Genomic DNA, 230686 nt, shown 5'->3' on the forward strand with positions numbered 1-230686 from the left:
CGGCTGGGGCAGGTGCCGGCGAACGGGCATCCGGTGGCGCTCACCCGGCCCGGAGGTCCGGGCCGGCGGCTCCCGACGAGCAACGCCGTGTAGGGGTGGTGCGGGCCGTGCAGGACCTGCCCGGCCGGTCCCTGCTCGACGATCCGGCCCTGGTACATCACCGCGATCCGGTCGGCGAGGTAGCCGACGACGGCCAGGTCGTGCGAGATGAACAGGTACGACGTGCCGCCGGCCCGCTGCCGGTCGTCGAGCAGCCGCAGCACGCCGGCCTGCACGCTGACGTCCAGGGCGGACACGGGTTCGTCGCACACCACCAGGTCGGGTTCGCCGGCGAAGGCGCGGGCGATGGCGGCCCGCTGGCGCTGGCCGCCGGACAGGCGGTCGGGGCGGGCGTCAAGGATGTACGCGTCGAGGCCCGCTTCCCTCGCCAGGTCCGCCGGTTCTCGCGTGCCGCCGAGGCTGCGGGCCGCCTTGGCCAGGATGACGCGGACGGTGTGGCTCGGGTTGAGGGAGGCGTAGGGGTTCTGGAAGACCATCTGTACGGCGCGCCGCTGCCCGGGGTCCCGGCGGGTCACCGAGGGGTGGAGGGGACGTCCGTGCAACGTGATCGTCCCCGGTCCGCGTCCTGCCAGCCCGGCGACCGCCCTGGCGAGCGTGGTCTTGCCGCTGCCCGACTCGCCGACCAGCCCGACCACCTCACCCCGCCGGATCACCAGATCGGCACCGTCCACGGCCACGGTCCTGCCGTACCGGCGCGTCAGTCCCCGGATCTCCAGCAGCGGCCCGCTCTCCGGCACGGCGGGCCCCGTCTCCGTAGGTTCCGTCTCCGCAGGTTCCGTCTCCGCGGGCTGCCTTTGCGGGGGCTGCGGTCGCGGTTCCGGTCGCCGGGCCTGGTCCGGGTGGTGGCAGCTCGCCTGGTGGAGAGCCGCCACGCCCGAGGCGACGGGCGGCACAGGCACACCGGCCACCGCCACCGCCACCGCCACCGCGGACGGTGCCGGGGCGGTGGCGTGGCACAACGCGTCCGCCCGGGGGCAGCGGGGGGCGAACGAGCAGCCCGCGAGCTCCTCTCCCGGGACGGGCGGATGGCCGGGGATGGGGGTCAGCGGGTGGGTGCGCCGGGTACGGCCCAGCCGGGGCGTACCGGCCAGCAGCGCCGCCGGGTACGGGTGCGCGGGCTCCCGGAGGACCGCCCCGGCCGGTCCCTCCTCAACCAGGCGGCCCGCGTACAGGACCCCGACGCGGTCGCACAGTCGTCCGACGAGATCCAGGTCGTGGCTGATCAGCACCACCGCCGCGGCGAGCTCGACCCGCAGCTCGCCGATCAGCTCCAGGATCTCCCGCTCGACCGTCGCGTCCAGCCCGGTCGTCGGCTCGTCGAGGACGAGCAGCCGGGGGCGGGCGGCGAGGGCCGCGGCGATGACCACCCGCTGCTGCTGCCCGCCCGACAACTGGTGCGGATACCGGCGGGCGATCGCGCGGGGATCAGGCAGGCGCACCCGTTCCAGCAATTCGGGGACCTCCCGGCGGTCGCGACCGCGCGCCCGCAGCGCCTGGGCGAGCTGCGTGCCCACCCGCATGGTCGGGTCGAGCGAGGCGCTCGCCTCCTGGTGCACGACGGCCAGCGCCGCCGCCCGCCAGCGCCGCAGGCCCGCGGGCGGCAGCCCGAGCACGTCCACGCCGTCCACGACGATCCGGCCCGAGGTGATCGCTCCGCCACGCGCGACCTGGCCTCCGAGCGCCCGGCCCACGGTCGTCTTGCCGCACCCCGACTCCCCCACGAGCCCGTACGTCTGACCGGGCGCCACCGTGAACGACACCCCGCGCACCGCCGCCTTCCCCGCGTAGGCGACGGACAGATTCTCGATCCTGAGCCCGGTCATGACGCCTCCCAGCGCCCGCGTAGCGCGTCCGCGACCAGCGCGATCCCGACCACGAGCGAGGCGATGGCCAGCGCGGGGCCGAGCACCGTCCACGGCGCGAGCTGCAGCCACAGCCGGTTGTCCGACACCGACGCCCCCCAGTCGGGCGAGCCCGGCGGCTGTCCGAGACCGAGGAACGACAGCGTGGCCGCGGCGAAGATCGCGTCGCCGAAGCGGGACGTGGCCTCCACGAGCACCGTCGGGGCGACGTTCGGCAGGATCTCGCGCACCGTCAGGCCCCAGGATCGCTCGCCGCGCAGCCGGGCCGCCTCCACGTAGGACTTCTCCCGCTCCACCAGCGTGGCGGCGCGCACGCTGCGCGCCACGATCGGCACGAACGACGCGGCGATGACCAGCACCATGACCGTGACCGACCGCCCGGCCAGCGCCACGACCAGCACGGTCGCGATGATCGAGGGGAACACGACGACGGCGTCGAGGACCCGCATGACGATCTCGTCCAGCAGCCCGCCGTAGGTGCCGGCCGCCAGCCCCACCAGGGTTCCGGCCACGACCGCCAGCACGGTGGCCGCCGGCGCGACCAGGAGCACCGGCCGGGCGCCCGCGAGCAGCCGCGAGAAGGTGTCCCTGCCGAACTGGTCGGTGCCCAGCCAGTGCGCGCCGCCCGGCGGCAGGAAGCGGGCGGCCGGGTCCTGCAGGTCCGGCTCGTACGGCACGAGCTGTGGCCAGAGCACCGCCACGACCGCCCATGCGAGGACGATCCCCGCGCCGATGCCCAGAGCGGTCCGGTGCCTGTGCCGCCGCGTGAACGGCAGTGCGATGGCCGTCACGACGCCGCCCCCAGCCGGATGCGCGGATCGAGCAGCCGGTACGCCACGTCGGCGGCCAGCACGATCACCATGTAGAGCAGCCCCAGCACCATGGCCGTGGCCTGCAGCGTCGGCAGGTCCTTGTCCACCGCGGACGACAGCAGCAGCGCCCCGATCCCCGGATGGTTGAACAGCAGCTCCACCGTGACCAGCCCACCGAGCAGGAACTGCAGCTGCACGCCCAGCGCGCTGGTGGCCGGGATGGTGGAGTTGCGCAGCACGTGCCGCCGCACCACCTGCCACCGGGTGAGGCCGCGCAGTTCGGCGGCGCCCGCGTACGCGCTCTCGATCGCGACCACGGCGCCGGCGCGGACGTGCCGGGCGACGTATCCGGTGCACAGCAGCACCAGTGAGAGCGCCGGCAGCGCCAGATGGCCCAGCCGGACGAGCAGGGAGGAGCCGTCCGGCGCCTGCGCCGAGGAGGGGAACCAGCGCAGCCGCACCGCGAACACCACCAGCAGCACCACCCCGGTCACGAACTCGGGCGTCGCCCCCAGCGCCAGCCCGCTCACGCTGACCAGGCGGTCCACGGGCCGGTCGTGGTTGACGCCCGCGACCAGCCCGAGGCCGACGGCGACCGGCACGAGCAGGGCGAACGCCAGCGCCGCCAGCAGCATCGAGGCCGCGAGGCGGTCGAGCACGAGGTCGCGGACCGGCACGCCGAGCGTGTAGGACTCGCCCCAGCGGCCGGTGAGGAAGCCGCCCAGCCAGTCCGCGTACCGCTCGGGCAGGGGTGCGTCCAGGCCGAGCTGGGAGCGCAGGCGGGCGACGGACTCCGCGCTCGCCTCGCGGCCCAGGATCGTACGGGCGACGTCGCCCGGCACCAGCTCGGTCGTGACGAACACCAGAACCGACACCCCCAGCAGGGTCAGCGGCACGGCCACCAGCCGGCGCAGCAGGAAGCGCATCACACGACCTGCGAGACCGAGCTGAAGTCGACGTAGCTGGAGGGGTGAGCCTGGATGCCGGTGAACTTCCGGCCGTTGTAGGCACGGACGGTCCCGCTCCAGACGGAAACGATCAACGGGACGTCCTCGTGCAGGGCCTTGGCGATGATCTCGGCCTGGGTCGCGCGTTCCTCCGGAGTCTGGGCGGCGTCGTAGGCGTCGGCGGCCGCGTCGACGTCGGGGTTGGCGTACTTCGAGCCGTTCCACACGCCGCCGCCCTTGACCATGGGGATGATGAACTGGCTGGGGGTGGCGCGGCCGGCCCAGCCGACGAGGTTCGCGGTGGAGAACAACCACGGGGTGTCCTTCTCCTGGTCGCCCCCGTAGAAGTCGGCCGAGGTGCGCTGGTCCAGCTCGACCTGGATGCCGGCCTGCTTGAGCTGGTTCTGGACGGTGAGCGCGTAGTCCTTGCTGGGCGGGTCGTACGTCAGGGTGAACTTCAGCGGCTGCCCGCCGAGCAGCTCGGCGACCTTGGCCGGGTCCTTGGCGCGCTGGGCGATGCCGTCCGGCGCGGCCGGGAACAGCGGGGCGAACAGGTGGTCGTTGCCCAGAGCCCCGATGCCGTCGTAGACGGTGGCGTTCACGCCGGGCCGGTCCAGCGCGTACGCGACCGCCTGCCGCGCCTCCTTGCGGTCGAACGGCGGCCGGTCCGTGCGCAGCGTGAACGCGGTCAGACCGGTGCCCTGGACCTGGTCCACGGTGATGTCACCGAGCCCCTTGAGCGGGCCGACGAGCTGCGGGCGGCTGAGGATCTGCGCGTCGATCTCACCGCTCTGCAGCGCCAGCAGGTCAGCCTGGTCGTCGGCATAGAACGTGATCTTCACTCCGTCGAGGTACGGCTTACCCGGCTCCCAGTACTTCGGGTTGCGGGTGAACGTGGCCCCCGACGACGCGTCGTACGACTCCAGCAGGAACGGGCCGGTGCCGATCGGCTTCTTCGTGAAGTCGCCCGCGTAGTCCTTCTTCAGGATCACCGCGTTGTAGTTGCCCGCCGAGACCAGGTACGGGAAGTCGGAGAAGGTCCGTTCGAGCGTGAAGACGACCGTGGCGGCGTCGCGCACGCTCACCCCGCCCTTCGCCAGCACCGTGTCGAAGGCCGACAGGGCGGCGGACTTGGACTTCGGATCGAGCAGCCGGTCGAAGCTCGCCTTGACGATCTCCGCGTCGAGCGGCGTGCCGTCGGAGAAGGTGACGCCCTTGCGCAGCGTGAACGCCCACCGCTTGCCACCGTCCTCGGACTCCCACTTCTCGGCCAGCCGCGGCTTCAGCGTGAAGTCCCGGTCGAGCCAGATCAGGTAGTCGGCAACGAGCTGGACGATGGCGATGGCCGAGCCGTCGTACATGGTGACGGGGTCCACGGCGGTCGGCGGCGGCGGAGAGCCCGCGCGCAGGGTCCCGCCGCGGCGGGGTGGCACGGACGCCGCGGCGCTGGCGCCCGTGCCGGCCTGCGGGGCCCCGCTGTCCGCGCCGGTCAACGGGGCTCCGCCGCCTGCGCCGCAGGCGGCCAGCAGAAGCGAGAGGGCTCCCCCTCCTGTCCCGGCGAGCAGAACCCGCCTGGTCAAATCGGTGGCCCCCGGAAGGGCGGGCCGGTTGAAGGGACGGGGGAATTCCCTCATGGGTGCTCCTTCATGACGAACTCTAACCCACTATTCAGGTAGGGATACTCGGATGTCAACCCATGGAGACGCCACCACTCCGTCCAGCCCGCGGGGACGGCCCGTCACGGCCGGTCGCCGGACTTGCGCATCCTTCCCGACGCCTCGGCGACCCTCCAGAGGAGGCCAGGGAGCGCACGAAGAACCGCCGGGCCGCGTCGCGCGAGCGCGCTTTCGTGGGCATCGCGTCGCAGGTCGCCGATGAATGGGTGCGGTAGACAGGCGGCCCCGATCGAGCACGGCGATCTCACCGTGCAGAGTGGCGGCCACGGCGAGGCCGTGCCGTGCGCTCGAATACGTTCACCGACCGGGACCGGAGTTCATGGCGGGTGCGGCTACGGCTTGACCTCGCCGAGCCGCCCGGTCCTGACGTCGTAGACGAACCCTCGGATCGCGTCCTTGTGCGGGATGAACGGGTCCGCCCGGATGCGCCGGATGGACTGGATCACGTCCTCCTCCAGGTCGGTGAACGCCTCGGCGGCCCAGTCGGGCTTGATGCCGACGTCGTCGTAGACGTCCCGTTTGAAGCCGTCGTCGGTGAAGGTGAGCATGCCGCAGTCGGTGTGATGGATCAGGACGATCTCGCGCGTGCCCAGCAGCCGCTGGCTGATGGCCAGGCTGCGGCGCTCACCCGCCGTGATGACGCCGCCCGCGTTGCGGATGACGTGGGCGTCCCCCTCTCCCAGCCCGAGCAGGCCGTAGACGTTGAGCCGCGCGTCCATGCAGGCCACCACGGCCACCCGTTTGGCAGGCGGCAGGGCCAGCTCCCCATGCCGGAAGGACTCTGCATAGCGCTCGGCGTTGGCGACCAGCTCGTCGGTGATGCTCATCGGACCTCCCTGTACCGGTCCTCTCACCATTACCCGCAATTCCGACATGGTCAATGGGGATTCTCACCGGAGGCTGCCCCCATAGGCGGCGTTCTACGATGGCGTGGTGAGTCATTCCGACCGGGCGGCACTGGCTCGGCTCGAGGTAGCGGTGTCGGCTGTGGTGCGGTGGAGTGAGAGCAGGCACGTCAAGGCCGAGGTGGCACGTCGCTCGGGGTGCGATCTTTCCAGCAGCGAATTGCGCCTGCTGGAGCACTTCGACGTCGCCGAACCCATGCGCGTCTCCGACATCGCCGAGTGCCTGAACATCGACATGTCGACGGTCTCGCTACAGCTACGCAGGCTCCGCGCCGACGGCCTCGTCACCCGGATACCAGACCCGGACGACCGCAGGGTCAGCCTCATCGCCATCACCGACGCAGGCCGCGCCGCCGTGGCCCAGGTCCGCGCCACGCGGCGCGACCTGCTCCAGGACATCCTCTCCGGCACCGACCCGGCCGAGCTCGACCGAGCCGCCGACGTCCTGCTGCGGGTGCAGGAGCACATGCTCGACGGCATGCGCGCCACGCTCGGTCTCACCAATCCTCACTAACCCGGGCCCGCTTGCGGCCCCGCCACCACAGATGCTTTGATTTCTCAAAGTAAATAAATGAAGGTGGGGCTCGATGGCCACAGCAGTGATCACCGGCGGGAACGACGGCATCGGCAGGGCGCTGGCCGACACCTATCTGGAACGCGGACACCAGGTCCTGGTCATCGGCCGCGACCGTGGGAAGGGCCAGGCCTTCCTCGACGCCGCCACCGGGCACGGCGCGGGCGACCGCGCCCGTTTCCTGCAGGCGGACCTGAGTCTCGTCACCGAGAACAAACGTGCCCTCGCCTGGATCACCCGGACCTACCCGAGCATCGACGTCCTCGTGCTCGGCGCGCGGTACCACCGCTCGAACCGCGTGGAGACCGCGGAGGGATTCGAGAGCAACTTCGCGCTCTACTACCTCAGCCGGTTCCTGCTCAGCCACGGCCTGGTCGGGCCGCTGAGCCGGGCACCACACCCGGTCATCCTCAACTTCGGCGGAGCCGGCCAGACCGGCCCCGTACGCTGGGACGACCTGCAACTGCGGCGCGACTACCCGGGGACCGGCGCACTGGGCCACAGCGCGAAACTGTGCGACCTGCTGGGCGTCAGCTTCATCCGGATCCACCACGACACACCCGTCCGGTACGTGCTCAACCATCCCGGCGTCGTCGCCACCAGCTTCGCCGGCGAATACGACCAGGCAACCGCGACCCAGGTGGAACGCCTGAAAACCATCGGCAAGACCACCGCACAGGCCGTCGCACAGATCCTGCCCTACCTCGACGATCCGCCCGCCCGGCTGACCGCGGTCCTGGAAGGCGAACGCGTTCCCACCGACACAGGCGCCTTCGACCCCGCGGAGGCCACCCGCCTCCACGAGATCACCCGCAAGCTCCTCGCAGAATGACCGAACTGCCGCTCAGTCCGCGGCTGTCCGCGCCGCCGGTGGCAGCGGCGGGGAGCCGGCGGCGAGGGTTCTTCCTCATCGCGCGCTCGGCCTCGGTGGCGATGGTCTCGCGGAGCACCGTCCGCTTGTCACCGAAGTGGTGGTCAATGGTGTGCTTGGCGACCCCGGCCTCGGTGGCGATCATGTCCACCGAGGTCTGGGTGTACCCCTCTCGGGCGAAGACGGCTACGACGTCGCCGCGTAGTCCGTGGATAGGGACAGCTCCCTCCAGGCGTTGACCTCACGCTGCTCCTCGGCCCGCACCTGGTCGCGCCTGCGGACGGCGTCGCCGCCGAGGAGCAGGCCGCGCGGCGGGTTGGCCGTCCGCGCGATCCGGATGATGGCCTCGGCCGCCTTCACCGGGTCGCCCGGCTGCGATCCACCCCAGTCCGCGACGGAGGCCCGCGCCTGGCCCGACGTATCGGCGTAGTCGTCGATGGCGCCGTCCGCGATCACCAGCGACTCCTTCGACAGGAAATCCGTGCGGAACACCCCGGGCCGGACAGCCGTGACGTGGATGCCGAGCGGACCCACCTCTGCCCGCAGCGCATCGGTGATGCCCTCGACGGCGAACTTGGTGGAGCCGTACAGCCCCCAGGCCGCGCCCGTGGCGACCCCGCCGATGGAGGACACGTTGATGATGTGCCCGGCCCGCTGCCTGCGGAAGGTCGGCAGGAGCGCCTTCGTCACCCGGAGCAGCCCGAACACGTTGACGTCGTAGATCTCCTTGGTCTGGGTCTCGGAGATCTCCTCGACCGCCCCCAACACGCCGTAGCCCGCGTTGTTGACGAGCACGTCGACGCGCTCGACCTGGGCCAGCGCGCGGGTGACGGCCGCCTGGACGCCGGCCGGGTCGGTGACGTCCAGTTGCTCCGTGATCAGCCGCTCGGACGCCCCGAGCCGTTCGCGAAGCCCCTCGGGGCGGCGGGCGGTGGCGATGAGCGTGTCTCCGCCCGCCAGGATCTGGCGGGCCAGCTCGAGCCCGAACCCTCGCGAAGCACCGGTGAGGAACCACGTGGCCATATTGCACCTTTTCATAGTATTCAGGTAGGAATACATGTTAATGTATGGGAAGAACGTCCCATTTGTGAAGAGGATGGCCTGCAGAGCATGACGGTGAAGTTCCACTGGTACCTGCCGACCCACGGCGACACCCGCGCCCTGTGGCACCAGAACCGGACCAGGGCGGAGGGTAAGGAGGACGGCGAAGCAGTCGGATATCGCCCGTTCGGCCTGGGGTACATGAATCAGATCGCCCTGGCCGCGGAGGACCTCGGCTTCGAGGCGGTTCTGACGCCTACCGGGTCGCACTGCGAGGACGCCTGGCTGAGCACCGTCGCCATCGCCCAGTACGCCAGGCGACTGAAGTTCCTCGTGGCGTTCCGGCCCGGGCTGATCAGCCCGACTCTGGCCGCCCAGCAGGCCGCGACCTTCCAGCACCTCACCGGCGGACGCCTGCTGCTCAATGTGGTGAGCGGCGGCTCCGACGCCGAGCAGCGGCGGTACGGGGACGGGCTGGCCAAGGCCGACCGCTACCGGCGTACCGAGGAGTTCCTCACCATCCTGCGCGGTATCTGGAAGGGCGCACCCTACGACTTCGAGGGCGATCACTACGAGGTGCGCGACGCCGTGCTGCCCGAACCACCCGATTCCCAGCCGGCTCTCTACTTCGGCGGTTCGTCCCAGGAGGCGCTGGGGGTGGCGGGCCGCCAGGCCGACGTGTACCTGGCGTGGGCGGAGCCGCCCGACCAGCTGGCCGCCACGTTCGACGAGGTACGCGCCCACGCGCGGGCCGCCGGGCGCGAGATCCGTTTCGGCATCCGCCTGCACACCATCGCGCGCTCCACGTCCGAGGCGGCCTGGGCCCAGGCGCAGAGCCTGCTGGACGCCCTGGACGAGGACACGGTGCGGGCCGCCCAGGAGAAGCTGCGGGCCAGGGCCTCGGAGGGCCAGCGGCGCATGCTCTCGCTCAACGAGGGCGTCCTCGGCCGTGCCAGGGACCTGGAGGTCCACCCTGGCCTATGGGCGGGTCCCGGCCTGGTACGAGCCGGAGCGGGCACCTCGTTCGTGGGCTCGTACGCCGAGGTGGCCAGGCTCGTCGCCGAGTACGCCGAGATCGGGGTGAGCGAGTTCATCCTCAGCGGCTATCCGCAGCTGGAGGAGCTGTACTGGTTCGGCGAGGGTGTGCTGCCCGAGCTGCGCCGCGCCGGGCTGTGGGGGCGGGACCTCGCCCATGCCTGACCATCTGCTCTTCAACGCGTTCACCATGAGCACCGTTTCGCACCTGTTGCACGGCCTGTGGACGCATCCCGACAGCCGCCACCGCGACTATGCCGACCTGGGCGCCTGGCTGGAGCTGGCCGCGCTGCTCGACGACGCCGACTTCGACGCGCTGTTCCTCGCCGACGTGGCCGGAGTGCACGAGACCTACGGCGGGAGCCCCGCGCAGGCGGTCCTCGAAGGCGTTCAGGTCCCGGCGAACGATCCCTCCATGCTGCTGTCCGCGCTGGCCGCCTCCACCCGCCGCCTGGGGCTGGTGTTCACCCAGTCGATCCTGCAGGAGCCGCCGTTCAACTTCGCACGGCGGGTGTCCACGCTGGACCATCTGAGCCGGGGGCGGGTGGGCTGGAACATCGTCACCTCCCACCTGTCCAACGCCGCGCGCAACCTCGGGCTCGACGACCTGCCCGACCACGACGAGCGCTACGCGCGTGCGGAGGAGTACACCGAGGTGGTCTACCGGCTGTGGGAGGAGAGCTGGGCCGACGACGCCGTGCTCGCGGACCCCTCGACCGGCAGGTACGCCGACCCGGCCAAGGTCAGGAAGATCAACCATGCCGGCACGTACTACCGGGTCGAGGGCCCCCATCTGTGCGAGCCGTCGCCGCAGCGCTCCCCCGTGCTGTTCCAGGCCGGGTCATCCAAGGCGGGCAGGGAGTTCGCCGCCCGGCACGCAGAAGGCGTCTTCATCGACGCGGTGACCCCGCTCGGAGCCCACGAGCAGATCGCCGACATTCGCGCCCGCGCCGGGCGGCACGGCCGCAACCCCGACGACCTGCTGTTCTTCGCGGGACTGTCCTTCGTCGTCGGCGGGACCGAGGCCGAGGCCGCCGGCAAGGACGCGGAGATCCGCGCCCATCTGAGCGAGACCGCCTTCGCCGCCCAGTTCTCCAGCGCCGTGGGCAGCGACGTGACCGAACTGGGTCTCGACACGCCGATCCGGCTGATCAGGACGAACACCCAGCAGGGCTGGCTCACCAGCCTGCGGGAATCGGCCCCCGACCAGGAGTGGACGCTCGGCACGGCGCTGACCGCCCGGATGGGCCGCCGGGTCGTCGGCACGCCGGAACGGATCGCCGACCAGCTCGCGGAGTGGCGCGCGGCGGGTGTGGACGGGGTCAACGTCATCGCCGCGACCACGCCGGGAACGTACCGGGACTTCATCGACGGTGTCCTGCCCGAGCTGCGCCGGCGCGGCCTGGCCCGTACCGAGCCCACCGAAGAGGGCCTCACGCTGCGCGAACGCCTGTTCCCCGGGCGACCCGCCCGGCTCACCGCCAACCACCCCGCCGGCCGCCGCCGCCTGTACCCCCACCGCAATCACGAAGAGAAGGCCGTGTCATGACCGACAACACTTCCCCCGGGCCCGCGCAGGAGAGCGCCGCCACCGGCATCTCCGCCACCGAGCAGGCGGGCGACGCCTCCCCTGGCGCGAAGAGCGCGCTCGCGCCGCGCGACCTCGCGCTCATCGCGCTCTTCGCGGCCTTCATCGCCGTGCTCGGCCTGCCCGGCGCGATACCGATCTTCGGCTCCCCCGTGCCGATCACCGCCCAGACGCTCGGCGTCATGCTCGCCCCGAGCATCCTGGGCGCGCGGCGCGGCGCCCTGGCGATCGTGGCCTTCCTCGTCCTCGTCGCGGCCGGCCTTCCCCTCCTGTCCGGCGGGCGCGGCGGGCTGGGGGTCTTCGCCGGCGCCTCCGCCGGGTACCTCGTCGGCTGGATCTTCGGCTCGTACGTCATCGGCCTGCTCGTGGACCGGATCCTGCCGAAGTACCGCTTCTGGCCCGGCCTGCTCTTCAACGTCATCGGCGGCATCGTGGTCATCTACGCCTTCGGGGTGCCCGTCACGGCGTGGCGTACCGGGAGCTGGGAGCTGGCGACGGTCCTGAGCGCCGCCCAGTACCTCCCGGGCGATCTGCTGAAGGCCGTGCTCGCCGCGGCCATCGCGGCCGGCGTGCACCGCGCGTACCCCGTCCCGCGCGCCGGGCGCCCGCGGGGGCAGGCATGATCGAGCTCAAGGACGTCACGCACGCGTACGGCGACCGCCCGGTCCTGCGCGGCATCTCCCTGCGGCTGGAGGAGCGGCGGATCGGGCTGATCGGCGCCAACGGCTCCGGGAAGTCGACCCTGGCCCGGCTGCTCAACGGGCTGATCGTGCCCGACTCGGGGCAGGTCCTGGTGGACGACCTGGACACCAGGAAGCAGGCCCGCGCCGTCCGCAGGAAGGTCGGCTTCGTCTTCTCCAACGCCGACTCGCAGATCATCATGCCGACCGTCGCCGAGGACGTGGCGATCGGCCTGCGCGACCGCGGCCTGCCGAAGGAGGAGGCGGCGACGCTGGTCGCCGAGATCCTGGCCAGGTACGGGCTGGGCGACCACCACGACCACCAGGCGCACCTGCTGTCCGGCGGCCAGAAACAGATGCTGGCGCTGGCGGCGGTGCTGGTCACCCAGCCGGAGATCCTCGTCTGCGACGAGCCGACGACCCTGCTCGACCGGCGCAACGTCCGGATCGTCGTCGACACGCTGCGCTCGCTCCCCCAGCAGGTCATCCTGCTGACCCACCAGCTGGAGACCCTGGCGGACTTCGACCGGGTCCTGGTCGTCAGTGAGGGGCGCGTGGCCTTCGACGGTCCGCCGGCCGAGGCCGTCGACCGGTACATCGAGCTGATCGACTCCGAGGTCGTGCCGGCCCGATGAACACGTTCGGCGTCTACGTCCCCGGGGACAGCCTGTTGCACAGGCTGCCCGCAGGCGCGAAGTTGCTCGCCCTGCTCGTCGTGATCTCGGCGACGCTCTTCGTCCGAGATCCGGTCGCGGCGCTGACCTGCGCGGCCCTGGTGTGCCTGGCATACCCGGTCAGCCGGGTCGGCATCGGGCACCTGGGCACCACGGTGGTCGGCCTGCTGCCGTTCCTCGTCGTCATCCTGGCCTTCCAGACGTTCACGGCGGGCTGGCGCACCGCGGTCGTCCTGTCCGCCCAGCTGTTCACCGCGGTCGTGCTCGCCGGGCTGGTCACGCTCACCACCAGGGTCGCCGACATGCTGGAGCTCTTCGAGCGGCTGGCCCGCCCGCTGCGGGCCTTCGGCGTACGGCCCGAGCGCGTGGCGCTGGTCCTGGCGCTCACCATCCGGAGCGTGCCGATGGCTCTGACCGCCTGGCGGCAGGCACGCGAGGCGTACGTGGCCCGCGGGCTGTCCCGGCGGCAGCACCACATGGTGGTGCCCGTGATCGTCAGCCTGATCAGGTCCGCGGAGGCCGTCGGCGAGGCGATCAGCGCCCGCGGCCTGGACTGACCTCCTGATTCACCCCACCCAGCACCCCACCCCAGCACCCCACCCCAGCACCCCACCCCAGCACCACAGCAAGGAAGCACGTTGACAACGCACCTCACCGACGCGCACGTGATCGCCTCCGACGAAGAAGCCCTCCGCGTCGCCGCCGACGTCGCGGACAAGATCGGCGCGACCGCGGCCCAGCGGGACCGCGACCGCTCCATCCCCACCGACGAAGTCGAGCTGATCAGAGCCGGCGGCCTGCTCGGGATCACCATCCCCCGCGTACACGGCGGCGCCGGCGTGAGCACGCGCACCCTGGCGGAGGTGACGCGCCTGCTGGCCCAGGCGGACCCGAGCATCGGGCAGATCCCGCAGAACCACTACGTCGCCCTGGACATCGTGCGCCTCGTCGGGGACGAGGCACAGCGCGCCTTCTTCGCCGCCGAGGTGCTGCGCGGCAGGTGGCTGGGCAACGCCACCTCGGAACGGGGCCGCAAGCTCGGCCTCACGAACATCGGCACCCGGCTCACCCCGGCCGGGGACGGATCGGGCGACCATCTCGTCACCGGCACCAAGTACTACTCCACGGGGGCCTACACCTCGCAGTGGATCCCCGTGATGGCCCTGAACCCCGACGACCGCCTCGTGGTGGCCATGGTGGAGCGGCACGCGCCCGGTGTGGAGGTCGTCCACGACTGGACCGCGTTCGGCCAGCGCAGCACGATCAGCGGGACGACCACGCTGTCGGACGTGCGGGTGCCCCGGGAGCGGGTACTGCCCCGGTGGCGCATCTTCGAACGTCCGCAGGTGCACGGCGCCTACGGCCAGATCCTGCACGCCGCGGTCGACCTCGGCATCGCCGACGCGGCCCTGGCCGACGCCACCGGGTACGTCACCGAGCGGACCCGGCCGTGGTGGGAGTCGGGCGTGGAGAACGCCGCCGACGAGCCGTACCTCATCGGCCACGTCGGACGGCTGGACGTACGACGCCGCGCCGCGCACGCCCTGGTCCGCCAGGCCGCGGAGACGCTGGACGCGGCGAACTCCGTGCTCGGCGACCCCGGCGTGCCGCTCGCGGAGCGCGAGCGAGTCGCCGGCGAGGCGTCACTGGCCGTCGCCGCCGCCAAGGTCTTCGCCGCCGAGGTCTCGGTCAAGCTGTCCAACGAGCTGTTCGAGCTGGCGGGAACGAGCTCGACCGATGAGAAGTACGCTCTGGACCGCCACTGGCGCAACGCCCGCACGCACACTCTCCACGACCCGAAACGCTGGAAGTACCACCACCTCGGCGTCCACGCGTTGCACGGGCGGTTCCCGCCGAACCACGGCGGCATCTGACACTCCCTCCGGCACGCCGGGCCGGCGGAGATCTCGTGCTAGCTTTTCCATGTCTTTCTAGTAGAGAAAGTGGGAATTATGAGCACTGATCTCGCCGCCCTCGCCGCTACCCACCGCCCGTACGAGCCGGAGGAATGCGCCGAGCTTGCTCGTCGGGCCGCGGAGCTCGTCGACATCGGCGAGCTGCCGCGAAGCGGACCTGGGGGGTACGTGCTGCTCTGGTCGGACGAGCACTCCATTGCCTGGCTCAACACGTGGTGGGAGGCTCGCGACACCGGCTTCCACGACCACGACGGATCGGCGGTCGGCGTGCACGTCCTGGCGGGCAGGGTGTCCAACGAGGGGCTACCGATCGGAGGCACGCGCCGGGTGGGGATTTACGGAGCGGGCGAGTCGTTCTCCTTTCCCGGGACCGGCATCCACCGGATGGATCACGAGGCGGGCGCGATCACGATCCACGTCTACTCGCCGCCGCTGCGCGGGATCGGCCACTACGAGGTGGTGGACGGGTTCCTGCGCCGCACGCCCGGCTCCCCCGACGAGGCCTCACCGCCGAGCCCGGGGCTGCGCGAGGCGCTCGGCGTCCGCTGATCGAGATCACCAGCGGTCAAGTCGTGGCCGACCTCCAGAGGGTGACGGTCTCGATGAGGTCGCGGGCCAGCAGCACCTCAGCTTGCGAGCGCAGGAAGGTCAGGCCAGGTGCTGGACGCCCGCTCAGGTGCCTGACCAGCGCCTTCCTGCTTGAGGATCTCCCACACGGTGGAGGGTGCGGACCGTGATGCCGAGCACGGTCACAGATCGCGGTGCCGGCGCACAACGGCGAGATGACATTATCGGCAGGCGCAGTGCGCCGGCTCCCAACGCGCCGTCAGGTGGGCCCTTGCCAGGCCATCTTGTGACTGCCCGGAGAAGCGCTCGCTAGCGGGTCTGCGCGAGCAGGATGGTCAAGGTGTCGGCGACCCGCAGCCTGTCCTCCCCCGGCAGGTCCGCGGCCAGCGCCTCCAGCCTGCTGACGATCTCCCCGTGCACCCGTACGGCCAGCTCCTCGCCCTCGGGCGTCAACTCGACCCGGCACGCGCGCCGGTCGGCGTCGTCGCGCACGCGGCGGACCAGGCCGCGCCGCTCCGCCCGGTCCACCAGCCCGGTGAGGCTCGGCTTCTCCAGGTGCAGGAGCCTGCTGAGGTCCGTCATCCCGACCCCGTCGCCGCTCGTCAGCACGCACAGCAGTTGCGCCTGCTGTGGGGTGACGTCCCGCTCGCGGCTCACGTCGGCGAAGACGTGCTGCACCAGGTGCGACATCCGCACCAGCGCCGCGGCGAAGCCCAGCCCGGGCGGCGCCCCGGCGTCCGTCGCGCTCTCCATCCGCACCTCCTGCCGCCGAGTGTAGTTGCGAACAGTTCGTAGTCCTAACTATGTTGTTAGGACTACGAACTGTTCGTAGTGCTAATTAACTCTGGAGGTGAGACCATGCCGACATCCCCCCGGCAGATCGTGACGGCGCTCGTCACGACGGTCTTCGGCTACTCCCTGATGCAGACGGTCGTGGTTCCCGCACTCGGCCTGCTCACCCGCGAACTGCGCACCACCCCGGCCTGGTCGGCCTGGATCCTCAGTGCGTTCCTGCTGTCCAGCGCGGTGCTCACCCCGCTGCTCGGACGGCTCGGCGACCTGTACGGCAAGCGCCGCGTGATGGTCGGCGTGCTCGCAGCGTACGCCGTCGGCATGGCCGGCGCCGCGCTCGCCCAGGACATCGCCCAGCTCATCGCCGCCCGCGTCGTGCAGGGTGCGGCGCTGGCGGTGGTGCCGCTGTCGATGGCGATCCTGCGCGAGGCGCTGCCCAGACAACGGCTGGCGTCCGCGATGGGCCTGGTGTCCGGCATCGTCGGGGCGGGGGCCGGAGCCGGGCTGGTGGTCGGCGGACTGCTCGCCGACCGGCTGTCGTGGCGCTACCTGTTCGTCCTCGGCGCGCTGCTGGCGCTGATCAGCCTGGGCATGGTCGCGCGATGGGTACCTCGCGGTGAGCGCGCCGCCTCCGGCGGGCTCGACGTGCCGGGCTCGCTGCTGCTCGGCCTCAGCCTGGTCGCGGTGCTGCTCGCCCTCACCCAGGGCCCTTCGTGGGGGTGGTCCTCGGCGCCGGTGCTCGGCCTGTTCGCGCTCGGGGCGCTGCTTGCGGCCGCCCTGCTGGTTCTGGAGCGGCGCAGGAGTGACGCGCTCATCGACGTCGCAGAGCTGACCGACCGGCCGATGCTGGCCACGCACCTGGCCGCGCTGCTGTTCGGCGCGGGGTCGTACTTCTTCTACGTGGCGATCCCGCTGTTCGCCCAGCAACAGCCCGGCCCGGACGGGGCCGGCTTCGGCGCCTCGGTCACGGTCGCCGGCCTGCTGATGCTGCCCGGCATGCTGGCCATCATCCCGGCGGGCATGGCGGTCGGCCGGATCTCGGAGGCGTTCAGCTCCCGCTGGCCGCTGGCGATCGGGTTCCTGGCGATGGCCGCGGGCTCGGCGCTGATCGCCATGGCGCACGGCGCGTACTGGCATCACCTGGTGTTCTACGGGATGGTCGGCACGGGGTCCGGGCTCGTCATGGGGGCGCTGCCCAAGCTGATCGCCGACATCGTGCCACCGGCCAGGACCGGCACCGCGAACGGGCTCAACAACATCGCCCGCACCGTCGGCGGTGTCGTCGGCAGCCAGCTCGCCGCCGCTGTGATCGCCTCCGGCAGCGGCGGGCGGGCCGTGGCCGTGCCCGACTCGGCCTTCACCATCCTGTTCTGGCTGGCGGGAGGCGTGGCGGTCCTCGGGGTCGCGGTCTCGCCGTACGCCGTGCGCGTCCTGCGGACGGTGCCGGCATGAGCCTCTTCAGCGAACGCGAGCTGGCCTACCTGCGAGGCGAGCGGCTGCTGGGGCGCCTGGCCACCGTCGGCGCCGACGGCATGCCGCACGTCGTACCCGTCGGCTGGTCCCTCGACGAGACCGGCACGCTCATCGAGATCGGCGGGCGCAATCTCGCCCGCTCCAAGAAGTTCCGCGACATCGCGCGCGACGGCCGCGCCGCAGGACAACCCGTCGACACCTGACTCATGGCCACGATCCGGGTCCGTCGCCGACGACCGGCGATCACTGCCCGCTACCGGCACAGCGTTCCCTCGCCGGCCACCGTACCTGTGCCGGGCCGCCGTTGGGCTGTATCGCTGGGACGGGCCGCCGCTCGATGCTTTCCGGTACGCCGGCGACGCAGTGAATGTGCGTCCGCGGAATCGTGCGCACGGCGGGCACTTGACTGTCGCTCAGTGGGTCAGGCCGCAGGTCGCAGGTGCTGCTGCGCCCATTCCTCGAAGCTGGTCAGCGGGAGGCCGAGGTCCCTGGCGTACTGGGGCCGGGCCGGCTGGCCGGCCACGTTCAACCACTCGTGCGAGCTGCCCATCGCCGGCATGCCGGCGGCGAGTGCCTGCTCCTCGGTCATGTCCGGCGCGACCAGGGGCGTGCCCAGCGCGCGGGAGAGGATTGTGGCGATCTCCGTCATCGGCAGATAGTCGCTCGCCAGCTCCAGTTCGACCCCGTCGAAGCGCTCCGGCGTGGCGATGGCCGCGGCGGCCGCCCTGCCGATGTCGTCGATAGCGACGAGGGACAGGCGGGTCTGCGGCTTTATCACGCTCACCAGGCCGCCCGCGACGCCGCGCGGGAACAGGAACGCCATGGACGGCAGGAAGTTGTCCATGAAGAAGGCCGGCTTGAGGATCGTCCAGTGGGGAAAGCCGGCCGTGCGGACGCGCTCCTCGATCGCGGCCTTGGCGTTCAGCGGGGCGGCCACCGCCTCTCGGCCGGGGCCCTCGATGTGGCGGCCGGCGCCGCTGGTGGACGTGTGCACGAACTGCGGCACTCCCGCGGCCTTCGCGCCTTCGATGAGGTTGACGGCCTGGGCCACCTCATCGTCGAAGTCGAACCCTGCGGTGGTCAGGGGGGCCATCTGCACGGAGAAGACGGCGCGGGCGTCCTTGGCGGCCCGGATCACCGAGTCGCGGTCGTGGAGGTCGCCGGTGACGAGTTCGGCGCCGAGCGCTTCGACGGCTCTGGCCCGGTCGGTGGCCGGGTCGCGGACCAGGGCGCGGACGGGGATGCCGGCTGCGCGCAGGGCGCGGGCGGTGGCGCCGCCCTGTCTGCCGGTGGCGCCGATGACCAGGACGGGCGCGGATGATGCGGGCATGATGCTCCCTAGGACTATAAACGGCGGGGGCCGCCGTTTTCTGTGCGATACGATACGGCGGGCCCCGCCACTTAGCAACACTGGAGATGACACCATGCCCGACCGCCAGCGCGCGGACGCCCGGCGCAACCATGCCCGCGTCCTCGCCGTGGCCGAGGAGGAGGTCGCCACGCACGGCGCCGGAGCCTCCCTGGAGCAGATCGCCCGCGTGGCGGGAGTGGGCTCGGCCACCGTGCGCCCCGTGTGGTGGCGGCGTCGGTGCAGAAGAAGCCCTCGAAGCCGACGCCGAACAGGTCGTTGCCGAAGTCGGCGTGCAGGGCGAGCAGCTTGTCGGTGATCTGAGCGGGGCTGCCGATCAGCGCCGAGCCGCGGGCGACGAAGTCCTCCAGGCTGTCGTATCTGATGGCGGAAGTGTCGGTGCCGGGTGCTTGGGTGTGGGCATGCATTACGGCATCGACGTCGCGATCCTCGGTGAGCTCGCGGAGCCGGCGCGCCTGGTCACTCTCGCCAGGGCGGCCGAGGCGGCCGGATGGGACGCCGTGCTGGTGTGGGATCATCTGGCCTTCGCCTGGGGCACACCGTCGGCGGACCCGTGGGTGGCGCTGGCCGCTGCGGCCCAGGCGACCTCGCGTATCAGGCTGGGCACGGCGGTGACGGCCGTGGCCCGGCATCGCCCGGAGATCCTGGCCCAGACCGTGGCGACGCTCGACAGGCTGAGTGGCGGCCGCGTGATCTTGGGAGCCGGGCTGGGCGGCGTGCGGGAGGAGTTCACCGCCTTCGGCTCGGCGCGTCCCGGCGGGGCGGTGCTTGATGAGGCACTCGACGTGATGACCTCGCTCTGGTCCGGTGACGAGGTCCATCACCGGGGCGCTCATTACACCGTGAACGGGGTGCGGCTCGCGCCGTTGCCGTTCCAGCGCCCTCGGGTCCCGGTGTGGGTCGGCGGCACGGCCGCAGGCGCCCTTCGGCGGGCCGCCCGCTGGGATGGCTGGATCGTCGCCGGCGACGACCAGGAGGGCCGCATGACGCTCTCGCCCGACTCCCTCGCCGCTCAGGTCAGCGAGCTGCGCCGGCACCGGACCGGCGCAGGCGATCTCGAGGTGGCGGTCATCGGAGTGAGCGAGCCGGGCTCGCCGGTGCGGGCCTACGCCGAGGCGGGCGCCACGTGGTGGCTGGAGCACCTCCACGGCTACCGGGGGCCGGTGCAACGGCTGGTGCAGCGTGTGAAGGCGGGCCCGCCCGCGTGAAGCACCTGCGGTGCGGGCGCGGCACCTCGGCGGCTGCGGGAGCATTCAGCAGCACAGGCGGGCGATGTAGCCGGAACCTGCCGGGTCGCGTTCCAGGGCCTCCAGGATCGGCGCCGACTCGGCGGCAGCACGGCGCCGCCAGGACCTCGGGCGCCTGCGCCGGGCCGCCCAGCAGGCCAAAGTAGGCACGTCAGGCATGTTGGCCGGCCTTGCAGGCATGTGCTCCGAAGGCGACACCGCGCCGACGATAACGAGGTCCGTCCGGGGCGGCGGGCGATGGGACCACCTTGTCTGAGGCCGTTCTGGACGACGATGATCCAATGTGCGAACATACGTTCGACAATCGTCCTCCAGAATGGAGTGCATGTGCGCCTCACAAGCTCTGGCCGTCCTCCTCTTTCCCACCGATTAGCCGCCCTGGCCGGGTCCCTGCTCCTGGCAGCGGTCCTGCTCGTCGTTCAGGCACCCGCCGCCTCGGCCGCCGACATCGTCACCGACCTCGGCGTCGCCGCCGACAGAGGCGGCGACGTGGTGGCACAGAGCGGCAAAATCTTCGTCGCCGCCGACGATCGGATCGTGGTCACCAAGAGCGACGGCGCGCTCATCGACACGATCAGCGGCCTGTCCGGTGCCGTGGCGCTGTCCGTGGCGGACAACGGCAGGAAGGTGTACGCGGCGCTGCGCGATTCGCATGAAGTGATCGAGATCGACATCGCAACGCTTGCCATCACCAAGCGGATCGACCTCACCGCCTACCCGTGCCCGTCCACGCTGGCCCAGTCGTACGAGCGGCTGTGGGTCGGATACGGGTGCGGCCAAGCGGGGGAAGGAGGCGTCGTCGCTCTCGAGCTGTGGAGGCCGACCCCCACCCTCGTCCCGGTCGGGCCAGGCACGACGCAGCCTCCGCTGGTCGCCGTCGCCGGGAGCACTCTGGTGGCGGGAGAGCCGGGAGCCGACCCCGCCTCGATCAGGGTGTACGACGTCAGCAGCACCCCGGCCACCCCGCGCGGGGAGATCCGCGCTGACACGTCCCTGCGGGACCTCGCCCTCGGCGACTACGGGTCAGCGGCGCTGTCGGCGCTGGCCGACACCCACCAGTTCGACGCCTGGGACACGACGACCAACGCCAAGACACGCGCCTACGACAGCGGCGAGCTGAGCGAGCACGGCCTGCCCACCGCCGTCGCGGCCAGCCCGGACGGAGCCTATGTCGTGGGCGGCTGGAACTCCTCCGCGGGCGACGCGGCGGAGATCGTGGTGTACGACCCGGCCACCGCGGAGGTGATCTACTCGGCCGGCCACCAGGGGAAGGCGCTGGTGCCGGGCAGCATCGCCTTCTACGGCGTACTCACCTACGCGGTGCTGAAGGAGCCTGACACCGGGCGGATGCACCTCTGGCGGCTGCCGCGTTCGCCTTACCACGCCTCCACCCTGACCATGACGGCTCCCTCCGAGGCGACCGCGCTCAAGCAGCTGACCTTCAGCGGGCGGCTCACGCTGAGCACCGGCGCGCTGCCCGGCGTGCAGACGCTCGAGCTGTACCGCTGGCTCCCCGACGGTACCTCCCGGCCCTTCCAGGAAGTCACCACGGAGGCGGACGGCACGTACCAGTTCACCGATACCGCGCCGAAATGGGGGTCGTACGAATATCGGTTGTACTGGCCGGGCAACTCATGGTTCAGGGGCAGCGGCGCCTCGGCCATCGTCAAGGTGGGCCTGTACCAGCCGGTGCTCACGGTGACCGGCCCGACCACCGGCGTCGTCGGCGAGCGACTCGAATTCAACGGGACGTTCGCCGCCGACGGCATCACCTTCCCGCTTACCATTGTCACCGTCGTACGTAATGTCTCCAACCCCGAGGGCACTACCTCGAAAGCCCTGGCCAAGATGACTGCCGCTGCCGACGGGTCGTTCAGCTTCGCTGACACGCCGACGACGGCCGGCAAGCACACGTACGTCATCCAGCTGGTGGGAAACTCGACACTCGAGCCGGCGAAGACCACCCACGTGGTCGTCGTCTCCCAGCCCCCCGCGTAACCTCCCGACGGGGTGACGGCGATCCGAATCGCCGTCACCCATGCATCCTCGGAGCCGCCCTGTACATGGTGGGAATCGGCACGCTCCTGGCGGGGCTCTGCATGTTTGCCAGACGGTACGTGCCGGCTGGACTATTCACCTTCGCTTCGATCATGGCGCTGTGTGCCGCGTGGCATATCAGATTGTTCCCGTTCAACTCTTGACGCCGACCGGGGCACCTCGATGACCCCCAAGCCGGTCGCGGCGCTGCCGGCCGGCTTGAACCTCGCCCAAAGCCGAAGACCGGCGGAAGTGGACCGGAAGAGGGCCGTCCTACACTCACTCGCGCCCGCGGCCAGGCCAGATGATCTACGATTTGGAGCATTATGCGACGAAAAATACCCATGCTCGCCACCGCCTTCATGATGTTGGCGACGGTTTTACCGTTATCGGCGACCCAGGCGGCCGGCGCCACGGACGACGAAGGCCGGCGCGGCATCACCTGGGGACCGTGTGAGGAGGAGCCCACCGTCGAGTGCGGCACGCTGGCCGTGCCGATCGACTGGTCCAAGCCGTACGGGGCCACCGTGAAACTGGCGCTGGCGCGGCGTAAGGCCACCGATCCGTCCGCGCGGATCGGTTCCTTGTTGACCAACCCGGGTGGGCCCGGCAACTCCGGGGTGAATGACATCCTGCGGCCGTCTGGGTTCAGTGAGGACGTTCAGCGGCGGTTCGACATCGTCAGTTACGACCCCCGGGGCGTGGCTCGCAGCGGCTCGACGACCTGTACGGCGTCGGTGTACAACGAGATGCCGTACCCGGTGATGACCAGCCAGGCCGACTACGACAAGTGGGTGGCCTTCAATGCGAAGCTGCACGCCGACTGCCGCAAGCAGACCGGCCCGCTGTACGACCACCTCGACTCGGCCAACGTGGCGCGGGACATGGACGCCATCCGGGCCGCGCTGGGCGAGGACAAGCTGACCTCCTACGGCGTGTCGTACGGCACGCTGGCCCAGCAGATGTACGCCGAGATGTACCCGAACCGGATCCGGGCCATGGTGCTGGACAGCAACATGGACCACAGCCTGAACGTCAAGGGCTTCCAGGTGACCGAGGCGGCCACCGTCCAGGACAGCTTCGACGAGTTCGTCGCCTGGTGCGAGCGGGACACCGACTGCGTCCTGCACGGCCGCGACGTCAAGGCGCTGTGGAAGGGGCTGCTGGAGAAGGCGGACCGCGGCGAGCTGTACTGGCCGGGCTTCACCGACCGCCCGGTGAGTGCGCACAACCTGCTGTGGCTGGGCGTGGTGCTCAACGAGGCGCCGGTCTGGCGGCAGGAGGCCAAGGTGCTGCTCGCCCTGGACGGCGGACCGATACCGGACGACATGGGCAACCCGCCCGGGAACGGACCCGTGAACGGCGAGTTCGCCGAACTTCCGACCGCGATCCTCTGCCAGGACTGGAACCTGTCGCTGCGCAACTACGACGAGTACGCCGACGTGATGCGCGCCTCCAACGCGGTGGCGCCTGACCTGCGCTACAACCCGATGCCGATGGGCGACATGCCGCTCTGCCAGGGCCACCAGGTCCCGGTCAACAACCCGCAGCACCGGCTGCGGTACACCGGGAGCACACCGCTGCTGGTGGGCACCTCCATGCACGACCCGGACACGCCGTACGAGTGGTCGGCCAACGTGGCCCGCCAGCTCGGCGCCAAGGCCACGCTGCTGACGTACGAGGGCTGGGGCCACGGCATCTACGGCATGACCCAGTGCACCACGGAAGCGATGGACAACTACCTGATCTCGCTGACCGTGCCCGCGCGGGGCGCCCGCTGCCCGGCGGAAGAGCCGCAGGGCTGAAACCGTACGTCTCGATGGTCTGCTCAGCGTGCTCGGCCAGGCGGTCGCCCTCGACCAGCAGAACATCGCGGCCAGGATCGCAGTTTCGGCTGCTGCGCCGCGGCCTTCTTGTCCAGGGGGACGGTGGGCGGCGGCCACTGTGTGGCCGCCGCCCGGCCTGGTGGGTCATTCGGAGGAGAAGGCGGCGTCGAAAGCGGCGGCCGGTGGGGTGATGGCGTTGAGCGAGCGGATGTAGGCGAGGGATTCCGGCGCGCCGTGCAGCCGGTCCATGCCCGCGTCCTCCCACTCGATGGAGATCGGGCCGTCGTAACCGATGTGGTTGAGCGCGCGGAAGCACGCCTCCCACGGCACGTCGCCCCGGCCTGTGGATACGAAGTCCCAGCCACGCCGGGGGTCGGCCCACGCCAGGTGGGAGGCCAGACGGCCGCGCCGGCCGTCGCGGGTGGCCACCCGGGCGTCCTTGCAGTCCACGTGGTAGATCCGGTCGGCGAAGTCGAGGATGAAGTTCGCCGGGTCCAGGTCCTGCCACACCATGTGCGAGGGGTCCCAGTTCAGGCCGAAGGCCGGCCGGTGCCCGATGGCCTCCAGCGTCCGCACCGTGGTGTGGTAGTCGTAGGCGATCTCGCTCGGGTGCACCTCATGGGCGAAGCGCACCCCGACCTCGTCGAAGACGTCGACGATCGGGTTCCACCGGTCGGCGAAGTCGGCGTAGCCCGCCTCGATCATCGACGGGGGCACCGGCGGGAACATCGCCAGCGTGTGCCAGATTGACGAGCCGGTGAAGCCGACGACGGTCGTCACGCCGAGCGCGGCCGCCGCGCGGGCGGTGTTCTTGATCTCTTCGGCGGCGCGCCGCCGAACGCCTTCGGGTTCGCCGTCGCCCCAGATGCGAGCGGGCAGGATGCCCTTGTGGCGCTCGTCGATGGGGTGGTCGCAGACCGCCTGGCCGACCAGGTGGTTGGAGATCGTCCACACACCGAGGTTGTACTTGGCCAGGGTCTCCTTCTTGCGTTCGATGTAGGAGTCGTCCGCGAGGGCCCTGTCGACCTCGAAGTGGTCGCCCCAGCAGGCGATCTCCAGGCCGTCGTAGCCCCACTCCGACGCCAGCCGGCAGACCTCCTCGAACGGCAGGTCCGCCCACTGCCCGGTGAACAACGTGACCGGCCTCGTCATGATCCCTCCACAGTGATGAAGCGGCTGTCCTCAGCCGCGCTCTGCTCGACGGCCGCCAGCACCCGCTGCACCCGCAGGCCGTCCTCGAAGGACGGTGCGGGGTCGGTGCCCGCGGCGATCGCCTCCAGGAAGTCCTTCATCTCGTGGACGAAGGTGTGCTCGTACCCGAGGCCGTGGCCCGGCGGCCACCACGCCCCGGCGTACGGGTGGTCCGGCTCGGTGACCAGCACCCGCCGGAAGCCGTGCTCGGCGCTGTCGATGGTGTGGTCATGGAACCACAGGTCGTTCATCGACTCGAAGTCGAAGGCCAGGCTGCCCAGGGCGCCGTTGATCTCGATGCGCAGCGCGTTCTTGCGCCCGGTCGCGAAACGGGTGGCCTCGAAGGAGGCCAGCCCGCCGCCGCTGAGCCGTCCGATGAACAGCGCCGCGTCGTCCACGGTGACCGCGCCCCTCCCGGTTCCGCCGCCGGCCGAGAGCCCGGCCGAACTGGCCGCCAGGGGACGTTCCTTGACGAAGGTCTCGGTCAACGCCGTCACCCCGGTCAGCCGCTCACCGGTGATGAACTCGGCGGTGTCGATGATGTGGGCGCCGATGTCGCCGAGGGCCCCGGAGCCGGCCTTGTCCTTCTGGAGCCGCCAGACCAGGGGAAACTCGGGGTCGACGATCCAGTCCTGCAGATACTGCGCCCGTACGTGCCGGATCTGGCCGAGCATGCCCTCTTCGACGAACCGCCGGGCCAGCGCGATGGCGGGCACGCGGCGGTAGTTGAAGGCGACCATGCTGCGCACGCCGCGCGCCGCCGCCTCCTTCGCCGCCGCGGCCATGGCCTCGGCCTCGGCGACGGTGTTGGCGAGCGGCTTCTCGCAGATCACGTGCTTGCCTGCCGCCAGCGCCGCGACGGCGATCTCGGCGTGCGAGTCGCCTGGCGTGCAGATGTCGACGATCTGCACGTCGTCGCGGTCGAGCAGGCGCTTCCAGTCGGTCTCCGCGCCGGCCCACCCCAGCTTCTCGGCGGCCTGCGCGGTCGCCTCGGCGGATCTGCCGGCCACGGCCACCATCGAGGGCCTGAGCGGCAGGTCGAAGAACGCGTCCACGGTGCGCCACGCCTGGGAGTGGGTACGGCCATGAACGCGTAGCCGACCATGCCGATCCCGATGACAGGCCTCATGACTCGAACCCGAGAGGCAGGTACTGGGCGGCGTTGTCCTTGGTGATGGTCTCCGAAGCCAGGGTGATCGACTGCGGCACCTGCTGCTCCAGCAGGTCACTCATGCCCTTGCCCTGGGCGATCAGCCGGGCGATCTTGATCGCCGAGGCGGCCATGGTGGGAGGATAGGTGACGGTGGCCTTCAGCACGCCGCTGTCGGCCTGGATGTCACGCATCGCGTTGGCCGAGCCCGCGCCACCGACCATGAAGAACTCGTTGCGACCGGCCTCCTTGATCGCCGCCAGCACGCCGATGCCCTGGTCGTCGTCGTGGTTCCAGATCGCGTCGATCTTCTTGTGCGCCTGGAGCAGGTTGGCGGCCACCTGCGTCCCGGACTCCACCGTGAACTTGGCGTCCTGTTGCGCGGTCACCTTGAAGCCGTACGTCTTCAGCGCGTCGGCGAAGCCCTTGCTGCGGTCCTGGGTCAGCGGCAGCGTGGCGATGCCCTGGATCTCCAGGATGACCGGGTTGGAGACGCCCTTGTCCTTCAGCGTCTTGCCGATGTGGTGTCCGGCGGCCACACCCATGCCGTAGTTGTCCCCTCCGATCCAGGCCCGGTACGACAGCTTGTCCGGGAAGACGCGGTCCACGTTGACCACCGGGATGCCCGCGTCCATGGCCTGCCGGGCGACCTGGTTGAGCTGCTGGCCGTCGTTCGGCAAGATCACCAGCACGTTGACCTTCGCCTGGATCAGCGACTCCACCGCCGAGATCTGCTGGTTGATGTCGTTGGTCGGCTCGACCGGCTTGAATTCGACGTCGGTGTACTGCTTGGCCGCGTCCGCCGCGTTCTTGCTGATGGCGGCGATCCAGCCGTGGTCGGCGGCCGGGGCCGAGAAGCCGATGACGACCTTCTCGCCAGGGGCGTCGTTGCCGTCCTTGGCCGCGGAAGCGGCGGCGGGCGCGCTCGCCTGCTGGGTGGCGACCGGCTCGTTGCTGGTGCAGGCGCTGATGAGGGCGCCCGCGCCGAGGGCGGCGCCGCTGAAGAGGAAGCCGCGCCGGGCGACGTTCTTGTCCATGTCTGCTCTCCTTGCTGAAGCCGGAAGGCTTGCGATCCGGCCCTGGTGTCAGGTGTGTGTTCTGAGGCTTCGCCGCTGCAGCAGCACGGCGGCGACGATGATCGCGCCCTTGGCGATGAGCTGGTCGGCGGTGTTCAGGCCGTTCAGGATGAACAGGTTGGTGATCACAGTGAAGATCAGCAGACCGAGGATCGATCCGATGATCGTGCCCCGGCCGCCGCTCAGCAGCGTCCCGCCGATGATCACCGCGGCGATCGCGTCCAGCTCGTACAGGTCGCCGTGGGTGGACGATCCGGTCGTGGTCCTGGCCATGATCAGCACCGCGGCGATCCCGCAGCACAGCCCCGACAGGGCGTACAACAGCAGCGTGTGCTTGCGCACGTCGATGCCGGCCAGGCGGGCGGCCTCGGGGTTGCCGCCGACCGCGTAGGTGCGCCGGCCGAACGTCGTGCGGTTGAGCACCAGCCAGCCGAGCAGCACCACCAGCGCGAACACGTACACCAGCAGCGGCAGCCCGAGCACCCGCGTGGTCGACAGGCTCACGATCATCGAGTTGTCCTGCTGCACGAGCTGTGTGCGCTGGTTGGACATCCGCTGCGCCAGGCCGCGCGCGGCCACCATCATCGCCAGCGTCGCGATGAACGGCACCATCCGGCCATAGGCGATCAAGATCCCGTTCAGCAGGCCCGCGCCGGTGCCCACCAGCACCGCGCACACGATCATCACGACCGGCCCGTAGGACTGGGTCGCCAGCGTGGTCGCCCATACCGACGCCAACGCCATCAGCGCGCCCACCGACAGATCGATGCCACCACCGATGATCACGAACGTCATGCCGACAGTGATCACCCCGATGGTCGAGGCCAGCGCCAGGATGCTCACCAAGTTGGAGGAGGTGGCGAAGTTCTCCGGCCTCGTCACCAGTCCCACGATCGCCAGCAGTGTCAACGCCGCGACCAGCCCCAGATGCCGGACCTCACCCAGCCGGCCGAACCGCCCGCCCGGTCCCGCCGCCTTCAAACGCGGACCTGTCGGCGCGGCCCGATCAACCTCAGTCATGCGATGCTCCTTCGGTGGGGAGATTTGCCACATCGGATCCGGGCCTCTGTCCTGCGGAGACCATCACCAGGTCGAGCACCCGGTGCTCGTCCAGATCCTCGGCCGGCGCCTCATGGACGATCCGGCCCTCGCGGATGACCAGCACGCGGTCGGCCAGGCCCAGCACTTCAGGCACCTCGCTGGACACCAGCAGCACACCGATGCCGTCGTCGGCCAGCTTGCGCACCAGCGCGTACAGCTCGGCCCGGGCACCGACGTCCACCCCACGCGTGGGCTCGTCCAGCAGCAGCAGCTTGCGGTCCTCGGCCAGCCAGCGTCCCAGCACCGCCTTCTGCTGGTTGCCGCCCGACAAGGTCCTGATCGGGCGGCGCGGATCGGGCGGGCGAATGTCCAGCGCCTGCGACAACCGTTCGGCCTCGGCGAACTCGCTCCGGCGGTCGAGCCAGCCCAGCCACCGCGGCCTGGTGTAGCGGCTCAGGCTCGCCAGCGTGATGTTCTGCGCGACGGGGTGGTCCAGCAGCAACGCCTGCGCCTTGCGCTCCTCGGGGGCCAGGCCCATGCCCATCCGCACCGCGCGGGTCGTGCTGCCCGGCGGCACCGTCCGCCCGTCGAGCACGACCCGGCCACCGGCCCGCCGCGCGCCGTAGATCGCCTCGATGATCTCGCTGCGGCCGGAGCCGACCAGACCCGCCAGGCCGACGATCTCCCCGGCCCTGATGCTGAACGACACGTCCGCGAACCGGCCGGTCAGCGTCAGGTTCTCCACCCGCAGCACCTCGGGCCGCCCCTCGTGGGCTCCCCTGCCCGGCCGGGGCGGGAAGACGTACTCGACGTTGCGGCCGGTCATCAGCGCCACGATCTTCGAGGTCGGGGTGTCCTTGGCCGCCAGCCCCACCGCGACCGTGCGCCCGTCCTTGAGCACGGTGACTCGGTCACCGATCTCGCGGATCTCCTCCAACCGGTGGGAGATGTAGATCACCGCCACGCCCTGGGAGGTGAGGTCACGGATCACCCGGAACAGGTTGCCGACCTCGTCGTGGTCCAGCGCGGCCGACGGCTCGTCCATGATGATCAGCCGGGCCGAGTGCGACAGCGCCCTGGCCATGCTGACGATCTGCTTGTGGGCCGGCGACAGCGAGCCCACCTCGGTGCGGGGGCGGATCTCGCCGTGCCCCAGCCGCTCGAGCAGCTCGGCCGTCGCCCGGTCGGCCTCGGCCCGGCGGGAGAACCCGAAGGTCGCCAACTCGTGGCCGAGGAAGATGTTCTCCGTCACGCTCAACCCGTCCACCAGATCGAGTTCCTGGTAGATGGTGGCGATTCCGTGGCTCATCGCCGCGGTCGGCGGCGCCAGCCGTACGGGCGAGCCGTCGAGCAGCACCTCGCCCTCGTCGGGTTCGTGGGCACCGGACAGGATCTTGATGAGCGTGGACTTCCCGGCGCCGTTCTGGCCGAGCAGACAGTGCACCTCTCCGGCTCTGACCTCAAGGTTCACGCCGTCCAAGGCGCGCACGCCCGGGAACTGCTTGACGATTCCTCGCATCACGAGCAGCGATGACGAGTCGGATGGTGACCGCGGCACAGGGGCCTCCCTCGGTTACGGTGTGGCCATGCCCATCAGGTGGGCCCATCAGGTGGGCCCACCTGATGGGCCCACCTGACGGCCCCGCCCGCCTGACGGCGCCGGTTGGCACCGCCGCTACGGCACCGAGGTCGGCGTCAACGGTGCCGGTGCGGCTTCCGGTGACCGATCAGGCGGGCGGGACGTTCTGGGTGGAAAATCGCACAGGGGTTCCCGCCCGCCTGACCGCAGGCCCCATGGCCGCGGCACGCGAAATGGGCGGGATGTGCCGAGGCGGTGCGGAACAGGACGGTCAGGCGGACGGGAGGATGGTCGGAGGCGTTCGGATCGAGATGCTTGTGGGGTCGGACAGTGCACGTTCCACGACGACTCCGGCCGCTCCGCGTGAGGCGGCGCCGAAGCCGAGGTCGGAGGCGGCGAACCGGCAGCGCTCGACGGCGTCGCTCATGCCCAGGCGTGCCAGCGTCTGTTGCGCTGCGGGGATGATCAGGTCGGCGAGTCGCGCGAAGTACCCGCCCAGCACGATCACCCGTGGGTTGAACAGGTTGACCAGCATGGCCGCCCCGATGCCGAGCCACCGGCCCACCTCCGCGGCGGCGGCGTCGACGCGGGGATCTCCCTCGGCCCGTCGGTGCTCGATCTCGGCCAGCCGCTCCTCCGGGTCACGGACGAGTTGCGGGCCAGTGCCGTACGCGCGGTCCGGTGTGGCCATGCGGACCAGCGCGGCCAGCCCGACCTTGGTCTCCCAGCAGCCGACCCGGCCGCAGCGGCACGACTCGCCGGAGGGATCGATCACGACGTGGCCGACCTCCCCCGCGAATCCGTCCGCTCCGCCCAGCAGCCGGCCGCCGGCGATGACGCCGCCGCCGATGCCCACCTCGCCTGTGAGGTAGACCAGGTCGGAGGTGCCCGCCGCGACGCCCGAGGTGTACTCGGCCAGGGCGGCGAGGTTGGCGTCGTTGTCCACCGCGACGGGGATGTCCGCGGCGATGTTCGCGTGGGACAGCCGCTCCGTCACCGCCACCCCGCGCCAGCCCAGGTTCGGGGCGACGACGACGGTGCCGGTGGTGGCGTCGATCAGGCCGGGGACGGCCACGGTGATCCCGGCCGGCGTGATCCCGAGCCGGTCGAGGTCGGCGACGATCCTCTCGGCCATGCGGGCCAGCTCGTCCAGCGAGCGTTCCGGGCCGGACCCCATGGCGTCGAAACCGATGCGCCGGTCGATGATCACCCTGCCGGCCAGGTCGGTGGCGATCGCGGCGATGTAGTCGACGTTGACTTCCATGCCGAGGGCGCCGACCCGGGAGCCGTCCAGGGCGAGCGCGACACCCGGGCGGCCGACGGAGCCGGCGTGCTGCGGCCCCATCTCCTTGACCAGTCCGCGCGCCTGCAGCTCGCTCACCAGGCTGGTGACGGTCGCCTTGTTCAGCCCGGTCGCGGCGGCGACGGCCGATCGGGTGCACGGGCCGCACGCGCTGACGTGACGCAGCACGAGGGCGAGGTTGGAACGGCGCACGGTGGCCTGATCCGCGGGAACTCCCGCGGACCCGCCGCGACTCATCGAGTCGGTCGCGTGGCCGTCGGCCCGGCTGTGGTCCACGCTCCTCCTCGATTAGTTCAGATGGCTAGCCGAATTAAAGGCACGACTTCCGGCGTGCACAAGTATTAAATCGTTCGTAACTTGCATAACTTTCCGATAACTGGAGCGAGAAGTGTGGCCGAAGTGCACCGAAGTGAGCGATGCCAACTCGTTACGGACTTGAGGGGTGCGTGGTTGGACATCGCCGTGTTACAACCCTGATTAATTGATCTCGGAGACAAACAAAGGGGCAGGTGGTGCGGGTGCCGTACAGACCGTCCCGCTCCCGCTCCCCTGGCGGCGCCGCGCCGACGAGTCCCGCCACGCTGCGCCGGGCGAACCTGTCGCTGGTGCTGCGCGAGCTGCGCGAGCACACCTCCCTGTCCCGTGCCGAGATCGCGCAGGCGACCGGGCTGCACCGGGCCACCGTCTCCAACCTCATGGCCGAGCTCCTGGAACGGCGGCTGGTGCGGGAGGTCGGTGTCGAGCACGTAGGCGCGATCGGGCGTCCCAGACGGGCGGTGGCGCTGCACGGCGCGCACGTCGGCGCCCTGGGCATGGAGATCAACGTCGACTACATCGCGGTCCACGGCACCGACCTGAGCGGCCGCAGCCTGGTCGAGCGCCGGGTGGTCCACGACGCGATGGGCAGCGGCCCGGACAGCGCCGTGCGCCGGCTCGGGCTCGTGGCCAAGGAGGCCGTGGAGGCGATGCGGCGGGCCGGATCGGTCCCGACCGGCATCGCGGTGGCCGTCCCCGGACTCGTGGACGTGACACGCGGCGTCGTGACACTCGCGCCGAACCTCCACTGGCGCGACCTGCCCCTGGCCGAGCAGCTGGGCTCCATACTCGGCCCGCGGAGCGTGCCGGTGCGGGTGGACAACGACGCGAACCTCGCCGCCCTGGCCGAATACACCTCCGGCGTCGCCGCCGGCACGCCCCACCTGGTCTATCTCACCGGGGAGGTGGGCGTGGGCGGCGGCATCATCTCAGGCGGCGAGCTTCTGCGCGGAGCGGACGGATTCTCCGGCGAGGTCGGGCATCTGCGGGTCGACCCCAACGGCGACCGATGCGGCTGTGGCCGCATCGGCTGCTGGGAGACCAAGGTCGGTCTGGCCGCGCTCGTACGCGCGGCCATGCCCGAACAGGCCTACGGGTTGCCCGGCATGCCGGTGCCCGATCCCGGCGAACGGGTGGCCGACATCGCCAGGGGCCTGGCCTCGGGCGACCGGCGGATGATGGCGGCGGTGGCGCAGGTCGGCGAGTGGCTCGGGCTCGGCGGCTCGATCCTGGCCAACCTGTTCAACCCGCGGGTGATCGTCATCGGCGGCTACTTCGCCTCACTGGCCCAGTGGCTGCTGCCGCACGCACAAGATCAGCTGCAACGGCTCGTGGTGGCCGCTCCCGCCGCCCAGTGCCGATTCGTCGCCTCCACGCTCGGCTTCGGCGCCGCCTCCAGGGGCGCCGCGAGCATGGTGGTCAACCACATCATCGACGATCCGACGACGATCTTGGATTCACTCCGCAGGCCGGCACCTTACTGACGGCCCCACAGACCTGGAGACGGCACCCTCCAGCAACCCGCACCATCCGCTACCACCAAGTGGCAACAGCGCGGCGGCGCGCGCCTTGCCTGACGTCCCCCCGGTCAGGAAGGGTTTCCATGTCACCACGTCCTCGAATATGGGCAGGAAGGCTGCTCGACGCGGTCCTGCCAGAAGGCGGACGACGTCCGAGACGTCGAACCGCCACCACGATGGCCTTAGCCCTCGTCGCCCCTTTCCTCACGCTCCTTGCGGCGCCGGTGAGCGCCGAGGCCGCCACGTCGGCGGTGAGCGCCGAGGCCGCCACGGCGGCGGAGCCCGCCTTCAAGGTGCTCGTCTTCTCGAAGACGACCGGATTCCGGCACGACTCGATCCCCGAGGGCATCGCGGCCGTGCAGAAGCTCGGCCAGGACAACAACTTCGCGGTCGACACGACCGAGGACAGCGCCCTGTTCACGGACCAGAACCTGGCGCAGTACCAGGCCGTGGTCTTCATGTCCACGACCGGTGACCCGCTGGGCACGCAGGAGCAGAAGGACGCCTTCCAGCGCTACATCCAGGGCGGCGGCGGCTTCGTGGGCGTCCACGCCGCCGCCGACAGCGGCTACAACTGGGCCTGGTACGGCAAGCTGGTCGGGGCGTACTTCAAGCAGCACCCGGCGATCCAGCAGGCCACGGTCAAGGTCGAGGACCCGGCGCACCCGGCGACCAAGGATCTCCCGACGACCTGGACCCGTACCGACGAATGGTACGACTACCAGGTGAACCCGCGCAGCACGGTCCACGTGCTGACGTCGATGGACGAGAAGTCCTACACCGGCGCCACGATGGGCGCCGACCACCCGAACACGTGGTGCCAGGACTTCGACGGCGGCCGTTCGTGGTACACCGGGCTCGGCCACCTCAAGGAGAACTACAGCGAGCCCAACTTCCTGAAGCTGCTGCTCGGCGGCATCCAGACCGCCGCCGGCGCGATCAAGGCCGACTGCTCGGCCTCGCAGAGCTCCAGCTTCGAGAAGGTCACCCTCGACGACAACACGTCGAACCCGATGATGGTGGACGTCGCCAAGGACGGCCGGGTCTTCTACATCGACCGGCTCGGCGAGGTCAAGATCATCAAGCCGGCCGGCGGCACGGTGACGGCGGCGAAGCTGAGCGTCTTCACCGCCAACGAGAGCGGCCTGCTCGGCATGGCGCTCGACCCCGGCTTCGACTCGAACCACTGGGTGTATCTCTACTACTCGCCCACCGGGACGAACGTCGACCGGCTGAGCAGGTTCACCGTCACCGGTGACACCCTGGACCTGTCGAGCGAGAAGAAGATCCTCGACGTCCCGGTGCAGCGGGCCGAGTGCTGCCACCACGGCGGCGGCATGGTGATGGACCCCAAGACCGGCAATCTGTGGCTGGGCACGGGCGACAACACCAACCCGTTCGCCTCCGACGGCTACACGCCGATCGACGAGCAGTCCGGCCGCGCCAACTGGGACGCCCAGCGTACCGCGGGCAACACCAACAGCCTGAGCGGCAAGCTGCTGCGGATCCACCCCGAGGCCGACGGCACCTACACCATCCCGTCCGGCAACCTGTTCGCGCCGGGCACGGCGAAGACCAGGCCGGAGATCTACGGCATGGGCCTGCGCAACCCGTTCCGCATGGGTCTCGACCCCAAGACGGGCAACATCATGCTCGGTGAGTACGGTCCCGACGCGAACGCGGCGAGCTCCACCCGGGGTCCGCAGAACACGGTCGAGTGGAACCTCGTCTCGAGGCCCGGCAACTTCGGCTGGCCGTACTGCATCGGCAACAACACCCCGTACGTCGACTACAACTTCGCCACCAAGCAGTCGGGGTCGCCGTTCAACTGTGCCGCGCCGGTCAACGAATCGCCGAACAACGACGGCCTGACCAGCCTGCCGCCGGTGATCCCGGCGACGATCTGGTACCACTACGCGGCAGACCCGCAGAACTTCCCGGAGCTGAGCGGTGGCGCGCCGATGGGCGGCCCGGTCTACCGCTCCGACCCGAACCTGCAGTCGGACGTGAAGTGGCCGGCGTACTGGGACGGCAAGGCCGTCTTCGGTGAGTGGAACAACGACAAGGTGTGGTCGTTCCAGCTCAACGAGAACGGCAGCAAGGTCGTCGAGATGAACCCGATCCTCGGCTCCCTGTCGTTCAAGAAGCCGATGGACATGAAGTTCGGTCCCGACGGCGCGCTGTACATGATCGAGTGGGGCTCCGGCTTCGGCGGCGACAACGCCGACTCCGGCATCTACCGCATCGAGTACACCAAGGGCACCCGGCCGCCGATCGCCCGAGCCACGGCGGACAAGACTGACGGGCCCCTGCCGCTGGCGGTCAAGTTCTCCAGCGAGGGCAGCCGGGACCCGGAGGGCAAGACGCTCACCTACGCCTGGGACCTCGACGGTGACGGGGACACCGACTCCACCGACCCCAACCCCACCTTCACCTATGAGAAGGGGGGCGATTACAGCGTGGTCCTGACCGTCAAGACCCCCGAAGGCAAGACCGCCACCGCCAGCGTGTCGATCAGCGCGGGCAACACCCGTCCCACCGTCAAGGTGGACGTTCCGCCGAACGGCGCCTTCTTCGAGTTCGGCGACCAGGTGAAGTTCAAGGTCACCGTCACCGACGCCGAGGACGGCACGATCGACTGCGACAAGGTCAAGATCCAGGCGATCCTCGGCCACGACAGCCACGGCCACCCGCTCGACCAGCTCAAGGGCTGTCAGGGCACCCTGCAGACCCAGCAGGCGGGCCACGGCGAGTACGACAACCTCTTCTACGCCATCGAGGCCAGCTACACCGACGGGGGCGCCAATGGCGCCGGACCGCTGACCGGGCGGGGCCAGATCATCCTGGAGCCCAAGCGCAAGCAGGCCGAGCACTTCGCGCAGACCGGCCGGGTGGCCGACGGCAAGGGCACCGACGCCGCAGGCGTCCAGGCGGAGACCACGACCGACACCCAGGGCGGCAACCAGCACATCGCGTTCGTCCAGGACGGCGACTGGTGGTCGTTCGACCCGGTGAACCTGTCGAACGTCACCGCGATCCGGCTCCGGGCCTCCTCGGGCGGAACCGGCGGAACCGTGCAGGTCCGGGCGGGCAACCCCGAGACCGGTACTCTGGTCGGCTCGGTCAACGTGCCGCCCACTGGCGGCTGGCAGACGTTCACCGACGTCACGCTCGACCTGACCGGCCCACCGGCCGAGAGCGGACCGCTGTACTTCGTCGTGCGCAAGCCGGCCGGCGCGGCCGACAACGCCTACCTGGCCAACGTCAACTGGGTCGACTTCGTCGGCAAGGGCGCCACGGACAACCAGCATCCGGCTGTGACCGCGACGGCGACCCCGGCGACGGGCGTCGCCCCGCTGAAGGTCGGCTTCAAGGCGACGGCCACCGACCCCGAAGGCGACCCGATCACCTACAAGTGGAACTTCGGGGTGACCGGCGCGCCGGAGCCCACCACGGCCGAGGCGAGCTACACCTACACCGCGCCGGGCAGCTACACGGCCACGGTGACCGCGACCGACGACAAGGGCGCGTCGGCCACCGCCCAGGTCCCGGTCAAGGTGGACGCGGCGGCCACGGTCTGCTTCACCGGCCGTTCCGACGACTTCCTGGGCATCGGGCTCGACCGTGGCCGCTGGTCGGTCATCCGGGAGAACCAGGACCTCAGGGTCGCGGACGGCAAGCTCGTGATCCCGACCTCGACCACCGACATCTACAGCACGGGCGGCAACACGCCGAACATCGTCGTGCAGCCGGCGCCATCGGGTGCGTGGACCGCCACCGCCAAGCTCACGCTGGACGCGCGTGACGCGTACCAGCAGGCGGGCCTGATCATCTACGGCGACGACGACAACTACGCCAAGATGGTGCTGCAGGCGCGGTCGACCTCGGGTTCCAACCACGCCAGCCGTATCTTCCAGTTCATCCGGGAGGAGAACGGCAGCCCGAACGAAGTGTCGCAGAGCAACACGGCCAACCTCGGGGACTCCTACCCCGACACGGTGTACGTGCGGTTCGTCAGCGACGGCACCAACATCACCGCCCACTACTCCTCGGACGGCACCACGTTCACCGCGATGCCGCAGACCAAGCCGCTCGCCGGGATCGCCAACCCCAAGATCGGCCTGATCTCGCTGGCCGGGGCCAACCACCCGGTGGTGGATGCGTCCTTCGACTGGTTCCACATCACACCGGACGACAAGGCGACGGCGCCGGACCCGGACGACGAGTTCGACGGCACCGCGCTCGACGCCTGCCGCTGGAACGCGGTCGTGCGCCCCGACGCCACGGCGGCGCGCGTCGGCAACGGCAAGCTGGAGCTCGACACCACGACCGGTGACATCTACGGGACCACCAACAGCGGCCCGAAGAACTTCATCCTGCAGACGGCGCCGAGCGGCGACTGGACGCTGGAGACCAAGGTGGACGCCTCGGCGCTCAACGAGCAGTACCAGCAGGGCGGCCTCATGGTGTACACCGGCGACGACGACTACGTGAAGCTCGACTTCCTCACCACCAACTCGGCAGGCTCGACGGTGGCGCGGAGCATCGAACTGCGCAGCGAGGCCGGCGGCACCGTGCAGAACCCGCAGCCGCAGGTGAACAACCTCACCAGCGGCGTGTGGTGGCTGCGGCTGAAGAAGGCGGGCACCACCTACACCGGCTCCTACTCCTCCGACGGTCAGACCTGGACGGATCTCTCCGCGCCGGTGGAGAACACCGCGGTGGCCACCGGCGCGAAGGTCGGCGTGTACACCATCGGCACCAGCCAGTCGGCGTCGAAGACGGTCACGTTCGACTACTTCCACCTGACCAAGGCGGGCTCGGGCGGGGACAGGACCGCGCCCGTGACGACGGCGACGACCGATCCGGAGCAGCCGGCGGGCGGCACGTTCACCGGTCCGGTGTCGGTCACGCTGAAGGCCGCCGACGAGGACGGCGGCAGCGGGGTCGGCAAGACCGAGTACCAGTTGGACGGCGGCGACTGGACCGCCTACACCGGGCCGGTCACCGTGACCGGCGACGGGCAGCACCAGCTGAAGTACCGCTCGGCCGACAAGGCGGGCAACGTCGAAGAGGCCAAGACGCTGACGCTGACGATCTCGGCGTCCGCGCCGCAGGTCAAGCTGACGGTCTCCGCCTCGTCCCGCTGCATCGGCACCTCGGCGTACGTGGCGGTCACGGCCGTCAACGGCTCGGACGTGCCGGCGACGGTGACGCTGACCACCCCGTTCGGTTCGAAGACCGTGGCCGACGTGGCCCCGGGCAAGCAGGCGTACCAGTCCTTCAACAGCCGGGCCGGGCAGATCGACGCGGGCACGGTGACCGTGAAGGGGACCGCGACGGTCGGCGGCGGGCAGGTCACCTCGTCGTACGACGCCGCCTACCCGGCGCTCAGCTGCCGCTGAGCGCCGACAGCAGAACCGGGGCCGGCCGGCCGAGCAGCCGACCGGCCCCACCCCCTCAATGGAGCGAACACATGAAAATGAACAGGACCACACAGATGCTCGCCGCGGCGATGCTCGGTGTCGCGCTCGCCGCCGGCGCCGGCGCGGCCAGTCCGGCGGTGGCGGACGACGACCCCGACAACGGCATCGACGTGTCGGTGACGATCGAGCCGAACACCACTCCCGGTGAGGTGTCCATGACCGTCGCCGACAACGGCGGAGTGGCCCTGCAGGAGGACGGCTCCAACGCCGCCGCCCGCCAGTTCGTCGGCACCCTGCCCACGGTCACGGTGACCGACAGCCGCCGGCCCGAGGAGATCCCCGCCGGTGACTTCTGGGCGGTCGTCGGCCAGGCCAGCGAGTTCACCGCGACGAGCGGTTCGGCGCCGCCCATCGGCCCGCAGTACCTGGGCTGGCGGCCGCGCCTGCTGAGCGACTCCTCCTCCGGTGCGGTGGCGGCCGGTGAGCCCGTCTCCAGCGTCATCTCAGACGGCTCCGGAGCGCCCACCGTCGGTCTGCAGGGGCAGGAACTGCTGGTGTCGACGGCGAACTCCGCCGACGAGATCGGCACCTGGCAGGTCAACGCCGGCCTCGCGCTGCGCACTCCCGCCGACGTCGCCGCCGGCGAGTACCACTCGACTCTGACGCTCTCCCTCTTCAACCAGTCCTGAACCGGAGGCAGGACGCCATCGCCCGCTGTGGGCGTCCGGGACCTGTGCCGGCCTGGCGCAGGTCCCGGACGGCCACGATGAGACTGGAGACACCTCTGTTGACCACAAGCCGTTCGCGGGGCGCCCTCGCCCGCCTCGCCGTCTTACCCGCCGTCGGCGTTGCCCTGCTGGTCGCCGTCCTGGTCACCACGGTCGCGTTCGCGACCCCGTCCGACGCCGACACCACCTGGTCGGTCGTTCCGGCCAACGCCGACGGTCCTGACGGCCGCAGCGTCATCGACCTCGAACTCGCCGGCGGGCAGCAGGTGGTCGAGCATGTGGCGGTCATCAACCGCTCCACTCAGCCGGTCGACTTCGCAATCGACGCCAACGACGGCTACCTGACCTCCAAGGGCTACTTCGACATGCGGCCCTCGGACGCGAAACCGACCGACGGCGGCTCCTGGATAGCGGTTCCCGAGAAGGTGACCATCGCCGCCGGGGCCACCTCCGTCGTGCCGGTGACGGTGTCGATCCCCCAGAACGCGACGCCGGGCGATCACCCCGCGGGTGTGACCGCGTCCCTGGAGACCGTCTCCGGTCAGGTACGGGTCCAGAACCGGGTGGGCGTCCGCCTGAACATCCGCGTCACCGGCGACTATGTGGCCAAGGTGGCGGTAACCGACGTGCGGGCCGAGTACACGGGATCGTGGAATCCCTTCGCCGCCGGATCCGTCGAGGTGACCTACACCGTGGCCAACGTCGGCAACGTCCGGCTGGTCGCGGACAACCGGGTCCTGACGTCCACGTTCCTGGGCGAGAACAACTGGAGTGACCCGTCCGCGGCCAAGGCCCGGGAGCTCATGCCGGGCGGCAGCCGAACGTTCGTCGCACGGGTGCCCGGCGCCTGGCCGCTGGGTCCCATCGGCACGACGGTCACGGTGATCCCCTCGCCCGCGGGCAGGCCGATCCCGGGCGTCACCGCCCAGCGGATGGCGATCGACACCACGGTGTGGGCCCTGCCGTGGCCGCAGCTCGCCCTCCTCGTCCTCCTCATCCTCGCCCCCTTCGCCATCCGGCTGGTCGCCGCCTGGCGCCGCAAGCGTATCGAGAAGCTGATCATGCTCCACGGCAAAGGCACGCCTCAGGAGGCGTGAGCGCCATCGACATCCGTCCTCAGGAGGTGGCGGCCATCAGTCCGACCCAGGCAACCGGGTCCCGCACGGGGTGCGACGTGGGCCCGCTTGCTCGCCCTCGCGGTCGCGTTCGCGCTCGGCGCGATCGTCGCCGGCCGTCCGACGGCGCAGCGGGGCCCGTCGCGGGCTACGGCCACCAGCACGTATTCCAACCGACATCACCCGGTGAAGGGGCGCTCATCCCCGACACCGAACCCGAGGGGAGTCACGACTCGTGAACAAGGCACCGGCATACGTCCTCACCGTCCTGCTGGCCGGGCTCATGCTGGTGCTCGGCGCACCGGCGGCCTCCGCCCACGGCGGGCCGATCAAGCTGGAGGTGACGGGAGACGGCGCCGACAACGTCAACGTGCTGGTCACCTACGAAAAGGACGGCCATCCCGTAACGGAGATCGTCGCGGCCACGCTGAAGGCGACCTCGGCAGACGGCCGTTCCTTCGGGCCGGTGCCGCTCAGGTCGGCGCCCGAGGGCCAGAACCTCTACCACTCCGCCGAGCCGCTGCCGAGCGGCGAGTGGCGGGTCACCGTGACCGCGACCGAGCCCTCCAAGGCGAAAGCGACGGTGAAGGTGAAGGCGGGCGTTGTCGCCGCCTCCCCCGTGGCGGCGACCGCCCCCGCGACCGCCCCCGCAACGGGCCAGGCGACGGGCCAGGCGACGGGGCAGGCGACGGGCCAGGCGACGGGGCCCGCGCGGAACAAGGCCGCCGCGCCGGCGACCGTGATGGACGGCCAAGGTGCGATGGGGACTGCCCTCAAGATCGGCATCATCGTCCTCGTGGCGCTCGTCGCCCTCGCGGCCTGGATCGCCCTCGCCTGGCGGCACCGCATGGGCGTCCGGCGCTGAATTCGGCCTCGTCGCCTCGTCGGCGAGGTCTGCCATGGGGCACGATTTGCCGCGGCCCGCAGGTGCCGGCCGCGCTTGGCCTGCTGCGCGGCCGCACCACGGCGGCGTACCCGCCGTTGAGGACCGACATGGAGATGGCGGGTGCGAGCTTCGTGGACGCCCCCGACGTGGTGGACGGCGCGATGGTCTCCTGTCGTGGCCGGCCGGACCTGCCTGAATGGTCACGGCGAGCACGTCGCGCACCGCGGTCGGCGCTCCTCCGCGGCGAGAAGCACCGAGCCGGGCACGGCGACACCGGACGCCTTCTGCTCCTCCGTCCAGGCCCGGGTCGCCATGCGGCTCGTGCTGATCGGCTCCTCAGAACTCGATCACTGGAATGAGGCGTCGTCGACGGACAAGCCGTCGGTTCCCGCCGCCGTCTCGACGTAGAAGGTGGCAGCGGTCAGCGCTCCGCTCCATGACACGGTCGCCGTGCCGGTGAGCTCGGTCCAGCCGCCTGAGTTCACCGTCGTCACGGGTGTGAGCTGGAGGTAGCTCGTCGTGCCGTTGGCGGTGAGCGCCAGGGTCGCCTTCGCGCCGGGCGTGCCGCTCTGTGACCGCACCCAAACGCTCGTCGTATAGCTCTTGCCGTTGGTGAGCTTGGCGGTCACGTCCTGGGTGGCGCCGTTCCAGGACGCCGTGCGCCCGGTGATGGACAGCGCCCGCGCGCCGGCGTGCACCGGGTCGGTGACAGCCGACAGGGCTCCGCCGGACGCGCCCCAGCCCGTCGTGCCGCTCTCCATGTCGCCGTTGGTCAGCAGGTTCCCGCCGGCAGCGGTGCCGCCGGTGAACTGCCACCAGTTGACGTTGAAGAGATTGCCGCTCCCGCCGGTGTACTTGAAGTACAGGTCATGGGTGCCTGTCGCGCCGCTCACCGGGCAGGTGACGGTCGTCCACGTCTGCCAGCCGCCGGTTCCCGGCACGGTACAGGTCCCCACCAGCGTGCCGTTGACACCGTCGAGGTGGAGCTCGATCCGGCCGCCGCTGGTCGCGGAGGCCACCCGCGCGCTGAAGGACGTCGCGCCGGAGCCGAAGGCGACGCCCTTGACCTTGATGTAGTCGCCGTTCTCGATCCAGCCGACGTTCATGCCACCCTCGCTGGAGGGCTCGGTCTCCACGCCTGACTCCCCGGCGATCGTCTCGGCCTCCTGGCGCACGTAGGGGTTCAGCGTGCCCACCTGGGGTGCTCCGGTCGTGGTCATGTTGATCGTGGGGATGGTGCCGTCGGCGTTGTAGCTGAATTTCTCCACGGCGACCGAGCGGGTGTAGCCGCCGCCGCCCGGCAGGGCGCCGTTGTGGTAGAAGAAGTACGACCCGCCGTTGAAGTCGATGATTCCGGGGTGGTTGGTGAAGCTGCTGCCCTGCGTGGGCATGACCGTCCCGCGGTAGGTCCAGGGCCCGGTGGGGCCGGGGGCCGTCGAGTAACCGATGAACTCTGAGCAGCATTTCGCCGCAAAGACGTTGTAGTACAGGCCGTTGCGCTTGTAGACCCAGGGTCCCTCTTCGTACAGGGTCGGCCGGCTCGCGTTGCCGGTGCGGGTGCCGAAGCCCGCGGTGGTGAGGGGGATCTGCGTGGGACTGCCCGAGTACGAGATCATGTCCGGGTTGAGCCTGACATACCACAGGTTTGGGTTGCCCCAATACAGATAGGCCTGCCCGCTGTCATCGATGAAGACGGTGGGGTCGATCTCACCGTTCCTGACCAGCGGGCGCCCGATGGCGTCGGTGAAAGGCCCGGTGGGGCTGTTCGAGACCCCGACGCCGATGGCCATCTGACCGCTCGCCCGGTCTTTCACCGGTACGTACCAGTAGAACTTGCCGTTTCTGTAGACGGCCTGGCCGGCCCACGCGTCCGCGCTCGCCCAGCTGAAGGTGGCGACGCTCATCGGCGAGCCGTGGTCGGTCCAGTTCACCATGTCCGCGGACGACCAGACCCGCCATTCCTTCATGGTGAAGTACGTCGAGCCGTCCTCGTCGTGTCCCGTGTAGAGATACACCCGGCCGTTGTGCACCAGCGGCGCGGGGTCGGCGGTGTAGATGGTCTGGACGATCGGGTTGTCCGCCCTGGCCGTGCCAGGAATCATCGTCACGAGGCAGAGCAGCGCCATGATCACAAGCGCGCCGCGCCCGGGCAAGACGCCGTGCCGAAGTTTCATGATCACCTTCCGGATTGCGAACCGCTGTGCGTCAGGTACGGGTCCAGCGCTGGTTGGCGCCGCCGTGGCAGGTGTAGAGCTGGAGCCGGGTGCCGTTCGCGGTGCCCTGACCCACGGCGTCCAGGCACAGCCCGGACTGCACGCCGGTGATGGAGCCGTCGGAGTTCACGCGCCACTTCTGGTTGTCTCCGCCCCAGCAGGAGTAGATCTGGATCCTGGCACCGTTGCCGGTCCCGGCCGCGTCGAGGCACTTGTTGCCATAGACCCTGAGCTCGCCGGCCGAAGTGGCGGTCCATTTCTGGTTGTCCCGCCCGTTGCAGTCCCACAACTGCACCGCGGTGCCATCCGCGGTGGCAGCGTTCGGAACGTCCAGGCAACGTCCGGAACCCACTCCCCTGATCGGCCCGGTGCCGTCACCGGGCACGGTGGGAGTCGACGTCGGAGTGGACGAGCCGCCGTCCAGCCCGAAGAAGCGGATGGCGTGGACGGCCATCCCGGCGTGCGGCAGATCGTGGCCGGCGCCGGTGATGGTGTACGCCTCGACCTGCCCGGAGCCGAAGACTCGCCGAGTCCATCCGGATTGCGGGCTGTCAGTGGAAGCCGGAGTCTGGGTCAGTCCGTGCACGTTGGTCCACTGGTCGACCTCTTCCTGCAGCATCGTGTACGGCAGCACGGAGTCGGCGGTGCCGTGCCAGGCCATCACGCGCGGACGGGGCCCGGTGTAGCCGGGGTAGGCGTTCCTGACCAGGTCGCCCCACTGCTGCGGCGTCTTGTCCCCGCATCCGGCGGGCCCGAGGCAGCCGTAAGGAACGCTGGAGAACGGCGCGCCGGCCTTGAACACGTCCGGGTACGTGGCGAGCAGGTTGTTGGTCTCCATCGCGCCGGAGGAGAAGCCGGTCGCGAACACCCGCTGCGGGTCACCGTTGTAGCGCTGCAGCACGTAGGCCGTCATGGAGACGATCGACACCGGATCACTGCCGCCACCGTGGCGCAGGGCCTCGTTCGACCACACGTCGAAGCAGTTCGACATGCCGTTGGCGCTCTTGTTCGCCTGCGGGTAGATGACGATGAAACCGTACCGGTCGGCGAGCGAGGCGAACTCGGTGCCCTGGTGGAAGCCCGGGGCCCAGCCGTTGCAGCCGTGCATCGCCACCAGCACGCCGGGCCGGGCGGCCACTCTGTCGGGGACGTAGAGGTACATCCGCAGGCCGCCGGGGTTGGCTCCGAAGTTCGTCACTTCGGTCAGGGCCGCCGCCGACGCTCGCGGGGCAGCGGTGAGGAACATGGACAGTGCGGCGGCCACGACAGCGATCAGAGCCGCCACGCCGGCTCCGATGGTGGCGTACGCCTTAGGACGCGGTTTCATTCGCTGCCCTTCTCTTCACGTGTTCGGCCTCTCTACGGGGCTGCCGTCCTGGCGAAGACGCGTCGGACGGCTCCTGCCTCCGAGTCGCCGACGCTCGTGAGCCGACTGCGCCGATACGGGACGGGGAGCGGCCACGGAGCGTCCGGCGCGCCCGATGAGGCGAGGACCACAGGGGGTGGTGCCTGCGCGGGTCTCGCTCGGCTGCGGTCGTCAGCGCCTGCTCGGCCAATGCCATTTGTTAGCGCTAACAAGCAGCTTGCTCATCGAACTCCTCCTCGGAGGGCCGGTGAGAGGTGGTGGCCTCACGGAGCAAATACGAGACAGAAAGGTAATGTCAAGAGCACCTGGGCCGGCGGCGGATCAAAGAGACGGAGGTCGAGCGCGCTCACCTGGCGTTTCCCGGGCAAGGCCGCAGTCGATCGACGAAGGCGTCGCCATGAAACTTTCACCTGAGGTCCCGCCCGGCCGCTCAGGCCGAAACTTTCGGCGCCGTAAATTTCACCATTTCCTTGACAGGTTTCGGGGAGATTCCCCACTGAGTGGTGGGCGACAGGGGGCGCCGCTACCGGCGGAAGCCGCGGAGCCACGCCCGACGCGGCAGCCGCGCAGAGCGGCCGTTACTTCGCCACCGCCATTGCGGCGGGCAGCACCGTGAAGTGCGGGTTCTCGGTGGTCGCGAACCGCTCAGGGACGAAACCTAACTAAGATCAATCAGGCTTGGGCCAGCAGCATGTTGCCGATGAGCGGCGACCTGACCACAGCGCCAGGCGCAAGGCGATCGCCCACACCTCAACCGCCAGGTCAGCAACTTAATCGTGATCTGCCGCAAATTACTCTATTGCCAACGCGTAACTTCTGTGAAACTTTCACATGCACGAGCAGTTCAACGCGATCTCCCTGGAGGAAAAACTCCAGGCGGGAAGGCGTTCCGACGGCAACGCCCAGGTCGGCGAGGGCGCCCCTCGTTGACGCCGGGCCTGACTGTCGGATGTACTCCGCGACAACACGCTCAACGGACTGTTAGCGCTAACAAGTTGCCCTCTGCGATTCAGTAACGGAGGCCTGGATGTCCCCTCTCGTCCCCCACGACGACATAGGAGCCATGAGCCCACCAGCGATGCGTTAGCGCTCACACCTCGCTCAAAGAACGGCCTTCGAGGGCCTGACCTGGTGAACACGTGACCGGCGGACGCCGGTCACCGCCCCCCACCTTCAAGGAGCCCCCATGTCCTTGAGCCGTCGCCGGCTCTTACAGGCCGCGGGCGCGACCGTCGCGTTCTCGGCCGCCGGCCAGGTAGTCGGCACGTCCCCCGCTCTGGCCGCACTCCCCTGGGCCAGATCCGACATCGGCGTCTCGGCCTACGAGTTCGACCTCGGCCAGGTCCGGCTGACCGCCGGCCGGTGGCTGGACAACCAGAACCGCACCCTGAACTACCTGCGCTTCGTCGATGTCGACCGGCTGCTGTACGTCTTCCGGGCCAACCATCGCCTGTCCACCAACGGCGCGGCGGCCAACGGCGGCTGGGACGCGCCCAGCTTCCCGTTCCGGTCCCATATGCAGGGCCATTTCCTGACGGCGTGGGCGCAGGCTTATGCCGTGCTCGGCGACACCACCTGCCGGGACAAGGCCAACTACATGGTGGCGGAGTTGGCCAAATGCCAGGCCAACAACGGCGCCGTCGGGTTCACCAGCGGCTACCTGTCCGGTTTTCCCGAGTCGGACATCACGGCCGTGGAGAACCGTACCCTGACCAACGGCAACGTGCCGTACTACTGCCTCCACAAGACCCTGGCCGGGCTGCTGGACGCGTGGCGGCTGATCGGCAACACCCAGGCCCGGACCGTGTTGCTGGCCCTGGCCGCGTGGGTGGACACCCGCACGTCGCGGCTCAGCTCGAGCCAGATGCAGGCCATGCTCGGCACCGAGTTCGGCGGCATGAACGCCGTGCTGACGGACCTTTACCAGATGACCGGCGACTCCCGCTGGCTGACCACGGCCCAGCGGTTCGACCACGCGGCCGTGTTCAACCCGCTGGCCGCCGGCCAGGACCAGCTCAACGGGCTGCACGCCAACACGCAGGTGCCCAAGTGGATCGGGGCGGCCCGCGAGTACAAGGCGACGGGCACGACCCGCTACCGCGACATCGCCGCCAACGCCTGGTCCATCACCGTCGGCGCGCACACGTACGCGAACGGCTCCAACAGCCAGGCCGAGCACTTCCGCGCCCCCAACGCGATCGCCGCCCACCTGACCAGAGACACCGGCGAGGCGTGCAACACCTACAACATGCTCAAGCTCACCAGGGAGCTGTGGCTGCTGTCGCCGACCCGGGCCGACTACTTCGACTACTACGAGAACGCCCTGCTCAACCACCTGATCGGGCAGCAGAACCCGGCCGACCCGCGCGGGCACGTCACCTACTTCACCCCGCTCAACCCCGGCGGACGCCGGGGCGTCGGCCCGGCGTGGGGCGGCGGCACCTGGAGCACGGACTACAACTCCTTCTGGTGCTGCCAGGGCACCGGCATCGAGACCAACACCAAGCTGACGGACTCGATCTACTTCCACAACGGCACCACGCTGTTCGTGAACCTGTTCGCGCCCTCCACGCTCAACTGGAGCCAACGCGGCATCACGGTTACCCAGACGACCTCCTACCCGGTCGACGACACCACGTCGCTGCAGGTCACCGGCAACGTGAGCGGATCGTGGACGATGCGCATCCGCATCCCGGCCTGGACCCAGGGCGCGACGATCGCCGTCAACGGAGTCGAGCAGACGATCGCCACCACGCCAGGCACCTACGCCGACCTCACCCGCTCGTGGACGTCGGGCGACACCGTGACCGTGCGGCTGCCGATGCGGGTGGTCATGAAGGCCGCCAACGACAACCCCGGCATGCAAGCCGTCACCTACGGACCGGTCGTGTTGTCGGGCAACTACGGCAACACCAGCCTTTCGTCCGCCCCGGCGCTGACGTCCTCATCGATCACCCGGACCAGCACCTCGTCCCTGGCCTTCACGGCCACGGCCAGCGGAGCGTCGGTGCGGCTGGGGCCGTTCTACGACGCCCATGACCACAACTACGTCGTCTACTGGAACACCGGTGGCCAGGCCGGCACCGGCGCCGCGAGCTTCCGGCTGCTCAACGCGGCCAGCGGGCTGGCCCTCGGCATCCAGAACATGTCCACCGCCGACGGCGGCCTGGCCCTCCAGTGGACCGACAACGGCACCGCCGACCACGACTGGGTCCCGGTCGTCGACGGCGACGCCCTGCGGTTCCGCAACGTGCACAGCGGCAAGGTGCTCGGCGTCGAGAACATGGCGACCGCCGACAACGCCCGGGTGCTCCAGTGGGGTGACACCGGCACCGCCGACCACCGCTGGACGATCAGCGACGTCGGCGACGGCTCCGTCAAGATCCGTAATGTCCACAGCTCCAAGCTGCTCGGCGTCCAGAACGGCTCGACCGCCAACGGGGCCCAGGTGGTCCAGGACTCCGACAACGGCAGCGCGGACAACCAGTGGCGGTTCGTGCCGAACGGTGCGCGGCGTATCCAGAACGTGGGCACCGGAATGGTGCTCGGCGTCACCGACATGTCCACGGCCGACGGCGCGCTCGTCGTCCAGTGGGGCGACACCGGCACCGCCGACCACCTGTGGACGGCGATCGTCGACACCGGCGGCTACCTGCGGCTGCGCAACTCCAACAGCCAGAAGGTGCTGGGCGTGGAGAACGGCGGCACCGCCGCCGGCTCGCGCGTCACGCAGTGGGCCGACAACGGCACCGCCGACCACCGCTGGCGGCTGCGTTACGGGTCGGGCGCCGCCTTCCGCGTCCAGTGCGCCAACGGCGGCCGGGTCCTCGGGCTCGGCGGGACGTCCCAGGGTTCGCAGGTCGTGCTCGCCGACGACAACGGCTCGAACAACAACCTCTGGAGGTTCCTGTGAGGCGCGTGCTCGCGGTTCTCTCGTCTCTGCTTCTCGTGGGCGGGTTACTCACGCCCCAGCAGGCGTCGGCCGCCACGGTCGACACCAACGCGTGGTACGTCCTGATCAACCGCAACAGCGGCAAGGCCCTGGACGTCTACAACGCCTCCACCGCCGACGGCGCCCGCATCACCCAGTGGACCCGTAACAACCAGAACCAGCAACAATGGCAGTTCGTCGACTCCGGCGGCGGCTACTACCGCCTCAAGTCCCGTAACAGCGGCAAGGTCCTGGACGTCAGCGGCTCCTCCACCGCCAACGGCGGCGCCGTCGTCCAGTGGGCCGACCACAACGGCACCAACCAGCAGTGGCGCCTGGCCGACTCGGCGGACGGCCACGTACGGCTGATCAACCGCAACAGCAACAAGGCCCTGGAGGTCCAGGGCGCCGCCACCGCCGACGGCGCAAACATCGTCCAGTACGACGACTGGGGCGGCAACAACCAGCAATGGCAACTCGTCCCGATCGGCAGCGACCCGACCCCGGGCGGCGACTACACCAACCCGGTCGTCTGGCAGGACTTCGCCGACGGCGACATCATCCGGGTCGGCGACGCCTACTACTACTCGGCCTCGACGATGCACTACTCGCCGGGCGCGCCGATCCTGCGCTCCTACAACCTGGTCGACTGGGAGTACGCCGGACATTCGGTCCCGAGGCTCGACTTCGACTCGAGCGCGTACGACCTCAACGGCGGCCGCGCGTACGTGAAGGGCATCTGGGCCTCGGCCTTCAACTACCGGCCCAGCAACAGCACCTACTACTGGATCGGCTGCGTCGAGTTCAACCGGACCTACGTCTACACCGCCTCCGCCGTGGACGGCACGTGGACCAAGCGCTCGCAGATCAACAACTGCTACTACGACGCCGGCCTGCTGATCGACAGCAACGACACCATGTACGTCGCCTACGGCAACAGCACCATCAGCGTGGCCCAGCTCTCGGCCGACGGGCTCAGCCAGGTGCGCTCCCAGCAGGTGTTCCAGACCCCGAGCAACGTCGGCACCCTGGAGGGCTCCCGCTTCTACAAGCGCAACGGCTACTACTACATCTGGCTGACCCGCCCCGCCAACGGCCAGTACGTGCTCCGCTCCACCTCGCCGTGGGGCCCGTACGAGATGCGGCAGGTCCTGCTCAACATGCCCGGCCCCATCTCCGGCGGCGGCGTCCCCCACCAGGGCGGGCTCGTCCAGACCCAGAACGGCGCCTGGTACTACATGTCGTTCGTCGACGCCTACCCCGGCGGCCGGGTCCCGGCGCTCGCGCCGATCACCTGGACCAACGACTGGCCGACCATCCAGACCGTCAACGGCGGCTGGGGCGTCAACTACCCGAAGCCAGACATCCAGACCAGCCGGACCGTGGCGCCCATGATCGGCCCCGACACCTTCACCTCGGGCAGCCTCGGCCACCGCTGGGAGTGGAACCACAACCCCGACACCAGCCGCTTCTCCACCGGCAACGGCCTGCGCCTGCAGACCGCGACGGTCACCAACGACCTCTACAACGCCCGCAACACCCTGACCCACCGCATCCAGGGCCCGTCGTCGACGGCGACGATCGAGCTCGACTACTCGCAGATGGCCAACGGCGACCGCGCCGGCCTGGCCATGCTGCGCGACCAGTCCGCCTGGATCGGCGTCAAACGCGACAACGGCGCCAACCGGGTCGTGATGACCAACGGCCTGACCATGAACAGCTCCTGGCAGACCACCGGCACCGGCACCGAGGCGGCGAGCGCGAACATCTCGGGCGGCCGGATCTGGTTGCGGGTCAACGCCGACATCAGGCCCGGCTCCGGCAGGCAGGCCCGCTTCTCCTACAGCACCGACGGCAGCACCTTCGTGAGCCTCGGCCCGGCCTTCACCCTGAACAACGCCTGGCAGTTCTTCATGGGTTACCGCTTCGGGATCTTCAACTACGCCACCCAGTCCCTCGGCGGAGCGGTCACCGTACCCCGCTTCGACCTCACCACCCCCTGACGCACACGTCGACACGGAAAGGCACCAACCAGGAATGGCAACTCGCACAAGTCGGATAAATCGGAGCACATCATGAAATTGAGACCCCTATCCGTTCTCGCGACGGTGGCCACCTTACTGGCGAGCCTCTTCGTCGCCCTTCAGACTCAGGCCGCCAACGCGGCCACCGTCGACACCAACGCCTGGTACGTCCTGGTCAACCGCAACAGCGGCAAGGCCCTGGACGTCTACAACCTCTCGACCGCCGACGGCGGCCGCATCACCCAGTGGACCAGGAACAACCAGAACCAGCAGCAATGGCAGTTCGTCGACTCCGGCGGCGGCTACTACCGCATCAAGTCCCGCCACTCCGGCAAGGTGCTCGACGTCTACAACCTCTCCACCGCCAACGGCGCCGCGATCGTGCAATGGGCCGACGGCAACGGCACCAACCAGCAGTGGCGGCTGGCCGACAGCTCGGACGGCTACGTGAGGTTCATCTCGCGCCACAGCAGCAAGGCCCTGGAGGTCCAGGGCGCCTCCACCGCCGACGGCGCGAACATCGTCCAGTACGACGACTGGGGCGGCAACAACCAGCAGTGGCAGCTCGTCCGGGTGGACGGCGGCGGCGGCAACCCCGGCCAGTGCGATCTCCCCTCGACCTACCGCTGGACCTCGACCGGCCCGCTGGCGACCCCGAAGGCGGGTTGGGTCTCGCTCAAGGACTTCACCGTCGCCCCCTACAACGGCAAGCACCTCGTCTACGCCACGACGCACGACACGGGGACGAAGTGGGGCTCGATGAACTTCAGCCCCTTCACCAACTGGTCCGACATGGCCTCGGCCAGCCAGAACACGATGTCCTCCTCCACCGTCGCACCCACGCTCTTCTACTTCGCTCCCAAGAACATCTGGGTGCTCGCCTACCAGTGGGGCGGGACCGCCTTCTCCTACCGGACCTCCAGCGACCCCACCAACCCGAACGGCTGGTCATCGCAGCAGGTGCTCTTCTCCGGAAGCATCTCCGGCTCCGGAACAGGCCCCATCGACCAGACGCTCATCGGTGACGGCACGAACATGTACCTGTTCTTCGCCGGGGACAACGGCAAGATCTACCGGGCCAGCATGCCCATCGGGAACTTCCCGGGCAGTTTCGGCAGCACCTCGACGGTGATCATGAGCGACTCGACGAACAACCTGTTCGAAGCCGTCCAGGTCTACAAGCTCCAGGGCCAGAACAAGTACCTCATGCTCGTCGAGGCGATCGGCGCGCAGGGCCGCTACTTCCGCTCGTTCACCGCCACCAGCCTGAACGGCTCCTGGACCCCCCAGGCCGCCACCGAGGGCAACCCCTTCGCCGGCAAGGCCAACAGCGGCGCCACCTGGACCAACGACATCAGCCACGGCGAGCTGGTCCGCGCCGGCGCCGACCAGACCATGACCGTCGACCCCTGCAACCTGCAGCTGCTCTACCAGGGACGCAGCCCCAACTCCGGCGGCGACTACGGCCTGCTGCCCTACCGGCCGGGTCTGCTGACACTGCAGCGCTGATGGCGTGACACGGGTCCGGCTCGGAGCCGGCGTGGCAGGACCGCCCTGCTCGCGCCCTTCGCAAGACGACCCTCTGGGGCGGCCCGGCGATCCGGGCCGCCCCTCCTCCCCGCGCTCCGTGACTAAACTGCCGCCATGCCCACGGAGCCGTCTCCTCTCACCCTCGCTCAGCTCGCCGAGCTGGCCGGCGTTTCCACCGCGACGGTCTCCAAGGTCGTGAACGGCCGTTCCGAGGTGTCGTCCGAAACCCGCGCCGCCGTGGAGGAGCTCATCCGCCGGCACGGCTATCGCCGCCAGCGCCGCCGCTCCATGCCGACGTCCCTGGTGGAGCTCGTCTTCCACGCTCTGGAGGGCGACTATCCCGTCGAGATCACCAAAGGCGTGGCGCAGGTCGCCCGTCAGCACGACCTCACGGTGGGGATCTCGGACCTGCACCGGGACCACGCCGCCGGAGACGCCTGGCTGGAGGGTGTGCTGCGGCGCCGCCCGAGTGGTGTGATCGCGGTGTTCTCCGGCCTGACCGAGACCCAGCACGAACAACTCGCCCGCCGCGAGATCCCGCTGGTCCTGCTGGATCCGGCCGACACTCCCGCGCGGAACATCCCATCGGTCGGCGCCGGCAACTGGAACGGCGGGCTCACGGCCACCCACCACCTCCTGGAGCTTGGGCATCGCCGTATCGCCATCATCACGGGGCCCGACTCCGCGCTGTCCAGCCGGGCCCGGCTCGACGGCTACCGCACCGCCCTCGACATGGCCGGCGTGCCCGTCGACCCGGAGCTGATCGGCCGGGGGGACTTCTTCATCGAGGGCGGTCTGGCCCAGGCGCACCGCATGCTGCGCCTGCCCGACCGGCCAACCGCGATCTTCGCCACGAACGACGGCCAGGCCATCGGCGTCTACCACGCGGCCCATCGGCTCGGCCTGCGCATCCCGGATGATCTCAGCGTGATCGGCTTCGATGACATGCCGTCGGTGCGGTGGGCCGTTCCACCGCTGACCACCATCCGCCAGCCCCTCACCGAGATGGCCGCCGCGGCAACCTCGATGCTGCTGACACTGGCCCATGGCGAGCAACTTCCGCAGACCCGCGTCGAGCTGGCCACCGAACTCGTCGTACGCGAGAGCACCGGGCCTGCCCCACTCCCGCCCGCCTGAGGACGCCTTGGTGGCTTCCGCAAGGTCGCGCTGTCTCCGGGCGACAGGAGCGACTTGCCCCGGTTCCACATCCGGCGGGAGCGGGGCAAGTCACATCCCGGCACGCAGCGCAGAGGCGAGGCGCCACGTTCGCGGCGGCGGGTCTGCACAGGCAGCCCTCGCCCCAGCCGTCCAGACCGTGGAGCCGCCACGGGAGAGCGGGCCGGCTCCAGGGTCCGGACGTCACATTGCGTTCAGACGCGGGTCCACTTCTGGTTGTTCTGGCCGTTGCACGTCCAGATCTGCACCTTGGTGCCGTTGGCGGTGCCGGCGCCGCTGACGTCCACGCACTTGTTCGCCCCGACGGCGGTGATGCTGCCATCGGCGTTGAACCGCCATTTCTGGTTGTCCCGCCCGTTGCAGTCCCAGATGATCAAGGCGGTGCCGTCCGCCGTCCCGCCTCCGTTCACGTCCAGGCACTTGTTGCCGTACGCCCGCAGCTCACCCGCGGCGGTCAACGTCCACTGCTGGCCGGGCTGCCCGTTGCAGTCCCAGATCTGCACCTGTGTGCCGTTCGTCTGCGAGGCGCCGTTGAGGCATCGGTTCGATCCCACGCCCCGCAGCGCGCTGGTGTCGCCCGGAGGCGAGCCGTCGCCCTGCCCGACGCCCTTGCCGTTGACGGTGAACGAGTCCACGTCGAACGAGTTCGCGGACGGCGCCTTGAACACGACGTAGACATTGTGGGTGCCGCCGGGATCGGTGACCTGCACCGCGGGCAGGGACACGTAGGTGTTCCATCCCCCGGTGGCCGGGACGGGGCTGGAGGCGATGAGGGCCCCCGTCGGCGAGTCGGCGTGCAACTCGATGGACGCCCCGGTGTTGGACGGTGCCGAGACGCGGAAGGACACCGTGTCGATCCCGGACAGGCTGATCGGGCTGAAGGAGATCCAGTCGTTGTTGGAGACGTCGCCGATGCGCCTGCCTCCTTCGGCTCCGGGCTCGTCGACGATCCGGATTCCGGACGAGCCGGTGAAGTGCTCGGCCTGCTTGTGCTTGGGCTGCAGGGTGACGCCGGCGCTGCCCTTCAGGCCGCCCTTGTCGGTGTAGTCGGCGGAGAGGGCGTAGTAGACGTTGGCGGCCTCGTCATGGCCGGACGCGGTGGTCGTGACCGTCCCGGAGCAACCGGTGTACTGGCCGGTGTCGTGGGCGTGCTGGTCATGGCCGAGCGCCGTGATCACGTTGACCTTGGTGCAGTCGACGGCGCCGTCCTCGGGGTCGGTGACGTTCACCGTGTAGGACACCTTGTCGCCGAAATTGATGAACCCGCCGTCGGGCGGAGCCGAGAAGACGACCTTGGGACGGGTGTTGCCGACGGCGATGGGCAACGTGACGCTGCCCGTCTTCCCGCCGGAGTCCCGTACGGTCAGCTTGGCCGTGTACGTGCCGTTGGCGTTGTAGGTGTGGGACGGGTTGGCGCTGGTGGAGGTCCCGCCGTCGCCGAAGTCCCACGCGTAGGTGATCGCGTCGCCGTCGGGGTCGGACGAGCCGGCCGAGGAGAACGCCACCGTCAGCGGCGCCGCGCCCGAGTCGGGGTTGGCGCTCGCCTTGGCCAGGGGCGCGCGGTTTCCGGCTACGTAGTCGACCCGGTAGATGCTGTCATCGGTGTTCGAGTGGCCGAAGCCGTTGCCCCAGTCGGCCATGTACAGGGCGCCGTCCGGACCGAACTTCATGTCGATCGGCGCATGCGGGGCGAGCTGTGCCACGAAGGGGTTGATCTTCAGGAGGTTGCCCGAGGAGTCCAGGCGGAGCTCCTTGACGAAGTTGCGGCTCCATTCATAGAGGAACGGCGTGCCGTCGAAGTACTCGGGGAACTTGCGGTCAGAGCCGCTGGCGGCGTCGTAGCGGTAGAAGGGGCCGCCCATCGGGGCGGCACCGCCGCAGCAGTCGATCTCGGGGAACTCCGCCGAGGCGTGGTAGTTGTACCAGACGGTCGCAGGCTTGGCCGCGGGCAGATTGGTCAGGCCGGTGTTGTTGGGCGAGTCGTTGACGGGTGCCGAGCAGTTGAACTTCGCGCCGGAGGTGTTGGTGGCGAAGTTGAAGTCGTTGAACGGGATGTTGTTGCCGACGCAGTACGGCCAGCCGTAGAAGCCCGGCTGCTTGATCAGGTTCCACTCGACGGTGCCCTCGGGACCGCGGTTGGGGTTCGCGGCGCCGGCGTCGGGGCCGTAGTCACCCACCGAGATCCAGCCCGTCACCTTGTCGACCGAGAAGCGGAACGCGTTGCGGAAGCCCATCGCGTAGATCTCCGGCCGCGTCTTGGCGGTGCCGGGCGCGAACAGGTTGCCGGACGGAATCGTGTAGGTGCCGTCGGCCTCGGGGTGGATGCGCAGGATCTTGCCGCGCAGGTCGTTGGTGTTGGCCGCGGACCGCTGGGCGTCGTAATGCTCCCGGCCCGGTCGCTCGTCGATCGGGGCGTAGCCGCTGGACCCGTTGGGGTTGGTGTCGTCACCCGGGCCGATGTACAGGTTCCCGCCCGGCCCGAACGCGAGGTAGCCGCCGGTGTGGCCGGGCTCGTCGACGTTGCGGTACGCCGGAACCTCGATGATCTTCTTCTCGCTCGCCAGGTCGAGGCTGGTGCCGTTGAAGGTGAACCTCGACACCCGGTTCACCTCACCGCCGTTGGACGGCGAGTAGTTGACGTAGATCCAGCCGTTGGTGGCGAAGTTCGGATCCAGCGCCAGCCCGATGCCGCCGTCCTCGCCGCCGTCGTACACCGACAGGGTGGCGATGACGCGCGTGCCCCCGCCATTGGCGGGGATCAGGTTCACCTTGCCCGAGCGCGAAATGTAGAAGACCCTGCCGTCGCCGGCCACGTCCAGTTCCATCGGCTGGTCCGGTGCGCTGTCGAGGGTCACCTTCTGGAACCGGGCCGCGACGGTGCCGCCGCAGTCGCCCGGCGCCGCGCCCGCCGCCCACTTCACCCCGCCCAGCAGGTGCTGCTTGAACGACGCCTCCGAGTAGGAGGACGCCTGGTGGCCCATCGCGGTGGCCCACACCCGGCCGCCCTCCGGGTTGTGACACCAGGAGATCGGGTGGTCGGCGCCCATCTTGTTCGGCCCCGCGTCATAGGTGGTCTCGTCCGCGCTCACCAGCACGTGCACCGAGCCGCGCATGTTCTTGTCGAAGTTGTACCACTCCTCCGTGCGCACCCACCGGTCCGGCAGCCCCTTCGTGGAGGGGTGAACCTTGTCGGCCACCTTGGCGGTGCCCTGCAGGATCGACGAATGCGCGGTCATGTGCGCGCCGGCCAGGGCGACCTGGTCCCACCAGGGGAACTGCGACTCGATGTTCATGTCGGTGGCGTTGTGGATCGCGACGACGCCGTGGCCGCTGCGTACGTACGCCTGGAAGGCCTGACGCTGGGCGTCGTTGTCCCAGACCATGCCGCTGGTCTGGAGCATGATCACCGCGTCGTAGGTGTTCAGGGTCGCGCTCGTGAAGACGGCGGAGTCCTCGCTCTGGTCGAGCTGGAAGTTGTTGTCGGTCGCCAGCTGCTGGAACATCGCGACACCGGCGGGGATGGAGTCGTGCCGATAGGCGCCGCTGGCGGTCTTGGTGAACAGCAGCACCTTGAACTGGGGAGCGGCCGCGTGCGCCACCAACGGCACCGCGGACAGCCACAGCCCTAATAAGGCTGCGACGAGGGCGGGAAGCAGGCGTGATGTTCGCATGAAGGATCTCCTGGGGGGTTACCGGCGGCGCCTGACCATGCGATATCGAATCGATTCGCAACGAAAATAGGTCGGGTCAAACTTACGTGTCAAGCATGCTTATTCGGCAGGATCCGAGCCCACCTTTTTAGCTTCCGCTGGGCCGGGGTCGTGCTGCTTTTACTGCAGATCTGCAGGTGTAGCGGCATCGCCGCTGCCGCTCTGTCTCACCGATACGAGAAAAAGGTCCATCAATAAGTATGAAACTTTCACCTTGATCAGAGGGTGCGCAGGTAGGCGAGGCCGTCCACGGCGAGCGCGTCCTGGCTTTCGGCGAGGGGCCGCCAGATGGAGGCCGCGGTGGCGATGGTCTGGTTGTGCGCGGTGAAGGACTCGATGACGAGCGGCCCGTCATAGCCGGTGTCGTGCAGCGCTTGGGTGAAGCCGGGCCAGTCGAAGCGGTCGGCCCCCGGCGTGCCGCGGTCCGTGCCGCACACCTGCACGTGCGCGATCCGGCCGGCCGCGGCCCGGGCCGCCTGGGCGGGGTCTTTCTCCTCGATGTTCATGTGGTAGATGTCGAGGGCCAGGTGGCAGTCCTCGGGCAGCGCGTCGAGGGCCTGTTCGACGGTGTTGATGAGGCTGGTCTCGTACCGGTTGAGCGGTTCGACCGCGAGCTTGATCCCGCGCTCGGCCGCATAGTGCAGGACGGGCCGCAGGTTCTGGCGCAGTTCGGTGTAGGCGGCGCGGCGCTCGTCGGGTGACAGCCGCCAGGTGCGGCCGACCGAGGCGTATGCCGGCCCCCCGATCATCGGGGAGCCGACGGTCGCTGCCACGTCGACGCAGTGCCGCAGATAGTCCTGGGTGTCGCGGACGGTTTCGGGGGAGGCGGCCACGAGCTCGCGCCCCGGCGGCATGACCAGAACCACGGACGCGGCCAGCCCGTGCTCGGCCAGCACCGTCGCGGCCTTGTCCGGGTTCCAGTCGCCGGGCTGCTCGACGGGCAGCTCGATGACGTCGAAGCCCCACCCGGCGATGCGGGGGGCGAGCCGCGCCAGGTCGTCGTCGGTCAGCGGGGAGACCCAGACCCAGGTGTTCACTCCGATGGAGTACATGCGCCTCTCTTCGCGGTCGGTGCCGATCAGTTCTTCTTCCCGCCCCAGGTCTCGGGGAACCCGGGCAGGGATTCGCAGCCGCACAGCGCGTAGTGCAGCGGCGGCATGTTGGGCTTGAGGTACGTCGACAGGTTCTCCGAGGTGACCTTCGGCTGCGGCAGGTTCCACATCTTGGGCACCTCCTCGCCCTTGAGGATCTTCAGCGCGGCGATGATCGGGGTGCGCCACTGGTAGGTCGGGTACGTGGGCGCGACGGCGGTGAGGCCCGCGTCCTTCCATTTCTGCAGGAAGTCCTGCTGGTCCTCGCCGTTGATCGGCGGCACCGGCAGGCCCGCGTCCTCGAACGCCTCGATGGCCGCCACCGCCGTGGCGCCCGCGTCCATCCAGACGCCGTCGATCTTGCCGTACCGCTGGATGTAGTCGCTGACGATGCTCTTGGTCTTGGCGGCGTCGCCGTCGGTGAACTCCACTCCCACGACCTGGACCTTGCTCTTGTCGAAGACCACCTTCGCCGCCGACCAGCGGGTCTCCAGCACGTCCACGCCGGGCAGGATGCGCAGCGCCAGCACCTTCCCGCCCGCCGGCACCTTCTCGACCAGGAACTCGGCGGCGTCGGCGCCGAAGGCGTAGCCGCCGATGGGCTTGATGAAGGTCACCGGGCAGTCGGTCTGCACTCCCCGGTCGAACACGATGACGGGCACCTTCCCGCAGGCGGCCGTCACGGCGGGGGTGAGCGTGGCCGTGGTGTTCGGCGAGACGATCAGCGCGTCGCACCCCTTGGCCTGCAGCTCGGCGATGTCGGAGATCTGCTTGTCGTCCTTGCCCTCGGCATCCAGCGCGGTGAACTTGGTGATCTCCTTGTGCAGGCCGACCTCGGCCTGCATCGTCTTCCAGCCGACCTGGCGCCAGGGGTTGTTGACCGCGGCGTTGGAGAAGCACAGCTGGTACGGGCCGTCCTTCTTGTACTTCGCCGTGTCGACCATCTGCGGGGCGATGGCCTGCTCCCACGGCTTGTCCGTGGGACCCTGCGGGGTCTGGGAGCGCATGGCCAGCTGGGCGTCGAAGTCCGCCTGCACGAAGAACTTCGACTGCGCGCCCGTGCCCGAACCCTGGGCACTCTGACTGGCGCTCGTGGCGGGAGCCGCGGACTGGGTGGTGGACGCCGGCTTGTCGGTGGTGCAGCCGGCGAGGACGAGAACGGCGAACACGGCGACTGCGGCCTTACGACGCGGCATGTGCGTCTCCTCTTCGGGGGGTGAACTTCCAGGGAAGTCGGATGGCTCCCGCCGCGACCGCGGCGATGATGATGACGCCCTGCACGGTGAACTCCAGCGCCCCCGAGATCCCATACAGGTTGAGCAGCGTGAACAGCGCCTCCAGCGTGAAGGCCCCGGCCATGGCGGCCAGCACAGAGCCGCGGCCGCCGCCGAGCGCCACGCCGCCGAGGACGACCGCGGTGATGGCGGAGAACTCCAGTCCCTGGCCGACCTGTGCCGAGACTCCGGCGAACCCGCCGAGCAGGATCGCCGCGACGGCCGCGGCCAGACCGGACAGCATGAAGGCGAAGATCTTGGCCCGGTCGACCCGGACCCCGGACAGCGACGCGGCGCGCTCGTTGTCGCCGGTGGCCATCAGCGTCTTGCCGAAGTCCGCGCGCATGAGCCAGATCGCCGCCGCCCCCATGGCCAGCAGGATCAGCACCGACCACGGCACCGGCCCGAGACTGCCGCGGCCGAAGGTCCTGAAGCCCTCAGAGAGGGCGCCGCGCGGTGCGCCACCGGTCCACAGGAACACCGCCCCGGACAGGATGAGCAGCATGCCGAGCGTCACGATGAACGACGGCACCCGCAGCTTGGTGGTGGCCAGGCCGTTGACCAGCCCCACGAGCAGGCCGACGACGATCAGCAGGGCGATGACCGGCCAGGTGGCGGACTCCTCGCCGTCGATGAGCCGCGCGGCGATCACCACTTCGGCCGTCACCAGCGAGCCGACCGACAGGTCGAACTCGCCGGAGACGATGACGAAATACTGCCCCGCGGCCAGGATCACCAGCGGCGCGGCCCGTTTGAGGAACGCCAGGAACCCGGCGGGCTCCAGGAAATGGGGGTTGGCGACCGCGATCGCGGCCAGCAGCACCACGAGGACCGCGAGGATGGGAAGCGCCCTTTTCACGTCGACCGCCCCTTGATGCGCCGGGCGTAGGCGGCCACCGCGATGACGATGACCACGCCGCGGACCACGTCCTTGACGAAGGAGTTGATTTCGAGCTGGTTGAAGATGGTGTCCAGGACGGCCAGCAGCAGGACCCCGCCGACCGTCCCGGACACGCCTCCTTTGCCGCCGGCCAGCGCGGTCCCGCCGAGGACGACCGCGGCGATGGACTCCAGGTCGTAGCCGCCGTCGGTGCCCACCGTGGGCGCGCCGGCACCGAGCCGGCTGGCCAGCAGCAGGCCCGCGATGCCGGCGCAGACCGAGCAGAGCACGTGCGTGATCACGATGGTCCGGCTGGTACGGATCCCGGACAGCCGGGCGACCTCCTCGTTCCCGCCGACCGCGTAGATCCGGTAGCCCAGCCGGGTCCTGCTCAGCAGGAACCAGGCCACGACGGCCACGCCCGCCCAGAGCAGGGCGGAGACGGGGATCGGCCCGATCCGGGAGTAGCCGAGCAACTGGAACGACTCGGGCACCTTGCCCGCCGGCCCGTCGTACAGGTGGTCGACGACGCCCCTGATGATGAGGGCGACGCCGAGCGTGGCGATGAAGGCGTGAACCTGGAGCCGGGTGATGACCAGCCCGTTGACCAGCCCCACCAGCGCGCTGACGGCCAGCACCGCGGCGACCGCCGGCAGGATGTTGCCGTCCCGGCCCGCCATGATCTCCGCCGCGACCAGCGAGGTCAGACTGATCAGGTAGGCCACGGACAGATCGAGCGAGCCGGCCAGGATGGCCAGTGTCTGACCGATCGCCACGATGCCGAGGGCCGCCGAGCGCTGCTGGATCCCGACGACGCTTTCCATGGTCAGGAACTGGCCGCCGTCGAGCGCGACGAGGACCCAGCCGATTGCGATCAGGCCGAGCAGCACCAGAAACACCATCTGCGTGGGCTCAGGCAACCGGGCCGCCCGGCCGCCTTGCGCCTCGCCGCGGCGGGCGGGCACGAGCAGGTTCATTCAGCCACCTCTCCCGCGGCCAGGCGCATGACGGCCTCCTCCGAAGGCCCGGCCGGCAGCGTGCCCGCGATGCGGCCGTCGCGCAGGACGACGACGCGGTCGCTCATGCCGATCAGCTCGGGCAGCTCGGACGAGATCATCATGATGGCCATGCCGTCATTCGCCAGTTCGCGCATCAGGTCGTGGATCGCGGCCTTGGCCCCGACGTCGACACCCCTGGTCGGCTCGTCGAACAGCAGCACGCGCGGCGCCATCGTCATCCATTTGGCGAGCACGACCTTCTGCTGGTTGCCTCCCGACAGGTAGCGGACCTCCTGTTCCTGGCGCGGAGGCGAGAGGCGTACCCGTTCGAGCAGGCCGCCGACGCCGTCGCGGCCCTTGGCGCCCACCGCGCGGGCCACCAGCAGGGCGTTGTCACGCACCGACTGGCGCAGCGCGAGCCCTTCGGCCTTGCGGTCCTCGGTCACCAGCCCGATGCCCATGGCCACGCCTTCCCGGACCGAGCGGGGGCGCGACGGGGTCATCTCACCCGTGGTGAACGGCTCCGCGCCGAAGATCGCCTTGGCGAGTTCCGACCGGCCGGACCCCTGCAGGCCCGCGATGCCGACGATCTGCCCGGCCCGCAGCTCCAGATCGATGTCGCGGAGCTTGCGGTTGCCCGCTCCGCGCAGGCTGAGCCGTACCTCGCCGGCGCCGGTCGACCGTGCCGGAAAGTAGGTGCCGAGATCACGGCCCACCATCAGGCGGATCAGCTCGTCGGACGACACCTCGCCGATCGGGAGCGTGGTGACGAGCTTGCCGTCCTTGAGCACGGTGACCCGGTCGGCCAGGTCGAACACCTCGCGCAGACGGTGGGAGATGTACACGACGGCGACGCCACGCTCCCGCAGCCGCCCGATCAGCCGGTAGAGCAGCTCGACCTCGTGCTCGGCGAGCGCCGCGCTGGGCTCGTCCATGACGACGAGCCGGGCGTTCACCGACAACGCCTTGACGATCTCCACGACCTGCTGCTGGGCCACCGACAAGCGCTTGACGGCGTCACGCGGGCCGAAGGAGTGCTCGCCGAGCTCATCGAGGAGCCGCGCGGTCGCCTGCTCCATGGCGGCCCGATCGACCAGGCCGCGCCTGACGGGCTCGCGCCCGAGGAAGACGTTCTCGGCGACGGTGCGCTCGGGCAGCAGGTTGAACTCCTGGTAGATGATCGCGATGCCGGAGCGCTGCGCCTCGAGCGGATGGCCGAAGGAGACGGGGTGACCGTCGATCTCGACCGTGCCCTCGTCCGGCGCGTGCACCCCGCAAATGATCTTCATCAGGGTGGACTTTCCGGCGCCGTTCTCGCCGACGACAGCGTGGACCTCGCCGGCCGCCACGTCCAGGTCCACTCCGGACAGCACCCGCACGCCCAGGAAGCTCTTGCCGATGCCACGCATGCTCAGCACCCCGCCCACCTCCCCGCTTCCCCCACCACGAGGGTGAGCCTGCGGCCAGTCGGCAAATTTCGGGCTCATGTCCCTCATGCTGCGGGATGCTAGGCGGGCTTATATCGACGGTCAAGCAAAAGCTCGCACCTGCACGACATAACCTGGAGGCCCTGGCGAACGGCTCGGCGACCGCCGGTGCGGCGGGGGTGGGCTCGAGCACGAGCCGGCGCCCGAGGCGGCGGACCAGGCGGCGATGGCCGTAAGCGGCGGGCGATAGGACGGCGATTAGCCTACTTATGCTTGACCGTTGACAAAAATAGCTCTTACCATCTCGGAGACTTACATACCGGATGCCTTCCGCATGCGGGGGTAGTCCCGACACGATGGAGCTTTCATGGACAAGCTCGGTGTGTGGCTTATCGGAGCACGGGGATCCGTGGCGACCACCGCCATCGTGGGCGCCGCGGCCATCAGGGCGGGAGCCGCGCCCCCGCAAGGATGCGTGAGCGAGTCCCCCGACTTTCCCGGGCACCTGGTTCCGCTGACCGACCTGGCCTTCGGCGGCCATGACATCACCGAGATCTCCTTACGCAAGCGCGCCGAGCAGCTGGGCAGAGCAGGGGTCATATCACCGGACCTCCCGGAGCTGCTCGCGTCCGATCTGGACGCCGCCGACGCCGAGATCCGGCCGGGCCACGTCCCCGGCGACGGCGGCCGGGCCGCGGCCCGGCTGATCGACGACATCGCCGGCTTCCGGGCCCGGCACGGGCTGGCCCGGGTGGTCGTCGTCAACGTGTCGTCGACCGAACCCCCGGTGGGTTGGCGCCCGGAGTTCGGGAGGCTGGCCGATCTGGAGGAGCGGCTCGCCGCGGGGGACGACGTCCTGCCGCCGAGTTCGCTGTACGCCTACGCGGCGTTCCAGGCCGGGTGCGGCTATGTGGAGTTCACCCCCTCCACCGGGCCGACCCTGCCCGCCCTGGCGGAACTCGCCGCCCGGCGGGGCGTGCCGTACGCGGGACGCGACGGCAAGACCGGCGAGACCCTGGTCAAGAGCGCCCTGGCGCCCATGTTCGCCGACCGGGCACTGCGGGTCCGCTCCTGGTCCGGGCTCAACCTGCTCGGCGGCGGCGACGGGGCGACCCTCGCCGATCCGGCCGCCAGGTCCAGCAAGCAGCTCTCCAAGGACCAGGTCGTCGCGAAGGTCCTGGGAGGACCCGTCGAGGGCGAGACGCACATCGACTACGTGCCGGATCTCGGAGAGTGGAAGACCGCCTGGGACCACGTGACCTTCGAGGGCTTTCTCGGCGTGCGGATGACGCTGCAGTTCACCTGGCAGGGCTGCGATTCGGCGCTGGCCGCCCCGCTCGTCCTGGACCTGGCCCGGCTGGTAGCCCGTGCGCACGAGAAAGGGCGGTGTGGCATCCTCCCCGAGCTCGGCTACTTCTTCAAGAGCCCGCTGGGGACGGACGAGCACGGCCTGGCCGCCCAGTACGCCCGGCTGCGTGCCTTCGCCGAGGAGCTGTCATGAGGGCGCTGCTGGAGCTGGTCCGCGCACCGGCCGCACTGTCGGTGCCGGGGGACACCATGGCGGGGGCCGCCGCCGCGGGGCGGCGTCCGGCACCCGGCCTGGCCCTGGCGTCGGTGCTCATGTACTGGTCGGGAATGGCGCTCAACGACTGGGCAGACCGTGAGGCGGACGCCGTGGAGCGTCCTGAACGCCCGATCCCGTCCGGCCGGGTCCGCCCGGGTGCCGCGCTCGGGCTCGCGGCCGCCCTGACCGGCGCGGGCCTGGCCACCGCCGCCCTCGCCGGGGGCCGGCGCGGTCTCACCGTCGCCGGCCTGCTGGCCGGCGCGGTGTGGGCCTACGACCTGGGCCTCAAACGGACGGCGGCGGGACCGGCGTCGATGGCCGCCTGCCGCGCGCTCGACGTGCTCCTGGGCGCCGGCGAGCAGGCCAGGGCCGCCGTGCCGGCGGCGCTGGCGATAGGCGCGCACACCTACGGGATCAGCGTCCTGGGCCGGGCCGAGGTGACGGGGGCGGCACCCGGGACCGCCGAGCGCGCGCTCGTGGCCAGCACCGCGGCGGCCGGGCTCGCGGCCGCCTCCTGCGTGCGCAACCGAGCCGCCGCCCGGGCCGGAGCGGGCGTCCTCATCGCCGGCTATCTCGCCTTCACTCTCCCGATCCAGGCGAGGTTACGGACCCGTCCCGACCCCGAGAACGTACGGCAGGCCGTCCGACTCAGCATCCTCGGCCTGATACCGCTCCAGGCGGCGGCGGTCGCCGGTGGCGGGCGGGTCGCGACGGCGGGCGCGCTGCTGTGCTCGCTGCCCCTGGGCAGGTGGCTCTCATCCCGGCTGGCGACATCGTGAAGTGGGCCTACTGCACCAACGGCTTCGCCGACCACCGGCTTCCCGAGGCGCTCGCGGTCCTGGCCGATCTGGGGTACACGGGTGCGGCGATCACGCTCGACCACGGTCATCTCGACCCCCGCTCCCCCGGCCTGGCCGCGGAGGTGTCGCGCATCGCCGCACTCCTCGAACGCCTCCGCCTCGATGCCGTGGTCGAGACGGGCGGGCGGTACACCCTCGATCCCCTGCGCAAACACCATCCGACCCTCATCAGCGACGACGCCGAGCGCAGAGTGGAGTTCCTGACCACCGCGATGCGGGTGGCCGCCGATCTGGGCGCTCCCGTGGTGCACCTGTGGAGCGGGGTCCGGCCTGACGGCATGCCGGAGGCGGAGGCGTACGCGCGGCTGGCCGACCAGTGCGAGCGGCTCCTCGACGAGGCGGACAGGACCGGCGTCACCCTGGGGTTCGAGCCGGAGCCCGGGATGCTCGTCCGGGACCTGGACGGTTACGAACGGCTGCGCCGGATGCTCGGCGAGCATCCCCGGTTCGGCCTCACCCTCGACATCGGGCACTGCCACTGCGTGGAGCGGGACGATCTGCCCGCCTGCGTCCGGCGGGCGCTGCCGTACACCGTGCACGTGCAGATCGAGGACATGCGCCGCGAGGTCCACGAGCACCTGGAATTCGGCGAGGGTGAGATCGACTTCGTGCCGGTGCTCGCCGCCCTGCGCGGCTACTCGGGTCTGGTGGCCGTGGAGCTGGCCCGGCACAGCCACGCGGCCCCGCAGGTCGCCCGCCGATCGATCGACTTCCTGAGGAGGGCACATGAAGGAGCCGGCACAGGAGTGGCTGGCGCGGGCCGTCCGGCAGGTCGAGGCTGACCCTTACGCGATCCACCGGCTCTTCCCGCAGGCCGAACGGCGGGGCGGCCCAGGTGCGCGGCGCGCGCTGCTCGGCGCGCTGGACGGTCACCACGCGGTGATCCGCGACCTGTACGAGGCCGGCGACAGCGGCGAGCGGCTGGCGATCCTGACCGTCCTGCACGAGCTCGATTCGGAAGGGGCGGCGGTCGGACTGGTTGAGGACGCGCTGCGCACCAATGACGCGCGGCTGGTCGCCGCGGCCCTCGGCCCGTACGGCTCGGCGTGGCTGGACGACCACGCCTTCCGCCACGGGGTGCTCAAGTGCGTCTTCATGTCGATCCCGCTGGCGGCGGTGGCCGAGCTGGACCGCCGCTTCGACGCCGAACTGGCCCGGATGCTGTCGGACTACGCGACGGAGCTGCGGGCGGCCGGCCGGCCTGTCCCGCGCGACGTCATGGAGAGGATCTGAATGCGCATCTTCGACCCCCATATCCACATGACCTCCCGGACCACCGACGACTACCAGCGCATGCACGCCGCGGGGGTCCGGGCCGTCGTCGAACCCGCCTTCTGGCTGGGGCAGCCCCGTACCAACGTGGGCAGCTTCCTTGACTACTTCGACGCGCTGCTCGGCTGGGAGCCGTACCGCGCCGCGCAGTACGGCATCCACCATTACTGCGCGCTCGCGCTCAACCCGAAGGAGGCCAACGATCCGCGGTGCGCGGGGGTGCTGGCCGAGTTGCCGCGATACCTGCTGAAGGACTCGGTCGTCGCGGTCGGCGAGGTCGGCTACGACTCGATGACGGCGGAGGAGGAACGGGCCTTCGAGGCCCAGCTCGCCCTGGCGCGGGAGAACGATCTCCCCGTCCTCGTGCACACGCCGCACCGGGACAAGGTCGCCGGCACCCGCCGGACCCTCCACGTGGTCCGGGACGCCGGGATACCCCCCGAACGGGTGCTCATCGACCACCTCAACGAGATGACCGTCGGCATGGTCGCGGACTCGGGCTGCTGGATGGGGTTCTCGATCTACCCCGACACCAAGATGGACCCGGACCGGATGGTGGCCCTGCTCAAGGAGTACGGCACGGACAGGATGCTGGTGAACTCGGCCGCCGACTGGGGACGGAGCGACCCGCTCAAGACGCGCGAGGTGGCCGACGGCATGCTCGCGGCCGGCTTCGGCGAGGACGACGTGGATCGGGTGCTGTGGCGCAATCCGGTCGCCTTCTACGGGCAGAGCGGCCGCCTCGACCTGGAGACCGGCGCGCAAGTCGGCCCCGACCACGCCGGCAACACGATCAAGCGGGGGTGACCGTGCGGCTGCGCCATCCGGACGGCTCGACGGTGCACCTGGCCTACTGCACCAACGTCCACGCCGCCGAGGATCTCCCCGGCATCCACGGTCAGCTGTCCGGCGTCGCCGCGCGGGTCAGGCGCCTGCTCGGCGTGGAACGGCTCGGGCTCGGGCTGTGGCTGTCCCAGCACGCCGCCGCGGACCTCCTCGCCCGGCCCGGGGAGCTCGCCGGGCTGCGCGAGCGGCTGACCGCGCTCGGGCTGGAGGTCGTGACCCTCAACGGGTTCCCCTACCGCGGCTTCCACGACGAGATCGTGAAGTACCGCGTCTACACCCCTGACTGGGCCGACGCGGAGCGGCTGCGCTACACGCTCGGGCTCGCCGAGATCCTCGCCGCGCTGCTGCCGGACGACGTCACCGAGGGCACGATCTCGACCCTCCCCCTCGCCTGGCGGTCCGGGTGGACGAAGGAGAAGGCGGCGGTGGTCATGTCCCATCTCGACGCGGCCGCCCAGGGCCTGCGCGCGCTGGCCGGCCGTACCGGCAAGGTGATCCGGCTGGGCTTCGAGCCGGAGCCCGGTTGCATTGTCGAGACGACGCCCCAGGCGACCGCCCTGCTGAGCGACGTGGATCACGACCACCTCGGCCTCTGCCTGGACGCGTGCCACATGGCCGTGGGCTTCGAGGAACCCGGCGCGGGCGCCCGCACCGGGCTGCCCATCGTGAAGCTCCAGGCGTCGTGCGCCCTGGTGGCCCCGCCCGGGGCGCAGCGGGCGCTGGCCGCGTTCGACGAGGCCCGTTTCCTCCACCAGGCGCGCTCCGCCACCGGATACGCCGACGACCTGGGCGAGGCCCTGGCCGGCGGCCTGCCCGCGGACGAGAGCTGGCGCGTGCACTTCCACGTCCCGCTGCACGACGCGCCGCCCCCTCCGCTCTCCACCAGCGCCCCCTACCTGCGTGACCTGCTGAACGTGCTCCTCGGCGGAGAACGGCCGCTGACCAGGCACGTCGAGGTGGAGACCTACACGTGGAACGTGCTTCCCGGCGCGCCGGCCGACGTCGCCGAAGGCATCGCCGCCGAGCTCGACTGGATGCGGGGGCAGCTGGCCGCCCTCGGGCTGAAGGAGACGTGATGGCACCGCTGATCGTGATCAATGTCGTCGGGCTCACCCCGCGCCTGCTCGCGCACATGCCGAACGTGGCGAAGGCGGGCACGGCGGCCGCGCTGCGGCCCGTGCTCCCTGCCGTCACCTGCTCGATGCAGGCCACCCTGCTGACCGGTTCGATGCCCCGCGACCACGGCATCGTCGGCAACGGGTGGTACTTCCGGGACCTCGGCGAGGTCCTCCTGTGGCGCCAGCACAACGCGCTCATCCAGGGCGACCAGCTGTGGACCGCCGTACCCGGGCTGCGCACCGCCAACGTCTGCTGGTGGTACGCGATGGGCGCGGCCACCGATCTGCTCGTCACCCCGCGCCCCATTTACCACGCCGACGGCCGCAAGTCGCCCGACTGCTACACCCGCCCGCCCTCGCTCCACGACGACCTCGAGGCCGCGCTGGGGCCGTTCCCCCTGTTCACCTACTGGGGCCCCAACGCGGGGATCGCCTCCTCCGAATGGATCATCGCCGCGGCCCGCCGCATCCTGGCCCGCGAACGGCCCGACCTGCTGCTGGTCTACGTACCGCACCTCGACTACGACCTGCAACGGTACGGCCCCGACGGCCCCGAGGCGATCGCCGCGGCCCGCGCCGTCGACGCCGCGCTCGCCCCGCTGCTCGCCGAGGAGGCCGAGGTGGTCGTGCTGTCGGAGTACGGCATCACCCCGGCGTCCCGGCCGATCGACGTCAACCGGGCATTGCGTGCCGCCGGTCTCCTGGAGGTCCACACCCAGGCCGGGATGGAGTACCTCGACCCGTGGGCGTCCCGGGCCTTCGCCGTGGCCGACCACCAGGTGGCCCACGTGTACGTACGCGACCCCGCCGACCTCGACCGCACCCGAGCCGTCATCGCCGAGCTCGCCGGCGTGGACGAGGTGCTCGACCAGGCGGGCAAGGCGAAGTACGGGCTCGACCACGAGCGCGCCGGCGAGCTCGTCGCGGTCGCGGAGCCCGACGCCTGGTTCACCTACTACTACTGGCTCTCCGACGACCGCGCCCCGGATTTCGCCAAGCTCGTGGACATCCACCGCAAACCCGGCTACGACCCCGCCGAGCTGTTCATGGACCCGGGTGACCCGTTCGTCAAGCTCCGTGCGGCGGCGGCGCTGGCCAGGAAGAAACTGGGCCTCCGCTACACGATGCGAGTGGTACCGCTCGACCCGGCGCCGGTCCGGGGCAGTCACGGCCGGCTGCCCGACAGCCCCGACGACGGCCCGCTGATCATCGGCCCCTTCGACCGTGAGTCCTACGAGGCGACCGAGGTCAAGGAACTCCTGGCCGGCCTGGCCCGGCGAAGCCTCTGACCGCTCAGCACAGAGGCGCGCTGCTCGCCGTCCTGCGCGGCCAGCTGCGCCCCTGTCCCTCGCGCGGCCCGATCGGGGGCCGCGCGAGGGTGTGGACGGTTGGCTTCAGACGCGGGTCCAGCGCTGGTTGGTTCCTCCGGTGCAGGTCCAGATGCGTGCCTTGCTGCCGTTGGCGGTGCCGTTGACGTCCAGGCACTTGTTCGCCCCCACCGCCGTGATCGTGCCGTCGGCGTTGAGGCGCCACTTCTGGTTGTTCTGCCCGTTGCAGTCCCAGATGATCACAGAGGCGCCGTCCGCCGTCCCGGCCCCGCTCACATCCAGGCACTTGCCGCCGTAAACCCGCAGCTCACCCGCGGCAGTCGACGTCCACTGCTGGTTCGACTGCCCGTTGCAGTCCCAGACCTGCGCCTGCGCGCCGTTGGCCTGCGAGGCTCCGCTGACATCCAGGCACCGCCCCGACCCCGTACCCTTGAGCGCGCCCGTGCCGCCCGGTGTGCTGGTCAGTTCCTTGACGCGGATGTTGCGGAACGACACCACGTCGCCGGACCCGTGGTTCTGGATGCCGATGTAGCCCTGCTGGAGCGAGCGGACCGGATCGGTGTTGGTGAAATCATTGATCTTGGTGCCGTTCAGGAACACCTGCAGCCGCTCACCCTCCACCAGCAGCTCGTAGGTGTTCCATTGACCCGGCGGGTTCAGCGCCGCGTCGCGAGCGGCGATGTCGGCGGACTTGAACCCGTAGACCGCCCCAGTGGTCTTGTCCGGGGTGTCGGTCGCGTCGATCTGCACCTCATATCCGGTGTTGAGCGCCGCGTCGGGGTCGCTGGTGGCCGGGAAACCGACGATTACGCCGGAGTTGGAGTCGCCGGTCATCTTCCAGTCGAGCTTGACGGAGTAGGAGCGGAACTCCTTGGCGTTGTACCACAACATGCCCATGCCGCCCTGGGAGGTCAGCGTGGCGTCGCTGTTGGCGAACGACCCCGGCCCGGCCTGCGACCAGCCCGTCGTCGAGCCGTTGTACAACGTCGTGTACCCGGTCTCCGGGCGGCAGTCGGCGTTGGTGGCCTTGGCCGCGTACCGGATTCCGCCGAGCAGGAGCGTGCGGAAGTTCGGATCGGCGTACGACTCCTTGGTGTGGCCCAGGCCGGTGTAGAACGCGCGGCCGGAGGACTGGGGGTGGCACCAGGTGATCGGATGATCGCCCATGCCCCCGCCGCTGTAGCTGCCCTCGTCCAGGCTCTGCAGCACCCGGACGTTCGGGCGGGGGTTGGTGCGGTAGTTGTACCACTCGTCGGTACGTGACCAGGTCGCCCCCAGGTGGGCGGTCGCGGCGTGCGCCCGGTCCTCGTTCCGCACGGTGGCCTGCTGGATGGCCGGGTGGTTGTTGAACCAGGCCCCCATCAGCTGCCCGTAGTAGGCCCAGTTGTACTCGGTGTCCGCCGCCGAATGCACCCCTACGTAACCGCCCCCGCCGTCCACGTACGTCTGGAAGGCGGCCTGCTGGTTGTCGTTCAGCACGTCACCGGTGGTGCTGAGGAACACCACCGCCTTGTACTGGGCCAGGTTCGCCGTGCTGAAGGCGTTCGCGTCCTCGGTGGCGTCGACGGCGAAGTCGTTGGCGGCTCCCAGGTCGCGGATGGCCTGGATCCCGTTGGGGATCGAGTCGTGCCGGAACCCGGCCGTCTTGGAGAACACCAGCACCTTGAAGGCGGCGGCCTGGGCGGGGATGGCCGGGATCACCGTCGCGGCGGCGGTGATCGCCGCCACCGTCACTGAGAGGCGTCGCAGCACGGATGTCTTTCTGTCGCTCGGCATGGGTGTCCTTTCAGACGCGGGTCCAGCGCTGGTTGGTTCCTCCGGTGCAGGTCCAGATGCGCATCTTGGTGCCGTTGGCGGTGCCGTTGACGTCCAGGCACTTGTTCGCCCCGACCGCCGTGATCGTGCCGTCGGCGTTGAGACGCCACTTCTGGTTGTTCTGCCCGTTGCAGTCCCAGATGATCACCGAGGCACCGTCCGCCGTCCCGGCCCCGCTCACATCCAGACACTTGCCGCCATACACCCGCAGCTCACCCGCGGCGGTCGACGTCCACTGCTGGTTCGGCTGACCGTTGCAGTCCCAGATCTGCGCCTGCGCGCCGTTGGCCTGCGAGGCTCCGCTGACATCCAGGCACCGCCCAGACCCCACACCCTTGAGCGCGCCCGTGCTCCCCGAGGGCGGGGTGCCGGTGTCGAGGGTGAAGGCGTCCACGTCGAACAGGTAGCCCTGCCCGGTCGGGCCGCGGAAGACCAGATAGAGCGTCGTGGTGCCGGCCGGGGCGCCGCTGAGGTTCGCCGAGACGTCGGTGAAGGTGTCCCAGCCGCCGGTGCTCGCCACGTTCACCGTTCCCATCAGCGTGCCCGTCGCCGAGCCCGCGCGCACCTCGATCCGGCCGCCCGCGCCGGCCGAGGAGACCCGGGCGGTGATCCTCGTCGCGTTGCCCACGTTGTACGGCTGGAAGGAGATCCAGTCGCCGTCGTCGGTGAAGCCGACCGTCCTGCCGCCTTCCGCGGTGGCGTGGTCGGCCGTCTGGATGCCCTGCTGGGCGCCGAAGTGCTCGGCCTGCCGGTGCCGCGGCTGGAGCGTGCGGTCGCTGGTGGAGGTCAGACCGCCCTTGTCGGTGTACGAGGCCACGAAGACGCCGTAGATGTTGGCCGCGGCGTCATGCTCACCGTCCACCGGCACCGAGATGGAGCCCGAGCAGCCGGTCTTGGAGGTGATCTGGTGGCGGTGGCTGTCGTGGCCGAGGAAGTAGGCGACGGTGACCCCGGCGCAGTCGATCGTGCCGTCCTCCGGGTCGCTGACGGTGACCTGGAAGGGCACGGTGTCGCCGAAGGAGAACAGCTGCCCGTCGGCAGGGGTGGTGAGGGTGACCGTCGGCGCGGTGTTGCCGACGGTCACGATCACGTTCGCCGTGCCGGTGAGACCCTGCGGGTCCCGGACCGTGAGCGTCGCCGTGTAGGCGCCGTTCGTGGTGTAGGTCTTGCTCGGATTCGCCGCCGTGGAGGTGGTGCCGTCGCCGAAGTTCCACGAGTACGTCAGCGCGCCGCCCTCCGGGTCGGAGCTGCCCGCCGAGGAGAAGTTCACCGTCAGCGGGGCCGGTCCCGACGTCTTGTCGGCGGACGCCTTGGCGATCGGATTGCGGTTGGCGCTGCCGATGTACTCGATGCGATACAGCGCCTGGTTGTTGTTGCCGTCGCCGTAGTCGAGGACGTACAGGGCGCCGTCAGGACCGAAGGCCATGTCCATCACCTGCGTCCCCGACCAGGGGAACGCCGAGATCTCCCCGTAGGCGCCGTCCGCCTTGACCTCGATCGCCTTGATCCAGCGCCGGCCGTACTCGCCGGCGAAATACCGTCCGTCGAGCGACTGGGGGAACTTGACGGCCGAGTTCAGGTTGGGGTCGTAACGGTAGACCGGACCGCCCATCGGCGACTCCGACCCGGAGCCGAACTCCGGCGGGCTTCCGGCGTCGCCCGCGTACTTGATCCACGCCGGCTTCGCCGGAGGCAGCGTGGTCAGGCCGGTGTTGCGGAAGGAGTTGTTGGTCGGGCCGCCGGCGCAGTTGTACTTGGGGCCGGTGCTGTTGGTGGCGAAGTTCCATTCGTTGTAGGTCTCGCTGGTGGTGTTCGTGCCCGTGCAGTACGGCCATCCGTAGTTGCCCGGACCGGTGATGCGGTCGAACTCCACCTGCCCGCTCGGCCCTCTGTTGGAGTTGGTCACCCCCGCGTCCGGTCCGTAGTCGCCGAGGTAGACGATGCCGGTCGCCTTGTCCACGCTCATCCGGAACGGGTTGCGGAAGCCCATCGCGTAGATCTCCGGCCGGGTCTTCGCCGTCCCCGGCGGGAACAGGTTGCCGCTGGGGATCGTGTAGGTGCCGTCGGGCTGCGGCTTGATGCGCAGGAGCTTGCCGCGCAGGTCGTTGGTGTTGCCGGCCGAGCGCTGGGCGTCGAACTGCGGGTTGCGGTCGGTCCGCTCGTCCAGCGGGGAGTAGCCGCTCGACTCGAAGGGGTTGCTGTCGTCGCCGGTGGTCAGATAGAGGTTTCCGGCGGCGTCGAAGTCGAGGTCCCCGCCCACGTGACAGCACTGGCCGCGGTCGTTCTGGACCCGCAGGACCACCTTCTCGCTGGCCAGGTCGAGCGTGTCGTCCGCCTTGAGGGTGAACCGCGACAGGTACAGCTCGCCCTTCCACTGGTCGAACTGCGCCTGCGTGCCGTTGGCCGGCGCGTCACCGTTCGGCGTGCTCAGCCGCGGCGAGTAGTAGAGCCAGAGGTACCGGTTGGACGCGAAGTCGGGGTCCACCGCCACGCCCTGCAGGCCCTCCTCGTCGTGGCTGTAGACGTTGAGTCTGCCGGCCACCTTCGTGTTGCCGCTGACATCGGTGACGCGCACCGTGCCGTCGCGCGCCGTGTGCACCACCGACCGGTTCGGCAGCACGGCCAGCGACATCGCCTCACCCAGCTCGGCGCCTCCCGACGCGAGCGACACCTGCTGGTAGTCGGCCGCCGGGATGGCGACGGCGTTCGCCGGGGAGGCCTCGAGCGCGAGTGCTCCGGGAATGATCAGCGCCATCGTGGTCAGTAAGGTGAGCCACGGACGTCGGGACATGAGTGTTCCTCCGCTATCGAAGCGATTCGAGCAAGGAGGGCACGCTTCCCGCCCTCGAGGGTGGGGGCGTCGTCAGGCGCGGGTCCACTTCTGGTTGGTGGCGCCGGTGCAGGTCCAGATCTGCACCTTGGTGCCGTTGGCGGTGCCGTACCCGGACACGTCCAGGCACTTGTTGGCGCCGACCGCGGTGACGCTGCCGTCGGCGTTGAGGCGCCACTTCTGGTTGTTCTGGCCGTTGCAGTCCCAGATGATCACGGCGGCGCCGTCCGCCGTCCCGGCACCGCTCACATCCAGGCACTTGCCGCCATAAACCCGCAGCTCACCCGCGGCGGTCGACGTCCACTGCTGGTTCGGCTGGCCGTTGCAGTCCCAGATCTGCGCCTGCGCGCCGTTGGCCTGCGAGGCTCCGTTGATGTCCAGGCACCGACCGGACCCCACACCCTTGAGCGCACTCGTGCTTCCCGAAGGCTGACCCTGGGGGCCGGCGGACGCCATCACGGCCTGGGCGCCCGCGGGCCAGGCGCCGTTGGTGACGGTGACATTGTTGTTCACCACATTGCCGCGGTCGCCGTTGGTCACGTTGGTGCTGCCGTTGGTCGACCAGTTGCCGGTGACGGTGAAGTTCCCCATGTTCTCGCCGCCCCAGTAGTTGGCGGTGGCCCAGGTGCCGGTGTTGTTGAGCACGTTGCCGGTGACGGAGTAGTACTTGGAGCCCTCGTCGAAGTAGATCCCGAACCAGCCGTTGGTCCGCAGGCAGTGGTTGCCGCTGATCACCGCGTTCGGGTTCCACGACAGCGTGTAGATACAGCCCCCGTCGGTCATCTGCTGCATGACGTCATGCACGTAGTTGCCGATGAGCTTGTTCCCGGACGCGGTCGTGGGAGTGGTGTAGCGCGGCTGGTAGTTGTACAGGCCGCGGTTGGCGTAGTTGTTGCTGCCGCCCGGCTCGTTGGCGCCCCAGCCGTACCCGATCGACATGCCGGTGTACGGCAGGTTGTAGACCTCGTTGTGTGACACGTCGGTGTTGGTGACGTAGGTGGTCAGGACCGAGACGATGCCGCGGTAGTCCAGGCCGAGGTCGTGGATGCGGTTGTTGCTGACGGTGATGTTCCGGTTGACCATCCGCTGGTCGCTGGGGTGGTGCGCGTCGGCGCGCACGCCGCCCACCACGATGCCGCCGGCCGAGCTCTGGGCGATCTCGGACCGGGTGACCGTGATGTCGGCGGCGCCCAGGCCGACACCGCTGGCGTGCGCGTTGGCGTCGTTGCCGATGCCCACGGCCGTCTGGCCGAGGTTGACGAACCGGGAGTCGGTGAAGGTGATGTTGCCGGCCGCGGACACCTGCACGGCCGCCGGCATCTGGGACCAGTTCGGCCGCGCGGCCTCGAACTGCTGGCACCCCTCCTGGCAGGAGGTCAGCCTGTCGGCGGGCCAGTTCCAGTTGCCCGCGATGTAGGCGCCGGTCTGCTGGTCCGCGTAGCCCTGGTTGCTGCTGGGCCCGAGCCAGGTCGTGCCGGAGAAGGTGATCCCGCTGAACGTGATGTGGTGCGCGGGCGCGTCGTAGGTGCCCCCGACGTTCACCAGGGACTGGAGAATCGGGAGCTCGACACTGAGGTTGCTCATGTTCTGCCCGGCAGCCGGGATGTAGTACAGGAAGCCGGTGCCGGGGTTGATGTACCACTCCCCCGGCGCGTCCAGGAACTCGTAGGCGTTCTCCAGGTACAGCGGACCCGCCCGGTGCGGCTGCGTGAAGGTGTCGTACCCGAAGGTGTTGTTGTTCCAGCCGGGCTGCTGCATCGTGATGAAGTTCCCGCTGATGCCCTGCACCGTCACGTAGCGGTCCGTGAACGAGCCCACGCTCTCCATCTCGACCCGGTTCTGGTTGGCGAGGTTGTTCAGATAGCTCAGGGCGCTGTTGCTGAACCTCAGACCGGTGGTGGTGGCGGTGAAGTCGGACCTGTTCACGGTCGTGCGCGCCCGTGTGGCGAGGGCGCCGTTGACGTACAGCTGCCGGGTGTCGATCCCCGTGCCGACGTCGGCGCGCCAGATGTTCTTCCCCGAATCGGCCACGGTCCATCCGGTGACCGCCTTGGCCCCGCTGATGGTGGGCCGGGCACCCGCCGCGGCCTGCCATTTGACGGTGTAGCCGTTGTTCCCGGAATCGGCGGCGGTCAGCCGGAGCGGCGCGGACAGCCGGTACACCCCGTCGGCCAGTTCGACGACGATGTCCCCGGACATGGCGCCGTTCAGCGAACGTACCGCCGTCTGCGCCGCGGACAGCGAGCACGGCTGGGTGGCGGTGCAGGCGGTGCCGGTGCCGGTGGGTGAGGCGTAGAGGGTCGTGGTGGCCGCGAGGGCCGGGGTGGCGGGGGCGACGAGGGCGAACGCCGCGGCCAGCGCCGCGACGATGCCGATCAGGAACGGTCTCAGCGCCGTGACGGGCGAAGATGACTGCACGGTGGTTCCTTTGGGGGGTACGGGTGTGGCCAGGTCACGCCCTGCTGCTCAGGCAGGTGACTTCGCCTCTAATTACGTTGTGAGTATTGATGTCCGTCAAGACCTTAAGCCCGCTTATTTCACCATTTGCACACCGAGGATCCGGCCAAAGTTAGCCGATTTGCGCCATTCACCAGCATGAATTCCTGCGCCGCGCACACCCCGCGCCGATGGATTTCGGATGAACCGTTCAGATGTGTCGTACTCATGAACCCCGGCGGCTGAGCTCGGGGAGGCCATCCACATCCGTCATACTTTGCAGGGAACGGCGAGGAGGAAGCACGGTGACCGACACCCCGCACGAGAGCGGATACCGGCCGGGCTACGAGGTGGCGGCCGAGCAGGTGCTGGAGTTGATCGTCCGGCTCGGCCTGCGTCCGGGTGACCGCATGCCGACCGAGATCGAGCTGGCCCGGCAGCTGGGCACCAGCCGCACGGTGGTTCGCGAGGCGGTGAAGCTGCTCTCCGCGCTCGGCCGGGTACGCGCCCAGAAGGGCCGCGGCCTGTACGTGGCCGACGACGAGGGGATGTTCGGCACCGGGCGCTGGGCCTCCTTCTTCCTCCCGACCGACCTCGACCACGTCTACATGCTGTTCGAGTTCCGCCGGGTGCAGGAGATGGAGACCAGCAGGCTGGCCGCCCGCCGCGCCACCCCCGCGGAGCTGCGGGCCATCGAGGAGGCGGCCGGCGTGTGCCGCCACGGCTTCGAGACCGGCCAGGAAGACCTGTTCAACAAGGGCGACGACACCTTTCACACCGCCATCGCCACGGCCTCGCACAACATGTTCCTCCAGGTGGCGGTGCGGGAGGCCCGCAGGCTGCAGGCTCAGTCCAACCTCATCGGGCTGAGCGGCTCGGTGGGCGGGCACGCCGCCAAGGCCGTCGAGGAGCACGAGGCCATCTACCGGGCCATCCGCGCCGGCGACCCGGAAGCGGCCGCCCAGGCCGCGGCCACGCACATCGACAACACCCTCGACGACTACCGCAGAGAGATCCAGCAGCGCCTCTTCTCCTCCCAGTGATCCGGCCGTCCGCGCTGGTTCGCCCAGCCGGGAACCGACGGGCCTGATCAGCCGGGTCTGCGGCGGATGAAAGTTTCATCGAGCCCGACCGCGAGCGTCGCCGATGAGTGCCGCCGAGCAGGCCGCCGGGCAGGGCGGAGCCTTGACAGGCGGTCAAGGCGTCGTATGTGCTTCGCTGTTGGCGAATCGATTCGATTCGCTCCAGTCTCCAAGCGTGGCTGTCTCCGTCTCGCCCTACCTCCAAGGAGTACGACATGCAGCCTTCATCCGTTCCCTTATCGGGCTCCCGGGCGGCCGTCGTCGCGGCTGTGGTGGCGGCGCTGGCGATTCTCATGGCCACCGCCCTGACCTGGTCGGCACCGGCCTCGGCGGCGACCACGCCGCTGGTGGGCGTGGGGTCGGGGCGGTGCCTGGACGTCAGCGGCGCCTCGCAGGCCAACGGCGCGCAGACGCGGATCTGGGACTGCAACGGCCAGCCCGGCCAGCAGTGGACGTCGACCGCCGCGGGTGAGCTGCGGGTGTACGGCACCAAGTGCCTGGACGTCTACGGCGCCGGCACCGCCGACGGCACCAGCGTGATCATCTGGGACTGCAACGGCCAGAACAACCAGAAATGGCGCCTCAACGCCGACGGCAGCGTCACCGCGGTCGGCGCGAACAAGTGCCTGGACGTCTCCGGGAACGGCACCGCCAACGGCACCAAGGTGCACATCTGGACCTGCCATGGCGGCACCAACCAGAAATGGACCACCGGAACCGAGCCCACCCCGACGCCGACCCCGCCGCCACCCGGCGCACGCCCGTGCGACATCTACGCCTCCGGCGGCACGCCGTGCGTGGCCGCGCACAGCACGACCCGGGCGCTCTACGGCTCGTACAACGGCAACCTGTACCAGGTCAGGCGCTCCTCCGACAACACGACCAGGAACATCGGCGTGCTGAGCGCGGGCGGTGTCGCCGACGCCGCGGCCCAGGACTCGTTCTGCACCGGCACCACGTGCGTCATGACCGTCGTGTACGACCAGTCCGGGCGGGGCAACGACCTGTGGTACCAGGGATCCAGCGTGGTCCCCGGCTCCCCGCAGAGCAGGCCCGCGATCGCGACCACCGAGTCGCTCACCGTCGGCGGCGGCAAGGCGTACTCGCTCTACATCAACCCCGGCAACAGCTACTGGCGGGACGGCCACCTGACCGGCGTGCCCACCGGCAGCGCACCCGAGGGCATGTACATGGTCACCAGCGGCACCCACGTCAACGGCGGCTGCTGCTTCGACTACGGCAACAGCGAGACGACCAGGAAGGCCGACGCCGCCGGCGCCATGGACGCCATCAACTTCAGCACCCAGTGCTGGTTCGGCGGCTGCCAGGGAACCGGGCCCTGGGTCCAGGCCGACCTCGAATGGGGGCTCTACCCCGGCGGCAGCCAGTCCTGGAACCCCAACCAGCGGGCCTTCCCCCACAAGTTCGTCACCGCCACGCTGAAGAACAACGGCACCAGCCGGTTCGCCATCAAGGGCAGCAACGCGCAGTCCGGCAGCCTGTACACCCTGTACGACGGGCCGCTCCCCAACGGCTACAGCCCGATGAAGAAGCAGGGGGCCATCATCCTGGGCAGCGGCGGCGACTGCTGCAAGCCCGACGGCGGCGCCAACCTCAGCGCCGGAACCTTCTACGAAGGAGCCATGGTCGCCGGCTACCCCACCGACGCCACGGAGAACGCCGTCCAGGCCAACATCATCGCCGCCGGCTACCGCTGACCCGGTCCCCCGGCAAACCGAACGCCGGCCACCTGCTTCGCCCGATGAGGGGAGGCGGTGGCCGGCCTGCGGACGAGCCCAGGCCCGCGCCTTCGGGGTAGGTGCCGCGCGAGTTCAGCCATCCGGAGCCCGTGCCGACGTCGGCCGGGGTGCTAGGCCTGATGGAAGCCGCCGTTGACCGCCAGCAGCCGCCGTCCGGCGGGTTCCGGGCGGATGTTGGGGCCCTCGGCGGCCCTGGCGTTCGGCTTGCGGGTGCACGAGTCGATCGCGTGCTCGTCGATCGTGATGCCGAGACCGGGCGAGTCTCCGAGGATGAACGCGCCGTCCTCGACGTACAGGTCGAGCGACAGTCCGAGTGGCGGGTGCAGGTCCTGCAACTCGCTGGCCAGATGGTTCGGCACCGACGTCGCGGCGTGCAGCAGCCCGACCGGCGTGGTTCCGATCGGGCTGACCGGCAGCTCATGAGCGTGCGCCAGAGCGGACACCCGGAGGAAGTGGGACACCCCCCAGACCGCGGCCGTCTGGACGATGTCGACGGCCCCCGCGGCCAGCAGCGGACGGAACTGCTCGAGCCCGGTGAGGTTCTCCCCCGTGGCGACGGAGGCGCGGATCCCGCGGCCGACCACGGCTAGGCCCTCGGCGTCCCACCGCCGGACCGGCTCTTCGATCCACGTGAGGTCCAGGGTGCGTTCGAGCTCGCAGACGTGCCGGACCGCCTGCTTGCGGGTCCAGGCCTCGTTCACGTCGAGCATCAGGCCCGGCCGCGATCCGTGCCCGGCCTCGGTCAGGACGTCCCGTACCAGCGTCAGGCGGTGCCGGTCGCGTTCGATGTCGAGACCGCCCTTGATCTTGGCCGCGCGCAGACCGTGCTCGGCGTAGACCTGCTGGACCGAGACGAGTTCGTCGTCGGTCAGGCCGATGTCGAGGCCTGAGGCGTAGGCGGGCACCCGCCGGTCGCGTCCGCCCAGCAACCGCCAGAGCGGTTCACCGGCCAGCTGTGCCTTGATGTCCCACAGGGCGGTGTCGAGCGCGCCGATCGTGCCGAACACGGCACCGGCGTGGCCCGCCTTGAAGGTCTGCCGCAGCATGCGGTCGTAGAGCGCCGTCACGCCGCGCGGATCCTCGCCCTCGATCGCGGCGAAGACGGCCTCGATCTCCACGTGCGGCCCGAGGCCGATACCGGTGATCCCCTCGTCGGTGTCCACCATGACGAGCGGCACCGAGACCACTCCGTCGGCGAAGACGCCGTTGGCGTCACCGACGGGACGGCCCCATTCCTGGACCGTCGTCGTGGTCCGATACCCCGTGATCCGCATGTCAGCCCTTCGTGGAACCGGCGGTGACGCCGTCGGCGATCTGCCGCTGGAGGAACAGATAGATCATCAGCACGGGAACCGCCGCGATCAGGACCCCCGAGGCGAAGGTGGGGATGTCGTCGGAATACTGTCCGCGCAGCGCGTTGACCCCGATCATGAGGGTGCGATGCTCGGGCGACGGCATCATGAGCAGGGAGATGAGCACGTCGTTCCAGCAGAACAGGGCGTCGAGAATGCCGACCGACAGCAGCGCCGGAACGCCCAGCGGGAGCATGATCCGCCGGTACACGCCGTACACCGTGTTCCCGTCGATCCTGGCCGCGTCGACGATCTCCGCCGGAATGGTCCTGTAGTGGCTCGTCATCAGGAAGACGGTGAACGGGAGGAACTGCGCGACGTAGGCCAGGATCAGTCCCGGATAGGTGTCGATGAGCCCGCTGTCGGCCATGACCCTGGTGAGCGGCACCATGATCACCTGGAACGGGACGAACAGCCCCGCGAGACAGCCCAGGAAGATCACCGAAGAACCGCGAAAGCGCAGCTGGCTCAGCGCGAAGCCCGCCATCGACCCCAACAGCAGCAGCAGGGCCACGGCGAATGCCACGACGACGAACGAGTTGACGAAGTACCGCGCCATTCCGGCGCCGGCCCAGGCCTCGGCGAGGTTCTCCCAGCGCAGGGAACCCGCCGGGGAGAACCGGTCGAGGACGTAGTCGCGCCGGGTCTTCATCGCGACGTTGGCGGTGAACAGGAGAGGATAGATCGTCGCCAGCGCGAGCACGGCCATCGGAACAGCGGCCGCCCACCTGGCCAGACGCCTGCCGGGCATCAGTCCTGCCTCCCCGCGCGGCGGAGCAGGGTGATCTGCAGGAGCCCCACCACGAGCATGACGACGAACAGGACCGTCGAGGCGGCCGAGGCGAGCGCGGGCCGGTTCATCTGTCCCTGCTCGTGCCAGATGTAGTACTCCGGCAGGTAGGTCGATCCCTCCGGGCCTCCGCTGGTCATGATGAAGAGCAGGCCGAACATGGATGTCAGCATCCCGATCATCGTGGTCACGAAGACGAACTGAATGGTGCGCGTCAGGCTCGGGATGATCACGTGCCAGATGATCTGGCGGAGCGACGCGCCGTCCACGCGGGCGGCGTCCAGCAGCGAGGCGTCCAGGGTGCTGAATCCGGCGAGGAACACCACCAGAGCCATCCCGAACGTCGCCCATACGTGCACGCCGACCACCGTGAACATGGCGATGCCCGGATCGCCGAGCCAGTCGACCGGGCCGACGCCGACCGCCCCGAGGACGGCGTTCAACGGGCCGTCGAACCCGAGCATGAGGTTGAAGATCGCACCGACGATCACCGGCGAGAGCACGGCCGGGAAGAAATAGACGCTGCGGTAGACCCGGTGACCCGGCACGCGCAGATAGATGAAGGTCGCCAGCAGCCCCGGAATCGCCACCGCCACGGGAAGCAGCAGCACCAGCAGCCCGACGTTGCGCAGCGAGGTGCGGAACAACGGGTCGCCGGCCAGCTCCAGGTAGTTGCCCAGGCCGACGGGCGTTCCGTTGAGCTCGCCGTCACCCGTGAAGGAGAAGTTGACCCCCAGGACCAGCGGCCACAGGCGCAGCACCACGATGATCAGTACGGCCGGGGCCACCAGGACGTAGGGCGCGAGGCGCTCCGCGCGCCCCCTACGGGTGTCGCGGCGGCGTCCCCGGTGCGTGACGGTCGATGCGCCGGTCCGCCCGGAGCCGGCCGGGCGGACCAACGAGGACGGACTTCCGATCGGCACGCGGTCAGCCTGCCCGGTCGGAGGCGGCCAGCTGCTCCACAGCCTTGTCCACGGTGGTCGACCCGCTCAGGAGCTGCTGGGACAGTCTTCCCATCAGGTCCAGGGTCTTGGAGGACAGCGCCACGTGCAGGGCGGGCTTGCCCGTCTTGATCTCGGACACGATCGTGGCGACGGCCGGGCCGGCCTGCGAGACGTCGATCGTCGTGTCGGCCGCGATCGCGCCGGCCTTGGCGTAGAACGCCGTCAAGGCGTCGGTCGAGGTCAGGGAGCGCACGAGATCGGCGGCCAGTGCGGGGTCCTTCGTCCATTTGGCGACCGCGTAACCGATGCCGCCGTCGTACGGAAGGCTCGGGGTGGCTCCGCCGGTGACGACGGGGGCCTGCATGACGCCGATCTTGTCGGGCGGCAGGAACTCGCCGAAGTCCTTCCAGTGCCCGATGTCCGACATCAGCCCGATGATGTGCGCGGCCTTACCGGTCTTGAAGACTCTGAAGATGTCGGTGAACATCGCGGTGGAGTTGGCGCCGTCGTTGTTCAGCCCCTTGTCGCCGGCTTCCTTCCACAGCTCGAAGATCCGCCTGACGTGAGGAGAGGTCCAGTCGCGCTTCCCGGCGATCCAGGCGTCGTACTCCTGAGGCGTCAGGATGCCGGATCCGAGACCCGACAGGAAGAACTGGATGCCGAAGCCCTCCTTGTTGCCGAGCGCGAAGCAGGTGGCCCCGGTCGCCTTCTTGATGGCGGCGCAGCCGCTGACGAACTCGTTCCAGGTCTTGGGCGGGTTCGCCGGGTCGAGGCCGGCCTTCTCGTAGAGCGTCTTGTTGTAGTAGATCGGGTGCCCCTGCAGGGTCACCGGTGCGGCGTAGGTCTTGCCGTCCTTGCTGAACGCGTCCCAGCCCGCCAGCCGGCTCTTGTCCTCGGCCACGTACTGGTCCAGCGGAAGGAGCGCGGTGACCCGGTCGCGGATCTGCCCTCCCCCGTTGAAGAGCATGACGTCGGGCCCCTTGCTGGACTGGATGGCCGTGCCGAGCAGGGTGTAGTACTGGTCGAACGGCTGGGCGACGAACTCGACGGTGACTCCCGGATGCCGCTTGGCGAAGTCGGCCTTGGCCTTCTCGATGTAGGCCGCGGCGGCCGGTTCACCGGACTTCCAGTCCCAGACCACGATCTTCTGCTGCTTCTGCGTCGAGCCCCCCGAGGGGGACTCGGTCCGGGCCGCGCTCCCGCAACCGGCCAGGACCAGTGCGGCGACCATGAAGGCCGGCCACAGTGCTCGCTGCTTCATTGCTGCCCGCTTTCCGAGGACCGCTGGACCAGGCGCAAACATAATTCGTATGACGTATAACGTCAATAGGGCTCACGTATACTGACGCGGTGGCGCGCCAGGAGGGGTCTATGACGACATCGCAGGAAACGCCTGGCAGCGTCCCGGCGCCACCGGCCTGGGTGCGACGTCCTGCCAGTCTCGCCAGAGCGGTGACAGCCGAGCTGGTGGAGCGCATCGTTCGCGGCGTGCACCCGCCTGGGACCTCGCTGCCCCCCGAGCCCGCGCTGTGCGAGGCCTTCTCCGTGAGCCGCACGGTCGTGCGGGAAGCGGTGAAACTCCTGCAGGAGAAGGGGCTGGTACGCGTCCGGCAGGGCTCCGGCACCATGGTGACCCCGCCGACGATGTGGGACATGCTCGACGAGCTCGTCCTCGCCGCGACCATCGCCGCGGAGGAGAGCCTGGCGATCCTCGACGACCTCGTCGTCACCCGGCGCGTGCTGGAGTCCGACATGGCCAACGTCGCCGCCCGCGTGGCGGGGCCGGACACCGTGGAGCAGCTGCGGGCCTTGGTGGATCGGATGGACGAGCTCGTGGACGACCCGGTCACGTACGCCGACAGCGACCGTGCCTTCCACGACACGATCATGCAGGCGTCGGGAAACCGCATCGCCCGCGGCGTCGTACGGGCGCTGGAAAGCCAGGTCGTCAACACCGCCCGATACCTGGGCCGGACCGAGCGGGCGCTCTGCGTGGCGTCGAACCTCGGCCACCGCCGCATCTACGAACGCATCGCCGCCCACGATCCCGGGGGCGCCGCCGAGGCGATGTTCAACCACATCACCGAGGCCTGGATCGTCCGCCGCAGCGGAACGGCCGATCCCGTGCGGCTGCGGCGTTAGCACCCGTTCGCGTCCTCGGAACCGATTCGATCGAGGGCTGTGAAAGTTTCATCGCGGCACGTCAGTGGTGGCCGCGGCCGCTTCTCCTGGTCAGACGCCGGAGCGCCGGGCCCGTCTCAGGCGCAGGTCCCCAACGTCGAGAAGGCCGATCCTTGACAGGTCTTGTCACGGTCAGATTTGCTCCGCTGCACCATCGCCTCCAGCCGCCAGGAAGAAAGGAGATCCCATTGACGGCGGCGTTGAGTGAGCGCTAACACTTCACGAACTCGACCGGCCGGCCGCCAATGCCCGCGCCCCGGAAAAGGTGGTGGAAGTGGCTTCCCTTTTACGTTTTTCACCCCCAAGAACGGCAAAGGAATTCGCGTGATGTCGAGGCTCAGGTACCTCTTCACCGCTATCGCGTCCGCTGTACTGCTCGTCGTCCTGGCCACGGTGCATACGGCGCTGGGCGACAGCGCGCCCCCGTCTCTCGCACAGCGGAGCGCCCTCGCGGGCACCGCGGGATGCGGAAAGACCCCGACGCTGAGAAGCGGTCCGCAGTCGATTACGACCAGCGGGAAAAATCGCAGCTACATTCTGAGAATTCCGGACAACTACAACAACAACACCCCCTACCGGTTGATCTTCGGATTCCACTGGAATGGCGGCACCGCCAACGATGTCGACGGGGGCGGAACCAGCGGGTACCCCTGGTCCTACTACGGGCTCAGGGCTCTGTCGAACAACACCGCCATCTTCGTCGCGCCCCAGGGCTTCAACAACGGCTGGGCCAACTCGGGCGGCGAGGACACCACCTTCGTCGACGACATGATCCGCCGGATCGAGGCGGACCTCTGCGTGGACACCTCCCAGCGCTTCGCCATGGGCTTCAGCTACGGCGGCGGCATGAGCTACTCGCTCGCGTGTAACAGGGCGACGGTCTTCCGCGCCGTGGCGGTCTACTCCGGCGGGCAGCTCAGCGGGTGCAGCGGCGGCAACGAGCCCATCGCGTACATCGGGCTGCACGGCCTCAGGGACGGGGTGCTCAACATCTCCGCGGGCCGGTCGCTGCGTGACAGGTTCGTCAGGAACAACGGCTGCACCCCCCAGAACCCGCCGGAGCCGGCGCAGGGCAGCCTGACGCACATCGTCACGTACTACTCGGGGTGCCGGGCCGGGTATCCGGTCGCTTGGGCGGCGTTCGACGCCGGCCACACCCCCGGTCCCGTGGACGGGAAGCCCGGCGACCTGGAGCCAGGCGAGAAGTCCTGGACCAGGCCGGTGGTGTGGGAATTCTTCACGCAGTTCGGAGGCAGCGACCCGAACCCGACGCCCACCCCCACGGTTGACCCGCCGGCGGCGGGCGCGCTCAAGGGCGCGGGATCGGGCCGGTGCCTGGACGTCAGCGGCGCCTCGCAGGCCAACGGCGCGCAGACGCAGATCTGGGACTGCAACGGCCAGGCCAACCAGCAGTGGGCCGCCACCAGTTCCGGCGAGCTGCGGGTCTACGGCGGCAAGTGCCTGGACGTGAACGGCGCCGGGACGGCGGACGGCACCGCCGTGATCATCTGGGACTGCAACGGCCAGAACAACCAGAAGTGGCGACTCAACGCCGACGGCAGCGTCACCGCGGTCGGCGCCAACAAGTGCCTGGACGTGTCCGGGTACGGCACCGCCAACGGCACCAAGGTGCAGATCTGGACCTGCACCGGCGCCACCAACCAGAAGTGGGCCCGCGCCTGACACAGCCCGTGACAGCTGACCACGCGCCATCGCCGGGGACGAGCCATCGCCCCCGGCGATCGCCACGAGCACACCCCGATGGGCTTGGAGAACCGAAATGGCTGATTTATCGCGCAGACAAGTGCTGAGATACGGCGCGGCCGGAGCAGGAGCCGCGCTGTTGCCCTTGCCATGGACGGCCGCGGCCCGGGCCGCGTCGGCGGCGCCCGCGGAGGTGCGCGCCGCGAACGATCTGGCCCTGTGGTACGACGAAAGCGCCGGCACGGAGTGGCTGCGTGCGCTTCCGATCGGAAACGGCCGCCTGGGCGCCATGGTGTTCGGCAACGTCGACACCGAGCGGCTGCAGCTCAACGAGGACACCATCTGGGCCGGCGGCCCGTACGACCAGAGCAACCCGAAGGGCGCGGCGGCGCTGGGGCAGATCCGGCAGCTGGTCTTCCAGAACCAGTGGAGCCAGGCCCAGACCCTGGTCGACCAGAACATGCTGGGCAACCCTTCGGCGCAGCTGGCCTACCAGCCCGTGGGCGATCTGCGGCTGACCTTCGGCAGCGCCACCGCGGTCTCGGAGTACAACCGCTTCCTGGATCTGACCACGGCCACCACGACGGTGACCTACCTGCAGAACGGCGTACGGTACCGGCGCGAGGTGCTCGCGAGCGCGCCGGATCAGGTGATCGCCGTCCGCCTGACCGCCGACAAGCCCGGCTCGATCACGTTCTCCGCGACGTTCGCCAGCCCGCAGCGGACGACGCGGTCCAGCCCGGACGGCACGACGGTGGCGCTCGACGGCGTCTCCGGCGACCAGAGGGGCCTGGCCGGCAAGGTCAGGTTCCTGGCACTGGCCCGAGCCGTCGCCGAAGGCGGCAGTGTCAGCAGCTCCGGCGGCACCCTGCAGGTAAGGTCCGCCAACAGCGTGACGGTGCTGATCTCCATCGGCTCCAGCTACGTGAACTACAAGGACGTCAGCGGCGACTACCAGGGCATCGCCCGGCGCCATCTCGACGCCGCCGCCGGCCGGACCTACGACGACCTGCGTGGCCGGCACACCGCCGACTACCAGCGGCTGTTCGGGCGCACGACGCTCGACCTCGGCCGCACCTCGGCGGCCGACCAGCCGACCGACGTACGGATCGCGCAGCACGCGAACACCAACGACCCGCAGTTCTCGGCACTGCTGTTCCAGTACGGCCGTTACCTGCTGATCTCCTCCTCGCGGCCGGGCACCCAGCCCGCCAACCTGCAGGGCATCTGGAACGACTCGCTGACCCCGTCCTGGGACTCGAAGTACACCATCAACGCCAACCTGCCCATGAACTACTGGCCGACCGACACGACCAACCTGTCGGAGTGCTACGAGCCGGTGTTCAAGATGATCAACGACCTCACGGTCAGCGGCGCCCGCACGGCCCGGGTGCAGTACAACGCCGGCGGCTGGGTGACCCACCACAACACCGACGGCTGGCGGGGCAGCTCGGTCGTCGACGGCGCGACCTGGGGCATGTGGCAGACCGGCGGCGCATGGCTGGCCACCATGATCTGGGACCACTACCTCTTCACCGGCGACCTCGACTTCCTCCGGCAGTACTACCCGGCCATGAAGGGGGCCGCGCAGTTCTTCCTGGAGACCCTCGTGGAAGAACCGAACCTCAAGTATCTGGTCACGAACCCGTCGAACTCCCCGGAACTGACCCACCATTCGGGCGTCAGCATCTGCGCCGGACCCACGATGGACAACCAGATCCTGCGGGACCTGTTCAACGGCTGCGCCAAGGCGAGCGAGCTCCTGGGCACGGACGCGAGCTTCCGTACCCAGGTCCTGGCCGCCCGGGACCGGCTCCCGCCGATGAAGACCGGCTCACGCGGCAACATCCAGGAATGGCTCTACGACTGGGTCGAGACCGAGCAGAACCACCGGCACATCTCCCACCTCTACGGCCTGCATCCCAGCAACCAGATCACCAAGCGCGGCACCCCCGCGCTGTACACCGCCGCGCGGCGAACCCTCGAACTGCGCGGTGACGACGGTACGGGCTGGTCGCTGGCGTGGAAGATCAACTACTGGGCGCGGATGGAGGAGGGCACGCGGGCGCACGACCTGATCCGCGCCCTCGTGACGACGGCCCGGCTCGCGCCCAACATGTTCGACCTGCACCCGCCGTTCCAGATCGACGGCAACTTCGGCGCGACGTCCGGCGTCGCCGAGATGCTGCTGCAGAGCCACAACGGCGAGCTTCACGTGCTGCCGGCGCTCCCGGCGGCCTGGCCGAGCGGAAAAGTGCAGGGTCTTCGAGGGCGCGGCGGCTACACCGTGGACGCCACGTGGAGCTCCGGCGGGGCCACCGAGATCCTCATCAGGTTCGACCGTGACGGGACGGTCAACGTGCGCAGCCGGATCTTCGCCGGGACCTACCAGGTGGTCGACACCACGACCGGCGACACCGTCAGCGTCGCCAAACCCGAGAACGACGTCATCGCACTGACCGGCCTGGCCGGTCGTACGTACCGCATGACCGGGTCCGGCGGCCCCCCGCCGGCGACCTACGTGCGGATCACGAACGCGACCACCGGCCTGGCGCTGGACAGCGGCGGCAACGTCGCCTCCGGGGCGAACCTCAAGCAGTGGAACTGGGACGGCAGCACCAACCTGCAGTGGCAGCTCGTGGACCTGGGCGGCGGGTGGTACCGCATCGTCAACCGTACCAACGGCATGGTCGTCGACAGCTGGGGCAACACCGCCAACGGCGCCAACGCCAGGCAGGCGGCGTGGGGCGGCGGCAACAACCAGCAGTGGCGCCTCAACAGCACGGGCAACGGCCGCTACCAGATCATCAACCGCGGCACCGGCACGGCCCTCGACGGCATGGGCAACAGCACGGCAGGCTCCACCGTCGCCATGTGGACGCCGAACAACAGCGCCAACAACCAATGGACCATCACGAACGTCTGAACCCGACGACGCGCTTCGCCGCAACCGGCCACCGGTTGCGGCGAAGTCATGGGCCTACCTATGCGGCTTCAGGAACGCCCGGTCCAGGTCCACTTCTGGTTGCCGCCGCCTGAGCAGTCGTACAGCTGGATCTGGGTGCCGTTGGCGGTGCCTGTGCCGACGGCGTCCAAGCAGCGTCCCGACTGCACGCCGACGATGCTCCCGTCGGAGTTGACGCGCCACTTCTGGTTGTCGCCGCCCCAGCAGCCGTAGATCTGCACCTTCGTGCCGTTCCCGGTGCCGGCGGCGTCCAGGCACTTGTTGCCGTACACCTTGATCTCACCTGCGGACGTCGAGCTCCATTGCTGGTTGGACTGGCCGTTGCAGTCCCACAACTGCACCTGGGTGCCGTCGGTGGTGCTGGCGTTGGGCACGTCCAGGCAGCGACCGGAGGCCACCCCCTTGATCTGGCCGTTGTCGCCGGGCGGCGTCGGGGTCACCGTGGGCGTGGGGCCGGGGTTGGCGGCGTTGAGGGCGTTGAGGACCGCGTCGTAGGCGGGCTTCTTGTTGCCGCCGTTGAACAGCAGCGGGCTGGCGCCGGCGCCGAGCCAGGAGTCCTGGTCGCGCACCCCCCACACGGTGATGCCGGCGCAGCGCGGCACGGCCAGGCAGTCGTTGGTCACGGCGGCGTAGGTCTGCGGAGAGCCGCCCTGGATGTCCAGCTCGGTGATCTGCACGTCCACGCCGAGGGCGGCGAAGCTGGAGATGGTGGTGCGGTAGTTGCTGTTGTACGGGCTGTTGCCGTTGAAGTGCGACTGCAGGCCCACGCAGTCGATCGGCACGCCGCGCTGCTTGAAGTCGCGGACCATGTTGTAGACGCCCTGGGTCTTGGCCCAGGTCCAGTTGTCGATGTTGTAGTCGTTGTAGCAGAGCTTGGCGGCCGGGTCGGCGGCGCGCGCGGTGCGGAAGGCGACCTCGATCCAGTCGTTGCCGGTGCGCTGCAGGTTGGAGTCGCGCCGGCCGCCGGAGTTGCCGTCGGCGAAGGCCTCGTTGACCACGTCCCAGGCGTAGATCTTGCCCTTGTAGTGGGACATGACGCCGTTGATGTGGTCGATCATCGCCTGGCGCAGCGAGCTGCCCGACAGGGACTGCATCCAGCCGGGCTGCTGGCCGTGCCAGGCCAGGGTGTGGCCGCGGACCCGCTTGCCGTTCTGGACGGCCCAGTTGTAGACGCGGTCGCCGTTGGTGAAGTTGAACTGGCCCCGGTTCGGCTCGGTGGCGTCGATCTTCATCTCGTTCTCGGCCGTCACCATGTTGAACTCGCGGCTCGCGATCGTGGTGTACTGCGAGTCGCCGAGCCTGCCCGCGCTGATGGCGGTGCCGAAGTACCGCCCGCTCTGCGCGGCGGCCGCGCCGAGCGTGCTCGCCGCGGCATCGGCGCGGAGCGGCGCCATCAGCGCCATGATCACGGCGAGCACGCCGAGAGCACCGACGATCAGGGACCAGCGTAAGCCGTTCAAGGGTCGCCTGGTTTCAGACGAGGGTATGGCGTTTGCGCCCATGCCTGAGCCTCCATGTCTGAGATACGGAAACGGGATCACGTGGGGACACGCCATCAAGGCGTCGCTTGGTGACTCAGTGTGGAAATGCTTCCGAAACATGTCAAGGCGGGTCTGAAAAGTTTCAGACACATTTGGCGGCCTGCTTGGGCGCTACAGGGGATCAGCCACGTAGGATGCGCTCCGAAACTTTCGCCCGCTCCTCCCGCGAGGGACGGCAGCCATGAAAGTTTCATATTTTTCTGTCAGGACGAAGGAGCGGGGCCCGTCGAGTCGCGGACGCTGAGGGTCGTCGCGAGCTGGAGGTGCCGGGAGGCGGGCTGGACGCCGTCCGCCATGCCGAGGACGGCCTCGACCGCCATCCGGCCCATGCCGACGAGAGGCTGCCGGACGGACGTGAGCCGCGGCGTGGTCCACTGAGTCTGCGGCGTGTCGTCGAACCCTGTGACCGACAACTCGCCCGGCACGGTGATGCCGAGCTCCTTGGCCGCGGCGAGGACCCCGACGGCGATCTCATCGTTGCCCGCGACGATCGCGGTCGGCCGCTCGTCCAGCACGAGCAGGTCATGGCCGTGCCGCAGTCCCGCCTCGACGGAGAACGCCTCGTGGCGGACCAGTGCCCGATCCGGCGTGACGCCGGCCGAGTCGAGCGCGGCCTGGTATCCGTGGAAGCGTTCCAGCGAGGGGGCGGAGCCCAGCGGGCCGCCGATCCAGCCGATCCGGCGATGGCCGAGCTTGATGACGTGCTCGGTTGCCGAGCGACCGCCCGCCCAGTTGGTGGAGCCGATGCTGACGAGACGCGATTCGGTCGTATCGATCGGGTCGATCGTCACGATGGGCACCTCGAGCGCCTCCGCGGCGAGGAGCACCGGGTCGGGCACGGCGACGGCGAGCGCGATGACACCGACGACACCGGACGCCTTCTGCTCCTCCATCCAGGCCCGGGCCGCCGTACGGCTCGTGCTGATCGGCCCGTCGGGCGGCAGGCGGAGGAGGAGCTCGGCCTGCGCGGAGGTCGCTGCCAGGAGTATCCCTTGGAGCACCGTACCGGCATAACGGGACTCCACGATGTCGAGCACCGTGACGAGGGTCCGGTCGCGGGTTCGCTCATGTCGCGCCGCCGTCGGCATGTAGCCGATCTCGGCCATGACCCCCAGGACATGCTCACGCGTGCTCGCGCCCACGTCGCTCCGCCCGTTGAGGACCTTCGAGGCGGTCGCCGGCGAGACGCCGGCCAAGCGGGCGACGTCCGCCAAGGTGGCTCGCTCCGAACGACCTCGCCGTGACATCAGGGCTCCTTTCGGGCTTCGAAACTATTTCGAATCTACCACGACCCTTCTACTCCTTGCCGTCCGACGTTCTCGCTGTTCCTCCCGTTGACACGGGACAGACACGCCACCTAGTGTCCTGGCAGCACCGAACAAGTTGCGAAAAAGTTTCGAACCATCCCCCAGGACGAGAGGAGAGGCTCGATGCGGCTCTCCCAGAAGGCAAGGCTCCTTTCCGCGGTACTCGTGCCGATGTTCGCCCTGACCGCCTGCTCGGGCGGCTCCGGCGGCGGCAGCGCGACCGGCGGTGGCGGTGACCAGCCGGTGAAGCTCACGGTCTGGAGCTGGGACGGCACCGTCGCGGGGGCTGTCCCGGGCTTCCAGGCCGCGAACCCGAACATCAAGGTCGAGGTCGTCAACGCGGGCTCGTCCCAGGACGAGTACAAGGCGCTCGACAACGCCATCCAGGCCGGTTCCGGGGTGCCCGACCTCGTGATGTTCGAGTACTTCGCGGTGCCCTACTTCGCCATTCCCGGGAAGCTCGCCGATCTCGGCAAGTACGGCGTCGAGAACTTCAAGAAGGACTACGTCCCGGGCGCGTGGAGCGACGTGACGGTCAACGGCAAGGTCTACGCGCTGCCGTCCGACTACGGTCCTTCGGCGCTGTTCTACAACACGGCCACCCTCAAGAAGGCCGGCGTCGACAAGGCCCCGGCCACGTGGGACGAGTACCACGAGGCGGCCAAGAAGGTCCGGGCGCTCGGCGGCGACCACTACATCGCCCAGGACACGGGAGACATCTTCTTCCTGCTCTCGCTCATCTGGCAGGCCGGTGGTCGCCCGTTCAAGGTGAACGGCAACAAAGTGCACATCGACTTCACCGACGAGGGCACGACCAGGGCCGTGGCCTTCTGGCAGAAGATGCTCGACGAGGGCCTGATCAACACCAAGATCACAGGGTGGTCCGACGACTGGAACCGGACACTCAACGACGGAAGCCTCGCCACGCAGACCATGGGCGGCTGGCTGACCTCCACGCTGCCGGAGCGCGCGCCGAAGGCCGCCGGTGACTTCAGAGTCGCCCTGATGCCCCAGTGGAAGCAGGGGGACAAGGTCGGAGCGGCGAACGGCGGAAGCTCCTTCGGTATCCCGGCCGCGGCCGAGCACCAGGACGCGGCTTTCAAGTTCCTCGAGTACTTCACGCACGGCGGTGGTCTCTCGTCCCGCGTCGACGCGGGTGCCTTCGTGCCGAACACGTCGGTCCTGGACAGCGAGGCGTTCCAGAGCAAGGCCAACCAGTACTTCGGCGACCAGAAGGTCGGCGCGGTGCTGGCCGAGGCCTCGGAGATCGTCGGGAGCGGCTGGCAGTACCCGCCGTTCTTCGAGTGGGCGCGCTCGGTCTACGGCGACCTCGCCTCGCCGTTCTACACCACGGGGAAGGGCTCGCTCGCCGAGATCCTCGAGCAGTGGAAGCAGCGCTGCATCCAGTACGGCAACGAGCAGGGCTTCCAGGTGGACTAGCGAGCCCTGGGCCACCTCAACGAATCGGAAGGAACACGGACATGGGCCTGGCACGTCGGGTCGACGTCACCGCTTCGGCCATGGCGTCGCCGGATGCCGCACAGCATCCGGCGCCGGCTCGCAAGCGCCGCAAGTCACAGATCGGGCTGGCGTTCATAGCGCCTTTCGGGGCGCTGTTCGCCCTGGTGTTCATCGTGCCCATCCTGTACGCCGCCTACCTCAGCCTCTTCCAGGACAAGCTCGTCGGGGGCAACACGTTCGTCGGATTCGCCAACTACGGCAAGCTGTTCCAGGATCCCCAGTTCTGGGACGGGGTGGGGCGCGTCTTCCGGTTCACGCTCGTCCAGGTGCCGATCATGCTGCTCTTCGCCATGGCGCTGGCGCTGGCGCTGGACTCCATGCGGGTGCACGGCACCAGGTTCATGCGGGTGACGATCTTCCTCCCCTACGCGGTGCCGGCGATCGTGGCGACGCTCATGTGGGGCTTCCTGCTGGGCGTCAAGTACGGCCTGTTCGGCAGCCTCAACGACGCTCTGGGCACGGACCTCGATCCCTTCGCCCCCGGTACCACGCTCATCTCCATCGGGCTGATGGTGACGTGGGCGTTCACCGGCTTCAACATGCTCATCTTCTACGCCGCGCTCAAGGCCGTCCCGCGCGAACTGTACGAGGCGGCCGCGATCGACGGGGCGAACGAGCTCCAGATCGTCCGCGCGATCAAGCTGCCGGCACTTCGCGGATCCCTGGTCGTCACGATCATCTTCTCGATCATCGGCACCTTCCAGATGTTCAACGAACCGCAGATCCTGCCCTCGATGGTGGCCAACAGCGGCGTCACCACCTTCTACACGCCCAACCTGTACGCGTACAACCTGGCGTTCACCGGGTCCCAGCAGGGCTATGCGGCCGCACTCGCGCTCGTCATGGCGGCGATCACGATCACCGTCGCCTACGTCGTCCAGATCAGAGGGTTGAGGAATGCACCCGATCAGTAGCCGCCGGCTCTACACGGTGGAGAATCCCAAGAAGAGCACGACCCTCACCGTGATGACAGCTCTGTTCATGGTGTACTGCCTGCTGCCGCTCGTATGGCTGGTCATCAACGCGACCAAGTCGCAGGCCGACTTCGTGTCGTCGTTCGGGCTCGCGCCCGGCCGCGAGTTCGCCCTCTGGGACAACATCGTGCAGGTTTTCAGCTACCAGGACGGGATCTTCTCCCGGTGGCTGCTCAACACCGTTGTCTACGTCGTCGTGGGCGCGACCGTGTCGACCTTCCTGGCCGCCCTCGGCGGGTACGCCCTGGCGAAACTCGATTTCCGGGGCAAGCGGGTGTTCCTCTTCGTCGTGCTGGGATCGATCTCGGTCCCCGGCATCGCCCTGGCGATCCCGCAGTTCCTGCTGTTCGCGCACGTCGGCATGACCAACACCCCGTGGGCGATTCTCATCCCGTCCTTCATCAACCCCTTCGGGTTGTACCTGATGTGGGTGTTCACGGCCGAAGCCGTGCCGAATGGCCTGCTGGAGGCCGCGAAGATCGACGGCGCCGGGGAGTTCAGGACCTTTCTCCAGATCGCGCTCCCGCTGCTCGCCCCGGCGAGCGTGACGGTCCTGCTCTTCTCGTTCGTGTCGATCTGGAACAACTATTTCCTGCCGTTGATCATGCTCAAGGACCCCGCCTGGTATCCGCTGACCGTCGGCATCAACCAGTGGAACAAGCTGGGCTCGACGGCGGGGAACGGCGCCCTCGTCCAGAATCTCGTGATCACCTCCGCGCTGCTGACCATCATCCCGTTGATCATCGCGTTCCTGAGCCTGCAGCGGTACTGGCAGTCGGGCCTGTCGCTGGGCGCCGTCAAGGGCTAGCAGCGCTCCGTTCACCCAACGTTTCCCGAAGAGAAGTGAGACCATGACCCGATTCCGGATCGACGGCAGGCTGTGCGACGAGAGTGCGCTTCCGCACGTCTGGAGCAGGTGTATCGGCGCCGGACGGGCGAACGAGGCACTGCGCGCGGACTGGCGAGAGCAGTTCGCCGACGTCGTCGCCGCATGCGGAATCCAGTACATCCGCTTTCACGGCGTCTTTCACGACGACATGTTCGTGTACCGGGAGAGCTACGGCAGCGGTTTCGGCCCGAACACGCCCCTTGCCGCGCCCGTGCACACCTTCAGCTATGTGGACAAGGTGTTCGACTTCATTGTGGACTGCGGGGTCCGCCCCTTCGTCGAGCTGGGCTTCATGCCGCGCGAGCTGGCGACGCAGACGGAGACGGTGTTCTGGTGGGGCGCTCACTGCAGCCCGCCCAAGGACATGGCGCGCTGGGTCGAGCTGGTCACGAGGTCGGTCGAGCACTGGATCGACCGGTACGGCCTCGCCGAGGTGCGGGAGTGGCGGTTCGAGGTGTGGAACGAGCCGAACCTGGTTCCCCACTTCTGGACCGGCACGAAGACCGAGTACTTCGAGCTTTACGAGCAGACCGTGAGGGCGATCAAGAAGATCGATCCCGCGTTGAAGGTGGGCGGGCCCTCGACGAGCGTCTTCGTGCCCGACGACCGCTACAAGGGCGAGGTTGAGGACCGCTCCGCGATGCACGAGACGGCCGCCGCGGCCGACGTGGACGCGCTCGACTGGCGCCCGGTATGGATCGAGGACTTCATCGCCTGGTGCGCCGAGCGCGAGCTCCCGATCGACTTCATCTCCACCCACCTGTACCCCACCGACTTCGCGTACGGCACCGACGGCGAGGCCGTGCAGATCACCCGGTACGCCGACGCGACGTTCGACGACCTGACCCTCCTGCGCAAGCTCGTGAAGAACAGCGCGTATCCCGAGGCGGAGATCCACATCACGGAGTGGTCGACGTCGCCGTCGGCCCGCGACTTCATCCACGACACGCCGTTCGCGGCGACCTCCATCACGCGGTCGTATCTCAAGTGCGCCACCCTCGCCGACTCGATCTCGTACTGGACCTTCACGGACGTGTTCGAGGAGGGAGGCGCCGGGATGGGGCCGTTCCACGGCGGGTTCGGCCTGGTGAACGAGGGCGGCATCCACAAGCCCACGTTCCACGCGTTCACGATGCTGGAACGGCTCGGCGACCGGCTGCTCCTCGCGACGCCCGACGGGGTCGTGACCCGTGACAGCCGGACGTCGGCCGTCTCGGCGGTGTTCTTCAACTATCCCGAGGACATGGCCATGAGGGGTGTCGCCTCGGAGAACTCCTACCCGGCCGCCCGCGCGCTGGCCGAGCTGGGGCCGAGCCGCAGGATCCACCACTCGATCGGCGGACTGGAGCCGGGCGCCACGTTTCTCGTCGAGATCGTGGACTGGGAGCACGGGAACGCCGCCGAGGCCTGGTACCGGCTCGGGTCCCCCCTCAACCCGTCCCGAGCCGAGAGCGAGTACCTGCGCGGAGTCGCCGACTCGCTCCTCAGGTTCACGCTGACCGTGCCCGACAACGGCGTGCTGGACCTCGATGTCGAACTCGCGCCATGGGCCGTGATGTCGTTGCGGCAGTCGGCATGACCGCGTCGCACTGAAGCACGCCCCGGTGCCGATCGGCAGCTCGCCGGCCGCCCAGGCTGACGCGGCGGCGCAGGTCAGGGACGCAGGGCGCGGGCGCACGCCGTGAGGCTTTCCGCCAGCGTCTTGCGCGCGGTGTCGTCGACCTCGGCGAACATGACCGCTTCGATCTCGTCGACGGAGCGGTCGCAGCGCCGCAGGGTGGACAGGCCCTTGCGGGTGAGGCGGGCACGCAGCATCCGGCCCGCGCCGGGCTGCGGGTCCCGGCGGATCAGGCCGCGCCGTTCGAGGTCGCGGATGACGAGGCTCATCGCCTGCGGCGTGACGAAGGCGATGCGTGCCAGGTCCGCCGAGGACGGCCCGTCACGCAGCCGCAGTTCGCTGAGCGCCATGTACTCGGTGGTCGTGACGCCGTGCCGGGTGAGCGCTTCGTCCAGTCGGCTCCGGATGTAGCGCTCCAGCCGGAACACCAGATAGCTCACCCGCGGCGTCAGGGGGTCAGTCGGGCCGGCCGGGTCCGGCGGGTCGGGCGGGTCGGGCGGGTCGGCCGGGGAGATCACGCGGTCGGTCACCGGGAGACGATATCGCGCGACCGCGACGATGAAAGTTTCCCGGCCAGCATGTCAAGCAGCTTGATAACAAGTTGCTTGACATGCAGCGGACATGCGCTTTCGCTCCTGATCCCGCAGGCCAAGGACCTGACCCGGCGCCTGGTCGACCTGGTGCACGAGCTCGACCCCACCCGGCCGGCCGCGGTGGGCGGCGCCCAGCGCCGCGGCTTCGACGAACTCGGGGACGTGGCCGGCTACAACGGCGACGGGGCCTCGCTCTGCCACAAGCCGCCGTGGCCCAGCCTGGTCTCCGAGTACGGCAGCGTCATCGAGGACCGTCCCGGCACCTACGGGCCGCGCTACGCCCACGGCGTCGAGACCCCGCACGCCTGGCGGTCGGGCATCGCCCTGTGGTGCGGCATCCACCACGGCAGCATCGTGCCCGACATGGGCCGGATGGGCTTCATCGACTACTTCCGGCTCCCGCTGCGGTCCTGGTACTGGTACCGCCGCGAGCTTCGGGGCGTCGAACCGCCCCCGTGGCCGCTCCCCGGCACCGCGACCACCCTGCGGTTGAGCGCGGACCGCATGACGATCGCCACCGACGGCACCGACGACACGCTGGTCATGGTGGAGCTGGTCGACGCGTCAGGCCGCGTCGTCGCCGACGAGCGCCCGGTCCGGATCGAGGTCGTCGAGGGCGGCGGCATCTTCCCCACCGGAACCTCGATCACGCTGTCCCCGGACAATCGCGGCCTGCTCGACGGGGTCGGCGGGATCGAGTTCCGCTCCTCCTTCGCCGGCCCCAACACGCTGCGGACCGGCGCGGACGGGCTGGCGCCGGTGGAGCTGACCATTGAGGCCGTCGGCGGGGAAGCGTGGCGTGGCCGGCCTCGCCGCCTGTCCCCCGGGCCGCCCTCGCGCTCGTTCATGCCGTCCTCCGGCGCCCCGCGCCTGCTGTCGGCCAAGAGGCCCGTCTTCAGCAGCGGCTCACTGGCCGACCGGCCCGCGCACCTGGTCACCGACTACTCCACCGGCGAGGGCTGGATCAGCGCCACGAACCGACCGGGCGCCTGGGTCCGCGTCGACCTCGAAGGCCTGTGGCGGGTGGACACCGTCACGGTGCTTCTCGGCGGGCCGGACGCCGTGCCGTACCGGCTGGAGGTCTTCGACGGCCAGGCCGCCGAGGAGGTGGACCGAGCGGAACCACCTCTGATCACGGCCTTCGGGCTCGTCGCGGTCGCAGTACAGTCTGCAGTCAACGACTCGGCCCCGACGCTGGACACCGCAGGCCCGGGACATCTCCCTCCCGTCCTTTCCCCCGCTCAGGAGCATTTGTGCATCAACCGAAACCGGTCTACGCCGGCTACCTGCTCGTCTACTTCGTCGGCAGCCCCGCCGCCGACGACGAACGGATCCGGATGGCGCTCAGCCTCGGCAACGATCCGTTGCACTACCGGGAACTGAACGCCGGAAAGCCGATCCTGACCTCCGACCTCGGCACCAAGGGAGTGCGCGACCCTTTCCTGATCCGTGCCCCCGGGGGCGACTGGTTCCACCTGATCGCCACGGATCTGCGGACGTCCGGCGGCCCGGCGGAGCTCATCTGGGACCGAGCGGAGCGCACCGGCAGCAAGTCGATCGTGGTCTGGGATTCCACGGACCTGGTCAACTGGACCGGTCAGCGCCTCGTCAAGGTGTCCGGCGACACCGCGGGCAACACCTGGGCGCCGAAGGCGTGCTACGCCGAAGAACTCGGCAAGTACGTCGTCTTCTGGGCCTCGAAGCTCTACGCCCAGGACGACCCGGATCACACCGGAACGACCTACAACCGGATGCTGTACGCCACCACCACCGACTTCCGCGAGTTCAGCGAACCCAAGATCTGGCACGACCCAGGGCATGCGGTCATCGACTCGGCCGTGATCAAGCACAACGGCGTCTACTACCGTTACACCAAGGACGAGCGGGACCAGACGCCTTCCGTGCCCAGTGCCAAGCTCATCACCGCCGAGAAGTCCCGAGAACTGACCTCCACCACCTATGACTTCGTGGCCGACCGCATCGGCGACGGGGAGATCGACCGTGGCGAAGGCCCGGCCGTGTTCAAGTCGAACACCGAAGAGAGGTGGTACCTGTTCATCGACGAATTCGGGGGGCGCAACTACGTCCCGTTCGAGACCACCGATCTCGACTCCGGAAAGTGGACGCCCTCGACGAGCTACCAACTGCCCCCTGGAGCCAAGCACGGCTCGGTGCTCCCCCTCACCCAGGCGGAGTACGACCGGCTGCTGCGTGCTTACGGCGGCCAAGAGAGCGAGTCCTGATCACGCACGATCAACCGCAGCCCTCTCCGCCCCGTTGCCACGCGCCGGTCATGGTGGCGCTGGGCTTCCGGGCGGACAAGGCGCGTTGGGCGCACCACCACAGCGGTGCACCCGAACGCGGCCGTTCATGGCGTCGTCGCGCACAGGCCACAGCGCGTTCGGTCTCGCCGTATCACGCTGTGCGGCGGCCACCAGGGCGCCGTCCCTCACAAGCCGGTGCAGGTGAAGGACGGTGTCGAAGGCGGCTCAGGTGCGGGTCCAGCGTTGGTTGGCGCCGCCGTTGCACGACCAGATGGTCAGCTTGGTGCCGTTGGCGGTGGCGTTGTTCGGCACGTCCAGGCACTTGTTCGCCCCGACGGCGGTGATGGTGCCGTCGGAGTTGAAGCGCCACTTCTGGTTGTCCTGTCCGTTGCAGTCCCAGATGATGACGTTGGTACCGTCGGCGGTGCCCCGGTTGTACACATCCAGGCACTTGCCGCCGTAAACCCGCAGCTCGCCGCCCTCGGTCGCCGTCCACTGCTGGCCGGCCTGGCCGTTGCAGTCCCAGATCTGCGCCTGCGTGCCGTTCCCCTGCGGGACATCAAGGCACCGGCCCGACCCCACGCCCTTGATCGCACCTGCGGGCGGGGGTGTGACGATGCCCCCGCCGGTCACGACGTACATGGCCGCCCCGTGTCCGGGGACCGACGCGCTGATCGTCCCGGACGAGGAGGACGTCGTGTGCGCCCACAGGTCGCGCACCGAGTAGGAGGACGCGGACCCCAGCCCCAGAGCGGAGGCGGTGGTGGAGACCGTCGAGGTGGAGGTGCCCCGGTTGAGCAGGACGACCGCGACCGAGCCGTTCGACATCGGCTTGCGCCAGACCTCCAGGTTGCCGTTGTCGCTGATCTTGTGGCCCTGCCTGCCGCCCCAGTCCTGGTTGACCGCGATGACCTCGGTGTTGGTGAGGATCGTACGCGTGTCGGCGCTCATCGTACGGAGGTCGTTTCCGGCGATGAGCGGCGCGTTCAGCAGCGACCACAGGCTGAAGTGCGCGCGGCCCTCGGTCCCGGTCACCCCGCCGACGCCCACCTCCAGCATGTCCGGGTCGTTCCACCCGCCGGGGCCCGAGTACCCGTCGAGCCCGACCTGCTGGTCCAGGATGCCCATGATCGAGTTCCAGTTGGCCGCGATGTCGCCGGTGTTGCGCCAGGAGTTGCCTACCGGCATCCCCCAGGTCCACACGCTCTCCTGGCCCCAGTTGCACAGGCTGTACACGATCGGACGCCCGGTGGCGGCCAGCGCGTCCCGCATGGCCGTGTACCGCTGCTGCCCGTTCTGGCCCCGGTGGTCACCGCAGTTGTCGTACTTCAGGTAGTCGATCCCCCAGGACGCCCACAACGCCGCGTCGCGTCGCTCGTTGCCCAGGCTGGCCGGATAGCCCGCGCACGTCGTGGTTCCGGCCGAGGAGTAGATGCCGAGCTTTAGCCCCTTGGAGTGGACGTAGTCGGCCACGGCCTTGATGCCGTTGGGGAACTTCTGCGGATCCGGCACCAGGTCACCGTTGGAGTTGCGGCTCTTGGTGGACCAGCAGTCGTCGATGTTGACGTAGGTGTAGCCTGCCGCCGCCATGCCGCTGGAGACCATGGCGTCAGCCGTCTGACGGATCAGGGAGTCGTTGACGTTGCAGCCGAAGCTGTTCCAGTCGTTCCAGCCCATCTGGGGCGTGCGGGCCAGGCCGTTGTCCAGCGCGGCGGCCGGCGACGTCGCGCCGCCGATCGCGACGAGGGAACCGGCCGCGAGTACCGCCGCCACTGCTAAGCCAAGAATTCTGCGCATCTGATTCCTCTACCTACCGGGGGTGTCGGGGAGATCTCCGGGATGTCGTGCGTCAAGAGCGGGTCCAGCGCTGGTTGGCGCCGCCGCCGCAGGTCCAGATCTGGAGTTTCACGCCGTTGGCGGTGGAGTAGTTCGGGACGTCCAGGCACTTGTTCGCCCCCACGGCGGTGATGGTGCCATCGGAGTTGAAGCGCCACTGCTGGTTGGTCTGACCGTTGCAGTCCCAGATGATGACGCTGGCGCCGTCGGCGGTGCCGGCGCCGTAAACGTCCAGACACTTGCCGCCGTAGACCCGCAGCTCACCGCTCGCGGTCGGCGTCCACTGCTGGTTGGCCTGGCCGTTGCAGTCCCAGATCTGCGCCTGCGCGCCGTTCGCCTGCGAGGCGCCGGCGACATCAAGACACCTGCCCGACCCCACACCCCTGATCGCGCCCGCACCAGGGGTGCCGCTCCCCGGCTGGCCGATGCTGCCCGATACCGATTGAAGCGCGCCGTACCAGGCGGCGGCCATCTTGTCGTAACCACCGGCGGTGGGGTGGATGCCGTCGATCAGATCGGAGGTCGTCAGCTTGCTGTGCATGTCGACCAGGTGGACACGTTTGCCGCTGTTCACCTTGCTCTGGACGATGCCGGGGATCGCGGCGTTGAAGGTGCGGGCGGCCGACTCCTGGCCGGAGTTGGACAGCGGGATGATGGTGGCGACGAAGACGTCCGCGTCGGGCACGGCCGTGGTGATGTGGTCGATCAGCGTGGACAGCCGCTGCGGGGCACCGGCCACGTTGTAGTTCTGCAGGACGTCGTTGGTGCCGATGTGCAGCAGCACCGTGCGCGGCGTGTACGTACGCAGCCAGCCGGTGATGTTCGCGTCGATCTGGTCGATCCGCCACCCGGGATGGCCCTCATGATCGTGATCGCCCAGGTTGCCCGGCCCGTTGAACTGCGACCCGACGAAGTCGACCGTGTAGCGGCCGGCGGCCAGGCGCTGCCATAACCCGATCCGGTACCCGCCCGGCACCTGCGTGCCCTCGGTGATCGAGTCGCCCAGGGGCATGACCCGTACCCCGCCGTTGGACTCCGCGGCGGCTACGCCCGTCCCCATCGCCGTACCCGCTATCACCAGGGCCACGGCCATCAGCGCGGCGGCGCACCATCGTCCCCACGTACGGCCTGGAAGCGGGTCGAATCGAGTAGCAATGTTCGCGCTCATGCCCTTGCGCTCCGGCCTGCCTGTTGTGGACACGAGGACCTCCTTCGGTAAGGATCGGCGACTTGGCATCGTGCTGAGTGGTCGCCGTAACCGGCCCACGGCGGGCACGGTCGGGTGCTGTCCCTTCGGCATGCCGGCGGCGATCCCGATATCGTTGTTAGCGTTAACATCGCCTTGGCCAATCCGGGGCTCCTTCACACCGGCCTGCTGAGGTGGTGATGTGGCGGAGCAAACATGACGCGAGAAGATCCGTCAAGGGCCCGCTCTCTTCCGGCGCGTACCGAAGCGGCCCGATCGGAGCTGACCGGGCGCGGTCGCACTGTCACGGCGGGCGAGCCGATGAAACGTTCATCGGTGGCGGCGTGGCGTGTCCAGGACGCGCCGGCGCACCGGCCTCCTGGACACCGACCATCCAATCGAACCGATTCACTAGCCGTCTCCACACTGAGTCCGCAAGGCGGCTGCCCCTTGCCGGAGTCAGTGGTGAACGGCAGGGGTCCACGGCGGCCTCGCCAATGCGAAGCTCCGGTAGGCGCGTGCGCAGGGCAGCAGCCCGGGCTCGGCGGCCTCGAGCGCGCGTCCAGAACGTCGCGGACCTCGGCCACCTCGCCGGCTGCTCCGGCGTGCGTGTTGGTGACCAGGCACTCCCAGCGGGCGTGCTCACCGGTGCAGCGCGCAGCCACCGGTTGCTCGAAGAAGCCGGCGACGGCGGGCGGGCCGCGGCCGTCGGCGGCCAAGGCGTCGAACACCGGCCGTGAGCGCCGCTCCAGGTAACGGCACCGAGCGGCCACCTGCGGGGTGCGGGCGATGTGGTCGGTGTAGTGCGACAGCGGCTTCATCCCGACCCCGAGCACGATGTCCTGCACGACGTCCTGCACGTGGCGGCGCGGGTGTGTCCGGCGGCCAGGAACACCTCGATCTCGGCCTCGTCCACCCAGCCGCGCTGCATCACCGTCGCACCGGTCAGGCGGCGCACCGCCTCCCGTGCGAAGCGCCCGTCGTGTCGCGCGGAAGGAACGTGTTGGTCAGAGTGAGACCGGCCCTTCCTTCCGCGCTCGGCCGCGCTGTCGCCATTCGGCTCGCGTGAAGATCCGTGTCAGCGCCCTGGTGTTCTGCGGCAACGAGGTGACACTGCTGCGCAGGGACCGCCCCAACAACATCCACAACCCCTTGGACAGGGCCACCGTCCACCTGGGACGCTTGACGTGCTCCCGGGCCTTCTACCTGCATGTCCGAAGCTCGATCGCCTACTACCGAAAAGTCATATGCGGCGCGGTACGGCTCCGTCCTGCCAGCGGTAGAGGTCGCGCAGCAGGGAAATCTCGGCGCCGTGATGGATCAGCTCCCGGTTGACGTGCAGGACGATGCCCTCCATGGGAAACCGCTCGGGACCCACCGTGGGCGGATTCTCCAGGTCGGCGTCCGAGAGTGCACGGACCCCCGCGTTCCATCTCCCGTACATCTCATCGAGCTGTTTCAGCGCCTCGTCAGCGGTCCCCGCGTAGGCGAATGTCTCGGAGTCGATGTCCTGGCCGCCGAAGTGCCATCCGACCCGATAGCCCAGGCACGAGACGATGATGTGCGCCAGCCGCCAGGCAATCGTGGTCACAGGCGCCGGCACAGGGTCAGGGGACGCGAAGTCCATCGTCCACTCCCCCGAACCTGCCGACATCGGTGCGGCCGACGTGCCACGTGGGCGGATGCTCCAGCAGCCGCGCACCGGCTCCCAGAGGTACTCCTCATCGGCAAGACCGTCCAGCCGCGGCCGCAGGTTCTTGCGCCAGTGCCGGTCCAACTGCTCCGCGAGCCGCTCACTTCTTGTCATTTCCGCACACTACAGGCCACCGACGGTGAGGCGCCGCGCGGCGGGGACCTTGGTCCCCCTCGACGGCGACCGCAACACCCGCACCTCGCTCAGCACCTCCGGCGTGAGCAGCAAGAGAGACGGCAACCACCACCGTCGCGAACGAAGACCCCGCAAGAGCACCCGGGAGACAGATGATCCCGGGATCGATAGGTGGGGCCACTTCTCACCCCTGAAACCAGGACGAAGAGCTCTCCCTCGCTCCGGGCTTGGGAACGGAGGCGGAACTGCTGTGGCTGATGGATGTGAGCGTAACGCGGCCGGGAAACACGCCTTCTCCGCGCAAGCTCCACCTGATCTATCGCCCACGTCAGCGCAGATGTTCGCCGCGCTCTCGCCACTCACGAGTGCGACGAACTTGAGGAGGGCGGCCACGCGGTTGGCAGATCGGCGGGGGCCTTGACTGCATGGGGGGCAAACGCCGCCGGTGGCCCATGCAGGCACCCCTTCCCCATACTTCGACGGTCGATATATAGTCAGGGCGGTGATCGGCATGACGGAGGCGACGTACTTCATCCTCGTCGCCCTGATGGAAGAACCGCTCCACGGATACGGGATCATCAAACGGGCCCGAACCCAGTCGCTCGGCGAGGTGGACCTCGCCGTCGGCACCCTGTACAGCGCGCTCGACCGGCTCTCGGAGACCGGCTGGGTACGGCTGGACCGCGAGGAGACCGTCAACGGGCGTCCACGGCGCTATTACCGGATCACCGATGACGGCGTGCGCGCCGTCCGTGCTCAGGCTGCCCGGCTGCAGCGCGCTGCCACACTCGTCCTGCGGCCAAGCGGGGTGACGAACGGATGAATGACATTCTCGAACTGCGGTACCGCCGTCTCCTGCGTGCTTATCCCAAGGAGTATCGCGCCGAGCACGGCGAGGAGCTGATCGGCACACTGATGGAGGCGGCCCGGCCGGGGGCTCGTCGGCCGTCGCTCCGCGAGACGCTGCATCTCTTCGCCGGCGGGTTCACCGTCCGCGTCCGGGGTACCCGTCCGTACGGCGTGCCGCCGTGGGCCGACGGTCTGCATCTCGGCGTGCTGATCGTGGCGGTTGTCACCTTCGCGCTGTTTCCCGTCCTGCCGCACGTCAACTACCCGGCGTGGACGGCGCTCGGGATCGTCCTGATGGTGGCGCTCGTGCGGGGATGGATGCGGGTCGCGGCTCCCCTTGCGGCGGTCGCCGCGGTGATGGCGAGCTGGCCCATGATCCCGGGGCTCGGCAGCCCAGTGTTCACCATGGGTCCGATGTACGGCGACCTCGCGCCGGTCGCGCCCTACTGGGTGGTCGCGGCCGCGTCCGCGGTGCTGGCCGTTCGGCGCGTGTGGGTGGGCCGCGCATCCGGAAAGGCCCGGTGGTGGGGTGCGACGATGCCCACCCGGTCGCCGCGGTGGCTGCTCGTCCCGCTGGCAGGCTGGGCGCTGCAGCTCATGCAGGTGCCGATGTGGGAACCCGTCTGGGTCGTCGGGCGGGCGGGTATCGAGGTGGTGGCCCTGCTGCTGGTGCTGGCCGCCACGCTGGCCGTCAGGGACGGCCGCTGGGCGCTGGCGGCCGCCGTCTACCTGCTTCCCGGCCTGGTTTACCTGGCCGAGAACCTGCGTACGACCGGCGCCCGGGGCTTCCTCTACTGGAGCGTGCTCACCGCCCTCGTTGTGGCATCCTTGGTCGCCGCCCGTCGGGTGCACGCCAAGGCGTGACCGCCGCCTTGTGCGCCACCCAGGTTGATGCCTGATCGATCCACTCCTGAACACTCCGCGGGGATCAGATACTTCTCCGTCGCCGCGGACGTGGGAGCTGGGCAACGTTGCCGGCACCGCCCATTTCCTCACGAGCCTGAGCGAGTTCCCAATCCAGTTCGGCGACGATGCGACGCGGCGAGGACGTCATGCGGCGTTCCCGCGACAGCGCAGGCAGGACAGATGACACTGATGGTGATGAAACTACCCGCCCGAATTCAAGGCCGACGCGGTGGCGTTGGTGTTGTCGAGGGCGGACCGGACGATCACGTCGATCGCGAGGGATCTGGGGACCAGCCGCGAGACGCTGCGGGTACGGGTGCGCGCCGCGAAGACAGGCAAGGCGCGGCCGGCGCGACCATGGCCGGTAAGAGCGCCTGCGCAAGGCGGCCCAGCTTTTCGCGGGCGATACGAACTGGTGAACCGCTTCAAGTTCGTTGAGGACCATAAGGCGCTCTACGGGATGAAGCGGCCTCGGACTTCAGCGGCTGCGCAACGCCTTCCAGGTCCCCGGACGGGCCTCGGCCGCGGCTCTGACCAGGGGCTCAGTGACGCTTCAATGGCCGGCGACGATGAGGGTCGTCATGAGAGCCGCACACACCACCACGGTCCACCCGCCGAACAGCAGATGGAGCGCTCGAAGGGCTTGTCCCAGTTCCATGAAGTACCGTCCGACGAGGTAGACCTTGACGAACGCGACAGCGAGCACGACCACGGTGGCGAACTGCCGGGCCCCGTGGCCGTCCCCGAGATACCAGGAGACCGCGGTCGCACCCACGAGGACGAGCCAGGCGACAACCGCCCGGTTCGCGCTGCTCGAAGTCTCGGAGGGCATGGGCACCTCATCACCTCATCAGGTAGAGCAGGGCGAACAGGACGATCCAGAGCAGGTCGATGAGGTGCCAATAGCATGCTCCCGCCTCGAGGTTTCGCAGATCCCTTCTTCCCGGTGAAGGCTTGCGAGCGATCAGGTACATGATCACCAAGGCGGCCATTCCGAGCAGCAGGTGCAGCAGGTGGATGCCGGTGAAGACGAAGTAGTACATGCGGATTCCTACGCCTGAACCGACGGTGCCACCGGGGCCGTGCCCAGCGCGGCACGGATCCTCGCCTGCGCAGCCGTCAGGGCCCCTGCAAGGGCATGGCCCTTTGCCGTCCTCCAGGCCCTGGTCCAGGGCCTGTACGGAATCGGGTCAGGGGGATCGCCTGCGCTCCTCCTTTGGCCTGTCCAGCCCCCAGAACCTTACCGACGAGCAGGCGCCGGTGCTACGCGACGCCCGTCGGGCAGAGGACGGCTTGGCCGGCTTTGACCATCGCGGGGATGATGGCGCTGTCGTCGGTGGTGCTGCGCGTGACGGACATCTCGAACTGCTGCCGGCCATCGGTCGAGTAGAGGATCAGTGTGGTGTAGCCGAGCCCCGAGCCGCCCTGCATCTGCAGGTCGTCTGCGCACTGGCCCGTGCTCTGCTTCGCGCTGCGCGGTGGGCCGGCGAGGACCTTCTGCAGGGATGGCGGCAGCAGCTTGCCCTGGTTGAAGGCGCGCTGGAAGGCGCTGACGTCATGCGTGGTCGAGACGATATTGCCGGCGCCGAAGCCCCAGCTGGCGTTGGCGCGATGCATGTCGCGCAGGGTGCCGGTGGAGTCGGGGTAGTAGCCGTGCCCGTGCGGGCCCTTGATGCCCTCCGGCGGCTTGGTGAGCGCGTAGGTGCGGGTCATGCCGAGCGGGCGGAAAAGGCGCCGGTCCAGCTCGCCCGCCAGGGTACCGCCGGTCACTCTCTCGATGATCATGCCGATGAGGGTGTAGTTGGTGTTGGAGTAGGCGAACTCCTTGCCCGGCTCGCCGGTACGCGGCAGGCCCCGCGTGGTCTTCACGATGTCGATGGGCCGGTAGTAGGTGGTGAAGTCGAAGACGTCGAACGCCGGTTCGGATCCGCCGCGGGACCACCAGTCGGGGATGCCGGAGGTGTGCTGGATCAGCTGCTGGACGGTGATCTCGTCGGCCCGTTCCACCAGGTCGCCGTCGGCCACTTCGGGCAGCAGGTCGGCGAGTTTGTCGTCCAGGGCGAGCCTGCCCTCCTCGACGAGCCGGAGAAGCACGGTGCCCACCATCTGCTTGGTCTGCGAGCCGATGTAGAAGCGCGAGCCCACCGGGATCGTGCCGCCTTGGCCGTTGAGCAGCCGCGATCCGGCGGTGCCCTGGCCGGCGAGCTTGCCGTCCACGTACACGCCGCCGATCGCGCCCACGACGCCGGGCGTCTCGGCCAGGGTCTTCATGGCCTGCCGAACGTCGCCGACCGCGGTGGCACCGGCGGCCGTCGCGGGCGAGGCGGTGGCCAGTAGCAGGGCTGCCACCGTTACGGCGGCTACGGACAAGTGCTTCAAGACAACAACTCCTTCGAGGCGATGAGAAGGGCCGGCAAAGCACGGGCGGATCACGTGATGATCTGTCGTGCCGTCTCGCCGATGGGTCCCACGAAGGTGTCGTAGATGGCGAGGACCACCACCATCGACACTCGCGACACGCCGCCGACCGTCACCACGCGTTCCGTGACCTGCTCGCCGGTCAACCTCATCCACTGTCGATGGTGCGTGTCCCCGCCTCGTCCGCGCCGTGTCATGATCGTGTCACACCCTCGCACCTCCCCCCGGTTCGAAAAGACCCTGGCTACCGCCCAGCAGATCAAGGCCGACGCCCCGCACTGCCGCGTCATCCGCACCGTCTACGAGATGAAACGGCTCGGCCGCGACGCTGCCGAACTCACCGCACTGGGGCCACCTCACCACCCACGGCTTGGTCCTGGAGGGCATCTACAACCCGGCCGGATGCTGTTCGCCTTCTTCGCCGCCATGGCCGAGACTGAGAACATCCGCGAGGCGACCCTTGAGGGCCTGGACGCCGCCGCGCGCAAGGGCAACCACGGCGGACGCCCCGCCGCCATCACCGACGACATGCTCCACACGCTCCTGCGCCACCGCGCAGCCGGAGAACGCGTCGAAGACATCCGCAAGGACCTGATCATCCCCACCGGCAAACGCCACGGCCGCAACCCCTCGCTCGCCAGCGTCTGCCCGGGCCCTGGTCAGTGCACTCCATGGACCTGCCCTCCAGAAACCTGGATGACCTGCGATGCCTGGTGCGGCTACTGACCGGCAAAGGCGTTCGGGTGGAGTTCGCGAAGGGGAACCTCGCGTTCACCAGCGAAGACTCCCCGATGGCCGCCTTGCTGCTGTCGGTGATGGGCGCGTTCTCCGAGTTCGAGCGGGCCCTGATCCTGGAGCGCCAGCGCGAGGGCATCGCCGCGGCCAAGGCCTCCGGCGTCTACACCGGCCGCAAGCCTGCCCTCACCCCGCAGGAGGCCAACGAGCTGCGTGAACGCGGGGTCGGCGGTGAGAAGAAGCTCGCCGGACCGTGGACATCCCGATCCGGGCGGCCGGGTCGACCTGTGCGCGGGGCAGCCCACCTGAGGCGCCCGCATCCTGTTCCGCGCTCGCGTAACCTGCCGGGCAGCGAGTGCAAGATCGGACGGCAATCCGCCCCGGCCGTGGGCCACGTGGCACGTTTCGCTCGTATTCCGGTATCACCCATCGACGCCAGATTCACCGACTGGCGCATTGGCGCCTGCGCTCACTTCGCCTCGCTGTGCGTGGACCACACGTTCGAGTGCCTGGAGAAAATCCTCGACGGCGGCCCGCGTGGTCATCCGCGAGGCAGCGTTCACCCTCCTTCACCGCAGGTGCGGCCTCATCGCCACTTGCCCCGAGACGGCCGGGACGCTCCCGGGTGCGGCACCGGCCGTGCGGTCGGGGTGATCAGGCGGCCTTGCCGCGGGCGATGTAGAGGTTCATGTCGGTGAAGTCGAGGGTGATGTTGTAGGGCTTCCAGAAGCAGTGGGCGAAGTGGGCCAGCAGGTCGAATCCGAAGGGGGCGAGCGCGGCCTGTGGGTTCGTGAAGCAGTACACGTCCTTGGCTACGGCGTCGCCGAGGCGGAGCTCCTTCGGGTAGCAGGGGTAGGCGACGATTGGGTGGTTGTGGGCAGCAGTCTCGACCGGGCGGTCGTAGTCGGTGCGGATCTGCAACTGCTTGGCCGTGTCCCCGTGTATGCCTGCGACGATCTCGCCGATTCCGCCGAAGTTCACGCCCACGACCCGTGGGCCGGAGTTGGCGGTGCCGGCGATGCTGCCCAGGCTGTGCAGCTGGTGCTCACGGGCGAGCCACAGTGGCAGGCGCTCGGCGCCCGCCCGTTTGGCGGCGGCGCGTGCTTTGCCGGCGGCCTCGGGGGTCGGGCGGCGCAGAATCAGCGACCGGCCCGCGTAGTCGAAGGTGGTCAGCAGGTGGTAGAACACCCACGTGCCGATCAGGCCGTCGCTGTCAGTGTCGACGTCTTCGCCCGACTCCGTCTCCGACCAGCTGACAGGGAGGTTGCGCAGTTCGAGGTCGCCCAGCTTGAAGGAGTCCAGTATCCCGTAGTGCGCCCGTACGATGCCCTGCCCGAAATCCGCCTCCTCGCTGAAGAGGGGGCTCAGCCCGGACTCCTTGGCCACCGACCCGCGCAGGTTCAGATTCGGGGCGCCGGTGTAGGGCAGGAAGCGCCTGGCCGGTCCGCCGTTGAGCGAGGCCTCCACCAGTGGAAACGGGTCCATCTGCGTGAATTCCACCCGCGCGGTGTCGCCGTGGATCTGATACGCCTCGCCGCTGATCGCCGCGAACCACTTGGCGTAGCTGGCGCGGCCGGCCGCCTGCCAGCATGGTGCGGACAGGGCGAATTTGTCCTGCCGCATGTAGCAGTCGGCCAGGAAGAAGTTGGTGTCCTTGTCGCCGGGCGCCAGGGCGAGGGCCATCTTGAGGTACTTCTCAGCCTCGGGGAACCGGTTGGACAGCAGCCCCACATAGCCGCGCTGGCGGGCCGCTCGCAGGTTCGTGGGGTCTGTCCTCAGGATCTCCTCGTACGCGCGGCCCGCCCGCTCGAACTTCCCGGCCTTGAACAGCGCGTCCGCGTCACTGGTGTCGGCTGACGCGGTGGCGGCCTTCCCCAGTAGCGGTGCGGCCGCGGCGGCACCGGCCAGCACGGCGGCGCCCCGCAGCACCGAACGCCGGTCCCGTCCTCCGTCATCAGCCATGTCTGCTCCTTTTCGTGATCACCTTCGCCGTGACTTTCCGTCCCGGCGGACGTCACAACACCTCCGGCCGGTTCGTCTCCCCTGCTGGAGGAGGCGATGCCGCAGATGCCGGAGCCGTCCGGGTCGTACGGCGTCGTCCCGATGCGGGCGACCGGTTCGCTTCGCAGCACGCTCGGTGACTCGCCCGCCGGCCGACCCCGTCCACTTTCGGCCAGCCGTGTCCCCGACTCGTCCGCGCCGTGTCATGGTCGTGTCACGGCCGCAACAAACGGTGGCAGCCGCCGACAAACCGAGTACATCCGGCACCCATCGTGGGTTGCGTCCGTGGGAGTGGTGTACGAGTTTGGCCTGGTAACAGGCGTGGCGTCGGGAAATGAAGGCCGGCCTGTGCCGTTGGGGGCGGGTGTTCGAGGGGGCGGTTGATCTTGCGGGCGAGGTAGTCGGTGACGTCGGCGGGCGGCTCGGTCGGGGCGCCGGTGACCTCCAAGTCCTCCGGCATGGCGGCGGTTTCGGCCAAGAGCTCACGTAGCCACCCGCGCGCGCCGATCAGCTGGGGATGGTCGGCGCGGGCGGCACGGCCCGGGCGGAGGGCCTGATTCGGCGGCGACGAGCTGAGCGCCGGATTGCCCGCGAGAGCGCAACGTCCCTTCTGACGCAGCCCGCCGACCGGAATAGGGTCCCCGCCGCTCGATTCGGATCCGCCGGAGGAAGGGCAGTAGCGCTTGAAGAATCGCGCATCACCAATTCGGCGGCGGTGACCCCTGCATTTAATAGTGTTCCGCGATGCCTGAGTTGATCTCGGTGAGGGCGAGGGTGGTGTCGGTGTAGCGGATGAGGTTGGACAGGCCTGGCGGCTGGGCAAGGGTGGCCTGGGCGTAGCGGACGGCGTCACCGACCGTGTCAAGCCCCAGGCGGCCAGCGGTGATCGTGTGCACCTGGGTGGCCGCGTTGATCTGGCGGGTGGCCATGTTGAGGGTGGTGGCCAGTAGTTCCGCGCGCAGGGTGCGGGGCTGGGTCACCGGTAGGAACAAGACGGCCGAAACCTCCTGCTGGGAGAGCACACCGTCAGCCGTGGTGCCGTCGGCGCCGTCGAACCGCGTGTCGGTGGCCTGGACGCGAGCGAGCGTTTCGGCCGTGCGCAGGTCGTGCCGCAGCGCCCACACGGTCGACAGCAGCGGCTGTCTGCCGGGCGTGACCTCAGTGGCCGTCGTCTGCGCCGATGCTGTCGTGGGGGCGAACGCGCAGCCGTTGGTGCCGCCGTAGGCCAGGTTCGCCGTGCCGGTCACCGTGGCGCCCGCCTCCATGAGCAGAGTCGGCCGCGCGGTGAACGTCACTGTGGCTCCCGCTCCTGCCGCGATCGTGCCCGGCTTCCAGGTGAGGCTCGTGGTGTCGTCGTCGTTCCTGATCACGGCGGATGGGCGGGGACCGGCTCCCTGGTCGAGGGCCTGGCTGTAGTACAGCCCGGCCGGCAGCGTGGTGGTCAGCGCGGCGCCGGTTGCGGGCGCGCTACCGGTGTTGCGGTAGGCGACGGTGTACGTGATCGCCTCGCCGGCGTTCACCGATGGGGTCGCCGCGACGGTCACCGCCAGGTTCGGAGCGTGGATCTTCGTGGCGGCCGTGGCCGAGTTGTCGGTGAGCGTCTCGTCCGGCTCGGGGGTGCCGGTGATCTTGGCGGTGCTCGTGAGGGTCGTTCCGTCACCAGCCGTGCAGGGGACCGTGAACGTGAAGGTCTCGGTGGTCGTCTGGCCAGGCTGCAGGTCGGCCAGCTGCCGGGTGACAGGGCCGCCGACAGGAGGTGTGAACGTGAGCACGGTCGCAGTGGACGCGCGGCCGCCCTTGTTGCCGGCGGTCACCGTGGCGGTCACCGTGTCGCCGCCGCCGGCGTCCACTCTGTCCACGGTTATGGCCGCGGTCAGGTCGGCCGAGCTCATCCGCAACACGTCGTCCCCGGTGAGCTCGGGTACGATCGGGCCGTGGGCCCCGTCGGAGAAGTACGGGCTGCCGGTGAAGTCGTAAACCAGGTTGTCCCAGTCGGGGTTGCTGACCAGCCGCTCGTCGCTCTTGCTGCTTGTGCAGTCCGGGTCCACGTCGGGGATGTCGTTGATGTTGGCGGTGGCGTCGGCGGAGTAGGGCTTGCCGTCCCCCGTCCAGTCGATCGCCTCCGTGGGGTCCGCTCTGCGGATATGGCCGCCCACACCGTAGATGACCTGTCCGGAGAAGGGCTTGAGTCCCGGCTTCTTGGTCTCATCGAGATCGTTCTCGAGCAGAGTCTCGGTGCCTTGCCTCTGGTAGTCGAGCGGACGGTCGGGATCGTTGACGGTGAACTGCCAGATGTAGTTCATCACGCTGCGGTAGTTGGGCTTGCAGTTGATGCGGTCAACGACCCCGTTGATGTACCTGCCGCCGTGGCCGAGACCGAGGGTGTGGCCGAGTTCGTGCAGCAGCGTCGCCTGTTCCGCGGCCGCACGGCCCCCGGCGCCGCTGAACCGCGCGTCGTCCCAGCGGCCGAGGGACACCACGAAGTCGTTACCGCCGCGGTCGTTCACCTCTGCCCGGCCCGAGGTCACCCCGGCGCCGGTGAGGCCATGGATGAAGATGCCGTACCGGTAGTGCAGGCGCTTGAACAGCATGATCTTGTCGCACATCGGGTTGGCCCGGTCGGCGGCGGTGCCGAAGTGGGCGGTCGCACCCGGCCCGCAGGCCCTGGCCGGGACGCCCAGCTTCAGGTCGTCGAAGTCATCGTAAGCGCCGGCTTGTCGATCGTCGCTGAGGTCGATCGACTCGGCGTACGGAAGCTCCTCGTCCTCGATCAGGTGCAGCCCTATCCCCGTGACTCCCCTGTCGATCACCGGGGCTGCGTTGAACACCTTGCTCACTGCGGCCAGCACGCCATCCTGCGGCTTCTCCCCGCGCATCCAGTCGATCTCGACATAGAGGTCGCGCTGCTCGGCATCCGCGTCGGGCAGCGTCAGGTCCACCACGTTGTCACCGTTGAAGTCGACACCGCGGTACTCCTCGTAGTCCTTGAAGCCGTCCCCGTCGGTGTCGCTCGCCTCGTTCGGGGTGATCTCCAGACATACCTGTACGGCCGGCTGCGGATCGGCCCCGAAGATTCCACCGCCCGGTTCCCCGTTGCCGGCCACGCACCCGGCGGAGGACGTCATGTCGCCTTTGACGGTCCCGTGGACCATGTTGACCGTCAGCTTGGCGGCCGCATTGCCCGGCCGGGGCGAGGCGTCCCCGACATCATCGGGCGAGGTGCTGTCGTAGTCCATGATCAGGACGGAGATGTCCTGCTCGACCACGTCGGTGGGGATGCGCCGGGTGAGCTTCCAGTCCGGAGTCACCGCCTCCTGGTCGTCCGGTGCCCGGGGGGTGGTGTACGAGTCGAAACCGGCGAAACCGATGATCGCGTAGAAGTCGGGGGCGCTTTCCGTGGAGCTCTCCAGCCCGGTGTTGCGGCAGGGATCGACGCAGCTCACGCGGAAGATGCGCACGGTGAGCGGCTGGGTGCTCGCCGCTGTCGCGGGTGTCGAGGCGATGAACAGGCCCAACACGCTCAAAAGCACGGCAAGGGACGCGTGCAATAACCTACTTGGCATTCCGCCACTATCAGCGCTTCAGTGCCGGTACAGCATGAGTAGCCCGTACTCAAACCTCGCGCTCCCCAGCCACCCAAGGGGTCGCCGTAAAGCCGGCCAACCCTCATCTGACCTGCGACCACCCGGCGCTCAAGCGTCGTCGCAGGTCAGGGCGTTGCGCTTCAGGCGGGATTTCTCCCTCACCTGCGGGTGTAGTGGGCGAGGATCACGCCCTTGGGGGTCGTGACGCTTCCGGTGAGTTCGAACTCGGTCAGCGGGGCGGGTCCGTCGAACAGCCGCTTGCCGCCGCCCAGGGTCAGCGGGTGGATGAGCAGCGTGTAGTGGTCGATCAGCCCTGCCGCGTGCAGGCTGTTGACCAGCGACGCGCTGCCGTTGATCGAAAGGTCATCACCCGGTTGGGCCTTCAGCTTGGCCACCTCCACGACAGCATCGCCGCGCAGCAGGATCGAATTCTGCCAGGCGTCCGCGTTCTCCAACGTCCTGGAGACGACGTACTTGGTCGCCGCGTTCATGTGCCTGGTAAACGGGTTGCCGTCGGTTGCACGGCCCCATGCGGTGATGAAGTCCTCCCAGGTTCGGCGACCGAACAGCATGTCTCCCGGCTTGGCCATCCCCTTGGCCAGCTCACGGCCCATCACCTCGTCGTTGTATCGCGGGCCCCAGCCCCCGTGGGTGAACCCGCCGCTGGTGTCCTCGTCCGGGCGGCCGAGCCCCTGAACCACTCCATCGAGGGTGACGAACATCGTGGCGGTGATCGAACGCATCGACCTGCTCCTTTCATGCCGGGCCGCCCTACTGCGGCCCTGTCACCCCCTACACGAACGACCATCGGCGAAATCGACATCGGTACGAAATACGTTTTATAGAAGCTGTCACCGGATCCGATGGGAATTCAGGGGCCGCCGCGGCGAGAGTTCTTCGGAAAGGGTGAACTCCAGGCCGCTGACCACACCCGACCAACCCGTCGTCCTGGAAGTGATGCTGCGCAGCGAGCCCGGCTCGGCGAGGCGGCCGGACCGTCGTCGATCGGGTCCGACGAGGCGCGCGACCTGTGTAGCCGATGAGATGATCGCACAAAATCGTAAGCCAGTCCGGAGTCCGGAACGGCCTGACGATCGTCCACCATTGCTTCCATCCATAACGTTGAGAAAACTCAAAGGAGCAAGAAGATGGACATGACGCGAGCCCGCCCCATGGAGAGTCAGTGGGACCTCCTGGACGAGTACAACCTGAACGCCAGCTTCGATGCGGCCTGGATCGACACGGAGGACATCGGAGAGATCGCCGAGCGTTTCCGCGCGGAATCAGGCTCTGGAATTCCTTGCGATCTGAGCACGGCATTCCACCTGGCCGCCACGAAGGAGCAGGACAGTCTCGTCTGGATCGGGACGCATTCCCCGGGCTGGTCCATCGCGATCACCATGGGCGGCAGCTTCACATTGCGAGAGGAAGCAAGCGCGGGAGGAAGGCTCATCATCAGCTATTGGCATATGGCCGACCTGGGTAAGATCGGCGATGAGGGAATGACCTATCGCCGCGATGGAAAGCTGGGCACAGTCGGGGTGGAAGGGTTCCAGGAATACGCGCGCGATCTGAACTCGTGCGCCGATTTCCAGGAGGAGGTGCAAAGTTACCTCATCCTCGCGGGGCGCATCACGGGCCGGTTCCTCGATCGGGACTGGTTTGCGACGTCGCGCGTCCTCTATCGGATTCCGCGAGGTGCCTGGCCTCGTTGATTCACGGACGAAGCCACGCATCCGCGGCAGCTCGGCTCACAAGAACTGGCCCGTATCGACGGCCGCTACCTGTCCACCGAGGTCGCTTCCGGATTCACCGCACGGATGCTCGGCCTCGCTGCCACCACCGCCCCGGTACATGTGCGCTCCCTGAGCTACCGATCTCTCCAGCCCGCCGTACCGGTGGCAGCCCCACTTGGAAGGCCAGCTGGTAGAAGGGGTCGCTGACCTCCTGCGGATGCAGCGGCCCGCCCATCTCGTCGGTGAAGACGAACCCGCTGTCCGCCCAGGCCTCGCCCGCGATCAGCGCTCAGGGCGACTCCGGGGGCGCGAGGAGGTCGGAGACAAAGGTATGCACGGTCGCCTGCATGTCAACCTCCTGGGGATCCAGGAGCCACTGCAGTTGGACGCCGTCGAGCACGCCCAGCAGCAGCGTGGCCAGGGTCCGGGGCGGTATGGAAGGCCGGATCTCGCCGCGTGCGATGGCCACCTCGAAGGCGTCGGTCAGCAGTTCCCGGGCCTTGCGGTAGCGGTCGCGGAAGTGCTCGTGTGCCGGATGCTCGGCGGAGGTCGCCTCCGCCGAGAGCACGCAGTGCAGTTCGGCCAGTCCCGGGTGCTCGATGTTCTCGGCGAGGATCCGCATCACATGGTCGGTGATGTCGGCGCGCGATGGGGAGGGAGGGATCGCGGTCTCCGCCACCAGGGCCGGGCGGTCCCGTTCCTGGAGGACGGCAGCGAGGAGTGCGTCCTTGTCAGGGAAGTAGTAGGTCAGCCCGGCGGCGGTCATGCCGAGCTTCGCCGCCACGTCCTTGAAGGTCGCTCCGCGGTAGCCGGCGGTGCCGAAGAGTTCGGTGGCGGCTTCGATCGCCGCAGCCCTCACCCGGGCGCTCTTCGCGTAGGGTCCCCTCGCGCTCGCCACCGCTGAACCAGCCTCCATCTGTGTGGGCCACTCGCCGGGCAGAAATCTTACTACGGCGAGATTTTAGACGCCTCCGGCAACGATCACGCTGTTTCGACGGTAGCCGCCGCGGGCGATCCTGCCGAGCCAGTGCAGGCTCGGCTTCGGGGTCCGCACGAAGGTTTCGCGGTCTACGGCGATCAGGCCGAACGTGGGTCCCCAGTGCCCCCACTCGTAGTTGTCGAGCGCGGACCAGTGCAGGTAGCCGCGTATGTCGATGCCGTCGTCGGCAGCGGCGAAGAGGGCGTGGAGGGCCTCGGAGGTGTACGTGATGCGGCGCTCGTCGTCGTGGGTGGCGATGCCGTTCTCGGTGACGATGATCGTGGTCCCGTGCGTCACCTGGGCGGCGTTCCGTACGGCGATGCCGAGGGCATCGGGGCGGTAGGCCCAGCCGGTGAGGGTGTTGCTCGGGTGCGCCGGGTGCGGGACGACACCGTTCACGTCGGTGATCTGGCTGGTGTAGGCCTGCACGCCGACGAAGTCGTCGCCTCGGGAGTGCTCGAGACAGAAGTCCTCCCAGGTGTGCTTCACTTCGGCGAACGTCGCTTCGCTGCCGGGGGCGGGGGTGAGTGCCTGGCAGGCGACGGTCCAGCCGGTCCTGGCGTCGGTACGGGTGTGGAGGATGTCCTGGGCGGCGCAGTGTCGATCATGCGACGGTAGTGGGCCAGGGCGGCGCGGGAGTACTCGCCGGGTTCCGGTTCGATCCGGGCCCATTCCAGGCCGAAGCGGTAGGAGTTGAGGCCGGCGTCGGCGAGCAGGCGCATGTCCTCGGGGTAGCGGTGGTAGCTGTCGACAGCGTCGCCGCTGCGCTCCATGGCGCTGTGCTCGTGGTTCTCGATCCACCACCAGTCGCTGTTGGCGTTGTCTCCTTCGATCTGATGGGCAGATGAGGCCGCGCCCCAAAGCCTGGCTTACGTGTGACTACTGACTCCGGAATTCCAGTCCAGTGTGGTCGGCGCAGAAGGCCAGGGCGTCGGCTTGCAGGTCATACCAGCGGGAGGCGGCTCGCAGGCCGTGTCCCACGCCGTCCTCGCACCGCATCAGGACCGGCCGATCGGAGCCGGTGGCGTGCTGCAGTGCGGCGGTGAACTTGCGGATGTGCATGGCGTCCACCCGGGGGTCGGTGCGCGGGGTGGTCAGCAGCACCGCCGGGTAGGGAGTGCCGGGCCGTACCTGGTGATAGGGAGAATAGCTGAGCAGGACCGGCAGGTGATCGGGGAGATCCGGGTCGCCCAGTTCGGTCTTCCACCACGGGCCCAGGCCAAAGCGCGGGTAGCGGATCAGGTCGGTCGGGGCATCGGAGCAGACAGCGGCGGCGAACAGCTCCGGGGCGCGGGTGAGCGCGGCGGCCACGAGCAGGCCGCTGTGCGAGGCGCCTTTGATCGCGAGCTGGCCGGGGGTGGTCCAGCCGAGCTCGATCAGGTGACGGGCGGCGGCGATGAAGTCGGTCATGGCATTGGGCTTGTTGATGCCCCGGCCGGCGGCGTGCCAGGTGGTGCCGTACTCGCCTCCGCCACGCACTGCGGCGACGGCGTAGATGCCTCCGGCTGCCACCCAGGCCAGCGTGGTGGGCGAGTAGGCGGGCCGGAAGGAGGCGCCGAAGCCGCCGTAGGCGGTCAGGATGGCCGGGCGCGGGCCTGGCCTGCCGGGCTGCGCGATCACGTACAGGTGCCCCAGGCTCTGGCCGCAGGGGAAGGAGAGCTCGGTGACCTCGGGCGCGCGCCCTTGGCCCCGGGGGCGTCCCGTCGCCGCTGTCTGCCTGTCACGGGTCGGCGGGATCCATGGGCGGCAGCGCCGCTCGTGCAGGCCGAAGCGGTACACGGCCGGGGCGGTGACGAAGTCGCTGTAGGTGAAGTACGCTTCGTCGCCGCCGGGCGGGCAGGTCAGACCCGTGATGGTGCCCGGCCCGTGGCCGGGTGCGGGGATGGCGCCGAGGAAGCCGCCTTCGCCGTCGTACAGGCGCAGCTCGGCGCCGTTGGGGCGGGCCAGGCTGAGCAGCAGGTACGGCTGCGCGTCAGGGCCGGTCAGCGGGACACATCCGGACAGGACCGCAGGCTCATCGGCGGTGATCAGCGTCCGCCAGCGGGAGGAGTGCGGGTCGGCGGGCTCGACCGCGCACACGCGGCCGTAAGGGGCGTCGGCGTCGGTGACGGCGTACAGGCAGCCGCCAGGACCGAACTTGATCATCGCGGTCGTGTGAGCTTGAGTGCCGTCGTGGATGAGGCGCGCGTCGAGGATGTGCTCTCGCCCTGGGACGAGGGGGGACAGCCACAGGCGGTTGCCGCACTGGGCGCCAGGGGCGGAGCTGATCGTCAGGCCATGACCGTGTGGACTGATGGCGATCGACAGATGGGGCCAGTCGGTCGCGAAGACCACGGGATCGTGATCCGGGTCGGCGCCCAGGCGGTGCAGCCGTACCTGTCGGCGCGGCGGGAAGGGCCCGGCGGCGAGGGTCAGGTAGTAGAACCCGCCGTCGTCGGGCAGCCAGGCGATCGGCGTGATTCGGCCGGGCCGCAGCGGCCCGTCGATGACCCGCCGGCGGGAGACGTCCAGGATGTGCAGGGCCGGCTGCTCGTCACCGCCGCGCGAGATCTGGTAGGCCAGCAGGTCGCCGCTCCACGACGGCCGCCAGGCGTCCAGGGTGGTCAGCGCCGAGGGGTCCAGCGCCAGCGGGTCGAGCAGCGGGGAGGGTGCCTGGCCGGCGCCGGCTGTCATGAGCACCGGCATCTCCTGCCCGGCGGCGCGGCGCAGGTAGAAGCGCCGCGGCCCGCGGATCACCGGCGGGCTGACGACCGGGACCGCCGCGCCGCCGCCCGCCGCGAACGCCTCCAGCAACTCGCGCAGCAAGGGCCGGTGACGCCAGGTGGAGGCGTGGGTCGCAAGCAGGGCGGCTTGGCCTTCGAGCCAGGCGGCGCAGTCGGCGCTGCCTGGGTCCTCCAGCCACCGGTAAGGGTCCTTGATCAGGTGTCCGTGCATACGCTGCACCACCGGGACACGCCGGGCAGGCGGATAGGCCTTGGTCGGTGGCGGCATCGTGTCCCTCTTCTCCTGATCCACCTCGTGGGGTCCGCCGACGCGTGGGCGGGCCCCACAGGTGTTCGTGGTGGGGTCAGTTCAGCTCGCCTGACGTGGCTTCAGCGCGCCAGTCCTCCAGCGAGGCCATCTCATCGGCAATGAGGACGATGACTCCTACACCGGGCAGCTCGTTCATGACCTGATCCTTTCATCGGAACCTACTGATATGAGTCTCGCTACCCGCAGCCTATGTAACAATGTGTATCCGATCCGCTACTTTCGGCAATTTTGGTGGGATAGGTACGCATGGGTGCGACCGGGCAGCCCACTCCGCGCGCCCACCCCAAGCGGCGCACGCGCGCCAACGGCCAGGAAGGTAGCCGGCCCGGTCAGGCCGCATCAATTGCGGCTACTGCCGGAGGCCCCCACGCGCAAGCAACCCGCCACGCCGCGCCACTGCCCCCGCTGCGAGCGGCTGTGGCCGACCTGACCGTCGCCACCGAGAACCGGGAAGGCTACAAGCACTGGGTCGATGCCGACGGCTGCGCACGATCCCCACTGGGGAAGCACATCGAGGCCGTAGGTGTACTGCGGTCTTGGCGGGTGAGCGATTGAGGCACATGAGGCAGAAGAAAGGTCGGAAGCGGCAACCGTCTTGAGCAGAGGTATCGCCGTCACGCTGGAAGCGACGTCACGTCAACGTTTTGCCCATCAGCGTGCAGACCGTCTCATAGCGTCGGATCACGCCGTCTGGGCCTTCGGCATCCCATGCGGCAGGCTTGCGGCCGTGAGCAACGTATCCGAGTCGTTCGTACAGCGCTCTCGCACGAGGATTGCTCTCCTCAACGCTTAGCTCCGCGCGCTGCAGCCCCCTGGCGATAATGCGCTGCTCGGCCGCATGAATCAGAACAGTCCCGATGCCGCAGGACTGCAGAGCGGGGAGCACAGCCAGTTGCCATAGAGTTCCCGCTCCTGGGCTTACCTCATAGTCAACACCGCCGATCGCCACCGGCCGGTCAGATGGGGGACAAACGGCCAAGTAGTCCACGACGCCGCTCCGCGAGCGCTTGAGCTCCCGCGCGACCTGAGTCAGGTGCAGAGCCGAACCGGACCACGAACACCACTGCAGATCCTCCTGGGTCAGATCACGCACTGACAGACTTACTACGACTGCCGACATCGACGACACCTCCCTGCCGAACAGCGTAGAAGGGTTCTACAACCGTCGGCGCCTGCACTCGGCGCTCGGCCCCCTGGAGGTACTCAAACGAGTCCCTCTCAGGCCAAACAGCCGCATAGGCTACGCCCGTAAGACGGTTGTCCGGAATCACCGTGGCCCCTCAACTGGTGAAGCCGCACAGTGCGTCCCCCAACCCGGCGAAGGCTTTCGATCATGGAGCTAGCCTGGTGGGATGGAATGGGATCTGGGCGAGCTTGTCGCGAAGTACGACGTACCGGGCGCACAGGTCGCCGTGCTGGCCAACGGGGAGATCCAGGACGAGGCTGCGGGCGTGCTGAGTCTGCGCACCCAGGTCGAGGCCACGACCGACTCGGTGTTCAAGATCGGCTCGATCACCAAGATCTGGACGGCCACGCTGATCCAGCAACTGGTCGACGACGGTGTGCTGGATCTCGACCGTCCCGTACGCGACTACCTGCCCGGCTTCAGGCTGAGCGACCCGGCCGCCACCGAATCCCTGACCGCACGCCACCTGCTCACCCACACCGGCGGTATCGACAGCAACCACTTCACCGACACCGGCCGCAACAACGACGCCATCGAGAAGTTCGTCGCCACCCTCGCCGAGGCGGACCAACTCCTCCCGCCCGACACCGTCTTCTCCTACTCCAACAGCGGGTACGTGGTGCTCGGCAGGCTGGTGGAGGTGTTGCGCGACAAGCCCTTCCACGACGTGCTCCGCGAACGCCTGGTGACACCACTGGGCCTGCACACCGCTGCTACCGACCCCTACGAGGCGATCCTGCACCGCGCCGCGGTCGGCCACGTCCGGACCGGCGGAGAGGTCGTTCCGGCCAAAGAGTGGGCGGTGTCCTACTACTCCGCGCCCAGCGGCTCGCACTTCGCGATCAGCGCACGCGACCTGCTGGAGTTCGTCCGCCTGCATCTCACCGACCCCGCGCTGGCGGCACTGCGCGAGCCCCAGGTCGAATCCGTCCCGGACTTCGGCGGCGGCGTCATCGGCTGGGGACTTGGCTGGATGCTCTACCAGGACGGCGTCGTCGGTCACACCGGCGTCGCCAAGGGGCAGAAGGCATGGCTTCGCGTCGTCCCGTCGGCGGGTGTGGCGGTGGCCGTACTGACCAACAGCACGGGCGGCGAACCCCTGGCCTACGAGATCTTCGGTGCGGCGCTCAGGGACCTTGCCGGCGTCGAGACGGCACCACGACCCGTCCCACCCCTGAACCCGACCGGGATCGACGCGGACCGCATGTGCGGCACCTACCGCTCCACCCTGTACGACATCACCCTCACCAGCGAGCACGACCGCGCGTTCCTCACCTACCGCCCACGCAACGAAATCGCCGAGTCCTTCCTCGGCGGATCCGAGAACCGCGTCGAGGTCGTCCGCCTCAACGACAGCTCGATCATCACCACCGAACCGAAGTCCTCCGGCCACCAGGTCCTGTCCCTGGTCAGCTCCGACGAGCACGGCCGCGCCCGCTTCCTGCACAACGGCGCCGCCGCCTACCGGATCGCCTGATGGTCACCGCCGGCGACGTGCGCATGCACTGCGGTCGGGGCAGGGCCGGGGCAGGCAGTGGCCTGCCGCTGTCCCGCTTGATCGCGAAGTTGTCGATTCCGATCGCCCCCGGAACGGCTGACGGCGGCTTGGACAGGTAGCGCCGTCGGAGTGTTCAGCACGCCGGCGCGGCCGCCAGGTGTGGGGGAGGCACGTACGCGACCGCGCTACCTGAGTACGGGCAGCACCAGTCCCGCGACTGCCTTCCACGTCGATACGTAGTCGCCGTCGTATCGCCTGGGCCGGCCGGATCGAACCAGGCGAGGTGTTCGACCTGGCCCTCCCGCTGCAGGAGGTGGCCGAGGTCTACGGCCCGTACCACAACGAGGAACTCGTGGGCGAGGCCATCGCCCCGATCCGCGACCAGGTGCAGATCGCCATCAAGCTCGGCTGGGACATCCAGGGTGGCAGGTCCGTCGGCTTGAACTCCTGGCCAGGACAGATCCGAAAGGTGGCCGACGCCTCCTTGCGGTCACTGCGAGTTGCCCACCCGTTGGAGCCGCGATGTCCGGCCCATGAAATGTGATGATGGTGTGCCGCTGGCCGATCTAGGGTGCGGGCATGTCTTACGTGCTCCACGCTGTTGTCGGTGACTTTGACCATCTCCGATCCCTGTCGGACGATGTGCCACGGGCTGTGGTGGCGCCCCTCCGGCAACGCCTGGGGCTGCTGCCGGTGACTGACGAGATTTTCGACGAGCTGACCGACGCCCGGCGGGAGAGCGGGCCGTTCACGCTCATGTCCCCGGCGTTCGCCGAGAGACTGAAAGACTGGTCACGCGGCGGCCATCTCGCTTACGTGGAAGCGGACTTCTGGGGTGGTGACGGCAGCCAGGCCGCTGCCCTGTGGGAGAACGGACGTCAGAGCTGGGGTCCCGAGTACGCATCGATCCCGGTGGGACCGCCACACGAGGACTGGCCGATCAACGCCGTGCTCGCGCGCCTCGGAGTTGTCAGAACGGGCGCGTTGGACCTCTTCGACACGGTCGGCTTCGGACAGGAACGCGACACGGAGGGGTGGCGCCGGGTGGGCCTGCATGCCCTGGACGCCGCCGACTACGACACGTGGGAGGCCGCGTGCCGTGCCAAGCAAGAGGCCGATGCCCGCGCCGCCGCTGAACGTGACAGGTACATCAGGCGTGACGATGTCCCCGTCGTACTCGACGGCAGAACGGTGATGCAGATGCTCGACATTCCGCCCTCTCCAATGGTGGGGGCCGCGATCCGGCACCTCCAGGAGGTTCACCTGGAACGTGGCTCCCTCACCCGCGACCAGGCCGCCGCCGAACTTCGCCGCTGGGCGCAGAGCTGAGGACGGTGGCGCTGTCCATCTCCCCTCCCTCGATCGACGTAATGGTCTCCCGCGGGCAAACGATGGTCCGGCTCGCAAGCATGGCGCGGGTGGCGCCGCGGCAACGTCCTCACCGCAGTCCCGCCTTGACCTGTTCAGCACCAAGGACGGCAAGGTGGGCGCGTTGAGCCAGGTGCGAAGCCCAGGCGGCGCGACCGTGGCCCGGCGCGACGGACCACCCACCGCCCCCGGCCAGCGCGCTCACTGCTGTTCCGATAAGCGGGAACAGGGGCAGATGCTCGGCCTCCCCCGAAGGGCACCCACTCGAATCGGTGCTGCCGTCCGGCGGTTCGTCATACTCCACCGAAGCGAGCCGGGCGCGTACCTCCGGCGCGGTGTGCAACCGGCCGGACGCCCCGGCACTGTGGACTCTGTGTCAAGGAAGTGTGGACTCCCGGGCAACGCCTCCCCCGCGGCGATGAAGGACACTGGCCGCGATCTCGCACCTCAGACCCTTCACAAGCGCAGCACGCGTCAACGTACCCGTGCCGTGCCCCTCTACCGTTCCAAGAGGAATTCATGCGTCCGTTCCGAACATTAAGCGCCGCAGCCGCGGTACTGATGACGATGGCAATCCCCGCCTCCCCCGCCGCCGCCGCGCAGGCCCCAACGTACGACTTCCACAAGCAGGTCTTGTGGAAGTCGTACGGGAGCGGGCAGACGAGGACCTGTTACCGGCTCCCCGCCGTGGTGAAGACCAAGAACAACGTGCTGCTCGCCTTCGCCGAGAAGCGCATCATGGGAAACTGCAACGACCACGGCCAGTTCGACATCGTCATGCGGCGCTCCACCGACCACGGCCGCGAATGGGACGACAGCACCACGGTCCTGCGCAGCACCACGGGAGCGGTCCTCCAGGGGAACGCGACGGTCGTCGCGGACTCCACCGGGCCCGTGTTCCTGTTCACCACGTCGGAGCCCACCAGGGACCAGCACCGCCCGCGCACCCCGAAGGTACAGGTCAGCACCGATGACGGGGCGCACTGGTCGGATCCGAAGGACCTGTCGAACGTCATCAAGGCCCCGGCGGGAGCCGGCGACTGGTTCGCCACCGGTCCCGGGCACGGGATCGAGCTGACCCGGGGCGCCCATGCGGGACGGCTGCTGGTGCCCGTGTACTTCACCGTCGGCACCCGGCAGAGCGTACGGCTCATCTACAGCGACGACCACGGCACGAGCTGGACGACCGGCGCGACCGCCACCTACGACCAGTCCGTGCTGGAACTCGGCGAGCAGACCCTGGTGGAGCGGGCCGACGGCAGCGTCCTCGTGATCGCCCGCAACGGCCAGGTCGACGACGTGACCTCCGTCCACGGCATGGCCCAGGCGGTGAGCACGGACGGGGGCCTGACCTTCGCCGGCGACTTCCGCGCCGACTCCAGCATCACCGCCCCGCCGACCCACCCCGCGCTGCTGCGCCAGCGCTGGGACGGCGGCCCCTACAGCCGCATCCTGCTGTCCGCACCCGCCACCGCCAAGACCGCCGACAACAACCCGGTGGGGATGAACGTCCGTTCGTCCTTCGACGAGGGCGTGACCTGGCGAAACTGGGACGGCAACGTCAACAACGCGGGCCTGAGCATCGACAAGGACCACGGCGGCTACTCGGACATGGTGCTCATCGGCAACGGCGCGATCGGCGTCCTGTACGAGGCGGGCGCGGTCCGCTTCCGCGACGAGATCCGCTGGAACTGGTTCTGGGAGAGCGCCATCGGCCTGCGCTGAGGATGCCGCTGCCGTCGAGCCGATCGGCGTCGACGTCGCGGTCACCGCGTACGTGCTCACCATCGCCGTGCTGGTGACGACCGCAGCAAGGGCCTCGAGAGCGTGGTACTGCGCTGTCTCCTCGGACACGACCACCGATCCGGGAGGCGGTGCTGCGGCTGTTTCGAGAGAAGCCCTTACGGGGCCGCGGCGACCGTCCAGCGGTAGGAGCGAACCTCGGCTCCCACGGGCTCGTACGTCACCTCGAACGTTCGCCCGCCGCGCCGCAGCGTGAGTGAGACCTCCTCCAGCCTGCCGTTGGCCAGCTCGGAGCCGGCCGGTCCGGCCAGGATGCGGTCTCCCTCGCGCACGCCCGCCCGTTCGGCCGCCGACCCGGCGACCAGATCAGTGACGACGCAGGTCTCCAGGCGGGTAAGGGCGAAGCCGGGCTCGGCCACCCGAGGGCGGATCTCCTCGCGGGCGAACCGGGAGCCGAAGGCGTCAGCGGGCGGTACCACCCACTCCCCGGCCTGCATCGCCGCGAAGTCGTCGCGCGCGCCGTCGCCGAGTTCCGCCGTTACCAGATCCAGCCAGTCGGCGACGCCGACCTTCTCACCGTTCCGCTGCCGGTCCAGGATCGCGAGAACGAGGTCGTCGAGGCTACGCCGGCCGTCGCCGGCCGCGCGGATCTTCGTGTCGGTGTCGGCGAGGTAGAACAGGCCCCGGCCGTACGGGACCCGCTGCGCCCGCTGGTCCTTCCAGAACAACTCGAACGCCTCGGCGTTGGCGAGCGTCTGCAACGGGTTGGTGTAGTAGCCGTGCGCGCGCTCGTTGATCAGCTCGAGGAAAGCGGCGACACCGGCGACGTCCTGGACGCCCCACAGCACCCGTACACCGTCAGCCTGATCGAGTCCGTGCCGGGACACCGGTGAGGGGCGGAGAAGGACTCATGGCAGAACCAGAGCTCGCGCTGCACCTCACGCTGGCCCCCGCCGCCGACACGATCACCGTGACGGCCCGCTTCGGCGGTCTCACCGGTCGCGCGGGACTGCCCTTCCTCCAGGTGCCGCGGGTCATCGCCAGCGTGCCCGGCCAGGACTACCGCGCTCAAGACGTGATCGCCACGACGACCTCGGCGAGCTGCACCTGACGGACGGCGCCGGTCAGCCTGGAGACGGCGAGGCGTTCTTCACCGCCCGGACCTTCGCACCCACCCGCGACACCATCGGCGACATCACCCTCACCCACCGCGCCACCATCGCCCCGGCGACCGGACCGCGGCGGCCCGGCCCCTCCTTCGACCTGCGCGGCATCGACGGCGGGTTCGCCGGCGCGTTCGCCACGTTCCTCCTCCTGCCCGCCGACCTGTGCACCCGGCTGCGCTTCACCGTCAACTGGCGGTTCCAGGACCAGGAAGCCAGGGGCTTCACCACGCGCGGGCCCGGCGACCTCACCGCGGAGCCGGCTGTGGTCGAGTTGCTGATGACGTTCCTGATCGCCGGACGCGTGCGAACCCTCCCGGAGCAGGCGGGGACGGCGCCGTTCAACGCGTACTGGATCGGCGAACCTCCGTTCGCCGTCCAGGACGCCATGCGGTGGTGCGCACACGCGCACAACGTGCTGGTCGGCTTCTTCCGCGAGCCGTCCCCCACCCCGGACCACTTCATGCTCCGCCCCCACCCCAACCACCGCGACGGCGGCGCCGCCACGAACGACGGCTGGCGGGGGCGAAACTCCTCGACCAGGCCGCACACGAGACCGAGGTGCGGACGATGACCCGCGCCTCCTACACCAACCCACACCTCACCCTGCCGTACGCGGAAGTTCCCGGACGTTACTGGACCGACTCCCACGTGCAGGACATCGGATCGCCGCGCCGGGCGGCCTTGTGACGAGTCGGCCTGGCGCGCCAGGCTGCACGCCGAACTCGGCGAGACCGGTATCGCGCACCTGGATCGCATGCTCGCCGGAGAGGTCATCGTCCCGCCCCCGGAGGCGTTCGGCCCCAGTCTGTCCAGGGTCCGCCGCAGCACCAGAGTGCGCCGGCTCGGCTTCAACGACCGGGCGCTCACCAGCCCGCCCATCCTCGTCGACGAACTCGACCCCGCCGGCTCGGCCGCCCGCGCCGGTCTGCGTGACGGGGACACGGTGACCGCCTATCGGGGCGCCGAGCCGTCGGCCCTGCACAGCACGCAGTCCCTCGTCCTGGGACCGGAGATCATCCTCGACGTCGTACGCGACCGCCGCCCCGAGCGGATCGCCTTCACCCCGGACGAGGTCACCGTGGACGAGTACACGTGGGAAGGGATGCCAGCCTGACCGGAGCCGACCCCCGTTCCGGCCCGAAGCGCTTTCACCTTGGCCACGGGCATGGGGTCAGCGAGGGCCGCCGGTGCCGGCCTGCAGGAGTTTGGTGAGGATCGCGCTCAACTGGCCGCGCTCGTCGGGGGTGAGGGCGTGGAAGGTGTCCTCGAGGAAGGCCGGGATCGAGGCCTGGGCCTCGGCGAGCCGCCGCCGGCCCGAGTCGGTGATGGTGACGGCGTAGGAGCGCCGGTCGCGGGGGTTGCGTTCCCTGCGGACGTGGCCCGCCTGCTCCAGGTCGTCGCAGATGCCGACCATGACGCTGCGGTCGATACGGAGCTCCTCGCTGAGCGTCTGCTGGGAGCAGGGGCCGACGGCGTCGAGCATCTGGAGGACGAGGTGTTGTCCGACGCCGAGCCCTTCCTCGGCGGCGTGCACGTCGGCGGCGCGGGCCACGGCGGCCGAGGCCCGGCACAGCGCGATGTCCAGCCGCTCGGCGGCGAGTTGCGGAAAGTACGCCGTCCCGCGGTCCGTCGTTCTGGTCGTTGTCGCCATCGCTCTCCTCGTGCGTTCAGCCGTCAGTCTACATCTCCACACAGACTGTTTGACAGCAGATGATTTGCAGGCATACGGTCCCAATCGTCTGTCCGCCAATTGTTTGCATGCAGATGGAGAGTGATCGTGACCCGACCCGACGGCCGCCGGCAGGTGGCCCTGGTGTTGCTGTGCGCCGCGGTGTTCCTGGACTCGATGGATCTGTCGTTGATGGGCGTGGCGCTGCCCGCCATCGGGCGTGATCTGTCGCTGCCGGAGAGCACCCTGCAGTGGCTGATGTCCGGCTACGCGGTCGCCTACGGCGGCTTCCTGCTGCTCGGCGGCCGCATCGCCGACCTGTTCGGCCGCCGCCGGGTGTTCCTGCTGTCGCTGGCGGTGTTCGCGGCGGCGAGCCTGGCCGGCGGGCTCCTGTCGGACGGATGGCCACTGGTGGCGACCCGGGTGATCAAGGGAGTGGCGGCCGCGCTCACCGCCCCGGCGGCGCTGTCGCTCATCACCACCACCTTCGCCGAGGCGCCGCAGCGCAACCGCGCGCTGGGGGTCTACTCGCTGGCCGGGGCGACCGGCTACACCGCCGGGCTGATCGCCTCCGGCCTGCTGACCGAGATGACCTGGCGGCTGGTGTTCTTCCTGCCGGTCCCGGTCGCCCTGCTCGTGCTGGCCGCAGCGCCGCTGGTGCTGCCACGCGGCGTTCGGCCGTCCGGGGCGCGCGAGGGGTTCGACGCCGCCGGCGCGGTCGCGGTCACCGGCGGCGTACTGGTGGCGGTGTTCGCGCTGACGGAGCGGAACTGGACGGCCGGTGTCGTGGCCGTGCTGCTGCTGGGCGCCTTCGTCGTCATCGAGCGCCGGCGGTCCGCACCGCTCGTCCCGCTGGAGGTGTTCAGGTCCGGCACGGTGGGCGCCGCCAATCTCGCGGCGCTGGCCTGGGCGTGCGCGACGATCGGCTGGCAGTTCGTCGCCGTCCTGTATCTGCAGCAGGTGCTCGGCTACACCGCGCTGGCCACCGGGCTCGGGATCGTCCCGATGGGCCTGGCCATCGTCATCACCGCCAACCTGGCCGGCAGGCTGATCAGCCGGTGGGGCCTGGGGCGGGTGGCCGCCGCCGGGATGCTGGTCCAGGGCGCGGGCATCCTGCTGTTCCTGCGGGCCGGGGCCACCGGCGACTACCTCACGGTGCTGCTGCCCGCACTGGTCGTGCACGGCATCGGCAACGGGCTCTCCTTCCCCAGCCTCAACATCGCCGCCGTCGCCGGCCTGCCCGACGAGCGGCAGGGGCTGGCCTCGGGGCTGGTCACCTCCGCCGTCCAGATCGGCGCAGGAATCGGCGTGGCGGTGCTGGCGGCGATGATGACGCTCGGCGGCTCCACGCCGGCCGGATATCGGATCGCCTTCCTGACGGCGGGCGGCTTCTCCCTGCTCGGCGCCTTCGTCGCCGCCTTCGGTCTGCGTCCCCGCCGCCCCGTACCCGTACCTGCCCCCACCGCCTGAAGGAGACACGCATCATGACGCTGGATCTCACCCCCGACGAACTGCTGAGCACCACCCGCGCCGTGCGCAAGCGCCTGGACCTCACCCGCCCGGTGCCGCGCGAGCTGATCGAGGAGTGCGTGGACCTGGCCGTGCAGGCACCGACCGGGCGCAACCGGCAGCGCTGGCACTTCATGGTCGTGACCGAGCCCGAGCAGCGGCGGGCCGTGGCCGACATCTTCCTGCGCGCCCTGCCGCTGGCCACCGGGCAACCGCTGACCGAACGCGACGTGCGGCGGATGAACTACCATCGCGGCTCCACCGAGCGGGTCTTCGACGGCCTGCGCCACCTGGCCGACAACATCCACCGGGTGCCCGCGTTCGTCATCCCGGGCGTGGAGGGACGCACCGACCGCGCCCCGGTGGCCGTGCAGGCGGGGGCGTGGGGATCGATCCTGCCGGCCGTGTGGAGTTTCATGCTGGCCGCGCGGGCGCGCGGCCTGGGCACCGTGTGGACCACCGCGCAGGGACCGCTCGAACGCGAGCTCGCCAAGGTGCTCGGCGTGCCGTACGAGGAGGTCATGCTGGCGGCGTTCATCCCGCTGGCCTTCACCCTCGGCACCGACTTCAAGCCCGCTCCCCGCATCCCGCGCGAGGAGGTCCTGCACTGGGAACGGTGGTGAGCACGCTTGCCAGGCCGCGCAAGGGTCATCAACGATCAGATGTGATCACGTCCGGGTAAGGTAGGTGCATGCTTTGACGCCTGCCCGGTAATCGGGCACCTCCGTCACCTCCTTCGTTCGTCGCAGATCGACCCTGGACCCACGAAGGAGATGCCTTTCATGAACCCGTCGACCTCCATCGACGTTCCCGACCTGTTCGCCGCGTCTTATGGCGTGAACGGTGCCGAGGCGCGCGCTTGGCTCGCCGATTTGCCTCGCCTGGGCGGCGAGTTCCTGGACCGCTGGCGGCTGCGGCCGGACGGCCCGGCCGCGTACGGCATGGCCTCGCTGGTCCTGCCCGTACTTCAGTCCGACCGGACACCCGCCGTCCTCAAGCTTCAGCAACTCCGGGAGGAGACCGCCGGCACCGCCTCCGGGCTGCGGGCGTGGCGAGGCGAGGGCATTGTGCGCCTGCTCGACTATGACGAGCAGAGCGGCACGCAGTTGCTGGAACGCCTGGATGCGGCCCGGCCGCTGTCCTCGGTGGCCGACGATGATGCGGCCATGCAGATCCTGGCCGAGCTGATGGCCCGCTTGACCTCGGTTCCCGCCCCAAGGGAGCTGCGACGGTTGTCTGACATCGCCGCGGCCATGCTCGAGCAGGTCCCGCAGGCCGTGTCGGCGCTGCGGGACCCTGGCGAGCAGCGGCTGGTGCGCACCTGCGCGTCCGCTGTGGCCGAGTTGGTCGGCGAGCCTGGCGATCGCCTGTTGCATTGGGATCTGCACTACGACAACGTCCTGGCCGGGGAACGGGAACCCTGGCTGGCCATCGACCCTGAACCGCTGGCCGGCGATCCGGGGTTCGAGTTGCTGCCGGCACTGGACAACCGGTGGGAGGAGGTGGAGGCCACCGGCGATGCGGCTCGCGCGGTGCTGCGCCGCTTTGACCTGCTTACCGAGGTCCTCGATCTCGACCGGAGGCGGGCAGTCGGCTGGAGTCTCGGCCGCGTGCTGCAGAACGCACTGTGGGATGTCGAAGGCGGCAAGGCCACGCTCGAACCTACCCAGGTCACCATCGCCATGGCACTGCTGCGCCGGCGAGACTGAGAAACAGGGGCAGCTTGACAGCTCCCGGCAGTTCATCGGGGCGATCGAGCGGGTGAGGTCCGGGTCACGTACGCCCGCGGCTGGGGGCTTCAAAAGCGGGGCCGGCCAGCCTAGTCGACGCTGTCCCAGCCGGACAGGAAGCGGACGCGTCACGCAGCGCGTCCACGGCCTCCTCTCCCCGGCCCGCCCTTGCCAGGCTGATCGAGGAGTTGGTGAGCGCGATCGCAAGCGAGCCTTCGAAGCCGTACGGCTCCTCCTCGGCGAGGATGCGATACACCTCGACGATTTCCTGGTCCACGTCGGCGATCTCGTCCTTTTGGCGGCCGCCTCCGTTGACCCGCAACTCCTGGCTCAGATAGAGGAGCGTGATCGCCCGTTCCTGGAAGCCGGCCGGCTGGTCCGCAACGGCGCTCCACGCCCGCCAGGCGTCGGCAGCACCGCGGAACGCCGCAAGGCCCTCCGCCAGGGTGGACTCGTCGTCCTGGGAGTGGCCCTTGCCGATGTCGGTCAGCGCCTGGGCGAGGCGGTGCGCGCTCACGTCCGACTCGCCTGCGAGCGGGCGGAGCTTGGCGACCTCCTCCCTCGCGGACTTCCGTATCCAGGGATCCATATAGTCCCGTTCCGAAGTCGGCTGCTCCGCCGAGTGTCTCAGCGTGCCCGGACGGGAACAACCATCAGATCCCTCTGGAGGAACCGTGGACAACTGGTTCGGACTCTATTATCCGCATGTCCATTTCCGCGACGAGCGCCTGCTCAAAGTGGTGGCGCTCTACCTGGACGGGCTGTTCCACTTCACCAATGTCTCCGCGCTGGACTCGCTGCCCAGGATCAGCAGGACCGAGCTTGCGCTGGCGGACGTGGGGTTCCTTCGGCCGGTCGTTCCAGACATAGGGAGCATCGAGCGCACTGCGGAGCGTTTCGCCGCCGCGCTGGCTGAGATCGATCTGACCGGCTACCGGGTGACCTCGGACAACCCCGTCAGCGCGTACGACGTGGACCGCGCGCTGGCCCTGTGGAAGGTCTCCCCCACCCTGGCCGACCTCCTCCTCGAGGCCGGTACGGCACAGCGGATCGGGCGGGGGCGTCTCGCGATCGACCCCGGCCTCGCCCATGCCTACCTGCTCACCCTCGGTGACGAGTTCGCCCCGGAGCTGGGAGCGTTCCCGCTGGCCGACGACCCCTTCGACCAGGCCACCTCCGGGCTGACCGCACGCCGGCTCGTCTCGGGGATGTCCGGCGCCCCGCTCCCGCTCGGCGGGCAGGAGGAGCAGCGGTGCCTGCTGGTCAACCTGGCGATCACCACGGTCGTTCCGCGTGACCTGCGCGCCTGCCCCGTCCACAAGATCCTCAAGTTCCGGACCCGCTACTCGGGGGAGCGGGCGCGGTTCAGGCAGGCCGTCACCCGGCTGATCGAAGAGGCCACCCACTCAGACGGCATCACCGACGCGGAGGTGCTGGCGGCGCACCTGCGCGCGACGTACGACAACCACCTCGCCCCTGCGCTGACCGACCTGCGACGTGCCCTTGGCGGGCTGCGCGTCGACACCGTCCTCGGCGCGGTCAACATCCAGGCGGCGGCCCCTGCGGCGGCCGCGACCGGCCTCGCGCTGCTCGCCGTGCAGCCGTCCGCCCGGGACGCCGCGATCATCGGCGCGGGCGGCCTGGCGCTGGGCCTGTGGCGCTCGGCGCGGCAGAGCGGAGCGGAACGCCAGAAGGCGCTGGCCGCGTCGCCTGTCAGCTACCTCTACCACCTGCAGCACTCGCTGGCGCCGCTCTCGCTGGCCGAACAGGCCCGCGCCGCCGTAGCCCGCTTCGCTCCCCCATAGCGCTCTGGTTCGGCGGTTGAACGTGGACCTCGCGGCGGGGTCGGGGCTTGATTGCTGGGATCTCTGGTTCTGTCTTCGTCGTCGTTCGTCTCGCATGGATGGCGAAGACGAGGAGGTCGAGGCGGCCTGAGCCGATCGGTCCCGTCCCGGCCGGTGCGCCTCGATGCCGTCGAGGGCTGCCTCTGGGGCGGTCTTGTCGCCGTCGTACCAGGCCATCATGTCGGTGTCCGCGGCGCCCAGTTGCCGGGCGGACGCCCCCGGCGCCGCAACGTCCGCACCACGCTGGCCCTGCTCGTCCGCGCCCACGGTGCGGCCGGGCCGGACGAGGACCCTCTCTGTCAGTAGGTGACGCTGCCCTTGACGACGCTGATCCTGCGTTCCTTGGGGAGGACGGTGTCCAGGATGCGGAGCTTGTCGTTCGCGCGGCGCCAGCGGTAGCCGCTGCCGCGGACGATCATTCCATGGTGGTATTTCTTGGGGAGGTAGCTCACGACATCGAGATGGTCGGCCCGGTCCCAGAAAAGCCCCTGGGGGAATTCGTTGATGGGGATCGTTATGGGACTGCCGACGGGCTTGTCGGCGGCCAGGTCCCAGAACCGGATCGAGACGGGTTTGCCGATGGTCTCCGAATCGATGTAGGCGACGACCGCGCCGCCCATCCCCAGGGCGCCGAACTTCGAACCGCGACGCACCACGGTCCACGTCTTGGTGGAGAAGACCTCGTCCACCTCCGGCCGGCGGACGACCCGCGGGCGGCGGGCGACGAAGTAAGCGTTGTCCGGGCTGAAGGAGATCGCCCGGTCCGGCGTGAAGGGCAGCCTGTGGACCTGCCCGGTATAGGTATCCACCACCTGGTACGAGGGCCCGAGGACCGCGAAGCGGCCCGCCGGGGAGAGGTATTTCAGCGGGTCGGCGTCGGGCGACCACGTGCCCGGGACGGCGCGGATCTTCCCCGTGGTCAGGTCATGGACGACCAGGGCGCCGTCGCTCTTGCGGTAGTAGGCCACCTGGCTGCCGTGCGGCGTGGCGACGGGGACCACCGCGTCGGCCAGTCGGATCATCCGCCCGTCGCTCAGCCCCAGCCGCCAGACGGTGCAGGGCTCGCCCTCTTCCATAGGGCAGGGTCGACGATATAGCGTGCGAAGACCTTTTTCGTGGTGAGCGCGTCAGCCGAATGCACCAACGCGAGCGGCGACGCCGTCACGAGGGACAGAAGTAGGGCCGTTCGGAAGAGCAGTCTCATGGCGGGCCCCCGGTCGGTCCTTTGATGACTGGCCCGATTATTGAGGTGAGCGGCCGTGACGTCCAGGATGCTCCTATGGATGTCAATCGGAGCGTTCCTGGTCGTTCGTTGTGGTGATGAGTCCGTAAAGTTCGCGGGCGACGTAGCGCTTCAGGCAGCGGATGATCTCTTTCTTGGACAGGCCGTCTTGGGTGCGTCGGTCCATGTAGGCGCGGGTGCGGGCATCCCAGCGCAGGCGGCACAGGACGACGCGGTAGAGGGCGGCGTTGGCCTGCCGGTCGCCGCCGCGGTTGAGGCGGTGCCGGGTGGTCTTGCCGGAGGAGGCCGGGATCGGCGCGACGCCGCAGAGCATGGCGAAGGCGGCTTCGCTGCCGATCCGGTCGTGGTTCTCGCCGGCGGTGACCAGGAGCTGTCCCGCGATCTCGGTGCCCACGCCATGGGCGGCGATCAGCCGTGGGTTGATCGCCATCACCAGGACGTCCAGGAGTTCGTCGAGGTCGGCGATCTCGGCGGACAGCTGCTGGTGGCGGCGGGCCAGGGAGCGCAGCGCGAGCTGGGTGGCGGTGGTCGGGTCGGCGGCGGCCTCGCGGTCGGAGGTCAGGGCGGCGCAGGTGGCGATGAGTTTCGTGCTGGACAGGCCCCGCAGGCTTTGGCGCAGGGCGTCCGGGGCGGTGACGATCAGGGCCTTGATCTGGCGTTGGGTGTCGGCGCGCTGGTCGATGGCGCTGCGGCGGGCGATGCGCAGGGCGCGCAGCGCTTCGATGCGGCCGTCGCGCCGTTTCGGGGTGCCGGTGCGGTCACCGGCGAGGGCGGCCTTGGCGGCGGCGATGGCGTCGATCGGGTCGGACTTGCCGTGGAAGCGGCGGCTCTTGCGGTCGGGCCGGTCGATCTCGATCACGTTGATGTGCTCGGCCTGCAGCAGCCGGGTGAGCCCGGCTCCGTAGGCGCCGGTGCCTTCCACCCCGACCCGGCTCAGCTGCCCGAAGGCGCGCATCCAGGCGAGCAGGGCGGTGTAGCCGGCGGGGGTGGCGGGGAACTGCTCGGTGCCCAGCACCCGGCCGACTCCATCGATCACGGCCGCGGTGTGGGTGTCCTGGTGGGTGTCCACGCCGCCGGCGACTTCAGTGAGCGGCGTGCTGTCGGGTGTAATGGAGGTCATCGTCGTCCTGTCGTCTGACCGAGGGGGCGGGACGGCACGCACCAGCCGGGGCAGCGCGGACAAGACAGTGATGGGGCCTCTGGCCAGGCTCCTATGAAGTCACAGGTGCCGCGTCCGGTGAGTGCAGATGAGCGCTTCCCGTCCAGGGCCGACAGATCCCGTTGAGGACCTCAAGGTCAGTCAGTTGATGGGTCAGACCCTGGCGGGAAGCGCTCACCCCTCCATCATCACTGTCAGTTGACGTCGTGGCCGAGGGCGGTGAGCCACGCCTTGCCGCCGTCCTGGTGCCGGCACCAGCTCACGCTCGAACAGCGTCGGCCGGTCTTTCTTGTTCGAGGCGAGGAGCAGCCTGGGATGACGTGGCTCGATCGCACCGCCTCCCAGACCAGGCTGGGTCTGCTCGATAGGAGGGGGCTTACCCGCAAGGTGCGGACTCTTGGTCAAGTGGCGGGTACGGACAGTGACGACAGTTCGGGGAGTTTCACAGGGGATATTCATGACCGCGATCACCTTCGACCACGCCGCCACCGGCTACACCCTGGCCCAGGCCCGCCGCCTGGCCCACGCCGCCGCCCTGGCCTACAAAGACGACAGCCAGGTCAAAGCCACCGCCAACAGCTGGGGCTTCGACCGCGTCAAAAGCTTCCGCGTACCGCACGCCGCGCCGTTCCCGCTGGAGGACACCCAGGCCTACATCGCCGCCAGCGACCGAATGATCATCGTTGCCTTCCGCGGCACCCAGCCCGAGGAGCTACGCGACTGGCTCTCCGACGCCAACACCCTGCTCACCCCATACACCGCCGCAGACGGCAACATCCACGCCGGCTTCTACCGCGCCCTGGACGTCGTGCATCCCGCCCTGCTGCGGACCTTGGAGGACTGGCACACCTCGAGCCAGTCGCTGTGGTTCACCGGGCACAGCCTGGGCGGAGCGCTGGCCATGCTCGCCGCCGCCCGTACCCACTTCGAGGACCCCACGCTGCTGGCTGACGGCGTCTACACCTACGGCCAGCCCCGCACCTGCTGCCCCAAGCTCGCCGCCGCCTACGACCAGGCCTTCCGCGGCCGAACCTTCCGCTTCGTCAACAACAACGACATCGTCGCCCAGCTCCCCCCCGCCCCACTGTTCGGCCACGTGGCCGAAGAACGCTACTTCGACACCCACGGCAGGCTGCACGACAAGATGCCCCCGGTGACGGGCCTGATCGACAGGCTCGGCGGCGCCACCGCCGACCCGCTGGCCCCCGGCGCCGACGGCATCCGCGACCACTTCATCAACGCCTACCTGGCCAGGTTCGACGCCGTCCAGCAGGAAGCCACACCTCCTGCCGGAGGCCGGAAACCGAAGAGCGGCGGTAGCGGAATCGCCGGCGTGACCGGCCTGCTGCCGGAGTAGGCCCGGCGCTTGGGTGCCGCAGAAACCCAAAGTGACTGTGTAATCGCGTGTCAGTGTGGGGGTATCACTCCAGGTGTGGAAATGATCACCAAACGTAGACGGAAATCTGCAAAGATCATTGACCATCTCGGGGGAGAACACGATCATGTCCACGACACGGGGAAGAACCGCGCTGGCCGCGGTGGGGCAAGACCAGCACGATGACACATCGGCGCTGCTGGGGGCGGCTGCTCATCATGGCGGGGAAAAATCCCCCCAGCGTGACGGCGAGACGCCGTTGCGGGACCTGCTCGGCGATCACGTGCTGGACCTGCTGCTGGAACGCTCACGCGACAGCGCGGGCGGGCTGCGGCTGACCGGGCAGGGCTCGATGCTCGGCGAGTTGGTCAAGGCGGTGCTGGAACGCGCGCTGGAGGGCGAGCTGTCGGCGCATCTGGGCTACGGCAAGCACGAGGTGGCCGGCCATGGCAGCGGCAACTCCCGCAACGGCAGGATCGGCAAGACCGTGCAGACGGGGGTGGGGCCGGTGCGGCTGTCCGTGCCCCGCGACCGGGCCGGCACCTTCGAGCCGATGCTGGTGCCCAAACGGGCCGGCCGCGTCTCCGGCGGCCTGGACGACATGATCATCAGCCTGTACGCGCACGGCATGAGCGTGCGCGACATCCAGCACCACCTGCGCCAGATCTACGACACCGAACTGTCGCACGAGGCCATCTCCAACATCACCGACGCCGTACTCGAAGAGGTCCGCGCCTGGCAGGCACGGCCGTTGGATGCCGTCTACCCGGTGGTGTTCCTGGACGCCATCGTGGTCAAGGTCCGCGACAACCACAGCGTCCAGGCCAAACCCGCCTACCTCGCGATCGGTATCGACGCCGACGGCGACAAGCACGTGCTGGGGATCTGGCTGGCCAAGACCCCGCTCGATGCCGCCACCGCCGGCGAGTCGGCCCGTTTTTGGACCTCTGTGATGACCGACCTGCGCAACCGGGGAGTGCGCGACATCCTCATCGCCTGCACCGACGGACTGAACGGCTTCGAAGACGCCATCCACCACGCCTTCCCGCACACCATCGTGCAGGCCTGCGTCGTGCACCTGATCCGCAACGCGCTGCGGCCGGTCGCCCGTCGTGACCGCGCCACGCTGGCCGCCGAGCTCAAGAAGATCTATACGGCGCCCAGTGCGGAAGCCGCCTTCGACGCCCTGGCCGACTTCACCGCCTCCACCTGGGGCCAGAGGTATCCGCAGGCGGCCCGTGTGTTCGAGACCGCCTGGGACCGCTTCACCCCGTTCTTCGCCTTCTCCCCGGCGGTCCGCAAGCTGCTCTACACCACCAATAGCATCGAGTCGCTGAACTACCAGCTGCGCAAGGTCACCAAGGCCCGCGGCCACTTCCCCGGCGACGACGCCGTGGTCAAACTGCTGTGGCTGGCCATCATCAATATCGAGGACAAACGCGCCCGCGAACGCGCCATCACCAAGGAGGAGACCGGAAAGATCAAGAACTCGCCCAGCACCGCCCGCCTGATCGAAGGACAACGCACCATCGGCTGGCGCGAAGCGCTGATCGAACTCGACATCGCCTATCCAGGCCGCATCAGGTAAAGACCGACCTCAGGCCATCAGAAACGATCTTTACACACCTGAAGTGACAACCTCGTCAGTGTCGGCAAACCGTCAGCTGCCGACACTTGCCGGATCGACCACGGAACCCCCAGGGGAGCGCTGCAGATAACTCATGTCGATGTTCAATATCGGTGAACGGCTTGCGGAGTCGGATGACAGCGCGCAGGCCCCCGATGCGGTGACACGCTGAGCCGCAGGGTGGGTCAGCGGGCGACGTAGCCGCCGTCGACGGGCAGCGCGACGCCGATGACGAAGCCGGCTCCCGGGCTGCACAGCCACAGGACCGTCTGGGCGATCTCCTCGGCGGTGCCGAGCCGGTTGATGGGCTGCGTCGCTGGGCGGGATCTGGATGCCGGCGTTGTTGTAGGCCATGTCGAGGCGGCCGAAGGTCTCGACGGTGCGGTCGACGGCGGCGGCGGCGGCCTGGTCCTCGTCGCTGACGTCGCACACGATGGCGAGCACCTGGTGGCCGGCGTCGGCGAGTTCCCTCGCGGCGAGGTTCAGGGCGGCCTCGTTGATGTCGGTGAGGGCGACGGCCGCCGGACTCGGCGAAGGCGCGGGCGGCGGCCAGGCCCATCCCGAAGCGGGCTCCGGTGACGAAGGCGACCTGGCCGGTGAAGTCGTATTCTCTCTCATGACGGGAAGCTGGTCGGACGGTGTGCCCGACGCAGGGAGCGGTTACGGGTTGAGGAGTTCGACGTAGACAGGGTTTCGTTCGAGGAGCTCCAGCCGGCCCATGCCGGACTCGACGGCACCGTGGGTGATGACGTTGTCGTCGTGCTTGCCGTCGGCGCGGTAGATGAAGCCGATGTTGCCCCGCGGGGCGTAGTGGATGAGAGCGCCGGCGCGGGTCGCGCTGCCCGGGGAGTTTTCGGTGATGAGGCGTTCGGGCAGAGCGAAGGGCCTGGTCCAGCGGAGCCGACCGCCTCCACGACGCCGACTTACTCGTGCCCCATCGGGACCGGCCCGTCGATCTTCTCGATCTCTCGGTAGGGCCACAGGTCCGAGCCGCACACGCAGACCGCCGTACACGGATGATCGCGTCGGTGGGCTCGGCGATCACCGAAGCCGGCCGCTGTTCGACCTGGACCCTTCTTTGTGCGGTTGGTCTTTCCAGCCAACCGGCGTGTTCACGCGGGCGGGAGGTCACGCTTATCGGGGGGAGAACCTCGACCCCCTTCCGGCTGCGGACCGTCCCTACAGTGAAGAAGGTGACAACCGCAACGAGATCCGTGACTTCCTCGCCGGCCGGCGCGCCAAGATCACCCCGCAGCAGGCCGGGCTTGCGCCTGGCGTGCGCCGCCGGGTCCCCGGGCTGCGCCGCGAGGAGGTCGCGGTGCTGGCCGGGGTGAGCACCGACTGGTACACCCGGCTGGAGAAGGGCCACATCAGCGGCGTGTCCGAGGACGTCCTGAACGCCGTCGCCCGCGCGCTCCAGCTCGACGACGCCGAACGGGCGCACCTGTTCGACCTGGCCCGCGCCGCGAGCGCCCGGCCCCGCCCCCGCCGCCAGGCTGCGAAGGTGCGACCCGGGCTGCAGCGGATGCTGGATGCGATGACGGATGCCCCGGCGCTCATCCGCAACGGCCGCATGGACCTGCTGGGCGTCAACCGGCTGGGCCGCGCCATGTACTGGCCCGTCTACCAGCAGCGGCGCCCCGGCATGGGCGGCCCGGCCAACATCGCGCGCTTCCAGTTCCTCGCCCCTGCCGGGCGCGCCTTCTACCCGAACTGGGAACTCGCCGCCGATACCACGGTCGCCCTGCTGCGTACCGAGGCCGGGCGCGACCCGTTCAACGCCGACCTCACCCAGCTGATCGGGGAACTGTCCACCCGCAGCGACGACTTCCGCGCCCGCTGGGCCCGGCACGACGTACGCCTGCACCACGCGGGCAGCAAGACCTTCCACCACCCGACCGTCGGCGACCTCACTCTCGACTACGAGTCGATGGACCTGCACGCCGACCCGGGCCTCAACCTCACCGTCTACACCGCCGCCCCGGACACCGCCGCCCACGACGCCCTGCGCCTGCTCGCGAGCTGGGCCGCCACCCTTGACGCCGCCGGCGACGCCGACACCGCCTCCTCCCGCCTGCCGTAGGAGGGGCCTCTGGCGCAGGACTGACGGGGCAGCCCGTCGCCCGCGGCCTCCCTCAGCGGACCGAACGTCCATGGGGCTGACTCTGGCGTGCCTGCGATGAGCGGTCCAGCGATCCGCTGCCGTTGACCACCTGAACGGAAAGGACCCTGCCCGTGCTCACCAAGACCCTGATCGCCGGGTCGCTGCTCTCCCTCACGGGCTGTGCCGCCACCGGCCCGGCACCTGCGGCTTCCGGGCCGGTTGCTCCGCCATCCTCCCCTGCCTCCGCTGGTGCGGCGGGCACGCCGAACGCCACCCCGGCCCGCCAGGTCGAGGGCAGCGTCGTGCGCTTCACCGCGCGCGGCGTCTCCGTGGACGTGGTCATCGGCGCCGACAACGCCACCACCCGCGACTTCCTGTCGATGCTCCCGCTGACCCTGACGTTGGAGGAGTTCAGCGGCCGCGAGAAGATCGGCTACCTGCCGCGCAAGCTCGACACCACCGGCTCGCCGGGATCGGACCCGGAAGACGGCGACCTCATCTACCTCGTGCCGTGGGGCAACCTCGGCTTCTACTACAACACCGACGGTATCGGCCACTCCGACCAGGTCATCCACCTGCGCAACGACGACGCTATCGCTCGACAGCGACTGTCTGCCGGTTCCTCAACCCCGAGAACAGCACGTCGTTATCCTGGGGGCGTGATCTTAGGTGATGATCCCCGCACGGCCGACACCCAAGTCTCCATCATCCCGGCAGCCGGCACGCAGGGCTTGACTGCCGTGGCTGACATCCGGCATGCCGACACGCAAATCTCCGGTTTCCCGCCTGTTGGCAGGCAGACCGCTCCGCTGGGCACGGGGCGCCAGGCCGTGCGGTTTGGCCGAGAGACCATGATCGCGGGCATCCTCCTCGGCCGTGCTCCACGCACGCTGAGCTCTCAGCATGCGAGAGCCTGGGCCACCAGCCTGCTGCAAACGCGGCTGCTGCCCTGGAAGAAATCGAAGAGGACGGCTGGCACACCACCAGTGGCCTGCTCGTCCAGCAGTACGCTCTCTTCCCCGACCGTGACTGGATCCTGTTGGGCGGGGTCGTCCGCGCACCCCGGCCGCGTGCGGCCACGGACGCGTACATGCTGACGTGGGCTGAGGAGGCGCTCGGCTTGGCCGATCCTCCGGCATGGCTGCCCGGACCGGAACATGACGGCACCTGGTATGCGGCCCTGCCCGACAAGAAACCCTAGGGTGTATGCCGTCACCTGTCGGATTGCCCGCTCCTGCTCCACCCGACCGGAATGACTTCCGCCATCATCAGCTTCACTGTCGAGGACCTACGCCGGGCGGCAGAAAGTTCCGGGCCGTCACCGTCACCGGCATGCAGAGGCAAAGGCGAGGCCCTGCCGCTGGCGAACAGGCGGGACCGGCCTGTTCAGGCGACGACAGGTTCGCCGCTCAGCGCGACACCGGCCCGGCGCAGTTCGTCCAGTGCGGTGCGCGTGGTGTCGGCAGCGACGCCGGCCGTGGCCTTCACGCCTGACACTGTCAGGCAGACAGTACGGCGTCGGCATGACGGACGACCCAACGACGCCTGATGCCGACCCGGTACCGCTCCGCCAGCGCCGGTGGGCCACCGCGACCCGCGAGATCCTCGACGCGGCACAGGAGTCGATCACGCTGCACAGTCCTCCACCACAAGGCGCCCGCCGATGGCCGCGCGACCGCCTGCGCCCGCAGGCTCGCAGCCGTCTTCCACCAGGAGTTGTTCGGTGCGTTCACTGACAAGCAACTGAGCCGCATCGAGGTTCCACCGCTGCCCCGCACTTCCTGCAACTGCCGCCCGAAGCGGTCGGCGGACTGCCGCCACAGGCCGCGCCGCCCTCTTCATCAGCGTTTGGGGCCACCTGCACGGCCTCGTGGTCCTGGAGGTGTTCGGGCACACCTCCTTCATCGGCCCGCTGCAGGCGGAGATCTTCCGCGGCGCCAGTGACAACCTCGCGTGGACGGTCGTGAGGGATATCCGTGGAGCCCACAGGAGAGGATCGGTGTCTGATGCCATGTGCTCGCCGACAATCTTCTCCGCTTCGACGTGGTCCTTCGCGGCAGCCGCATACGAGATCGCCGCCAAGGCGAACTCCAGTCGGTTCCTTGTCCCAGACCCATGCATGTGTCAGCTGGCGTCGAGATCGATGTTCTTCGCCAACCGTGCCGCCCCTCTCGAACTGCTCCGCGAAGTAGACGCTCAGCCGCTCGTACATGCCGGCGAACATCGCGGTGAAGGACGCTACAGGGGCTTCGTCGAGGTCCCGGCGCGCGCCGAGATGATGTCCATCGATGCTCGCCTGTAGCCCACCTCCGAAAAGCATCCTTGGCGGCGAACAGAGTGTGCCGGCGTACCTCCGCGCCGCGACGGCGTCGATGGCCGCCCGGACCGGTGTCATCCGTCGGTGGTGCGAGCGCTGGTGGTGAGGCCGGGCAGGACGAGGGTGAGCCAGCGGGTGCGGATTACTTGGGGCTGGTCGGTGGGCGCGGTGGAGAAGAGCAGGTAGATGTCGTCGACCGTGACGTCGGGGTGGACGTCTCCGTCTGCCTGCGCTGTTTGGATGAGAGCGGCCAGGGCTGCTTCGGCGCGGTATTCGTCAGTGCCGGCACCGGTGTCGGCACCGAGAGTGCGGGCGGCGGCTTTGACGGCGTGGTTGGTCGCGGAGGCTTCGACGACGCGGGCAAGGAAGGCCTTGATCTCGTCGAGGGCACGGGCGCCGGCGGTGACGCGGTCGCGGGCGGCCTCGGCGTCGGCGGCGACCTGGGCCGTGTACTCGGCGATGACGGCGGCGAGCAAGTCGGTCTTGGTCGGGAAGTGCCGGTACAGAGTGCCCACAGCCACTCCCGCGGCGGCCGCGATCTCGTCCATTCCGACGTCCGGTCCCCGCTCGGTGATCTGTGCGCGGGCGGCGGCCAGGATCTTCTTGCGGTTGCGGACGGCGTCGGCGCGTGGCGCTCGGGCTTGGGTCATGTGTCTCTCCAACGGCCGGGGATCTGCGCTTGCGTTAACGTGAACCATGGTTCATGATAAATAGTGAACCATCGTTCATCTTATCTTTCAGGGAAACGACATGACCACCAAGATCGCTCTCGTCACCGGCGCCTCTTCCGGCATCGGTGAGGCCACGGCGCTGAAACTGCAAGCGCTCGGCTACACCGTCTACGGCGCCGCCCGCCGTACCGACCGGCTGCAGAAGCTGGCCCCGGCCGGGATCCGGCCGCTGGCCATGGACGTCACCGACGAGGAGTCCATGCACGCCGGAATCAAGCACATCATCGCCGAGACGGGCCGCATCGACGTCCTGGTCAACAACGCCGGCTACGGCTCCTACGGCGCCCTTGAGGACGTGCCGATCGACGAGGGCCGCCGGCAGTTCGAGGTCAACGTCTTCGGCGCGATCCGCCTGGCGCAGCTGGTCCTGCCGTCCATGCGCACCCAGCGCAGCGGAACCATCGTGAACATCACCTCGATGGGCGGCAAGCTCCACACGCCGCTCGGGGGCTGGTACCACGGGACCAAGTTCGCGCTCGAGGCCCTGAGCGACTGCCTGCGCCTGGAGGCCAAACCCTTCGGCATCGACGTCGTCGTCATCGAACCGGGCGGGATCGCCACCGAATGGGGCGAGATCGCCGCCGACCACGTCGAGCAAACCTCCGGCAACGGTCCTTACGCCGCGCAGGCGAACGCCCTCGCCACGTCACTCCGCTCCGAGGCCAACGCGCGCCGCAACTCGCCACCGTCGGTCATCGCCGACGCGGTCGCCAAGGCCGTGACCGCCCGCCGGCCCAAGACCCGATACGCCGTCGGGTTCGGCGCCCGCCCCCTCATCGCCGCCCGAGCCATCCTGCCCGACCGCGCCTTCGACGCGCTCATCAGCCGTGCAGTCGGACTGCCCACCAAGGCGGCCTGACCCGCCGCCCGACCTCGCACTCCCTCTGGCACCGACCGGACCGCCACCCGCCCGGCGACCAACCGGACATCACCATGTCAGGCGCGGCGGCCACAATTCATCTGTCGAACAGGATCGCCCGCCACCGCGGGCGATCCGTACTGCTTCGGCGACCTGGTGGACCGACGCTGCCGCCGCCTTGCACCTGCCGCTCGACGTGACCGACAGGATTGCCGTCACCACGGCGATCACTGCCACGCGAAATGACCTGCCAAAAAGCAGCTGTGTCACGCCACATCGCGGCGGTGACACTTCTCGTCCCCCACCGTCTCACCGGTGCAGGAGAGATCTTTCTGCCCTACGCTGGGCGACGATCCTCATCGTCAACGGCAGCCGCGGGCGGGGTACGGCGCGGCCAGCGACGCCGAGCCGGAATCGTCCCTAGTGGCTTCGTCCCGTACGCCGACTCCGCCGACGCCGACACGTATACCTTCTCGTTGCTCGTGACACGTACCGTCATCATCACCGTGCCGCCGGCACAGCGGGCGGTGGGGTGGGTACCTTGAACGTGCCGAGCCGGGCCAACTGGTAGCTCAGTGCCCGCTCCGGCGCGTCGATCTGGTTCTGTGTGCCGAACTTCCCGGTTCGCGCCTTCTTCGCCTTGGTGAGCGCGGCTCGCATCGCGGACCAGGCTTCCTTCGGGTAGTCGCGTTTGTCGAGCGTCCTGGCGTACGCGATGGCCGCGTCGAGGTCGCTCGTGTCGAGCGGCAGGTTCTGCGCGGTCAGGGTGTCGCTGAGCAGGTAGTGGTCGAAGTCGACGTGTCCGCCCTTTTCGTGAGTGGCGTAGTTGAACAGGCCGACGCGGTGTCCCATGAAGTGGGCGAGGCTGCCGTCCAGGGTCTGCGGGCCGACCCGGTCCCCGAGCTGGGTCCACGTCCGCCCGTCGAGGCTGTAGTAGAAGGTCGTCCACAACTGCCCGGCCGGCGAGGCGAAGTCGAGATCCGCCTTCACGTGCACCTTGGTTGCCCTGCCGAGCGGCACCGTGGTGCCGGGCAGGAAGCTTTCGAGCGTGGCCTGGTCGAGGTCGACCGCGAACGGCTGCACGCGGTTGACGACGCCCAGCGTGTTGACGCCGCCTGCGCGCTTGACCGCCACGTACGAGAAGCCGCGGTTGTAGGCGGCCAGGCTGGCGACGTCGCCGTTCTTCATGCCGGAGATGTCCATCTTGGTTTCGACTGACTGCCGCGGTCCGAACGTACGCTGCGACAGCATGTTCCGCGCCTCCTCGAACCAGGCCAGTTCGGCCCGGTTGGAGAGCTTCGTGTAAACGTACTTGCCGGTGACGACTTTGCCGTTCGTCAGCCGCAGCCATCCGTCGCGGTCGGTGAGCGACCAGTACCGGTTGTCGGGAGCGTGGTTCCACTGCCACACCACGTCCAGTCGCGACCCGTTGGACCCGATCTCTTCCTCGGCCGGGTACTCGGCCGTCACCGGCTGCCCGACGATCGAGACGTCGTCGATCAGATACTCCACGCTGGATGAAGGTGGCTGTGGATTGGCCCGTGGCGTCTCCACCGTGAAGGTGAAGGCGTCCAGGTTCGCCGTCGCCGGCACGGTGTACTGTCCGGACACCGTCGTCCACTGCCCGACGGGCACGTTTCCGGACGCCATCACCTGAACGCCCGCACCCCAGTCCGCGGCAAGGTTGAACCGGATGATGTCCGGGCCCGACACGTATTTGATCTTCGCTGACACGGTGTAGGTCACACCGTGCTGCATCTTGCCGGTGAGTGCCTGGTTCGGGCCGGAGCCGTTGAGGGTGCGATCGCTCACCTTGAGAGCCGCCGCCCCGGAAGCGGGATCAACCGTGTCCCGGCTGAGCGTCGCGCCGTACCGCGCGCCCCATGGCGCGATCGCCGTGGCTTCGAACCCCGGGTTGTCCAGCAGTTCGACACCAATGAGCGTCTCGTCGTCATCGGGCGGCCGCGGGATCGTCCACTTCTCGTCCATGTACGCCTTGTGCGGTGCGTCGTTGACGAAGTCGTCCGAGGCGACGATGCTCTTCTCGCGTTCGAACGCCTCCCGCTCCGGGCCGAGCTTGATCGGCTTGTCGAACACGTCGTCCACCTTCACGACTCCGTTGTCGCCGAAGGTCGGCCATCCGTCCTGCCAGGTGGCGGGGATGAGTGCGGGGATGCGGCCGATCGGGAACGTGTCCCGGAAGAACATGCCGTACCAGCCGGTCCCCCCGCCCTCGCGCGAGATGGGTACGAGGCTGCCCTGGGCGAAGCCGCTCGAGTTGAGGACCCCGCGGGCCTCATAGGTGTTGACACCGCCCGCCGAGGTGTAGCGGCCGAGCAGCTCCTTGGAGCGAAGCATGACGACCTGGCGCCCCTGCCCGGGCGGCCAGGTGATGACGACCGCGTAGTAGTAGCCGTCGATGTGGTAGAACTGGGCGCCCTCGAACAGACCCCCGATGAACGGCTTCCCGGCGTAGTCGCTCGCGCGGAAGATGTTCGCGTAGTCCTGTTCGATGGCCGCCAGGTCGGCGTTGAGGCGCACAGCGCTCGTGCCACCGGAGCCGTAGAAGATGTACGGGGTGCCGTCGAGGTCGAAGAAGAGCGAGGGGTCGTGCAGGCCACGGCCGAGGGCCGTGCGCTCCCAAGCGCCGTTCTCGATGTCGTCGGTCCGGTAGACGTACGCGCCACCGAGGTTGTTGGTGTTGAAGACGACGTAGAACATGCCGTCGTGGTAACGCAGGGACGACGCCCACTGGCCCTGACCGTACGACGTTTGTCCGTTGCGCAGCGAGAAAGAGTCCCCGATGCTCGCCCGGTCGAAGACGTAGGTGACGATCTCCCAGTTCACCAGGTCGTAGGACTTCATGATGGGCGCGCCGGGACTCAGGTGCATCGTCGTACTGATCATGTAGTAGACATCCCGGCCCTCGCCGTTCTCGGCGGCCGGAACGCGCTCCACGCTGACGTCCGGCACGTCGGAGCCCAGCAGCGGCACGGAGTACGTGCCATCGCCCTTGTCGGTCGAGGTGTACGAGGGTTGTGGCGACCACTCGACGCCGGCCTTCGCCACACCTTCCGAGGAAACGAGAGCGGCGCCGAGGAACACGGCTACCGCTCCACCCGACGCCAAACGGCGCAGGCCAGATAAACAAACCCAAGGGTGTTAGCGTTAACAACCTGAGCCGTGGCGGGGCCCGGTACGTGCGCGACGGCACAGTTCACGATGTCATTCCTTCTTTCGACCACAAGGGATCAGCCCTTGAAAAGCCTTCCATGATACAAGCGACCAGGCGCCGAAGACGATCACGGTCGCCGCCCCCGGGGTGATGTACGGCACCAGCATCGACCTCCGCCAGAACGTCGATGCGGAGGTGCTCGCCAGCCGGGTTCCAGTCGAACAGCGCGACACGAAGGGAGCATCGCGATCACACCACTTGACGATTGCCGTCTTGATGCGCGGCCAGGGCAGCGTCCCATGCCTTGCTCGACTCTGGTGATCGCGTTCAGAAACTCCTGGCCGGTGGCCCAGCCACCCTGACCGATGAGGAGTCGGTGTAGGTCTGCCCGGTCGCCGCCCTCGATGAGCATCAAGTCTGGCACCTTGCCGGCGGCCGGCACCGTAGCCAGCGCCTGCGCCCTCTCGACCGCGGACGCCACTTCGGCGAGCTTCACCCGCACGCCCGGATTGGCCATCCGGTCACCCTTGACGGACTCCCTCTGGTTCCAGAACTCGAACGATTTGCCGTCCCCTGACGGCTGGGCTGAGGTATCGCCGCCTCCACAGGCGGCGGTACGGAAAGAGCCTCGGTGAACTTGACCGGTGTGGCGTTACGGAACTTCACAGATGGTCTCTTCCGGGGATTCGGAGCGAGAGGCGGCGATCATGGTGCGGGAGAGGGGCGAAAGTTGCTAAGCAAGTCTCGATCGTTAATGCCGGACCATACGTGCGAGTCTTGAAACTCGTCAAGAAGCGGCCCGCAAATCTGCCGAAACAAATCGGACATGAGCCGAAACCTTCTGGTGAGGCCGCCTGCCATGGCCGGCCGTAAGCACAGGCCGAATGCCTGCTGCGGCTGCCCTCCGGCGGCGATCTTCGCGGGCACCTACGGACAGGCCATGGGTATCTCTCGCCCAGGGCAACCGATAGAGAAACTTACTGTGAATCTGCCGAAATTAGTGAGCCTCAAGCTCCTTGACAGGCCGCGTTGAGGCCCCCTAGCGTGACGCCCATCACGGCCATGAGCACGGCTCGGGTATGTTGACGCCAACGATCGTGGTTCGCAGAGGTCCGCCTGATTCCGACACAGGAAGCGAAAGGACTGTCCATGCTGTCGCACGACTTCTGGAGGGGGAAGGGCGGGGTCTGCTCTGCCTTGCGGGCGGCGCCGGACTCACGCTGAGCCCTGGCTCCCCTGTCGGCCGGGCCTGCTCACTTGGGCCAAATCGCGCTGACTTCGCCGCCACTGCGGCTTTTGATGCCCGTTCCGTTGAGCGGCGCAAAGCCTCCACCGACATAGCGATGTGCCGTGCCTTTCGGCGTGCGCAGAGGCTGTTCAAGCCGTCCGCATACCTCCAGCAGACGCGACGTCACCGGAAAGGAGCGCCAATGCCCTCCCATGCCGAGCGCAATCTGCCGGTCATGGCCGACGTGGCCAGGCTCGCGGGCGTGTCGCATCAGGCCGTCTCGCGCGTGGTCTACGGCCATCTCCGCGTACGAGAGGAGACACGGGCCGGGTCCTGCAAACCAGCAACACCCTCGACCATCGCCGCAACATGACCATCCGGACGTTGGTAACCCGGCGCTCACGCAGGCTCGGCATCGTCAGCTTCGACCCGGCCCTGTACCGCCCTGCCAGCACCGTCTATGGCATCGAGCGAGCTGCCAGGGAAGCGGGCCATTTCGTCCGCATCGTGAGCCTGCGCACCATTGACCGGGCCGGCGTCAACGACGCCCTCGGCTACCTGGCTGAGCAGGGAGTGGACGGTGTCATCCTGGTCGCGCCGCAGCGCTCGGCGGCGCAGGCCCTCGCCGACCTGCCCGCGGACCTCCCCGCGGTGGCCGTCGAGGGCCGGCACGAAGGCGACGTGTCCGTGGTGAGTGTGGACCAGGTGGAAGGTGCCAGGCAGGCTACGGCTCACCTGCTCGATCTCGGCCACGAAACCGTCTGGCACGTCAGGGGGCCAGACGACTGGCTGGAAGCCGAAGAACGGGGCGAAGGCTGGCGAGCCGTTCTGTCGGCCGCCGGGCGAGCGATCCCCGAAGCGCTGGAAGGCGACTGGACCCCCAGATCCGGTTACCTGGCCGGCAAGATCCTGGCCGGACGCGTCTCCGACGTCACCGCGGTCTTCGTGGCCAATGACCGGATGGCACTCGGCCTGCTACGGGCGTTCTCGGAGGCCGGCGTCAAGGTGCCCGAACAGGTGAGCGTGGTGGGCTTCGACGACATTCCCGAATCGGCGTACTTCACCCCTTCTTTGACCACGGTCCGGCAGGACTTCGACGAGGTCGGCAGGCTAAGCGTCAAGGTGCTGCTCCAGCAGGTCGAATCGGCCGAGCCGTTGGGTCATGCCCGCCTGGTCGTTGCTCCTCGTCTCATCGGCCGGAACAGCACAGCGAGGCCGAGGCCCGCCTGACCTCTGGTTCATTGACTCCACCATCACAGAACGGGCGCGCCACACCACCGTCGGCGACAAGGAAGGCTGTCATGTCGACAAAGAATGTCAGCGCTCATCCTGATCACGATCGGGGCGCTGATAACGGCCGGCTGCGGAAGCGGCAGCAGCGGTGGTGGCGGCGGCTCGATCACCATGGGCTTCTCCCAGGTGGGCGCGGAGAGCGGGTGGCGCACCGCGAACACCAAGTCCGTGCAGGACTCGGCCAAGAGCGCGGGCATCACGCTCAAGTTCTCCGACGCCCAGCAGAAGCAGGAGAACCAGATCAAGGCCATCCGCTCCTACATCCAGCAGAAGGTGGACGTCATCGCCTTCTCGCCGGTGGTGGAGTCCGGCTGGGACACGGTGCTCAAGGAGGCCAAGGACGCGAAGATCCCGGTCATCCTGACCGACCGCGCCGTGGACTCCAAGGACACCTCCCTCTACAAGACCTTCCTCGGCTCGGACTTCGTCGAGGAGGGCAAGAAGGCCGGCCAGTGGCTGGTGAACGAGTACAAGGACGCCAAGGACCCGGTGAACATCGTCGAGTTGCAGGGCACGACGGGTTCGGCGCCGGCCAACGATCGCAAGTCCGGCTTCCCTAGGTCATCGGGGCCGATCCCAAGTTCAAGATCATCGCTTCGCAGACCAGTGACTTCACCAGGGCCAAGGGCAAGGAGGTCATGAAGGCGTTCCTGAAGTCGAACCCGGACATCGACGTCCTGTATGCCCACAACGACGACATGGGGCTGGGGGCGATCGAGGCGGGCAGCTCATGGACCTGGCCAAGAAGGTCGTCAAGGGTGAGCAGGTGCCGGCCCGCGTGGTGACCGAGGAGACCACGTTCACGCAGGACCAGGCCAAGCAGGTCCTGTCGTCCCGCCAGTACTGACCCGCCGTCCGGCTGGGATCCCTGGGGCGGGGAAAGGGGCGGGCCGCCTCCCCCCGGTCGTGATCATGCAGAACGCGGGGCTGCCCGAGGCCGGCGACTGTCGAACGGGCGGCGGCCGCAAGGGCCCGGCGATCATCGGGTTCCGGCAGGTCCTGGAGGAGCGTTGCGGGCAGGCGCGGGCGGACTTCCATCGGCTCGCGGCGGCGATCGTCCGGCCTCGGGCCGCGTCCTGGAAGGAGCTGTGGGACAAGACCGTCGCGGCCGAGACCGAACGCACCCGCGAGCAGCTCGCGGCCGTCGCGAGCGGCGATCCCGCCCACCTCGGGCAGGCCACCGTGGTAAGGACCACGCCCGGACCGGAGCCGCGCGCCTTCGGCATGTGCGGGCGGCTGCGTACCTGGACGCCACTGCCCTCCAATACGTGCGCCCGTTCTCAGGCGGGCGGTGGCGGACCGACCGTCTCCCGAACGATGACCCGGTTGATCAATCGTGCGGGGGGCTCCGGCGCGGGCTCGCCGCGTACCTGCGCGATGACCCTGGCCATGGCCTCCCGCCCCTGCACCTCCCTGTCCACGGCCACCGTGGACAGGGCGGGAGTGGCGAAGCGTCCCAGTTCCTCGTCGTCCCAGCCGAACACGCTGACCTCGCCGGGAACCCGCCAGCCGCGCGAGAGCGCTCCTCGTACGGCACCCATGGCCACATGGTCGTTCACGGCGACAACGGCGGTCACGCCGCACCCGTCCGGCAGCCTCCGTACGGCGTCGTAGCCGGATTGAGGGCTCCAGTCACCGAGGGCGACGCCGTACGAGTGAGCCGTAGGCGCTCGATCGTCTGTTCATGGACCAGCTTGCGATTACGGGCCGACGGCCGGCTCTGCGCGCCCGCGATGTGGAAGAAGACCCGATGGCCGAGCGAGGCGAGATATTCGACGATCTCCTGGATCGGGGAGGCGTCCCCGCGCAGCTTGTCATCGTAATCACCCGTGACGACGATAGGCAGCGGCGTCGATCTCCAGAGGTGTCATGCCCTCGTCGTGCGCGGCGGAGGTCCACGCCGACAGGCCATTGACGCAGAAGTGATCGATCACTAACCTACGTCAGCAAGCAAAGTGATCGATCACTTCTGCGCGGCGCCGTGATCGCTCTCCTTGGCCGAACACTGCGGCGCCACCCGTTATAAGGCGCCAGAAGACCAGCACGTCACTTGTCACTCTTCTCGACTTCGACCACCACCCCCGGACAGATCAAAGGAGACGAGGGTGCTTCGATCCCTTACATTCGTGGCGGTGCTCGCGCCGGCCATCACCCTGGCCGGGCCCGCCGCCGGCGCCGGCGCGGCCCCCCAACCGGATATCGACATCCAGCGGAGCCAGACGCATCAGACCATCGACGGATTCGGCTACTCCACCGCGTTCCAGCGCGCGACTCTCGTGCACAACCTGCCGGCGGACAAGCAGAAAGAGGTGCTCGACCTCCTTCTGGATCGCCGCAAGGGCGCCGCGCCCAGCATCCTGCGCCTCGGCATCGGCTCCTCGGCCACGAACGTCTACGACTCCATGCTGTCCATCCAGCCCGCGGACCCGGGCGGCCCGGACGCCCCGCCGAAGTACACCTGGGACGGCTGGGACAGCGGACAGGTGTGGTTCTCCAAGGAGGCCCAGCGGCGCGGGGTCAAGCGGTTCTACGCCGATGCCTGGAGCGCCCCCGGCTACATGAAGACCAACGGGACCGACGTCAACGGCGGCAACCTGTGCGGCCTGCAGGGCACAACCTGTGCCAGTGGCGACTGGCGCGCGGCCTACGCCCGCTACCTCGTGCAGTACGCGAAGTTCTACCAGCAGGAAGGCATCAAGATCTCCGACATCGCCTTCCTGAACGAGCCGGACTGGACCACCGAGTACGCCTCGATGCGCTTCACGCCGGCTCAGGCGGCCGAGTTCGTCAAGGTCTTCGGCCCTTACGCCGACCAGGCGGGCCTCAAGGTGGTCTGCTGCGAGTCGATCGGCTGGAAGAGCTCCGAGGCGTACGCCCAGGCCATCGAGAACGACCCCGAGGCGCGTAAACACCTGGACATCATGTCCGGCCACGGCTACGCCAGTGGAGCCGACTTCCCGCTGTCCACGTCGAAGCCCACCTGGATGTCGGAGTGGGCGCCGTCAAGCGTCGCGGACGGCTGGAACGAAGCGTGGGACAGCGGCAAGGTCACCGACGGCATCAACATCGCCGAACGCATCCACAACACCCTCGCCCTCTCCGGCAGCACCGGATTCGTCTACTGGCTCGGCGGCTCCCGTGGCAAGACCGCCGCGCTGATCCAGATCGACGACGCCAACGGCGGTTACCGCGTCTCATCCCGGCTCTACGCCTTCGCCGCCTACAGCCGCTTCATCCGTCCGGACGCCGTACGTCTCGGGGTGAACAGCGCCGGCGACGGGCTCAAGGTCTCCGCGTACCGCAACACCGACGGCACCGAAGTGGTCGAGATCCTCAACACCTCGCACGAGTCCGTGACCACCACCGTCGACCTGAAGCGCCCCGCTGCCTACCTGACCGACTCCACTCACAACCTGGAGCGGGACCAGGCGCTCGTCTCCAAGCGCGGGCCCCACACCTCTGTCACGCTCGCGCCGAGGTCGCTCACCACGCTGGTCAGCAGCCACCCGCAACACGACTGACAGTGATGAGTTTGACCCAACGACTGACTGGCCTGCGTACGCGGTGACCGTTGCGCGAGCGGCAGCATGTGCCCCACGCCCGCCATGCCCCTGACGGTGACTGGAGTCGGCGGCGTGGTGCCACTCCAGCAGCCGAACGGCTGGTACGCCTGGGTGTAGTCAGGCCCCTGCATGGCGCGGGCGCTCGGTCCCGTCCCGTTCATGCATCGTCGCCCCAAGGCCGCCGTTTCCCAGCAGGAAGGCCAGGGCGGGGCCCGTGAAGGATGGCAGGAGAACGTCCTCGCCGCCCTTCATCAACCGTCCTCGTCCTTGTCCTGGCCATTGGAGCCCTCGACGTCTCCCAGCACCGACCGAAGCCAGCTCTCGGTCGTGCCGATGTGCATGAGAGCCGCGGCCTGGGCGAGCGGCGCGTCGCCGGCGGCCAGGGCGTTGTAGATCGCCTCGTGCTCGGCGATGGTCTTGCGTGAGCTGCCGGCCTCGACCGTGCCGCGCCACACCCGCATCCGCAGCGTGCGGCCGGAGATTCCGTCGAGCATGGTGGACAGCGTCTCGTTGCCGGTCGCCCGCACCACGGCGCGGTGGAAGGCGGCGTCGTGGTGGTTCAGCTTCTCCACGTCATCGCAGGCGGCGCGCATCGCGTTCAGGTGCTCGCCGATCTCGTCGAGTTGCTCGGCGGAGATCTGGGACGCGGCCAGGGCGGTCGCCGCGGGCTCAAGCATCCGCCGTACCTGGACGATCTCCAACAAGGTGTCGTCGCGCAGCAGCTCGACGGCCAGCCCCAGCCCTTCCAGCAGCAGCCGCGGTTCCAGACTGGTCACGAAGGTGCCGTCGCCCCGCCGTATGTCGAGCACCCTGGCCACGACCAGCGCCTTTACCGCTTCGCGCAACGGGTTACGGGAGACGCCGAGCTGGGCGGCGAGCTGATGCTCTGGTGGCAGCCGCGTCCCCGGGGGCAGTTCGCCCGACTGGATGAGCGCCCGGATGCGGGAGATCGCCTCGTCGGTCAAGGACATGTGCGCGACCTCCGGGCGTGGAGTCGCTCGATCGGCACGCGAGTCATATTGGGAAACATAACAGACATCCCATGTTCGGGAGAGAGCCCAGCTTGTCGGTCAGCAGACATGGGTTGTCTGTCCCTCAGGTCTCCGGAGCAGCGGAGGGCCGCCACGCCATTTTCCTGATTTTTCCGGATAGGTCTGGACACATCACCTCGACGGAGATACAAAGACATCCCATGTCAATGCGGTGAAGGTCTCTTCATCTCCCGGAAACGTCCCATGGAGGTACGCCTTCGTGCGCAAGCATCACCAGAGCTGGACACCATGACCGAGCTGATCACCGCGGTCGAGGCCTACGACATCCGGTTCCCCACCTCACGGCACCTCGATGGCTCCGACGCCATGAACCCCGAGCCCGACTACTCAGCCGCCTACGTGATCGTGCGGACCGGCGGCGGGCAGGAAGGGCACGGGCTCGCCTTCACGGTCGGGCGTGGCAACGAGATCGCCGTCGCCGCTGTGGAATCGCTGGCGCAGCTGGTCACCGGGCTGCCCGTGGCCGAGGTGCTCGGCGACCTCGGCGGGATGTCCCGCCGGCTCACCGGCGACAGCCAGCTGCGCTGGCTCGGCCCGGAGAAGGGCGTCATCCACATGGCGGCGGGAGCCGTGCTCAACGCTCTGTGGGACCTTCGCGCGCGCAGGGCGGGCAAGCCGCTGTGGCGGCTCCTGTCGGAGCTGCCGCCGGAGGAGATCGTCGACGTCGTGGACTTCCGCTACCTGGAGGACGCGCTCACCCGAGAGGAGGCGCTGGCCATCCTGCGCACCGCCGAGCCGGGCCGCGCCGAGCGCCGAGCGCGCCTGCTGGCCGAGGGATACCCGGCCTACACCACCACTCCTGGCTGGCTCGGCTACACCGACGACAAGCTGGTCCGGCTGGCCGAGGAGGCGGTCGCCGACGGGTTTCGCCAGATCAAGCTGAAAGTCGGCGCCGACCAGGCCGAGGACGTCCGGCGCGTACGGCTCGCCCGCGAGACCGTCGGCCCCGATGTACGCATCGCCGTGGACGCCAACCAGGCCTGGAATGTCGGCCAGGCGGTCGAGTGGCTGGCCCCGCTCGCCGAGTTCGACCTGTACTGGATCGAGGAACCCACCTCGCCCGACGACGTGCTCGGTCACGCCGCCATCCGGAAGCAGGTGGCGCCCATCAAGGTCGCCACCGGCGAGCACACCCACAACCGGGTGATGTTCAAACAGTTCCTGCAGGCGGGCGCGATCGACATCCTGCAGCTCGACGCGGCCAGAGTCGCCGGGGTCAACGAGAACATCGCCATCCTGCTGCTGGCCGCCAAGTTCGGGGTGCCGGTGTGCCCGCACGCGGGCGGTGTCGGCCTGTGCGAGATGGTCCAGCACCTGTCGATGTTCGACTACGTGGCCGTCAGCGGCACCGCCGAGGATCGCGTCATCGAGTACATCGACCATCTGCATGAGCACTTCACCGACCCGGTCGTGATCCGAGACGGCCGGTACGTCGCCCCCGAACGGCCGGGCGGGGGCGCTGAGATGCGTCCGGCATCCCGCGCCGAGTACGCCTATCCGCACGGCCCGCAATGGGCCGCCGACACAGTCGCCGATGGGGTGGATGGGCTGTGACGGACGCCCTCGGCGGGCTCGCGGCCGTCATCACCGGCGGCGCCGCCGGCCTGGCCGGGGGCAGCATGCGCGGGCTCCGGCCGCGATCCAGGACAGGAAAGGAACAGCCATGAGACGAGGACTCGCCGCGGGGGCGGCCGTCGCCCTGTTAGCCGGCCTGGCCACCGCCTGCGGGAGCAGCGGGACGAGCGGGGGCAGCGGCACCGCCGCCTCAGGAGGCGGCAAGCCGGTCGTCGGGGTGGACTACCCCCGCTCCGACACCGACTTCTGGAACTCCTTCATCAAGTACGTCCCCCAGTTCGGCACCGAGAACGGCCTCGAACTGAAGACCTCGAACTCCCAGAACGACGTCTCCAAGCTCACCGCCAACGTGCAGAGCTTCATCAGCCAAGGCGTCAAGGGCGTGGTCATGGCGCCGCAGGACACCGCCGCCGTGGCGCCCACCCTCCAGCAGCTCAATGCCAAGAAGATTCCCGTCGTCACGGTCGACACCCGCCCCGAGCAGGGCGACGCGTACATGGTCGTACGCGCCGACAACCGGGCGTACGGCGAGAAGGCGTGCAAGTTCCTCGGCGAGAAGCTGTCCGGCAAGGGCAAAGTCGTGATGCTCCAGGGCGACCTGGCCTCCATCAACGGCCGCGACCGCACCGAGGCGTTCAATGCCTGCATGAAGGCGAGCTACCCCGGCATCACGGTGTTCGGCGAGGCCACCAACTGGGACGGCGCGCTCGCCTCGCAGAAGCTCCAGACGCAGCTCACCGCCAACCCCGACATCAGGGGCGTCTACATGCAGTCGAGCTTCGCCCTGTCGGGCACCCTCCAAGTGCTCCAGCAACGTGGCCTGCTCGTCCCCCCGAACAACCCCAAACACGTCTTCGTCATCTCCAACGACGGCATCCCCCAGGAGCTGAAGGAGATCGCCGCGGGCAACATCGACGCCACCGTCTCCCAGCCGGCCGACCAGTACGCCAAGTACGCGCTGCAGTACGCCAAGGCCGCCATCGACGGCAAGACCTTCAAGCCCGGCACGACCGACCACGACAGCACCATCATCCAGGTGCGCCCGGGCCTGCTGGAGGATCAGCTCTCCGCGCCGCTGGTCACCGCCGACGGCGGCACCTACGGCGGCGTCCCGAGCGTCAAGCATGACGACTCCTCGCTCTGGGGCAACAACCTTGGCAGGTGACCAGGCGGCCGCGCCTGTCGTCGAGGCGGTGGGCGTCACCAAGAGATACGGGGAGACCGTCGCGCTGGACCGCGCCGGAATCCGGATCATGCCCGGCCAGACCCACGCGCTGGTCGGCCGCAACGGAGCCGGGAAGTCCACTCTGGTCTCGATTCTCACCGGGCTCCAGGCCCCCGACGACGGCGAGGTGCGGTTCGGCGGCGAACCCGCCCCACGCCTCGCCGACCGCGATGCCTGGCGGGAGCGGGTGGCGTGCGTCTACCAGAAGTCCACGATCATCCCCGAGCTGACCGTGGCGGAGAACCTCTACCTGCACCGGCACGACCTGAACCGGTTCGGGCTGGTCCGCTGGAGCGCATTGCGGCGCAAGGCGGCCGAGCTGCTCGCCACCTGGTCGGTGGACGTCGACGTCCGCCTGCCGGCCGGCGAGCTGGACGTCGAGCAGCGGCAGTTCGTGGAGATCGCCCGTGCGCTGTCCTTCGGCGCCCGCTTCATCATCCTCGACGAGCCGACCGCTCAGCTCGACGCCGCCGCCATCGCCCGGCTGTTCACCCGTATCCGCGCCCTGCAGGAACAGGGAGTGACCTTCCTGTTCATCAGCCATCACCTTCAGGAGATCTACGAGATCTGCGACACGGTCACGGTCTTCCGCGACGCCCGGCACATCCTGACCACCGCGGTGGCCGACCTGCCGCACGCCGATCTGGTGGCGGCGATGGCGGGAGAGGCCGCCGGCCTGGCAACGTCGTCCTCCCGGGCGGCCGTACCCGCCGGCGCCGGTGTGGCGCTCGGCGTGCGCGGCCTGTCGTACGGCGACGCCTACCGGGAGATCGACTTCCAGGTCCGGGCCGGGGAGATCGTCGGCCTGGCAGGCGCGGCCGGCAGCGGCCGTACCGAGCTGGCCGAGACCGTCGTCGGGTTGCGGGCAGCCGATTCAGGCACGATCCAGGTCGCCGGGCGTGCTCCCCGTCCCGGCAGCGTGCCCGACGCGCTCGCCGCGGGCATCGGTTTCGTCCCCCGCGACCGGCACCACCAGGGGTTCGTCCCGATGATGTCGATCGCCGACAACGCCACCATGACCGTCCCCGAGCGGCTCGGAGAGGCCGGCCTGATCAGCGGCCGGCGGCGCGACCGGCTGGCCCGGACCTTGATCGCCAACCTGGCGATCAAGACCCCCGGTCCCGGCCTGCCCGTGATGGGCCTGTCCGGCGGCAATCAGCAGAAGGTCGTCATGGCCCGGGCGCTGGCCTCCGATCCCCGGCTGCTGGTGCTGATCACTCCCACCGCCGGGGTGGATGTGAAGTCCAAGGAGTTCCTGCTCGGCAAGGTCGAGGAGACGGCCGCCAAGGGGACCGGCGTGTTGATCGCCTCTGACGAACTCGACGACCTGCGGCTGTGTGACCGCCTGCTGGTGATGTTCCAGGGCCGTGTCGTCGCGGAGATGGCCGCCGGCTGGCACGACCACGACGTGGTGGCGGCCATGGAAGGAGTCCGGCTCGATGCCTGAGAAGACCCTCGAGCCCGCCACCGAGAGCGCCGTCCCCGAGCGGAGACGGCCACCGGTGCGGCTCGCCCGGCTGCGCGATTTCGCGCTGATCCCCGCGATCATCGTGATCGCCGTCGTCGGCCAGATCGTCAACCCGATCTTCCTCCAGGGCGACAACCTGATCAACATCCTGCAGACCATGTCGGAGATCTCGCTCCTGGTTCTGGCCCAGACCATCGTGCTGGTCGCCGGCAAGATGGACCTGTCGCTGGAGTCGACGTTCGGCCTCGCGCCGGGCGTGGCCGCCTGGCTGACCGTCGCCGCCGGCTCCGGCGCCGGGCTGGGCCTGTTGCCGGGCGCCTGGTCGATCCCGGTCACGCTGGCCGTCGGGGCGCTGATCGGCGTGATCAACGCGCTGTTGATCGTGCGGTTCGGGCTCAACGGCTTCATCGTCACGCTCGGCATGCTGATCGTGCTGCGCGGCCTGCTCACCGGCATCTCCGGCGGCCAGACCTTCTTCAATCTGCCGCCGTCGATGCTCTACCTCGGCTCGGCCATGTGGCTGGGCGTACCCGCCTCCATCTGGCTGTGCCTGCTGCTGTTCGCCGCCGGCATCGTGCTGCTCGGCTTCACCAGGTACGGCCGTGCCCTGTACGCCATCGGCGGCAACGTGGACGCGGCCAGGGCGGCCGGTATCCGCACCGACCGGGTGCTGTGGACCGCCCTGGTGGGTGCCAGCCTGCTCGCCGCGCTCGGCGGCCTGCTGATGTCGGGGCACCTCGCCTCTGTGGCGGCCGCGCAGGGCGACGGCGCCATCTTCACCGTGTTCGCCGCGGCCGTGATCGGCGGCGTCGGGCTCAACGGCGGCAAGGGCACGATGTTCGGCGCGTTCACCGGCATCCTCCTCCTCTACATGATCCAGAACGTCCTCACCCTGGCCGGCGTGCCCGCCCAATGGATCCAGGCTCTCAACGGCGCCATCATCATCATCGCCCTCGTCCTGTCCCGGCTCACCGGAGGCAAGGTCCAGGAATAGTCCACCGAGGGCGCCCCTTCCCCACGCGCCGGCCACCGGCGGCGATGGAGCCGGCGCAGGGAAGACAATCGCCGATGAGGTCAACGCGGCCATCGAGTAGGCTCTGAATCATGGGTCCTCCTCGCGGGCGATCCGTGAGCATCTGGGACATCGCGCGGGTGGCCGGCGTCTCTCAACAGACCGTCTCCCGGGTCATCAACGGCAAGGCCCGGGTCAGCGAGCCGACCCGGGCCAAGGTCCTGAAAGTCATCGACGATCTCGGCTACCGCCCCAACCGGCTCGCTCAGACGTTGGCCGGCGGCCCAGCCCGCGCGGTGACCGTGCTGACCTCCGACACCGCCCTGTACGGCGCGGCCGCCACCTTGCGCGGCATGGAGGAGGCGGCCAGGGCGGCCGGTTTCTCGGTGGGAATCAGCGTGCTCGACGCGGCCTCCCAGCAGACGGACATCGCCCTGAGGCTCAATCGGCCAGGGGAGCCGGTCATGGTGATCGCCTTCGATGAGGCGGGAATGAGCGCGCTCCGCGCGCTGCCGCCGGACGTCCCGGTGGCGGCCGCCGTCGAATACCGCTCCGACGACGACCCGGACGCCGACCCGTGGCAGGTGTGGCTGGACGATCGGGCCGCCGCCGCGCACGCGACCCGCTACCTGCTGAGCCTGGGGCACCGAACCGTCCACTACCTGGCCATCCCCTCCTCCACCAGTCCGCTCGCCCAGCGGACCAGAGGATGGCAGGATGCGCTGCGTGATGCCGGACTCCCCGTTCCCGAGCCGTTGCAGGGCGGCTGGACCCCCCGCTCCGGCTATCTCTCAGTACGGTCCTTAGTGGCCGACCGCTCCGTGACCGCCATCCTGTGCGGCAACGACGATCTCGCGCTGGGCGTCATGCGAGCTGCGCGCGAAGCCGGGCGAGACATCCCCGGCGACCTCAGTGTGGTGGGCTTCGACGACTCCCCGCCCGCGGCCTACCTCAACCCCTCACTCACCACCGTCCGGCTCGACTTCGAAGGACTCGGCCGAGCCTGCTTCGGTCTGCTGTATCGCAGGCTGGCGCCGGAGTCCGCGCCGGCCGTCCCCGAGTGGAGCGAGCCGGAGCTCATCGTGCGGGAGAGCAGCGGCCCAGCACGGGCCTGACCTGCCCAGGACCCGCGAGCCCGGGCTGATCCGCGGTCGCCGCGCGGTCGCTGCACCGCGGGAGCACAGGGGCTATGTGAGCGGTAACGCACTCTGCTGGATGAAAGATTCACGACCGACCATTCGGCCAAGTGCTCCCGGCCGTCTTCCGGACATGCTCTTTCCCCCTCTACTACCTGGCCGATGCGGGGGCCGACCACACCTCCCCCGCACGACGATGTGCCGCTTCAACTGGACTTTCGGCAAGTTCGGCAAGAATGGCGGGACAGACCATCGGAACTGTCGCCATCATCCAAGATCTCAGCCGTCTGTCAGCGGAAGATCCGAAGCTTGCGGGGGAGTTGACGCGAATTTATGTTATCGCTAACACCACCTCTGGAGAGGTACCGCCCATGGCATCGTCATCATTCCCGTTCAGTCGCCGCAGGCTGCTCACCACTGCGGGAATCGCCACGGCCGGCGGCCTGCTGGGCGTCGGCACCGCGCGAGCCATCAGTGCTCCGAGCAGCTACACCCCGACCTGGTCATCGGTCGACCAGCACCCGCCGGCGCCGGAGTGGTTCCAGGACGCCAAGTTCGGCATCTACTTCCACTGGGGCGTCTTCAGCGTCCCCGCGTTCGCCAACGAGTGGTATCCGCGCAACATGTACAACAACGGTTCAAATGAGAACAATCACCATAAGAGCGTCTTCGGTGATCCCTCGGCGTGGCCGTACCACAACTTCATCAATGGCGCCCGCGACAAGGCAGGCAACTGGGTGCAGTTCGCGCCGAAGCTGAAGTCCGCCGGCGGCAACTTCGACCCCAACGAGTGGGCCCAGCTGTTCGCCGACGCCGGTGCCAGATTCGCGGGACCGGTGGCCGAGCACCATGACGGTTATTCGATGTGGAACAGCAGGGTGAACGAGTGGAACTCGGTGGCCACCGGGCCCAGGCTCGACCTGCTGCGGTTACACGCCGACGCCATCCGGGCCAAGGGCCTGAAATTGCTGGTCTCCCTGCACCACGCGTACAACTTCACCGGCTTCTACCAGTGGGTGCCGTCGCAGTCCACCACCACCCTCCGGAAGCTGTACGGCCAGCTCGACAGGGCCACGGAGAACCAGCTCTGGTACGACAAGCTCAAGGAGGTCATCGACGGCTACCAACCCGACATCATCTGGCAGGACTTCAACCTGAACCAGCTCCCCGAGTCCCAGCGCCTGAACTTCCTCGCCTACTACTACAACCAGGCCATCGCCTGGAACAAGGACGTGGTCGCCACCTACAAGGACGGGTTCAACACCAGGGGCGAGGTCTTCGACTACGAGCGCGGCGGGCCGGCGGACATCCAGAATCCCTACTGGCTGACCGACGACAGCATCTCCAGCTCCAGCTGGTGCTACACCGTGGGCATCGGTTACTACTCCCTCGACGCCATGCTGCACGCGCTGATCGACCGGGTCAGCAAGAACGGCAACATGCTGCTGAACATCGCCCCCATGGCCGACGGCACCATCCCGTCCGGCCAGCGATCGATCCTGCTGGGCATCGGGGACTATCTGCGGCGTTTCGGCGAATCCATCTACGCCACCCGAGCCTGGACGAGCTACGGCGAGGGCCCGACCAAGATGGGCGGCGGTTCCTTCGTCGAGCCACGACCGGGAACCAACCGGGACATCCGCTTCACCCGCAGCAAGGACAACACCGTGCTGTACGCCACCGTGCTGGGCTGGCCCGGCAGCACCCTGGACATCACGACGCTGAACTCGAACCGGATCAACCTCGGCAACCTGGCCTCGACGCAGCTCCTGGGCTCCACGGCCGGCTCGTACATCAACCTGCCCAGCCGCACCCAGGACGGGTCCGCCCTGCACATCTCCATGCCCTCGTCCACGGCGCCGTTCAGCGCCCCGGCGTACGTGGTCAAGCTGTCCTTCAACGGCCAGATCCCGACCCTGGGCTCGGGTCCCCTCCCGACCACCTGGGTGAGGATCACCAACGTCACCACCAACCTCGCCCTGGACAGCGGCGGCAACGTCGCCGCCGGCTCGGCGCTGAAGCAGTGGAACTACGACGGCAGCACCAACCTGCAGTGGCAGCTGGCGGACCTGGGCAACGGCTGGTACCGCATCACCAACCGTACCAACAGCATGGTGGCCGACAGCTGGGGCAACACCGCGAACGGCGCCTCCTGCATGCAAGCAGCCTGGAACGGCGGCAACAATCAGCAATGGAGACTCAACAACCTCGGCAACGGCCGCTACCAGATCATCAACCGCGGCACCGGCACCGCGCTGGACAGCGGCGGCAACACCACCGTCGGCTCCAACGTGAAGCTGTGGAGCCCCGACTCCAGCACCAACCTGCAATGGACCATCACCGCGGTCTGACCGGCCCCCGAGCACTTCGACCTGCTCGGGCCTGGACGAGCTGATCCACCGCCCCGAGACGTGCGCCCTGCCCTATCAGGCGGCGGTGCAGGTCGCGCCGTTGAGAGTGAATGAGGTCGGCTTGACGGTGTTTCCGGTGTGGGTGGCCTGGAAGCCGATGCTGATCGATGCGCCTGGAGCGATGCCGGCGTTGTACGAGACGTTCCTGGCCGTCACCTGACCGGAGGCGGGCGAGTACGTGGCGTTCCAGCCGGAGGTGATGGCCTGCCCGCCGGGCAGGGTGAAGGCCAGGGACCAGCCGTTGATCGCGGCGGTGCCGGTATTGGTGACGGTGATGTCCGCGGTCAGACCGCTGCTCCAGGAGTTGACGGTGGTGGCGACCCGGCAGGCTCCGGTCCCCGGGTCCGGATCAGGGTCCTGGCCGCTCTGGAACTGGGTGAAGAACTTCCACACCTCTGCCGGGACCCAGGTCCGCGAGCCGCTGTCGCCGCCGGCCCCGTCCTGGGGTGCGGCGATGTGACCTTCGTCGAAGGCCGCCCAGACGACCGGATGCCCGGCCGAGCACCCTGAGTACGTGGTGACCCTGTGCGTCAGGCTGCCCTGTGCCGGCTCGGGCGGGTTCTGGGCGGTGCAGCCGTTGTTCCTGACGAACCGGTCACGAAGGGACCGTCCAGCGGAGATGTTGTCCCTGATGCCATGTACCCCGAGGTATGCGACGGGCTGAGTGCCACCGCTGCACCCGCTGATCTGTCCTGGGGCGGATTGGACCGCGACCGCGCGGAAGACGTTCGGCCGGGCGCATGCCAGTGCGAAGCTCATGGCTCCGCCGTAACTGAAACCCACGGCGAAGCGCTGCGTCGTGTCGACGCAGAGACCCGCTTCGATCTGCCTGATCATGTCGTCCACGAAGGTCACGTCTTCGCCTCCGGCGTTGGCCCAGCCATTGTCGAGGCCCTGAGGTGCGACGAAAATGGTGCTGTTGTTCGCCAGCCGCTGCAGGCCGTAGTAGGCCCAGACGTCCCGTTGCACGGTCTGGCCCGTGGCCACATCCGTGGCGGTGCCGCCCCACCAGTGGAGACCGAAGATCAACCGATAAGGGTGGCTGCTGTCGTAGTTGTCGGGGATCCGCAGGATGTAAGTGCGGCTCTTGCCGCTGCTCTGAATCTGGTTCGTGCCGTTGCTCAGCGTCGGGGCCTTCCCGCACCCGGCCGTCGCCGCAACGGTGCTGGACAGCGTGGTTGTGCTGGAGTCCGCACTCATAGCCGGTCGCCCCGCGCCCAGGACGAGCAGCAAGGCGATCGCGATGGCGGTGAAGAAGGATCTATGCCGTGACAGGGAAACCATCTATTGCTCCTTCCAGGGCGGTATGTGATCGATAACACTTGGGGCCGGTGTAGCGGAGCAAATATGACGCCGGTGAGGCCTGTCAAGATCGAGCTCTCTCCCTCTGCGGACCGCTCTCCCGGCAGCACCCGTTCCGCACGTTTTTGACCAGGGATGCGGTTCTGATGGCCGCCGACGAGCCACGATGAAACTTTCAGCGCGCCTTGACAATGCGACAGGCGCGACCCTACATCGTGGTGTTACCGATAACGCGTCTCCGGATCGGCTCCGAGTAATTCCGCCGGATGCCGCCCGACACGGCAGGGCGCCCGCCGCGAGCGCATGCCGGCCTGAGGGCGCCTGCAACCCCCCGGCGGCTGTTCCTCCCATCGACGTACGCCGACCTCGGATCGGCAGAGAGAGTTGCACGATGTCAAGACGTAGACCCTTGTTGACCGCCTTAGCGGTCGTGGCGCTTGCCGTCCTGGTGACCACCGGCGGCCCGGCACTGAGCGCCAGCCTCGGCACGACCACCACACCCGCGGTCAGTGCCTTGGCGGCGACTGCGGGATGTGGCAAGGCACCCGGGCTGGCGAGCGGTACGCACTCGATTCAGAGCAGCGGTAAGAATCGCAGCTACATTCTGAAGGTCCCCGACAACTACGACAGCAACCACCCCTATCGGTTGATCTTCGGTCTCCACTGGCTGGGTGGAACCGCTACCGATGTGGCCACGGGCCAGACCGTGCAACGGGACGTCTGGGCCTACTACGGCCTGCAGCGGCTGGCGAACAACAGCACGATCTTCGTCGCGCCACAGGGGCTCAACAACGGCTGGGGCAATTCCAACGGTGAAGACCTGACCCTCGTCGACGACCTGGTCAGGCAGATCGAGGGAGCTCTCTGCGTCGACACCACGCAGCTGTTCGCCACGGGTTTCAGCTACGGCGGCGCCATGTCGTACGCGATCGCGTGCGCCCGGGCGAACGTCTTCCGCGCGGTCGCGGTCCAGTCCGGCGGCCAGCTCAGCGGGTGCAGCGGCGGCACCCAGCCCATCGCCTACATGGGGATCCACGGCATCAGGGACAACGTGCTCAACATCTCCGGCGGACGCTCCCTTCGTGACCGGTTCGTCAGGAACAACGGCTGCAACGCCCAGAACCCGCCCGAGCCTGCACAGGGCAGCCTGACGCACAGAGTCACCACCTACTCCGGGTGCTCGGCCGGGCATCCGGTCGTCTGGGCCGCGTTCGACGAAGGTCACATCGCCGCACCCCAGGACGGGGCCGGCGGCGACAGCGGCTCCAGGACCTGGGTCCCGGCAGAGGTGTGGAAGTTCTTCACCCAGTTCCAGAGCGGCCCGACACCGACACCCACGCCGACACCGACACCGACGCCGACACCCGTTCCGGGGGCGTGTTCGGCCACGATCGAGACGGTCAACAGCTGGGACGGCGGGTTCCAGTCGACGGTGACGGTCCGGGCGGGCAGCGCGCCGATCGACGGCTGGAGCGTGAAGTGGACCTGGCCCGGCGGGCAGAGCATCAGCAGCCTGTGGAACGGCACGCAGAGCAGCTCCGGCTCCGCCGTGACGGTCCGCAACGCCTCCTACAACGGCTCCATCGCCGCGGGCGCGTCCATCACCTTCGGCTTCACCGCCAACGGCACCGCGGCCACCCCCACCGCCACCTGCACCAGCCCCTGACCTCGCGTTCAGGTCGGCCGTCCCGATGCGGCAATTCACACACCTTTAGGAGGGTCCTTGCGCAAGGTGGGAATTCTTCTCGCCGCCGGCATTCTCGTAGGCGGTTTGATCGCCCTGGAGGACCAGGCAGGTGCCCTGGACAACGGGGTGGCCCGCACGCCCCCCATGGGCTGGAACAGCTGGAACACCTTCGGCTGCAACATCAACGAGACGCTGATCAAGCAGATGGCCGACGCCATCGTCAGCTCCGGCCTGCGCGACCTCGGCTACGAGTACGTCGTGGTCGACGACTGCTGGTTCAACCCCACCCGCGACTCCGCGGGGAACCTGCAGGGCAATCCGTCGCGCTTCCCCAGCGGGATGAAGGCCCTCGGCGACTACCTGCACGCCAAGGGGCTGAAGTTCGGCATCTACCAGGTGCCGGTGGACAAGACCTGCGCCCAGTACTTCGGCAGCTACCCCGGCGCGACCGGAAGCCAAGGGCACGAAGTCCAGGACGCCAAGCAGTTCGCCGCCTGGGGCGTGGACTACCTGAAGTACGACTGGTGCTCCCCCAACGGCACCATCGACGACCAGGTCCGTACGTTCGCGAAGATGCGTGACGCGCTGGCGGCGACCGGGCGGCCGATCGTCTACAGCATCAACCCGAACAGCATCCACGCCAAGACCGGGCCGCAGCGCAACTGGGGAGACGTCGCCAACCTGTGGCGGACGACCGAGGACATCACCAACAAGTGGGACACCGGCCAGACGAACGGTTACCCGATGGGCATCCAGAACATCGTCAACGTCACCGTCCCGCTCGCGTCGTACGCCAAGCCGGGCGCGTTCAACGACCCCGACATGATGGAGATCGGCCGGGGCGGCATGACCGACACCGAGATGCGCAGCCACTTCGCCCTCTGGGCGATCATGGCCTCGCCACTCATCGCCGGGAACGACCTGCGCACCATGGATGCGGCGACGACGACCATCCTGAAGAACCAGAACCTGATCGCCATCAACCAGGACCCGCTCGGCCTGCAGGCGCGCCAGGTCAGCAACGACGGAACCCGGCGCGTGCTGGCCAAGAAGCTCGGCAACGGCGACGTCGCGGTCGCCCTGTTCAACCAGGGCGGCAGTACGACCACGATCAGCACCACCGCGACGGCGATCGGCCTGGCGGGCGATTCGTTCACCCTGCGCGACGCGTGGACGAACGCCGTCAGCAGTAGCACGGGCACCATCTCGGCCGCCGTGCCGTCGCACGGCACCGTCGTGTACCGGGTCAGCGGCGGCACCTCCTCATCACCGACGCCCACGCCGAGCGGCTGCACGGCGACGTACCGGCTGGTCAACGACTGGGGCACCGGCTTCCAGAGCGAGGTGACCGTCAGCAACAACGGGCCATCCGCGATCGACGGCTGGACCGCCAAGCTGACGCTGGCCGGCGGCCAGACCATCACCAGCCTGTGGAACGGCGTGAACACCGGCACCAGCGGCGCGATCACCGTCAAGAACACCCCTTACAACGGCACCATCGCCGGCAATGGATCGGCGACGTTCGGATTCACCGCCAACGGCAGCGGCTCAACCACCCCCACCGGCATCACCTGCACGACCCCGTGACCGAACGCCGGTCGAGCGGGGAGCGGCCGGCGTCCTCTGCGGGCGAAAACCCCGCCCGCGGAGGACGCCACATCCGAAGGAAGGTAAGCAGGCATGCGACCAATCAGCTCTTTGCGTCGGCGGGTGGCACTCTCGGCCGCGGCCGTCGCCGCGCTGTCGACGGCCGGTGTCGGTGTCGCCGCGACGCACGTCGCATCGGCAGCCGCAGCCGGATGCGAGGTCACCTACACGGTGACCAACCAGTGGTCCGGAGGCTTCGGCGCAAATGTTAGCGTTCACAACCTCGGCGACCCGGTCAACGGCTGGAAGCTGACCTGGTCGTTCCCCGCCGGACAGACCATCACCCAGCTGTGGAACGGCACCTACACCCAGTCCGGCTCCCAGGTGACGGTGTCCAACGTCGACTACAACGGCAGCATCCCCAGCGGCGGCAGCACCAGTTTCGGGTTCAACGGGAGCTGGAACGGCTCCAACCCGGTGCCGTCGAGCTTCGCCCTCAACGGCGTCACCTGCACCGGCGACGTCTCCACCCCCACTCCCCCGGTCACGCCGCCGCCCTCATCGAGGCAGCCGTGCGACATCTACGCCGCGGGCGGCACGCCGTGCGTGGCGGCGCACAGCACGACCCGCGCCCTGTACGCCTCCTACAACGGCCCGCTCTACCAGGTGCGCCGCGCCTCCGACAACACCACCCGCGACATCGGGGTGCTGAGCGCGGGCGGGGGCGCCGACGCCGCGGCGCAGGATTCGTTCTGTACCGGCACGACCTGCCTCATCACCGTCATCTACGACCAGTCAGGCCGCAACAACCGCCTCACCCAGGCGCCCCCTGGCGGGTTCCCCGGCCCGGCCCCGGGCGGCTACGACAACCTCGCCAACGCCACCAAGGCACCGACCACCGTCTACGGCCGCAAAGCGTACGGCGTCTACGTCGATCCCGGCGTCGGCTACCGCAACAACACCACCAACGGCATCGCCAAGGGCGACCAGCCCGAGGGCATGTACGCCATCTTCGACGGCACCCACTACAACGGCGGCTGCTGCTTCGACTACGGCAACGCCGAGACCAACAGCCGCGACAACGGCAACGGCACCATGGAGGCCATCTACTTCGGCAACATCAAGGTCTGGGGCTACGGCGCCGGCAACGGGCCCTGGATCATGGCCGACCTCGAGAACGGCCTGTTCTCCGGAGTGAACCAGAAGTACAACGCCAACGACCCGACCATCAGTCACCGCTACCTGACCGCCATCGTCAAGGGCGAGCCCAACCATTGGTCCATCCGCGGCGGCAACGCCCAGTCGGGCAACCTGTCCACCTTCTACAACGGGCCACGACCCAACGTTCCCGGCTACAACCCGATGAAGAAGGAAGGCGCCATCATCCTCGGCATCGGCGGAGACAACAGCCACGGTGCCGCCGGCACCTTCTACGAGGGCGTGATGACCTCCGGCTATCCGACGGACGCCACCGAGAACGCGGTCCAGGCCAACATCGTCGCCGCCGGCTACAGGTGAGTCGGCCAGGTGGACCAGCTACCGGGATGACCGAGCCCCGCAGCCGAGGATGCGGGGCTCGCGGGGCACCGCCGCGCCACCGAGCGGCTCGCCACCGCTGCGCCGGGAGGAGTACGACGCCGATCTCGAGCACGGCTCGCTGTACGTCGGCTCCCCGGAAACCGTCGCCCGCAAGATCGCCCGCACCGTCCGCACGCTCGACGCCGGCCGGTTCGATCTCGTCTACACCAGCGGCTCACAGCCGATGAGCGCCCGCCTGCGGGCCGTCGAATCTCCACGGCGCCAAAGTCATCCCCATGGTCCGCGACATCCTCGCCGAGACGACATGGACACCACCATCGCGATCCTGGGCGCCGGCAAGGTCGGCACCGTGCTCGCCCGGCTCGCCGTCGCCGCGGGCTACCGGGTGCTCGTGGCCGGCTCCGGCGACCCGGCGAAGATCGCGCTCATCATCGAGGTCGTCATGCCCGGCGCGACCGCCACGACCGACACCGAGGCGGCCGAGCAGGCCGACATCGTCGTCCTCGCCCTCCCACTCGGCAAGCACCGCACCATCCCCGCCGACGCGCTGCGCGGCAAGCTCGTCATCGACGCCATGAACTACTGGTGGGAGACCGACGGCATCCGCGACGACCTCACCGACCCGCGCACCTCCTCCAGCGAGCTCGTGCAGTCCTTCCTGCGCGAAGCCCGCGTGGTCAAGGCGTTCAACCACATGGGCTTCCACGACCTCGAGGACGAAGCCTGCCCAGCCGCAACACCCGGACGCAAGGCGCTCGCCATCGCGGGCGATGACGCCGCCGACATCACCGCCGTCGCCCAGTTCGTCGACGCGCTCGGCTTCGACCCCGTCATCGCAGGCCCGCTCGCCGAAGGCGTCCGCTTCGAGCCCGGCACCGAGCTGTTCGGAGGACCGGGACCTGACCTGAGCGGACCCGCCGGCCGCGCGCACCCGGTTCACCGACAACAGGACCTGAATAACCTTCAGCCGAAACCGTGCGGATCAACACGACGGGCCGCAGGCCAGGGACACCCGGTCTCCCATGTCACGGGACTTGAGCGCGTACCACCGAAGTGTGAGTGATCGCTACTCTGGCCATCATGCACGCGCGCCTGAACCAGATCGTGGTGGATTGCCGGGATCCGCAGAGCCTGGTGCGCTTCTGGGCCACCCTCCTCGGCGGTGAGCCGGTGGATCGCGCCCGTGGCTGGTCCCATGTCGAACCACCGGGAGGCGTACGGCTGGCGTTCCAGCCGGTTGCCGAGGACAAAGCCGCGAAGAACCGGCTGCACCTGGACATCGAGGTCGACACGATCGAGTCGGCCACCAGCCACGCGCTGCGGCTGGGCGCCACGCGGATCGGCGAGACCGTCACTGACGATCAAGGCTCCTTCCAGGTCATGGCCGACCCGGAAGGCAACGAGTTCTGCTTCGTCTGTAATCGAGCCGCCGGTGCGTGATGGGCCGTCCCGGGATCGCCCGGACTTCGGTGGCACGCGCTCGAGGTTCCTGTCAAACGGCACCGAGGACGGTCAACCAGGTCAAGGCGATGATGTCCGCCCGCCTCGAGCCGGAGTACCGCGGCTTCTACGGCCGGCTCGTACTCCCCCGCGAAGCGGTGACCGAGCTGGGTGAGGTGGCCGTGGACGCCCTCTCGTGCGCTGGATCAAGCCCTTCCTGCTTGAGGATCTCCCCCGGATTTTGCGCGAACCTCACCCTGGCATCGGCGCCGAGTTGCCGTTCGAGCACGGCGAAATAGGCCGTGCCGCAACGGTGAGGGCGCCTTGGGACGCCCTCACCGTTGCGGATCAGCCGACGGCGTAGGCGCGGGTGATCGTCTGGGTCACCTGGTTGCCGGCGGTGTCGGTGACTGCCGCGCGGAGGGAGATGAATCCGGCCGTACGGGGGTTCGTCAGCAGGGCGGTCCAGCCGGAGCCGGTGCGGGTGACCGGGACGGGACGCCAGGTGGCGCCGTCGTCGGCGGACATCTCCAGCCGGATCGATTTCGTCTCCGCCTTCGTGGCGCCGGGGTTGCGCTCGACCCACACGGGCACGCGGGTCGTACTGCCCAGCTCGGCGCGGTTGGAGTCGTCCAGGCCCTCGGGGCTGTAGCGGACGGCCATCAGGGGCAGCGGCTGTCGCTCGGCGGTGGTCGTGGACGGGAACGTCCAGACCGATTTCACCTCCGTGGAGAGCGTGGCCTGCCGGCGCATCGACGTGGTCAGCGTGTAGGCGCCGGATCCGGCGGGCAGGTCGGCGCGCAGCTCGCAGCTCTGCGGTTCGTGGACGTCGCAGTCGGCGAGGCCGGCGGTGGCCAGCACCCTGCCGTCCTCGGCGAGGGTGGCGGTGCCGGTGGCGGCGGTGTCCGAGCCGGTCCTGCCCGGCTGCCCGTCGGCGAACATCGCCGTCGCGGCGAAGGCCAGGCTGTCGCCGGTGCGGTGGCCGGCCGGCAGCAGGAACGAGGGCCCGGTGACGGCGGCGTTCCAGACTTCGCTGGTGTGACCGCGTTTCATGAGCTTGCCGCCGTCAGAGGTCAGCGCGGTGCCGACCTGGAGCTCGCTGGAGAAGACCAGACCCGGAGTCCGATAGTGGATGAGCGTGCCGGGCAGCGCGATGTCGCCTACCGACGAGACCGGGAACTCAACCATTGAATCGCCGACGCGCAGGCTGACCTGGGGTGAGCCCGTGGCAGCCGCTCCGGAGGCTCGGTAGGTCGCGGTGACCTTGGCCAGTTCCTTCCGTCTGGCGTGGTAGGTGGGGTCGTCCGGGAGGCCGCCGCTGCGCCGGTCGACCAGGGTGTAGACGTACGGGCTGGGTGAGAGGTCCTTGCTGAGCCACGTGGTCGCCAGAGTGTAGGTCAGACCTGGTGACGCGGCGGGGATGACGAAGACCTGGGAGTTGGCGTCAAGGCCGAACATCCGGCTCCAGACGCCCCACGCGCCGTGGTCCAGCCCGAGGGAGGAGACGCGCTGGAGTTGGGCGCTCGGATCGTCGATGGTGGTTTTCGTCGGCTTGCCCTGACGAGTGTCCACGGTGAGCCGCTGGTCGCTGCCGTCAACCTTCAGCGGGGAGTCGGCGATCGTCAGCACAGGCTGCCCGTCGATCTTCTCTCTGATGCTGGTGTACAGGTTCCAGTCGCCTTCGGGCAGTCGTACTGTGGCCGTCCCGTTCTGGAAGGACAGCGCGTGGACGGCGCCGGTCTCGGCGTCGTAGATCTCGCCCTCCCGGGGGTCGACCGGCAGGCCCTGCCTGCCGACGACGGTGACGGTGACGTCATAGGACTCCGGCTCCACGTACGCGCCGGCCAGCGTGCGGATCACCGTCTCGCCTGACCTGGCGGTGACCGTTCCCGGGTAGTCGCCTGGGGCCTTACCGTCCGCGTCGATGGTGAGCGTGACCGATGCCTCCCCCTTGGCCGGGACCGTGACGTGGTCGGACGGCAGTTTCAGCACCTCGCTGTCCGCCGACAGGCCGAGGGTGACCGGGGTGTCGGCGGCGTTGGCGTAGGTGATCGTTCTGGTCGCGGTCCGGCCGCCGGTGCCGTTCCAGGGGAAGGCCGCCCACACGTTGGCCTGCTTGGGGACGACCTGCTGCCGCAGCGCGCGTACCAGGTCGATCGTCCCGGCGCCCTGCTGATAGAGCGTCGCGTCCTGGACCGGGGCGGCGCCGCCGATCAGCGCGGACTTGAGCTGCGCGCCCGTCCAGTCCGGGTGGCGCTGAGCCAGGATCGCCGCCGCTCCTGCCACGTGCGGGGTGGCCATCGAAGTACCGCTCATCGATCGGTAGCCGCCCCCGACTGCGGCGGCCATGATGTCGACCCCGGGCGCGGTCACGTCGGGTTTGATCGCGTGGTCGCTCACGCGCGGCCCCTGGCTGGAGAAGTGGGCCATCCGGCCCTGCTTGTCCACCGCGCCCACAGTGAGTGCCGCCTCGGCGCTACCGGGACTGAGCACACTGGCCTCGATGCCGTCGTTTCCCGCGGCCGCGACGAACAGTGTGCCGGTCTGTTCTGACAGGGTGTTGACCGCCTGCTCCAGCGGATCCAGCTCCGGGCCGTCAGGACCGCCCCAGCTCATGCTGACGATCTTGGCCTTCACCTCGATGGCGGCCCACTCCATGCCGGCAATGCCTTCGGACTCGGTCAGGCCATTGCCTTCGCCCACCTTTCCGATGGCCAGGCTCGCCTCCGGGGCCACGCCCCGGTACTTCTCGCCTCTACCGGCCACGATCGAGGCGACGTGGGTGCCGTGGCCGACGTTGTCGCGCATATCCGGTTCATTGCTGAATTTCCCCTCATGCGTGACCGCGCCCTTCAGGTCTGGATGGTCGGGGTCGTAGCCGGAGTCGAGGACCGCGACCGTGACGCCCTTGCCCGTGAAACCCTGCTGCCACGCCTGCGGCGCGCCGATCTGCTTGACGCTCTCATCCAGCGAGAAGCTCCTGCGGCCGTCCAGCCACAACTTGCTACGGCCCGCGACCAGGGTGCGGGCTCCGGTGAGAGTCCGCCAGGTCCGCGCGGTGTTCGCCTTGGACACCCGTGCCGCGTTCATGCCCAGACTGGACAGCCGCCGCACCTGCGCCGAACCCAGTGACGTGGTGATGCCCTGTTCGATGACGGGGATGTCGGGGGTGTCGGCGTCGCCGTACCCCCAGGCCAAAAGCTGGGTGACGTCGAACAACCGCCGGTCCAGCACGCCCTGGGCGAGCAACGGCGCGGCGTCCGACGGGATCACGTACAGGTGGCCCCCGCGCACCTGACTGGAGAAGCCGACCTGCCTGCCGGGCCCCGGCTCGATCCGATGCCCCTGACCGGCGACCACCACCCGGTCACCGGTGATCAGGGTCACCCCGTTCACCTGCTGAGACGGAACCTGGGCGGGTGCGACACCGATCGTCCCCGCCAGCCAGGCGGCCAGAAGCGACTTGCCTAAAATCATGATCTACCTCACGTACGAAAGGAAAAGGGCCCTTACCGGGGAAGCTCGTCCGTCCAACCGGTGGTCAGCTTGATGAACCCGCTGTTCGCGCCGGCCAGCCCCCCGTCACTGGTGGGAAGCAGATTGGTGCGGATCACCCGGGACGTCTCGGGATCGACGACCAGCTTGATCTCCCACGTGCCGTCCGGGATCAGCAGCTCCTGCCCGCCGTCGGTCGCCCCCAGGCGCCGAACATCCGGCAGCGAGGCCAGCGCCCGGAACGCCGCGGCACGCACCTGCGCGGGCGCGGGCAACTCCGCGATCAGCGAGACCAGCGGAAGGAAGGCGATGTCCAGCTCGCCGACCGTCTCCTTCTGCGTCTCGGCGACCCGCTGCTTCAACGTCTCGGGGTCGGTCGGCAGCCTCTGCAGGTCCTGGAAGCTGACTTCGCCGTTCCCGGGGCCGAGCCAGAACGACGCGGAGGGCTCCTTCACCACGCCCTCGCCGCGGCCCGCCATGCCCCTGCTCCACCGCCGCCCGTCGCGCGTGGTCCAGCTCTCACCCCGCAGCCGGCCGTTCTCGCTCTCCTGTCTGATGTGCCAGTAGGTTCCGGATCCTTGTGGCGCGTGCTCCGCGCTGGTGGCGGCCACGAGCAGGATGTTCTTGGCAGAGGTCAGGGGCAGGACGTCACCGGCGGAGGGCGGTGGCTTGACGGGCGCGGCGGCCTGACCCGTGACGATCACGACGGCGGCGGCCGCCGCGAGCACGGCAGCGGCAACCCCACCGACACCTACGGTCAGCGGACGCCGCCGCCGCCGAGGAGCCGCCGTACCGGACATGGCGGCCAGCAGCCGCCCCCGCGCGCCGGCCAGGGCGTCCGGGTCGGTTTGCGCCACCTCCGAGCGCAGCTGCTTGATCAGCTCAAGGTCGTTCATGGTCTTCTTCTCTCGTCTCAGCCGGATTGGCGCCGCCCAGAGCGTGCGCGACCTTGCGGCGGGCGCGTGACAGGCGTGATCGGACCGTGCCGATGGGCACCCGCAGCGCTTGGGCCGTCTCCTCGTACGTCAGATCGCCCCAGGCGATCAGCAGCAGCACGTCGCGCTCACCGCGGCCGAGCTTCGCCAGCGCGGCGGCCAGGCGCTGCCGGGTGGCCGACGCGGAGACCCGGGCGGCCACCCGCTCGTCGAACGCCGCGACCACGGGATCCTCGCCCGTACGGGCCATGGCCCGGTAACCGCGCACTTCGGCACGCCGGTGCAGGCCGATGACGTTCGTGGCGATGCCGTACAGCCACGGCAACGCCTCCGTACGGCCGAACTCGTACCGGTGGCGCGTCTCGAAAGCCCTGGTGAACGCCTCGGCCACCACGTCCTCGGCATGTTCGGGCCCAAGGCGCCGCACGGCGTAGCGGTGCAGCACGGCGGCGTGCCGGTCGAAGAGCGCCGCGAAGCACTCCGGTGCGTCCAGGGATTCCGCGATGATGGCGGAATCGTCCTGGCAATCCGCCAACCCCGCCTGGCCGCGTCCCGATGGCCGGTGGTCGTCGGGAGGTGGGGGATCCGTCAAGACGAGCTCCCGTTCTGAGGTGGTTGTCACGACCGTCTTTATCCGTTGGGCCCCTCACGGTTCCCACCGGGCGTACAGAACGGGTACAAGGCCGTCCCCTCACATGGCGGACCACCGGTCAGCACGTGCCCCTCTCACCGACTCCATCGGGAAAGTGATAGTTCGCAGGTCCCCGGTGTGTGGAGGTTGTCGTCAACCGTCGGCTTCACGGGGGTGGGGAGACGTCCCAGCCGAGGTAGGCGGCGTCCGGGACGTCCGCCCAGCTCAGGCCGGTCGCTTCGATGGCGGCGCGGTAGCCGTCCAGTCGGGCAGCGGTGACGGCCAACGGCACGTGTGGTGGCAGGTCCGCACCGGCGCCGCTCAGGGACCCGCGGTCGCGGTCGAGTCTGCAGAAGCGGTAACGGATCGACGCGGGACATAGTTGCGACCCGACTGGATGGCGAGGCCGGGGACGGGGGTGGCATGCTGAGGCCGGTGAGGATGATCAAAATAGCGGTCGCGGTCTTAGCGGTCGCGGCGCTGTTCTTCACCCCGGCCTACGGGTACGCGGCGGTGGATCTGACAATGTGCAAGATACGCGTAGCGCAGCAGCATCCTTTGCTGGCGCAGGACGTGACCCCGTTGCTGGCCCGGTTGTTCCCCGCGGACTCGGTCACAGCCATCGACCGTGCGGACAACTGCGAGTTCGAACCGGACCCTGACCTGACTCCCTCACCGAGCGCCAGCGTGGTCGTAACAGTGGCGGGTGTCCAGCACGTGCGGGATGCGCTGGCGATGATGCACCGGGAAGGCTGGCGATTTGGTGAGCCTTTCGAGGAAATTGATCCGTTCGGCCAGATTCCGGAGCTGACGAAGGAGTTCTCGCACGGCACCGTCGATGCGGTCGTTGAGGTGATGTCGGACGGCGCCCCCGTGTCCGGCGGTTCCGGGGTGACCACCTGGGAATTCGAGTTCAGCTATTCATGAGCCTCATGTTGGGTCCCTTTCTTGGCGCCACGCGCCGCGCACCAGCCGCCGCAGCGAGCGCGGTCTGATCAACGCAGTACGTCGGAGGCGACGAATGACAGCAAAGAGCACTTCCAGTCACCGGCTCTCGATCAGGTGGCGGCAGCACCGTGTGCGGATCGCCGTGGCCGGGGCGGGTTCTTGCATGATGCTCCTGCTCATCCTCTTCGGCTGGAGCGAGGTCGTGCTGTCCGGGTTATGCGGCGGTGGCACTTGTGCTGATGGGTGGTACGTCGATCTTTTGAAGGCGACGCTCGTTCTGCCACCCTTCGCCGCTCTGCTCTTCGCCTGCTCCTGCTTGTTCTCCCGGAGGGGAATGGTCGGCAGGAAGTTCCAGGTCCAGGTTCTGGCGTTCTCGGTGGTCGTGATCGTATGGGTCGTCGCGCTGGAAATGCTCAGATACGTCGAGGATCTCGCCCGCTTCTGACGATGTCCTGGCCGTCAGCGGGGACCGCCCGCAGGTCGTGGTGAGATGCGCTTCTGCTGGCAAGCAGAGGCACGTCACCTTCAAGTCCTACCCGCCCTACCACGCCGGCCCGGCTGATCCGCGGCCACTCGCTCGGCCAGCGTCAGGACCTCCTCGTACAGCCGGTGCTTGCCGCCTTGCGCATCCCCTGCCTCGCCGGGTTCGGGGAACCACCGGGCGATCTGGCGGTAGGGCCCCCTTCGACGCGATCCCGGCCTCCCCGGCCACCAGCGCCACCGCCGGCCCCTGCTCCACAGCCAGGTCCAGGGCCGCCGTGGTCGGCTGGGTCGACCGTACGGAGAGGTTCTGGCAGGCCCGGCCGGCCGACGGCGAGCGCGTGCGCGACGGCGGGACGGCACTGCGCCACGCCGTCCACCTGGAGCCCGGCGGTACGGCGTGCCCAGGCGATCATCGCGCTCACGATGAGCAAGCCGATGGGCAGCCATGGTGGGGCAGCGATGACGAAGATGTTGGTGAGGGCCGCGCCGGTCATCAGGGCGGTCACGCCGAGGGCGGCAGGCCCGCACAGCCTGGGTACCAGGAGGCCGATCGCGGCGGCGATCTCCAGGACGCCCACGGTGTAGCGGAGCCACTGCCCGGCCCCGATCGTGGTGAACATCTCCACCATCGCCGGATCGCTCGTGACCTTGAGGATTCCGGCCGAGCCGAGCTGGACGGCCAGGACGGCTTGCGCCACCCATAGAGCGGCCGTTCCGACGTGTGCGCGCACGCGTGTCCGAGCAGGCGAGGCGGCGTTACAGCGCGCAACGACGTCGTCAGGGGATGTCGTAGGTCAGGTGCGTCGCGGTCGATGTGGAGGTCACGCTCCGCTGCACCAGCGTGCGCGGCGCCGCGGCGGTGAACAGCGGAGTCCCGGCGCCCAGTACGACGGGCGCGAGGTGCAGGGTCAGCGCGTCGACCAGCCCGGCGTCGATGGCCGAGCCGATGGTGGCGCCGCCGCCCATCAGGACGACGTCGAGGTCCTGGCCACTCTGTGCCGATGCCGCATCGGCGCGTTCGCGGGCGGCGGCGACGGCGTCGGGCAGGCCGGTGGTGATGAACGTCCAGTCGAGGTCGGTGAGCCGTACCGACGGCGGTGGCGAGTTCGTCACGACGACGAACGCGGGCTTGCCGACCTCGCGAGCGCCGTAGCCGGAGTCGTCGTTCCAGCCTTTCGGCCCGTCGATCACGTCGAAGAGACGCCGGCCGAGGATGACGGCGCCGGAGCGGGCGGTCGCCTCGCGCAGGATCCGGCGGTCGTCGGGGTCGTCGGAGAACGCCCAGGTGTGCAGGGCTTCACCGCCGACGCCCAGGCCGTTGTCCGGATCGGGATCGGGGCCGGTGACGAAGCCGTCGAGGGAGAGCGAGATGTCAGCGATGACGCGGGTCATGTGTGCTCCTTGGAACCTGCACGGTGGGCTGCTCCCTGAGGGCGCGTGACGCGCAGTCGTGCGTCGGTGACGTTGTCGAAGCGCGAATCCCCGCCCCGGATCAGGATGAAATGCCGTCGTACGTCGGCGCGGTAGACCAGCAGAGGGCCGGACGGCGCGAGGTCGTCGCCGCTGTAGCGGCTGTCGGCGAGCAGCCGGAGAACCAGCTCCTACAGGCCGCTCACCGCGCCCGGCCGGTGGTGGCCGCCAGATGCAGCACGGCCGGGCCGTGGATCGTGGACGGTACGGTGAACTTCACCAGGCCGTTGCCCGGCACCGTGACCTCGTCGCCGGCCAGGGAGGTCCGCTCGTCGATGGCGTACCAGCCGGCTGTGTAGCTGCCGGCCGGCAGCTCGGCAGTGAAAACCTCGACGGTTCCGGCCGGCTGCAGGATGAGGTACTCCTTGCCGGGGTGTGCGAGCGCGTAGCCGGTGGAGCTGAGGTCGCCGCGCGGGGTCATGCGGATGAGGTCGATCCTCTCGGCGTAGCGCCGGGTGTCGCCCATGGCCTGGCGGGCCGGTTCGAAGGCGTCGGGTGACGACGGGACACCGTCGATGAGGCCGTAGTCCATCAAGATCGGGTTGTGGCCGCGCAGGAACGCCTTCCATACCCAGAGGGCGTCGCCCTGGCCGGGGGCGAAGTGGTCGGTGTCGCTGAGCAGGACCTTCCGGCCGTCGGCGGGTGGCGGGTCGTCCAGCCATCGCGACGGTGAGCCGCCCGGGGCGGACGGGTGACCGCCCTCGCGGTAGATCTCGTCGTCGTAGCCGGGCGAGATCCAGTCGGCGGGTCCGTCGAACAGGGGCGTGTTGACCAGCGTCTGGTCGGCCACCGGGAACTGCATGGTCATGCCGATCGGGCGCGGGTCGTATCCCTGCTGCCGCTGGTACTGCCGGACGAACTCGATCACCCAGTACTGCCAGCTCGTCGAGTCACCCCACTCGGTCTCCAGCGGTACGCCGAGCGCGTCGGCCAGCTCCGGGGTGACGGCGCCACCTCCGCATGACTCGTTGGAGACCTCGTACAGGACGTTGGGCAGGTCGTGCAGAGTGTCGACGACCTGCCGAAGGTAGGCCTCCTGCAACGCCCGCACGGCGGGGTCGAGCGGCAGGACCTGGTGGTCGAGGATCGAGGTGATGGCGATGCCGTTGACGTTGTTGCCGGCGTGGAAGGGATGGCCCTCGACGTTGTCCGGCGCCGGGCTGAGGTGCAGCGCCCAGCCGTCGAACAGCATCACGGCCACGTACATGCCGCGCTCGCCGGCCGCGGTGACCCGCTCGCGCAGCCGCTGGAAATAGGCCGGGTCGAACTGGGACAGGTCGAACCTCGCATCGCCGTCCTTGGCCGCGCCCTGTCCCGTGCGCGGCCATGGCTGCGGGCTCATGTTCAGGTGGTACGCGCCGCCGGCGGCCTGCGACTGGAACTGTTCCCAGCGCCACAGCCGGATGAGGTTGTGCCCGCGAGCGGCGAGGAAATCCAGGTAGGCGCTGTAGTCCAGCTTCTCGGGCTCGGCCGGTGCGGTCGCGCCGGGCCCCATGCCGTCGTGGAAGTTGTTCCAGATGTGCGAGCCGGTGAGGTACACCGCCCGGTTGTCCGAACGTACGGTGAAGTAGCGCGGGTTGTCCGCGGATACCACCAGCGGGCCGAGCATCCGATCGCGGTATGCAGATATATCCGACATGCTGTCTCCTTTCGGGTTGTGGCTGTATCAGTGGTGGAGCGGGTAGCGCAGGTGCGTGACGCCCTTGCCCTCGATGACCGTCGGGGTGCCCAGCTCGACCGGCGCCTCGGCGAGCCCGGCGAAGAACGGGATGCCCTTTCCCAGCAGGACGGGCACGAGGTCCACCGCGAGCAGGTCGACCAGTCCGAGGTCGAGACACTGTCGGGTGATGGTGGGGGTGGCGATGGCGATGTCGCGGCTCCCGGCGAGAGCCTTGGCCTGCCGTACCGCGCTGGCCACACCGTCGGTGACGAAGGTGAACGGTGTGTCCTCACGCGGCCAGGCGTCCGGCACGCTGTGGGTGACGACGAAGACGTGCGCGCCCATCGGGTGTCTGCCGCCCCACGCGTTGGTCAGCTCGAACAGCCTGCGGCCGCAGACCAGCGACCCCAGCGCGCCGGGCGGGAACACCTCGGCTCCGGGCCGGCCCGTGTCGTACCAGGCGAACAGGTGGTCCACCTCGTCGTTCGGGCCCGCGACGAAGCCGTCGAGGGACATCGACATGCTGGCGATGACGGATCCCATCGTGTCGCTCCCTGGTCGTCGAGTTCGGCCGTTCGCGCCAAGCCTGCCTCCGGCGGCCGAGCAGAACATCGGCCAGGTGGCCGAGGCCAGGACACTCCGGTGGCCGATGCCAACGCTTCGATGGCAGACTGAGCCCTGCCATGACCCCCGCGACCCCTCCTGACCTGCCCGTCCAGCTCGCCACCTTCGTAGGCAGGCGGTCCGAGCTGGCGGCGGTGCGCGCGCTGCTGGACACCGGGCGGCTGGTGACGCTGACCGGCACCGGCGGTGTCGGCAAGACCCGGCTCGCGGCGGAGATCGCCGCCACCGAGGTCGCACGCCGGCCGGACGGTGTCTGGTGGGTCGAACTGGCGGCCGTCAGCGACCAGGCGCGGCTCGCCGAGCTGGTCGCGGCGAGGCTCGGCGTGCTCGTCGAACCCGTCCAGGGCCCCGTACGATCGATGACGGCGCAGTTGCGCGGCCGCCGCGCGCTGCTCTGCCTGGACAACTGCGAGCACGTCATCGACGGCGCCGCCGAGCTGACCGGCGCGCTGCTGTCAGCGTGCCCGGAGCTGTCGGTGCTCATCACCAGCCGCGAGCCGCTGGCCGTGCCGGGCGAGGTGGTCTGGCGGGTGCCGTCGCTGGCCCCGGACGAGGCGTTGGAGCTGTTCGTCGAACGGGGCCGCCAGGTCCGGCAGCAGTTCGGCCTGGACCGGGCGGGCGAGGCCGCCGCACGGGTGATGTGCTCCAGGCTCGACGGCATCCCGCTGGCCATCGAGCTCGCGGCCGCGTGGCTGGGCTCGCTCACCCCGCAACAGATCGAGCACGGCTTGGACGACCGGTTCGGCCTGCTCGTCCGCAGTCCCCGCGGTGTCGCCGCGCGCCAGCAGACCCTGGCGGCGTCCATCGCCTGGAGCCACGACCTGCTCGACGAGCTGGACCGGACGGTGTTCCGCCGCCTGGCGGTGTTCCCTTCCGGGTTCGACCTGGACGCCGCACGTACGGTCTGTTCGGGCGGAGTGGTGGCTCGCGACGACGTGCTCGGCAGCATCGGCCGGCTGGTGGACAAGTCGCTCGTCGTCGCGGAGACCCGCGGCGGCGTGTCCCGCTTCCTGCTGCTGGAGACCATTCGCGACTACGCCGCCGACCGGTTGCGTGAAGCGGGGCAGGAGCACCTCGTCCGCGACCGACACCTCGGCCACTTCCTCGACTTCGCCGCCGGCGGGCCCGAGCGGGCCGCCGACCTCGACGCCTGGCGCGCCCGGCTCGAGGGCGAGTACGACAACCTGCGCGCCGCCCTGGAGTGGGGGCTGGCCGCCACCGATCCCGACAGGGGACGCCGCCTCGCCGCCGAGCTGTCGTGGTTGTGGCATCTGCACCGGCACGGGCACGAGGGCATCGCCTTCCTGCGGCGCGCCATCGACCGCGTGCCGGCGGACCGATCGCTGCTGCAGGCGCGGCTGCTCACCGGGTTGGCGCTGGTCGCGGACACCACGAGCCCGCTGGACATGGAGTACGACGTGGCACGGCAGGCGCTGGAGCTGGCCACCGCGCACGGGGACGAGAGCCTGCGCGGCCAGTGCCTTTCGCTGGCCGCGGTCGGCCGGTTCTACACCGACTTCGCCGCCGCCTGGGCCCTGACCGTCGAGGGGATCCGCTCCGCCGACCTCGCGGGCGACCAGTTGTTCAGGCATGCCCAGCTGGCGCTGCAGGGCATGATCAGACAGTTGCAGGACCGGCACGAGGAGGCCCGCCCGCTGCTGGAGACGGCACTCGACGGCCTGCGTCACCGTCACCGCGGGATAGCGTCGACCACGCTGGCGTACCTGTCGAGCGGAGCGCTCGCGAGCGGCCGGCCGGCCGAGGCCCGCCGCCTGGCCGAGCAGTCGCTCGAACTCGCCGAACCACTCGGCGACTACCTGCGCGTCGGCATGGCACGCGGTGCCCTGGCCGCGGCGCACACCGCGTCCGGAGACGTGAGCGCGGCGCTGGCGGTGATGCGGCCCCTGCTGCTGCTCATGGACAACGCCGAAGCGGCCGTGTTCGTGCCCGGCGTGGGGCTGGCACTGGCACGGGTGCTGGTGGCCGGCGGCGATCTCGACGGGGCGCTGCGCTGGTTCGAGCACGATGTGCGCCAGGCCGAGCACGTCGCGCCGACCTACCTCGCGGCGCAGGCGCACGCCGGCTACGGGGAGGCCCTGCGGCGCGCCGGACGGTACGAGGACGCCCGGGGCGAGCTCGACCGGGCGGCGGCCATCGCACGCGAACTCGGCATGCCGCGCGTCCTCGCGGACGTGCTCCAGCAACAAGCCCATCTCACCGGCGACCCCGGCCTGCACCACGAGGCGCTGGCCATTCGGGTCGCCCACGGACTGCGCGCGTTCTGGATGGACAGCCTGGACGCGATCGCCGCGTGGCTGGCCCCGCCGAACGCGGTGCGGACGCTGGCCGCGAGCACCACGGCACGCGCGGCCCTGGGATATCCCCGGCACGTGGCCGAACGGCGCGAGTACGACGAGCTGCTCGCCCGGCTCAGGCAGGGGCTTGGCGAACAGTTCGCGGCGGCGTGGGCGGCGGGCGCCGAGCTGTCCCTCGACGACGCGGTCGCCTACGTCCGCCGTAGCCGTGGTGCCCGGGACCGGCCGGCCGCCGGCTGGGGCAGCCTCACCCCGACCGAGCTGAGCGTGGCACGGCTGGCCGCCGCCGGCCTCAACAACCCGCAGATCGGAGCACGACTCTTCATGAGCCGCAGCACCGTCAAGACCCACCTCGCCCATATCTACGCCAAGCTGGGCGTCGCCAACCGGACCGAACTCGCCGGGGTAGCGTCATTCACCGACGATCGGCATTCGGGAGGCGACCGGAACACGCCCGAAGGGGCCAGGGGGCTGAGCGTTGATCGTTAGGTGAATCAGAGCCCGCGCTTCTGGTCGCACGATCTCGTGGTCGTCGGGCCCGTGCGGGCCTCACATCCGGGCTCGCAGCACGTCGACCTCGCAGCCTGGCAAGGACGGGTCGAAGCCGTTCTCGATCAGCCAGCGGATCGCCAGCAGGCTTCGCAACGACCACCACGCACGGATCACGTCCAGGTCGACGTCGGTGCCGTAGCCGGCGACGACGTCGCCAAGGTGCTCCTCGTGTCCGAGCGTCAAGATGGCGAGGTCGAACAGGGCGTCGCCCTGGGCCGCCTCGGACCAGTCGATCACGCCGGTGATCTCGTCACCGTCGACGAACACGTGGCTGACCTGCAGGTCGCCGTGCGTGAACACCGGTGTCCATGGCCGAAGCGCGGCCTCGGCAATCCGGCGGTTGCGCGTGACCAGGTCGGTGGGAAGGACGCCGTTCGTGACGAGCCACGCGCATTCGCCGTCGAGGCGCGATGCGATCTCGTCGAGGCTCCGGCCGGGCCAGGGCGGCAGCGGCGCGTCGTGCAGCAGCCGTACGGCGGCCCCCGCCGCGGCCCACGCCGCCGACGACGCGGTCGACGGCTCACCGAGTTGGCCGAGTGCCCTGCCGGGCAGGGCGGCGAGCGCGAGCACGGGCGGCTTGCGCCACAGCACCTCCGGAGTCGGGATCGGCACCATGGCCATCGCCTTGACCTCGACCTCGGTGCGCGCCTGATCGACGTCGACCTTCAGGAACACGTCACCGACGCGCAGGGTCGCTCGCTCGCTGTGGGCGACGACGACCTCGATCCCCTCCATGCGGGCCATTATCGGGAGATGATCACCGACGTCACAACGGGTTTATCGCGTGCCACTGCCCGCCTGACCAGATCCCCCTGGCCGCCGCCGAACGGCGGGCCGGTCCTGCCCGGACACCGGCACGGCCAGGACGCGACAGGCGACCTCTACCGGGAGGCCTTCGCCGACCATCACCGCGACTCCTGGGGAGACCTGGTCCGCCGCGGCGCCACAGTGCGGGCGCGGCTGGCCGAGGCGTTCGAGCAGCACGGGGGCGGCGAGCCGTGGCCGGCGCCTGCGGGAACCCCGTTAACTCCGGATTTCCGTTCCAAATCTCTCTGACCGCCGGTGTCAGCCGGAGACGAAGGCGGCGCTGTGATCGGCCGCCCAGGTGAGGAACGTACGGGGCATACGTCCCAGCACCCGCTCGACGTCATGGGTGAGCCGGGCGTTGCCGTCCTGTGCCACGATCCGGGAGCCGTCAACCGCGACGTCGACGAACTCGGGATCCACCCCGGCGGCGATCATCTGCTTGCGGTAGACCTCCAGTGGCACGTCCACTGTCTCGACGGCCCGCCCAAGCGTCTCACCCAGTGCCTTGGCCATGTCCGGGACGCTGAGCAGCTCGGGCCCGGTCAGCGTGAGGACGGTCCGTACGTGCTCGTCGGACGTCAGCGCCGCCACCGCCACCTCGGCCACGTCCCGCGGATCGATGACCCCCTGCTTCCCGTTGCCCGTCGTGTTCGGCACCGGCAGCCCCTGCCGGATCTGGGGAACCCACCTCAAGGCGTTGGAAGCGAAGCTGGACGGCCGCAACACCGTCCATTCCAGCTCACCCGAGCGCAACGCCTGCTCTCCGGCCAGATGCCAGCCCCCGACTCTGGCGCCCCCGTGCTCTTCTCCCGCGCCGATGGCCGAGACCTTCACCACTTTCCGCACTCCCGCGACCTGCGCTGCCATGACCATCGCCTCGTCATGCCGGGCGAGCCACGGGCCCGGGGCACTGAGCAGGAACACAGCGTCGGCACCGCGCGCCACTCCGGCCAACGACCCGGGATCGTCGAAATCCCCTTGTACGACTTCCGCCCCCGGCAACGCCGCGACCTTCGACGGTTCCCGCGTCATCGCCCGAACACGCTCACCCCGGCCCGCCAGCAGCCGGACCACCTCACGGCCGACCGTGCCCGTGGCACCTGTGACAACAATCATGCACCCCACGCTGTCACCCTACCCACCGGCCCTTATAGGAAGTTTCGGCACGCGTGCGCATCTCGTGGCCCGGCTACCGTGTGGTCATGAGCATCGAGGTCTCGATGACCGTGCCGGAGGGTTTGCGGTCGCTGGTCAAGGCGGTGAGCGTGCTGAGGGCGGACGACCCCGCAGCGGGTGAGCGACCGCCGCTCGTGCACCTCCCCGACCCCGACACATCCTTGATCTTCCGTACGACCTCCGCCGGGCACAGCGACCTGCTCGTGATCGGCCCGCGCACGCGCGCCTCGTACCACGTCGGCAAGGACATCCCGTTCTGCCTGCGGTTGCGGCTGCGTCCCGGAGCCACCCGGCCGTTGCTCGGCGTCCCGGTGAACGAGGTCGTGGACCGGGTGGTCCACCTCGGGGCACTGTGGGGCACCTCCTCCGACCCGCTGAACGCCGCTCTGGGGCACGCGGGCGATGACGAGGGACTGGTGCTCAAGCACCTGGAGTCGGCGCTGTCGGCCAGGACTTCAGCGGACAGGGCGAGGGGCGAACTGGTCCGGGCCGCCATCCGAGCGCTGCGCGGTCGTACGCACGAGCGACGCGAACCCCTGCCCGCCGTCGCCCGCCACCTCGCCGTCAGCGAACGCCACCTGCGCGCCCTTTTCGCCGACGCCATCGGCCTGTCACCCAAACGCTTCGAACGCATCGAACGCGTCCGTAAAGCCCTGACCCTCGCTCGTACCAATGGCCCCCCTTGGGCCGACCTGGCCGTGGCCACCGGCTACTACGACCAGTCCCACATGACGGCCGAGTTCCGTACGCTGATGGGCGTCACCCCGGCCGCCTTCTTCGAAGGCCGCCTGCCCGCCCTCCAGCCCTGCTGACACGCTCTCGGCCGACGCCGCCCCCATCCTAGGACGACGAAACCACCGTCGTGGAACTGATGCGCCTGAACGGCGAGTGCCGCCGGCCGGAAGTTTTGGGGAGCTGCTGGACTGCTTCTATCGGTTTGCTGGGCTGGCTCTACAGCGGCGGTTTCTAAGGTCGTGGACGTCCCCCTGGCCCCGGCGGCCGGACGAGGTGTCCGGGCGCGGTGCCGTTCCCCACCTTGATGGAGGCTTCGTCGATGAAGGCCGCAACCCGTGTCCTTGCCGGTGTTCCGCTTGCCGTGGTGCTGTTCGGGCTCGTCGGCTGCAGCGGCTCGCAGCAGCCGGCCGCAGCGCCGGCGGCCGGCGCGCAGGCCCAGCAGGACGGCGGCCAGCCCGCCGAGCAGGCGGGTGAGAAGAAGGAAGAGCCGCCGCTGACCGGTGAGGTCAAGCAGAAGGCCGAGCAGGCGGCGCTGGCCGCCTACCCGGGCACGGTGCTGAAGTCCGAGCACGATGCAGAGAAGCCCGGCATGTACGCGGTGGAGGTTCAGCAGGCCGACGGCAGCGCGGTCGAGGTTTACCTGGACACCAGCTACAAGGTCGTCGACACCAAGAAGGAAGGCACCGAAGAAGAAGACGAGGACTGACCGGGGGGCGCCGGCCGTGCGAGGCGACCGTCATCAGCTGCGATGCGAAGGAGAACACCGTGCCGAACCCCCGCAAACCCCGTCCGCCGCGTGCTGGGCGAGTGCTCCCGCTCCGCCGGGCCGTCGCCGCACAGGCCCCCGGAGAGGCGGGCGAGGAGTCCGCACGGCGGCGCATCGGCGATGGCCGCCGTGACGGTGCCGCCCCTGGCTTGCGCCGCTGGACGATGCTGGCCTTCGCCGTTGCGGCGCTGGCGGTGCCAGGCTTCACGGTGGCCATGACGATGGTGAGCGAGTCGGGCTCGCAACCCGGCCCGTCGGTGACCTGGTCGCGTGGCGGTGCACCGCTCGGGGTGTCGCAGGAGTCGTCGGCCGACCCAGCCGAGCGACCGAAGTGTCTCCCTCATTCAGGAACGCGTGGCAGGCCGCCGACTCGGGCCGCTCGGCGTTCTTGCCTCACTTCTTGTCAGCGAAGGCACGTCGGCGCCCCGCCGCTTTCAGCGCGTCGAGTTGGCGTTCGAGGTTCTGGCCCGCGGTGGAGACGCGCGCGTAGCCGTTGCGGATCTCGCTGCGGTGGGCGGGGAAGGGCGGCCAGCGGGTCGGCGGGCAGATGCGGGGCGTCGGTCGCGCCCGCCAATCCCACAACAAACGGTGTTCCGGAGTCGTTGAACCACCGAGGTCGTTGAACGAGTTTTGAAGGCATTTCAAGGCTCTGAAGGGGTGACCTTCAGCGGTAGATGGGTCCGGTGCACTTGGCGGAGAGCGGTGACGGTCTGCGATCGAACCGTTCGGGATTGGTTGAGGAGATCGGTAGCATGGCGGGGGTGTTTGAGTATCACGGATGGTTGACCATCCGCGAGGCCGCGGGTCTCGACGATGATCCGGCGTTGCTGCAGCGGCAGGTCGAGAAAGTCCGGGAATGCTTGGCCGAGCTCGGCGACTATGGGCTGGTCGATTTGCGGTGGATGAATGGCGTGCCATTTTTGCACGTGGGCGGCAACCCCAATCGTCGCGGCACCTGGGGTTCGGCGATCATCGCCTTGTTCTCCCGGGTCGGCCAGATCGCTCCCGGGTCCTACGGGCTCTTGTACGTCTGGGACGACGAAAGCGGTCCTCAATCGAACGAGTTCCGGGTCTTCCGGCTGGTCCGGGGTGAGGTGACCGAGCACGCAGACGTGTGGTTGTCGCCAGCGATTCCAACCCTCGAAGATCCGTGGGGTGGTGACGCGGGCACGGGGTGATCGCGATCGTGAAACTGATCGTATGTGAGCACAGCCGCTTCGTAATGATCCAGATGTCGGAGTCCGGATCATCGACGAGCGGCCGATCGATCCCCGACTCGAACCCTTCGCCAGTGACCCGTGGGCGGGCAAGATCAGGACCTTCGCCGTGCAGCGCCCCGCTCCGTCGCGTCGGTCACAGGGCACCTACCGCGACTCGGTTGCTCATGGAGCTGTGGGCGTGCGCCATGGCACCACCATGGTCTACCTCCGTTGGGAAGGGGCCGTTTCTCACACAATGGCGCAGTGACGATCAGCCGCTCGCCGCCGAACCGACCCGATCCTGGCTGCCTACGCAGGCCGCCGCACGGCCCACCGCCGCGCCAACGCGGTGAGTTGGACGACCGCGCTGCCACGCTCACCCAGTTCCTGCCCCGTCCCAGCGTCCCGGCCGACCCGCCACGCCGTCCCCGCGGCTCCCGCCTGATGACCTATCGCGAGGACAAATCATGACGCGCCGCACCTCCCCGGCCGCCGCTGCCGTCGGGCGATCAGCCCGCCGCGGCCAGGCATTCATCGCCACCAAACAGCATCGCCGCTTCATCGAGTTCGCCAGCGCGATCCACAGCGAGGCCCCATCGGCCTGTGCTGCGGCCCCGCCGACGTCGGCAAATCCTGTCAGCCGCCGCGACGCGCACTGGGGTCGCGCCGAGCCCTCCCTAGGGGGATCAAGGGCCTCGTCCCGACCTCGACAGCCCGGCTCATGCCCCGCTCAACCGCTCGCACACCGGCTTCTACACCTCACCGGTCACCCTGCTCCTGCGCCAGCTCGATGCCGATCTCGACTTGCTGACCGCACGCGTGGACAGCTGGATCGATTGCTCCTGCACCCCACCGGCTGGTGCCGGCGTGCAACGGCGCCTCCCACGTCGAACTGTTGATCATCGACGAAGCCGAACTGCTCAAGCCCGCCGCCCTGGAAGCCCTGCACGACCGCCGTCACCTCGGCTGATCCTCCTTGGCATGCCCGGCAGCGACAAACGCTTGGCCCGCTACCCCCAGCTGTGGCCGCATCGGCTTGGCTCACCACACCAGCCACTTACCGGCGAGGGACTCACCTTTCGTCCTGATCCGCCGCTTGCGCAAACTCCGCCTCGACCTAGACAGCGTCGACTTCACCGACGCACAGGCTATCGCCGCATCACCAGCGGTAACTTCCGCCTCCTGCAATGGCTGTTCGCCCAGATCCGGCGGATCATAGCCATCAACGAACTGACCGCCATCAGACGACATCGTCCAAGCAGCCCGCAGCGCCCTGGTCATCGGCACCGCATAACCCCAAGACATTTTGGCCAGGGGCGGATCGCCGAAGAGGAAGGTCTTGAACGTATGGACAACCCAGTGTCAGAGGCCACGCAGATCATCACATCCCTCGCGCCGGGTCATCGACCCGTACCTATTCGGACCCCGCTTGTCCGTGATGAATGCACATGGTTTCTCCAGGCCATCGCCCTAGGAATCATCAGTTTCCGCGAGTGCCCGCCAGACTGCTTTCGCCTCAGGAAGTGGGGCGAGGCAGGACCTGATCACTTTGATACGCCGACGGGAGCGCCACGCCATCTGTTCTCCAAGCCCACAGGGGAGACCGCCTGGCTCAACCGCGAGTACATCCCGCACCTCGCGGCCTACACGCTGGCCATCGAACGCCACGGCTACACCAAGGCCCGCAGTTCCTTCTCTCTGTACCGGACCTACTCCCGAGACCTGATCTCAAAGAAGCAGGGCGGAAGCTACGAAACCGACGCTGAGTTCTACACCAGTTCAGGCGCAGTCCACCTCCAGATCGAGGCCAAGGCGAGCGCTGAACAGACCGCACGCCTGGCTGGACAGATCGAAAAGCACGTTACCCTGATGAACCTGCCGCACACGGCAGCGAAAGAGATCGAGTATGTCCTTGATCTCTCGCCCTCCTACCTGTGGATTGCCGGCCCCGGGAGCATCGATCCTCCGCGCTACGTCTACGCAGTCACAACCGACAGCCACATCAACGCCACATTCGCCCCTCTTACTGCTCTCCCCGAAGCACCCGACATGACCACAGATGCCATCAGCGCCACGTAGCCCGGAAACGATCGTTGAAGGAAGCAATCGCTATCCCCTTGATCCACTGTTTTCCGCCTGTTCCGTCCGATGGGCAAGCGCCTGTCGAGTGTCCAGGGTGTGACGGTGGCTGGCCCCAGGAAGCGTTCACGGACCGAGAGCAGGACGGCGCAGACAGGCGATGTCGCGCCGTTCATCATCGACGGATCGCTGCCACGCCTGAGGGTCGAGCCAGCGGGCGATCGCGGCCTCGATGAGGCGGCGGAGTCCAGCGGGGCGAGCGCTTCCACTTCCCACTGGGCCGGCGCGGCCGGGTTCAGGCCATGGCGGGTTGGGAATGCCGGCCGGCGTGGGTCGCCGGCCTTGCCAAGCGCCGCCGGTAGACCGTAGACCAGCGCCTGCTTATGATCTGGGGCCGCGAGTGTGGACGGTGGCCAGTCCAGGTCCGGCGCGGTCACCCCGCGTCGGTGGTCTTCGCTGCCCATGACGGGGATTGGGGATGGGGCGTTGTCGCACCGGCGGGTGGCCGCTGTGCTGTGCTCCCTGGGTCTCGGCTGATCGGCTCGGGTGGCCCGGGCGATCCAATAAGATCATCCGCATCGTAGCCTTATTCCGGGCCGCCGTCGCCCGCTACCGCTTCGGGCGTCCGGCCGCCGTTGCCGTCGCGCTCTATCTGACTGCCGCCGCCGTCGCCGCCTGGTACGACGGCGGGCGGTGGTTCGCCGTCGTCACGACGGCGGGTTTCTGGGCGTGGGACGACGGGGCCCGGCTCCTGCCTGCGGCGATCGGCGTGCTCAACGTGTGGGCGCTGTGGCAGATCCTGCGCGGTCCGGCCTTGCCGCGTGCCGGGGCGCTGCCGCGTGAGGTGGTGTGGCTGCGGCGTCTGCTCTACGCGGACGTGGTCGGGGACCTGCTGCTCTGGGAGCTCCTCGACGACGTGTCCGACGTCGCGGAGTACGCCGCGAGCTGGGCCGTGTGGACCGCCACCATGTTCCTTCTGGTGCGGGCCCTGGCCGGGGTATCGGCCCGGTTCCGGATCATCGCCCTTGGGCTCGGTCTGACCGGGGTTTTGGCCGCGGCGCTGCGGCCGTTCGCCGAGATCCCGCTGCTGACGGTGTCGCTCCTGGCGGCGGTGGCCACCCTCGGCTGCAAGGCGATGATCATCGCCGGGCAGGGACGCGACGGGCGGTTCAGCGCCGTCACGGTCGCCATCGGCTGGACCGCCCTCCTCGTCCCGCAGGTCTACTTGCTGCTCAAGGCCGGACGGGTGACGTTCGACGGCCTGTCGCTCGTGGTGGACGCGCTCGACGGGCTGATCGTCGTGTGGGCGGCGCGCACCGCGCACGAGCTCGCCGCGCCCGGCCCGTGCGGCGCGGCGCCCGGAAACATGCGGACGCCGCGGCTGATCGCCGCCGCCGTCGTCGTACTCGTGCTGCCGATGGCCGTGGTCGGCGCCGAGAGGGATGCTCGGCTCACCTACACGGCCGCGGACGCGAGCTGCCGCGACCGGCTCCGGCCCGCGAGCGGCCTCGGGTCCGAGGAGCGGCGGCGGTCGTTCCTCTGCCTGGCCAGGGGTGAGACCTTCGCGGCGGACACGATGTTCCCCGAGGACCTGGCCGACCAGCGCATCCTCGCCTACGGCGCGCAGCTGTGCGCGCTGCCCGGCGACCTGGAACGGCACGCGCTGCACAAGCGGGCGGGCGGCACGGCGGACACCATCGAGCTGGCCGCGGCTCTGGAGTACCTGTGCCCCGGCATCGTCGCCCGGCAGAACTCCGAGGCCGCCCGCCGGGAGGCCGAGCGTGACCGGCAGGAAGCCGCGTGGAAGGCCGAGGCCAACGCCCGGTGCGCCGACCCGTGGCCCAGGGTGCGCGCCAGGCGGCAGGGAACTGCCGCGTACATGCTGTTTGAAGGGGGCGGTTACGCCGTCTTCGACGACCGCGACGACAGCGCAGGCGATCCTGGGGACCTTTACGGGGACGACGGCAAGGCCGCCAACATCTTCGACGCCATCGAGGACGGGTTCATCGACGCCGCGGGCAGTAGCGCCGCCATCGTGACTTACGAGGAGAACTCGCCGATGTGCCTGACGGTCAAGGTGTTCGACAGCGCCCCGCCGCTCCGGCTCGCCGGCTGGGACCAGGTGGTCGAGGTGGGCATCGTCAGCCGCAGCGGCCGCCTGGTCGTGCCGGCCTACCCCAAGGGCGGTGACAGCGGGGCGGCCGGGCCGCTGCCCGACCTGGCCATCGCCGGTCCAGGCCACTACCGCCTGCGCGTTCATGCCCGCACGCTGCCATGGGACGAGAACGACCCCGACGCGCCGCTGGAGGAGCACCTGCTCGTCGTCTATCCCGGCCGCTCGACGGACAAGGTCGTCTACCGCCCGCGCCGGTGACCTCGCGGAGCTCGTGCGTTCGGCTCGGCGGAGAAGCGGAGCGCGTGCGTTCGGCTCGGCGGCGAGGCGGGCCTTCACCCGTGCAACCCCGCCTTCGGGCGGCCCTTGACGCGTACGCCGGTCAAGCGGGCTCCTTTGGCCTGGCGGGGTCGCCCGGGCTCGGGGCTGCAACTGGCCGAGGTCCAGGCCCGCCCGTTCGGTGCGATGGCCAGCCCCCTCGCACGACGGCCAGGCCTCTCGCGCTACGGAGAGCCGAGTCCCAGTAGTCCGGCAACGATGGCGACCTGATCGGCGTAGTGGCGTACGAACTCGGGGTCGCGGGGATCGACCCCGCAGGCGCCCGCGATGACGTGCGGGAGGCTGGTGGTGGCCATGGTGGCAGCCATGAGCATGACGGTCAGGCAGGCCGGGTCCACCTCGGCGGGTAGCTCGCCCCGTTCCTGCCGCGCATGCAGTCGCTCGAAGAAGCCGTTCAGCCGATCCGCACGAGGTGCGTGGTCGGGATCGTCCTTAGGGCCGCTGTACTCCAGGCCGCCCCAGGCCAGCAGCCGGACGCCGTCCGGGTTGTTCAGCGCCTCCAGCGCGTACCAGCGGATCTGCTCCGGGATCGGCATGTCCCGGGTGACCAGGTCGTTCTCGCGCTCCCGCCAGCGTTCCGAGATGGCCTGGTACAGGCTCTCCTTGCCGTCGAAGTAGTACCAGATCAGCTGCTGGTTGACGCCGGCCTGGGCGGGTGGGCCGGCCGATGATCCGGCCGGCGTCGAGGCCGAGATCGCCGGCGTGCCGGGCGAGCAGCCAGGGCAGCCCAGTATGCATCTGGCGCCGGTGGGCAGCCTTCATCAGGTCGAAGTTCAGCTCTGTTTGATGGTCCAGGCGAAGTCACGGACTCCGGTCCCTACGCTCGCGCGGGATCCGTCCCCGCAGCGGATCTCGGCGCTTGCGCCGGGTGGCACCGTCACGGACAGTCTGACGGTGTCGCCGGTGATCTGCCAGTTGGCTGCCGCACTCCCGAACGGGGTGGTGACCGCCCCCGACGCCCGGGTCAGGCCGCCGCCAGGCCGGGTGCGACCAGGAACCGGCGATACCCCGGCTCAATTGGAGCGCGCCCGAGGTTGTGATTGGCAGCGCGTGATCGAATCAGGCTGGCCCCGCCGCGCTCGGCTTGCTCTTTGTTGAGCGTGGAGGCCGCACTTGGGGCCGCTGTTCGCTACCGTCTCGGGCCGGCCGTTCCCGCGTGAAAAGGCGTGGGAGTTGGTGGCGTCGGCCGTCGGCCAGGGCTCTGGGCGGGATGCTCCTATGGATGTCAATCGGAGCGTTCCTGGTCGTTCGTTGTGGTGATGAGTCCGTAAAGTTCGCGGGCGACGTAGCGCTTCAGGCAGCGGATGATCTCTTTCTTGGACAGGCCGTCTTGGGTGCGTCGGTCCATGTAGGCGCGGGTGCGGGCATCCCAGCGCAGGCGGCACAGGACGACGCGGTAGAGGGCGGCGTTGGCCTGCCGGTCGCCGCCGCGGTTGAGGCGGTGCCGGGTGGTCTTGCCGGAGGAGGCCGGGATCGGCGCGACGCCGCAGAGCATGGCGAAGGCGGCTTCGCTGCCGATCCGGTCGTGGTTCTCGCCGGCGGTGACCAGGAGCTGTCCCGCGATCTCGGTGCCCACGCCATGGGCGGCGATCAGCCGTGGGTTGATCGCCATCACCAGGACGTCCAGGAGTTCGTCGAGGTCGGCGATCTCGGCGGACAGCTGCTGGTGGCGGCGGGCCAGGGAGCGCAGCGCGAGCTGGGTGGCGGTGGTCGGGTCGGCGGCGGCCTCGCGATCGGAGGTCAGGGCGGCGCAGGTGGCGATGAGTTTCGTGCTGGACAGGCCCCGCAGGCTTTGGCGCAGGGCGTCCGGGGCGGTGACGATCAGGGCCTTGATCCGGCGTTGGGTGTCGGCGCGCTGGTCGATGGCGCTGCGGCGGGCGATGCGCAGGGCGCGCAGCGCTTCGATGCGGCCGTCGCGCCGTTTCGGGGTGCCGGTGCGGTCACCGGCGAGGGCGGCCTTGGCGGCGGCGATGGCGTCGATCGGGTCGGACTTGCCGTGGAAGCGGCGGCTCTTGCGGTCGGGCCGGTCGATCTCGATCACGTTGATGTGCTCGGCCTGCAGCAGCCGGGTGAGCCCGGCTCCGTAGGCGCCGGTGCCTTCCACCCCGACCCGGCTCAGCTGCCCGAAGGCGCGCATCCAGGCGAGCAGGGCGGTGTAGCCGGCGGGGGTGGCGGGGAACTGCTCGGTGCCCAGCACCCGGCCGACTCCATCGATCACGGCCGCGGTGTGGGTGTCCTGGTGGGTGTCCACGCCGCCGGCGACTTCAGTGAGCGGCGTGCTGTCGGGTGTAATGGAGGTCATCGTCGTCCTGTCGTCTGACCGAGGGGGCGGGACGGCACGCACCAGCCGGGGCAGCGCGGACAAGACAGTGATGGGGCCTCTGGCCAGGCTCCTATGAAGTCACAGGTGCCGCGTCCGGTGAGTGCAGATGAGCGCTTCCCGTCCAGGGCCGACAGATCCCGTTGAGGACCTCAAGGTCAGTCAGTTGATGGGTCAGACCCTGGCGGGAAGCGCTCACCCCTCCATCATCACTGTCAGTTGATGGCGTGTACACCGGTACCGGGAGGGGGTTTGACCAGCGCTGTCCCCTATTCGCGGTTTCGCGATTCGCTTTCGGGAAAGGGACATGCCCACCACCCGCTTGGGAAGCCTTTGACCTGGGAGATGCCATGCTTTCGCCTGCTGTCCCTAACCCCGCCAAGCCTCATGTCACGTCCGCGGGCCGCCGGGCCGGCGCGTTGAGCCGGGGCGCCGGTTCACGGAAGTTCTGCTCGGGCGACCCGTACGATCTGGCGGGCAACGCTCATCTGTGGAGCGAGTTCGGCGAGGATGATCAGGGCACGCTCTACCGGTGCGACATCTGCGGCGTGACGGATGTCGGGTGACTCCTGACGGCCGGCTACGTGTCCAGGTCGACGTCGAGCGCGCTGGACAAGTCGGTGTCGGTTCATCACTGCGGCGAGACCGACCTGGGCACGTGGACCGGCCGTGCGGTGTGCGGGGGCTGCCGGTACTCGATGGGGCGCGCCGACGACGTTGAGTAATTCCGGCTCGTGCGTGTCTGGTGGTGCGGGGCGCAACTGTGCATTCCGCCTACTGGGATATTTGGAACGCTGATCGCGCGGGATTTGTGGGTCTCAAAGCAGCGCTGATGGTTTGTCGGGATCGCCCGATAGACCCGAATATCGATATCGTTAGCGCTAATCTGAGACGTTTCCACAGGTCAACGACATAACGACAAACGCCTCCCAGGTGGGGCGGTGAGGCTTGAGAATCGTGGAGTCTGATCGGCCGGGCGGGGCCGCTCGTTCCGCTGTGTCCGCTCGTACGGCGGTGCCGCGCTAAGATCGCGTCCCCTGCTTTTTGATAGTTTCTGGCGGATTATCAGGATTGGATTAGTAGGCCTGGTGCTCGGCGACGCCTGGCTCTGGGTGGCCGTCGAATGATCGCCGCCGTTCGACGTGGAGTCCTACCCACGCGACACCCCAACGACTATGGCGCTGCTCGTGGCCGCTCTGCGGGTCGAAGGCGCTCCACCGGCTGCTGTATCTGGCGGTGGCGTACACCCTCGTGCTGTGGCATCCGATCGCGCTGCTCCCCGACGCGGTCGACGCGGCCGCGCGGGATGGCGAGGGCCGCGGCCACGTGAGCGAGTCAGTAAGCCAGATGCCACAGGGGATGCCGTCCGTTGATGAGGGTGACGGCCTCCTTGGCCTGTCCTCCGTTTTCGGCAAGTGCGCAGGTCGGCGCGGGCGTCTTGGTCACCGGACATGGCTCTCACGCCACCAACCGGACAACAGTGTCCACATTCTCACCGTCCAGTATGCCCGTTCGACAATGATCAGTCAGAAGGGCTACATTGGCACCGGACAACACTGTCCGGTTGGGGACACCCGCTCCAGACAGGAGAGGACGTTTGAGCGCGTTCGACAACAAGATCTGCCTGATCACGGGCGCGGGTTCCGGCATCGGCCGGGCGATGGCGGTCGGCTTCGCCAAGGCCGGCGCTCGCGTCGTGGTCTGTGATGTCAACGAGGAGCGCGCCCGTCGGACCGCTGCCGACATCGGCGCCGCCGCCCTCGCGGTGACCGCGGACATCGGCGACGAGGCGGCGGTCACGGCCCTGGTGGGAACGGCGATCGACGCCTACGGCCGGATCGATGTCCTGTGCAACAACGCCGGGATCATGGACACGATGGCCTTGCCCGCCGACATCACCCTTGCCGAGTGGGAACGCGTCCTGCGCGTCAACCTGACCGGCACGTTCCTGGTGACGCATGCCGTGCTGCCGCACCTGCTGCGGCAGGGCGGCGGGGCGATCGTGAACACCGCCTCCGAGGCCGGGATCAGGGGCGGCGCGGCGGGCGCCGCGTACACCGCCTCCAAGCACGGCGTGGTCGGCCTGACCAAGAGCGTGGCCTGGGCCCACGCCAAGGACGGCATTCGCTGCAACGCCATCCTGCCCGGCCCCACCATGACCGGCATCGCCGATGGCGCCGGCTTCGACCCGGCCGGCGCGGCCCGGCTCGGCCCCGTGCTCGCCCTGGGCGAGCGCCTGGCCCAGCCGGAGCAGATGGCCGACGCCGCCCTCTTTCTCGCCTCCGACGCGGCCTCGTTCATCAACGGGGCGATCGTGCCGGTGGACGGCGGCTGGTCAGCGGCCTGACTCGATACTGGGCAAGAAGCACGAACCGCACGAGCGCTGCCGCTGACACGTTCACGTACGGGGTCCGGCACGCAGGCCGAGCCTGCCTGCCGCCGCCCGCAACGAGAACACCTTTGAAGCACACCGCACCAGCTCCCTCAATTCCGGATTCGGAAGGGCATCCATGGACCACTCTTCGACGCCGCCCGCACGCTTCACCGTCGCGGAACTGGGCTTCGACCCCGACGAGCTACGCGCCAGATACCGCCACGAACGCGACCGCCGGCTGCGGCCCGACGGCAACGCCCAGTACCAGGGCGCCCGAGGCGAGTTCGGCTACTACGCCGCCGACCCGTACACCGAACGCGTCGAGCGGGAACCGGTCCGCGACCGGGTCGAGGCGCTGGTGGTGGGTGGCGGCTTCGGCGGCCTGCTCACCGGGGCCAAGCTCCGCGAGGCCGGCGTGGAGGACATCCGGATGCTCGACGAGGCCGGCGACTTCGGCGGCACCTGGTACTGGAACCGCTACCCGGGCATCCACTGCGACATCGAATCATCGATCTACCTGCCGCTCCTCGAAGAGGTCGGCTACCTGCCCACCATGCGGTACGCCCCCGGCGAGGAGATCCGCCAGCACGCCGTCGCGATCGCCAAGCTCTACGACCTGTACCGCGACACGATGTTCCACACCCGCGTCACGGAGCTGCGCTGGGACGACGCCGCGGCCGAATGGCAGGTGCGCACCGACCGCGGCGACGACTTCCGGGCCCGCTACGTCGTCATGTCCGCCGGCACCCTGGCCCAGCCGAAGCTGCCCGGCATCCCGGGCATCGAGACGTTCCGCGGGCACACCTTCCACACCAGCCGCTGGGATTACGGCTACACCGGCGGCGACCAGAGCGGCGGCCTGCACGGGCTCGCCGACAAGCGGGTGGCGGTCGTGGGCACCGGCGCCACCGGGATCCAGGTCATCCCGCACCTGGGGCGCGACGCGCAGCACCTGTACGTCTTCCAGCGCACCCCCTCGTCGGTCGACGTACGCGACAACCGGCCCACCGACCCGGCCTGGGCGGCCTCGCTCAAGCCCGGCTGGCAGCGCGAACGCATGGAGAACTTCCTCACCGTCGTCACCGGCGGCCGCGCCGAACAGGACCTGATCGACGACGGTTGGACCAGCACCGCACGGCTGCAACGCAACCTGCTGACCGGCACCGTCGACGCCACCCTGTCCCCCGAGCAGCGCGCGTACCTCGACGAGATCGCCGACTTCCAGAAGATGAACGAGATCCGCGCCCGCGTGGACGAGATCGTCGACGACCCCGCCACCGCGGAGCTGCTCAAGCCCTGGTACCGCTACATGTGCAAGCGGCCCACCTTCAGCGACTACTACCTGCAGACGTTCAACCGGCCCAACGTCACGCTGGTCGACACCGCCGACCACGGCGGCATCACCGCGATGACGGAGTCGGCGGTCGTGGTCGGCGAGCAGGAGTACGAGGTCGACTGCGTCATCTTCGCCACCGGCTTCGAGGTCGGCGTCTCCGGCATCGTCTCCGGCGCCCTGCCGGTGTACGGCCGGGGCGGCGCGCCGCTGCTCGGCACCTGGCGGCAGGGCCCCCGCACGCTGCACGGCTTCTACAGCCACGGCTTCCCGAACCTGTTCCACCTGGGCCCGCTGCAGAACGCCTCTGCGGTGAACTTCGTACACATCCTGCAGGAGCAGGCCATCCACATCGGCGCGGTCGTCGCCGAGGCCCGCCGGCGTGGCGTCGCGTCGGTCGAGCCGACCGCAGACGCCGAGGAGGCATGGGTCGCCACCATCCGCAAGCTGGCACCGGACAACAGCCGGTTCCAGGCCGAATGCACGCCCGGCTACTACAACAACGAGGGCAAGCCCCGCCCGATCAGCATGACGTACGGCCCCGGCCCGGTCGCCTTCCACGACCTGCTGCGCCGCTGGCGCGCCGAGGGCGGCATGGACGAGGTGCTGGCGGGCACCCGATGAACCACCGGACAGTCGAGCGTCTCATCCGGGCGCGCCCGCTGTGGGGATCGAACGGCATGGCCTTCGGACCCGACGGACGCCTGTACGTGGCCCAGTTCCTCGCCGGGCAGATCAGCGCCGTCGACCCGGCCACCGGCGACGTCGAGGTGGTCGTGCCGCCGGACGGGCCGCTGCACTCCCCCGACGACCTCGCCTTCGACACCGACGGCGCGATGTACGTGACCGACCTGGTCCCGGGCCGGGTGTGGCGACGCGACCCGGCCGGGAACTTCACGCTCGTCACGGACGCGATCACCGCGCCCAACGGCATCGCCTGCGTCGGCACGCGGGTGTTCGCCAACGAGATGATCCCGGGCGGACGCCTGCTGGAGCTGCCGGTGGCAGGCGGCGAGCCCGCGGTGCTCACGGCGGGCCTCGCCATGGGCAACGCCATGCAACTCGGCCCGGACGGGCAGCTCTACTACCCCCACATGCTCACCGGCGAGGTGTTCCGCATCCCGCTCGACGGCGGCGAGCCGGAGCTGGTGGCCGCGGACGTCCCGGATCCGGTCGCCGTACGCTTCGACCGCGGCGGCGCCCTGCTGGTCCTCTCCCGCGGCGAGACCGGGACCGTCACGCGCGTCGACCTGACCGGCACCGGTGACCGCTCCGCCATCGTCAGCGAGCTCAACGCCCTGGACAACGCCGCCTTCGACGCCGAGAACCGGATGTTCGTCTCCAGCTACGCGCATGGCGGGGTCGCCGAGCTCGCGGCCGACGGGCGTACCCGCCAGATCGTGCCCCGCGGCCTCGGCGGCCCCTTCGGGGTGACCATCGATCTCGGCGGCGGCGTCCACGTGGCCGACCACTACCGCCTCGCCCAGCCCGCCGACCAGCTCTCCGGCCGGCCGGGCGACGACGTCGCCACCACCGAGCTGCTGAACTTCGTGCACGGCGTCGCCGCCGACGGCGACCTGCTCCACACCACCTCCCAATACGGGGACGTACGCACCTACGACCGGCGCTCCGGCACGGCGCGCACCCGGGCCCGCGGCCTGGACCGTCCGCTGGGCATCGCCGTGCGCGCCGACGGCACGCTGCTGGTCGCCGAGTCCGGCGCCGGCCGCGTCGTCGCCATCGACCACGACGACCAGGTCAGCGTGCTGGCCGAGGGCCTGGGCCGCCCGATCGACGTGGCCGTGGACGCCGGCCAGCGCTGCTACGTCAGTGACGAGCAGCTCGCCGCGGTGTACCGCGTCGAGGACGGCGTGCCCGCGCTGCTCGCCGACGGGCTTGGCACCCCGCAGGGCATCACCGTCCACGACGGCATCATGTACGTCGTCGAGACCACCCACCGCCGGCTGCTCGCCATCGACCTCGCCACCGGCGACGTCGAGATCGAGGCCGACGCCCTTCCGGTCATGTCCCCGGCGGGCCGGGAACCCGGCCTGTTCGTCGTGCCCGGCCTGCCCGGGATGCCGCGTCCGTTCGCCGGGATCGCGGCCACGGCGGACGGCTCCCTGGTGATCGCCGCGAACGGTGACGGCGGCGTTCTGCTCCTGCATCCCGAGGAGACCGCACCATGAGTCTCCACCGCGCTGCCGCACCTGCTGACTGGTTAGCCGACGACGACGGCGTACAGGGTGAATCCGAGCGCGATCCCGGCGACCGCCGCCGCGAGGTGGACGACCAGCGAGCTCGACGAGCGCCTCTTCGCGTCTATCCCGTACGGCAGGCGGACGAAGTACGCGATGAAGGCCAGGCCGATGAGGGCCGGGATGCCGAAGCCGAACAGGGCGCCGCTGAGGGCGAGGGCCAAGGACCCGCCGCCGACAACAGGCTCGGCGAACCACGCGGCTTGGGAGATGGCGAACAGGCCGATGCAGAGCGGCATCACCCGCAGCCCCACGGGCGTGCGGTATATCCGGTAGAGGACCATGGACGCCGGTCCTGCGATGTAGGCGGACCACAAAAGCGCCGAGGCGCCGTCAGGGAAATGCGGATCGGAGACCACGCCCCTGGGGTGCGGGTGTGAGGTCCACTCCGCGCCCGCCCAGCACAGGTTGATGATGACCAGAGCAGAGAAGACGGTGGCGACCGTGACGAACGCGCCGGCGAGCCGAGGCACCGGTCGTCCGATGATCGGGTCCGCGTCCGGCAACCTGCTGCGCATGCTCATCACCACGATCTCGGTCGACGACGATCAGGGCCGTTCCAGGCTACGGGTCGGGCGTTCAGGATGGGTGCCGTGCCGGGACCCGGAGGCGTCGACCATCACCGTGCGAGGGAACTGACGGAGCGTCTCCAGCTCCGGCCCGCGCGGTCGAGGCGGCCTACTGTGCGGCGGTCGTTCTTGGCGGGCCGGGGCGAAGACGTTGACCTCGAACTGGTCGCTTGCCACGGTATGGGGCAGGCGGCACAGCATTGGCGGCAGGCCCTCTCCATGCACCGTCGGCGGTGAACCTCAGGACAGCGGCCAGTTGCGCAGGGCGACGTCGGCCAGTTCCTGGAGCTCGTCGCGGCAGACACCGCTCGCGGCCTGCACGGCGATGCCGAACGCCAGCGTGGTGACGTAGCGGGCCAGAAGCCCCGGATCGGTTTCCGGCGGAAGGTCGCCCTCGTCCACGGCTCGCTGGAACCGCTCCCGGACGCAGGAGTAGGAATTGTTGCGCCAGTCGACGAGAAGGTCGCGGACCTCACGCCCGGAGTCGCTGGCGGCCAGGGCGCCCTGGACGCCCAGGCACCCGTGGGGATGGGCCGGGCGGGTGGTGGTTCGAACGGTGCCGGCCAGGATCGCGGTGGCGACGCCGAGGGCGGTCGGCTCCTCCAGGGCCTGGACCAGGTACGCGCTCGGGCCTTCGGTGTAGCGCGCCAGGGCCTTGCGGAACAGCTCCTCCTTGTTGCCGAAGGCCGCGTACATGCTGGTGGTGGAGATGCCCATCGCTTCCGCCAGGTGGGCCGTGCTGGCCCCCTCGTAGCCGTGCTCCCAGAAGGTCAGGACGGCGCGCTCGAGAGCTTCGTCGGCGTCGAATTTCCGCGGCCGGCCGATGGGGCCGCTCTGTTTCCTCTCCACTCCCCCAGCCTACCTCCTTTTGCAGCGATCGCTACAGAAGTGCTACCGTCGACTTCTGTAGCGATCGCTGCAAAAATCGCCGCCGCCGTGGCCTGAACCAGATCTGAGAGGCGAACATCTCATGTCCGACAGCGATCTACGCGCGTTCTACCTGCGCTACCTCGAGGAGCTCAACGCCCACAGGTTCGACGGCATGGACGAGTTCATCGACGATCGGACCACCTTGAACGGTGAGCCGGCCACCCGGGACGACCTCATCGCGGTCCAGAAAGCCGACGTGGACGCGGTTCCGGACCTGCACTGGGAGCTCAGGGAACTGACGCCGGCGAACTGCGCCGGCAACTGACCGGCTGACCTCCGCAATCGGAAAGGAAAAAGCATGACCATCACACTGATCACCGGGGCCAACAAGGGCATCGGCTTCGAGACGGCCAAACAGCTGCTGGAGCTGGGCCACGTCGTCTACATCGGCGCGCGTGACGTCGAGCGAGGCGAGAAGGCCGCGGCAGCACTCGGCGCCCGATTCGTGCAGCTCGACGTGACCGACGACGCATCGGTGAGCAGCGCGCTGGCGACGATCGACGCGGCCGAGGGCCGGCTCGACGTTCTGGTGCACAACGCGGGGATCCTGGGAGACGGAGCCATCGACGGCCCCAAGGCTCTCCGCGTGTTCGACACCAACGCCGTGGGAATCGTGCGCGTCACGGAGGCGGCACTTCCCCTGCTGCGCAGATCATCGAACCCTAACGTGGTCACCGTTTCGAGCAGCATGGGCTCGTTCTGGGCAGTCAACAACCCCGACCGGCCGGAGTTCCACATACCCCTCGCGCTTTACGCCGCGTCCAAGTCAGCCGCCACCATGCTCACGGTTCAGTACGCCAAGGCCCATCCCGGCATCAAGTTCAATGCGCTCGAGCCCGGCACCACGGCCACCGACATGACCGCGGCCATGGGAATCGGAAGGTCACCGGAAGAGAGCGCCAGAACGGTCGTGCGTCTGGCAACCCTCGACGCGGACGGTCCAACAGGGACGTTCCAGGACGAAACCGGGGAGTTGCGCTGGTAGGTAGGCGAGCAGATCACCTCAGAGGTGCTGAAGCGGAAACTGCGCGCATCGACCGGCGTGAGGATGTTGCGTTCTCGCTCGGTTCGGGGTGTCCGGAATCGCGCGGCGCGGCAGGGGCGTGGCCTTGGCAGTAGCCGTTGGCGACGATCAGCCGTCCACGGGCGGCGGTGTAGGCGGAGGGGTGCGTGGCGGGGACCACGCCTTGGCAGGTGGGACAGGTATCCGGCTGGTCGGCTGTCATGAACGCCCTTTCACGGACGTGGAGCGAACGGTGCGGGACGCGCTCTGGATCCACGGCTTCTACCAGAAACGATAGCCGGTGGTCTCGCCGTACAACGCGCCGGGTCCTCCACGGGGGCAACCGCCGTTCGGGGCGACCGCGGTGCTCTTCGGGCGGCCCACCTCCTCTGGGCGGTCGCCCAGGCGAGCCGGCCCGGCGGCACCGCGCGACGTCGTCGAGCCCTGATCGGGGAGGTTACGCGTCGTCCGGCAGCGGTTCGCCGGTCTCCAGCAGCGACTTCAGGCTCGCCACCACGTTCGGCCAGCCGTGGCTGACCATCTCGGCCAGGCTCGATCCGGACTCGAAGCCGTCGTGCACGACGGTGAGCTTCACGACCTGCTGCGCGGCCTCCTCGATCGTGAAGGTGACCTTCGAGCGGGCCTCGCCGGACAGCCGGGCGAGCATCTCCTCGTCCCAGCCGAAGCGCTTGGCGAGCTCCGGGGTGATGGCGTGCCAGGTGTAGGAGAGCCGGCTGTACGGGTCGGCCTCCAGCACGACCTGCTCCGGGTCGCTGATCAGCACGCCGTGGTTGTCCCAGGTCATCGGCGAGCCGACGGACCAGTCCGTGATGAACTCCGTGGCCCAGTAGCGGCGGGTGAAGGCGGGGTCGGTCAGCGCCTGCCAGAGCTTCTGCGGAGTGGTGCGGATGTAGGTGGTGTAGACGAAGGTCGGCGCGTCCATCGGGGTCTCCTCCAGGGCGAGTTTCAGGTCCGCCAGGGCTTGGACCCTGGCCTGGTCGTAGCGGCTGATCCACCGGTGGGCGATCTCGTGCACGGGCGCGGCGTTGAGATAGTGGAGCTTCTCCCGGCCCCGCCGCACGGTGGCGACGAGCCCGGCCTCCTCCAACACCGCGAGGTGCTTGCTGACGGACTGCCTGGCCATGTCGAGTCCGGCGCACAGCTCGCGCAGCGTCTGCCCGTTGCGGGCGTTGAGCGAGTCGAGCAGCGCGCGCCGGCTCGGATCGGCCAGCGCCTTGAACACCTCGTCCATGCCCGCCCCCGTACCCAGGTTGCCGCTCATCGATATGCAGCCTTTTGGCTGCCTTTAAATTTAGGCAGCCGGATGGCTGCCTGTCAAGGCGAGCGGGCACGGGAGCGGAGCACACCGGGCCCGGCCCGGTGTGCTCCGCTCCTCGATCGTCGTTACCGAGGCCGGCTTTCCACCGTGACCAGCACTTCGACCGGGTCGCAGTCCGGGGCGGCGGCGGTCAGGCGGATGGTGCCGGGTCCGGTCGGCTTCACCACGGCGAGCGCGCGGCCCCGGTAGGTGTGGTGCTCGGTCGCGTCGAACCGTTCCTTGCTCGCCGGGTCGGCGCTGCCGAAGCCGATCAGCGTTCCGTCGCCGGAGACGTCCACCCGCACGGGCCGGTCGGCCGCGGTGTGCGGCGTCCCGGCCGAGTCGGTCAGCGTCAAGGTGATGTAGGCGAGGTCGCCGACGTCGGCCGTGATGACCGGCCGCTCGGGTGCGGCGTGCAGCACCACGGGACCGGTCGCGGTGCGCAGGAGGTCGCGGCCGGATTCGACGCCGTCGCGGTAGGCGATCGCGAGCAGTTCGCCTGGTTCGTAGGTGGTCTCGAACTCGGTGCGCAAGCGGTGCTCTTCGCCGACCGGCCTGCGTCCAAGGGAGCGGCCGTTGACGAGGAGTTCGACCTCGTCCGCGTCGCTGTACACCTCGACGATGATCGGGGCGCTTTCGTGGCCGGGCCAGGTCCAGCCGGCGATGGTGTCGCTCCAGGCCCACCGGCTGCTCATGACGGTCTTGCCATGGTGCTGCGGCCGCTGGACAGCGAGGTAAGGCTGGGCGCGCAGGCCGAAGACGATCTCCCGGTAGTAGGAGACGGGAAGCCGGTGACCGGTGATGTCGATGTCCCCGCAGTCGGCCAGCAGGTACGGGTACGGCGCCATGAACGTGGGGCGCGGGTTGTCCGGTGTGGCGTACTGCGGCCGGCCGATGCCGACCTCCCCCAGGTAGTCCCAGCCGGTCCAGGTGAAATCGCCGATGACATGGCTGTGCTGTTCGACCAGTCGCCAGTTGCGGTCGATGCGGGGCGGGAAGGTCTCGGTGCCCAGGATGATCCGGTTCGGGAACAGCGTGCGGTCGGTCGCGTAGCGGATCTCCGAGTAGTTCATCCCGGCCACGTCGAGCACGCTGTAGGATTCGGCGGTGCGGGTGGTGACCAGGTCGGAGGCGGCGACGGCGTTCACGTCGAATCCGCTGTCGGCCATCAGGGTGTTGATACCCGTGTCGTCGCCTTCCTGGGCTCGCAGGTCAGGCAGCAGGGCCAGGAGGTTGTTGATCGCGTTGGTGAGGAAGCGGGTGTCGTCCAGCGCGCGGACCTTCTCGGCGAGCCTGCGGCCCCAGATCGCCCCGGTGGCTGCGCCGGTTTCGGGGATTTCGTTGCCGAGGGAGTAGAAGATGACGCTGGGGTGGTTGTAGTCCTTGGCGACCATCGCCTCGACATCGCGTTCCCACCATTCCGGGAAATTGAGGCTGTAGTCGAACGGGCTCTTGCTCCAGGTCCACATGTCGAACGCCTCATCGACCACCAGCATGCCGAGCCGGTCGCAGGCGTCGAGCATCGCGGTGCTCATGGGGTGGTGCGACATGCGGATGGCGTTGAAGCCCGCGTTCTTGAGCAGCCGCACGCGGCGCTCCTCGGCCTGGGCGAAAGTCGCGGCGCCCAGCGGTCCGTTGTCGTGGTGCACGCACGTGCCGCGCAGCTTGACCGTCTCGCCGTTGATCCGCAACCCGTGCTCGGGGTCCAGGCGCAAGGAGCGGATGCCGAAGGCGACCTCCACGGCGTCGATGCCCGTCAGGGACACCGCGCACGTGTACAGCGCGGGCGAGTCCGGGCTCCACAGCGAGGGGTCGCGGACGTAGAGACGCCGGCGGGCGACGGCCGGTTCGTGGGGTTGTACGGTGATCGGCGCGGTGTCGGATGCGACGACGGTTCCCGCGACGTCGCGGATCTCGGTGACCAGTTCGACGGTGCGCAGGTCGTTGGAGTCGTTCTCGATCGTGGTGGCGACCTCCACGACCGCGCGTCCGGCGTCGATGTCCGGGGTGGTGACGTGGACGCCGTCCGGGCTGATGCGGACGACCTCGCCGACGAGCAGCCAGGTGTCGCGGTAGATGCCCGCGCCGGAGTACCAGCGCGAGTCCTGGTGGGTGCGGCACTCCACCCTGATCTCGTTGTTCTCGCCGAACCGCAGGAACCGGTCGGCGTCGATGCGGAACCGCGAGTATCCGTACGGGCGCTGCCCGGCGTAGTTCCCGTTGACGAACACGGTGGCGTCCCGGTAGACACCCTCCAACTCGAGCATGATCCGCTTACCGCGGTGCTCCTCGGGGACCAGGAACGTCTTGCGGTACTCGTACGCCCCACCGGGGAAATAGGCGGTCGCGGCGCCGCCCAGGGTGGCGTCGCGGGCGCGGTTGATCATCGCGTCGTGCGGCACGATCACCGGCTCGAACGGGACCGCGGTTCCGGCCAGCTCGGCGAAAGGATTGACCTTCGGGCGGAACTGCCAGTCGTCGTTGAACGATGTGCGGATCACGTAACTCCTCGGGACGATGGTTTCTGAAGGTCACCCCGACCCGGGAGCCGCGGTGGAGCGCCGGACGACCAGGCTCGGAACGACCGAGAAGTGCACCGCCGACGTGCGGCCTTCGATGCGTTCGAGCAGCAGCCGCCCGGCCATCCGGCCCATGACGACGCCGTCCTGGTTGACGGTGGTCAACGCGATGTTGGGATGGGCGGCCAGCCGGGTGTTGTCGTAGCCGACCACGGAGATGTCATCCGGCACGGACAGTCCGGCCTCGTGCAGCGCGGCCAGCACGCCGAGGGCCGCCTCGTCGGAACCGGCGAAGATCGCGGTGGGGCGCGGGGAGCGGCTCAGCAACTCGCGGGCACCGTCGTACCCGCCTTCCTCCGAGTACGAGGTCGCGACGACGGCGATCTCGTCGGCGAACCCGTGATCCCGCATCACCCGCTCGTAGGTCTCGGCTCTGATGCGCGGCACGTGCTCGGCCGCCCGTCCCTGCTCCTGGTTGAAGGTGATGTGCCCGATGCGACGGTGGCCGAGCGCGATCAGGTGGTCCATGACGAGCTCGGAGCCGACCCTGTCGTCGTCGACGATCGAGTCGTACGCCGGCGACCTGACGTGCCGGCCCAGCACCACGGTGGGGATCTCGCGCGCCACCTGCTCAACCTGGGTGCGGCCGACCAGTGGAGCGATCAGGAGGATGCCGTCCACCTGCCGGTCTATCAGGGCGTCCAGGGCACGTTTCTCGGTCTTGTCGCGAGTGCCCCCCTGGATCATGATCGCCTGATAGTCGGACTCGGCGAGCTGATCCACCAGGCCGGTCATGATCTCGGCGTAGAACGGGATCCCGATGTGCCGCATGAGCACCCCGATGGTGAACGCGCGCCCGCGCAGCGCCCGCGCGGCGGCCTGGGGACGGTAGCCCAGCTCGTCGATGGCCCGCCTGACGCGCTCCCGCATGGCGTCGCTGACCCCGTAGTCGTTCCGGATGACCTTGGAGACCGCCGCCTTGGAGACCCCCGCGTGTTTCGCCACGTCGGAAATCGTCACTCTTCGTCGCCGCTCAGGCGCGACCATGGGCATCCCTTCTCGAACCGAGTCCTGCCCGAATCTACGGTGCCGAGATCGTCGCGCACGTAGACCGGTCTATGCAAGATAACGGACTGTCAAAAATCTGACCTCTTCGGCTACTTGTGATGGCGTAGACCGGTCTACATTTTTCCTTGACCTTCGCGCGGCGTAACGGCTACGTTAACTCGCACTCGGGCCTGTCCCGGCCGCACCAGGTCGAGGGCGACAACGTCGACAGCGACTGGCGGCGCCCGGACATGCCACCCGACCCCCGCGTCCACCGCGGCCGAGGCGAAAGATTCACAGGAAAGGCGAGGATGCCCGAAGCAATCGACCGGCGCCGGCTCGTGCGGCGGCACAACCCCGTACTGACGTCCGCGCACCCGGCTGACGTCCTCACGGTCGGCAACGGGGACATCGCGCTCACGGTCGACGTCTCCGGACTGCAGACGTTCCCGTCCTTCCACGAGCTGGTGCCCGACCCGCACCGCGTCGCTCACGACGGGCTGTCCGGTCTGCCTGAGCAGCGCCCGCGCGTCTTCGACGCCGACGACTTCCAGATCCCCCTGCGCACGCAGTCGTCCTGGGGCTGGTACGAGACGCGCGCCGACCGGGAGCTCCGGCTCGAGGACGCGACCACCCTGTACGAGACGTCCCGCGGCCCGGTGCCCTATCTCGACCGCATGGGCCTGCGCCGGGCCGGCGACCCGATCGACGAGGAGTTCGTCACGGGCGCGTGGTACCACTTCAACCCCCGCCGCGCCCACCTCGGCCGCCTCGCCCTGGTCCGCCCCGGCGGGACGGCGCTCGACGATCCGGCCGCGCTGGCCGGCGTGCGCACCGAGCTCGACCTGTGGACGGGAACGATCCAGGCCGAGTACGTCCTCGACGGCGAGCGCGTCCGCGTCACCACCGTCGCCGATCCACGGGATCACCGCTTCGCCGTACGGGTCGAGTCCGGCCTGCTGCCCCGAGGGTGGGGCGTCGCCTGGGTGTTCGACGAACAGCCGGACGACCTGGCCGCCTTCGAACTCCCCCTCGCGCAGGAGACGGTCTGGGATCAGCGGACGGAGCACCACTGGTACGCACGGCGCACGGTCGAAACGCTGGCCTACGGCGTCGGCGTCCGCACCACCGGCAGCCTGGGTGAGGGGGCCGACTCGGTCGTCGCGCGCACGGACGCCACCGTTCTCGAGGTCGTGGTGACGCTGACGCCGGATCAGGGCCGGCGGCCGGACCAGGACGGCTTCTCCGCCGTCAGCGCGGCCGCGCGGACCTGGTGGGCGGAGCACTGGAGCACCGGTGCCGCGGTCAGCCTCGCCGGCAGCACGGACGCGCGCGCTCCGGAGCTCGAACGCCGCGTCGTTCTCTCGCAGTACCTCACGGCCGTCAACAGCGCCGGCGGCACGCCTCCCGCGGAGTCCGGGCTGACGTACAACACCTGGTCGGGCAAGTTCCACCTCGAGATGCACTGGTGGCACGCGGCGCATTTCCCGATGTGGGGGCGAGGGCACCTGCTCGAGCGCAGCCTGCGGTGGTATCACGGAGCCCTGGAGGCGGCGGAGGCGACGGCCCGCCGGCAGGGGTACCGCGGAGCCCGCTGGCCGAAGCAGACCGATCCGTCCGCCCGCGAGTCGCCGAGCCACATCGGCGTCTTCCTCCTGTGGCAGCAGCCGCACGTCATCCACCTGCTGGAGTTGCTGCGCGGCGAGGGGCGCGACGAGTCGTTCCTGCGTGAGCACTACCCGCTCGTCGAGGCGACCGCCGACTTCATGGCCGACTTCGCCGAGGAGCGCGACGGGGCGTTCGAGCTGCCGCCTCCGCTCATCCCCGCGCAGGAGAGCTACCTCGTCGACCGGGCGACGAACGCCAATCCGACGTTCGAGCTGGCGTACTGGTCATGGGCGCTCGGCGTGGCGAACGAGTGGAGAGCCGGGCTCGGCCTCGAACCGCGCCAGGAGTGGGACCGGGTGGCGCGGAACATGCGCCGGCCCGCCTTGCTGCCCGACGGAACGTACGCCGCGATCGCGACGCCTCCGCTGCTCATCCGCAAGGATCACCCGTCCATGCTCATGGCGTTGGGGTGGCTTCCGGACACGCACCTCGTGGATGCGGCCACGATGTCGGCGACGCTCGATTCCGTATGGGAGCGCTGGGACCTGCAGTCCAGCTGGGGTTGGGACTACCCCGTCATGGCGATGACCGCGGCCCGCCTCGGCGACGTCGGACGGGCGCTCGACGCTCTCCTGCTCCCGTCGCCCAAGAACGAGTTCCTCCCCAACGGACACAATCCGCAAATGCCGGGATTTCTCAGCATTTATCTGCCGGCGAACGGAGGACTGCTGGCCGCAATGGCGCACATCGTCAGGGCGGTGAACCAGGGGGCCGAGCTTCCTGACGGCTGGGTGATCACGTCAGAGGGGCCGTTTCCCCGCCTGAACAGCTTTCATGAACCCGGAAGGAGAATGGCCGGCCGGCAGCACTCAGAACCGCATCGATGACATCGCACCGCGTCCACCGAAAAATGCCGGGGGCATCGAAGAGTGGCCGCTCCCCCATTCAAGGCTTCCAAAGGTGAGGACCATGGGTAAAAACCCCTCAGCACGCGGCGCCCGGCGCCGCACCATCATCGCGGCAGGATCATTGGCGATCGCCGGGACGCTTGCTCTGGCAGGCTGTTCGTCGTCCGGCGAATCCGCCACCGGGGACGCCGGACTGACTTTCATGAACCAGTCGCGCGGGCAGGAGGCCGCGCTCACCCAACTCGCGCAGCAGTACACCAAGAAGACCGGCGTCAAGATCACCGTCGAGACGCCGGGGCCGGCCGACTACCTGCCCAAGCTTCAGGCGAAGGCGCAGTCCAGATCCATGCCCGACATCTATTCGTCGTTCGACGCGTCCCAGATGGCGCCGTTCTACAAGGCCGGCTGGGCGATGGACCTTTCTGCCGAGTTGAATGCCGGCTGGAGCAAGAACTTCAGCCCCGCCGTACTCACGATGTCGACGTTCAAGGAGGGCAACAACCTCGGGGTCAAGCCCGGCGTCTACTCGGTGCACTGGGAGACGCAGACGTACGGCTTCCTCATCAACCCGGCGCTGACCGGAATGTCGTCGAAGAACCCGCCCGCGACGACGGCCGCGTTCATCGACGCGCTCGCCGCGAAGAAAGCGAAATTCTCCATCGCGGCCTCGCAGACGCCGAACATCATCCAGGCCCTCGCCTCGAACTGGCTGACGGACGCCGACATCGAAGCGACCCTCAACGGGAAATCGAGCTGGAAACAGGACGGCTGGCGCAACGCCTTCCAATTCCTGGTCGACCTGAAAAAGGCCGGCGTCCTCGCCAACGACTCCATCCCCGGCGGCCAGGGCGACCACCCGAATGTGGAGTCGTCCTTCTTCACCAAGTCGATGGGCGCCATCTGGGACGCCGCCCCCGGCATCTCGGTCGGCCTGCGGACGAACCCGGAATTCGAGGACTACTTCTCCATGGGGCTGCCCAAGGCTCCCGGAAGCGTCCACGACCCACGCTCGCCGGGCGTCCCCGGCAAGGGCGCGGTGATCAACCCGAGGAGCGGCCACGCCAAGGAGGCGCTCGCGTTCGTGAAGTGGCTGACCGAGCCCGAGCAGCAGGCCGTGTTCGCCAAGACCGCTCGCATCCTGCCCAGCAATCCGGAGCTCCTCGCCGGCGCGGACATCCCCGACCAGCTCGAGGGCTTCGCCGCCGGCGTGAAGGACATGCAGGTCATGTCGACGACCTTCACGCCTGACGTGATCACCGCGATCAGGGCGGAGTCCCAGCGCCTGGTGCTGGGCGAGACGACGGTGGACGACGCGCTCACCACCATCCAGGCGGCGCAGGACCGCACGTCATGACGACGCGGCAACTCGCGGTTCCCGTGCGGCGTCCATCCCGGGCGCCGCGCGGGAGGCGCGCTCTCCGGCGCAACCTGATCGGCTGGTTGTTCCTGGTTCCGGCCATCGCGCTCGTCGGGATCTTCACGATCACGCCGTTCGCGCAGGCCATCCTGCTGAGCTTCCAGTCCTGGGACGGCGTCAGCCCCGACACCCCCTGGGTGGGGCTGGCCAACTACGACTTCGTCGCGTCCGACCCGATCTTCTGGGCGTCCATGCGCAACGTCCTGTTCTTCGGTGTCGTCGGTTTCGTCGTCGGCAACGGCGTCGCCCTGGGCATGGCGCTGGCCGTCAACAACGTCACGCGCGGCAAGACGTTCTTCCGCACCGTCTTCTACCTGCCGGGCGTGCTGTCGGTGGTCGTCGTCGGCCTGCTGTTCTCCTCCATCCTGGCCCCCGGATCAGGCATACTCAACCGGCTGCTCGGCCTGGTGGGACTGGGCACGCTCCAGCAGAACTGGCTGGACGACCCGGCCGTCGCGCTGCCCGTCGTGGCGGCGGTGTTCGTGTGGTTCCACTGGGGGTTCGGCTTCCTGCTCTTCCTCGCGGGGCTGCAGGACGTGCCGAAGGAGCTGTACGAGGCCGCCGAGCTCGACGGCGCGAACCGCTGGTCGAAATTCCGCTACATCACCTGGCCGCAACTGGCCCCGGTCACGTCGATCGTCAGCCTTCTCACGCTGCTCGCCGCGCTCCAGATCTTCGGGACCGTGCAGGTGCTGACCAACGGCGGACCGGGCCACCACACGATGGTGCCGACCCTCGCGATCTACAACGAGGCGTTCGTCAACTGGCGTTACGGCAGCGCCGCGGCCATGTCGGTCATCTTCGGCGGCGCGCTCGTGCTGCTGTCCGTGATCCAGCTCGCGATCACCAGGCGGAGGTCCCGCGTATGAGCGGCCAGATGACAGAAAGGGCCGAAGGCCCCCGGCGGGCGATCCGGCTCGACAAGGTCGGCCTGTACGGGCTGCTCGGCGTCGCCGCGCTGATCGCGCTCTTCCCCCTGCTGTGGATGCTGTCCGGATCCCTGCAGAGCCTCACGGAGCTGCTCTCGAACGAGAGCTTCCTGCCCGCCGACCCGCAGTGGCACAACTACGTGACCGCATGGGTCCAGGGAGAGCTCGGCGTCTACCTGCGCAACAGCGTGCTCTACACGGGGTCGGCCGTCGTCGGCATCCTGCTGGTGTCCAGCCTCGCCGGGTACGCGCTCGCGCGACTCGACTTCGCGGGCAAGAGCGTGTTCACGTTCGTCATCCTCGCCGTGATGATCATTCCTGCGCCCGCCATGTTCCTCGCGCAGTACAAGCTGCTCATCTCACTCAACCTGACGAACAACCCCGTGGGTTACGTGCTGATCCTGATCACGTCGGGCATCCCGATGTCGACGCTCATCATGCGCAGCTTCTTCGTCAGCCAGCCCCGCGCTCTGGAGGAGGCGGCCGCCCTCGACGGCGCCGGTCCGCTGCGCATCTTCTGGAACGTGATCCTGCCGCTGGCCCGGCCCGGCCTGGCCGCCGTGGCGGTCATCCAGGGGCTGGGGGCGTGGAACGAGTACCTCATGGCGCTGGTCCTGTTCGACGACAACTCCCTCATGCCCGTACAGCGTGGCCTGACCGCCTTCACCTCCGCCGAGACACCGCAGCAGCAGATCCTCCTGGCCGCCACGACCATCTCCATCGTGCCGGTTGTGATCTTCTACCTGATGGCGCAGCGTCACATCGTGAAGGGCATCGGCGCGGGCGCGATCAAGTAACGGAACGGCGGAGAGTGCCCGGGGTCGGTGGTGGACAAGCGCATCCGACCCGGGGCCCGCTGCTCATTGAGGGTGCGATGCGCCGTCGTCGGCGTCCACCAGCAGGTCGAGGTGGTGCTGGACGATGGGCTTGGCGTCAGTGGCGAGCTTCTTCACCTCGGGCGAGGAGCCGTCCCGCACCTCCGTGGCGCCGTCGGCGAGAGCCTGGCGGTGACCGGCGATCTGCGAGGCCAGCCACGCCCGGTCGAACTCCGCGCCGCTCCGGGCAGCCACCTGCTGGAGCTGGCGGCGCTGGGCGGCGCTCGGCTCGGAGGGGAGATCCACCTGTGCCTGCTCGGCCACTCGGCGAAGGTCGCGGTCCAGCTTGGTGTGATCCTTGATCAGTTTGGCGCCCAACTTGCGGACGGTTTCGCTGGCGGCCTTGTCCTGGGCGGCCTCGCCTGCCTGGATCTCGGCCAGATTGCCCTGATGGGCCTGATGCAGGAAGGTCCGGTCCTGCTCGTTCGGCTCGACTCGCGTGAGCGCCCCGGCAGCCGCCGGAGACGTCACCGAGACCGTGACGGCCAGCATGATGAGAATGATCCTGCTAGGCATTGGATCCCCCTCCACCGGTCGGTTGGTCGGTCCCGACCTGCTTCCCCCAGCTGACCTGCACGAACCTGTGCCGTCCACGGGTGCGGCACCGTGCCGCCGGCGTTTCGGGCCGGCCGGGCCGGGTAGCGTGCGAACCCACGGGCGCTCACCGCCAGGGGGCAACGGTGTCGAGTGATCCGCCGTACGGGATGATGGACTATGTCCTCCCTCTGCGCTGGGAGGACGACTCCGGCCTGGAGGAGCTGACCGCCTACCTGCGGGCCGTGTCCCGCCATGTGCGGGTCATCGTCGTCGACGGTTCCACCCCTTCGCTGTTCGGGCGGCACGCCGCCGCCTGGCGCGGTCTCGTGGTGCACGCGCACCCCGCCGATGACCTCTGTTTCGCCAACGGCAAGGTCAACGGCGTGATCACCGGCATGCGCCTGACACGTGCGGAGCACGTGATCATCGCCGATGACGACGTGCGCTACGACCGGCCCGCTCTCGCCAGGATGGATGCCCTCCTCGCCGACGCGGAGCTGGTCCGCCCCCAGAACTACTTCGCGCGCTTCCCCTGGCACGCCCGCTGGGACACCGCCAGGACCCTCCTCAACCGCAGCCTCGGCGCCGACTACCCGGGTACGTTCGGCGTGCGCCGATCGTTCTTCATGAAGATGGGTGGCTATGACGGTGATGTGTTGTTCGAGAATCTTGAGCTCATCCGCAGCGTCCGCGCGCACGGGGGCAGGGAACTGCGCCCATTGGATCTCTACGTACGGCGCCTGCCCCCGAACGCCTCCCGCTTCTGGGACCAGCGCGTCCGGCAGGCGTACGACGATCTGGCGCAGCCCGCTCGCATGGCGCTGTTCCTGTCCGTCCTGCCCGCGCTGGCCGCCTGCGTGCGGCGGCGCCGGTACGGCCTGGTGATGGCCGCGGCCGGCTTGGCCGTGGGGCTGGCGGAGGTGGGGCGGCGGCGGGCCGGTGGCCGGCGCGTCTTTCCTGGCACGGCGGCGCTGTTCGCCCCCGTCTGGGTTCTGGAGCGGGCCGTGTGCAGCTGGCTCGCCCTCGGCGCCGCCCTCCGCGGCGGAGTGCCGTACGCCGGGCGCAGGCTCCGCCGGGCGGCCCACTCCGTCCGATGGCTACGCCAGAAGGTGTCTCGGAACCCGCTGTCGATCGGCTGCAGGCTAGGAACAGTCACCTCTCCATCAAGGTGAGAAGTTCCCGCCACGAACGCCCTCGCGCCCCGTGCCTGCTCATGGGTTGCCAAGGCAGCAGCTAAGGTCGCAGCCCCTCCGCCAGGGCCAGTGTGACCGCCACGGACAGTGCGGCCATCACCGCCATAGCTGTTGTCGTCGACGTGAACTGCGCGATTGCCCCCGCCAGTGCGGCGCCCACGCCCTGCATGGTGAGCATGCCGGAGGAGTGCAGCCCCAGCGCGTGACCGCTCATCTCCTGCGGTGTCAGCGCCATCAGCCGCTCCTGCAGCAGCAGGCTCGCCGCGTACCCGACCGACGCCAGCGCCACGGCCACCGCCGCCACGGGCATCCCGGGCTCCAGCGCGAACACCAGGTACGGTGCCGCCAGTAGCAGGCGCAACGGTGCGCCGAGCCGTGCCCGCCACCCGGCCGGCACGAAGCGCCCCACCAGCACGTCCCCCGCCAGCATTCCCGCCGCCGCCACGGCGAACAGCACGCCCGCCTGCTGCGGAGCGAAGGGGACGAACAGCGACTCGCAGCCGACGATCAGCCCGTTGGGCACCCACAGCGCCAAGTACACGTACCGGCGGGGGACCGACGACCACAACCGCGCGTTCACGCGCCAGGTCGCCGCTACCGACGGCTGCCCCTCGGTTCGCGGCGGCCGGTCGCTCAGCCCGTACCGGGTGATGGCGGCCTCAGCGAGGTAGAGCCCGGCGCTGACGAGCAGGGTGCCGCGCGGGGACAGCGCGGCCACCAGCAGACCGCCGGCCGCGAATCCGCAGATCTGCAGCAAGCCCACCATCATGTTCATTACCGAGCGACCCAGCAGGTAGCCGCTTTGCGGCAGGATCTCGTTCAGCAGCCCCCACCGGACCCCGCCGCTCAGCGAGCCCACCAGTCCGAGCCCCATCACGACCGCGAAGACCGCCCACACCGGCAGCCCCGGCACGGCCAGCACCGCGGTGCCCAAACCGAAGACCAGGGCGATGCCCGTCAGCGCGCTTCGGGGCCGCAGCCGGTCGGCGGCCGACAGTAACGCCGTGGCGCCGGCCACCTGCGCCAGTGAGGGGCCGAACATGCTCAGCGCGGCCAGCAGCGGCGACCGCGTCGCGCCGTAGACGAGCACACCCAGGGCCAGACCGCTCACCGTCGAGGCCGCCACCTGCGTGGAGGTCGCCAGAAAGAGCGGCGTGTACTCGGGCGCGCGCAACAACTGTCCATAGGTTCGCACGCCGAGATCTTCACGCCGCCGTCCTGCCGGACGCTACAGTTTCGCAGGAGGGCGAAACAATGGGATTGTGGCAGCTCAACGCCGACACGCTGGCGAGCAGCAGGTTCGGCGTGTCACCGTTGGCCGAGGCGACCGCGAGCCTGTTCACACTGGCGTCAAGGACGGCCGCGCATCCCGCCGGGGAGTCCTGGCTCGCCGCCTACCTGCCCGCATTCCACAAGCGGCTCGACCCCGTCACCGCCCTACTCGTACGAGCCGCGCTGGGGCACACGTGGATCGCCGACTTCTGCGTGCCCGCACCCACGCAGGACGAGCGCACATTCGCCGAGGAGCTGGACGGCATCCGCCACACACCACCGGAAACCGCCCGCGAGGACCTGGCAGTGTCCCTGCGCGGCCGGCTTCCCACCGAGCTCGACCGCGACGATCTCCCCGAACGCATCGCCGACCTGCTGGAATGGGTGTGGACCAACACCGTGCTGCCCGACTGGCCGCGCCGCCGCCGCGTCATCGAGGCCGACATCGTCTCCCGCACGACCCAGCTCAGCCAGGGCGGCTGGGCGGCGGCGCTGCGGGGCCTGCGCCCCGAGATGCGCTGGCTGGGTGACGGCCGCCTGCAGATCAACGCCCACGACTACCCACCGCGAGAGATCTCCGGCGCCCAATTGCTGTTCGTCCCGGTCACGCCCGGTCACGCTTGGGTCACCTGGGACGAACCCCATCGGTATGCCGTGATCTACCCGTGCTCAGGCGTGCTGGCCGAACCGGATCGCGCGCCAGTGCCCGAGTCGCTGGGCAAGCTGCTCGGCACCGCACGGGCTGAAGTCCTCGTCCTGCTCGGAACGCCGAAGAGCACCACCCAGCTCGTGGCGTTGACCGGGCAGGGCCTAGGGTCGGTTGGCCGCCACCTGCAGGTGCTCCTCGGAGCCCACTTGATACAGCGGCGCCGGGCCGGGCGATCCGTGCTGTATTACCTAACAGAAGCCGGCGAGGTTTTGGTGCGGGCTCAAGGCTAATGGCCCCTTCTCGTCCAGCCCGATGCCGGCCGCCTTCAGTTGCTCAGCCAGGGCGGCCAGGTCGAGGCCGCGGCCGAGCCGCTTGTGCTCGTGCACCACGAAGGTGACCGCCACCCCGGCCGCGCGCAGTTCCCGGGCCAGCGTGACGGCCTTGTCGAGCTCGGGCCGGACGGTGGCCCGGGGGGAGATCTTCTCGGCGAAGACGCGGGTGACGCCGGCGGCCTTGAGTGCGTCGAGCTGGGTGTCCAGGGACCGGCGAACAGTGGAGGTACGGGCGTAGCCGATCCGCGCGTGCCCGGCCGGCTCGGCGTCGGCCGCTGCCGGGCGGGGCAGCGCGTACCCAGGCCGCGTCCGGCCGGAGCCGGTGTTTCATAGGTGTTCGCTATGAAACATTGTTTCCGTCCCCGCGGTGCGACCAACGGTCCATCTCGTGCCGCGACCTGGACCGAGCCAGCGGCGATCACTCGGCAGGCTGCCGGGCGCTCGCGTCCTCAGCGTCAAAGGCTTGGAGGAAGGTGTGGGCGGCAGCGCGGGCGATCTCCTGCAGTTCGGTGTCGCCGATCTGGCGGGTGCCCATCTGGGAGCGCGCCTCCAGCGGGCCGATGAGCAGGGCCAAGAAGTGTTCGGCGGCTTGGCCGGGGTTGGCGGCGTGTAGGCGGCCGGTGAGGATGAGCCGCGCCAGCCGGTCGGCCAGCGCCTGGCTGAGACGATGCGGACCGCTCTCCACAACGATGTCGAGGATGTCGGGGAAGTGCGTGAGCTCCCCGTAAAGCAGGCGCCGCAGCGCGCAGGAGCGCCCGTCGGCATGCAGGCGCGCCAGATGGTGGCCAACCTCCTCCAGGGTGCCGCGAAGGTCGGGGCCGGGCTCGCTGAGTGGCTTCAGTGCGGCGAGTCGCTGGTCCAGCACGCTCTGGGCCGCGGCCTGGATCGCGTGGCGGAAGAGGGTCGCCTTGTCGGTGAGGTGGTTGTACACCGTGGGTTTGGCCACACCGGCCTCATCGGCGATCTCCTGCACGCAGGCCTGGGCGTAGCCCTGCCGGGCGAACACGGTGAAGGCGCCGTCCAGGATCGCCTGCCGTTTGTCGATGCGTCCGCGTGAGGTGGCCATATCTCGATTGTACTAACTGGTTCAATCACCTGAACGACTGAGTTGCATTGAATTAGTGAGATCACTACTTTGAACCCATGAGTTCAATATCTCCAGATGACCGTCTGGACCGGCCACTCCTCGCCTTGATCGGGGTCGTCCTGCTCGGCGGCTTGCTGGGCATTCTCAACAGCACGATGGCCGCAGTCGCCGCCACGACGCCGGCGAGCGCCCTGGACGCCTCGCTCAGCACGGTCGGCTGGGCCTCCACCGGCTTCCTGCTCGCCGTCACCGCCACCATCCCCTTCACCACCTGGGCCGTCGACAAGTACGGCGGACGGCGGCTGTGGCTGGCCGGCCTGGCGGTGTTCATCGCCGGATCGCTGGCCGCCGGACTGGCCTGGAACGCCGGCAGCCTGATCGCCTTCCGCACCCTGCAGGGCTTCGGCGCGGGGCTGCTCGACCCGCTCGTGCTGATCCTGCTGGCCCGCGCGGCCGGACCGGCACGCGCAGGCCGCGTCATGGGCCTGATGGGCGTGGCGCTGTCCCTCGGCCCGGTCCTGGGGCCGATCGCGGGCGGCGCCGTCCTGGGCGGCCTGTCGTGGCGGTGGATGTTCCTGCTCAGCGTGCCCGTCGGCCTGATCGCGTACCTGCTGGCCGTACGCGTGCTGCCCGCAGACTCCCCGGCCGGGCGACACCCGGCGGTCCGGCTCGACGTCCTGGGGCTGGCCCTGCTCGCGCCGGGGTTCTCCGCGATGGTCCTGGCCCTGTCGCAGACGGCCGAGCACGGAGGATTCACCGCGTGGCAGGTGCTGCTGCCGCTGGCCGCGGGCATCGTCCTGATCAGCGGCTACGTCCTGCACGCGCTCGGCTCCCGCCGCACGCCGCCGCTGATCGATGTGCGGCTGTTCACCAGCCGGGGGTTCACCGCCAGCGTCACCATCATGGGCCTGGGCGGCGCGATCGCCATGCCGCTTGCCGGACGCCTGTCGGACCGGATCGGAGCTCGTGGCCTGGCCGCAGGCGGCGCGCTCGTGGCCGGGCTCAGCGCCCTGGCCTTCACCCAGATCGACGCCGACACCAGCCAGGCGTGGCCGGTGCTGGCGGCGCTGACCATCGGCCTGGGCATGGGCTGCTTCAGCGCGCCGACGATGGGCTCGCTCTACCGGAGCCTGCCCGGCCCGCTGGTCGCGCAGGGAAGTTCGGTCCTCAACCAGCTCGGCGCCGCACTCGGCATCGCCCTGGTCCCCCTCATGCTGCAGACCTCCGCGGACGCGATCACCGGCCTCCACAGTGTCTTCTGGCTCGTCACCGTGCTCATCGCGGCCGTGCTCGTCGCGACCTCGCTGCTGCCCAGCCGCACCCACTCCGAACTCACCACCACAGCAAGGGCGTTCTGATGACCAGCACCGCGAAGACCATCGTGATCAGTGGCGGCACCGACGGCATGGGTCGGGCCCTGGCCTCCACCTACCTGGACCGAGGCGACACCGTGGTGATCATCGGCCGCGATGCGGCCAAAGCGGCCACGCTGCCCGGAGCCCACTTCATCCTCGCGGACCTGAGCCTGGCCAGCGAGAACAGAAGAGTTCTCGAGGAAATCAACGCCCGCTACCCCGCCGTGGACGCGCTGGTGCCGTGCGCCCGCTACTTCCGGTCGAACCGGTTCGTCACCGCCGAGGGCGTCGCCCGCCATCCCACCGGCCCCACCTGCTACGTGCTGATCAACCCCGGCCCCGTCTCGACCAGCTTTGCCGGCGACTACGATCCAGCCACTGCCGCCCACGTCGCGGCGCTCCAGAGGCACGGCGCCCCCGTCGGGGAAGGCATCAAACCGATCATCGCCCGCCTCGACAACCTCACCCGCCACCTGCTGCGCTCTCAGGAGAAGTGAACCCATGACCCAGACATGGATCGCGGCGTTCAGATCCGCTCCCGTCAGCCCGTATGAGCCGACACTCGTTTACCCCTCCCGCAGCTTCAACAACCAGACCCTCCGCCAAATCGTCCGCGTCCGCGGCGGTGGCGACCACCTACGTGTACGGTTCAGCAACCTGTACGGCAAGGAACCGCTCACCATCGCCCGCACCCGCGTCGCGCTCCACGCCACCGGATCCGCGATCGCCCCGGGCACCGACATCGAGGTCACCTTCGGCCACACCTCCGACGTGACCATCGATGCCGGGCACGAGGCCGTGAGCGACCCGGTCGGCCTCGCCACGACCACCGAGACCGACCTGGTGATCAGCACCTACTACGCGACGCCCTGTGGACCCGCCACCTACCACCCGTTCGCCCTGCGGACCGGCTACGTCGCCGCTGGCGACGCCACCTCCCAGCCAGGACTCCTCCACCCGGAAGAAGTCGAACCCCGCTTCCACCTCACCGGGGTCGATGTGCTGACATCCCCCGGCCGCCGCGTCGTGGCCGCCTTCGGCGACTCGCTGTCCGACGGCGTGGGCAGCACGCCCGGAGCCAACCTGCGCTACACCGACCAGTTGGCCCATCGCACCGCCGCAGCGGATATGTCCGTCATCAACCTGGGCATCGCCGGCAACCGGCTGCTCACCGACGTCTTCGGGGAGAGCGGAACCGCCCGGTTCGACCGCGACGTGCTCGCCGCACCCGGAGTCACCCACCTCATCCTGGAGCTCGGGCTGAATGACATCTGCCTCCCGGGAATGCTGGGAACCCCCCAGGTGTCCGCAGATGAGCTCATCGACGGATACACCACCATCGCCGAACGCGCCCGGCGTCATGGTCTGACAACGATCATCACGACCCTCACGCCGTTCAGCGGCGCCGAGGCGATCAGCTCCGGATTCGACAACCCCGAGAACGAGGAACTTCGCCAGCGCATCAACCGGTGGATCCGCACCAGCAGAGAGTTCGACGCAGTAGCCGACCTCGACCGGGCCCTGCGCCACCCCGCGGCCCCGGCCACCTTGTACCCCGACTACGACAGCGGCGATCACATCCACCCCAACGACGCCGGAGCTCAAGCCATGGCCGACACGATCGCCAAGGCCCTTCAGGTCTGACGCAGACGCCCGTCGGGGACGAGTGACCCAACTGCGCCGACACCCTGGGTCTGTCCAGGCACAGCCTGGAAGGTGACCACGCCGGGGCGAGCAAGGGCTCAGCCTCGCCCTGGCCCCGGCCACCGCCGGTCTGCTCCGCCTACGTCTCAACGGCACAGACCGGCTTGGGCCTCCACCACGTGGAAGGGATCACCGGGAAGTTGATGCGGTCGTACTGGATCGGTGACAGCCGCGCGCACATCTCATCGGTGACCGGGAAACCCTGCTCGCGCAGGTGCTTGACGGCCGCATCCAGATACAGGCTGTTCCACCACACGACCGCGTTCAACGCCAGACCTAGACCACCCAGCTGATCCTCAAGGCCCTCCCGGTAGCGCTGGCGCAACTGGCCTCGAAAATACGGCCGTAGTGGGCGAACGCCTCGCCCAGGCCGCTAGGGCGCTCAACCAGGGCAAACAGCCCTCGTCACCGAATCGTCGTCAAGATCGCCTGTTTAGCGCCAGAATCCGGTCCGATCCTCCCCGGGGGCCGATCGCAGAGCAATCGAGAGCACGGCAGAAGGGGCACCCACTTCTGGTGTCAGCCCCTTGCGGCTGCGCCCAAGTGGCGGGCCCCGTTCAGTACGGAGTCGAGCAGACCTGGAAACAGCGCGTCCAGGTCGTCGCGGCGCAACCGCACCAGCCGGGTCCGGCCCTGCACGGTGGTCCAGGTGACTCCCGCCTCGCGCAACACCCGGTAGTGATGCGACAGCGTCGTCTGATGGACGTCCAGATCGCCGCCGATCGCGTTGCAGGGCTCCTCGCCGGTCACTGCGAGGCGTTGGACGATCTCCAGCCGCACCGGATCGGCCAGCGCACGCAGCACTTCGACCATCCGGATCGCCTCGGTCGCCGGTTGGGACACCTCACGCATCGCTTCCTCCCTCGCCGGTGCTACTCCCGGAGCCTACCGACATATTGATAGATGGACAAGCATCCATGTATTGCTTACAGTGCCGGTCATCCACATCCGCAGTGCTCCGGAAAGGCGGCACACTCATGGTGAAATGGCTTCTCCCCTTGGCCGTGGCGACATTCGCCGTCGGCACCGACGGCTACGTCATCGCGGGCCTGCTCTCCTCGATCGCCACCGACCTGGCGGTATCCACTCCGGCCGCCGGGCAGCTGGTGACGGTCTTCGCCCTGGTGCTGGCGTTGTCGGCACCGGTCATGGGTGCCCTCACCAGCAGCCTGGACCGGCGATCAGCGCTGCTGATCGCGCTGGGAATATTCATTGCCGGTAACGCCGCCACCGCGATGGGAACCAGCTATGGGGTGGTGATGGCCGCCCGCATCGTCACCGCCATCGGAGCGGGCATCATCACCTCCGCCGCCTCCAGCACCGCGGCGGCCATCGCGCCACCGGAACGCCGCGGCCGGGCGCTGGCCTTCGTCCTGGGCGGCCTGACGCTGGCGACCGCGCTGGGACTGCCGCTCGGCACGCTGATCGGCCGCGCCGACTGGCACCTCACCTTGTGGGCCGTCGCCGGGATCGGCCTGCTGGCAGCCCTTGGCATCGCCGTCGGCCTGCCCCGGGTGACGCTCCCCGCCGCCGCCCTGCCCGACCGGCTGCGTCCGCTCAAGCAGGGGCGCGTACTGGCGCTGCTGGCGGTCACCGCGCTGGCCTTCCTCGGCGCCTACACCCTCTACACCTACATCGGCCCCGCCCTGCAGCCGGCCACCGGCGGCAACGAGACCATGCTGAGCCTGATCCTGCTGGTCTGGGGCGTCGGCACCCTGGCCGGGAACATCGTCGCCGGACGCCTGGTCGACCGCCAGGCCCCCGCCCGCGTCCTCACCGGCACCCTCGCCCTCTCGGCACTCGCCCTGGCGCTGACCCCGTTGGCCACCCGCGCCCTCACGCCCACCCTGGTCTGGGCGGCGATCTGGGGCGTGACCGTCGGCATCATCGTCGTCCCGCAGCAACACCGGCTCATCGCCCTCAGCCCCGCCGCCACACCCATCCTGCTCGGCCTCAACTCCTCGGCCCTCTACATCGGGGTCGCCCTGGGCGGTGGCTTCGGGGGGCTTGCCCAGGAATGGCTCGGGTTCAGCCCGGCCCAACTGGGGCTGCCGGCCGCAGGCATCACCGTCCTGGCTCTCCTGTGGCACCTGGGCACCACACGCCACCCTGGCACGCCCGTCCCCGCGACGCCGATCTCTGCGTCGGCCACTGCAGAACGTTCCAAGGCGTAATCCTGTCCCAGCTCGCGGAGCGTCAGGCCGCGGGGTCGGGCTCGCTCGTCGCCTGGAAGCCGGCCGCCTTGTGGGACCCGTCGCAGAACGGCTTCGCCGACGACCTCCCGCATCGGCACAACGCGACCGTCGCCCTCCCGGGGTCGATGGGCTCGCCGTCCTGAGTCACCAGCTCGAACGGCCCCCGGATCAGCAGGGGGCCGTCCTCGCAGGGCGTGACCGTCACCACGTCATGCTCCGAATGCGACATCCGGTCCCTCTTTCCCCGTACGAACAGCGGAAACACCGCCGATTGCGCCCTCGGCGAGAGACGTGATCCCGCTTTCCCAACAGGCGAGGACGTGCCCGGCCCACAGCCGCTCCAGCTCCAGGGCGCAGGCCGCGCCGTACAGGACATCCCCCGCCAACGACGGGTTCGCCGCGGCGAACCCGCCGCACAGGTCGTGCGCGGCGATCTGCTCGTGTACGGCGTCGGCCTGCACGTGCTCCTCGTAGAAACGGACGGCGTCGGCGTCACCGCCCAGCCGGCGCAGCCCGTTGGCATAGCGGCGGTTGGGCAAAGACGACGTCATCTCCAGCGCGGCAAGGTGCCCGACCAAGGCGCCGCGCAGCCGCCGGTGCAACCCGAACAGGGACATCGCATTGGAGATCATCAGCGTGACCCCGGGCACCTGCCCCAGGTAGGCGCCGTAGGAGTCGTCGAGGTCGAGACCTCGCATGGTGGCGCGGAACAGCTCGGAGTGCATCCGCTCCCGGCGTCCCCCGCCGTACTCGTCGCTCTGGATCTCCACCAGCGCGGCCTTCGCCCCGCCCGCCAGCCTCGGGATCGCCCAGGTGTGCGGGTCGGCTTCCTTCAAATGGTAGATCGACCGGTGGACGACGAACTCACGGAACTGCTCGCGATCGGCCTGCTGCGCCAGGAACTTGGACAGGGAAGGGTCCGCAGCCGCGGCGACCAGTTCGTTGAGCGCCCGGCGCACTCCCCCGGGCTCCTCGACCGCCGGCCTGGGCACGGCCGACGCCAGCGCCTCCTCGAAACGCCGCTCCAGGGCTGCCCGCGCGGCCAGCAGCGCCGGCTCCCATTCCCAGCGGTCGTCCACGTCCTGGAAGCCCCGATAGTGCAGCTCGTAGCAGACGAAGAGGGCGAGCTGCAGGTCCGGATCCGCCAGCTCGGCGCCGGCGACGTCCAGCGGCAGCGCGTGCCCGTCCGGCGGGCGGACCAGGCGCCCGAAGAGCAGCTCGGTGACGGGTCCGCGCGGAGAGGGAAGTCTCATCACAGGCTCCTGTACGTCGGCACGTCCCCCACCGATGGCACCAACCGCTGTCACGCGTGCCCTCCTTTCTCGCCCTTCGCCAGTGCCCTCGGCCAGGCCAGGCAAACCGGCCTTGGCCAGGGCTTTCTCAAGCAGCGGTCGCTGATGTCCCCGGACAGGGCAAGGCTGGATTACGGGTACGGCTCAAGGGCAGCAGGGCCCGATGCGAGCTCCGCCGTCACCTCGTGTCACCTGGCCCGCGATGTACCACCAGTGGTCGCAGATGACCTTCATCCACTGGCGCTACCCGCCCTCGCGCGTGCAGGCGCTGCTGCCGGACCACCTCACGGTCGAGACCTTCGACGGAACGGCGTGGGTGGGCCTGACCCCCTTTCTCATGCGAGGCGTACGAGTCCCCGGCGTTCCCGCTCTGCCGTGGCTGTCGACCTTCCCGGAGACGAACCTGCGGACATACGTCCGGGACGCGCGCGGACGTACCGGAATCTGGTTCCTGTCACTGGACGTCGGACGCGTGCCCGCCGCCCTGCTCGGCCGCGGCGGATACGGGTTGCCCTACTACTGGTCCGACATGTCAGTGGACGCGGAGAACGGCCACATCCGATACAGGTGCCGCCGCCGCTACCCGGGGCCAAGCGGCGCGCGCTGCGACGTGGAGATGGAGACCGGCGTGCCTCTGACGGCGAGCGAACGGGACGAACTCGCCTATTTCCTCACCGCCCGGTACCGGCTGTTCACCGTCGTGGCGGGCCGGCCGGCCGCCGCGCAGGTGGAACATCCGCCATGGCCGTTGCACCACGCCCACCTGACCGGCCTGGACCAGGACCTCGTCCAGGCCGCCGGGCTGCCCGGCCCCGAGGGAAACCCGGTTCTCCACGCCTCACCAGGGGTGCCGGTACGAGTCGGCATGTGGAGCTGGTGACCAAGACCGGTGCCACTACGGGGGCGTTTCCCGCAGAAGGTGCTGTTCGAGCACCGCGTCGAGGTGCAGCTCGCGGTAGCCGGCCTCCTCGAAGAGCACCGTGACCCGGTCCTCGCCTCGCTGGATGACCTGGCCGGGGCCCCAGGCCTGGTGTTCCACCTGGGCGTGCATGGGGAACGGGCCGCTCTCCTGCGGCCGGTCGGCGGTTCCCGCGCGACAGGTGTCGCAGTTGCCGCAGGCGGCGGCGAGTTCCTCGCCGAAGTAGCCGAGCAGGAAACGCCGTCGGCAGTCGTCGGTCTCGGCGTAGCGGCGCATCATCTCCAGCCGGGTCCGTTCGACGTCCCGGCGGCGCTCGGCCAGCCCGCGGGCGAGGTCCGCCGCCTCGCGCGGGCCGGGCGCGCCGGGCACGGGGGCGACGCGGCGCGCGCCGAGCCGTACCGCACCGGCCCTTTCCAGCAGGTCGAGCAGCGCCGTCAGGCGGCGCGGCGACAATCCGGTACGTTCCCGCAGTCCCCTGCGGTCGCTGCCGGAGCCGGACTCCGCGACCGCCTCGGCGACCCGTGCCAGCGTCTCGGGGTCGGGCACGCCTCCGGTGAAGTAACGCTGCAGGGCCAGGTCCTCAGGCCGGTAGAACAGCAGCGCCTTGGCCGCCTGGCCGTCCCTGCCCGCCCGCCCGATCTCCTGGTAGTACGAGTCCGGTGACCCGGGGATCTCGGCGTGGAAGACGAAACGCACGTCCGGCTTGTCGATCCCCATGCCGAAGGCGTTGGTGGCGACCACGACATCCAGTTCGCCGGCCATGAACCGGCCGTGCACCTCGTCCCGCTCGGCCCGCCGAAGGCCGGCGTGGTAGGCCGCCGCGCTCACACCCGCCTCGCTCAGCAGCCCGCTCAGGCGGACGGTCTGTTTGCGGGAGGCCGTGTAGACGATGCCGGGCATCGGTTCCGCGGTGACGGCGGTGACGATCTCGGGGGCGGGGTCGTCGAGCATCCGGCGTACCTCGAGCGAGATGTTGGGCCGGTCGAAGCCCTGGACGATCTCCACGTGCTCGCGCATGCTCAGCCGCTCGGCGATCTCCGCCCGCACC

At 69.2% G+C, this 230686-nt stretch carries 196 protein-coding genes and 3 pseudogenes (2 of these 199 running past the window's edge); 108 read left to right on the forward strand and 91 right to left on the reverse strand.

Annotated elements, in window-relative coordinates; genetic code table 11:
• From HD596_RS49225 to HD596_RS49245, 5 genes are all read right to left on the reverse strand, one after another.
• Positions 1-1883: the 5' portion of an ABC transporter ATP-binding protein gene (locus tag HD596_RS49225; protein WP_185076208.1), read on the reverse strand. 124 nt of this gene lie to the left of the window's left edge; 1883 of the gene's 2007 nt are visible here — the first part of the coding sequence; its start codon is at positions 1881-1883; its stop codon lies off the left edge, out of view.
• Complete coding sequence (locus HD596_RS63030) at positions 1880-2713, reverse strand: ABC transporter permease (RefSeq protein ID WP_185076209.1); 834 nt, start codon at positions 2711-2713, stop codon at positions 1880-1882. The genes HD596_RS49225 and HD596_RS63030 overlap by 4 nt, the downstream gene beginning before the upstream one ends.
• Positions 2710-3660: an ABC transporter permease gene (locus HD596_RS49235; protein ID WP_221519947.1), complete on the reverse strand. Its 951-nt coding sequence runs from the start codon at positions 3658-3660 to the stop codon at positions 2710-2712. Before HD596_RS49235 ends, HD596_RS63030 begins: the two co-directional genes overlap by 4 nt.
• A complete protein-coding gene (locus HD596_RS49240) occupies positions 3660-5315 on the reverse strand; it encodes an ABC transporter substrate-binding protein (RefSeq protein ID WP_185076211.1) in 1656 nt (551 codons plus the stop codon). The genes HD596_RS49235 and HD596_RS49240 overlap by 1 nt, the downstream gene beginning before the upstream one ends.
• Positions 5316-5689: 374 nt before the next feature.
• Positions 5690-6184 (reverse strand): beta-class carbonic anhydrase, encoded by a 495-nt coding sequence (locus HD596_RS49245; RefSeq protein WP_185076212.1) that lies wholly within the window; start codon positions 6182-6184, stop codon positions 5690-5692.
• Positions 6185-6290: 106 nt separating this feature from the next.
• On the opposite strand from HD596_RS49245, the gene HD596_RS49250 reads away from it, so the two are divergent.
• On the forward strand, positions 6291-6776 hold the full coding sequence (locus HD596_RS49250) for a MarR family winged helix-turn-helix transcriptional regulator (protein ID WP_221519948.1): 486 nt from the start codon (positions 6291-6293) through the stop codon (positions 6774-6776).
• A gap of 73 nt (positions 6777-6849) precedes the next feature.
• Positions 6850-7668, forward strand: coding sequence for an SDR family NAD(P)-dependent oxidoreductase (locus HD596_RS49255; RefSeq protein ID WP_185076214.1), 819 nt, complete (start codon positions 6850-6852; stop codon positions 7666-7668).
• Here the strand turns inward: HD596_RS49255 and HD596_RS49260 are convergent.
• Entirely contained in the window at positions 7643-7939 is a 297-nt protein-coding gene (locus tag HD596_RS49260; RefSeq protein ID WP_221521181.1) for a TetR/AcrR family transcriptional regulator, read from the reverse strand. The two genes, HD596_RS49255 and HD596_RS49260, sit on opposite strands and share 26 nt — an antisense overlap.
• Positions 7894-8730, reverse strand: coding sequence for an oxidoreductase (locus HD596_RS49265; protein ID WP_185076215.1), 837 nt, complete (start codon positions 8728-8730; stop codon positions 7894-7896). The genes HD596_RS49260 and HD596_RS49265 overlap by 46 nt, the downstream gene beginning before the upstream one ends.
• A gap of 87 nt (positions 8731-8817) precedes the next feature.
• Here HD596_RS49265 and HD596_RS49270 point away from each other — a divergent pair, with 87 nt between their 5' ends.
• The 7 genes from HD596_RS49270 to HD596_RS49300 all read left to right on the forward strand — a co-directional run bounded on the left by HD596_RS49270 (position 8818) and on the right by HD596_RS49300 (position 15190).
• Positions 8818-9948, forward strand: coding sequence for an LLM class flavin-dependent oxidoreductase (locus HD596_RS49270; RefSeq protein WP_185076216.1), 1131 nt, complete (start codon positions 8818-8820; stop codon positions 9946-9948).
• Complete coding sequence (locus HD596_RS49275; protein WP_221519949.1) at positions 9941-11332, forward strand: LLM class flavin-dependent oxidoreductase; 1392 nt, start codon at positions 9941-9943, stop codon at positions 11330-11332. The genes HD596_RS49270 and HD596_RS49275 overlap by 8 nt, the downstream gene beginning before the upstream one ends.
• Positions 11329-11994: a biotin transporter BioY gene (locus HD596_RS49280; RefSeq protein ID WP_185076217.1), complete on the forward strand. Its 666-nt coding sequence runs from the start codon at positions 11329-11331 to the stop codon at positions 11992-11994. The genes HD596_RS49275 and HD596_RS49280 overlap by 4 nt, the downstream gene beginning before the upstream one ends.
• Entirely contained in the window at positions 11991-12686 is a 696-nt protein-coding gene (locus tag HD596_RS49285) for an energy-coupling factor ABC transporter ATP-binding protein (RefSeq protein WP_185076218.1), read from the forward strand. Before HD596_RS49280 ends, HD596_RS49285 begins: the two co-directional genes overlap by 4 nt.
• The gene (locus HD596_RS49290) at positions 12683-13282 is read left to right on the forward strand and encodes an energy-coupling factor transporter transmembrane component T family protein (RefSeq protein ID WP_185076219.1); all 600 of its coding nucleotides are present in this window, start codon (positions 12683-12685) and stop codon (positions 13280-13282) included. Before HD596_RS49285 ends, HD596_RS49290 begins: the two co-directional genes overlap by 4 nt.
• Before the next feature lie 81 nt (positions 13283-13363).
• Positions 13364-14599 (forward strand): SfnB family sulfur acquisition oxidoreductase, encoded by a 1236-nt coding sequence (locus HD596_RS49295; protein ID WP_221519950.1) that lies wholly within the window; start codon positions 13364-13366, stop codon positions 14597-14599.
• 78 nt (positions 14600-14677) lie between these two features.
• The gene (locus HD596_RS49300; RefSeq protein WP_185076220.1) at positions 14678-15190 is read left to right on the forward strand and encodes a cupin domain-containing protein; all 513 of its coding nucleotides are present in this window, start codon (positions 14678-14680) and stop codon (positions 15188-15190) included.
• A 327-nt stretch (positions 15191-15517) separates the two neighbouring features.
• Here the strand turns inward: HD596_RS49300 and HD596_RS49305 are convergent, their stop codons facing one another.
• The gene (locus HD596_RS49305) at positions 15518-15961 is read right to left on the reverse strand and encodes a MarR family winged helix-turn-helix transcriptional regulator (RefSeq protein ID WP_185076221.1); all 444 of its coding nucleotides are present in this window, start codon (positions 15959-15961) and stop codon (positions 15518-15520) included.
• 105 nt (positions 15962-16066) lie between these two features.
• Here HD596_RS49305 and HD596_RS49310 point away from each other — a divergent pair, with 105 nt between their 5' ends.
• Positions 16067-17452: an MFS transporter gene (locus HD596_RS49310; protein WP_185076222.1), complete on the forward strand. Its 1386-nt coding sequence runs from the start codon at positions 16067-16069 to the stop codon at positions 17450-17452.
• A complete protein-coding gene (locus HD596_RS49315; RefSeq protein ID WP_185076223.1) occupies positions 17449-17676 on the forward strand; it encodes a PNPOx family protein in 228 nt (75 codons plus the stop codon). Before HD596_RS49310 ends, HD596_RS49315 begins: the two co-directional genes overlap by 4 nt.
• A 218-nt stretch (positions 17677-17894) precedes the next feature.
• On the opposite strand, the gene HD596_RS49320 is transcribed toward HD596_RS49315, so the two are convergent.
• Positions 17895-18803 carry an NmrA family NAD(P)-binding protein gene (locus tag HD596_RS49320; RefSeq protein ID WP_185076224.1) on the reverse strand — a complete coding sequence of 303 codons (909 nt, stop codon included), beginning with the start codon at positions 18801-18803 and terminating at the stop codon, positions 17895-17897.
• A gap of 440 nt (positions 18804-19243) precedes the next feature.
• Between HD596_RS49320 and HD596_RS49325 the strand changes: the two genes are divergently transcribed.
• The gene (locus HD596_RS49325) at positions 19244-20050 is read left to right on the forward strand and encodes a TIGR03619 family F420-dependent LLM class oxidoreductase (protein ID WP_185076225.1); all 807 of its coding nucleotides are present in this window, start codon (positions 19244-19246) and stop codon (positions 20048-20050) included.
• Positions 20051-20095: 45 nt separating this feature from the next.
• Here the strand turns inward: HD596_RS49325 and HD596_RS49330 are convergent, their stop codons facing one another.
• Positions 20096-20239 (reverse strand): hypothetical protein, encoded by a 144-nt coding sequence (locus HD596_RS49330; RefSeq protein ID WP_185076226.1) that lies wholly within the window; start codon positions 20237-20239, stop codon positions 20096-20098.
• A gap of 177 nt (positions 20240-20416) precedes the next feature.
• Between HD596_RS49330 and HD596_RS49335 the strand changes: the two genes are divergently transcribed.
• Both HD596_RS49335 and HD596_RS49340 read left to right on the forward strand, forming a co-directional pair.
• The gene (locus tag HD596_RS49335) at positions 20417-22087 is read left to right on the forward strand and encodes a YncE family protein (RefSeq protein WP_185076227.1); all 1671 of its coding nucleotides are present in this window, start codon (positions 20417-20419) and stop codon (positions 22085-22087) included.
• A gap of 365 nt (positions 22088-22452) precedes the next feature.
• Entirely contained in the window at positions 22453-23931 is a 1479-nt protein-coding gene (locus HD596_RS49340; protein ID WP_185076228.1) for an alpha/beta fold hydrolase, read from the forward strand.
• 165 nt (positions 23932-24096) lie between these two features.
• Here the strand turns inward: HD596_RS49340 and HD596_RS49345 are convergent, their stop codons facing one another.
• From HD596_RS49345 to HD596_RS49370, 6 genes are all read right to left on the reverse strand, one after another.
• Positions 24097-25104: a sugar phosphate isomerase/epimerase family protein gene (locus tag HD596_RS49345; RefSeq protein ID WP_185076229.1), complete on the reverse strand. Its 1008-nt coding sequence runs from the start codon at positions 25102-25104 to the stop codon at positions 24097-24099.
• Positions 25101-26198: a Gfo/Idh/MocA family protein gene (locus HD596_RS49350; protein ID WP_313046549.1), complete on the reverse strand. Its 1098-nt coding sequence runs from the start codon at positions 26196-26198 to the stop codon at positions 25101-25103. Before HD596_RS49350 ends, HD596_RS49345 begins: the two co-directional genes overlap by 4 nt.
• 70 nt (positions 26199-26268) lie before the next feature.
• Entirely contained in the window at positions 26269-27330 is a 1062-nt protein-coding gene (locus HD596_RS49355; RefSeq protein ID WP_185076230.1) for an ABC transporter substrate-binding protein, read from the reverse strand.
• 48 nt (positions 27331-27378) lie between these two features.
• Positions 27379-28389, reverse strand: a complete 1011-nt coding sequence (locus tag HD596_RS49360) for an ABC transporter permease (RefSeq protein WP_185076231.1) — start codon at positions 28387-28389, stop codon at positions 27379-27381.
• Entirely contained in the window at positions 28382-29929 is a 1548-nt protein-coding gene (locus HD596_RS49365; RefSeq protein ID WP_185076232.1) for a sugar ABC transporter ATP-binding protein, read from the reverse strand. Before HD596_RS49365 ends, HD596_RS49360 begins: the two co-directional genes overlap by 8 nt.
• 331 nt (positions 29930-30260) lie before the next feature.
• Positions 30261-31568 (reverse strand): ROK family transcriptional regulator, encoded by a 1308-nt coding sequence (locus HD596_RS49370; protein ID WP_313046553.1) that lies wholly within the window; start codon positions 31566-31568, stop codon positions 30261-30263.
• Positions 31569-31810: 242 nt separating this feature from the next.
• Here HD596_RS49370 and HD596_RS49375 point away from each other — a divergent pair, with 242 nt between their 5' ends.
• From HD596_RS49375 to HD596_RS66000, 6 genes are all read left to right on the forward strand, one after another.
• Positions 31811-33091 carry an ROK family transcriptional regulator gene (locus HD596_RS49375; protein WP_185076233.1) on the forward strand — a complete coding sequence of 427 codons (1281 nt, stop codon included), beginning with the start codon at positions 31811-31813 and terminating at the stop codon, positions 33089-33091.
• A 212-nt stretch (positions 33092-33303) separates the two neighbouring features.
• Positions 33304-38532 (forward strand): ThuA domain-containing protein, encoded by a 5229-nt coding sequence (locus HD596_RS49380; protein WP_221519952.1) that lies wholly within the window; start codon positions 33304-33306, stop codon positions 38530-38532.
• Positions 38533-38609: 77 nt separating this feature from the next.
• On the forward strand, positions 38610-39242 hold the full coding sequence (locus HD596_RS49385; RefSeq protein ID WP_221519953.1) for a hypothetical protein: 633 nt from the start codon (positions 38610-38612) through the stop codon (positions 39240-39242).
• A 98-nt stretch (positions 39243-39340) separates the two neighbouring features.
• On the forward strand, positions 39341-40378 hold the full coding sequence (locus tag HD596_RS49390; RefSeq protein ID WP_185076235.1) for a COG1470 family protein: 1038 nt from the start codon (positions 39341-39343) through the stop codon (positions 40376-40378).
• 253 nt (positions 40379-40631) lie between these two features.
• Positions 40632-41261: a hypothetical protein gene (locus tag HD596_RS49395; protein ID WP_185076236.1), complete on the forward strand. Its 630-nt coding sequence runs from the start codon at positions 40632-40634 to the stop codon at positions 41259-41261.
• A gap of 29 nt (positions 41262-41290) precedes the next feature.
• Positions 41291-41641 carry a DJ-1/PfpI family protein gene (locus tag HD596_RS66000; protein ID WP_376776171.1) on the forward strand — a complete coding sequence of 117 codons (351 nt, stop codon included), beginning with the start codon at positions 41291-41293 and terminating at the stop codon, positions 41639-41641.
• Here the strand turns inward: HD596_RS66000 and HD596_RS49405 are convergent.
• Positions 41630-43456 (reverse strand): family 43 glycosylhydrolase, encoded by a 1827-nt coding sequence (locus HD596_RS49405; RefSeq protein WP_185076237.1) that lies wholly within the window; start codon positions 43454-43456, stop codon positions 41630-41632. The two genes, HD596_RS66000 and HD596_RS49405, sit on opposite strands and share 12 nt — an antisense overlap.
• Before the next feature lie 31 nt (positions 43457-43487).
• On the reverse strand, positions 43488-44822 hold the full coding sequence (locus HD596_RS49410; RefSeq protein WP_185076238.1) for an extracellular catalytic domain type 1 short-chain-length polyhydroxyalkanoate depolymerase: 1335 nt from the start codon (positions 44820-44822) through the stop codon (positions 43488-43490).
• Positions 44823-46047: 1225 nt separating this feature from the next.
• Between HD596_RS49410 and HD596_RS49415 the strand changes: the two genes are divergently transcribed.
• The 4 genes from HD596_RS49415 (at position 46048) to HD596_RS49430 (ending at position 53483) form a co-directional block, all read left to right on the forward strand.
• Positions 46048-48774, forward strand: a complete 2727-nt coding sequence (locus HD596_RS49415) for a beta-L-arabinofuranosidase domain-containing protein (RefSeq protein ID WP_185076239.1) — start codon at positions 46048-46050, stop codon at positions 48772-48774.
• Positions 48775-48809: 35 nt separating this feature from the next.
• On the forward strand, positions 48810-50795 hold the full coding sequence (locus HD596_RS49420) for a family 43 glycosylhydrolase (protein ID WP_313046559.1): 1986 nt from the start codon (positions 48810-48812) through the stop codon (positions 50793-50795).
• Between the two features lie 105 nt (positions 50796-50900).
• Complete coding sequence (locus HD596_RS49425) at positions 50901-52325, forward strand: non-reducing end alpha-L-arabinofuranosidase family hydrolase (protein ID WP_313046561.1); 1425 nt, start codon at positions 50901-50903, stop codon at positions 52323-52325.
• Between the two features lie 135 nt (positions 52326-52460).
• Positions 52461-53483, forward strand: coding sequence for a LacI family DNA-binding transcriptional regulator (locus HD596_RS49430; RefSeq protein WP_185076241.1), 1023 nt, complete (start codon positions 52461-52463; stop codon positions 53481-53483).
• A 233-nt stretch (positions 53484-53716) separates the two neighbouring features.
• Here HD596_RS49430 and HD596_RS49435 read toward each other — a convergent pair whose 3' ends face one another.
• The 6 genes from HD596_RS49435 to HD596_RS49460 form a co-directional block, all read right to left on the reverse strand.
• A complete protein-coding gene (locus HD596_RS49435; RefSeq protein WP_185076242.1) occupies positions 53717-57193 on the reverse strand; it encodes a ThuA domain-containing protein in 3477 nt (1158 codons plus the stop codon).
• A 257-nt stretch (positions 57194-57450) separates the two neighbouring features.
• On the reverse strand, positions 57451-58284 hold the full coding sequence (locus HD596_RS49440; RefSeq protein WP_185076243.1) for a sugar phosphate isomerase/epimerase family protein: 834 nt from the start codon (positions 58282-58284) through the stop codon (positions 57451-57453).
• A gap of 26 nt (positions 58285-58310) precedes the next feature.
• Positions 58311-59519, reverse strand: a complete 1209-nt coding sequence (locus tag HD596_RS49445) for an ABC transporter substrate-binding protein (protein WP_185076244.1) — start codon at positions 59517-59519, stop codon at positions 58311-58313.
• Positions 59506-60456, reverse strand: coding sequence for an ABC transporter permease (locus tag HD596_RS49450; protein ID WP_185076245.1), 951 nt, complete (start codon positions 60454-60456; stop codon positions 59506-59508). Before HD596_RS49450 ends, HD596_RS49445 begins: the two co-directional genes overlap by 14 nt.
• Positions 60453-61454, reverse strand: coding sequence for an ABC transporter permease (locus HD596_RS49455; protein ID WP_185076246.1), 1002 nt, complete (start codon positions 61452-61454; stop codon positions 60453-60455). The genes HD596_RS49450 and HD596_RS49455 overlap by 4 nt, the downstream gene beginning before the upstream one ends.
• Complete coding sequence (locus HD596_RS49460; protein WP_185079196.1) at positions 61451-62884, reverse strand: sugar ABC transporter ATP-binding protein; 1434 nt, start codon at positions 62882-62884, stop codon at positions 61451-61453. The genes HD596_RS49455 and HD596_RS49460 overlap by 4 nt, the downstream gene beginning before the upstream one ends.
• Before the next feature lie 385 nt (positions 62885-63269).
• Between HD596_RS49460 and HD596_RS49465 the strand changes: the two genes are divergently transcribed.
• Genes HD596_RS49465 through HD596_RS49495 form a run of 7 tightly spaced genes read left to right on the forward strand, consistent with a single transcriptional unit; the run spans position 63270 to position 69851 of the window.
• Positions 63270-64403 carry an inositol-3-phosphate synthase gene (locus HD596_RS49465; protein ID WP_185076247.1) on the forward strand — a complete coding sequence of 378 codons (1134 nt, stop codon included), beginning with the start codon at positions 63270-63272 and terminating at the stop codon, positions 64401-64403.
• Positions 64400-65245 (forward strand): SCO3242 family prenyltransferase, encoded by an 846-nt coding sequence (locus HD596_RS49470; RefSeq protein ID WP_185076248.1) that lies wholly within the window; start codon positions 64400-64402, stop codon positions 65243-65245. The genes HD596_RS49465 and HD596_RS49470 overlap by 4 nt, the downstream gene beginning before the upstream one ends.
• The gene (locus HD596_RS49475; RefSeq protein WP_313046566.1) at positions 65215-66108 is read left to right on the forward strand and encodes a sugar phosphate isomerase/epimerase family protein; all 894 of its coding nucleotides are present in this window, start codon (positions 65215-65217) and stop codon (positions 66106-66108) included. The genes HD596_RS49470 and HD596_RS49475 overlap by 31 nt, the downstream gene beginning before the upstream one ends.
• Entirely contained in the window at positions 66053-66559 is a 507-nt protein-coding gene (locus HD596_RS49480) for an EboA domain-containing protein (protein ID WP_185076249.1), read from the forward strand. The genes HD596_RS49475 and HD596_RS49480 overlap by 56 nt, the downstream gene beginning before the upstream one ends.
• Positions 66560-67405, forward strand: coding sequence for a TatD family hydrolase (locus tag HD596_RS49485; RefSeq protein WP_185076250.1), 846 nt, complete (start codon positions 66560-66562; stop codon positions 67403-67405).
• Positions 67406-67407: 2 nt separating this feature from the next.
• Positions 67408-68520: a metabolite traffic protein EboE gene (gene eboE, locus HD596_RS49490; protein WP_185079198.1), complete on the forward strand. Its 1113-nt coding sequence runs from the start codon at positions 67408-67410 to the stop codon at positions 68518-68520.
• The gene (locus HD596_RS49495; protein ID WP_185076251.1) at positions 68520-69851 is read left to right on the forward strand and encodes an alkaline phosphatase family protein; all 1332 of its coding nucleotides are present in this window, start codon (positions 68520-68522) and stop codon (positions 69849-69851) included. Before eboE ends, HD596_RS49495 begins: the two co-directional genes overlap by 1 nt.
• Before the next feature lie 105 nt (positions 69852-69956).
• Here the strand turns inward: HD596_RS49495 and HD596_RS49500 are convergent, their stop codons facing one another.
• The 3 genes from HD596_RS49500 to HD596_RS65340 all read right to left on the reverse strand — a co-directional run bounded on the left by HD596_RS49500 (position 69957) and on the right by HD596_RS65340 (position 76953).
• The gene (locus HD596_RS49500) at positions 69957-71666 is read right to left on the reverse strand and encodes a ThuA domain-containing protein (protein ID WP_185076252.1); all 1710 of its coding nucleotides are present in this window, start codon (positions 71664-71666) and stop codon (positions 69957-69959) included.
• Positions 71667-71676: 10 nt separating this feature from the next.
• Complete coding sequence (locus tag HD596_RS49505) at positions 71677-74496, reverse strand: carbohydrate-binding protein (RefSeq protein ID WP_185076253.1); 2820 nt, start codon at positions 74494-74496, stop codon at positions 71677-71679.
• 72 nt (positions 74497-74568) lie between these two features.
• Complete coding sequence (locus HD596_RS65340; protein WP_185076254.1) at positions 74569-76953, reverse strand: RICIN domain-containing protein; 2385 nt, start codon at positions 76951-76953, stop codon at positions 74569-74571.
• Positions 76954-77276: 323 nt separating this feature from the next.
• Between HD596_RS65340 and HD596_RS49515 the strand changes: the two genes are divergently transcribed.
• Both HD596_RS49515 and HD596_RS49520 read left to right on the forward strand, forming a co-directional pair.
• On the forward strand, positions 77277-78014 hold the full coding sequence (locus HD596_RS49515; protein ID WP_221519957.1) for a FadR/GntR family transcriptional regulator: 738 nt from the start codon (positions 77277-77279) through the stop codon (positions 78012-78014).
• 254 nt (positions 78015-78268) lie between these two features.
• The gene (locus HD596_RS49520; RefSeq protein ID WP_185076256.1) at positions 78269-79771 is read left to right on the forward strand and encodes an arabinofuranosidase catalytic domain-containing protein; all 1503 of its coding nucleotides are present in this window, start codon (positions 78269-78271) and stop codon (positions 79769-79771) included.
• 152 nt (positions 79772-79923) lie between these two features.
• Here HD596_RS49520 and HD596_RS49525 read toward each other — a convergent pair whose 3' ends face one another.
• From HD596_RS49525 to HD596_RS49540, 4 genes are read right to left on the reverse strand one after another with little or no spacing between them, the layout of a single operon-like run.
• Entirely contained in the window at positions 79924-81087 is a 1164-nt protein-coding gene (locus HD596_RS49525) for a mandelate racemase/muconate lactonizing enzyme family protein (protein ID WP_185076257.1), read from the reverse strand.
• A 1-nt stretch (position 81088) separates the two neighbouring features.
• Entirely contained in the window at positions 81089-81916 is an 828-nt protein-coding gene (locus tag HD596_RS49530; protein ID WP_185076258.1) for a carbohydrate ABC transporter permease, read from the reverse strand.
• Positions 81916-82878 carry a carbohydrate ABC transporter permease gene (locus tag HD596_RS49535; RefSeq protein WP_185076259.1) on the reverse strand — a complete coding sequence of 321 codons (963 nt, stop codon included), beginning with the start codon at positions 82876-82878 and terminating at the stop codon, positions 81916-81918. Before HD596_RS49535 ends, HD596_RS49530 begins: the two co-directional genes overlap by 1 nt.
• A gap of 4 nt (positions 82879-82882) precedes the next feature.
• Complete coding sequence (locus HD596_RS49540; RefSeq protein WP_185076260.1) at positions 82883-84160, reverse strand: ABC transporter substrate-binding protein; 1278 nt, start codon at positions 84158-84160, stop codon at positions 82883-82885.
• 191 nt (positions 84161-84351) lie between these two features.
• Here HD596_RS49540 and HD596_RS49545 point away from each other — a divergent pair, with 191 nt between their 5' ends.
• The 3 genes from HD596_RS49545 (at position 84352) to HD596_RS49555 (ending at position 89710) form a co-directional block, all read left to right on the forward strand.
• Entirely contained in the window at positions 84352-85041 is a 690-nt protein-coding gene (locus tag HD596_RS49545) for a FadR/GntR family transcriptional regulator (RefSeq protein ID WP_313046574.1), read from the forward strand.
• A gap of 366 nt (positions 85042-85407) precedes the next feature.
• Positions 85408-86763, forward strand: a complete 1356-nt coding sequence (locus HD596_RS49550; RefSeq protein WP_185076262.1) for a lectin — start codon at positions 85408-85410, stop codon at positions 86761-86763.
• Positions 86764-86923: 160 nt separating this feature from the next.
• Positions 86924-89710 (forward strand): glycosyl hydrolase family 95 catalytic domain-containing protein, encoded by a 2787-nt coding sequence (locus tag HD596_RS49555; RefSeq protein WP_246555393.1) that lies wholly within the window; start codon positions 86924-86926, stop codon positions 89708-89710.
• Positions 89711-89778: 68 nt separating this feature from the next.
• Here HD596_RS49555 and HD596_RS49560 read toward each other — a convergent pair whose 3' ends face one another.
• Entirely contained in the window at positions 89779-91209 is a 1431-nt protein-coding gene (locus tag HD596_RS49560; protein WP_246555396.1) for an endo-1,4-beta-xylanase, read from the reverse strand.
• A gap of 284 nt (positions 91210-91493) precedes the next feature.
• A complete protein-coding gene (locus HD596_RS49565) occupies positions 91494-92537 on the reverse strand; it encodes a LacI family DNA-binding transcriptional regulator (protein WP_185076265.1) in 1044 nt (347 codons plus the stop codon).
• Positions 92538-92720: 183 nt separating this feature from the next.
• On the opposite strand from HD596_RS49565, the gene HD596_RS49570 reads away from it, so the two are divergent.
• From HD596_RS49570 to HD596_RS49585, 4 genes are read left to right on the forward strand one after another with little or no spacing between them, the layout of a single operon-like run.
• Positions 92721-94037: an ABC transporter substrate-binding protein gene (locus HD596_RS49570; protein WP_185076266.1), complete on the forward strand. Its 1317-nt coding sequence runs from the start codon at positions 92721-92723 to the stop codon at positions 94035-94037.
• A gap of 41 nt (positions 94038-94078) precedes the next feature.
• On the forward strand, positions 94079-95032 hold the full coding sequence (locus HD596_RS49575; RefSeq protein WP_185076267.1) for a carbohydrate ABC transporter permease: 954 nt from the start codon (positions 94079-94081) through the stop codon (positions 95030-95032).
• Positions 95016-95900 carry a carbohydrate ABC transporter permease gene (locus HD596_RS49580; RefSeq protein WP_185076268.1) on the forward strand — a complete coding sequence of 295 codons (885 nt, stop codon included), beginning with the start codon at positions 95016-95018 and terminating at the stop codon, positions 95898-95900. Before HD596_RS49575 ends, HD596_RS49580 begins: the two co-directional genes overlap by 17 nt.
• 43 nt (positions 95901-95943) lie before the next feature.
• Complete coding sequence (locus tag HD596_RS49585; RefSeq protein WP_185076269.1) at positions 95944-97560, forward strand: GH39 family glycosyl hydrolase; 1617 nt, start codon at positions 95944-95946, stop codon at positions 97558-97560.
• A 74-nt stretch (positions 97561-97634) separates the two neighbouring features.
• Here the strand turns inward: HD596_RS49585 and HD596_RS49590 are convergent, their stop codons facing one another.
• Positions 97635-98129 carry a MarR family winged helix-turn-helix transcriptional regulator gene (locus HD596_RS49590; protein ID WP_313046582.1) on the reverse strand — a complete coding sequence of 165 codons (495 nt, stop codon included), beginning with the start codon at positions 98127-98129 and terminating at the stop codon, positions 97635-97637.
• A 75-nt stretch (positions 98130-98204) separates the two neighbouring features.
• On the opposite strand from HD596_RS49590, the gene HD596_RS63040 reads away from it, so the two are divergent.
• Positions 98205-99575, forward strand: coding sequence for a hypothetical protein (locus tag HD596_RS63040; protein WP_246555398.1), 1371 nt, complete (start codon positions 98205-98207; stop codon positions 99573-99575).
• Positions 99524-100435, forward strand: coding sequence for a glycoside hydrolase family 43 protein (locus HD596_RS49595; protein ID WP_512699286.1), 912 nt, complete (start codon positions 99524-99526; stop codon positions 100433-100435). The genes HD596_RS63040 and HD596_RS49595 overlap by 52 nt, the downstream gene beginning before the upstream one ends.
• A gap of 246 nt (positions 100436-100681) precedes the next feature.
• Here HD596_RS49595 and HD596_RS49600 read toward each other — a convergent pair whose 3' ends face one another.
• From HD596_RS49600 to HD596_RS49610, 4 genes are all read right to left on the reverse strand, one after another.
• Positions 100682-102229: a glycoside hydrolase family 27 protein gene (locus HD596_RS49600; protein ID WP_313046583.1), complete on the reverse strand. Its 1548-nt coding sequence runs from the start codon at positions 102227-102229 to the stop codon at positions 100682-100684.
• Between the two features lie 76 nt (positions 102230-102305).
• Positions 102306-103493 carry a lectin gene (locus HD596_RS63045; RefSeq protein ID WP_313046585.1) on the reverse strand — a complete coding sequence of 396 codons (1188 nt, stop codon included), beginning with the start codon at positions 103491-103493 and terminating at the stop codon, positions 102306-102308.
• An 802-nt stretch (positions 103494-104295) separates the two neighbouring features.
• The gene (locus tag HD596_RS61015; protein ID WP_221519958.1) at positions 104296-104436 is read right to left on the reverse strand and encodes a hypothetical protein; all 141 of its coding nucleotides are present in this window, start codon (positions 104434-104436) and stop codon (positions 104296-104298) included.
• A 285-nt stretch (positions 104437-104721) separates the two neighbouring features.
• Positions 104722-105285 (reverse strand): DinB family protein, encoded by a 564-nt coding sequence (locus tag HD596_RS49610; RefSeq protein ID WP_185076272.1) that lies wholly within the window; start codon positions 105283-105285, stop codon positions 104722-104724.
• A 532-nt stretch (positions 105286-105817) separates the two neighbouring features.
• Between HD596_RS49610 and HD596_RS49615 the strand changes: the two genes are divergently transcribed.
• From HD596_RS49615 to HD596_RS66005, 3 genes and pseudogenes are all read left to right on the forward strand, one after another.
• Positions 105818-106129 carry a PadR family transcriptional regulator gene (locus HD596_RS49615; RefSeq protein ID WP_185079201.1) on the forward strand — a complete coding sequence of 104 codons (312 nt, stop codon included), beginning with the start codon at positions 105818-105820 and terminating at the stop codon, positions 106127-106129.
• The gene (locus HD596_RS49620) at positions 106126-107019 is read left to right on the forward strand and encodes a hypothetical protein (RefSeq protein WP_185076273.1); all 894 of its coding nucleotides are present in this window, start codon (positions 106126-106128) and stop codon (positions 107017-107019) included. The genes HD596_RS49615 and HD596_RS49620 overlap by 4 nt, the downstream gene beginning before the upstream one ends.
• 280 nt (positions 107020-107299) lie before the next feature.
• Positions 107300-107356 (forward strand): annotated as a pseudogene (locus HD596_RS66005) (hypothetical protein); the annotation flags it as partial.
• A gap of 258 nt (positions 107357-107614) precedes the next feature.
• On the opposite strand, the gene HD596_RS49630 reads toward HD596_RS66005, so the two are convergent.
• From HD596_RS49630 to HD596_RS49645, 4 genes are all read right to left on the reverse strand, one after another.
• Positions 107615-107893, reverse strand: a complete 279-nt coding sequence (locus HD596_RS49630) for a cytochrome C oxidase subunit IV family protein (RefSeq protein WP_185076274.1) — start codon at positions 107891-107893, stop codon at positions 107615-107617.
• Between the two features lie 10 nt (positions 107894-107903).
• Positions 107904-108104: a cytochrome c oxidase subunit 3 gene (locus HD596_RS49635; protein ID WP_221519959.1), complete on the reverse strand. Its 201-nt coding sequence runs from the start codon at positions 108102-108104 to the stop codon at positions 107904-107906.
• A gap of 220 nt (positions 108105-108324) precedes the next feature.
• Entirely contained in the window at positions 108325-109410 is a 1086-nt protein-coding gene (locus tag HD596_RS49640) for a serine hydrolase domain-containing protein (RefSeq protein ID WP_221519960.1), read from the reverse strand.
• 80 nt (positions 109411-109490) lie between these two features.
• A complete protein-coding gene (locus tag HD596_RS49645) occupies positions 109491-109631 on the reverse strand; it encodes a hypothetical protein (protein WP_185076276.1) in 141 nt (46 codons plus the stop codon).
• Between the two features lie 43 nt (positions 109632-109674).
• Between HD596_RS49645 and HD596_RS49650 the strand changes: the two genes are divergently transcribed.
• Positions 109675-110205, forward strand: coding sequence for a recombinase family protein (locus tag HD596_RS49650; protein ID WP_221519961.1), 531 nt, complete (start codon positions 109675-109677; stop codon positions 110203-110205).
• Entirely contained in the window at positions 110151-110912 is a 762-nt protein-coding gene (locus tag HD596_RS66215; RefSeq protein WP_185076277.1) for a recombinase family protein, read from the forward strand. The genes HD596_RS49650 and HD596_RS66215 overlap by 55 nt, the downstream gene beginning before the upstream one ends.
• On the opposite strand, the gene HD596_RS49660 is transcribed toward HD596_RS66215, so the two are convergent.
• The 3 genes from HD596_RS49660 to HD596_RS49670 all read right to left on the reverse strand — a co-directional run bounded on the left by HD596_RS49660 (position 110869) and on the right by HD596_RS49670 (position 116542).
• The gene (locus HD596_RS49660; RefSeq protein ID WP_185076278.1) at positions 110869-112176 is read right to left on the reverse strand and encodes an aspartyl protease family protein; all 1308 of its coding nucleotides are present in this window, start codon (positions 112174-112176) and stop codon (positions 110869-110871) included. The two genes, HD596_RS66215 and HD596_RS49660, sit on opposite strands and share 44 nt — an antisense overlap.
• A gap of 767 nt (positions 112177-112943) precedes the next feature.
• On the reverse strand, positions 112944-115733 hold the full coding sequence (locus tag HD596_RS49665; protein WP_185076279.1) for a DUF11 domain-containing protein: 2790 nt from the start codon (positions 115731-115733) through the stop codon (positions 112944-112946).
• 224 nt (positions 115734-115957) lie between these two features.
• On the reverse strand, positions 115958-116542 hold the full coding sequence (locus tag HD596_RS49670) for a dihydrofolate reductase family protein (RefSeq protein WP_185076280.1): 585 nt from the start codon (positions 116540-116542) through the stop codon (positions 115958-115960).
• A 405-nt stretch (positions 116543-116947) separates the two neighbouring features.
• Between HD596_RS49670 and HD596_RS49675 the strand changes: the two genes are divergently transcribed.
• On the forward strand, positions 116948-117514 hold the full coding sequence (locus tag HD596_RS49675; protein ID WP_185076281.1) for a hypothetical protein: 567 nt from the start codon (positions 116948-116950) through the stop codon (positions 117512-117514).
• A gap of 310 nt (positions 117515-117824) precedes the next feature.
• Here the strand turns inward: HD596_RS49675 and HD596_RS49680 are convergent, their stop codons facing one another.
• From HD596_RS49680 to HD596_RS49695, 5 genes are all read right to left on the reverse strand, one after another.
• Positions 117825-118394, reverse strand: a complete 570-nt coding sequence (locus tag HD596_RS49680) for a TetR/AcrR family transcriptional regulator (RefSeq protein WP_185076282.1) — start codon at positions 118392-118394, stop codon at positions 117825-117827.
• 102 nt (positions 118395-118496) lie between these two features.
• A complete protein-coding gene (locus tag HD596_RS49685) occupies positions 118497-119003 on the reverse strand; it encodes a family 1 glycosylhydrolase (RefSeq protein WP_313046589.1) in 507 nt (168 codons plus the stop codon).
• Positions 119000-119347, reverse strand: a complete 348-nt coding sequence (locus HD596_RS65345; RefSeq protein WP_313047671.1) for a family 1 glycosylhydrolase — start codon at positions 119345-119347, stop codon at positions 119000-119002. Before HD596_RS65345 ends, HD596_RS49685 begins: the two co-directional genes overlap by 4 nt.
• 46 nt (positions 119348-119393) lie before the next feature.
• Entirely contained in the window at positions 119394-121505 is a 2112-nt protein-coding gene (locus HD596_RS49690; RefSeq protein ID WP_281398338.1) for a prolyl oligopeptidase family serine peptidase, read from the reverse strand.
• A gap of 673 nt (positions 121506-122178) precedes the next feature.
• The gene (locus HD596_RS49695) at positions 122179-122667 is read right to left on the reverse strand and encodes a GNAT family N-acetyltransferase (RefSeq protein ID WP_185076284.1); all 489 of its coding nucleotides are present in this window, start codon (positions 122665-122667) and stop codon (positions 122179-122181) included.
• A 232-nt stretch (positions 122668-122899) separates the two neighbouring features.
• Here HD596_RS49695 and HD596_RS49700 point away from each other — a divergent pair, with 232 nt between their 5' ends.
• The 4 genes from HD596_RS49700 (at position 122900) to HD596_RS49715 (ending at position 127324) form a co-directional block, all read left to right on the forward strand.
• Entirely contained in the window at positions 122900-124210 is a 1311-nt protein-coding gene (locus HD596_RS49700) for a serine hydrolase domain-containing protein (RefSeq protein WP_185076285.1), read from the forward strand.
• A 304-nt stretch (positions 124211-124514) separates the two neighbouring features.
• Positions 124515-124775 (forward strand): aldo/keto reductase, encoded by a 261-nt coding sequence (locus HD596_RS49705; protein ID WP_313046592.1) that lies wholly within the window; start codon positions 124515-124517, stop codon positions 124773-124775.
• Positions 124776-124810: 35 nt separating this feature from the next.
• The gene (locus tag HD596_RS49710) at positions 124811-125560 is read left to right on the forward strand and encodes a hypothetical protein (protein ID WP_185076286.1); all 750 of its coding nucleotides are present in this window, start codon (positions 124811-124813) and stop codon (positions 125558-125560) included.
• A gap of 606 nt (positions 125561-126166) precedes the next feature.
• Positions 126167-127324 carry a sialidase family protein gene (locus HD596_RS49715; RefSeq protein ID WP_185076287.1) on the forward strand — a complete coding sequence of 386 codons (1158 nt, stop codon included), beginning with the start codon at positions 126167-126169 and terminating at the stop codon, positions 127322-127324.
• 176 nt (positions 127325-127500) lie between these two features.
• Here the strand turns inward: HD596_RS49715 and HD596_RS49720 are convergent, their stop codons facing one another.
• Complete coding sequence (locus HD596_RS49720) at positions 127501-128190, reverse strand: M61 metallopeptidase family protein (protein ID WP_185076288.1); 690 nt, start codon at positions 128188-128190, stop codon at positions 127501-127503.
• Positions 128191-128252: 62 nt separating this feature from the next.
• On the opposite strand from HD596_RS49720, the gene HD596_RS49725 reads away from it, so the two are divergent.
• Complete coding sequence (locus HD596_RS49725; RefSeq protein WP_185076289.1) at positions 128253-128453, forward strand: hypothetical protein; 201 nt, start codon at positions 128253-128255, stop codon at positions 128451-128453.
• A gap of 13 nt (positions 128454-128466) precedes the next feature.
• Here HD596_RS49725 and HD596_RS49730 read toward each other — a convergent pair whose 3' ends face one another.
• Positions 128467-128646: a hypothetical protein gene (locus HD596_RS49730; protein WP_185076290.1), complete on the reverse strand. Its 180-nt coding sequence runs from the start codon at positions 128644-128646 to the stop codon at positions 128467-128469.
• Positions 128647-128770: 124 nt separating this feature from the next.
• Between HD596_RS49730 and HD596_RS49735 the strand changes: the two genes are divergently transcribed.
• Both HD596_RS49735 and HD596_RS49740 read left to right on the forward strand, forming a co-directional pair.
• Positions 128771-129079 (forward strand): hypothetical protein, encoded by a 309-nt coding sequence (locus HD596_RS49735; protein ID WP_185076291.1) that lies wholly within the window; start codon positions 128771-128773, stop codon positions 129077-129079.
• Between the two features lie 183 nt (positions 129080-129262).
• Positions 129263-129622 carry a PDZ domain-containing protein gene (locus tag HD596_RS49740; protein WP_185076292.1) on the forward strand — a complete coding sequence of 120 codons (360 nt, stop codon included), beginning with the start codon at positions 129263-129265 and terminating at the stop codon, positions 129620-129622.
• A gap of 57 nt (positions 129623-129679) precedes the next feature.
• Here the strand turns inward: HD596_RS49740 and HD596_RS49745 are convergent, their stop codons facing one another.
• On the reverse strand, positions 129680-130159 hold the full coding sequence (locus tag HD596_RS49745) for a MarR family winged helix-turn-helix transcriptional regulator (RefSeq protein ID WP_185076293.1): 480 nt from the start codon (positions 130157-130159) through the stop codon (positions 129680-129682).
• Positions 130160-130285: 126 nt separating this feature from the next.
• Here HD596_RS49745 and HD596_RS49750 point away from each other — a divergent pair, with 126 nt between their 5' ends.
• The 3 genes from HD596_RS49750 (at position 130286) to HD596_RS49760 (ending at position 133395) form a co-directional block, all read left to right on the forward strand.
• A complete protein-coding gene (locus HD596_RS49750; RefSeq protein WP_185076294.1) occupies positions 130286-131647 on the forward strand; it encodes an MFS transporter in 1362 nt (453 codons plus the stop codon).
• Between the two features lie 14 nt (positions 131648-131661).
• Positions 131662-132309: a nitroreductase family protein gene (locus HD596_RS49755; RefSeq protein WP_185076295.1), complete on the forward strand. Its 648-nt coding sequence runs from the start codon at positions 131662-131664 to the stop codon at positions 132307-132309.
• Positions 132310-132468: 159 nt separating this feature from the next.
• Complete coding sequence (locus HD596_RS49760; RefSeq protein ID WP_185076296.1) at positions 132469-133395, forward strand: aminoglycoside phosphotransferase family protein; 927 nt, start codon at positions 132469-132471, stop codon at positions 133393-133395.
• A 64-nt stretch (positions 133396-133459) separates the two neighbouring features.
• On the opposite strand, the gene HD596_RS49765 is transcribed toward HD596_RS49760, so the two are convergent.
• Positions 133460-133933: a hypothetical protein gene (locus HD596_RS49765; RefSeq protein WP_185076297.1), complete on the reverse strand. Its 474-nt coding sequence runs from the start codon at positions 133931-133933 to the stop codon at positions 133460-133462.
• A 157-nt stretch (positions 133934-134090) separates the two neighbouring features.
• On the opposite strand from HD596_RS49765, the gene HD596_RS63060 reads away from it, so the two are divergent.
• Complete coding sequence (locus HD596_RS63060) at positions 134091-135221, forward strand: DUF6236 family protein (protein WP_185076298.1); 1131 nt, start codon at positions 134091-134093, stop codon at positions 135219-135221.
• A gap of 338 nt (positions 135222-135559) precedes the next feature.
• On the opposite strand, the gene HD596_RS49775 is transcribed toward HD596_RS63060, so the two are convergent.
• Both HD596_RS49775 and HD596_RS49780 read right to left on the reverse strand, forming a co-directional pair.
• The gene (locus HD596_RS49775) at positions 135560-136336 is read right to left on the reverse strand and encodes a hypothetical protein (RefSeq protein WP_185076299.1); all 777 of its coding nucleotides are present in this window, start codon (positions 136334-136336) and stop codon (positions 135560-135562) included.
• A 210-nt stretch (positions 136337-136546) separates the two neighbouring features.
• Positions 136547-137623: an IS110 family RNA-guided transposase gene (locus tag HD596_RS49780; RefSeq protein ID WP_185076300.1), complete on the reverse strand. Its 1077-nt coding sequence runs from the start codon at positions 137621-137623 to the stop codon at positions 136547-136549.
• Between the two features lie 496 nt (positions 137624-138119).
• On the opposite strand from HD596_RS49780, the gene HD596_RS49785 reads away from it, so the two are divergent.
• Positions 138120-139019 (forward strand): lipase family protein, encoded by a 900-nt coding sequence (locus tag HD596_RS49785; protein WP_185076301.1) that lies wholly within the window; start codon positions 138120-138122, stop codon positions 139017-139019.
• Positions 139020-139236: 217 nt separating this feature from the next.
• Positions 139237-140625: an IS256 family transposase gene (locus HD596_RS49790; protein WP_446685872.1), complete on the forward strand. Its 1389-nt coding sequence runs from the start codon at positions 139237-139239 to the stop codon at positions 140623-140625.
• Between the two features lie 72 nt (positions 140626-140697).
• Here the strand turns inward: HD596_RS49790 and HD596_RS66220 are convergent, their stop codons facing one another.
• Together HD596_RS66220 and HD596_RS49800 are read right to left on the reverse strand one after the other, a co-directional pair.
• Positions 140698-141282, reverse strand: coding sequence for an SDR family oxidoreductase (locus HD596_RS66220; protein WP_221519962.1), 585 nt, complete (start codon positions 141280-141282; stop codon positions 140698-140700).
• Between the two features lie 42 nt (positions 141283-141324).
• The gene (locus tag HD596_RS49800; RefSeq protein ID WP_185076302.1) at positions 141325-141645 is read right to left on the reverse strand and encodes a hypothetical protein; all 321 of its coding nucleotides are present in this window, start codon (positions 141643-141645) and stop codon (positions 141325-141327) included.
• Positions 141646-141874: 229 nt separating this feature from the next.
• Here HD596_RS49800 and HD596_RS49805 point away from each other — a divergent pair, with 229 nt between their 5' ends.
• From HD596_RS49805 to HD596_RS49820, 3 genes are all read left to right on the forward strand, one after another.
• On the forward strand, positions 141875-142747 hold the full coding sequence (locus tag HD596_RS49805; RefSeq protein WP_313047674.1) for a helix-turn-helix transcriptional regulator: 873 nt from the start codon (positions 141875-141877) through the stop codon (positions 142745-142747).
• A gap of 152 nt (positions 142748-142899) precedes the next feature.
• Positions 142900-143865, forward strand: coding sequence for a cyclophilin-like fold protein (locus HD596_RS49810; protein WP_185076304.1), 966 nt, complete (start codon positions 142900-142902; stop codon positions 143863-143865).
• Positions 143866-144638: 773 nt separating this feature from the next.
• A complete protein-coding gene (locus tag HD596_RS49820) occupies positions 144639-145070 on the forward strand; it encodes a hypothetical protein (protein ID WP_185076305.1) in 432 nt (143 codons plus the stop codon).
• A gap of 89 nt (positions 145071-145159) precedes the next feature.
• Here the strand turns inward: HD596_RS49820 and HD596_RS49825 are convergent, their stop codons facing one another.
• Positions 145160-145735: a TetR/AcrR family transcriptional regulator gene (locus tag HD596_RS49825; protein ID WP_185076306.1), complete on the reverse strand. Its 576-nt coding sequence runs from the start codon at positions 145733-145735 to the stop codon at positions 145160-145162.
• 100 nt (positions 145736-145835) lie between these two features.
• Between HD596_RS49825 and HD596_RS49830 the strand changes: the two genes are divergently transcribed.
• Positions 145836-146675 carry an oxidoreductase gene (locus HD596_RS49830; RefSeq protein WP_185076307.1) on the forward strand — a complete coding sequence of 280 codons (840 nt, stop codon included), beginning with the start codon at positions 145836-145838 and terminating at the stop codon, positions 146673-146675.
• Between the two features lie 501 nt (positions 146676-147176).
• On the opposite strand, the gene HD596_RS49835 is transcribed toward HD596_RS49830, so the two are convergent.
• Together HD596_RS49835 and HD596_RS49840 are read right to left on the reverse strand one after the other, a co-directional pair.
• Positions 147177-149744, reverse strand: coding sequence for a family 43 glycosylhydrolase (locus tag HD596_RS49835; RefSeq protein WP_221519964.1), 2568 nt, complete (start codon positions 149742-149744; stop codon positions 147177-147179).
• Between the two features lie 1359 nt (positions 149745-151103).
• Positions 151104-151379, reverse strand: a complete 276-nt coding sequence (locus HD596_RS49840) for a hypothetical protein (protein ID WP_185079479.1) — start codon at positions 151377-151379, stop codon at positions 151104-151106.
• Between HD596_RS49840 and HD596_RS65350 the strand changes: the two genes are divergently transcribed.
• From HD596_RS65350 to HD596_RS63070, 4 genes are all read left to right on the forward strand, one after another.
• Positions 151314-151451: a LacI family DNA-binding transcriptional regulator gene (locus HD596_RS65350; RefSeq protein ID WP_313047675.1), complete on the forward strand. Its 138-nt coding sequence runs from the start codon at positions 151314-151316 to the stop codon at positions 151449-151451. The genes HD596_RS49840 and HD596_RS65350 overlap by 66 nt on opposite strands.
• Entirely contained in the window at positions 151448-152308 is an 861-nt protein-coding gene (locus HD596_RS49845) for a substrate-binding domain-containing protein (RefSeq protein WP_313046602.1), read from the forward strand. The genes HD596_RS65350 and HD596_RS49845 overlap by 4 nt, the downstream gene beginning before the upstream one ends.
• Positions 152309-152392: 84 nt before the next feature.
• On the forward strand, positions 152393-153013 hold the full coding sequence (locus tag HD596_RS49850) for a substrate-binding domain-containing protein (RefSeq protein WP_246555411.1): 621 nt from the start codon (positions 152393-152395) through the stop codon (positions 153011-153013).
• Positions 153010-153156, forward strand: a complete 147-nt coding sequence (locus HD596_RS63070) for a hypothetical protein (RefSeq protein WP_246555412.1) — start codon at positions 153010-153012, stop codon at positions 153154-153156. The genes HD596_RS49850 and HD596_RS63070 overlap by 4 nt, the downstream gene beginning before the upstream one ends.
• Positions 153157-153651: 495 nt before the next feature.
• Here HD596_RS63070 and HD596_RS66020 read toward each other — a convergent pair.
• Positions 153652-153969, reverse strand: a pseudogene (locus HD596_RS66020) (substrate-binding domain-containing protein); the annotation flags it as partial.
• 507 nt (positions 153970-154476) lie between these two features.
• On the opposite strand from HD596_RS66020, the gene HD596_RS49860 reads away from it, so the two are divergent.
• Positions 154477-155892, forward strand: a complete 1416-nt coding sequence (locus HD596_RS49860; protein WP_185076308.1) for a glycoside hydrolase family 30 protein — start codon at positions 154477-154479, stop codon at positions 155890-155892.
• Positions 155893-156185: 293 nt separating this feature from the next.
• Here the strand turns inward: HD596_RS49860 and HD596_RS49865 are convergent, their stop codons facing one another.
• Positions 156186-156905 carry a FadR/GntR family transcriptional regulator gene (locus tag HD596_RS49865; protein WP_185076309.1) on the reverse strand — a complete coding sequence of 240 codons (720 nt, stop codon included), beginning with the start codon at positions 156903-156905 and terminating at the stop codon, positions 156186-156188.
• A 309-nt stretch (positions 156906-157214) separates the two neighbouring features.
• Here HD596_RS49865 and HD596_RS49870 point away from each other — a divergent pair, with 309 nt between their 5' ends.
• The 6 genes from HD596_RS49870 to HD596_RS63080 all read left to right on the forward strand — a co-directional run bounded on the left by HD596_RS49870 (position 157215) and on the right by HD596_RS63080 (position 165753).
• Positions 157215-158540, forward strand: a complete 1326-nt coding sequence (locus tag HD596_RS49870; RefSeq protein ID WP_185076310.1) for an enolase C-terminal domain-like protein — start codon at positions 157215-157217, stop codon at positions 158538-158540.
• A 109-nt stretch (positions 158541-158649) separates the two neighbouring features.
• Positions 158650-159726: a sugar ABC transporter substrate-binding protein gene (locus tag HD596_RS49875; protein WP_185076311.1), complete on the forward strand. Its 1077-nt coding sequence runs from the start codon at positions 158650-158652 to the stop codon at positions 159724-159726.
• Positions 159716-161233 carry a sugar ABC transporter ATP-binding protein gene (locus tag HD596_RS49880; protein WP_246555417.1) on the forward strand — a complete coding sequence of 506 codons (1518 nt, stop codon included), beginning with the start codon at positions 159716-159718 and terminating at the stop codon, positions 161231-161233. The genes HD596_RS49875 and HD596_RS49880 overlap by 11 nt, the downstream gene beginning before the upstream one ends.
• Entirely contained in the window at positions 161226-162248 is a 1023-nt protein-coding gene (locus tag HD596_RS49885; RefSeq protein ID WP_185076313.1) for an ABC transporter permease, read from the forward strand. Before HD596_RS49880 ends, HD596_RS49885 begins: the two co-directional genes overlap by 8 nt.
• A gap of 134 nt (positions 162249-162382) precedes the next feature.
• Entirely contained in the window at positions 162383-163381 is a 999-nt protein-coding gene (locus HD596_RS49890; protein ID WP_221519965.1) for a LacI family DNA-binding transcriptional regulator, read from the forward strand.
• Positions 163382-163773: 392 nt separating this feature from the next.
• Positions 163774-165753, forward strand: coding sequence for an alpha-L-fucosidase (locus HD596_RS63080; protein ID WP_185076315.1), 1980 nt, complete (start codon positions 163774-163776; stop codon positions 165751-165753).
• 75 nt (positions 165754-165828) lie between these two features.
• Here HD596_RS63080 and HD596_RS49900 read toward each other — a convergent pair whose 3' ends face one another.
• The gene (locus HD596_RS49900) at positions 165829-167097 is read right to left on the reverse strand and encodes a CE1 family esterase (RefSeq protein ID WP_246555419.1); all 1269 of its coding nucleotides are present in this window, start codon (positions 167095-167097) and stop codon (positions 165829-165831) included.
• 409 nt (positions 167098-167506) lie between these two features.
• Between HD596_RS49900 and HD596_RS49905 the strand changes: the two genes are divergently transcribed.
• The 5 genes from HD596_RS49905 (at position 167507) to HD596_RS49925 (ending at position 173368) form a co-directional block, all read left to right on the forward strand.
• On the forward strand, positions 167507-168781 hold the full coding sequence (locus tag HD596_RS49905; RefSeq protein WP_185076316.1) for a CE1 family esterase: 1275 nt from the start codon (positions 167507-167509) through the stop codon (positions 168779-168781).
• 66 nt (positions 168782-168847) lie between these two features.
• Entirely contained in the window at positions 168848-170389 is a 1542-nt protein-coding gene (locus HD596_RS49910; RefSeq protein ID WP_313047677.1) for a cellulose binding domain-containing protein, read from the forward strand.
• Between the two features lie 123 nt (positions 170390-170512).
• Positions 170513-171907: an arabinofuranosidase catalytic domain-containing protein gene (locus HD596_RS49915; protein ID WP_313046607.1), complete on the forward strand. Its 1395-nt coding sequence runs from the start codon at positions 170513-170515 to the stop codon at positions 171905-171907.
• A 49-nt stretch (positions 171908-171956) separates the two neighbouring features.
• A complete protein-coding gene (locus HD596_RS49920) occupies positions 171957-172991 on the forward strand; it encodes an NADPH-dependent F420 reductase (RefSeq protein WP_221519967.1) in 1035 nt (344 codons plus the stop codon).
• Positions 172992-173008: 17 nt separating this feature from the next.
• The gene (locus tag HD596_RS49925) at positions 173009-173368 is read left to right on the forward strand and encodes a VOC family protein (protein ID WP_185076318.1); all 360 of its coding nucleotides are present in this window, start codon (positions 173009-173011) and stop codon (positions 173366-173368) included.
• A gap of 348 nt (positions 173369-173716) precedes the next feature.
• Here the strand turns inward: HD596_RS49925 and HD596_RS49930 are convergent, their stop codons facing one another.
• The 3 genes from HD596_RS49930 to HD596_RS49940 are packed head-to-tail and all read right to left on the reverse strand — an operon-like array spanning position 173717 to position 178420.
• The gene (locus HD596_RS49930; RefSeq protein ID WP_185076319.1) at positions 173717-176845 is read right to left on the reverse strand and encodes a S8 family peptidase; all 3129 of its coding nucleotides are present in this window, start codon (positions 176843-176845) and stop codon (positions 173717-173719) included.
• A gap of 32 nt (positions 176846-176877) precedes the next feature.
• Complete coding sequence (locus tag HD596_RS49935) at positions 176878-177759, reverse strand: CU044_5270 family protein (RefSeq protein WP_185076320.1); 882 nt, start codon at positions 177757-177759, stop codon at positions 176878-176880.
• On the reverse strand, positions 177746-178420 hold the full coding sequence (locus tag HD596_RS49940; RefSeq protein ID WP_313046610.1) for an RNA polymerase sigma factor: 675 nt from the start codon (positions 178418-178420) through the stop codon (positions 177746-177748). The genes HD596_RS49935 and HD596_RS49940 overlap by 14 nt, the downstream gene beginning before the upstream one ends.
• A 444-nt stretch (positions 178421-178864) precedes the next feature.
• Here HD596_RS49940 and HD596_RS49945 point away from each other — a divergent pair, with 444 nt between their 5' ends.
• Positions 178865-179356 carry a hypothetical protein gene (locus HD596_RS49945; RefSeq protein WP_185076321.1) on the forward strand — a complete coding sequence of 164 codons (492 nt, stop codon included), beginning with the start codon at positions 178865-178867 and terminating at the stop codon, positions 179354-179356.
• 184 nt (positions 179357-179540) lie between these two features.
• Entirely contained in the window at positions 179541-179822 is a 282-nt protein-coding gene (locus tag HD596_RS49950) for a hypothetical protein (protein WP_185076322.1), read from the forward strand.
• Between the two features lie 142 nt (positions 179823-179964).
• On the opposite strand, the gene HD596_RS49955 is transcribed toward HD596_RS49950, so the two are convergent.
• The 4 genes from HD596_RS49955 to HD596_RS49970 form a co-directional block, all read right to left on the reverse strand.
• Positions 179965-180558, reverse strand: coding sequence for a DoxX family protein (locus tag HD596_RS49955; RefSeq protein ID WP_221519968.1), 594 nt, complete (start codon positions 180556-180558; stop codon positions 179965-179967).
• Positions 180559-180637: 79 nt separating this feature from the next.
• Positions 180638-181252 carry a dihydrofolate reductase family protein gene (locus HD596_RS49960; protein ID WP_185076324.1) on the reverse strand — a complete coding sequence of 205 codons (615 nt, stop codon included), beginning with the start codon at positions 181250-181252 and terminating at the stop codon, positions 180638-180640.
• A gap of 220 nt (positions 181253-181472) precedes the next feature.
• Entirely contained in the window at positions 181473-182969 is a 1497-nt protein-coding gene (locus tag HD596_RS49965) for a hypothetical protein (protein ID WP_185076325.1), read from the reverse strand.
• A gap of 27 nt (positions 182970-182996) precedes the next feature.
• Positions 182997-183533 (reverse strand): dihydrofolate reductase family protein, encoded by a 537-nt coding sequence (locus tag HD596_RS49970; protein WP_185076326.1) that lies wholly within the window; start codon positions 183531-183533, stop codon positions 182997-182999.
• A 140-nt stretch (positions 183534-183673) separates the two neighbouring features.
• Here HD596_RS49970 and HD596_RS64370 point away from each other — a divergent pair, with 140 nt between their 5' ends.
• Positions 183674-186418: a helix-turn-helix transcriptional regulator gene (locus HD596_RS64370; protein WP_185076327.1), complete on the forward strand. Its 2745-nt coding sequence runs from the start codon at positions 183674-183676 to the stop codon at positions 186416-186418.
• A gap of 60 nt (positions 186419-186478) precedes the next feature.
• Here HD596_RS64370 and HD596_RS49980 read toward each other — a convergent pair whose 3' ends face one another.
• Complete coding sequence (locus HD596_RS49980) at positions 186479-187216, reverse strand: phosphotransferase family protein (protein WP_185076328.1); 738 nt, start codon at positions 187214-187216, stop codon at positions 186479-186481.
• An 18-nt stretch (positions 187217-187234) separates the two neighbouring features.
• On the opposite strand from HD596_RS49980, the gene HD596_RS49985 reads away from it, so the two are divergent.
• The gene (locus HD596_RS49985) at positions 187235-187537 is read left to right on the forward strand and encodes a hypothetical protein (RefSeq protein ID WP_185076329.1); all 303 of its coding nucleotides are present in this window, start codon (positions 187235-187237) and stop codon (positions 187535-187537) included.
• Positions 187538-187546: 9 nt separating this feature from the next.
• On the opposite strand, the gene HD596_RS49990 is transcribed toward HD596_RS49985, so the two are convergent.
• Entirely contained in the window at positions 187547-188404 is an 858-nt protein-coding gene (locus tag HD596_RS49990; RefSeq protein WP_185076330.1) for an NAD(P)H-binding protein, read from the reverse strand.
• An 86-nt stretch (positions 188405-188490) separates the two neighbouring features.
• On the opposite strand from HD596_RS49990, the gene HD596_RS49995 reads away from it, so the two are divergent.
• Positions 188491-189276, forward strand: coding sequence for a helix-turn-helix domain-containing protein (locus HD596_RS49995; protein WP_185076331.1), 786 nt, complete (start codon positions 188491-188493; stop codon positions 189274-189276).
• Between the two features lie 209 nt (positions 189277-189485).
• Positions 189486-189905, forward strand: a complete 420-nt coding sequence (locus tag HD596_RS50000) for a PepSY domain-containing protein (protein ID WP_185076332.1) — start codon at positions 189486-189488, stop codon at positions 189903-189905.
• 453 nt (positions 189906-190358) lie between these two features.
• Here the strand turns inward: HD596_RS50000 and HD596_RS66025 are convergent, their stop codons facing one another.
• Complete coding sequence (locus HD596_RS66025; protein ID WP_246555421.1) at positions 190359-190547, reverse strand: recombinase family protein; 189 nt, start codon at positions 190545-190547, stop codon at positions 190359-190361.
• A 170-nt stretch (positions 190548-190717) separates the two neighbouring features.
• Between HD596_RS66025 and HD596_RS50010 the strand changes: the two genes are divergently transcribed.
• From HD596_RS50010 to HD596_RS50025, 4 genes are all read left to right on the forward strand, one after another.
• Positions 190718-191143, forward strand: a complete 426-nt coding sequence (locus HD596_RS50010; RefSeq protein ID WP_281398340.1) for an Imm7 family immunity protein — start codon at positions 190718-190720, stop codon at positions 191141-191143.
• An 880-nt stretch (positions 191144-192023) separates the two neighbouring features.
• Entirely contained in the window at positions 192024-192134 is a 111-nt protein-coding gene (locus HD596_RS61030) for an ATP-binding protein (RefSeq protein WP_221519970.1), read from the forward strand.
• Between the two features lie 11 nt (positions 192135-192145).
• Entirely contained in the window at positions 192146-193243 is a 1098-nt protein-coding gene (locus HD596_RS50020) for a TniB family NTP-binding protein (RefSeq protein ID WP_221519971.1), read from the forward strand.
• Between the two features lie 478 nt (positions 193244-193721).
• On the forward strand, positions 193722-195617 hold the full coding sequence (locus HD596_RS50025; RefSeq protein WP_185076334.1) for a hypothetical protein: 1896 nt from the start codon (positions 193722-193724) through the stop codon (positions 195615-195617).
• Between the two features lie 242 nt (positions 195618-195859).
• Here HD596_RS50025 and HD596_RS61035 read toward each other — a convergent pair whose 3' ends face one another.
• The 3 genes and pseudogenes from HD596_RS61035 to HD596_RS50040 all read right to left on the reverse strand — a co-directional run bounded on the left by HD596_RS61035 (position 195860) and on the right by HD596_RS50040 (position 197997).
• Positions 195860-196231: a hypothetical protein gene (locus tag HD596_RS61035; RefSeq protein WP_221519972.1), complete on the reverse strand. Its 372-nt coding sequence runs from the start codon at positions 196229-196231 to the stop codon at positions 195860-195862.
• 237 nt (positions 196232-196468) lie between these two features.
• Positions 196469-196666 (reverse strand): annotated as a pseudogene (locus HD596_RS66030) (alpha-L-rhamnosidase C-terminal domain-containing protein); the annotation flags it as partial.
• Positions 196667-196920: 254 nt separating this feature from the next.
• Positions 196921-197997: an IS110 family RNA-guided transposase gene (locus tag HD596_RS50040; protein ID WP_185070271.1), complete on the reverse strand. Its 1077-nt coding sequence runs from the start codon at positions 197995-197997 to the stop codon at positions 196921-196923.
• Positions 197998-198365: 368 nt separating this feature from the next.
• On the opposite strand from HD596_RS50040, the gene HD596_RS50045 reads away from it, so the two are divergent.
• The 4 genes from HD596_RS50045 to HD596_RS50060 all read left to right on the forward strand — a co-directional run bounded on the left by HD596_RS50045 (position 198366) and on the right by HD596_RS50060 (position 203911).
• The gene (locus HD596_RS50045) at positions 198366-198581 is read left to right on the forward strand and encodes a hypothetical protein (protein WP_185076335.1); all 216 of its coding nucleotides are present in this window, start codon (positions 198366-198368) and stop codon (positions 198579-198581) included.
• A gap of 1031 nt (positions 198582-199612) precedes the next feature.
• Positions 199613-200362 carry an SDR family NAD(P)-dependent oxidoreductase gene (locus tag HD596_RS50050; RefSeq protein WP_185076336.1) on the forward strand — a complete coding sequence of 250 codons (750 nt, stop codon included), beginning with the start codon at positions 199613-199615 and terminating at the stop codon, positions 200360-200362.
• 163 nt (positions 200363-200525) lie between these two features.
• Positions 200526-202346, forward strand: a complete 1821-nt coding sequence (locus HD596_RS50055; protein ID WP_185076337.1) for a flavin-containing monooxygenase — start codon at positions 200526-200528, stop codon at positions 202344-202346.
• Between the two features lie 56 nt (positions 202347-202402).
• Positions 202403-203911 carry an SMP-30/gluconolactonase/LRE family protein gene (locus HD596_RS50060; protein WP_221519973.1) on the forward strand — a complete coding sequence of 503 codons (1509 nt, stop codon included), beginning with the start codon at positions 202403-202405 and terminating at the stop codon, positions 203909-203911.
• Between the two features lie 32 nt (positions 203912-203943).
• On the opposite strand, the gene HD596_RS50065 is transcribed toward HD596_RS50060, so the two are convergent.
• Both HD596_RS50065 and HD596_RS50070 read right to left on the reverse strand, forming a co-directional pair.
• Positions 203944-204498, reverse strand: coding sequence for a hypothetical protein (locus HD596_RS50065; RefSeq protein WP_185076339.1), 555 nt, complete (start codon positions 204496-204498; stop codon positions 203944-203946).
• 291 nt (positions 204499-204789) lie between these two features.
• A complete protein-coding gene (locus tag HD596_RS50070) occupies positions 204790-205398 on the reverse strand; it encodes a TetR/AcrR family transcriptional regulator (protein WP_185076340.1) in 609 nt (202 codons plus the stop codon).
• Positions 205399-205519: 121 nt separating this feature from the next.
• On the opposite strand from HD596_RS50070, the gene HD596_RS50075 reads away from it, so the two are divergent.
• Positions 205520-205744, forward strand: coding sequence for a nuclear transport factor 2 family protein (locus HD596_RS50075; RefSeq protein ID WP_185076341.1), 225 nt, complete (start codon positions 205520-205522; stop codon positions 205742-205744).
• Positions 205745-205777: 33 nt separating this feature from the next.
• Entirely contained in the window at positions 205778-206464 is a 687-nt protein-coding gene (locus HD596_RS50080) for an SDR family NAD(P)-dependent oxidoreductase (RefSeq protein ID WP_185076342.1), read from the forward strand.
• 475 nt (positions 206465-206939) lie between these two features.
• Here HD596_RS50080 and HD596_RS50085 read toward each other — a convergent pair whose 3' ends face one another.
• The 3 genes from HD596_RS50085 to HD596_RS50095 all read right to left on the reverse strand — a co-directional run bounded on the left by HD596_RS50085 (position 206940) and on the right by HD596_RS50095 (position 211324).
• Positions 206940-207764: an ArsR/SmtB family transcription factor gene (locus tag HD596_RS50085; RefSeq protein WP_246555426.1), complete on the reverse strand. Its 825-nt coding sequence runs from the start codon at positions 207762-207764 to the stop codon at positions 206940-206942.
• Positions 207765-207886: 122 nt separating this feature from the next.
• Positions 207887-210301 carry a glycoside hydrolase family 2 TIM barrel-domain containing protein gene (locus tag HD596_RS50090; RefSeq protein ID WP_185076343.1) on the reverse strand — a complete coding sequence of 805 codons (2415 nt, stop codon included), beginning with the start codon at positions 210299-210301 and terminating at the stop codon, positions 207887-207889.
• 30 nt (positions 210302-210331) lie between these two features.
• Positions 210332-211324, reverse strand: a complete 993-nt coding sequence (locus tag HD596_RS50095; RefSeq protein WP_313046622.1) for a LacI family DNA-binding transcriptional regulator — start codon at positions 211322-211324, stop codon at positions 210332-210334.
• A gap of 353 nt (positions 211325-211677) precedes the next feature.
• Here HD596_RS50095 and HD596_RS50100 point away from each other — a divergent pair, with 353 nt between their 5' ends.
• From HD596_RS50100 to HD596_RS50115, 4 genes are read left to right on the forward strand one after another with little or no spacing between them, the layout of a single operon-like run.
• Positions 211678-213861: a hypothetical protein gene (locus HD596_RS50100; RefSeq protein WP_185076345.1), complete on the forward strand. Its 2184-nt coding sequence runs from the start codon at positions 211678-211680 to the stop codon at positions 213859-213861.
• Positions 213809-215236: an ABC transporter substrate-binding protein gene (locus tag HD596_RS50105; protein ID WP_185076346.1), complete on the forward strand. Its 1428-nt coding sequence runs from the start codon at positions 213809-213811 to the stop codon at positions 215234-215236. The genes HD596_RS50100 and HD596_RS50105 overlap by 53 nt, the downstream gene beginning before the upstream one ends.
• The gene (locus HD596_RS50110) at positions 215233-216168 is read left to right on the forward strand and encodes a carbohydrate ABC transporter permease (RefSeq protein WP_185076347.1); all 936 of its coding nucleotides are present in this window, start codon (positions 215233-215235) and stop codon (positions 216166-216168) included. The genes HD596_RS50105 and HD596_RS50110 overlap by 4 nt, the downstream gene beginning before the upstream one ends.
• 8 nt (positions 216169-216176) lie before the next feature.
• Complete coding sequence (locus HD596_RS50115) at positions 216177-217025, forward strand: carbohydrate ABC transporter permease (protein WP_185076348.1); 849 nt, start codon at positions 216177-216179, stop codon at positions 217023-217025.
• Between the two features lie 63 nt (positions 217026-217088).
• On the opposite strand, the gene HD596_RS50120 is transcribed toward HD596_RS50115, so the two are convergent.
• Positions 217089-217595, reverse strand: coding sequence for a DUF4142 domain-containing protein (locus HD596_RS50120; RefSeq protein WP_185076349.1), 507 nt, complete (start codon positions 217593-217595; stop codon positions 217089-217091).
• Between the two features lie 188 nt (positions 217596-217783).
• Here HD596_RS50120 and HD596_RS50125 point away from each other — a divergent pair, with 188 nt between their 5' ends.
• Entirely contained in the window at positions 217784-218812 is a 1029-nt protein-coding gene (locus HD596_RS50125; RefSeq protein WP_313046625.1) for a glycosyltransferase family 2 protein, read from the forward strand.
• Positions 218813-218873: 61 nt separating this feature from the next.
• Here HD596_RS50125 and HD596_RS50130 read toward each other — a convergent pair whose 3' ends face one another.
• Positions 218874-220028, reverse strand: coding sequence for an MFS transporter (locus HD596_RS50130; protein ID WP_185076350.1), 1155 nt, complete (start codon positions 220026-220028; stop codon positions 218874-218876).
• 59 nt (positions 220029-220087) lie between these two features.
• Between HD596_RS50130 and HD596_RS50135 the strand changes: the two genes are divergently transcribed.
• The gene (locus HD596_RS50135) at positions 220088-221044 is read left to right on the forward strand and encodes an ArsR/SmtB family transcription factor (RefSeq protein ID WP_185076351.1); all 957 of its coding nucleotides are present in this window, start codon (positions 220088-220090) and stop codon (positions 221042-221044) included.
• Here HD596_RS50135 and HD596_RS50140 read toward each other — a convergent pair.
• Entirely contained in the window at positions 221003-221377 is a 375-nt protein-coding gene (locus HD596_RS50140; RefSeq protein ID WP_185079212.1) for a recombinase family protein, read from the reverse strand. The genes HD596_RS50135 and HD596_RS50140 overlap by 42 nt on opposite strands.
• A gap of 127 nt (positions 221378-221504) precedes the next feature.
• Entirely contained in the window at positions 221505-222152 is a 648-nt protein-coding gene (locus tag HD596_RS50145) for a TetR/AcrR family transcriptional regulator (protein WP_185076352.1), read from the reverse strand.
• Between the two features lie 125 nt (positions 222153-222277).
• Between HD596_RS50145 and HD596_RS50150 the strand changes: the two genes are divergently transcribed.
• The 3 genes from HD596_RS50150 to HD596_RS50160 are packed head-to-tail and all read left to right on the forward strand — an operon-like array spanning position 222278 to position 225172.
• A complete protein-coding gene (locus HD596_RS50150; RefSeq protein ID WP_246555428.1) occupies positions 222278-223531 on the forward strand; it encodes an MFS transporter in 1254 nt (417 codons plus the stop codon).
• Positions 223531-224025, forward strand: a complete 495-nt coding sequence (locus tag HD596_RS50155; RefSeq protein ID WP_221519974.1) for an SDR family NAD(P)-dependent oxidoreductase — start codon at positions 223531-223533, stop codon at positions 224023-224025. Before HD596_RS50150 ends, HD596_RS50155 begins: the two co-directional genes overlap by 1 nt.
• A 4-nt stretch (positions 224026-224029) precedes the next feature.
• The gene (locus tag HD596_RS50160) at positions 224030-225172 is read left to right on the forward strand and encodes an SGNH/GDSL hydrolase family protein (protein ID WP_185076354.1); all 1143 of its coding nucleotides are present in this window, start codon (positions 224030-224032) and stop codon (positions 225170-225172) included.
• 139 nt (positions 225173-225311) lie between these two features.
• Here the strand turns inward: HD596_RS50160 and HD596_RS50165 are convergent, their stop codons facing one another.
• On the reverse strand, positions 225312-225557 hold the full coding sequence (locus HD596_RS50165) for a Tn3 family transposase (protein ID WP_185076355.1): 246 nt from the start codon (positions 225555-225557) through the stop codon (positions 225312-225314).
• A gap of 194 nt (positions 225558-225751) precedes the next feature.
• Positions 225752-226084: an ArsR/SmtB family transcription factor gene (locus tag HD596_RS50170; RefSeq protein WP_185076356.1), complete on the reverse strand. Its 333-nt coding sequence runs from the start codon at positions 226082-226084 to the stop codon at positions 225752-225754.
• Between the two features lie 125 nt (positions 226085-226209).
• On the opposite strand from HD596_RS50170, the gene HD596_RS50175 reads away from it, so the two are divergent.
• On the forward strand, positions 226210-227406 hold the full coding sequence (locus HD596_RS50175) for an MFS transporter (RefSeq protein WP_185076357.1): 1197 nt from the start codon (positions 226210-226212) through the stop codon (positions 227404-227406).
• Between the two features lie 22 nt (positions 227407-227428).
• Here HD596_RS50175 and HD596_RS50180 read toward each other — a convergent pair whose 3' ends face one another.
• Positions 227429-227656 carry a CDGSH iron-sulfur domain-containing protein gene (locus HD596_RS50180; RefSeq protein WP_185076358.1) on the reverse strand — a complete coding sequence of 76 codons (228 nt, stop codon included), beginning with the start codon at positions 227654-227656 and terminating at the stop codon, positions 227429-227431.
• Positions 227637-228680 (reverse strand): iron-containing redox enzyme family protein, encoded by a 1044-nt coding sequence (locus HD596_RS50185; protein ID WP_185076359.1) that lies wholly within the window; start codon positions 228678-228680, stop codon positions 227637-227639. Before HD596_RS50185 ends, HD596_RS50180 begins: the two co-directional genes overlap by 20 nt.
• A gap of 202 nt (positions 228681-228882) precedes the next feature.
• Between HD596_RS50185 and HD596_RS50190 the strand changes: the two genes are divergently transcribed.
• Complete coding sequence (locus HD596_RS50190) at positions 228883-229599, forward strand: YqjF family protein (RefSeq protein WP_185076360.1); 717 nt, start codon at positions 228883-228885, stop codon at positions 229597-229599.
• Between the two features lie 15 nt (positions 229600-229614).
• On the opposite strand, the gene HD596_RS50195 is transcribed toward HD596_RS50190, so the two are convergent.
• Positions 229615-230686: the 3' portion of a RecQ family ATP-dependent DNA helicase gene (locus HD596_RS50195; RefSeq protein ID WP_246555430.1), read on the reverse strand. It continues 515 nt past the right edge of the window; the window shows 1072 of its 1587 coding nt (coding positions 516-1587); the start codon falls outside the window, past its right edge — the gene reads right to left on this strand; it ends in the stop codon at positions 229615-229617.

The sequence above is a fragment of the Nonomuraea jabiensis genome, from assembly GCF_014204795.1.
In the GTDB taxonomy this organism is placed as follows: Bacteria; Actinomycetota; Actinomycetes; order Streptosporangiales; family Streptosporangiaceae; genus Nonomuraea; species Nonomuraea jabiensis.

Excerpts from the sequence above, each read along its gene's own strand:
- HD596_RS49235 (WP_221519947.1), bottom strand. The coding sequence starts at position 3,660 with ATGCGCTTCCTGCTGCGCCGGCTGGTGGCCGTGCCGCTGACCCTGCTG.
- HD596_RS49240 (WP_185076211.1), bottom strand. The coding sequence starts at position 5,315 with ATGAGGGAATTCCCCCGTCCCTTCAACCGGCCCGCCCTTCCGGGGGCC.
- HD596_RS49245 (WP_185076212.1), bottom strand. The coding sequence starts at position 6,184 with ATGAGCATCACCGACGAGCTGGTCGCCAACGCCGAGCGCTATGCAGAG.
- HD596_RS49255 (WP_185076214.1), top strand. The coding sequence starts at position 6,850 with ATGGCCACAGCAGTGATCACCGGCGGGAACGACGGCATCGGCAGGGCG.
- HD596_RS49265 (WP_185076215.1), bottom strand. The coding sequence starts at position 8,730 with ATGGCCACGTGGTTCCTCACCGGTGCTTCGCGAGGGTTCGGGCTCGAG.
- HD596_RS49270 (WP_185076216.1), top strand. The coding sequence starts at position 8,818 with ATGACGGTGAAGTTCCACTGGTACCTGCCGACCCACGGCGACACCCGC.
- HD596_RS49275 (WP_221519949.1), top strand. The coding sequence starts at position 9,941 with ATGCCTGACCATCTGCTCTTCAACGCGTTCACCATGAGCACCGTTTCG.
- HD596_RS49280 (WP_185076217.1), top strand. The coding sequence starts at position 11,329 with ATGACCGACAACACTTCCCCCGGGCCCGCGCAGGAGAGCGCCGCCACC.
- HD596_RS49285 (WP_185076218.1), top strand. The coding sequence starts at position 11,991 with ATGATCGAGCTCAAGGACGTCACGCACGCGTACGGCGACCGCCCGGTC.
- HD596_RS49290 (WP_185076219.1), top strand. The coding sequence starts at position 12,683 with ATGAACACGTTCGGCGTCTACGTCCCCGGGGACAGCCTGTTGCACAGG.
- HD596_RS49300 (WP_185076220.1), top strand. The coding sequence starts at position 14,678 with ATGAGCACTGATCTCGCCGCCCTCGCCGCTACCCACCGCCCGTACGAG.
- HD596_RS49305 (WP_185076221.1), bottom strand. The coding sequence starts at position 15,961 with ATGGAGAGCGCGACGGACGCCGGGGCGCCGCCCGGGCTGGGCTTCGCC.
- HD596_RS49310 (WP_185076222.1), top strand. The coding sequence starts at position 16,067 with ATGCCGACATCCCCCCGGCAGATCGTGACGGCGCTCGTCACGACGGTC.
- HD596_RS49315 (WP_185076223.1), top strand. The coding sequence starts at position 17,449 with ATGAGCCTCTTCAGCGAACGCGAGCTGGCCTACCTGCGAGGCGAGCGG.
- HD596_RS49320 (WP_185076224.1), bottom strand. The coding sequence starts at position 18,803 with ATGCCCGCATCATCCGCGCCCGTCCTGGTCATCGGCGCCACCGGCAGA.
- HD596_RS49325 (WP_185076225.1), top strand. The coding sequence starts at position 19,244 with ATGCATTACGGCATCGACGTCGCGATCCTCGGTGAGCTCGCGGAGCCG.
- HD596_RS49340 (WP_185076228.1), top strand. The coding sequence starts at position 22,453 with ATGCGACGAAAAATACCCATGCTCGCCACCGCCTTCATGATGTTGGCG.
- HD596_RS49345 (WP_185076229.1), bottom strand. The coding sequence starts at position 25,104 with ATGACGAGGCCGGTCACGTTGTTCACCGGGCAGTGGGCGGACCTGCCG.
- HD596_RS49355 (WP_185076230.1), bottom strand. The coding sequence starts at position 27,330 with ATGGACAAGAACGTCGCCCGGCGCGGCTTCCTCTTCAGCGGCGCCGCC.
- HD596_RS49360 (WP_185076231.1), bottom strand. The coding sequence starts at position 28,389 with ATGACTGAGGTTGATCGGGCCGCGCCGACAGGTCCGCGTTTGAAGGCG.
- HD596_RS49365 (WP_185076232.1), bottom strand. The coding sequence starts at position 29,929 with ATGCGAGGAATCGTCAAGCAGTTCCCGGGCGTGCGCGCCTTGGACGGC.
- HD596_RS49380 (WP_221519952.1), top strand. The coding sequence starts at position 33,304 with ATGGCCTTAGCCCTCGTCGCCCCTTTCCTCACGCTCCTTGCGGCGCCG.
- HD596_RS49385 (WP_221519953.1), top strand. The coding sequence starts at position 38,610 with ATGAACAGGACCACACAGATGCTCGCCGCGGCGATGCTCGGTGTCGCG.
- HD596_RS49405 (WP_185076237.1), bottom strand. The coding sequence starts at position 43,456 with ATGAAACTTCGGCACGGCGTCTTGCCCGGGCGCGGCGCGCTTGTGATC.
- HD596_RS49410 (WP_185076238.1), bottom strand. The coding sequence starts at position 44,822 with ATGAAACCGCGTCCTAAGGCGTACGCCACCATCGGAGCCGGCGTGGCG.
- HD596_RS49415 (WP_185076239.1), top strand. The coding sequence starts at position 46,048 with ATGTCCTTGAGCCGTCGCCGGCTCTTACAGGCCGCGGGCGCGACCGTC.
- HD596_RS49430 (WP_185076241.1), top strand. The coding sequence starts at position 52,461 with ATGCCCACGGAGCCGTCTCCTCTCACCCTCGCTCAGCTCGCCGAGCTG.
- HD596_RS49435 (WP_185076242.1), bottom strand. The coding sequence starts at position 57,193 with ATGCGAACATCACGCCTGCTTCCCGCCCTCGTCGCAGCCTTATTAGGG.
- HD596_RS49440 (WP_185076243.1), bottom strand. The coding sequence starts at position 58,284 with ATGTACTCCATCGGAGTGAACACCTGGGTCTGGGTCTCCCCGCTGACC.
- HD596_RS49445 (WP_185076244.1), bottom strand. The coding sequence starts at position 59,519 with ATGCCGCGTCGTAAGGCCGCAGTCGCCGTGTTCGCCGTTCTCGTCCTC.
- HD596_RS49455 (WP_185076246.1), bottom strand. The coding sequence starts at position 61,454 with ATGAACCTGCTCGTGCCCGCCCGCCGCGGCGAGGCGCAAGGCGGCCGG.
- HD596_RS49460 (WP_185079196.1), bottom strand. The coding sequence starts at position 62,884 with ATGCGTGGCATCGGCAAGAGCTTCCTGGGCGTGCGGGTGCTGTCCGGA.
- HD596_RS49465 (WP_185076247.1), top strand. The coding sequence starts at position 63,270 with ATGGACAAGCTCGGTGTGTGGCTTATCGGAGCACGGGGATCCGTGGCG.
- HD596_RS49470 (WP_185076248.1), top strand. The coding sequence starts at position 64,400 with ATGAGGGCGCTGCTGGAGCTGGTCCGCGCACCGGCCGCACTGTCGGTG.
- HD596_RS49480 (WP_185076249.1), top strand. The coding sequence starts at position 66,053 with ATGAAGGAGCCGGCACAGGAGTGGCTGGCGCGGGCCGTCCGGCAGGTC.
- HD596_RS49485 (WP_185076250.1), top strand. The coding sequence starts at position 66,560 with ATGCGCATCTTCGACCCCCATATCCACATGACCTCCCGGACCACCGAC.
- HD596_RS49495 (WP_185076251.1), top strand. The coding sequence starts at position 68,520 with ATGGCACCGCTGATCGTGATCAATGTCGTCGGGCTCACCCCGCGCCTG.
- HD596_RS49500 (WP_185076252.1), bottom strand. The coding sequence starts at position 71,666 with ATGCCGAGCGACAGAAAGACATCCGTGCTGCGACGCCTCTCAGTGACG.
- HD596_RS49505 (WP_185076253.1), bottom strand. The coding sequence starts at position 74,496 with ATGTCCCGACGTCCGTGGCTCACCTTACTGACCACGATGGCGCTGATC.
- HD596_RS49520 (WP_185076256.1), top strand. The coding sequence starts at position 78,269 with ATGCAGCCTTCATCCGTTCCCTTATCGGGCTCCCGGGCGGCCGTCGTC.
- HD596_RS49525 (WP_185076257.1), bottom strand. The coding sequence starts at position 81,087 with ATGCGGATCACGGGGTATCGGACCACGACGACGGTCCAGGAATGGGGC.
- HD596_RS49530 (WP_185076258.1), bottom strand. The coding sequence starts at position 81,916 with ATGCCCGGCAGGCGTCTGGCCAGGTGGGCGGCCGCTGTTCCGATGGCC.
- HD596_RS49540 (WP_185076260.1), bottom strand. The coding sequence starts at position 84,160 with ATGAAGCAGCGAGCACTGTGGCCGGCCTTCATGGTCGCCGCACTGGTC.
- HD596_RS49550 (WP_185076262.1), top strand. The coding sequence starts at position 85,408 with ATGTCGAGGCTCAGGTACCTCTTCACCGCTATCGCGTCCGCTGTACTG.
- HD596_RS49565 (WP_185076265.1), bottom strand. The coding sequence starts at position 92,537 with ATGTCACGGCGAGGTCGTTCGGAGCGAGCCACCTTGGCGGACGTCGCC.
- HD596_RS49570 (WP_185076266.1), top strand. The coding sequence starts at position 92,721 with ATGCGGCTCTCCCAGAAGGCAAGGCTCCTTTCCGCGGTACTCGTGCCG.
- HD596_RS49575 (WP_185076267.1), top strand. The coding sequence starts at position 94,079 with ATGGGCCTGGCACGTCGGGTCGACGTCACCGCTTCGGCCATGGCGTCG.
- HD596_RS49580 (WP_185076268.1), top strand. The coding sequence starts at position 95,016 with ATGCACCCGATCAGTAGCCGCCGGCTCTACACGGTGGAGAATCCCAAG.
- HD596_RS49585 (WP_185076269.1), top strand. The coding sequence starts at position 95,944 with ATGACCCGATTCCGGATCGACGGCAGGCTGTGCGACGAGAGTGCGCTT.
- HD596_RS49610 (WP_185076272.1), bottom strand. The coding sequence starts at position 105,285 with ATGACAAGAAGTGAGCGGCTCGCGGAGCAGTTGGACCGGCACTGGCGC.
- HD596_RS49615 (WP_185079201.1), top strand. The coding sequence starts at position 105,818 with ATGACGGAGGCGACGTACTTCATCCTCGTCGCCCTGATGGAAGAACCG.
- HD596_RS49620 (WP_185076273.1), top strand. The coding sequence starts at position 106,126 with ATGAATGACATTCTCGAACTGCGGTACCGCCGTCTCCTGCGTGCTTAT.
- HD596_RS49630 (WP_185076274.1), bottom strand. The coding sequence starts at position 107,893 with ATGCCCTCCGAGACTTCGAGCAGCGCGAACCGGGCGGTTGTCGCCTGG.
- HD596_RS49635 (WP_221519959.1), bottom strand. The coding sequence starts at position 108,104 with ATGTACTACTTCGTCTTCACCGGCATCCACCTGCTGCACCTGCTGCTC.
- HD596_RS49645 (WP_185076276.1), bottom strand. The coding sequence starts at position 109,631 with ATGAGGTTGACCGGCGAGCAGGTCACGGAACGCGTGGTGACGGTCGGC.
- HD596_RS49650 (WP_221519961.1), top strand. The coding sequence starts at position 109,675 with ATGATCGTGTCACACCCTCGCACCTCCCCCCGGTTCGAAAAGACCCTG.
- HD596_RS66215 (WP_185076277.1), top strand. The coding sequence starts at position 110,151 with ATGGACCTGCCCTCCAGAAACCTGGATGACCTGCGATGCCTGGTGCGG.
- HD596_RS49660 (WP_185076278.1), bottom strand. The coding sequence starts at position 112,176 with ATGGCTGATGACGGAGGACGGGACCGGCGTTCGGTGCTGCGGGGCGCC.
- HD596_RS49670 (WP_185076280.1), bottom strand. The coding sequence starts at position 116,542 with ATGCGTTCGATCACCGCCACGATGTTCGTCACCCTCGATGGAGTGGTT.
- HD596_RS49675 (WP_185076281.1), top strand. The coding sequence starts at position 116,948 with ATGGACATGACGCGAGCCCGCCCCATGGAGAGTCAGTGGGACCTCCTG.
- HD596_RS49690 (WP_281398338.1), bottom strand. The coding sequence starts at position 121,505 with ATGCCGCCACCGACCAAGGCCTATCCGCCTGCCCGGCGTGTCCCGGTG.
- HD596_RS49695 (WP_185076284.1), bottom strand. The coding sequence starts at position 122,667 with ATGTCGGCAGTCGTAGTAAGTCTGTCAGTGCGTGATCTGACCCAGGAG.
- HD596_RS49700 (WP_185076285.1), top strand. The coding sequence starts at position 122,900 with ATGGAATGGGATCTGGGCGAGCTTGTCGCGAAGTACGACGTACCGGGC.
- HD596_RS49710 (WP_185076286.1), top strand. The coding sequence starts at position 124,811 with ATGTCTTACGTGCTCCACGCTGTTGTCGGTGACTTTGACCATCTCCGA.
- HD596_RS49715 (WP_185076287.1), top strand. The coding sequence starts at position 126,167 with ATGGCAATCCCCGCCTCCCCCGCCGCCGCCGCGCAGGCCCCAACGTAC.
- HD596_RS49725 (WP_185076289.1), top strand. The coding sequence starts at position 128,253 with ATGGCAGAACCAGAGCTCGCGCTGCACCTCACGCTGGCCCCCGCCGCC.
- HD596_RS49740 (WP_185076292.1), top strand. The coding sequence starts at position 129,263 with ATGCTCGCCGGAGAGGTCATCGTCCCGCCCCCGGAGGCGTTCGGCCCC.
- HD596_RS49745 (WP_185076293.1), bottom strand. The coding sequence starts at position 130,159 with ATGGCGACAACGACCAGAACGACGGACCGCGGGACGGCGTACTTTCCG.
- HD596_RS49755 (WP_185076295.1), top strand. The coding sequence starts at position 131,662 with ATGACGCTGGATCTCACCCCCGACGAACTGCTGAGCACCACCCGCGCC.
- HD596_RS49760 (WP_185076296.1), top strand. The coding sequence starts at position 132,469 with ATGAACCCGTCGACCTCCATCGACGTTCCCGACCTGTTCGCCGCGTCT.
- HD596_RS49775 (WP_185076299.1), bottom strand. The coding sequence starts at position 136,336 with ATGGAAGAGGGCGAGCCCTGCACCGTCTGGCGGCTGGGGCTGAGCGAC.
- HD596_RS49780 (WP_185076300.1), bottom strand. The coding sequence starts at position 137,623 with ATGACCTCCATTACACCCGACAGCACGCCGCTCACTGAAGTCGCCGGC.
- HD596_RS49785 (WP_185076301.1), top strand. The coding sequence starts at position 138,120 with ATGACCGCGATCACCTTCGACCACGCCGCCACCGGCTACACCCTGGCC.
- HD596_RS66220 (WP_221519962.1), bottom strand. The coding sequence starts at position 141,282 with ATGAGAGAGAATACGACTTCACCGGCCAGGTCGCCTTCGTCACCGGAG.
- HD596_RS49825 (WP_185076306.1), bottom strand. The coding sequence starts at position 145,735 with ATGACCCAAGCCCGAGCGCCACGCGCCGACGCCGTCCGCAACCGCAAG.
- HD596_RS49830 (WP_185076307.1), top strand. The coding sequence starts at position 145,836 with ATGACCACCAAGATCGCTCTCGTCACCGGCGCCTCTTCCGGCATCGGT.
- HD596_RS65350 (WP_313047675.1), top strand. The coding sequence starts at position 151,314 with ATGGCCGACGTGGCCAGGCTCGCGGGCGTGTCGCATCAGGCCGTCTCG.
- HD596_RS49840 (WP_185079479.1), bottom strand. The coding sequence starts at position 151,379 with ATGGCCGTAGACCACGCGCGAGACGGCCTGATGCGACACGCCCGCGAG.
- HD596_RS49845 (WP_313046602.1), top strand. The coding sequence starts at position 151,448 with ATGACCATCCGGACGTTGGTAACCCGGCGCTCACGCAGGCTCGGCATC.
- HD596_RS49850 (WP_246555411.1), top strand. The coding sequence starts at position 152,393 with ATGTCAGCGCTCATCCTGATCACGATCGGGGCGCTGATAACGGCCGGC.
- HD596_RS63070 (WP_246555412.1), top strand. The coding sequence starts at position 153,010 with ATGAAGGCGTTCCTGAAGTCGAACCCGGACATCGACGTCCTGTATGCC.
- HD596_RS49865 (WP_185076309.1), bottom strand. The coding sequence starts at position 156,905 with ATGTCCTTGACCGACGAGGCGATCTCCCGCATCCGGGCGCTCATCCAG.
- HD596_RS49870 (WP_185076310.1), top strand. The coding sequence starts at position 157,215 with ATGACCGAGCTGATCACCGCGGTCGAGGCCTACGACATCCGGTTCCCC.
- HD596_RS49875 (WP_185076311.1), top strand. The coding sequence starts at position 158,650 with ATGAGACGAGGACTCGCCGCGGGGGCGGCCGTCGCCCTGTTAGCCGGC.
- HD596_RS49885 (WP_185076313.1), top strand. The coding sequence starts at position 161,226 with ATGCCTGAGAAGACCCTCGAGCCCGCCACCGAGAGCGCCGTCCCCGAG.
- HD596_RS63080 (WP_185076315.1), top strand. The coding sequence starts at position 163,774 with ATGGCATCGTCATCATTCCCGTTCAGTCGCCGCAGGCTGCTCACCACT.
- HD596_RS49900 (WP_246555419.1), bottom strand. The coding sequence starts at position 167,097 with ATGGTTTCCCTGTCACGGCATAGATCCTTCTTCACCGCCATCGCGATC.
- HD596_RS49905 (WP_185076316.1), top strand. The coding sequence starts at position 167,507 with ATGTCAAGACGTAGACCCTTGTTGACCGCCTTAGCGGTCGTGGCGCTT.
- HD596_RS49920 (WP_221519967.1), top strand. The coding sequence starts at position 171,957 with ATGCGGGGCTCGCGGGGCACCGCCGCGCCACCGAGCGGCTCGCCACCG.
- HD596_RS49925 (WP_185076318.1), top strand. The coding sequence starts at position 173,009 with ATGCACGCGCGCCTGAACCAGATCGTGGTGGATTGCCGGGATCCGCAG.
- HD596_RS49930 (WP_185076319.1), bottom strand. The coding sequence starts at position 176,845 with ATGATTTTAGGCAAGTCGCTTCTGGCCGCCTGGCTGGCGGGGACGATC.
- HD596_RS49935 (WP_185076320.1), bottom strand. The coding sequence starts at position 177,759 with ATGAACGACCTTGAGCTGATCAAGCAGCTGCGCTCGGAGGTGGCGCAA.
- HD596_RS49950 (WP_185076322.1), top strand. The coding sequence starts at position 179,541 with ATGATGCTCCTGCTCATCCTCTTCGGCTGGAGCGAGGTCGTGCTGTCC.
- HD596_RS49960 (WP_185076324.1), bottom strand. The coding sequence starts at position 181,252 with ATGACCCGCGTCATCGCTGACATCTCGCTCTCCCTCGACGGCTTCGTC.
- HD596_RS49965 (WP_185076325.1), bottom strand. The coding sequence starts at position 182,969 with ATGTCGGATATATCTGCATACCGCGATCGGATGCTCGGCCCGCTGGTG.
- HD596_RS49970 (WP_185076326.1), bottom strand. The coding sequence starts at position 183,533 with ATGGGATCCGTCATCGCCAGCATGTCGATGTCCCTCGACGGCTTCGTC.
- HD596_RS64370 (WP_185076327.1), top strand. The coding sequence starts at position 183,674 with ATGACCCCCGCGACCCCTCCTGACCTGCCCGTCCAGCTCGCCACCTTC.
- HD596_RS49980 (WP_185076328.1), bottom strand. The coding sequence starts at position 187,216 with ATGGAGGGGATCGAGGTCGTCGTCGCCCACAGCGAGCGAGCGACCCTG.
- HD596_RS49985 (WP_185076329.1), top strand. The coding sequence starts at position 187,235 with ATGATCACCGACGTCACAACGGGTTTATCGCGTGCCACTGCCCGCCTG.
- HD596_RS49990 (WP_185076330.1), bottom strand. The coding sequence starts at position 188,404 with ATGATTGTTGTCACAGGTGCCACGGGCACGGTCGGCCGTGAGGTGGTC.
- HD596_RS49995 (WP_185076331.1), top strand. The coding sequence starts at position 188,491 with ATGAGCATCGAGGTCTCGATGACCGTGCCGGAGGGTTTGCGGTCGCTG.
- HD596_RS50010 (WP_281398340.1), top strand. The coding sequence starts at position 190,718 with ATGGCGGGGGTGTTTGAGTATCACGGATGGTTGACCATCCGCGAGGCC.
- HD596_RS50020 (WP_221519971.1), top strand. The coding sequence starts at position 192,146 with ATGCCCGGCAGCGACAAACGCTTGGCCCGCTACCCCCAGCTGTGGCCG.
- HD596_RS50025 (WP_185076334.1), top strand. The coding sequence starts at position 193,722 with ATGGGGCGTTGTCGCACCGGCGGGTGGCCGCTGTGCTGTGCTCCCTGG.
- HD596_RS61035 (WP_221519972.1), bottom strand. The coding sequence starts at position 196,231 with ATGCCGATCCCGGAGCAGATCCGCTGGTACGCGCTGGAGGCGCTGAAC.
- HD596_RS50040 (WP_185070271.1), bottom strand. The coding sequence starts at position 197,997 with ATGACCTCCATTACACCCGACAGCACGCCGCTCACTGAAGTCGCCGGC.
- HD596_RS50045 (WP_185076335.1), top strand. The coding sequence starts at position 198,366 with ATGCTTTCGCCTGCTGTCCCTAACCCCGCCAAGCCTCATGTCACGTCC.
- HD596_RS50055 (WP_185076337.1), top strand. The coding sequence starts at position 200,526 with ATGGACCACTCTTCGACGCCGCCCGCACGCTTCACCGTCGCGGAACTG.
- HD596_RS50060 (WP_221519973.1), top strand. The coding sequence starts at position 202,403 with ATGGCCTTCGGACCCGACGGACGCCTGTACGTGGCCCAGTTCCTCGCC.
- HD596_RS50065 (WP_185076339.1), bottom strand. The coding sequence starts at position 204,498 with ATGCGCAGCAGGTTGCCGGACGCGGACCCGATCATCGGACGACCGGTG.
- HD596_RS50075 (WP_185076341.1), top strand. The coding sequence starts at position 205,520 with ATGTCCGACAGCGATCTACGCGCGTTCTACCTGCGCTACCTCGAGGAG.
- HD596_RS50080 (WP_185076342.1), top strand. The coding sequence starts at position 205,778 with ATGACCATCACACTGATCACCGGGGCCAACAAGGGCATCGGCTTCGAG.
- HD596_RS50085 (WP_246555426.1), bottom strand. The coding sequence starts at position 207,764 with ATGAGCGGCAACCTGGGTACGGGGGCGGGCATGGACGAGGTGTTCAAG.
- HD596_RS50100 (WP_185076345.1), top strand. The coding sequence starts at position 211,678 with ATGCCCGAAGCAATCGACCGGCGCCGGCTCGTGCGGCGGCACAACCCC.
- HD596_RS50105 (WP_185076346.1), top strand. The coding sequence starts at position 213,809 with ATGAACCCGGAAGGAGAATGGCCGGCCGGCAGCACTCAGAACCGCATC.
- HD596_RS50110 (WP_185076347.1), top strand. The coding sequence starts at position 215,233 with ATGACGACGCGGCAACTCGCGGTTCCCGTGCGGCGTCCATCCCGGGCG.
- HD596_RS50115 (WP_185076348.1), top strand. The coding sequence starts at position 216,177 with ATGACAGAAAGGGCCGAAGGCCCCCGGCGGGCGATCCGGCTCGACAAG.
- HD596_RS50120 (WP_185076349.1), bottom strand. The coding sequence starts at position 217,595 with ATGCTGGCCGTCACGGTCTCGGTGACGTCTCCGGCGGCTGCCGGGGCG.
- HD596_RS50135 (WP_185076351.1), top strand. The coding sequence starts at position 220,088 with ATGGGATTGTGGCAGCTCAACGCCGACACGCTGGCGAGCAGCAGGTTC.
- HD596_RS50145 (WP_185076352.1), bottom strand. The coding sequence starts at position 222,152 with ATGGCCACCTCACGCGGACGCATCGACAAACGGCAGGCGATCCTGGAC.
- HD596_RS50155 (WP_221519974.1), top strand. The coding sequence starts at position 223,531 with ATGACCAGCACCGCGAAGACCATCGTGATCAGTGGCGGCACCGACGGC.
- HD596_RS50160 (WP_185076354.1), top strand. The coding sequence starts at position 224,030 with ATGACCCAGACATGGATCGCGGCGTTCAGATCCGCTCCCGTCAGCCCG.
- HD596_RS50170 (WP_185076356.1), bottom strand. The coding sequence starts at position 226,084 with ATGCGTGAGGTGTCCCAACCGGCGACCGAGGCGATCCGGATGGTCGAA.
- HD596_RS50175 (WP_185076357.1), top strand. The coding sequence starts at position 226,210 with ATGGTGAAATGGCTTCTCCCCTTGGCCGTGGCGACATTCGCCGTCGGC.
- HD596_RS50180 (WP_185076358.1), bottom strand. The coding sequence starts at position 227,656 with ATGTCGCATTCGGAGCATGACGTGGTGACGGTCACGCCCTGCGAGGAC.
- HD596_RS50185 (WP_185076359.1), bottom strand. The coding sequence starts at position 228,680 with ATGAGACTTCCCTCTCCGCGCGGACCCGTCACCGAGCTGCTCTTCGGG.
- HD596_RS50190 (WP_185076360.1), top strand. The coding sequence starts at position 228,883 with ATGCGAGCTCCGCCGTCACCTCGTGTCACCTGGCCCGCGATGTACCAC.